Origin of the sequence: Onishia niordana (genome assembly GCF_004798965.1) — a bacterium.
In the GTDB taxonomy this organism is placed as follows: Bacteria; Pseudomonadota; Gammaproteobacteria; order Pseudomonadales; family Halomonadaceae; genus Onishia; species Onishia niordana.
In genome coordinates this window covers 402595-578661 of the sequence record NZ_SDSD01000002.1, presented here as the reverse complement: position 1 = coordinate 578661, position 176067 = coordinate 402595, and the positions used below count along the sequence as shown (strand labels likewise).

The 176067-nt window shown below is 62.6% G+C and carries 157 protein-coding genes, 3 tRNA genes and 1 pseudogene (1 of these 161 only partly in view); 102 read left to right on the top strand and 59 right to left on the bottom strand.

Going from position 1 to position 176067, the window contains the following annotated elements:
• Window positions 1–286 precede the first annotated feature (286 nt).
• Window positions 287–1342 (bottom strand): histidinol-phosphate transaminase, encoded by a 1056-nt coding sequence (gene hisC, locus ETC27_RS06645; RefSeq protein WP_136254193.1) that lies wholly within the window; start codon window positions 1340–1342, stop codon window positions 287–289.
• 110 nt (window positions 1343–1452) lie between these two features.
• On the opposite strand from hisC, the gene ETC27_RS06640 reads away from it, so the two are divergent.
• On the top strand, window positions 1453–2355 hold the full coding sequence (locus ETC27_RS06640) for an AEC family transporter (protein WP_136254192.1): 903 nt from the start codon (window positions 1453–1455) through the stop codon (window positions 2353–2355).
• Between the two features lie 6 nt (window positions 2356–2361).
• Here the strand turns inward: ETC27_RS06640 and ETC27_RS06635 are convergent, their stop codons facing one another.
• The gene (locus ETC27_RS06635) at window positions 2362–2868 is read right to left on the bottom strand and encodes a MarR family winged helix-turn-helix transcriptional regulator (RefSeq protein WP_136254191.1); all 507 of its coding nucleotides are present in this window, start codon (window positions 2866–2868) and stop codon (window positions 2362–2364) included.
• 311 nt (window positions 2869–3179) lie between these two features.
• Here ETC27_RS06635 and hmgA point away from each other — a divergent pair, with 311 nt between their 5' ends.
• From hmgA to mnmH, 8 genes are all read left to right on the top strand, one after another.
• Window positions 3180–4493 carry a homogentisate 1,2-dioxygenase gene (hmgA, locus tag ETC27_RS06630; protein WP_136254190.1) on the top strand — a complete coding sequence of 438 codons (1314 nt, stop codon included), beginning with the start codon at window positions 3180–3182 and terminating at the stop codon, window positions 4491–4493.
• Window positions 4494–4566: 73 nt separating this feature from the next.
• The gene (locus ETC27_RS06625; RefSeq protein ID WP_136254189.1) at window positions 4567–5586 is read left to right on the top strand and encodes a fumarylacetoacetate hydrolase family protein; all 1020 of its coding nucleotides are present in this window, start codon (window positions 4567–4569) and stop codon (window positions 5584–5586) included.
• A gap of 9 nt (window positions 5587–5595) precedes the next feature.
• Window positions 5596–6237: a maleylacetoacetate isomerase gene (gene maiA / locus ETC27_RS06620; protein WP_136254188.1), complete on the top strand. Its 642-nt coding sequence runs from the start codon at window positions 5596–5598 to the stop codon at window positions 6235–6237.
• A complete protein-coding gene (locus tag ETC27_RS17255) occupies window positions 6227–6382 on the top strand; it encodes a hypothetical protein (protein WP_168709030.1) in 156 nt (51 codons plus the stop codon). The genes maiA and ETC27_RS17255 overlap by 11 nt, the downstream gene beginning before the upstream one ends.
• 99 nt (window positions 6383–6481) lie before the next feature.
• Window positions 6482–6940, top strand: coding sequence for a copper resistance protein NlpE N-terminal domain-containing protein (locus tag ETC27_RS06615; RefSeq protein ID WP_136254187.1), 459 nt, complete (start codon window positions 6482–6484; stop codon window positions 6938–6940).
• A 159-nt stretch (window positions 6941–7099) separates the two neighbouring features.
• Complete coding sequence (gene radA / locus ETC27_RS06610; protein ID WP_136254186.1) at window positions 7100–8476, top strand: DNA repair protein RadA; 1377 nt, start codon at window positions 7100–7102, stop codon at window positions 8474–8476.
• A 43-nt stretch (window positions 8477–8519) separates the two neighbouring features.
• Window positions 8520–9557 carry a selenide, water dikinase SelD gene (selD, locus tag ETC27_RS06605; RefSeq protein WP_136254185.1) on the top strand — a complete coding sequence of 346 codons (1038 nt, stop codon included), beginning with the start codon at window positions 8520–8522 and terminating at the stop codon, window positions 9555–9557.
• Window positions 9554–10654 carry a tRNA 2-selenouridine(34) synthase MnmH gene (gene mnmH / locus ETC27_RS06600; protein ID WP_136254184.1) on the top strand — a complete coding sequence of 367 codons (1101 nt, stop codon included), beginning with the start codon at window positions 9554–9556 and terminating at the stop codon, window positions 10652–10654. The genes selD and mnmH overlap by 4 nt, the downstream gene beginning before the upstream one ends.
• Here mnmH and ETC27_RS06595 read toward each other — a convergent pair.
• The gene (locus ETC27_RS06595) at window positions 10634–11341 is read right to left on the bottom strand and encodes a type 1 glutamine amidotransferase (RefSeq protein WP_136254183.1); all 708 of its coding nucleotides are present in this window, start codon (window positions 11339–11341) and stop codon (window positions 10634–10636) included. The two genes, mnmH and ETC27_RS06595, sit on opposite strands and share 21 nt — an antisense overlap.
• Before the next feature lie 174 nt (window positions 11342–11515).
• Between ETC27_RS06595 and ETC27_RS06590 the strand changes: the two genes are divergently transcribed.
• Together ETC27_RS06590 and ETC27_RS06585 are read left to right on the top strand one after the other, a co-directional pair.
• The gene (locus ETC27_RS06590) at window positions 11516–11812 is read left to right on the top strand and encodes an MGMT family protein (RefSeq protein ID WP_136254182.1); all 297 of its coding nucleotides are present in this window, start codon (window positions 11516–11518) and stop codon (window positions 11810–11812) included.
• 108 nt (window positions 11813–11920) lie between these two features.
• Window positions 11921–12514 carry a YjaG family protein gene (locus tag ETC27_RS06585; protein ID WP_136254181.1) on the top strand — a complete coding sequence of 198 codons (594 nt, stop codon included), beginning with the start codon at window positions 11921–11923 and terminating at the stop codon, window positions 12512–12514.
• Window positions 12515–12607: 93 nt separating this feature from the next.
• Here ETC27_RS06585 and ETC27_RS06580 read toward each other — a convergent pair whose 3' ends face one another.
• From ETC27_RS06580 to hisB, 5 genes are all read right to left on the bottom strand, one after another.
• Window positions 12608–13129 carry a hypothetical protein gene (locus ETC27_RS06580; RefSeq protein ID WP_136254180.1) on the bottom strand — a complete coding sequence of 174 codons (522 nt, stop codon included), beginning with the start codon at window positions 13127–13129 and terminating at the stop codon, window positions 12608–12610.
• Window positions 13126–13899, bottom strand: coding sequence for an imidazole glycerol phosphate synthase subunit HisF (hisF, locus tag ETC27_RS06575; protein WP_136254179.1), 774 nt, complete (start codon window positions 13897–13899; stop codon window positions 13126–13128). The genes ETC27_RS06580 and hisF overlap by 4 nt, the downstream gene beginning before the upstream one ends.
• A gap of 15 nt (window positions 13900–13914) precedes the next feature.
• A complete protein-coding gene (gene hisA, locus ETC27_RS06570; protein WP_136254178.1) occupies window positions 13915–14670 on the bottom strand; it encodes a 1-(5-phosphoribosyl)-5-[(5-phosphoribosylamino)methylideneamino]imidazole-4-carboxamide isomerase in 756 nt (251 codons plus the stop codon).
• Between the two features lie 116 nt (window positions 14671–14786).
• Window positions 14787–15428, bottom strand: a complete 642-nt coding sequence (gene hisH / locus ETC27_RS06565; protein WP_136254177.1) for an imidazole glycerol phosphate synthase subunit HisH — start codon at window positions 15426–15428, stop codon at window positions 14787–14789.
• 76 nt (window positions 15429–15504) lie between these two features.
• A complete protein-coding gene (hisB, locus tag ETC27_RS06560) occupies window positions 15505–16098 on the bottom strand; it encodes an imidazoleglycerol-phosphate dehydratase HisB (RefSeq protein WP_136254176.1) in 594 nt (197 codons plus the stop codon).
• Window positions 16099–16253: 155 nt separating this feature from the next.
• Between hisB and ETC27_RS06555 the strand changes: the two genes are divergently transcribed.
• The 7 genes from ETC27_RS06555 to ETC27_RS06525 all read left to right on the top strand — a co-directional run bounded on the left by ETC27_RS06555 (window position 16254) and on the right by ETC27_RS06525 (window position 21176).
• Entirely contained in the window at window positions 16254–16709 is a 456-nt protein-coding gene (locus ETC27_RS06555; RefSeq protein WP_136254175.1) for an acetyl-CoA sensor PanZ family protein, read from the top strand.
• Window positions 16706–19174: an AsmA family protein gene (locus ETC27_RS06550; RefSeq protein ID WP_136254174.1), complete on the top strand. Its 2469-nt coding sequence runs from the start codon at window positions 16706–16708 to the stop codon at window positions 19172–19174. The genes ETC27_RS06555 and ETC27_RS06550 overlap by 4 nt, the downstream gene beginning before the upstream one ends.
• Before the next feature lie 250 nt (window positions 19175–19424).
• On the top strand, window positions 19425–20519 hold the full coding sequence (gene mutY / locus ETC27_RS06545; protein WP_136254173.1) for an A/G-specific adenine glycosylase: 1095 nt from the start codon (window positions 19425–19427) through the stop codon (window positions 20517–20519).
• Between the two features lie 19 nt (window positions 20520–20538).
• A complete protein-coding gene (locus ETC27_RS06540) occupies window positions 20539–20811 on the top strand; it encodes an oxidative damage protection protein (RefSeq protein ID WP_136254172.1) in 273 nt (90 codons plus the stop codon).
• 81 nt (window positions 20812–20892) lie between these two features.
• Window positions 20893–20968, top strand: a tRNA-Phe gene (locus ETC27_RS06535).
• Window positions 20969–20973: 5 nt separating this feature from the next.
• A tRNA-Gln gene (locus ETC27_RS06530) sits at window positions 20974–21048 on the top strand.
• Window positions 21049–21100: 52 nt separating this feature from the next.
• Window positions 21101–21176: transfer RNA gene (locus ETC27_RS06525), tRNA-Thr, on the top strand.
• A gap of 230 nt (window positions 21177–21406) precedes the next feature.
• On the opposite strand, the gene ETC27_RS06520 is transcribed toward ETC27_RS06525, so the two are convergent.
• Window positions 21407–21865, bottom strand: a complete 459-nt coding sequence (locus tag ETC27_RS06520) for a hypothetical protein (RefSeq protein ID WP_136254171.1) — start codon at window positions 21863–21865, stop codon at window positions 21407–21409.
• 30 nt (window positions 21866–21895) lie between these two features.
• On the bottom strand, window positions 21896–22024 hold the full coding sequence (locus ETC27_RS17660; RefSeq protein WP_276605687.1) for a hypothetical protein: 129 nt from the start codon (window positions 22022–22024) through the stop codon (window positions 21896–21898).
• A 534-nt stretch (window positions 22025–22558) separates the two neighbouring features.
• On the opposite strand from ETC27_RS17660, the gene ETC27_RS06510 reads away from it, so the two are divergent.
• Window positions 22559–22960, top strand: coding sequence for a hypothetical protein (locus ETC27_RS06510; protein WP_136254170.1), 402 nt, complete (start codon window positions 22559–22561; stop codon window positions 22958–22960).
• A 126-nt stretch (window positions 22961–23086) separates the two neighbouring features.
• Here ETC27_RS06510 and ETC27_RS06505 read toward each other — a convergent pair whose 3' ends face one another.
• Together ETC27_RS06505 and ETC27_RS06500 are read right to left on the bottom strand one after the other, a co-directional pair.
• On the bottom strand, window positions 23087–23416 hold the full coding sequence (locus ETC27_RS06505; protein ID WP_136254169.1) for a GrlR family regulatory protein: 330 nt from the start codon (window positions 23414–23416) through the stop codon (window positions 23087–23089).
• A 298-nt stretch (window positions 23417–23714) separates the two neighbouring features.
• Complete coding sequence (locus ETC27_RS06500; RefSeq protein WP_240724827.1) at window positions 23715–23921, bottom strand: helix-turn-helix domain-containing protein; 207 nt, start codon at window positions 23919–23921, stop codon at window positions 23715–23717.
• Window positions 23922–24385: 464 nt separating this feature from the next.
• On the opposite strand from ETC27_RS06500, the gene ETC27_RS06495 reads away from it, so the two are divergent.
• Complete coding sequence (locus tag ETC27_RS06495; protein WP_136254168.1) at window positions 24386–25264, top strand: hypothetical protein; 879 nt, start codon at window positions 24386–24388, stop codon at window positions 25262–25264.
• A 251-nt stretch (window positions 25265–25515) separates the two neighbouring features.
• Here ETC27_RS06495 and ETC27_RS17250 read toward each other — a convergent pair whose 3' ends face one another.
• The gene (locus tag ETC27_RS17250; RefSeq protein WP_168709029.1) at window positions 25516–25653 is read right to left on the bottom strand and encodes a hypothetical protein; all 138 of its coding nucleotides are present in this window, start codon (window positions 25651–25653) and stop codon (window positions 25516–25518) included.
• Window positions 25654–26513: 860 nt separating this feature from the next.
• Here ETC27_RS17250 and ETC27_RS06490 point away from each other — a divergent pair.
• Window positions 26514–27179: a fumarylacetoacetate hydrolase family protein gene (locus ETC27_RS06490; protein WP_136254167.1), complete on the top strand. Its 666-nt coding sequence runs from the start codon at window positions 26514–26516 to the stop codon at window positions 27177–27179.
• A 129-nt stretch (window positions 27180–27308) separates the two neighbouring features.
• On the opposite strand, the gene speA is transcribed toward ETC27_RS06490, so the two are convergent.
• From speA to ETC27_RS06475, 3 genes are all read right to left on the bottom strand, one after another.
• Window positions 27309–29210, bottom strand: a complete 1902-nt coding sequence (gene speA, locus ETC27_RS06485) for a biosynthetic arginine decarboxylase (RefSeq protein ID WP_136254166.1) — start codon at window positions 29208–29210, stop codon at window positions 27309–27311.
• 191 nt (window positions 29211–29401) lie between these two features.
• Complete coding sequence (locus tag ETC27_RS06480) at window positions 29402–30349, bottom strand: homoserine kinase (protein WP_136254165.1); 948 nt, start codon at window positions 30347–30349, stop codon at window positions 29402–29404.
• Between the two features lie 109 nt (window positions 30350–30458).
• Window positions 30459–30767: a DUF2782 domain-containing protein gene (locus tag ETC27_RS06475; protein ID WP_136254164.1), complete on the bottom strand. Its 309-nt coding sequence runs from the start codon at window positions 30765–30767 to the stop codon at window positions 30459–30461.
• A 144-nt stretch (window positions 30768–30911) separates the two neighbouring features.
• Between ETC27_RS06475 and polA the strand changes: the two genes are divergently transcribed.
• Window positions 30912–33743, top strand: coding sequence for a DNA polymerase I (gene polA, locus ETC27_RS06470; protein WP_136254163.1), 2832 nt, complete (start codon window positions 30912–30914; stop codon window positions 33741–33743).
• Window positions 33744–33829: 86 nt separating this feature from the next.
• On the opposite strand, the gene ETC27_RS06465 is transcribed toward polA, so the two are convergent.
• Both ETC27_RS06465 and ETC27_RS06460 read right to left on the bottom strand, forming a co-directional pair.
• Window positions 33830–34123, bottom strand: coding sequence for a YkgJ family cysteine cluster protein (locus tag ETC27_RS06465; RefSeq protein WP_136254162.1), 294 nt, complete (start codon window positions 34121–34123; stop codon window positions 33830–33832).
• 227 nt (window positions 34124–34350) lie between these two features.
• Window positions 34351–34752 carry a VOC family protein gene (locus ETC27_RS06460; RefSeq protein WP_240724826.1) on the bottom strand — a complete coding sequence of 134 codons (402 nt, stop codon included), beginning with the start codon at window positions 34750–34752 and terminating at the stop codon, window positions 34351–34353.
• 345 nt (window positions 34753–35097) lie between these two features.
• On the opposite strand from ETC27_RS06460, the gene ETC27_RS06455 reads away from it, so the two are divergent.
• Complete coding sequence (locus ETC27_RS06455) at window positions 35098–35802, top strand: haloacid dehalogenase type II (RefSeq protein WP_205742697.1); 705 nt, start codon at window positions 35098–35100, stop codon at window positions 35800–35802.
• Window positions 35803–36565: 763 nt separating this feature from the next.
• Here the strand turns inward: ETC27_RS06455 and ETC27_RS06450 are convergent.
• Window positions 36566–37594, bottom strand: coding sequence for a Fe(3+) ABC transporter substrate-binding protein (locus ETC27_RS06450; protein ID WP_136254160.1), 1029 nt, complete (start codon window positions 37592–37594; stop codon window positions 36566–36568).
• 274 nt (window positions 37595–37868) lie between these two features.
• Between ETC27_RS06450 and ETC27_RS06445 the strand changes: the two genes are divergently transcribed.
• A complete protein-coding gene (locus ETC27_RS06445; protein ID WP_136254159.1) occupies window positions 37869–38996 on the top strand; it encodes an ABC transporter ATP-binding protein in 1128 nt (375 codons plus the stop codon).
• Here the strand turns inward: ETC27_RS06445 and ETC27_RS06440 are convergent.
• Both ETC27_RS06440 and dauA read right to left on the bottom strand, forming a co-directional pair.
• Window positions 38949–40607, bottom strand: a complete 1659-nt coding sequence (locus tag ETC27_RS06440; RefSeq protein ID WP_439331794.1) for an ABC transporter permease — start codon at window positions 40605–40607, stop codon at window positions 38949–38951. The two genes, ETC27_RS06445 and ETC27_RS06440, sit on opposite strands and share 48 nt — an antisense overlap.
• A gap of 233 nt (window positions 40608–40840) precedes the next feature.
• Window positions 40841–42589, bottom strand: coding sequence for a C4-dicarboxylic acid transporter DauA (gene dauA / locus ETC27_RS06435; protein WP_136254157.1), 1749 nt, complete (start codon window positions 42587–42589; stop codon window positions 40841–40843).
• Window positions 42590–43451: 862 nt separating this feature from the next.
• Between dauA and ETC27_RS06430 the strand changes: the two genes are divergently transcribed.
• From ETC27_RS06430 to ETC27_RS06415, 4 genes are all read left to right on the top strand, one after another.
• Window positions 43452–44528 carry a TRAP transporter substrate-binding protein gene (locus ETC27_RS06430; RefSeq protein ID WP_136254156.1) on the top strand — a complete coding sequence of 359 codons (1077 nt, stop codon included), beginning with the start codon at window positions 43452–43454 and terminating at the stop codon, window positions 44526–44528.
• 120 nt (window positions 44529–44648) lie between these two features.
• Window positions 44649–45278: a TRAP transporter small permease subunit gene (locus ETC27_RS06425; RefSeq protein ID WP_136254155.1), complete on the top strand. Its 630-nt coding sequence runs from the start codon at window positions 44649–44651 to the stop codon at window positions 45276–45278.
• Window positions 45278–46642, top strand: coding sequence for a TRAP transporter large permease (locus ETC27_RS06420; protein WP_136254154.1), 1365 nt, complete (start codon window positions 45278–45280; stop codon window positions 46640–46642). Before ETC27_RS06425 ends, ETC27_RS06420 begins: the two co-directional genes overlap by 1 nt.
• A 131-nt stretch (window positions 46643–46773) precedes the next feature.
• Entirely contained in the window at window positions 46774–49140 is a 2367-nt protein-coding gene (locus ETC27_RS06415) for a tRNA(Met) cytidine acetyltransferase TmcA (protein WP_240724825.1), read from the top strand.
• Between the two features lie 200 nt (window positions 49141–49340).
• Here the strand turns inward: ETC27_RS06415 and ETC27_RS06410 are convergent, their stop codons facing one another.
• Window positions 49341–49814 carry a Dps family protein gene (locus ETC27_RS06410; RefSeq protein ID WP_136254153.1) on the bottom strand — a complete coding sequence of 158 codons (474 nt, stop codon included), beginning with the start codon at window positions 49812–49814 and terminating at the stop codon, window positions 49341–49343.
• Between the two features lie 143 nt (window positions 49815–49957).
• Window positions 49958–51127, bottom strand: coding sequence for a glycerate kinase (locus ETC27_RS06405; RefSeq protein ID WP_136254152.1), 1170 nt, complete (start codon window positions 51125–51127; stop codon window positions 49958–49960).
• Window positions 51128–51370: 243 nt separating this feature from the next.
• Here ETC27_RS06405 and ETC27_RS06400 point away from each other — a divergent pair, with 243 nt between their 5' ends.
• The 4 genes from ETC27_RS06400 (at window position 51371) to ETC27_RS06385 (ending at window position 54200) form a co-directional block, all read left to right on the top strand.
• Complete coding sequence (locus tag ETC27_RS06400) at window positions 51371–51940, top strand: hypothetical protein (protein ID WP_136254151.1); 570 nt, start codon at window positions 51371–51373, stop codon at window positions 51938–51940.
• 128 nt (window positions 51941–52068) lie between these two features.
• Window positions 52069–52344, top strand: coding sequence for a hypothetical protein (locus tag ETC27_RS06395; RefSeq protein ID WP_136254150.1), 276 nt, complete (start codon window positions 52069–52071; stop codon window positions 52342–52344).
• 192 nt (window positions 52345–52536) lie between these two features.
• Window positions 52537–53202 (top strand): DUF1007 family protein, encoded by a 666-nt coding sequence (locus ETC27_RS06390; RefSeq protein ID WP_240724824.1) that lies wholly within the window; start codon window positions 52537–52539, stop codon window positions 53200–53202.
• Complete coding sequence (locus ETC27_RS06385) at window positions 53190–54200, top strand: nickel/cobalt transporter (protein WP_240724823.1); 1011 nt, start codon at window positions 53190–53192, stop codon at window positions 54198–54200. Before ETC27_RS06390 ends, ETC27_RS06385 begins: the two co-directional genes overlap by 13 nt.
• Window positions 54201–54231: 31 nt before the next feature.
• Here the strand turns inward: ETC27_RS06385 and ETC27_RS06380 are convergent, their stop codons facing one another.
• On the bottom strand, window positions 54232–54654 hold the full coding sequence (locus tag ETC27_RS06380; protein ID WP_136254149.1) for an HIT domain-containing protein: 423 nt from the start codon (window positions 54652–54654) through the stop codon (window positions 54232–54234).
• 39 nt (window positions 54655–54693) lie between these two features.
• Complete coding sequence (locus ETC27_RS06375; protein ID WP_136254148.1) at window positions 54694–55494, bottom strand: helix-turn-helix transcriptional regulator; 801 nt, start codon at window positions 55492–55494, stop codon at window positions 54694–54696.
• 120 nt (window positions 55495–55614) lie between these two features.
• On the opposite strand from ETC27_RS06375, the gene lhpI reads away from it, so the two are divergent.
• From lhpI to ETC27_RS06345, 6 genes are all read left to right on the top strand, one after another.
• Entirely contained in the window at window positions 55615–56577 is a 963-nt protein-coding gene (gene lhpI, locus ETC27_RS06370; RefSeq protein ID WP_136254147.1) for a bifunctional Delta(1)-pyrroline-2-carboxylate/Delta(1)-piperideine-2-carboxylate reductase, read from the top strand.
• An 88-nt stretch (window positions 56578–56665) separates the two neighbouring features.
• Entirely contained in the window at window positions 56666–58129 is a 1464-nt protein-coding gene (gene nhaC / locus ETC27_RS06365) for a Na+/H+ antiporter NhaC (RefSeq protein ID WP_240724822.1), read from the top strand.
• Entirely contained in the window at window positions 58126–59415 is a 1290-nt protein-coding gene (locus ETC27_RS06360; RefSeq protein ID WP_136254146.1) for an FAD-dependent oxidoreductase, read from the top strand. The genes nhaC and ETC27_RS06360 overlap by 4 nt, the downstream gene beginning before the upstream one ends.
• A gap of 179 nt (window positions 59416–59594) precedes the next feature.
• A complete protein-coding gene (gene putA / locus ETC27_RS06355; protein ID WP_136254145.1) occupies window positions 59595–63260 on the top strand; it encodes a bifunctional proline dehydrogenase/L-glutamate gamma-semialdehyde dehydrogenase PutA in 3666 nt (1221 codons plus the stop codon).
• A gap of 299 nt (window positions 63261–63559) precedes the next feature.
• Window positions 63560–64318 (top strand): sulfite exporter TauE/SafE family protein, encoded by a 759-nt coding sequence (locus ETC27_RS06350; RefSeq protein WP_136254144.1) that lies wholly within the window; start codon window positions 63560–63562, stop codon window positions 64316–64318.
• Between the two features lie 88 nt (window positions 64319–64406).
• A complete protein-coding gene (locus tag ETC27_RS06345) occupies window positions 64407–64541 on the top strand; it encodes an entericidin A/B family lipoprotein (RefSeq protein WP_136254143.1) in 135 nt (44 codons plus the stop codon).
• Between the two features lie 119 nt (window positions 64542–64660).
• Here the strand turns inward: ETC27_RS06345 and ETC27_RS06340 are convergent, their stop codons facing one another.
• The 6 genes from ETC27_RS06340 to ETC27_RS06315 form a co-directional block, all read right to left on the bottom strand.
• Window positions 64661–65164 carry an acyl-CoA thioesterase gene (locus tag ETC27_RS06340; RefSeq protein WP_240724832.1) on the bottom strand — a complete coding sequence of 168 codons (504 nt, stop codon included), beginning with the start codon at window positions 65162–65164 and terminating at the stop codon, window positions 64661–64663.
• A gap of 203 nt (window positions 65165–65367) precedes the next feature.
• The gene (locus tag ETC27_RS06335; protein ID WP_136254142.1) at window positions 65368–66678 is read right to left on the bottom strand and encodes a short-chain fatty acid transporter; all 1311 of its coding nucleotides are present in this window, start codon (window positions 66676–66678) and stop codon (window positions 65368–65370) included.
• 72 nt (window positions 66679–66750) lie between these two features.
• On the bottom strand, window positions 66751–68085 hold the full coding sequence (locus tag ETC27_RS06330; protein WP_136254141.1) for an MATE family efflux transporter: 1335 nt from the start codon (window positions 68083–68085) through the stop codon (window positions 66751–66753).
• A gap of 222 nt (window positions 68086–68307) precedes the next feature.
• Window positions 68308–68556, bottom strand: coding sequence for a YfhL family 4Fe-4S dicluster ferredoxin (locus tag ETC27_RS06325; protein ID WP_136254140.1), 249 nt, complete (start codon window positions 68554–68556; stop codon window positions 68308–68310).
• A 66-nt stretch (window positions 68557–68622) separates the two neighbouring features.
• Window positions 68623–69102, bottom strand: coding sequence for a pantetheine-phosphate adenylyltransferase (coaD, locus tag ETC27_RS06320; protein ID WP_136254139.1), 480 nt, complete (start codon window positions 69100–69102; stop codon window positions 68623–68625).
• Window positions 69103–69109: 7 nt separating this feature from the next.
• A complete protein-coding gene (locus ETC27_RS06315) occupies window positions 69110–71011 on the bottom strand; it encodes a beta-ketoacyl synthase (protein WP_136254227.1) in 1902 nt (633 codons plus the stop codon).
• A 242-nt stretch (window positions 71012–71253) separates the two neighbouring features.
• Here ETC27_RS06315 and trmB point away from each other — a divergent pair, with 242 nt between their 5' ends.
• On the top strand, window positions 71254–71940 hold the full coding sequence (gene trmB, locus ETC27_RS06310; protein WP_136254138.1) for a tRNA (guanine(46)-N(7))-methyltransferase TrmB: 687 nt from the start codon (window positions 71254–71256) through the stop codon (window positions 71938–71940).
• Between the two features lie 13 nt (window positions 71941–71953).
• Here the strand turns inward: trmB and ETC27_RS06305 are convergent, their stop codons facing one another.
• A complete protein-coding gene (locus tag ETC27_RS06305; RefSeq protein WP_136254137.1) occupies window positions 71954–72847 on the bottom strand; it encodes a LysR family transcriptional regulator in 894 nt (297 codons plus the stop codon).
• 147 nt (window positions 72848–72994) lie between these two features.
• On the opposite strand from ETC27_RS06305, the gene ETC27_RS06300 reads away from it, so the two are divergent.
• From ETC27_RS06300 to aroQ, 6 genes are all read left to right on the top strand, one after another.
• Window positions 72995–73444, top strand: a complete 450-nt coding sequence (locus tag ETC27_RS06300) for a PACE efflux transporter (protein ID WP_306462160.1) — start codon at window positions 72995–72997, stop codon at window positions 73442–73444.
• On the top strand, window positions 73441–73770 hold the full coding sequence (locus ETC27_RS06295) for a DMT family transporter (RefSeq protein ID WP_136254135.1): 330 nt from the start codon (window positions 73441–73443) through the stop codon (window positions 73768–73770). Before ETC27_RS06300 ends, ETC27_RS06295 begins: the two co-directional genes overlap by 4 nt.
• A gap of 118 nt (window positions 73771–73888) precedes the next feature.
• On the top strand, window positions 73889–75337 hold the full coding sequence (gene dacB, locus ETC27_RS06290) for a D-alanyl-D-alanine carboxypeptidase/D-alanyl-D-alanine endopeptidase (RefSeq protein ID WP_136254134.1): 1449 nt from the start codon (window positions 73889–73891) through the stop codon (window positions 75335–75337).
• A 156-nt stretch (window positions 75338–75493) separates the two neighbouring features.
• The gene (locus ETC27_RS06285; RefSeq protein WP_136254133.1) at window positions 75494–75865 is read left to right on the top strand and encodes a diacylglycerol kinase; all 372 of its coding nucleotides are present in this window, start codon (window positions 75494–75496) and stop codon (window positions 75863–75865) included.
• A 105-nt stretch (window positions 75866–75970) separates the two neighbouring features.
• Window positions 75971–78979 (top strand): bifunctional [glutamate--ammonia ligase]-adenylyl-L-tyrosine phosphorylase/[glutamate--ammonia-ligase] adenylyltransferase, encoded by a 3009-nt coding sequence (glnE, locus tag ETC27_RS06280; protein ID WP_136254132.1) that lies wholly within the window; start codon window positions 75971–75973, stop codon window positions 78977–78979.
• A complete protein-coding gene (gene aroQ / locus ETC27_RS06275) occupies window positions 78976–79416 on the top strand; it encodes a type II 3-dehydroquinate dehydratase (protein ID WP_136254131.1) in 441 nt (146 codons plus the stop codon). The genes glnE and aroQ overlap by 4 nt, the downstream gene beginning before the upstream one ends.
• Window positions 79417–79434: 18 nt before the next feature.
• Here aroQ and ETC27_RS06270 read toward each other — a convergent pair whose 3' ends face one another.
• Window positions 79435–80214 carry an IclR family transcriptional regulator domain-containing protein gene (locus ETC27_RS06270; protein ID WP_136254130.1) on the bottom strand — a complete coding sequence of 260 codons (780 nt, stop codon included), beginning with the start codon at window positions 80212–80214 and terminating at the stop codon, window positions 79435–79437.
• A gap of 343 nt (window positions 80215–80557) precedes the next feature.
• On the opposite strand from ETC27_RS06270, the gene ETC27_RS06265 reads away from it, so the two are divergent.
• The 5 genes from ETC27_RS06265 (at window position 80558) to ETC27_RS06245 (ending at window position 85384) form a co-directional block, all read left to right on the top strand.
• On the top strand, window positions 80558–81376 hold the full coding sequence (locus ETC27_RS06265) for a CoA transferase subunit A (RefSeq protein ID WP_136254129.1): 819 nt from the start codon (window positions 80558–80560) through the stop codon (window positions 81374–81376).
• Window positions 81376–82164 (top strand): CoA-transferase subunit beta, encoded by a 789-nt coding sequence (locus tag ETC27_RS06260; protein WP_136254128.1) that lies wholly within the window; start codon window positions 81376–81378, stop codon window positions 82162–82164. The genes ETC27_RS06265 and ETC27_RS06260 overlap by 1 nt, the downstream gene beginning before the upstream one ends.
• Window positions 82165–82347: 183 nt before the next feature.
• A complete protein-coding gene (gene pcaF, locus ETC27_RS06255) occupies window positions 82348–83550 on the top strand; it encodes a 3-oxoadipyl-CoA thiolase (protein WP_136254127.1) in 1203 nt (400 codons plus the stop codon).
• A 63-nt stretch (window positions 83551–83613) separates the two neighbouring features.
• Window positions 83614–84444: a 3-oxoadipate:acetyl-CoA acetyltransferase gene (locus ETC27_RS06250; RefSeq protein ID WP_136254126.1), complete on the top strand. Its 831-nt coding sequence runs from the start codon at window positions 83614–83616 to the stop codon at window positions 84442–84444.
• Window positions 84445–84562: 118 nt separating this feature from the next.
• Window positions 84563–85384 carry an alpha/beta fold hydrolase gene (locus ETC27_RS06245; protein ID WP_136254125.1) on the top strand — a complete coding sequence of 274 codons (822 nt, stop codon included), beginning with the start codon at window positions 84563–84565 and terminating at the stop codon, window positions 85382–85384.
• Window positions 85385–85534: 150 nt separating this feature from the next.
• On the opposite strand, the gene ETC27_RS06240 is transcribed toward ETC27_RS06245, so the two are convergent.
• Window positions 85535–86437 carry a LysR family transcriptional regulator gene (locus ETC27_RS06240; RefSeq protein ID WP_136254124.1) on the bottom strand — a complete coding sequence of 301 codons (903 nt, stop codon included), beginning with the start codon at window positions 86435–86437 and terminating at the stop codon, window positions 85535–85537.
• Window positions 86438–86539: 102 nt separating this feature from the next.
• Here ETC27_RS06240 and ETC27_RS06235 point away from each other — a divergent pair, with 102 nt between their 5' ends.
• The 10 genes from ETC27_RS06235 (at window position 86540) to ETC27_RS06195 (ending at window position 97178) form a co-directional block, all read left to right on the top strand.
• On the top strand, window positions 86540–87658 hold the full coding sequence (locus tag ETC27_RS06235; RefSeq protein ID WP_136254123.1) for a muconate cycloisomerase family protein: 1119 nt from the start codon (window positions 86540–86542) through the stop codon (window positions 87656–87658).
• A 38-nt stretch (window positions 87659–87696) separates the two neighbouring features.
• The gene (gene catC / locus ETC27_RS06230; RefSeq protein ID WP_136254122.1) at window positions 87697–87987 is read left to right on the top strand and encodes a muconolactone Delta-isomerase; all 291 of its coding nucleotides are present in this window, start codon (window positions 87697–87699) and stop codon (window positions 87985–87987) included.
• A gap of 53 nt (window positions 87988–88040) precedes the next feature.
• Window positions 88041–89015, top strand: a complete 975-nt coding sequence (gene catA, locus ETC27_RS06225; RefSeq protein WP_136254121.1) for a catechol 1,2-dioxygenase — start codon at window positions 88041–88043, stop codon at window positions 89013–89015.
• 71 nt (window positions 89016–89086) lie between these two features.
• Entirely contained in the window at window positions 89087–90454 is a 1368-nt protein-coding gene (locus ETC27_RS06220) for a Rieske 2Fe-2S domain-containing protein (RefSeq protein ID WP_136254120.1), read from the top strand.
• 26 nt (window positions 90455–90480) lie between these two features.
• Entirely contained in the window at window positions 90481–90972 is a 492-nt protein-coding gene (gene benB, locus ETC27_RS06215; protein ID WP_136254119.1) for a benzoate 1,2-dioxygenase small subunit, read from the top strand.
• Window positions 90973–91005: 33 nt separating this feature from the next.
• Window positions 91006–92034, top strand: coding sequence for a benzoate 1,2-dioxygenase electron transfer component BenC (gene benC, locus ETC27_RS17405; RefSeq protein WP_205742696.1), 1029 nt, complete (start codon window positions 91006–91008; stop codon window positions 92032–92034).
• On the top strand, window positions 92031–92831 hold the full coding sequence (gene benD, locus ETC27_RS17400) for a benzoate diol dehydrogenase BenD (RefSeq protein WP_205742695.1): 801 nt from the start codon (window positions 92031–92033) through the stop codon (window positions 92829–92831). Before benC ends, benD begins: the two co-directional genes overlap by 4 nt.
• Window positions 92832–92891: 60 nt before the next feature.
• The gene (locus tag ETC27_RS06205; RefSeq protein ID WP_136254118.1) at window positions 92892–94130 is read left to right on the top strand and encodes a benzoate/H(+) symporter BenE family transporter; all 1239 of its coding nucleotides are present in this window, start codon (window positions 92892–92894) and stop codon (window positions 94128–94130) included.
• Between the two features lie 146 nt (window positions 94131–94276).
• Window positions 94277–95476, top strand: a complete 1200-nt coding sequence (locus tag ETC27_RS06200) for a benzoate/H(+) symporter BenE family transporter (RefSeq protein WP_136254117.1) — start codon at window positions 94277–94279, stop codon at window positions 95474–95476.
• A gap of 598 nt (window positions 95477–96074) precedes the next feature.
• Window positions 96075–97178 carry an ion channel gene (locus tag ETC27_RS06195; protein ID WP_136254116.1) on the top strand — a complete coding sequence of 368 codons (1104 nt, stop codon included), beginning with the start codon at window positions 96075–96077 and terminating at the stop codon, window positions 97176–97178.
• 36 nt (window positions 97179–97214) lie between these two features.
• Here ETC27_RS06195 and ETC27_RS06190 read toward each other — a convergent pair whose 3' ends face one another.
• Complete coding sequence (locus ETC27_RS06190) at window positions 97215–97580, bottom strand: Trep_Strep domain-containing protein (protein WP_136254115.1); 366 nt, start codon at window positions 97578–97580, stop codon at window positions 97215–97217.
• A gap of 242 nt (window positions 97581–97822) precedes the next feature.
• On the opposite strand from ETC27_RS06190, the gene ETC27_RS06185 reads away from it, so the two are divergent.
• From ETC27_RS06185 to tal, 11 genes are all read left to right on the top strand, one after another.
• The gene (locus ETC27_RS06185; protein ID WP_136254114.1) at window positions 97823–98776 is read left to right on the top strand and encodes a sugar-binding transcriptional regulator; all 954 of its coding nucleotides are present in this window, start codon (window positions 97823–97825) and stop codon (window positions 98774–98776) included.
• Between the two features lie 355 nt (window positions 98777–99131).
• Window positions 99132–100442 (top strand): ABC transporter substrate-binding protein, encoded by a 1311-nt coding sequence (locus ETC27_RS06180; protein ID WP_136254113.1) that lies wholly within the window; start codon window positions 99132–99134, stop codon window positions 100440–100442.
• 63 nt (window positions 100443–100505) lie between these two features.
• Window positions 100506–101396, top strand: coding sequence for a carbohydrate ABC transporter permease (locus tag ETC27_RS06175; RefSeq protein ID WP_136254112.1), 891 nt, complete (start codon window positions 100506–100508; stop codon window positions 101394–101396).
• A 16-nt stretch (window positions 101397–101412) separates the two neighbouring features.
• Window positions 101413–102297 (top strand): carbohydrate ABC transporter permease, encoded by an 885-nt coding sequence (locus ETC27_RS06170; protein ID WP_136254111.1) that lies wholly within the window; start codon window positions 101413–101415, stop codon window positions 102295–102297.
• Between the two features lie 12 nt (window positions 102298–102309).
• Window positions 102310–103455: an ABC transporter ATP-binding protein gene (locus tag ETC27_RS06165; protein WP_136254110.1), complete on the top strand. Its 1146-nt coding sequence runs from the start codon at window positions 102310–102312 to the stop codon at window positions 103453–103455.
• A gap of 10 nt (window positions 103456–103465) precedes the next feature.
• Window positions 103466–104161 (top strand): HAD family hydrolase, encoded by a 696-nt coding sequence (locus tag ETC27_RS06160; protein ID WP_136254109.1) that lies wholly within the window; start codon window positions 103466–103468, stop codon window positions 104159–104161.
• A gap of 38 nt (window positions 104162–104199) precedes the next feature.
• Window positions 104200–104991, top strand: coding sequence for an L-iditol 2-dehydrogenase (locus ETC27_RS06155; RefSeq protein ID WP_136254108.1), 792 nt, complete (start codon window positions 104200–104202; stop codon window positions 104989–104991).
• Window positions 104992–105146: 155 nt separating this feature from the next.
• The gene (locus tag ETC27_RS06150) at window positions 105147–105779 is read left to right on the top strand and encodes a nucleoside/nucleotide kinase family protein (protein WP_136254107.1); all 633 of its coding nucleotides are present in this window, start codon (window positions 105147–105149) and stop codon (window positions 105777–105779) included.
• Between the two features lie 112 nt (window positions 105780–105891).
• Window positions 105892–107367 carry a mannitol dehydrogenase family protein gene (locus ETC27_RS06145; RefSeq protein ID WP_136254106.1) on the top strand — a complete coding sequence of 492 codons (1476 nt, stop codon included), beginning with the start codon at window positions 105892–105894 and terminating at the stop codon, window positions 107365–107367.
• A gap of 24 nt (window positions 107368–107391) precedes the next feature.
• On the top strand, window positions 107392–108879 hold the full coding sequence (gene xylB, locus ETC27_RS06140; RefSeq protein WP_136254105.1) for a xylulokinase: 1488 nt from the start codon (window positions 107392–107394) through the stop codon (window positions 108877–108879).
• A 33-nt stretch (window positions 108880–108912) separates the two neighbouring features.
• Window positions 108913–109872: a transaldolase gene (gene tal / locus ETC27_RS06135; RefSeq protein ID WP_136254104.1), complete on the top strand. Its 960-nt coding sequence runs from the start codon at window positions 108913–108915 to the stop codon at window positions 109870–109872.
• A 13-nt stretch (window positions 109873–109885) separates the two neighbouring features.
• Here the strand turns inward: tal and ETC27_RS06130 are convergent, their stop codons facing one another.
• The 4 genes from ETC27_RS06130 to ETC27_RS06115 all read right to left on the bottom strand — a co-directional run bounded on the left by ETC27_RS06130 (window position 109886) and on the right by ETC27_RS06115 (window position 112727).
• Window positions 109886–110194 carry an AzlD family protein gene (locus ETC27_RS06130; RefSeq protein ID WP_136254103.1) on the bottom strand — a complete coding sequence of 103 codons (309 nt, stop codon included), beginning with the start codon at window positions 110192–110194 and terminating at the stop codon, window positions 109886–109888.
• Window positions 110191–110919 (bottom strand): AzlC family ABC transporter permease, encoded by a 729-nt coding sequence (locus tag ETC27_RS06125; protein WP_136254102.1) that lies wholly within the window; start codon window positions 110917–110919, stop codon window positions 110191–110193. Before ETC27_RS06125 ends, ETC27_RS06130 begins: the two co-directional genes overlap by 4 nt.
• A 113-nt stretch (window positions 110920–111032) precedes the next feature.
• On the bottom strand, window positions 111033–112043 hold the full coding sequence (locus ETC27_RS06120; RefSeq protein WP_136254101.1) for an LLM class flavin-dependent oxidoreductase: 1011 nt from the start codon (window positions 112041–112043) through the stop codon (window positions 111033–111035).
• A 96-nt stretch (window positions 112044–112139) separates the two neighbouring features.
• The gene (locus ETC27_RS06115; RefSeq protein WP_136254100.1) at window positions 112140–112727 is read right to left on the bottom strand and encodes a YqaA family protein; all 588 of its coding nucleotides are present in this window, start codon (window positions 112725–112727) and stop codon (window positions 112140–112142) included.
• Between the two features lie 96 nt (window positions 112728–112823).
• On the opposite strand from ETC27_RS06115, the gene ETC27_RS06110 reads away from it, so the two are divergent.
• The 11 genes from ETC27_RS06110 (at window position 112824) to ETC27_RS06055 (ending at window position 130103) form a co-directional block, all read left to right on the top strand.
• Window positions 112824–113027 (top strand): hypothetical protein, encoded by a 204-nt coding sequence (locus ETC27_RS06110; RefSeq protein WP_136254099.1) that lies wholly within the window; start codon window positions 112824–112826, stop codon window positions 113025–113027.
• Window positions 113028–113497: 470 nt separating this feature from the next.
• The gene (locus tag ETC27_RS06100) at window positions 113498–114934 is read left to right on the top strand and encodes an aminotransferase-like domain-containing protein (RefSeq protein ID WP_136254097.1); all 1437 of its coding nucleotides are present in this window, start codon (window positions 113498–113500) and stop codon (window positions 114932–114934) included.
• A gap of 155 nt (window positions 114935–115089) precedes the next feature.
• Complete coding sequence (locus ETC27_RS06095; RefSeq protein WP_136254096.1) at window positions 115090–116061, top strand: aldo/keto reductase; 972 nt, start codon at window positions 115090–115092, stop codon at window positions 116059–116061.
• A gap of 119 nt (window positions 116062–116180) precedes the next feature.
• On the top strand, window positions 116181–117113 hold the full coding sequence (locus ETC27_RS06090) for a cobyrinic acid a,c-diamide synthase (protein ID WP_136254095.1): 933 nt from the start codon (window positions 116181–116183) through the stop codon (window positions 117111–117113).
• A gap of 226 nt (window positions 117114–117339) precedes the next feature.
• Window positions 117340–118743, top strand: coding sequence for a toxic anion resistance protein (locus tag ETC27_RS06085; protein WP_136254094.1), 1404 nt, complete (start codon window positions 117340–117342; stop codon window positions 118741–118743).
• A gap of 268 nt (window positions 118744–119011) precedes the next feature.
• Window positions 119012–120316 carry an ATP-grasp domain-containing protein gene (locus ETC27_RS06080; RefSeq protein WP_136254093.1) on the top strand — a complete coding sequence of 435 codons (1305 nt, stop codon included), beginning with the start codon at window positions 119012–119014 and terminating at the stop codon, window positions 120314–120316.
• A gap of 124 nt (window positions 120317–120440) precedes the next feature.
• A complete protein-coding gene (locus ETC27_RS06075; RefSeq protein WP_136254092.1) occupies window positions 120441–122531 on the top strand; it encodes a CocE/NonD family hydrolase in 2091 nt (696 codons plus the stop codon).
• Between the two features lie 400 nt (window positions 122532–122931).
• Window positions 122932–124569 carry a sensor domain-containing diguanylate cyclase gene (locus ETC27_RS06070; RefSeq protein ID WP_168709028.1) on the top strand — a complete coding sequence of 546 codons (1638 nt, stop codon included), beginning with the start codon at window positions 122932–122934 and terminating at the stop codon, window positions 124567–124569.
• Window positions 124566–125951, top strand: a complete 1386-nt coding sequence (locus tag ETC27_RS06065; protein WP_240724820.1) for an MFS transporter — start codon at window positions 124566–124568, stop codon at window positions 125949–125951. The genes ETC27_RS06070 and ETC27_RS06065 overlap by 4 nt, the downstream gene beginning before the upstream one ends.
• A 61-nt stretch (window positions 125952–126012) precedes the next feature.
• Window positions 126013–127758, top strand: coding sequence for a VRR-NUC domain-containing protein (locus ETC27_RS06060; RefSeq protein ID WP_136254090.1), 1746 nt, complete (start codon window positions 126013–126015; stop codon window positions 127756–127758).
• Window positions 127755–130103 carry an ATP-dependent DNA helicase gene (locus tag ETC27_RS06055; protein WP_136254089.1) on the top strand — a complete coding sequence of 783 codons (2349 nt, stop codon included), beginning with the start codon at window positions 127755–127757 and terminating at the stop codon, window positions 130101–130103. The genes ETC27_RS06060 and ETC27_RS06055 overlap by 4 nt, the downstream gene beginning before the upstream one ends.
• Window positions 130104–130105: 2 nt before the next feature.
• On the opposite strand, the gene ETC27_RS06050 is transcribed toward ETC27_RS06055, so the two are convergent.
• Complete coding sequence (locus ETC27_RS06050) at window positions 130106–131041, bottom strand: DUF808 domain-containing protein (RefSeq protein WP_136254088.1); 936 nt, start codon at window positions 131039–131041, stop codon at window positions 130106–130108.
• Between the two features lie 4 nt (window positions 131042–131045).
• On the bottom strand, window positions 131046–132866 hold the full coding sequence (locus ETC27_RS06045; RefSeq protein ID WP_136254087.1) for a monovalent cation:proton antiporter-2 (CPA2) family protein: 1821 nt from the start codon (window positions 132864–132866) through the stop codon (window positions 131046–131048).
• 200 nt (window positions 132867–133066) lie between these two features.
• On the opposite strand from ETC27_RS06045, the gene ETC27_RS06040 reads away from it, so the two are divergent.
• Window positions 133067–133738 carry a cupin domain-containing protein gene (locus ETC27_RS06040; protein ID WP_136254086.1) on the top strand — a complete coding sequence of 224 codons (672 nt, stop codon included), beginning with the start codon at window positions 133067–133069 and terminating at the stop codon, window positions 133736–133738.
• 57 nt (window positions 133739–133795) lie between these two features.
• Here ETC27_RS06040 and ETC27_RS06035 read toward each other — a convergent pair whose 3' ends face one another.
• Window positions 133796–134569: a glutaredoxin gene (locus ETC27_RS06035; protein ID WP_205742694.1), complete on the bottom strand. Its 774-nt coding sequence runs from the start codon at window positions 134567–134569 to the stop codon at window positions 133796–133798.
• A 344-nt stretch (window positions 134570–134913) separates the two neighbouring features.
• Here ETC27_RS06035 and ETC27_RS06030 point away from each other — a divergent pair, with 344 nt between their 5' ends.
• Complete coding sequence (locus ETC27_RS06030) at window positions 134914–137628, top strand: putative bifunctional diguanylate cyclase/phosphodiesterase (RefSeq protein ID WP_168709027.1); 2715 nt, start codon at window positions 134914–134916, stop codon at window positions 137626–137628.
• 110 nt (window positions 137629–137738) lie between these two features.
• Here the strand turns inward: ETC27_RS06030 and ETC27_RS06025 are convergent, their stop codons facing one another.
• Both ETC27_RS06025 and ETC27_RS06020 read right to left on the bottom strand, forming a co-directional pair.
• Window positions 137739–138995 carry a ribonucleotide-diphosphate reductase subunit beta gene (locus tag ETC27_RS06025; protein WP_136254084.1) on the bottom strand — a complete coding sequence of 419 codons (1257 nt, stop codon included), beginning with the start codon at window positions 138993–138995 and terminating at the stop codon, window positions 137739–137741.
• Window positions 138996–139089: 94 nt separating this feature from the next.
• Complete coding sequence (locus ETC27_RS06020; protein WP_136254083.1) at window positions 139090–141996, bottom strand: ribonucleoside-diphosphate reductase subunit alpha; 2907 nt, start codon at window positions 141994–141996, stop codon at window positions 139090–139092.
• A 436-nt stretch (window positions 141997–142432) separates the two neighbouring features.
• Here ETC27_RS06020 and ETC27_RS06015 point away from each other — a divergent pair, with 436 nt between their 5' ends.
• Window positions 142433–143134 (top strand): winged helix-turn-helix domain-containing protein, encoded by a 702-nt coding sequence (locus ETC27_RS06015; RefSeq protein WP_136254082.1) that lies wholly within the window; start codon window positions 142433–142435, stop codon window positions 143132–143134.
• The gene (locus ETC27_RS06010; protein WP_136254081.1) at window positions 143134–144774 is read left to right on the top strand and encodes an ATP-binding protein; all 1641 of its coding nucleotides are present in this window, start codon (window positions 143134–143136) and stop codon (window positions 144772–144774) included. The genes ETC27_RS06015 and ETC27_RS06010 overlap by 1 nt, the downstream gene beginning before the upstream one ends.
• Here the strand turns inward: ETC27_RS06010 and ETC27_RS06005 are convergent.
• Complete coding sequence (locus ETC27_RS06005; RefSeq protein WP_136254080.1) at window positions 144761–145675, bottom strand: LysR family transcriptional regulator; 915 nt, start codon at window positions 145673–145675, stop codon at window positions 144761–144763. The genes ETC27_RS06010 and ETC27_RS06005 overlap by 14 nt on opposite strands.
• Before the next feature lie 134 nt (window positions 145676–145809).
• On the opposite strand from ETC27_RS06005, the pseudogene ETC27_RS06000 reads away from it, so the two are divergent.
• The 3 genes and pseudogenes from ETC27_RS06000 to ETC27_RS05990 all read left to right on the top strand — a co-directional run.
• A pseudogene (locus ETC27_RS06000) lies at window positions 145810–145917 on the top strand (hypothetical protein); the annotation flags it as partial.
• 181 nt (window positions 145918–146098) lie between these two features.
• Window positions 146099–146938 (top strand): MliC family protein, encoded by an 840-nt coding sequence (locus ETC27_RS05995; protein ID WP_240724819.1) that lies wholly within the window; start codon window positions 146099–146101, stop codon window positions 146936–146938.
• Window positions 146939–147074: 136 nt separating this feature from the next.
• Entirely contained in the window at window positions 147075–147692 is a 618-nt protein-coding gene (locus ETC27_RS05990) for an FMN-dependent NADH-azoreductase (RefSeq protein ID WP_136254079.1), read from the top strand.
• Window positions 147693–147885: 193 nt separating this feature from the next.
• On the opposite strand, the gene ETC27_RS05985 is transcribed toward ETC27_RS05990, so the two are convergent.
• Window positions 147886–148956, bottom strand: a complete 1071-nt coding sequence (locus ETC27_RS05985) for a metal-dependent hydrolase (RefSeq protein WP_136254078.1) — start codon at window positions 148954–148956, stop codon at window positions 147886–147888.
• A 104-nt stretch (window positions 148957–149060) separates the two neighbouring features.
• On the bottom strand, window positions 149061–149594 hold the full coding sequence (locus ETC27_RS05980; RefSeq protein WP_136254077.1) for a DNA-3-methyladenine glycosylase I: 534 nt from the start codon (window positions 149592–149594) through the stop codon (window positions 149061–149063).
• Between the two features lie 266 nt (window positions 149595–149860).
• On the opposite strand from ETC27_RS05980, the gene gloA reads away from it, so the two are divergent.
• Window positions 149861–150301 (top strand): lactoylglutathione lyase, encoded by a 441-nt coding sequence (gene gloA / locus ETC27_RS05975; protein WP_136254076.1) that lies wholly within the window; start codon window positions 149861–149863, stop codon window positions 150299–150301.
• A gap of 106 nt (window positions 150302–150407) precedes the next feature.
• Here gloA and ETC27_RS05970 read toward each other — a convergent pair whose 3' ends face one another.
• Window positions 150408–150812, bottom strand: coding sequence for a DoxX family protein (locus ETC27_RS05970; protein ID WP_136254075.1), 405 nt, complete (start codon window positions 150810–150812; stop codon window positions 150408–150410).
• A gap of 173 nt (window positions 150813–150985) precedes the next feature.
• Here ETC27_RS05970 and ETC27_RS05965 point away from each other — a divergent pair, with 173 nt between their 5' ends.
• Window positions 150986–151438, top strand: coding sequence for an META domain-containing protein (locus ETC27_RS05965; protein WP_136254074.1), 453 nt, complete (start codon window positions 150986–150988; stop codon window positions 151436–151438).
• 230 nt (window positions 151439–151668) lie between these two features.
• Here ETC27_RS05965 and ETC27_RS05960 read toward each other — a convergent pair whose 3' ends face one another.
• The 4 genes from ETC27_RS05960 to ETC27_RS05945 form a co-directional block, all read right to left on the bottom strand.
• Window positions 151669–154530: a valine--tRNA ligase gene (locus tag ETC27_RS05960; protein ID WP_136254073.1), complete on the bottom strand. Its 2862-nt coding sequence runs from the start codon at window positions 154528–154530 to the stop codon at window positions 151669–151671.
• Window positions 154531–154733: 203 nt separating this feature from the next.
• Window positions 154734–155186: a DNA polymerase III subunit chi gene (locus ETC27_RS05955; protein WP_136254072.1), complete on the bottom strand. Its 453-nt coding sequence runs from the start codon at window positions 155184–155186 to the stop codon at window positions 154734–154736.
• 358 nt (window positions 155187–155544) lie between these two features.
• Window positions 155545–156645, bottom strand: coding sequence for a branched-chain amino acid aminotransferase (locus ETC27_RS05950; protein WP_136254071.1), 1101 nt, complete (start codon window positions 156643–156645; stop codon window positions 155545–155547).
• Window positions 156646–156801: 156 nt separating this feature from the next.
• Complete coding sequence (locus ETC27_RS05945; RefSeq protein WP_136254070.1) at window positions 156802–158325, bottom strand: leucyl aminopeptidase; 1524 nt, start codon at window positions 158323–158325, stop codon at window positions 156802–156804.
• A gap of 210 nt (window positions 158326–158535) precedes the next feature.
• Between ETC27_RS05945 and lptF the strand changes: the two genes are divergently transcribed.
• The 5 genes from lptF to bfr all read left to right on the top strand — a co-directional run bounded on the left by lptF (window position 158536) and on the right by bfr (window position 162380).
• A complete protein-coding gene (gene lptF, locus ETC27_RS05940; protein ID WP_136254069.1) occupies window positions 158536–159615 on the top strand; it encodes an LPS export ABC transporter permease LptF in 1080 nt (359 codons plus the stop codon).
• On the top strand, window positions 159615–160679 hold the full coding sequence (gene lptG, locus ETC27_RS05935) for an LPS export ABC transporter permease LptG (RefSeq protein ID WP_136254068.1): 1065 nt from the start codon (window positions 159615–159617) through the stop codon (window positions 160677–160679). Before lptF ends, lptG begins: the two co-directional genes overlap by 1 nt.
• A 104-nt stretch (window positions 160680–160783) precedes the next feature.
• Entirely contained in the window at window positions 160784–161236 is a 453-nt protein-coding gene (locus tag ETC27_RS05930) for an RDD family protein (RefSeq protein ID WP_136254067.1), read from the top strand.
• 216 nt (window positions 161237–161452) lie between these two features.
• Window positions 161453–161653: a (2Fe-2S)-binding protein gene (locus tag ETC27_RS05925; protein WP_136254066.1), complete on the top strand. Its 201-nt coding sequence runs from the start codon at window positions 161453–161455 to the stop codon at window positions 161651–161653.
• 250 nt (window positions 161654–161903) lie between these two features.
• Entirely contained in the window at window positions 161904–162380 is a 477-nt protein-coding gene (bfr, locus tag ETC27_RS05920; RefSeq protein ID WP_136254065.1) for a bacterioferritin, read from the top strand.
• A gap of 155 nt (window positions 162381–162535) precedes the next feature.
• On the opposite strand, the gene ETC27_RS05915 is transcribed toward bfr, so the two are convergent.
• Genes ETC27_RS05915 through ETC27_RS05905 form a run of 3 tightly spaced genes read right to left on the bottom strand, consistent with a single transcriptional unit; the run spans window position 162536 to window position 164416 of the window.
• Entirely contained in the window at window positions 162536–162772 is a 237-nt protein-coding gene (locus ETC27_RS05915) for a DUF1653 domain-containing protein (protein ID WP_136254064.1), read from the bottom strand.
• Window positions 162759–163628, bottom strand: coding sequence for a tRNA cyclic N6-threonylcarbamoyladenosine(37) synthase TcdA (gene tcdA, locus ETC27_RS05910; protein WP_136254063.1), 870 nt, complete (start codon window positions 163626–163628; stop codon window positions 162759–162761). The genes ETC27_RS05915 and tcdA overlap by 14 nt, the downstream gene beginning before the upstream one ends.
• On the bottom strand, window positions 163625–164416 hold the full coding sequence (locus tag ETC27_RS05905; RefSeq protein WP_136254062.1) for a pseudouridine synthase: 792 nt from the start codon (window positions 164414–164416) through the stop codon (window positions 163625–163627). Before ETC27_RS05905 ends, tcdA begins: the two co-directional genes overlap by 4 nt.
• Window positions 164417–165289: 873 nt before the next feature.
• On the opposite strand from ETC27_RS05905, the gene ETC27_RS05900 reads away from it, so the two are divergent.
• The 6 genes from ETC27_RS05900 (at window position 165290) to ETC27_RS05875 (ending at window position 171047) form a co-directional block, all read left to right on the top strand.
• Entirely contained in the window at window positions 165290–166093 is an 804-nt protein-coding gene (locus ETC27_RS05900; RefSeq protein WP_168709026.1) for a class I SAM-dependent methyltransferase, read from the top strand.
• Between the two features lie 106 nt (window positions 166094–166199).
• Window positions 166200–166430: a DUF6434 domain-containing protein gene (locus ETC27_RS17755; protein WP_369333498.1), complete on the top strand. Its 231-nt coding sequence runs from the start codon at window positions 166200–166202 to the stop codon at window positions 166428–166430.
• A 561-nt stretch (window positions 166431–166991) separates the two neighbouring features.
• Entirely contained in the window at window positions 166992–167729 is a 738-nt protein-coding gene (locus ETC27_RS05890) for an SIR2 family NAD-dependent protein deacylase (protein ID WP_136254060.1), read from the top strand.
• Window positions 167730–167927: 198 nt separating this feature from the next.
• Entirely contained in the window at window positions 167928–168911 is a 984-nt protein-coding gene (locus ETC27_RS05885) for an MBL fold metallo-hydrolase (RefSeq protein ID WP_136254059.1), read from the top strand.
• Window positions 168912–169191: 280 nt separating this feature from the next.
• Window positions 169192–170136 (top strand): bile acid:sodium symporter family protein, encoded by a 945-nt coding sequence (locus ETC27_RS05880; protein ID WP_136254058.1) that lies wholly within the window; start codon window positions 169192–169194, stop codon window positions 170134–170136.
• Window positions 170137–170231: 95 nt separating this feature from the next.
• A complete protein-coding gene (locus tag ETC27_RS05875; protein ID WP_136254057.1) occupies window positions 170232–171047 on the top strand; it encodes a tRNA-uridine aminocarboxypropyltransferase in 816 nt (271 codons plus the stop codon).
• Window positions 171048–171050: 3 nt separating this feature from the next.
• Here ETC27_RS05875 and ETC27_RS05870 read toward each other — a convergent pair whose 3' ends face one another.
• The 4 genes from ETC27_RS05870 to trkA all read right to left on the bottom strand — a co-directional run.
• Entirely contained in the window at window positions 171051–172217 is a 1167-nt protein-coding gene (locus ETC27_RS05870) for a GGDEF domain-containing protein (RefSeq protein ID WP_136254056.1), read from the bottom strand.
• A 424-nt stretch (window positions 172218–172641) separates the two neighbouring features.
• On the bottom strand, window positions 172642–173871 hold the full coding sequence (locus ETC27_RS05865; RefSeq protein WP_136254055.1) for a TraB/GumN family protein: 1230 nt from the start codon (window positions 173869–173871) through the stop codon (window positions 172642–172644).
• A gap of 139 nt (window positions 173872–174010) precedes the next feature.
• Window positions 174011–175459 (bottom strand): TrkH family potassium uptake protein, encoded by a 1449-nt coding sequence (locus ETC27_RS05860; protein ID WP_136254054.1) that lies wholly within the window; start codon window positions 175457–175459, stop codon window positions 174011–174013.
• 61 nt (window positions 175460–175520) lie between these two features.
• Window positions 175521–176067: the 3' end of a Trk system potassium transporter TrkA gene (gene trkA / locus ETC27_RS05855; RefSeq protein ID WP_136254053.1), read on the bottom strand. Its footprint extends 827 nt past the window's final position; 547 of the gene's 1374 nt are visible here — the last part of the coding sequence; the start codon falls outside the window, past its right edge — the gene reads right to left on this strand; its stop codon occupies window positions 175521–175523.

Sequence of the window (176067 nt, the reverse complement as noted above, 5' to 3'; positions counted from 1 at the left end):
TGAAACCGCTTAGCGCCGATGGTAGTGTGGAGTCTCTCCATGCGAGAGTAGGTCATCGTCAGGCACTTACACTGAAAGAACCCCGGCCCTCACAGGCCGGGGTTTTTTTATGCCGGTACAAAATGATCGGCCATCGAGCCCGCTAAATGTAGCTTATGCTCAAAAAAATCGCCCCGGTTGCTTGGTTGCAACCGGGGCGATGTCGTTCAGGGCTGCTGGCGGCCATTGAACTCAACCAGTGATGTTCTGGATGGAATGTTTCGGCTTGAAGGCCGAAGGGGCGCCTTTAACGAACCAAGGCTTCCATGGCCTCGATCAGGCTATCCATTTCATCATCGGTGCCGATGGAGATGCGCATGAAGTCGCGCAGGGCCTCGGTGTTGAAATGGCGAACCAGGATGCTGCGTTCGCGCAGACCCACGAATAGCTGGGCGGCGTCATGGCCGGGGTGGTGCACCAGGAGGAAATTGGCCTGAGAGGGCAGGACCTCGAAGCCGAGCTCCGTGAGGCGATGACGCGTCCGCTCGCGGGTGGTGATCACCTGCTCGCGGCAAGCTTCGAAGTAGGCCTTGTCTTCCAGGGCCGCGATGCCGACAGCACTGGCGAGGCTGTCGACCGGATACGAGTTGAAGGAGTTCTTGATCCGTTCCAGGCCCTCGATCAGTTCTCGTGAGCCGATGGCATAGCCCAGGCGGAGCCCTGCCAGGCTTCTCGACTTGGAGAAGGTACCGGTCACCAACAAGTTGGGGTAGTCCTTGATCAGCGGCACGGCGCTCTCACCGCCAAAGTCCACGTAGGCCTCGTCGATGAGTACCACGCACTCTGTGACGCGCTTAAGCAGGTTGGCGATGGCATCGCGATTATGGCCATGGCCGGTCGGGGCGTTGGGGTTGGCGAAGATAATGCCGCCGCTGCGCGCCTCAAAGACCTCGAGCGGCACCTGCCACTCATCACCCAAGGCCACGGTGCGATAGTTGACGCCATATAGCCGGCAATACACCGGATAGAAGCTGTAACTGATAGCCGGCATCGACAATGGCTGCGGCTGGCGGAAGAAAGCCTGGAAGGCCAGAGCGAGCACCTCGTCGGAGCCATTGCCGACGAAGACCTGTTCGACCTCGACGCCATGCTCCTGAGCCAGTGCCTCACGCAGGGCACGCGAATCCGGATCCGGATACAAACGCAGATGGTCGATGGAGAACTCGCGTAGCACGTCCTCGACGCCGGGCGCCGGCGGATAGGGGTTCTCGTTGGTGTTTAGCTTGACCAGGCGCTCGCGCGGCTGCTCACCCGGGGTATAGGGCGTCAGCTCACTGACGCCTGGGCTCCAGTACTTGCTCATGGGCACTCGCAGTTAAAGGGGAGATGGGACTTTGGTCATGGTGACGTGCCTTACGGCCCTTCGCAAGCGGTTGGCATGCTAGTGTTGCAGGGCTAATTCAGGAGCTTACGATGATTGCGCAGATTCTTGCCACGTTACTGCCGGTATTTCTGATTGCCGGCTGCGGTACTCTCTACGGACGCTATCGCAGCCCGGACATCCGCGGCCTCAATACCCTCAATATGGAGCTGTTCGTGCCCATGTTGGTGTTCGCCGTGCTAGCCGACCAGCAGGCGCCACTGCAGGACTATGCGGCGCTCGCCCTGTCTGCCGCATTGGTCGTGCTCGGTTCTGGCCTGGTGCTTTGGCCATTGGCACGTTGGCTCAGGCTCGACCTGAAGACCTTCCTGCCACCGATGATGTTCAACAATTCGGGCAACATGGGCATTCCGCTGATCGTGCTGGCCTTCGGCGAGGAGGCGTTGCCCGCCGCCGTGGTGCTGTTCATCGTCGAGATGTTGCTGCATTTCTCAGTAGGGCTCTACATGCTGAGCCCACACACACCGCTTTGGCGGCTGCTGCGCATGCCCATCGTGCTGGCGAGTATCGCCGGTCTTGCCTTCAATCTCGGCGGTGTGCCGTTGCCGGGGTGGTTGCTCGAGGCCCTCGACATGCTCGGCGGGGTCTGCATTCCATTGATGCTGTTCGCCCTTGGCGTGCGCATGCTCGATATCGATTTCAGTGACTGGAAAACCGGGGTGCTGGGTGCCGTGCTCTGCCCGCTCAGCGGCCTGGTGTTGGCGGCGCCGATGATCCTGTGGCTAGAGCTTTCTGGCCTGCAGGCAGCGAGCTTATGGGTATTCGCCGCGCTTCCCCCGGCGGTGCTCAACTATCTGGTGGCCGAGCAGTATCGCCAGGAGCCCCATAAGGTGGCCTCCCTGGTTTTGATCGGCAACCTGGGCAGCCTGATCGTGATGCCGATCGTGCTCGGGCTGGTGTTCAGCTATCAGCTCGCCCCGGTCGGCACCGGCTAGGTCGGTTCAGCCTTCCAGGCGGGCGAGCTGCCGTTCAAGCTTGCCCATAGTGTTCAGCAGATCGCGATACTCTCCTGAGGAAAGCGTCGTCACCAGTTCTGCCTCCCAGGCATGCGCCTGGGGGATCAGCTCCCCAAGCATTTCTTCCCCCTCCCGAGTCAGGTGCAGATAGTGCACCCGTTGGTCCTGCGATGATTGGGTACGGCGGATCAGCGTTCTGCCTTCCAGTGACTGAATGGCCCTCGACACCTTGGCCTTGTCCATGCGGGTGTGCTCACCGATCTGCTTGGCAGTGAGTTCCTCCCGATGGCTGAGCCAGGCCAGCACTCGCCACTCGGCGATGGTGATGCCAAAGCGCTCGCCATAGATCCTCGACAGTGCCTGACTGATCCGGTCCGCAAGGCTATTCAGCCGATAGGGCAGGAACTGTCCGAGATCGAGTTCGTGGCTTTCATCTCGGTGGTCAGGAGCCTGGAGCGAAGCGTCAGGGTCAGATGGCGAGTGAGAGGGCATGGTCTGTCTCCTGTCGAGCGGTAGCGAGTGTGGCCGGCGGCGATAGAGTGAAAGACAACGACACCTCACCGTCTTTTTATGGCCCTTGGGCAGTCATTATGCGTCATGCGAGTGCCTGCGAGAAAAGAATCAGATGAGATGATCTCTTAATGGCTTCTACATAGAGAAATTTCCTTATCTTGCGACGTTGGTAGCGGTTGAGCGGTGATCTCAGTTGTGCTTTCATTTGTCTATATAGTTTCAAGTGAAACTAGTTGCCGAGGATACTGGCTATCTGGCAACGATCCCGAGATCAACACGAGGCCAGGAGCATGCCCGCGTCATCGAATGAGCTTTCCTATCAGAGCGGTTTTCGAAATCACTTCGCAACCGAAGCACTACCTGGGGCGCTACCAGAGGCACAGAACTCTCCTCAGCGCTGCCCCTATGGCCTGTACGCCGAGCAGCTGACCGGCTCGGCCTTCACCTCGCCGCGCCCGCAGAACCTGCGAAGCTGGCTTTACCGCATCCGCCCTTCGGTGTCGCAGGGTGCCTATCGTCGTTTGCCGGAAGGACGCGTCGCCACTGCGCCGCTGGCCGGTCGCGCCGACCCCAACCAGATGCGCTGGGACCCGCTGCCACTACCCGAGTCATCCACCGATTTCGTCTCAGGCCTCGAGACGCTCGCCGCCAATGGCGATGCCGCCACCCAGGCGGGCTGTGGCGTGCATCTCTATGCCTGCAACCGGGACATGGTCGAGCGCTTCTTCTATAACGCCGATGGCGAACTCCTCATCGTGCCCCAGCTGGGCGCCCTGGTGTTGCGCACCGAGTTTGGCGTACTCGACGTGGGGCCCGGCGAAATAGCGGTCATTCCACGTGGCATCAAGTTCCAGGTGCGTCTTGGTAAAGCTGCCACCACCGCTCGGGGCTATGTCTGCGAGAATTATGGAAGCCCCCTGGAGCTACCTGGCCTCGGGCCCATCGGCGCCAATGGCTTGGCCAACCCGCGGGATTTCCTGACCCCGGTGGCAGCTTACGAGGATATCAGCGGCGATTTCGAGCTGGTGGCCAAGTTCGGCGGTGGCTTATGGAGCGCTGCACTGGATCATTCGCCGCTGGATGTAGTGGCCTGGCATGGCAACTACGCGCCTTATAAATATGATCTGGCACGCTTTAATACCGTCAACACGGTGAGCTTCGATCACCCGGACCCCTCGATCTTCACCGTGCTGACCTCGGTCTCGGATACGCCCGGGATGGCCAATCTCGACTTCGTTATCTTCCCGCCGCGGTGGATGGTCGCCGAGGACACTTTCCGCCCGCCGTACTTCCATCGCAATCTGATGAGCGAGTTCATGGGGCTGATCGAAGGCGTTTACGACGCCAAGGCGGAGGGCTTCGCCCCCGGCGGTGCCAGCCTGCACAACTGCATGTCGCCCCATGGCCCGGACGCCGCGACCTTCGAAGCCGCAAGCACGGCCGAGCTTTCCCCGCAGTACCAGGGCGAGACCCTGGCCTTCATGTTCGAGAGCCGCTATGTCTTCCAGCCGACCGAGACGGCACTGGCCGCCGACTTCCGCCAGCGGGATTACGTCGATGTATGGAAAGACCTCGTCTCTCACTTTGATCCGACGGCGCCGTGAGTCGCCGTAGCTAACGCTTGCGACGATATGCGTCCCTTACCCATTCGCCACACTGATTGTCAGGACATTGCTTATGAAACTTGCCACTCTCAACACAGGCCGCGACGGTGAACTGATCGTGGTTTCCCGCGACCTTTCCCGCGCCGTGCGTGTCACCGATATCGCCGCCACCCTTCAGCAGGCTATCGAAGCCTGGGACTCTCTCGCCCCGCGGCTCGAGGCGCGCTATACCGCCCTCAACGACGGCAGTGCCGAGGATGCCTTCGCGCTGGACATGGCTAAACTGCATTCGCCGTTGCCGCGCACCTACCACTGGGCCGATGGCTCCGCGTATCTCAATCACGTGCAGCTGGTGCGTCGTGCCCGCGGCGCCGAAATGCCTGAAACCTTCTGGACAGACCCGCTGATGTATCAGGGCGGGGGCGACCACTTCCTGGCGCCGACCGCAGACATCGAGGCGGTCAGTGAAGAACATGGCATCGATTTCGAGGGCGAGATCGCGGTGATCACTGACGATGTGCCCATGGCGGTCAGCCCGCAGGCGGCCGCTGGCCACATCAAGCTGATCATGCTGGTCAATGACGTCAGCCTGCGCGGCCTGATTCCCGGTGAGCTTGCCAAGGGCTTCGGTTTCTTCCAGGCCAAGCCGGCGTCGAGCTTCTCGCCGATTGCCGTGACTCCCGATGAGCTGGATGACGCCTGGCAGGGCGGGCGCGTGCACCTGCCACTGAGCGTGCATCTCAACGATGAGGCGTTCGGGGTGCCCGAAGCCGGGCCGGACATGATCTTCGGCTTCCCCGAGCTCATCGCCCATGCGGCCCGTACCCGGCATCTTGGCGCCGGTGCCGTGATTGGTTCCGGCACCGTTTCCAACCCGGATGCCGATGGCGGCCCTGGCAAGCCGATGCGTGACGGCGGCGTGGGCTACAGCTGCCTGGCCGAGGTGCGAATGGTCGAGAAGATCCTGCACGACGAGGTGCGCACGCCCTTCATGCGCTTCGGTGACCGGGTGCGCATCGAGATGTTCAACCGTGATGGCCAGAGCATTTTCGGTGCGATTGACCAGCAGGTCGTCGAGTATCAGCCGAAGTGAGGGGGCGTCATGACGCTATACGGTTACTATCGCTCGTCGGCGAGTTATCGGGTGCGTATCGCCCTTAACCTGAAAGGGCTCGATGTCGATCAGGTGGCGGTCAATCTGGCCGCCGGTGCGCAGCACGAGGAGGAGTTTCAGGCTCTCAATGCGCAAAGAATGGTGCCGGTACTCGAAACTGACGATGGCCTGCGCCTGACGCAATCGCTTGCGATCTGCGAGTATCTGGATGAGTGCTACCCCTCGACGCCGGCCCTGCTGCCGGCTGATGCCGCCGGCCGCGCCCGGGTGCGCGGGCTCGCCAACCTGGTGGCAAGCGAAATCCATCCGCTCAACAACCTTCGAGTGCTCAAGTACCTGGTCGGCGAGCTCGAATTGGATGAGCGAGACAAGCTTGACTGGTACCGGCACTGGGTCGCGGAGGGCTTCGCGGCGTTTGAGGCCCTGCTTGAAAGCAAGCAGACCGGGAAGTGCTGCCATGGCGACACGCCTACGCTTGCCGATATCTGCCTGGTACCGCAGGTCTACAACGCCAAGCGCTTTGACTGCGATCTCACCGCTTACCCTCGCCTTAGCGCCATCGCCGAGCATTGCCTTACGCTTCCTGCCTTCGAACAGGCTAGTCCGTCTCGCCAGCCCGATGCCTGCTGAACTGAAGCACCCCGCTCAGCGTGGTGAGCATCGCGGTTTGACGGTGGGTGATGAGACGCGTGAGAAGCAGGATGAGCGTCAGGGACGGTGGGAAGTCGACGAGAAAAACGCGGGGATAACCGATGGACAGTTGAATCCGGCGTGACGCTCGATGCTTGCGTGACTGTCCGTCGGCGCTACTTGACGTTATGCTGTGGGACAACCGCCGCCGCCGCGGCGTGTGTCTCACAGCTAGGAGAAATACATGCAGATTAGGACGCTGCTGGCCGGGACCTTCATGCTTGCCTCCTTGGCAGGCTGTGCCACCGGTCAGATGGATCAGACTGGCGGTGAAATCGTCGATGACACGGCCCTCTATGAGGGTACCCTGCCTTGCCGTAACTGCGCCGGCATCGATATTGATGTCGAGCTCGATGGCACTGAAAGTGGTGCTGCCGCTGAACGTACGTTTAGCCTGAACGCCAGCTATCGCGAGCATCCGCAGAATCCGCCGGACGAGACGTATAGCGGCCAGTGGAGCGTGCTCAACGGTACGCCGGTCGACCCCGAGGCTACCGTCTATGAACTGACGCCTCAGGGCGAGGGGCAGATCTACTACTTCCTCAAGCTTGATGCGGACACCTTGGAGTTGATCGACCCTCAGCGTCGGCGTTTCCAGAACCGCGACATGCTGCAACTGCAGCGCCAAGATGCCAGCCAGTAAGTTCGGCTGTGTGATTGGTAGGTGAAGAGGCGGCCCGCGGGCCGCCTCTTTGCGTCTAACCCTCTTTGTGTCCGGCGTCTCTTGTGCTTGCCCTCGGCGCATGCGTCGCATCGACGGATCCGGCTGGTAGAATAGGTCTTTTAACCGGTGGAGCCTGGCATGGCCAAAGCGAAGAGTGCTTTCGTCTGCACAGAATGTGGTGCGGAATACCGCAAGTGGCAGGGCCAGTGCACCAGCTGTCGTGAGTGGAATACCTTGAGCGAGGTGCAGTTGGCACCGTCCCGCCCCGGTGCGTCGGCTAGCGCCAGTCATGGTCGCAGCGGCTACGCTGGCGGCATTTCCCGGGACGTCACCGATCTGGCATCGGTGGATCTGAGCGAAGTGCCGCGGCTGTCGTCGACCTTTGGCGAGTTCGACCGGGTGTTGGGTGGCGGCCTGGTGCCAGGCTCAGCGGTGTTGCTGGGTGGCCACCCCGGTGCCGGCAAGTCGACCCTGTTATTGCAGACTGCCTGCAAGTTGGCACAAGAGCGCGCTTCGTTATACGTCACCGGCGAGGAGTCGCTGTCTCAGGTGGCGATGCGCGCTAACCGTCTGCAGTTACCGACGCAGGGCCTCAAGATGCTTGCCGAGACCAGCGTCGAGACGATCCTTGGCGTCGCCGAGCGCGAGCGTCCTGAAGTGCTGATCATTGACTCCATCCAGACCATGCATCTGGAGGATATCGCCTCGGCACCCGGCGGTGTGGCTCAGGTGCGCGAGTCCGCGGCGGCGCTGACCCGCTTCGCCAAGCAGTCCAACACGGTGTTGCTGCTGGTGGGTCACGTCACCAAGGATGGCAGCCTGGCCGGTCCCAAGGTGCTTGAGCACATGATCGATGCCTCGCTGCTGCTCGAGGGCGATACCGATTCGCGCTTTCGCACCCTGCGCGGCCAGAAGAATCGCTTTGGTGCGGTCAACGAGCTCGGCGTCTTTGCGATGCTCGAGCACGGCCTGAAGGAGGTGAAGAACCCCAGCGCCATCTTCCTCTCGCGAAGCGAAGAACAGGCCTCGGGCAGCCTGGTGATGGTGATCTGGGAGGGCACGCGGCCAATCCTGGTAGAGGTCCAGGCGCTGCTCGACGACTCGCCACTGGGTAATCCACGGCGCATCGCTGTGGGCCTCGATGGCAATCGGTTGTCGATGCTGTTGGCGGTGCTGCACAAGCACGGCGGGCTCTTCACCGGCGACCAGGATGTCTTTCTCAACGTGGTCGGCGGGGTCAAGGTGCTGGAAACCAGCGCCGACCTGGCGGTGCTGCTGGCGGTGGTCTCGAGCCTGCAGAATCGTCCGCTTCCCCGGGAGCTTGTAGTATTCGGCGAGGTTGGGCTTTCCGGCGAAATCCGTCCGGTGCCAAGTGGCCAGGAACGTATCGTCGAGGCCGCCAAGCACGGCTTCACCCGCGCCATCGTGCCGCGCGGCAATGCTCCCAAGACCTCGCCGGCCGGCATGGAAGTGGTCGCCGTCGACAAGCTGGCCGACGCGCTTGAGGCGCTTTGATGACCGGCAAGCCAACAATAACGACTTCAACAAGGAGATCGTGATGAGCGCGATTCGTCTGACCCAATACAGCCATGGTGCTGGCTGCGGCTGCAAGATAGCGCCCGATGTGCTTGATGGTATTCTCGCCAAGGCAGGACCTGGCATCAGCCATTCGCAGCTGATCGTGGGTAACCAGGGGCGTGAGGATGCTGCCGTCTATGATCTGGGTGATGGGCGCGGCATGATCGCTACCACCGATTTCTTCACGCCGATTGTCGATGACCCCTTCGATTTTGGCCGGATTGCCGCCACCAATGCCATCAGCGACGTCTATGCGATGGGCGGCAATCCGGTGATGGCGCTCGGCATCCTCGCTTGGCCGCTTGATAAGCTTGGCGCCCATATCGCCGGTGATGTGGTAGCCGGTGCTCAGGCGGTGTGTCGTGAGCACGGCATGGCGCTTGCCGGTGGGCACTCGATCGATTCCTCGGAGCCGATCTTCGGTCTGGCCGTCAATGGCCTGGTCGATCTCGAGCATCTGACCCTCAACAAGGGGGCCGAGGTGGGCGACCTGCTCTATCTGACCAAGCCGCTTGGTGTGGGGCTTCTGACGACTGCCGAGAAGCAGGGGTTAGTCAAGCCGGGGCACCAGGGGCTCGCGAGGGAGACCATGCTTGCTTCCAACCGGGCCGGTGCCGATTTCGCCAAGATCAAGGGCGTGCATGCCATGACCGACGTCACCGGCTTTGGGCTTGCCGGCCATCTGATGGAGATCTGCGAGGCCAGTGGCGTGGCCGCGCGTCTCGACTACAAGCGGTTGCCGCGCCTTGCCGAGGCTGAGCACTATCGGCGTATGGGCGCTGTGCCCGGTGGCACCCGGCGTAACCGCGAGGCACTGGGCGAGCGGCTGCCGGTCATGGACGAGGCACACTGGCAGTGGCTCTGTGATCCTCAGACATCAGGCGGCTTGCTGCTCTCGGTGCACCCCGCCTGGGCCGATGATGTCGAGCGTGTCGGCCGAGCCCATGGTCTGAGCCTGTCTCCCTTTGGCGAAGTCGTTGCCACGAGCGGCTCCTCTCGCCTTGAGGTCAGGGGATGAGTTTGCCCCTGGTCGATCCAAGCCTTGATCTGTTGCGTAACCGCCGTCGCCTGATCGACGTGCGAGCGCCGGTGGAGTTCGCCCAGGGCAGCCTGCCCGGAGCGGTTAATCTGCCGCTGATGGATAACGAGGAGCGCCACCGGGTCGGTATCGCCTATGCGGATCAGGGGCAAGAAGCCGCTATTGCGCTAGGCAAGCAGCTAGTTGACGGGAGCATCAAGCGTGCCCGTATGATCGCCTGGCAGCAGGAAATTGCAGCCCATCCTGATGCGCTTATCTACTGTTTTCGCGGTGGGCTGCGCTCCGAGACCTCTCAGCAGTGGCTATGGGATGCCGGCATCGAACGCCCAAGGATTCGTGGGGGCTGGAAGGCCATGCGCAAGCTGATCTGCGATCATGTCGATGCGGCTAGCGAACGCCCGATGCTGGTGATCAGTGGCTTGACCGGCTCGGCCAAGACGCCGCTGATCAATGGCCTCGAACAGGGGCTCGACCTGGAAGGCTGTGCTCGGCACAAGGGCTCGGCCTTTGGTCGTCATCCGCTGCCCGCCCCCTGTCAGATCGACTTCGAGCATGCCATGGGCATGGGCCTTTTGAATCAGCGACGGCCGCAGGGCCCGACGGTGGTCGAAGACGAGTCGCGTCACATCGGCGCGGCCAACGTGCCGTTGATCTTCTGGCGTGGCATGGAAAAGGCGCCGCGGGTTCGCGTCGAAATGCCGCTGGACTGGCGGCTGGCGCAGATCCGCAAGGACTACATCGACGATCTATGGACGCTGTATCAGCGCCAGTATGGCGATTGGTTAGGCTGGGCGCTGATGCGCAAACAGCTTTCCACGGCGCTTGGCCGGTTGCGCAAGCGCCTGGGCGTTGCGCGGCTGCAGCGTCTGCAACGCCTGCAGACGCTGGCATTTCGCGAGCATGAGCGTGGCAACCGTCATGCACATGAGGCCTGGCTGGGACCGCTGCTCACTGAATACTATGACCCGCTGTATCGTTACCAGCTTGAGAAGTACCCACAGACCTTTTTGCATGTGGGTGACTGGGATAGCTGCCTTGAGTTCGCCAGGGACTGGTCAGCGCGCCACGCTGCGTAACCATTGCACCATCAATCGGTCGAGCAGCGCCGCCTGACGATCCACGCGTCGCGTGTCTTCACGTATCGTCTCGGCTGCCTGCACGTAGGGGCCCCTGAGGGGGCTGGCACCTGCATGGGTCTGAGCGTCGAGATGTTCGAAGAGGGCCGTGATGCTGGCGTCGGTGGTCTCCAGATGGCACTGCAGGGCCACGACGCGTCCACGGTCCCAGGCAAAGCCCTGCAGCGGGCTCGCCTCGCTGCTGCCAAGCGGCAGGGCATCGTCGGGCAAGCCGAAGATATCCCGGTGCCAACTGAAGGCCTCGAAGGTCTCGGGCAGGTCAAAAGGACTCTCCGGGGCAAGCTCGATGCGCTGCCAGCCAAGCGCGGGATAGGTGCCGCGGGAGACGATGGCGCCCAGGCCCTCGGCGATCAGGCGAGCTCCCAGGCCGACGCCGAGCACTGGTTTGCCGCTCTTCAACGCCCGGGTCAGCAATTTCTTCTCGCGAGAAAGCCAGGGGTAAGTCGCGGTATCATCCACGGCTAGGTCGCCATCGAGCAGTATCAGGGCATCGCAATCCTCGAGGCGTGGCGGTGCCTCATCGGCATAGAGATGGCAGGTGTTGTGGCTGTGGCCCATGCTGTCCAGCCAATCGGCGAAGCGGGCTGGACCAAGCCCGGCGGCATGCTGAATAAAGTAGGTATGCATGCCGCCATGATGACCGGGTGAGGGTCAGGGCGTCCAGCGCCTGGCATGTCGGCGCTGCATGGCACGCTTAGCTCGTAACGACCAGTTCGACACGGTCGGTCCGACACGGTCGGTTCGATACAAGCTCTGCGGCATTGTTATCAGACGCAGGCATCATGATCAGAGGAGGGCGCCATGGCGAGCAGCGCCGTGCTGGAACAGATCTACACCATCGTTGCCCAGATTCCTGAGGGGCGCGTCACCACCTACGGCAGCGTGGCCAAGATGACCGAGGGCGCCACCGCGCGCATGGTCGGCGGCGCCATGCGCCATCTGCCCGAGGGCCATGGCCTGCCCTGGCATCGTGTGATCAATGCCACCCGGCGCGTCACCGACCATGGGGGCGCCGTGCGGCAGCGCGAAAAGCTGCGCGCTGAAGGGGTGGTGTTTGATGCGCGGGGCAAGGTGCCTGTCGAGCTGCTCTGGCCCTGAAGCAAGCCTTGGGTGGTCTTGCCGATATACGTTCAGTCCTCCCTACGTACTTGCATACTTACTTTCATTCTTGCGTGTTTTCTTTTCTACCTGACTTGGGGAGACTCCATGACTCAGCTCGCCGGTGGCTTCAATGACCGCCTGAAGAATCTCGACGCTCGTCGTCGCCTGGCCTTCATGGCCGCCCTCGGCGAGCGGCTGATGCCCAACTACGCCCTCTATGCAGATCATGCCGAGGTCGGCGACCCGGCGGCGCTGCGCGGCATTCTGGCGCTGGTCTGGGAGCATCTGACGGTAAAGAGCGCCAAGATCGACTTCGATCGCCAGGCCGAGAAGCTCGCCGAACTCGAGCCGCCGACCGATGACGATAGCTTCGGCGCGCGGCGTGCTCTGGAGGCGGTGATGGCGGTCTCGGCGATGCTCGATACCCTGCGTGGCGAAGCGCCCGAGGCGGTGCTGGAAGTCAGCCGTGCCTCGCTCAGCGGTGTGCGTGCCTTCATTGAAGTCAGCGAAGGCGAAGAGGACGCCACGCGGCTGGCCGCACTCATCCGCGAACATGAGCTGATGGCAGATGAACGCGACTTTCAGGATGCGGTGCTGGAAACGGTCGAAGAGGAGGAGCTTGATCGCGATGCCCTCAGGAAGCTCAAGGTCCTGGGGCGCAACGAAGGGGTCAGCAACCTGGGGTTGACCCTGGACTAGGCGGTGCCCGAAAACGCTCAGTACTCACTACTGATAAGAAGACGGTGCGGGTAGCTTTGGCATCGCGAATCATCAGGAACTGCAACGCTGTGGCTAAAAGCGTAGCCCGCCATTGACCATCGCCCCGGCGGTGCCGAACATCACTATGTCGGCTTCGAAGCGGCGCCAGCGCGCGCCGATGGTCGGCAGAATCGCCGGGGCAATGCCCAGACTGTTGTAGGCGATCTTGTCTTGCTTGTCGCCGTCATAGCCGCGTATGCCACCGGCGGTGAGCTTGGCGCGCACCTCCATACCCTCATTGGGCTGCCAGAGAGGAAACTCGCGCCCCGCATAGAAGTACCAGGTCGGCTGGTCGAAGGAGTTCTTCAGCCAGGCCGTGCCGGCGAACCAGCGCTCGGGGTTGTGCAGCTCAATCCCGATCAGGTTCTGCTGGTCGTTGTACTCCTCGTCATCCTCGTTGGTCTTGTAATGCGTGGTCACAAGGCTTGACTGCACCAGGCCGTGATCGTACTCGAAGAAGCCGTTGGCTTGGGCCCAGGAAGGGGCGAGCAGGCTCGCCAGTAGCAGTGCTGGCAGCAAGCGATGTGTCGGTACGAGATGACCGGTGCGGGTCACAGCCTCATCTCGATGCCCTGGTCCGCCATGTAGCGCTTGGCATCGGGAATGCTGTATTCACCGAAGTGGAAGATGCTGGCGGCGAGCACCGCATCGGCACGGCCCTTGGTCACGCCTTCGACCAGGTGATCGAGGGTGCCGACGCCGCCCGACGCGATCACCGGCACGCACACCGCGTCTGAAATGGCGCGGGTCAGCTCGTTGTCGAAGCCGATCTTGGTGCCGTCACGGTCCATGCTGGTCAGCAGCAGCTCGCCGGCGCCCAGTTCCACCATCTTCTTGGCCCATTCCACCGCATCCAGGCCGGTCGGCTTGCGCCCGCCGTGGGTGAAAATCTCCCAGCGTGGCGTCTCGCCTTCGGTCGATACTTGCTTGGCGTCGATGGCCACCACGATGCACTGGCTGCCGAAGCGCTGTGTGGCTTCAAACACGAACTCCGGGTTATGCACGGCGGCGGTATTGATGGAAACCTTGTCGGCCCCCGCGTTGAGCATGGTGCGGATATCCTCGCAGCTACGGATGCCGCCGCCGACGGTCAGCGGAATGAACACTTCACCGGCAATGCGCTCGACCATATCAACGGTGGTGCCGCGGTCTTCGTGGCTCGCGGTGATATCGAGGAAGGTGATCTCGTCGGCGCCTTGCTGGTTATAGCGCTTGGCGATCTCGACCGGGTCGCCGGCATCGCGGATGCCGACAAAGTTGACACCCTTGACCACGCGACCGGCGTCGACGTCGAGACAGGGAATGATGCGTTTGGCGAGTCCCATGAGTCAGATCCCTGCTTATTGAGGAGTGTCGGCAGCGCCGGAGAGTTCGTCGCAGAGGCGCTGGGCCTCGGCGAGATCCAGGCTGCCCTCATAGATGGCGCGACCGGTGATGGCGCCGAGAATGCCATCGCCTGAGACCTTGGCCAGCGCGCGCAGGTCCTCGAGATCAGTGACGCCACCCGACGCGATGACCGGCAGGCCGCCGTGGCGGGCAAGTTCGGCGGTGGCTTCGACGTTGACGCCCTGCATCATGCCGTCGCGGGCGATGTCGGTGTAGACGATCGAGGATACACCATCATCGGCGAAGCGCTTGGCCAGATCGGTAGCCTTGATCGTAGAGACTTCGGCCCAGCCGTCAGTCGCCACGTAGCCGTCGCGAGCATCCAGGCCGACGATCACGCTTCCCGGGAAGGCGCGGCACATTTCGGTGACGAAGTCCGGCTCCTTGACCGCCTTGGTGCCGATGATTACGTGTGATACCCCGGCGTTCAGGTAGTGCTCGATGGTGGCCGCGCTGCGGATGCCGCCACCGATCTGGATCGGCAGGTTCGGGTAGGCGCGGGCGATAGCCGTGACGGCCTCGCCGTTGACCGGCTCGCCTTCGAAGGCGCCGTTGAGATCGACCAGGTGCAGGCGTCGGGCGCCGGCCTCGACCCAGCGGGCCGCCATGGCCACCGGATCATCGCCGTAGGTGGTGGAGTCATCCATCCGGCCCTGTTTCAAGCGAACGCACTTGCCGTCCTTGAGATCGATGGCGGGAATTACCAGCATGTCGTGTCCTCGTGGGCGCCTTGTAGGGCGCATGATTCTTGTCGGTGCGAATCGGAGCGGGCGGCGCCCGCTCCGATATGGCGTCATGGGGCGCTATCGATCAAAGCAGGCCTTGCTCAGGGCGCCCACTGCACGAAGTTTTCGAGCAGGCGCAGGCCTGCCGCCGAGCTCTTCTCCGGGTGGAACTGCGTCGCGAAGACCGGCCCGCGACCCACGGCGACATGGGCCGTGATGCCGCCGTACTCGGTGGTGCCGAAGACATCGGTGTCTTCGGCAGCATCAACGTAGTAGCTGTGGACGAAATAGAAGCGCTCGCCGTCTTCGATGCCGTTCCACAGCGGGTGATCATGGTGCTGGGTCAGGCGATTCCAGCCCATGTGCGGCACCTTGAGGCGCTCGCCATTGGCATCGCACATGTCGGTAGGGAAGCGCCGCACGCTGCCCGGCAGGAATCCCAGGCAGGCCACGCCGTCATTTTCCTCACTCTCGTCGAGCAGCATCTGCTGGCCGACGCAGATCCCCAGCAGCGGTTTGTCGCCGCTGGTCAGCAGTTCCTGAACCAGGCCCTTGACCTCGCTACGCTCAAGCTCGCCCATACAGTCGCGGATCGCGCCCTGACCGGGCAGCACCAGCCGGGTAGCGCCACGAATACGGCGGGCATCACGGGTCACCACGATGTTCTCGTGGGTGACGTGCTCGAGCGCCTTGGCGACGCTGTGCAAATTGCCCATTCCATAATCGATGACGGCAATGGTCATGCTGCGCTCCTTGTCAGTGAGTGGCCGAGTGAATGGCCTGAGAGGCGAAGGGGAATCATCATGCCATCATGACAGCTTATAGGCTGCCTTTGGTGGATGGCATCTGACCCGCCATGCGCGGATCTTCGGCGGTGGCCATGCGCAGGGCGCGGCCGAAGGCCTTGAAGATCGTCTCGGCCTGGTGGTGAGCGTTGAAGCCTTTCAGGTTATCGATGTGCAGCGTGACCTGGGCATGATTGACGAAGCCCTGGAAGAACTCCCAGAACAGCTGGGTATCCAGTTGGCCTAGACTTCCACGCGTAAATTCGACGTTCATGAATAGCCCCGGGCGTCCGGAGAAGTCCACGACCACGCGGGAAAGCGCTTCGTCCAGCGGTACATAGGCATGGCCATAGCGATAGATGCCACGCTTGTCGCCGATGGCCTGAGCAAAGGCCTGGCCCAATGTGATGCCCAGGTCCTCGACGGTATGGTGCGCATCGATGTGCAGGTCACCTACTGCCTTGATGTCCAGGTCGATCAGGCCATGGCGGGCCACTTGGTCGAGCATGTGGTCGAGAAAGTGCACGCCTGTCTCGCAATTAAGCTCACCCTTGCCATCGAGATTCACGCTGACCGTGATCTGCGTTTCCTTGGTGTCTCTGGAAACCGTGGCGGTACGCTGGGTCATGGTGGCGTTACTCCTGCGCTGGGCGCATTGCGATGAAACGTCGTCGCGCGACTGCGGGCGACGGTGGTCGAGCCCGCCATTATAGTGAATCGCGGCCCCCATCCGCTACAATGCGGGTATTGTCAGGTTGTCCCGATAACCAAGGAGAAACGTCGATGCCGGTTACCCTGCACAAGGTTGGCAAGGCCGAATGGGAACGGGACACGCAGCTTGCCCTGGATCTCTCCCGCATTTACGCCGATGTTCCGGCGGAACGACTGCCGCTCCCGGCGGATGACTATATTCGCGATCAGCTCGAACGACAGGGCATATTCTGCTGTGCCCGCTTCAATGATCGCCTGCTGGGTGCCGTGGCCATGAACGTCGTCGATGAGGCCTGGTGGCTATCGAACATGTGCGTTCGCCAGACCACTCGGCGCCGCGGGGTGGCGTCCCGACTGGTAACGTTGATCTGCCAGGAAGCCTATCGAGATGACTACCTGCTGCGCGTTGCGGCCTCCACGTTGCTTCTTGGCGACGAGTTGCTGCTCAAGAGGATGGGCTTCAAGCTGGTTGCTGATGGAGAACACTACGAATTGGATCCCAAGGCGTCACTAGGAGGTAAAGGATGAGAGCACTGTTACGAACACTGCTAGCAGTGGTAGGGATACTTGGCTTGGTAGTGGTGGGTGCAGTGGTCTACATCACGACCTTCTTCGACCCTGAAGATTTGAAGCCACACCTAGTAGAGGTAGTGCGTGATCAGAGTGGCCTCGAGCTTACGCTGGATGGACCGCTGGCCTGGTCCTTCTACCCCCGACTGGGGCTAAGCGTTGCGGATGCACAGGCGCGCCTGCCTGATCAGCCCGAGAATGAGCAGGCCTTCTTGGCCTTTGATCAGGCCGAGGTCAGCCTGGCCTTCTCGACGCTGCTCTCCGGTCAGGTGGCCATCGATGGCCTGAGTCTTGACGGCATGCGCCTGAATCTGAAGCGAGACGCTGAGGGGCGCGGCAACTGGCAGACACTGCTCGATCGGTTCGAGCGTCAGCAAGAGCTGGCCGCCATCGAGGCCGAAGAAAAATCAGCTGCGGCCGAGACAGAGGCAAGCGACGAGACCACGGGCGATGCTGCCAACCCTGCCTCTAGTGAGAGCGGCAGTGAATCATCCTCCTCGCAACTGCCAGGTGATCTGGGCGGCGAGAACGGCGTGGCCGTCGCACTCGATATCGCCCGTGTCGACATTACCGATGGCAGCATTCGTTATTCTGACCGCCAAAGCGGTCAGGCCTGGCACCTTGATTCGCTCAATGTCAGTGGGAGTAACGTCAATCCTGCCAAGCCTTTCCCGCTCAATGCTGACTTCGCCCTGTCCTCGTTCCTGATTCCCGAGGGGCAGTCGCGTGAAGCCGACGCTCAGTGGGTCAGCCAGATGACACTCGACAGCCAAGTAGAGCTCGGTCTCGACGATGGCCGCTACGTGCTGAGTGATCTCAAGCTTGATACCACCACTCAGCTGGCCGGCGCCGACGGCAAGCAACAGAAGGCCAACCTGCGCTTCCCGAGCCTTGAGGCCAACATGGAAGCCAGCCGTTATGTGCTCGAGGGTGGCAAGCTGGAGGCCAGCCTGTCCCACCCATCGCTTGGCGAGAAGTCACTGCCGCTGACGCTTAGCTTCGCCGCCGATGCCGATCTCGAGGCGCAGACCCTGCGAATCAGCGAATGGCAACTCAGCGGAGAAGACAGCCTGACGCTTGGGGGCAACCTACACGTCGAACAGCTGCTTGGGGCGCCGCAGTACCGTGGTCAGTTGGCGCTTGAGCCGCTGTCGCTGCGTACATGGCTCGAGCGCTTGGGCAGCCTGCCCGAGACTGCCGATGACGCCGCACTCGACAACCTGGCGCTGTCGAGCCCAGTGGAAGGCAGCCTCGAGCGGATCAGCCTGCCAAGCCTGAACCTGACACTGGATGACACCACCCTGAGTGGTTCGCTCTCCGCCGGCCTCGATGGCCGCTCACTGGCACTCGACCTGCAGGGCGACGTGCTGAACCTCGATCGCTACCTGCCACCGGTCGAAGAGGGCAACGACAAGGCACAGGCAAGCGCCGAGGGAGAAGACGCGGTTGGTGCGGCGAGTCAGGCGGGTGCCGCGGCGGTCAGCGAAGCCGGCGGCGAACTGGTGCCGGCGGCAACCCTCAAGTCCCTGAACCTCGACGCGGACATCGCCCTCGAGCGGCTCACCGTCAAGAACATGGATCTTGAGCAGGTCGTACTCAAGGCGCGTGGCAGCAAGGGGCAGCTGCGTCTGGAGCAGTTCGATGCGCGCTTCTTCGACGGCACGCTTGCCGCGAGCGCCGGGCTCGACCTGCGCGAAACGCCGCTGCGCTGGCGTTTTACTCCGACGGTCAAGGACGTTTCCGCCGAGCCCTTCCTCGCCGCACTTACCGGGGAAGCGTCTCCGCTGCGCGGGAAACTCAACCTCAACGGCGAGCTGACGACCCGTGGCAATAGCGCCGCCGAACTGCCGGCGCAGCTCAACGGGCAGCTGAGTACCCGCATCGATGAGGGTGCGGTGCTGGATGTCAATGTCTCGGAAGAGTTGTGCACCGCCGTGGCACTGCTCGAGGGCAAGCAGACCAGCCGCGATTGGCGTCCCGACACACGCTTCGACAGCGCTAATGCCACCCTCGATATCCGTAATGGCGAAGTGCGCAACGATGATCTGGATATCAGCATTCCCGGCATCCAGGTGACCGGCGAAGGCAAGGTGGGACTGGTCGATAAGCGCTTTGACTATCGCGCTGCCGCCCGCTTCGTGGATACCGCCGACGCCGCTTGCGAGGTCAATCCGCGCTTGACCAAGGTGCCGCTACCGGTGCGCTGCGAAGGCAGCCTGGCAGGGGCGCCTGCCGACTGGTGCCGCTTCGATCGCGGCGCCTTCCGCGACGCAGTAACCAACCTCGCTCGCCAGGAGATCGAGGAAAAGGCCAGCGAAGAGGTTCAGGAGCGTCTCGACGAGGCGCTGGAAGGGGTCGATGAACGCATCGGCGAAGGTGCCTCCGGGGAACTTCGTAACGCCCTCAAGGGTCTATTCAACTAGTCGTGAGCCTCAGTGAGCTCGGTGAGTAAGCCGAGGTCCATGATCAGTCGTTTCATGCAAGCCTTTATTGCGCCGACCTTACCGTCGGCGCTTTTTTTTGCCCCCTGTTTGGGTCATCCGGGCAGTTTTTTTGTGCCTGGCCCCGGCCACTCGCTACCATGTCGCTCCTGCCGGCTTCGTCCATTACCGTTCACGTCTTAACATGCGTGCCAACTAGCCACCTCGTCTACTCCTGCAAGCAGTGCCGACCATGACCGATACCCCCGAGGCCATAGAGCCGATCGACCTCTCACCCGACGAGTTTCAGCGCCGCCTGATGGCCTGGTTCGATGAGTATGGCCGCAAGACGCTGCCCTGGCAGCACAACACCACGCCCTATCGGGTCTGGGTCTCCGAAATCATGCTGCAGCAGACGCAGGTGGCCACGGTGATTCCCTACTACGAGCGCTTCATGGAGCGCTTTCCCGATGTGAACGCCCTGGCCAGTGCCTCTCAGGACGAGGTATTGCATCTGTGGACCGGGCTTGGCTACTACGCCCGAGGCCGCAATCTGCACAAGGCCGCCCAGGTGGTCGTGGACGCGCATGGCGGCGAGTTTCCTGTGCATAGCGTCGAGGCCATGGCTGCGCTGCCCGGTATAGGCCGCTCCACCGCTGGCGCCATCATCAGCATCAGCACCGGCGAGCGTGCGGTGATTCTCGATGGCAACGTCAAGCGCGTGCTGACACGGCTGCACGCCGTTGAGGGCTGGCCAGGGCGTCCCAGGGTCGAGCGCCCGTTGTGGGCGCTCGCCGAGCGCTACACGCCCCATGAGCGCCTTCCTGACCACACACAGGCAATGATGGACTTGGGCGCCACCCTATGCCGGCGCGGGAGCCCCAGCTGCCTGCTGTGCCCCTTTGAGGACGTCTGTCTGGCCCATGCCCGTAATCAGGAGAAACGCTTCCCCGAATCCAAGCCCAAGAAGGCACTGCCCGAGCGCTCGACCATCATGTTGCTGCTGCACGACGAAACCGGTCGCGTGTTGCTTCAACAGCGTCCTGCAGTGGGCCTGTGGGGCGGTCTGTGGTGTTTTCCCCAGTTCGATGATACCGAGGCCCTCGCAGCCTGGCTGGACGCTCATGCGCCGGATGCCGAGCTCGCGACGGCCTGGGACGCCTTTAACCACACCTTCAGCCACTTTCGCCTGTCCATTACCCCGCAGCCTGCCCGTAGTCGACAGGCTGCCGTGACCGAAGGCGGGGGCCTCTGGTATAACCCCAGCGAGCCCGCCAGTATTGGCCTGGCCGCGCCGGTCAAGGCGCTGCTTGAGTCGCTGGCTCGACTCGCCACCTCATCCACATAGCAAGACCCGGAGTGATCCCATGAGCCAGACCGTATTCTGCCGCAAGTATCAGCAGGAGCTCGAAGCCCTGCCGTTTCCTCCGCTACCCGGCCAGAAGGGTCAGGAGATCCAGGCCAACGTGTCCAAGCAGGCCTGGGAAGAGTGGCAGGCGCTGCAGACTCGCCTGATCAACGAGAAGCACCTGAGCATGCTTGATCCCAAGACCCGCGAGTACCTGATGGAGCAGATGGAGCGTTTCCTGGACAACCGCGATACCGATCAGGCCGAAGGCTACGTGCCTCCCAGCCAGTGAATTTTGGGTATTCCATCTCTTTGAAAGAAAAAGGGTTGACGGGCGGAAAGCTTTCTAGTTAAATACGTCCTCGTTGGCACGGGCCAGATAGCTCAGTCGGTAGAGCAGGGGATTGAAAATCCCCGTGTCGGGGGTTCGATTCCCTCTCTGGCCACCATCTGCTGGGGTATCGCCAAGTGGTAAGGCACCGCTTTTTGGTAGCGGCATTCGCAGGTTCGAGTCCTGCTACCCCAGCCATTGCCAACCCAGATTCAGTAGCATCATCTGGCACTTGTGGCGAGTTGCACCTGCCGGCATAGCTCAGTTGGTAGAGCAACTGACTTGTAATCAGTAGGTCCCGGGTTCGACTCCTGGTGCCGGCACCATAAAAGTTGTAGCAAGCTCAAGATGTTAGATATGAAGAGGTCGCCCATCGAGGCGGCTTTTTTGTGTGCGTGCAATCACACTTTCCTCCATAAGCACCCACTATCCACATCTGGCGAGTCTTTCTCCCTGTGTGTAACCGCGCGCCAGCTTTGGCACTTGGTTGCGGGAAAGTTGGCACAAGGTGCTGCAACGGCACAGCACCCTATTTCGCGCGATACTTGGCACCCAGCTACATAACTATCGGTCCAGTACGCCTTCTGGGCGGTGGCTGCTTCTTCTTGCCAGCCAGATATTTGCATGACGAGCAGCGATACCAATACTCGGCCTCTGTCATGACTGCCAGCCGCTCGTCCTCTTTGCAGACAGGACAGATCGCATGTTTGGGAGTGCCGTCTACAGCAAACTCCTCCTTCAGAACCAGTACGTAATCCCCCGTAGATGTCTGCTGAAGCTGGTACTTATCAAACCTAGCGGCCTTCTCAAGCTGATCTTTCAACTGCCTATTTTCGTCAATCAGCTCCTGATGCTGCTGCTGCATCTCGAACAGGCTGAACTGCGCCGAGGTAAGCTGTTCCATGATCTCGGCAATGGCCGAGTTTAGTTTGGCCTGATCGTTGACGTCCTTAGCAGAACGCGCAATTTCATATGCGGCCTTGAGGCCAGTGCCTAGTGATGCGAAGTCGACCATAAAGTGTCCTTGGTAGTTGCGATGGCGCTATTAGAATAACCCCGCCGGCTCAGCTTCGACGTCCCAGCTGAAGATCAGCACCTCGATGGCCTCCGCGCCCTTGCTGCCGCCGACGGTGTGGCGGATGTCGAGGTGATCGTTCAGCGTAGCGCGCCGCATAAATTGCGACGCTGAGCCACTAGGTATGAGATAGACGGATTCAAGCGCCACTAGGCCATAGCGTCAACACCTGGCAAAAGGCTTCGAGTAGGCGAGCGGCAAGCTCCAGCAGAGTAATCACTAGGTCGACTCGGTTCATGGCGGCACTCCTGAGTTGGCGAGATCGGTATCGCGTCCATGGTGTCGTCACGACATGGGCGGGGCCACTAGGTAGCGTTGTGGAAGTGCTATGCCACAACTGAAGACGGCCGGGTTAACCGGCCGTTAAACAGTGTTTGCTGGGTCTAGCGCTGGGCACCTGTTGCGCCACGCCGCCAACCAGTTAAAGCCTCTTGCGGTTTGCTCCAGCCAACTAGGTGTAGTCGGCACCGTCAGGGGGGCTAGGCCCCCGAGGTAGCCAATGTAGTCCTCGATATCGGCTGTGTGACGGTCAGGGTTGACCGGCTATCTGGCGGGGGGCAGATTCAGACATGGTGGCGGCAAAGGGCTTCAACGTATCTTGCCGCCTACAAGTCCCGATTCAGGAAGCGATCAATGGGTGCCGACAAGGATTCGAAAAAAGGCCACATGTACCAAGCGCAGCGTTGGGTGCGTATGTTCTACCTCTTCATCATTCCAGCTGTCGCGATCCCAGCCCTAATGTGGGTACTGCCCTGGAGACCTGATGGGGAAACCTGGCTGAGCTGGTTTCAACGTAGCGGTGCCATCATGATTGTCTTGGCACTCGCGGCAGAGTTTCCAGTCCTAAACCTCTTTCAAGTACTCAATCCCTCAGGCTACGTCAGTCTCGATTTTACGCCTGTGGAGGAAAGGTACTGCCGCTATCCCCGCCGGATGTCGATAGCCGTGTTTGCGGTTGGCTCCCTCGGCACCCTCATTTCCGCCTATGGAGATCTGCTGTTCGAGCTCGGCCTCTATTGGATCTGGATCAGATAGCGCTCAGCCGCGCTGCTGCGCTTGCTCCTGCTGCCATGCTTTCCTCCTGAATGCTCTGAGGGGCTGGACATCCTAACGAAAACAGCCGGTGTTAACCGGCCGTCATGGGATTTCTACGGGGTAGCGCTATACCAGTGGCTTCAGGTAGTGGCCGCTGATGTCGATCTTCTGGGCGGTGCTGCCCTTGACGTTACCGGTGAGCTCGAAGCTCCGATCGCTGACGGGGCCGCTGACCTCGAGCTCGAAGCTTTCGGCAGGGCCGAAAATGGACTCGGTCTTCGGGTTATACCTTGCGACGGTCAGCGTGCTCTTAACTCCTTGCCCAGTCTCAGTAAGCTGCCCCTGGTAGGAATACCCGGCATCCCCACCATTAACCGAGCCCTTGATCACTGAGACCACGCCCGTTCCTTCGTTACCTGCCGTCCTGAAGTGCACGGCGTATAGTCCATCGATCATCTACCCATCTCCATTTGAGGATTTCGGCTACCATCCCTATCACGAGACCGGGGTGCTCCTACACCCCGGGCGGTCGCTCCTCTTCTTCCTGCCTTACGCCTCCGCTGGCTTGTTGCCGGCGAGATGCAGGCTGCGATCTGGGTGATGACGCTATCCCACTGTTCTGCGGCCAGGAGGTAGACGAAGGCGGAGCCGGACACCCATTCACCGCCCTGTTGGATGCTGAGCGGCGTCATGGTGGACCCCCATCTTCATCTGCGTGCGAGTGCGTGGGGGAGCGTGAGGAGATAGTAGGTGCTCATGCCCAGTCCTCCGAAATGAGGCACTCAGCGGTGAGCAGGGCCACGTTAACGAGGCGACGACGACCTATCTTGGCGATGGGGAGGTTGCCTTGCTGAAGCTGCCGACGAATGGTGTCGGGGCTAAGGCCGGTCAACTCGGCGAACCGCTCGATGGTCATGACTGGCACGGTGGCCGGGACCTGGGGCGTGTTGCTCGTTTCCATGTCGTACCTGCTCGCTGTGGCTAGTTGTGTTATTTTTCGGGTTAATAAATAAATGTGAGCCTGTGTACCCGTGCACAAGGCTACCCTTGGGCGAGTACATGCAAAGCGATTTGGCAAAAAGAATTCGCCTAATCCGGGAAGTAGAAACATCTGGAAGGGCGGAGTTCTCGCAACTCATTGGAATTTCAAAGAAAACCATCGAGGGGCTAGAGCAATCAGGAAGGACGCCGAAAGGAGAAGTCCTAGAGGCCGTATGCATGCAGTGGCCGAAATACTCGTTGTGGTTGATGACTGGTCAAGTCAATGAGGGATCCGGACAGGTCAGCCCAGAGATAGAGAAGGCGCGTAAAGCGTTTAAGCCAACGGGAACGGCTACCGACTAGCCAAAAGGGTTGTGGATAGGTGGGGTTAAGGTGGGATGGGCAATATATAAGTTTATTATGTGTTTATAATTGGGGGCAGGGATGACAAATAAGGAAAGTAAAGGGAAAGAAGGTGGTGTATTAAAAAATGCATTTGTGGTTACTCCAATCGGGCCACATGGATCACAAATAAGAAGAGCAACTGATGGATTGATTTCTTCCGTTGTAAAGCCTGTGCTTGAAGAGTATGGGTATAAGTGTGTTGCTTCTCACCAAGAATCTGAGCAAGGATCAATATCACAAAGAGTTATTGAACACTTGATAGATGATGATTTGGTTATTGTTAATCTAACTGGTCTTAATTCGAATGTTATGTACGAATTGGGCATTCGGCATTCGACAGGTAAGCCTGTAATACTGATCTGTGAGAATGGTACGGACCTTCCATTTGATATGTACGATCAGAGGACAATTTTTTATTCTGATGATATGCAAGGCGGACTTGACTTAAGCCAAAAGCTTAAAGGGCTTTTGGAAAGCAAGGATGGTATTGAGTCAAATGCCTATAATCCTGTTATATCTAAGGCAAAAGAGAATATTATTGAAAGCGCGTTGAAAGATATAGATCTTTCTGGTCTTGATGGTGCTTCTCTAGTTGCAGATGTATACGAATCGATGAAAGAGGTGTCATCAGGTTTGAGATCTCTCGGAGCAAGAGTTAATGATATAGAAAGAGGTTATGGAAAAAGTGGGCATGGATTTGGTAGTCATATGGTAATGACTAAGAAGGGTAAAGGTGGGGATCTGTTGTTAACGACCACAGATTTAAGTGAAGCGCTTGTTTTAGAGCAGGAGCTAGTGAGTAAAGGAATTAGTACTGATTTGATTGAAAAGAATGGGGGTATTGATATTAGTGTTGCGCCATGGGATGTGGATAAAGCTATGAGTGTGGTTAAGAAGTATACGGAGAATCATGGATAGCAACTTCGATGGTGATTGCTTTTGGCGGCCTGGTTCTGCCGCCTTTCTTTAGTTGTGCGTTATGACTTTTTCATCGCAAATAGTAGCTTGATAAATATCTTTAGGCACGAACCTGGGTTCGGACCAAGACCAATATTCACACCTCTTACCATCAGAGCGTGTATATTTTCTTTCATGGTCAGGCTCACCTAGCATCATATAGAGCTGCCCTTTGGTCATACCTTCTACGATCTCTCCTCTAATACCCGCTTTCACGCGAGCATTCCTAGCTTCAAGCTCAGATCGATATGAGCTAGTGCTTGATGGCTGGCGAGGCTGGCTGGAGTGTTGTCGGCGAGGCTGGCGAGCAGGAGCAGGAGCAGGAGCAGGAGCAGGATCGGCTTGGGCATGGGCCTGAGCTTCTAAAGAGGTTAGTGTGTCGCGAGTAATGAAGACTTCCCCATCAGTGCATGGGGTATCCTGGTAGGCTGTTGAGCCATCCACCTCGCACTTGTAGACCTGGGCGTGAGAGGAAAGGGGCAGGAGTGCCATAGCTAGTAGCAGGGTACGTTTGATCATCCGTGATCATCCAGACTGTATAGAGACGTAAGCTAATGTAGTACAGATGATTTTTGGCGCTGGGCCTCTGACTACATTTTGTCTACGGCTCTATGCCTGAGTGGCCTTTTGTGAGCAGGTGGAGTGCTGTAATCGCTTGATTTTACTGCCAGTGAGCCAGTGCGATGCGCACCGGGCAGAACTTGTAATCAGTAGGTCCCGGGTTCGACTCCTGGTGCCGGCACCATTAAAGTTGCAGCAAGCTCAAGATGTTAGATATGAAGAGGTCGCCCATCGAGGCGGCTTTTTTGTGTGCGTGCAATCACACTTTCCTCCATAAGCACCCACTATCCACATCTGGCGAGTCCTTCTCCCTGTGGATATCGTTTCCTCTGTATTGCCCCTATTCGGCCTCAGGAACGGCCTGACGGCTGAAAACGTTGTTGCCCTGCCTTGCGTCGTGGCTGGCCTCAAAAACGCATGCAGCCGTTCTTTCAATCAGCGCCGCTATAAGCCTTGCGTATCGCCCCGCGAGGCTTGAGCGTTGAGCGTCAGCTCTTGAGCATTGGGCGTATCTCATGGCTCTATTGTGCATAGTTCTTTGCTGGGGCGTACCAAAGAAGAGGGTGTGCAGTAAACTGACATCAGGCCCTTCTCCGTGAGATGCGCGCCCCAAGCACTGCTCACTGTCATCGTTAAGGAGAACCGCACCATGCATTTTGTGCCTCGTTTCACCGACGGTCAGGATTTTCCCTATGCACTCGGAAAGATCGTGTGCGTGGGTCGCAACTACGCCGAGCATGCCAAGGAGATGGACAGCCCGGTACCCAGTTCGCCGCTATTTTTCATCAAGCCCGCTACGGCAGCGGTGCCGCTGAAGAATCCGATTGCGGTCGAGCCCTCGCGCGGCGAGGTCCACTTCGAGACCGAGCTTGCATTGCTGATCAGCCAGACACTGACCGATGCAAGCCCGGAAGAAGCCGAGCAGGCCGTTGCCGGCATAGGGCTGGCGCTGGACTTGACGCTGCGCAAGGTGCAGGCCGAACTCAAGGACAAGGGCCATCCCTGGGAAGTCGCCAAGGCCTTCGATGGCGCCTGCCCACTGTCGCAGTTTCTGCGCCTGAGCGGCCCGCTGGACTGGTCGAACCTGACCTTCTCGCTGGATATCGACGAGGAGCGCCGACAGACTGGCCACGCCAAGGATATGTTGTTCCCGGTTCCCCAACTGCTGGCCGAGATGAGCCGACACTTCACGCTATCGCCTGGCGATGTGGTCCTCACCGGCACGCCTGCCGGGGTAGGAGAACTGCCACGAGATGCCAGCCTGCATTTCGAGCTCAACGACTGGCTCGAGCTCGATACCCATGTCGCGCCCTGAGTCCGTGGCACTGATCCTGGGTTGAAGGCGACCCTCTTCAGAATACGACACCGCCCCGCCAGGTAGCTGGCGGGGCGGTGTGGTTTGTAGCGCTGTGTGTCGGTGTGACCCCAAAGTGCGCCGACGTGATCACCCCAGGTAGGTATAGCTCTCGAGCCCTGCGTGCAGGTCATCGAGGAAGGCTCTGCGCTGAGATTCCGGCAGGCCACTGGCCTCGAGCTGGCGGCTCAGCTTGCGGCGCAGCACTTGGGCATCGAAGTTGACGTAGCCAAGCACCTTGGCCACGTCATCACCCAGGATCGGCTCGGAGAGTATCCAGTTGCCGTTTTCGTCCAATGCCGCGTCCACTGAGTCGGTATCGCCGAACAGGTTGTGCAGGTCGCCGAGGATCTCCTGATAGGCGCCGACCAGGAAGAAGCCCAGGAGCTTTTCTTCGTCGTGCTCCCAGTCGGGTAGTGGCAGGGTGGCCTCGACGCCCTGACCGTCGACGTAGCTGTCGATGCGCCCGTCGCTGTCGCAGGTGATGTCCTGCACCACGGCGCGGCGGGTCGGCTGCCGGTCGAGCCCAGAAAGCGGCAGGACCGGGAAAATCTGCTGAATGCCCCACACATCGGGCACCGACTGGAACAAGGAGAAGTTGACGAACAACTTGTCGGCGAGCTTCTCGGCCAGCTCATCGAGGATCTCCCGGTGGGCGCGGTTGCGGGCATCGAGCTGGCCGCGCAGCCGGCCACAGGCGGCGAAGTAGACCGCTTCGCCCTCGGCGCGCGCGGAGATGTCGGCAAGGCCGAGTACGAAGCGGTCCTGCAGCTCGGCCATCGCCTGGGCCAGGTCATGGTAGGCCTCGACCAGTCCGCGGGGCTCCTGGCTCGCTGATAGCTGGTCATGCACTCGCCATAGTTCTTTGACTTCGCCGTCCTGCGAGGCGCGGGCTGCCGGCGGCGCTTCACCGATGCGCTCTTCGCCGATCACGTTGGTGATCAGTATCGCGTGATGGGCGGTCAGGGCGCGGCCGGACTCGGAGATCAGGTGCGGGTGGGGCAGGTCCTCGGCGTCGCAGGCCTGGCGAAAGGCGGCCACCACGTTGCCGGCGTATTCGCGCATCGAGTAGTTGATCGAGCACTCGCTTCTGGAGCGAGTGCCTTCGTAGTCGATGCCGAGACCGCCGCCGACATCGACAGTATCGACCGGCGCGCCGAGCTCGCGCAGGCTCTGGTAGAAGCGGGCGCATTCGCGTAGGCCGCGCTGGATGTCGCGGATGTTGGCGATCTGCGAGCCTAGGTGGAAGTGCACCAGTTGCAGGCTTTCCAGGAAGTCGGCCTCGCGCAGCCGCTCGACCACGCCGAGGATCTGGCTGGCGGTGAGACCGAACTTGGATTTCTCGCCGCCGGTGTTCTGCCACTTGCCCTTGCCCACCGAGGCGAGGCGGGCGCGCAGGCCGATGCGCGGCGTCACCTCGAGTCGCCTGGCCTCCTCGAGGATCATCTCCAATTCGGAGAACTTCTCGACCACCAGATAGACCTTGTGGCCGAGCTTTTCGCCCATCAGCGCCAGGCGCACGTACTCGCGATCCTTGTAGCCGTTGCAGACGATCAGTGAGGGGCCGTCGCCGGAAAGGGCCAGCACCGCCAGCAGTTCCGGCTTGCTGCCGGCCTCAAGCCCGACCCGGCCACGACCGCGCTCCTGGGTGGCGAGGATCTCCTCGACCACGCGGCGCTGCTGGTTGACCTTGATCGGGTAGACCGCGGTGTAGCCGCCGCTGAAATCCTCATCCTGCATCACGTGATCGAAGGCTGCGCACAGCTGCTCGACCCGGTCATGGAGAATGTCGGTGAAGCGCACCAGCACCGGCAGGCGTAGGCCCGCCTTGCGCAGTTCGTCGGTCAGGCCGTCCAGCGGCAGGCTGGGGCCATCCACTTCGCTGCCCAGCGGGCGCACCAGGGCGTGGCCCTGATCATCGACGTCGAAGTAGCCGCTGCCCCACTGATCAATGTTGTAGGTGCGGCGTGCCTTGGCGGCGGGTGAGGTCATGTCGCTCTCCTGAGCTGGCCTGAGCCGGCGCGATGACGGAAACGGAGCCGCATTATGCCGCGGGGCAGCGCGACTGTCAGTGGCCTGCGGTATCTGTGAGCAACGGGCCGGCAGGAGGTAAGCCCTCATAATAACGCCCGCCGAGGTGGCGGGCGCATGGGCCAAACGCTGATTATGCCCTCGTGGAGCGATCAGGCCGGCAGTGGCAGGGCACCTTCGAGGCGCTGGCCGAGGATGGTGCGGAAGCGTTCCGGATCGTGGGGCGTCAGATCATGAGCCGGTGGGTCCACGTAGACTACCAGCAGCCGCGAGAGCCAGTAGCGCAGCGCGGTCATGCGCAGCATCACCGGCCAGGCGTCGCGCTCGTTGCTGGTCAGCGCGCGGCGAGCCTGATAGGCCGACAGGATGGCGTCATGGCGTTCCTTGTTCAGGCGGCCATCATCCTCGGAGGCCCAGTCGTTGATGACGATCGCTAGATCGAAGAGCAGGTCGCCGGTGCAGCCGTTGTAGAAGTCGATGATGCCACCCAGCCGCTCGCCGTCGAACAGGGTGTTGTCGCGGAACAGATCACCGTGGATGGCCCCCTGGGGCAGGTCGGGCGCAGCGCCGAAGAAGGCCTGATAGGCGTCGATCTCGTCGCTCATCAGTGCCTGGTCCTCGGGGGAAATATAGGCCAGCACCCGGTGATGCATGGGCGCAAGCCAGTGCAGGTCGCGGGGATTGGGCCGATGGCCCTCGAAGTGGCGCGACACGGCATGCATGCGGCCCAGTGTATCGCCGAGAGCGCGGCACTGCTCGATGCTGGGGTCGCTGGGGTGTTTGCCGGGCAGGCGCGGGAACAGCAGCGCGGGCTTGTCGACCAGGCTCTGCAGGGCGATACCATCGCGGTCGTGCAATGGGCCCGGTACGGGCAGCCGGTGTTCATCCAGGTAATCGAGCAGGTCGACGAAGAACGGCAGTTCATCGTGCTCGCCCTGCTCGAATAGCGTCAACACCAGCTCGCGGGAGTCGGTGGACACAAAATAGGTGGTGTTCTCTGTACCGCTGGCCACGCCTTTCAGTCCCGTCAGGGAGCCTGCTTCGAAGCGTGTCAGGAAGTCCGCGACCTGCGCGTCGTCAAGCGGGGTGAATACGGCCATGTCTCTCTCGCCCGGAATGCCAAGCTGCACATTGTACCGGCTTGCCGGCACGATGCACGGCCGATGTCATCACGCCTTAAGCTGTGTCATGTTCTTTGCACGGCAAGGGTTACCATTCGACCAGCACCCAGCTGGGAATCGCGATCTCATCACCTGACTGGCGGGCGAAGTTGCCATCACCATCTTCATCGACCAGGTAGTAGGACGGCCCCGCATCGGGATTGATCTTGATGGCATAGAGCTGGCCGTTGACGCGATACTCCTCGATGGTGCGTTCTTCCTGCTGACGGATGGTGACATCGGGCTCGACATCGGTGGATTGTGCCCAGGAAGGGGCGACGGCGATCAGGCAAAGGCTCACGATGACGAAAAGGCCAAGGCCTGTCTTGAACGAAAGGCGACGCGGAATGGCGAACATGGCGGGCTCCTGAAAATCAGCAACATAGTGTTCATGCTTGATGTGGCCAGTGTAGGTCAGCTCGCCCGTGCCAAGCGAGCCTGACGTGATGCGGGTAGCTGCGTATCATGGGGGACAGTGATCTTGCTCAAGGAATCGGTTTTTATGGCCACCCCGCCTATCGTCCTCGTCGACGGCTCCTCGTACCTGTACCGCGCCTTTCATGCCCTACCGCCGCTGACCACGTCCAAGGGCCAGCCGACCGGGGCCGTGAAGGGTGTACTGAACATGCTCAAGAGCCTGATCAAGCAATACCCGGACAGCCCGATGGCAGTGGTATTCGATGCCAAGGGCAAGACCTTTCGCGACGAGATGTTCGAGCAGTACAAGGCGCAGCGGCCGCCGATGCCGGATGATCTGCGCAGTCAGGTACAGCCGCTGCACGACTGCGTGAAGGCGCTTGGCCTGCCGCTGTTGTGCATCGAGGGCGTCGAAGCCGATGACGTGATCGGCACCCTGGCGCGCCATGCCACCGAGGCCGGACGCGATGCGGTGATCTCGACCGGCGACAAGGACATGGCTCAGCTGGTGAATAACCACATCACCCTGGTCAACACCATGAAGGGCGAGACCCTCGACGTGGACGGGGTCAACGAGAAGTTCGGCCTGCCGCCTGAGCTGATCATCGACTTCCTGGCGCTGATGGGCGACAAGGTCGATAACATTCCCGGCGTGGCGGGCGTTGGCGAGAAGACCGCGCTGGGCCTCTTGCAGGGCATGCAGGGCGGACTCGACACCATCTACGGCGATCTGGATCGCATCAAGACGCTGAGCTTTCGCGGCGCCAAGACGCTACACAAGAAACTCGAGGCGCACCGCGACGAGGCCTTCCTCTCCTACAGGCTCGCCACCATCAAGACCGACTGCGAGCTGCCGGCGGGGCTCGATGATCTCGATATCGCCCACCCGGACCGCGAGGCGCTGGCCGAGTTGTATCGGGAGCTGGAGTTCAAAGCCTGGCTCTCCGACCTGCTCGAGGGCAAGGACGAGGCCGTCGACGGCAAGCCGGCAAGCGATGGCGGGTCGGCTGCGTCAGGGAAAACTGGCGCCAATCAGGCAGCAGGCCAAGAGCAAGCCGATGCCGGCGCCGATTCTTCTTCGGACTCTCCCTCGGACACCCCCTCAATCGAGCGCGTTGACCAGGTGATTCTCGAACAGGCCGATTTCGATGCCTGGCTCGAGCGTCTTCAAGCGTGTGAAGCCTTCTGCTTCGATCTCGAGACGACGAGTCTCAACTACATGGAGGCCGAGATCGTCGGCATAGGGCTGGCGCTCGCGCCCGGCGAGGCCGCCTATATTCCGCTGGCCCACGACTATCTCGATGCCCCCGCCCAGCTCGATCGCCGGGCGGTACTCGAGGCGCTGACGCCGCTTCTTGAGGATGCCGGCAAGTCAAAGATCGGCCAGAACCTCAAGTACGACATCTCGGTGCTGGCGAGCTACGACATCCGGGTCGTCGGGCCGCTGCACGACACCATGCTCGAGTCCTACGTGCTCAACTCCACCGCTACCCGTCATGACATGGACTCACTGGCGCTCAAGTACCTGGGCGAGAAGACGGTGGGCTTCGAGGAGATCGCCGGCAAGGGTGCCAAGCAGCTGACCTTCAACCAGATCGCCCTCGAGCAGGCCGCACCCTACGCCTGCGAGGACGTCGACATTACGCTGCGCCTGCACCAGGAGCTGCGCCCGCGTCTCGAACAGGAGGGCCGTGTCAGCGCGGTGCTGGATGCCCTCGAGCGGCCGCTGATTCCGGTGCTGTCGCATATCGAGCGTACCGGCGTGGCGCTGGATGCCGAGCGCCTGCACGCCCAGAGCCAGGAGCTTGCGACGCGTATCCGCGAGCTCGAGGCCCGCGCCCACGAGCTTGCCGGCCGCGAGTTCAACCTGGGCTCGCCCAAGCAGCTCGCCGAGATCCTCTTCGAGGAGCAGAAGCTGCCGGTCAAGAAGAAGACGCCTAAAGGTGCGCCTTCCACCGCCGAGGCTGTGCTTGAGGAGCTGGCGCTGGACTTCCCGCTGCCCAAGGTGATCATCGAGCATCGCGGGCTCTCCAAGCTCAAGTCGACCTACACCGACAAGCTGCCGCTGCTGGTCAATAAGGCCACCGGCCGGGTGCACACCAGCTATCACCAGGCGGTGACCGCCACCGGGCGGCTGTCGTCTTCTGATCCCAATCTGCAGAATATCCCGATTCGCACCGAGGAAGGCCGCAAGATTCGTCAAGCCTTCATCGCACGCCCCGGTTACAAGATCGTCGCCGCCGACTATTCGCAGATCGAGCTGCGCATCATGGCGCATCTCTCCGAGGACGCCGGCCTGCTCGAGGCCTTCGCAGAGAACCGCGATATCCATGCCGCCACCGCCGCCGAGGTGTTCGGTGTCGAGCTCGATAAGGTCTCAAGCGAGCAGCGCCGCAGCGCCAAGGCCATCAACTTCGGGTTGATCTATGGCATGAGCGCCTGGGGCCTCGGCAAGCAGCTCAACATCGAGCGCAATCAGGCCCAGACTTATATCGATCGCTACTTCGACCGCTACCCCGGAGTGGCCCGCTATATGGAGGGCATTCGCGCCCAGGCCGCCGAAGACGGCTTCGTCGAGACCGTTGCCGGCCGCCGGCTCTATCTGCCCGAGATCAAGGCTCAGAACCAGGGTCGCCGCCAGGCTGCCGAACGCACCGCCATCAATGCCCCCATGCAGGGCACCGCCGCCGATATCATCAAGCGTGCCATGATCGACGTGCATCATTGGCTGATGGAAGGCGAGATGGATGCCTGGATGGTCATGCAGGTGCACGATGAGCTGGTCTTCGAGGTCAAGGACGAGCAGGTCGACGACTTCATCGACGCCGTGAAGGCCCGCATGCGTGACGCCGCCGACCTGAAGGTGCCACTGATCGTCGAAGCCGAAAGCGGCATCAACTGGGACGAAGCGCACTAAGGCAGGGGGCAGGGCGTGGCCCGAGACCGATCGGGCCCATGCCCGCTGAGGCTAAGCTCGCCGGAAAGTGAGCGCCAAGCACGCGGCTACATGCTGGCGGCGCGTTCGGCGAGGCATTCATCCGAGGCCACTTCGAATTCCCGGCAAATCAGCGGCCGGTTTTCATAGATCGAGCACATCAAGGTGTCGCGATCGAGTGCTGAGCACCAGCCATCGTCCAGGCGGCGCATGGTCTCTGCGCCCCACTCGTCTACCTCGATGTGGCGTTCCGGCACCCCGGTGTCGGTCAAGATGACCACCTCCAGGCGACAGCAGCAGGCCTGACAGTTCGAGCAGGCGACCTCGGATACCGGCAGGTTCTTGGCTTCGATGGGCGTCATGGAAATCCGTGGTTAGAGGGATATGCCAGCATCATACGCCAGCATTGGAGTGTTTTCGCGGCGTGCTCATAGTCTGGACCTGAAGCATAGCCGTTTGGTGCCTACTGGCTGGGTAGTGGCTTTGGGCCAAGAGCAGGTGTTGATACTTTCCTGATATAGGGTGCCCGCCATAAACGGTCGAGTGCACCGAGGCCCGGCGACCGTATGGGACATAAGTAATGATTGGGTTATGGATTGGGCTCAGACCAGACAGCAAACTCATTTCCATTGGGATCAGTGAAGTGAAATCTTCGGCCGCCGGGGAAATCGAAAATATCCTGAACCACCCTGCCGCCTGACGATATGACGTTATTGACCGTTGTCTCAAGCCCTGAGCTATAAAGAACGACCAGTACGCTACCGCTCTCGGTTGAGGCTATTTTATCGGACTTGTAAAAGCCGCCATCTAATCCGGCATTCTCAATAGCCACATAATCGGGACCATAATCGACGAATGACCATCCAAAAGCCGAAGCAAAGAATGCCTTCGTCGTCTCAATATCCCTGGACGGAATTTCGACATAGTTGATCTTCCCCGTTTCCTTCATGACGTTCTCCTGCACGGATAACAAGTATGAGGTGGTGCGCATGTTTTACCCTTTGAACGAGGATGCGCGACCAATATTCTTGTTTCGTGCCCTATATGGCACCAATAAACGCCTGTTGCCTTTGCCGGGATGTTCGCTTTGGGTCGATAGTCGTCCTTTTTCATGCACTTGATGGCTAATGTTTCATGAAAAGATAGCGAATGACTCGAAACGAGAGAATAAGGCTTTCCCTTTTTTACATTATTTTCCCAACCTGCCGATAGAGAGGTTGAGGCCACAGTACGCGAAGCGTCGATGAGGATATCTGACTGGACGGCTAGGCCGCAGCGAAGGATAACAGGAGCGAGCAGTCGTTAAGACGCCACCGGGATCACGGCAGGGGGAATGATGGCGGCAGGGCAGAGTATCGAAGTACTGGCTTTCGATGTGTTCGGCACCGTAGTCGATTGGCATGGCTCAATAGCGCGTGAGGTCGATGCGCTAGAGCTGGGAGTCGACGGTGGCGAGTTCGCGCTGGCCTGGCGGGCGGGCTATCAGCCGGCGATGCAGCGTGTGAAGTCCGGTGAGCAGGTCTGGACGCGGCTCGATGAGCTGCACCGCGGCATTCTCGATGAGGTGCTGGCGCGTTTCGCTATTACCTCGCTCTCGGAAGCCGACAAGCAACACCTCAACCGGGTGTGGCACCGGCTCGATCCCTGGCCGGATGCGGTGGAAGGGCTCACGCGCCTCAAGCGGCATTACACGCTGTGTACGCTCTCCAACGGTAACCTGGGCCTGCTTGCCAACATGGCCAAGCGTGCGGGGCTTCCCTGGGACTGCATCCTCTCGGCGGAGGTGTTTCGCCAGTACAAGCCGCACCCGGATACCTACTTAGGTGTCGCTGATGTATTCGACGTAGCACCTGCGTCGGTAATGATGGTGGCAGCTCACCAGAGCGATCTCGACCGTGCACGAAGCCTCGGGCTTGCAACCGCCTACATCGAGCGTCCCGCTGAGTTTGGCGCCACCCATCACAAGGACGTGTCGGGCTCGCCTGCCAATGACTGGCACGTGTCGACACTGCGCGAGCTTGCCGACCAACTTGGCTGCTGAGCCTGCGGGCGTGTTCTGCGATTCGTTGGCAGGCCCTTAGGGTAGTGAAGCGTGCACAAAATTGTCGTGGGATATCTAACACCGCGAATGGAGATGTTGTAATATCGGTTTTTTGTATCGAACTGTTAGTTTTATTGACTGAGTGTTCAAGTAACGGGCGTCAGGTATTTGCTATACAGAAGACTGGCAACCTTGGTGTGATCCGGGGCCTGCTGGCCGTTCATGTCTGCTGCGATTTACCGGATATGTCACCAGAGGCATGTGGGATATGAAAAAAGACGAGGAGCAGGCGAGTTATGTGTTGCTGGGGGCTGGGCCCCACGGGGGCTATATCATCTTGTGCTCTTGCGGTGCGGTAGAGGTCACGCGGCAGCCCAATGAATGGCGACGTTTCAGACCCTGCTATCCAAAGCGTCGCTGTCACTGCAACGAATGTGGCTCGACATTCCGCATGGAGATTCACGAAGCCGACTTTTACGGAATTGACCGCAAGGCGTTGTTGGACGCCATGGCCGATCCTGGTGACAATAATTCCAGCCTATCTTGATAGCGAAGTGAAATGGCTCCTCGCCAATGCCAGTGTGTGTCGCCTTAAGTGAGTGAAAGCAGTGAGTGATAGCGACGAGGCCCGTGACACCCGATCAGATACGAGAAGGCCCGCGGCGATGCCGCGGGCCTTTTTGCATTAATGACATTCCACGTTCGGCGGTCTGGCAATGTGATGGTGTATCACCGGTAAGACGTCAGGCTTGCCTGTCCAGTCTTAACGCCAGCCGACGCGGTCGAAGATACGCACTGCCTGGGGGTTGTTCTCGCCGAGCCGACTGACGTTCAGGTCATCACGCTTGAAGTCACCCCAAGATGCCAATACCTCGTCGATCTCGACGCCATCGACCACCGGGAACTCGTGGTTGCCCTTGGCGAACTGCTCCTGAGCTTGATCGGAGGCCAGGAATTCCAGGAAGCGCTGAGCGTTTTCCGGGTGCGGGGCGCCCTTGATCATGCCGGCGCCACCGACGTTTACGTGGGCACCGCGGTCTTCCTGATTGGGGAACAGGATATTGATCGACTCGGCGGCCTCGCGGTCAGCCTCGTTATCGGACTTGAGCAGGCGCACATAGTAGTAGTGATTGGCGACCGCCACGTCGCACTCGCCGCTGGCCACGCCGAGCAGCTGATCGGTGTCGCCGCCTTCGGGGTCGCGTGCCATGTTGTTGACCACGCCCTGGGCCCATTCTTCAGCGCCTTCCTCGCCGTGGTGGGCGATCATCGAGGCCAGCAATGACTGGTTGTAGATATTGTTCGAGGAACGGATACATACCCGACCTTCGAGGTTCGGGTCGGCGAGGTCCTCATAGCTGGCGATGTCGCTCGCGTCGATGGCTTCCGGGTTGTAGAAGATGGCCCGTACGCGCTGGCTGAAGCCGAACCACTCGCCCTCAGGATGCTGCATGGAGGCTGGCAAACGTTCGTCGAGCACCTCGGAATCGACCGGGGCGAAGATGCCTTCTTCCTCGGCGCGCCACAGGCGTCCGGCGTCCACGGTCATCATGATGTCGGCGGGGCCGGCTTCGCCTTCCAGCAGGATGCGCTGGATCAGCTGGTCGGAGTTGCCCTCGAGCACGTTGACGTCGATGCCGGTCTTCTCGGTGAAGGCATCATAAAGCGCCTGGTCCGAGTCATAGTGACGTGCCGAATAGACGTTCACGGAATCGGCCATGGCCTGACTGGCAACAGCAGAGCCTGCCACCAGGGCGGCAAGGGGAATAACGTGACGGCGCTGCAAGGGCATAGGACACCTCATGGAGATAGAACCTGAATTGGAATGATAATGCGTTGCATTAATCTGGTTGCATTGAAGCGCTTCCTGCGTGCAGCGTCAACTGTGATGGCGAGTATCTTGTGGATACGGGGCGGAGAAAGCGTGATAGCACTGATCCATGTCATGCGGGTGTGGCGTGCGAAAGGGGGGATAAAACGAGTAGACTGGCATGCACTTAGGACGCATTCCCGCTTTCACGCTGTGGCGCCTGCCGCAGACGGACGAAATGAGACGACGAGCTTCCATGAACGCCCAAGCGATCCCGACCGACCCCGACCGCCAAGTTTCCCGCGAGGCACCTGTCCTCGCCATGCACCACATCCGCCATACTTATGGCCATCATCAGGCGGTGGAGGATGTCAGCCTTTACGTTGAGCAGGGCGAGGTCGTCTGTTTGTTGGGGCCATCGGGCTGCGGCAAGACCACGCTGCTGCGCATTGTCGCCGGCCTCGAGGCCGTGCAGGAAGGGGGGGTCGATCTGGGAGGCCGCCCCATCGGCCGCCCCGGTAAACCCCATGTGCCGCCCGAGAAACGTAATGTGGGGCTGGCCTTTCAGGATTCAGCCCTCTTCCCGCACCTCTCCGTGCTCGACAACGTCGCCTTCGGCCTGGAGTCGCTGCCCGGCAAGCAGCGCCGTGCGCGTGCCATGGAGCTACTAGAGCAGCTGGGCATGCAGGCCTATGCCAAGAGCTATCCGCATACGCTGTCCGGTGGTCAGCAGCAGCGCGTGGCACTGGCCCGTGCGCTGGCGCCGGCGCCGTCACTGATGCTACTCGACGAGCCCTTCTCGAGCCTGGATGCACGCCTGCGTGATCGCATTCGCGACGATACGCTGCACGTGTTGAAGCGCGTCGGGGCGGGGGCCCTGTTGGTCACTCACGACCCGGAAGAGGCGATGTTCATGGCCGATCGCATCGCGCTGATGCGTGATGGCCAGATCGTGCAGATGGGCACGCCACTGGAGCTCTACTGTGCGCCGCGCGACCCCTTCGTGGTGACCTTCTTCGGGGAGGTCAACGAGATGGCCGGTGAGGTGCAAGGCGGGCAGGTGAAGACCCCGGTGGGTAATGTGCCGGTCAGCGAGATAGCGGATGGCAGCTCGGTGCGGGTGTTGATTCGCCCCGAGGCCCTCAAGGTAGTGACCCTCGATGAGCCGCTTGCGGATCATCACAGCCATGTGGTGATGGCCAAATTGCTGGGCCGATCAAGCCTCGTGCATATCTGCGCCCATGACGCGGATGGCTGGGAATCCCATCTCCACGCCCGGGTGCCGGGCGTATTCCTGCCGGAAGAAGGTCAACCAGTGCTTATCCAGCTGGATCCGTCACAGGTCTTTGTCTTTGCCACTGATGGCGCCACTGCCGGGGCGTGAGCCCCGGATCGCCAGGCTTAACAGAATCACCGGGATGATCCCCACGGCCACGATGGTCAGCGACGCGGTGGAGGCCTCGGCGAGACGCTCGTCCGCGGCCAGGTTGTGGGCCCGCACCGCCAGGGTGTCGAAGTTGAAGGGCCGCAGGATGATGGTCGCCGGCAGCTCCTTCATCACGTCCACGAACACCAGGATCGCGGCGGCCAGGAGGCTGCCGCGGATGATCGGGGTGTGGACCTTGCGCAGCGTGCCGCCAGCGGTCTGGCCCAGGGTGCGGGCCGCGGCGTCCATGCTCGGCGTTACCTTGCCAAGGCTCGCTTCGATGGCGTTGAAGGAGACCGCCAGAAAGCGCACCACATAGGCATAGATCAGGATGAAGGCGGTGCCACTGAACAGGAGACCGACCATCATGTTGAATTGTGCATCCATGAAGCCGTTGATGCGCTGATCCAGCCAAGAGAAGGGGATCAGGATGCCGACCGCCACCACCGAGCCGGGTACCGCATAGCCGATGGCGCCGATGCGGGTGGCCAGTCGTGTAACCGGGCGCGGATTCAGGCGCGCCCCATAGCTGAGCACCAGCGCCAGACCCACTGCTACCAGGGCCGCGATGGTCGCCAGTACCAGGCTATTGCCGGCGAACTCCAGGAACTGGGCACCAAACAGATCATCGCCGCCCCGCACCGAGAGATAGCCCAGCAGGCCACTGGGAATCAGGAACCCCACCATGATCGGCGCCAGGCAGGCCACACAGGCCGCCACACCCCGCCAGCCGCGAAGATGAAACTCGGGGAGCTGCTGATAGCGCCCGGAGGTATGAAAGTAGCGCCGCTTGCCCCGCGACCAGCGCTCGAGCAGCACGAAGATGATCACGAAGGCGAGCAGGCAGGCCGCTAACTGAGCAGCGGCGACCTGCTCGCCCATGCCGAACCAGGTGCGGTAAATCCCGGTGGTGAAGGTGTCGACGCCGAAGTACTGCACCGCGCCGAATTCATTGAGGGTCTCCATCAGCGCAAGTGATACGCCGCCGACGATCGCCGGCCTGGCTAGCGGAATCGCCACGCTGGTGAATAGCCGCCAGGGGCCGCGTCCCAGGGTGCGGCCCACGTCCAGCACGCACACCGACTGCTCGAGGAAGGCCGCCCGGGTCAGCATGTAGACGTAGGGATAGAGCACCAGGGTAATCAGCGTCGCGGCGCCGCCCAATGAGCGGATATCGGGGAAGAAGTAGTCGCCGCGACCCCAGTCGAAGACCTCGCGCAGCCAGGTCTGTACCGGCCCTGCATATTGCAGGAAGTCGGTGTAGGCATAGGCGATCACATAGGTCGGCACCGCCAGCGGCAGCAGCAGCGCCCACTCGAACAGGCGTCGTCCGGGAAAGCGGCACATCACCACTAGCCAGGCCGTGCCGGTGCCGATCACGAAGGTGCCAAGGCCTACCGTCACCACCAGGAAGAGGGTGTTGCTGAGATAGCGCCCCAGCACCGTGCTTGCCAGGTGCTGCCAGATGCCATCGGTGGGCACCAGAATATGCGCCAGCACCACAATCACCGGCAGGGCCACGATCAGGGCGATGCCGATGGTCAGTACGCTCCATGTACTTAAGTGCAGCGATAGGCGACGAAAAAGACTGGCCGGTCGGAAGCTGGCGGGACTGGTCAAGCAAAGACTCCTTGCGTCAATAGGGCCTGCGGTGAAAGGTCCAGGTCCTGCGGCATGAGGGCCAGAAAATGGATCAATGCGACAAAGTGACAGGTGAGAATGGTAACCGACGGGGATGTTACCAGTTGGTGTTATTCCCTGCAGCCTGCCGCGAACGCATTGCCACGCCCGGCAGGCTGCAATCAGGCCTGTTCGGTGCGGCCTTTCTCTAGCCAGCGCAGGGCCACGGTTCTGGCGCGGGTCAGACTCGCGCAGTGCGTCAGCTCGCCGGCGGTGGTGCGAATGCCGACCCGGCGCAGCTTGACGATCTGACGGGGCGACAGGCCGATCAGAATCAGGGCGACGTTCTGGCGGCGCATCTCCTCGACCATGCGGCGTAAAGCGACGAGCGCCGTGCCGTCGATGCTCGGTACGCCGTGCATGTCCACCATCACGATGCGTATGTCAGGGTCGACCATTTGCAGCGACGACAGGGCCTTGTCGGCGACGCCGAAAAACATCGGGCCGTTGATGTCGTAGAGCGCGACTTGAGGCGGCAAGTCCTGCACCTCCGGCTGGCGATCGAGTGGGCGGGCAGTGGTCTGGGTCACCTGCGTCATGCGGCGAATGAACAGGGCGGCGGCCAGACCCATGCCCACCGATACCGCCAGCACCATGTCGAACAGCACCGTCAGCGCGAAGCAGATCTCAAGGATCGCCACATCGCCCCCGGGAGACGAGCGCAGGGTGTGCACGAACATCCGCGCTTCGCTCATGTTCCAGGCGATGATGAACAGCAGCGCGGCCAGCGAGGTCATGGGCACCAGCCCCAGCAGCCCGGCAAGCGCAATCACCGCCAGCAGGACCACCAGCGCATGCACCACGGCGGCGATTGGCGAGCGTGCGCCGCTGCGAATATTGGTCGCGGTGCGTGCCAGGGCGCCGGTGGCGGTGATGCCGCCGAAGAAGGGCACGGCGATGTTGCCAAGCCCAAGGCCAATCAGTTCGGCATTGGGATCATGCCGGGTGCGGGTCATGCCGTCGGCAACCACCGCACATAAAAGTGACTCGATGGCGGCCAGCATGGCGATGGCGAAGGCCGGACCGAGCAGCGAGCGGATAAGCTCGAAGTTCACCGCCAGTGGTTCGCCGTCGGCGTTGGGCATATGCCACGGCAGGGCGAAGCTCGGGGCGATAGGCGGGATGCCAACGCCGCTCTCGCCCTCGACGCTCCACTCAAAGCGCGAGGCGATGGTGGCGATGTCGCCACCCAACCAGTGATTGGCAACGTAGGCAGCCAGTGCCCCGACGACCAGCCCCGCCAGCGGCGCGGGCACCGGCGTGCGCAGCCGTGGCCACAGCAGCATCACCGCCAGGGTGATGACGCCGATGGCAAGCTCGGCCAAGCGAGTCTCAGGCAAGGCGGCCAGGATATTCGCCAGGCTGTCAGTGAAGTGCTCGCCCCTGGCCACCTCGAGGCCGAGGAAGTCCGGCACCTGCAGGGTAGCGATGACGACCGCGATGCCGGCGGTAAAGCCAAGCACCACCGGGTAAGGCACGAACTGAATCAGTGCGCCCAGGCGGGCGAGCCCTAGGCCGACCAGGATCATTCCCGCCATCAGCGTGGCGATCAACAGCCCCCCAAGCCCATAGTGCTGAACGATAGGCAGCAGGATCACCACGAAGGCGGCGGTGGGGCCAGACACGCTGAATCGCGAGCCGCCGGTGAGGGAGATCACGATGCCGGCGACGATGGCGGTATAGAGCCCGTGCTGAGGCGCCACTCCGGTAGCGATGGCCAGGGCCATTGATAGCGGTACCGCTACGATACCGATGGTCAGCCCGGCCAGAATGTCATGGCGTAGGTCCCCAAGCCCATAGCCTGCTTGCCAGGCCGCGAGCATACCGGTGCCGCAGCGAGGGCGTTTCGCAGAGGGAGGAGGCAGTGCCATGAGAAGTCCTTAAAGCAGAAGGGGGAGAGTCATCGAGCATGTGATGTAGAAAACCGCCCGGGCTAATTGGCATCCAGGCATTTGCGCTGTTTGGGGGCGGCGCGAGAGAGGATAGCCCTTCATAGCATCGCGGAAATGATGGGCGAGACAAAAGCGTTCTTTTGCCGCACCGCCTGATGCAGGGAGTCGTTGAATGTAGTCAGGCCTTAATATCTGTCTCTGTCCCGCTCTGCCTGGGTCTTGAGTATGTGAAGAAGGTGGCAATGGGGTCCGTTGGTCTAAGTGGCACCCTCGGCATATCAGGGCGGTATTGGTCTGTCCAATTTTAGGCACTGTAATCTGACCGGCCATGCCCGAATCGTCTCTAAGGGTCATGATTGCCCGAAAATTGCCGCCTCACACCTGTTCTCGTTGATCCATTCGTCGCACTCTAACCGTTTTTGATAAGTAATGAGTTTTTACTAAAAGTGTATTTTTCTCGCACTTTTTCTGTTTATTGCGGCTGAAATGATGTTTTTTACAGCGATTTGTGGATATTTCGCGGGAATGATGCATTTCTTTTTTTTGGTAATACCAATTTTCCAATATTGAGTTGGTTATGGGGTCGCTATAGCCTTCCGGTCTGGGTATCGCGTCGAGCGTTGACGCTTACGTTAGATCCACTCGCGCAGCCCATGCCATAACTATTCTTGAGTTGTCGCGTCGCCAGGTCATCGGCCCAGGCTGTGTGTCGCTTGTCTGTAACGACACGCGACATGATCAGACCCCCGGCTGGGCTACTGGATGACGTTTGCTGCGTCTTGCCCAGTGCCAGACGTTTACAGATGAACAATCACAACAACTGCAGACGGAGAATTCACTCATGAAAATCGTCAAGACCCTGGTCGGCGCTGCCGGCGCCCTAGCCCTGTGTACGGGTACCGCGGCTGCCGAGGACCTGCGCTGGAAGATGCCTACCGCCTTTGCCACCAACCTTCCGGCGCTGGGCTCACCGGCGGCCTGGGTCGCCGAGAACCTGACCACCGCCTCCGATGGCTCGCTGCAGGTGCGGGTCTACGAGCCGGGCAAGCTGGTGCCGGCCTTCGATATCCTGCAATCGGTCTCCGACGGCAAGGTGCCGGTCGGCTACACCTGGATCGGCTATGACCAGGGCAAGGTGCCGGCGGTGCCGTTGTTCGCCGCCGTGCCCTTCGGGCTGAAGCCCTGGGCCTTCACCGCTTGGTATTACTACGGTGGCGGCCACGAGATGCTGCAGGAGGTCTACGACAACAAGGGCTTCGACGTGCATGCCCAGCTGTGCGGCATCACCGGGCCAGAAACCGCAGGCTGGTACGCCAACGAGATCACCAGCCTTGAAGACTACCAGGGCATGAAGATCCGCTTCGCCGGCCTCGGCGGCAAGGTACTTGAGCAGCTGGGCGCCTCGGTGACCATGATGCCGGGCGGTGAGCTGTTTCAGGCGCTGGAGAAGGGCACCATCGACGCCACCGAATTCGCGATGCCGGCCATCGACCAGATCCTTGGCTTCGATCAAGTGGTGAAGTACAACCTCTTTCCGGGCTGGCACCAGCAGTTTACGGCCCAGTATATGCTGATCAACGACGAAGAGTGGGAACGCACCACCGACGCTCAGAAGGCGCTGGTCGAGGCGTCCTGCACCGCGGCCGTGACCCGTGGCCTCGCCGAAGGCGAGTACAAGAACGGTGCCGTGCTGGCCGGTTTCCAGGAAGATGGCGTCCAGGCCAAGCAGATTCCGGACGAGATCCTCGCCGAGCTGAAGGCGGTGACCGACGATGTGCTGGCCGAGGAAGCGGCCAACGATGCTGACTTCAAGCGCGTCTACGAGAGCCAGCAGGCCTTCCAGAAGGATTACACCGTCTGGGATAGCCGTGCCTATCTGCCGGCCGACATGAGCGAACTCGAGTCCGGCGACGAGTGATCTCGCTGTGCCGGGCCGTTGGCGCGGCCACCATCAAAGCGGGCGGCCTTTAGGTCGCCCGTATGGGACATAGCAGCGAGGCCCGTTCATACGGGCCTCGCTTGGTAAGGGGGCAAGTCCATGACGTCGCCTGATCGAAAACCGTCGGCGCCACAGCAGGTGCTTGCGGCGGAAGCAGAAAAGATTCTTCATCACCATACCGAGTTGCCCCAGACTCGCCTCAGTCGAGGGCTCGATGCCCTGCTGGTCGCGATCGGCAAGGTCGCTTCCTGGGCCTGGCTGGCCGTGGTGGCCGTCATCATCTGGTCGGTGGTGGGTCGCTATGCCTTCGGCCAGGGATCGGTCACCCTGGAGGAATGGCAATGGCATATTGCCGGGGCCGCCTGGCTGCTGGGGCTTGGCTACACCCTGACCACCGATGACCACGTGCGAGTCGATGTCATTCACGAGCGGCTGAGCCTCAAGGCCCAGGGCTGCATCGAGCTGGCCGGCATTCTGCTGCTGTTGCTACCGTTTCTCGCCATCTCGCTCTACGAGATGGTGCCCTATGCGATGAGCTCCTTCAGCCAGGGCGAGACCAGTCAGGCGCCGGCCGGCCTGTCCCATCGCTGGGTGCTGAAGGCCGTCGTGGCGTTGTCCTTCGCGCTGCTGATTGTTGCCGCGCTTTCAAGGCTTACCCGGGTAACCGCCTTGCTGTTCGGCTTCCCCAGGCCGCTTGCCGATGATTCCACTAAAGAGGGCGCATCCTGATGTCTCTAGAAGCGATGTTCGTCATCGGCATGTTCGTCACCTTCGGCATGTTGCTGATGACCGGTTTTCCCGTTGCCTGGGTACTGGGCGGCACCGCCGTGATCTGGACCCTGGTCGGGGTAGTGGCGGTCGAGAACTTCGGCGCCAACCTGTGGTTCGACTATTCCTCATCGATGGGCCTGATGCCCGAACGGGTCTGGGGGCTCGTGGAAAGCGAAACCCTGGTCGCGCTGCCCATGTTCATCTTCATGGGCATCATGCTCGATCAGTCCGGCATTGCCGAGAAGCTGATGAACAACATGGTCAAGCTGTTCGGCGCCGTGCGCGGCGGCTATGCGGTGACCGTGATCGTGATCGGCGTGCTGCTGGCCGCTACCACCGGCATTATCGGCGCCTCGGTGGTGCTGTTGGGCATGTTGTCGCTGCCGGTGATGATGGAGAACAAGTACGACAAGGGCTTCGCCGTCGGCACTGCTTGCGCCACTGGCACCCTGGGCATCCTAATTCCGCCCTCTATCATGCTGGTGCTGATGGCCGACCGCCTGGCGGTGCCGGAGGCCTCGGTGGGCGATCTGTTCATGGGCGCCTTCTTCCCGGGCCTGATGCTCGGTGCCATGTACGTCGCCTACGCTATTCTGCGCCCGATGTTTCAGCCGCATATCGCCCCGGCGCCGGAGAATCTGCCGAAGATCGGCCCCAGCGTGATCTGGGACGTGATCAAGGCGGTGATTCCCACCGCCGCGCTGATCCTCGGCGTGCTTGGCACCATCTTCGCCGGCATCGCCACCCCGACCGAGGCCTCGGGGGTGGGCGCGCTGGGAGCCACGGTACTGGCGCTGCTGTCCGGTCGCCTGACCCTGCCGGTGATGAGCAAGTCGCTCTACCAGACCACTCGTACCTCGGCTTTCATCTTCGCCATCTTCCTGGGTGCTACCGCCTTCTCGGTGGTGCTGCGCGGGCTGGGCGGCGATGAGGTGATCGAGAATGCCCTACTGGGGCTGCCGCTGGAGCCCTATGCCATCGTGCTGGTGATTCTGTTTGCGGTCTTCCTGCTGGGCTTCTTCCTCGACTGGGTGGAGATCACCCTGATCATCCTGCCGCTGGTGGCGCCGGTGGTACAGTCGTTGGGCTTCGACCTGGTGTGGTTCACCATCCTCTTCGCGATGTGTCTGCAGACCTCTTTCCTGACCCCGCCAGTAGGCTTTGCGCTCTTCTACATCAAGGGTGTGGCGCCGCCGGAGATCAAGGTCACTGACATTTATCGCGGTGTGGCGCCCTTCATCCTGATTCAGCTGGTGGCTCTGATCTTGGTGTTCCTGCTGCCGGCGATTGCTACCTGGCTGCCGAGCGTGGCCTACGGCTAGGCAGAGAGGGCAATAGAGCAGAGCAATGGCAATTCCCGACTAGCATGCAAAGGCCCCCGGTAACGGAGGCCTTTGGTTTTGAGCAGTGCCAGGGCTGGCCCAATGTCCCTGCATGTCGCATGCTGTGCGCCATGAGCATCCCGCCTACTACTCCTGATGTGTTGCCGCCCGATACGGTGCCTGCCCTCGATACGTCCGAGCATGAGGCGCTGATGACCCTGCTTGGCCACCTCACGGCCCGGCGCCACCGCGGCCTTTTGTGGATCACCGCTCCGGTGGAGAGCGCCATCGCCCGGGCAGTCTCGCTATGGCAGGCCACCGACTGGACAGACCCGCTCTGGCTGGGGACACCCCAGCCGGACCTCGAGGCGGCAGGCATCGTGGCGCTTCCCGCCGCCAAAGCGCGCACCCGTCTGGGGGGCGAGCATGGCCTTGTGGTGATCGATGCGGTCTCTGCAGCGGCGGGTTTCGACCCCGAGGCCTTTGGCGCTGTCTCAGGCACGCTGCGTGCCGGTGGCCTGCTGGTGCTGCTTACGCCGCCGGATTGGGGCGCCCGGCCGGATGGCGACTATGCCCGGCTTGCCGAGCATCCCTACAGCGCCGATGAGCTGGAGTCGCGCTATCTGGATCGCCTCGCAAGGCTGCTTTCGGCCTCGCCGCAGGTCGCGACCTGGACCACCGATGAAGGCCTGAGTCTGCCTAACGGGATGGATGGCAATACGACTATCCCGACCAAGGCGCCCTGCGAGTCGCCGCCAGAGGATACTGACTGTGCGACCGTCGATCAGGCCCGGGTGGTCGCGCGCCTTTGTCGGCTGAAGCGACGGCGCCCGCTGGTGCTGACTGCCGACCGTGGCCGCGGCAAGAGCGCGGCCCTAGGTATCGCCTGCGCCCGGCTAATGGCAAAAGGCGAAACGGATATTCTGGTCACTGCGCCACGCCCGGCGGCGGTGGAGGCGCTCTTCGAGCGCTTGGCGATGCTCTGCCCCGAGGGCGGGCGACAAGGTAATACCTTTGTGCTCGAGACAATCCGCGAGCCGGTGGCGGGAGCCCCAGGCGACGGCTCGGCTCGCGTACGTTTTATCGCCCCGGATGCCCTGGTGGAGTCAGCCCTTGCCGGCGAGCAGGGTGGGGCCGGCGCGCTGTTGCTGGTCGATGAAGCGGCGGCGATTCCTGCGCCCTTGCTCTCGCGGTTGCTCAGTGCCTTCCCGCGGATCGCCTTCGCCACCACCGTTCACGGCTATGAAGGCTCGGGGCGAGGCTTCGCGCTGCGCTTTCGCGAACACCTCGAGCGTCAGACCCCGGGCTGGCAGGGCCTGCACCTGGCCACGCCGATCCGCTGGGCCGTGGATGATCCACTGGAACGGCTCACTGACACGTTGCTAATGCTCGATGCCGAGCCTTGCGAGGCCCGGCAACACAGCGAACCCGGTGACACACAGCTAAGCGCCAAGCCCCATGAGGCGAGGGGCAAAAGCGAGCCCGATATTGTCGAGTGTTCCCGGGATGACTTGGCCGCTGACGAGCCACGCCTGCGGACATTGTTTGGCCTGCTGGTGCAGGCGCATTACCGCACTCAGCCAAGCGATCTGCGCCGGCTGCTCGATGGTCCCGGCGGCCGGGTGGTATGCCTTTATGATCAGGGGCTCCGGGCCGTAGCACTGACCGTTGATGAAGGCGGCTTCGAACCTGGCTTGGCCGAGCAGGTGGCTCGCGGTGAGCGGCGCCCCCGTGGCCACTTGCTGGCACAATCGCTTGCGGCTCACGCCGGCAGCCGCAGGTCGCTGGAATCACGGATTCGGCGCGTGATGCGCATTGCCGTTGATCCAGGCTGTCGACGCCTCGGCCATGGCCGAGCGTTACTCTCTGCCGAGTTGGAGCGCGCGCGCGAGGCGGGCATCGATCTGCTCGGTGCGAGTTTTGGCGCCGAGGCCGGGCTGATGGCGTTCTGGCAGCGAAGCGGCTTTCGCGTCGTACGCCTGGGCCTGACGCGGGAGGCGGCCAGCGGCGAACATGCGCTGATGGTGGCCTGTGCCACCAGCCCCCGCGGCGAGGCGCTGTTAAGCGAGCTTGCCGATGGCTTCCAGGCCTTGTTGCCAAGCCTGTTGGCGTTTGAGCTCAAGGAATTCGACCCTTCCCTGGCGGCACGGCTGCTGGCGGAAGGCGAAATGCCTGAGCTTACTGCCATCATGCAGCGCGATATCGCCGACGTGGCGTTAGGTCACCGGGCGCCCGCATTGGCGCGGCCAGCGCTTAAGGCCCTGGTGCGCCGGGGGCTCGTGCTGCGCCACAAGGCAAGCGTGGTGATGAGCCAGTCGGTGGCAGGGCAAGAGGGTGAGCCAGGCCTTGATGACGATGCCTGGCTGCTGGTCGCGGTGCTCTTTCAGGGCCGGGCCGATGCCTGGCTGGCCAGGCGCCTCGGTCTGCCCGGACGACGCCAGGTCGAGGCGCGCCTGCGCACGACGCTTGATCGCTGGCGCAGGCTTTTTGCGCCGTAGGAATGCAAAAGTGACGCTTATCTACCCCGCTCCCAGGGACAGTTCTGCGTGCGGCTGCCGGCCCTCCCGGACGAATACCATAAAAAAGCGCCGCCCGGGGGCGGCGCTTTTCTGTCGATTGATACCGACCACCTAAATGATGTCCACCATTTAGGTGATCCCCACCTCTGAGGCTGTATAAGCCGAGCTCTGGGGCTTGATCAACCGAGGTAGGCGTTCAGCATCCAGACGGTTTTTTCCTGCTCGCGGATGTAGTCACCCACTTGAGCCGCGGTACCTTCATCATCGGCATCTGAGGCGATCGATAGAATCTCGCGCTGCAGGCCGATCAGCGACTGATAGCCCTGCAGGATGCCGCGAACGCAGGACTGGCCGTCGTGCACGTCCTTGTCCTCGGCGATATCCGACATCTTCACGTAGTCGCTGTAGGCATGCACCGGGGTGTGGCCCAGGGTGAGAATACGCTCGGCGACTTCATCGACCTTGAGCAGCAGATCCGTGTAGTACTCCTCGAACTTGGTGTGCAGCTCGAAGAACTGGTTGCCCTTCACGTTCCAGTGATAGCCACGCACGTTCATGTAGAAGATCTGGTAGTTGGCCAGCAGGGCGTTGAGGCGGTCGGCTAGCTGGCTGGCACTGCTCTCGTGCAATCCAATAACGTTGGTATCAGGCATCTAGATACCTCCTTGATCTCAAATGAGTTTGTTCGTACTTACTGTAAGGTGTGGCGACGCTGGTCGATAACGAAGTTTCGCCATCATCATCATAGTGCTGCCCTATGACATGCCGTCGACGTCGATCCTTTTCAAGGTTTGGCTCATGTGCAGTCACGACCGCCACTGTCTGAAAGCGCGTGTGCGCTGGCTGTCAGCAGGCGAACCAGGCTGCCGGCGCGATCGGCTAACAACGCCGAGGTGCGAGTGAGGGCTTCATCGAGGGTGATCGGGCCATCGGCCAGGGCAAAGGCGGCACTGATCCCTTCGTCATGAGCGGCCTGCCAGCCGTCGCCCAGCCGTCCGACCAGGGCCACCACGGGGACGCCCTTGGCGCGGGCGGCGCGGGCGATGCCTACTGGGGTCTTGCCGGCGAGACTCTGGCCGTCGAGCTGGCCCTCGCCGGTGATCACCAGATCGGCATTCTCGAGCAGGGCATCGAAGCCCACCTGCTCCATCACCAGCGTGATGCCGGGTCTGAGTTGTGCACCGAGGAAGGCGCGGGCCGCGAACCCCATGCCGCCGGCTGCGCCTGCCCCAGGCAGTTCTCGGTGATCGTCGCCGAGCTTGAGAGCGGCGAGGTCGGCGAAGTGGCTAATCGCCTGGTCCAGCGTGAGGACATCGCTGTCGCTGGCGCCCTTCTGGGGGCCGAACACGGCGCTGGCGCCATGGGGGCCAAGTAAGGGGTTGTCGACGTCGACGGCGGTCTCGACGGCAAGCCCGCTCAGGCGAGGGTCCAGGCCAGTGAGGTCGAGAGTCGCCAGGTTGGCGAGTGCCGCTCCCCCAGGCGGCAGGGGGAGGTCCTGGGCATCGAGCAGACGCGCGCCGAGGGCCACCAGCATGCCGGCACCGGCATCGTTGGTGGAGCTGCCGCCGAGGGTCAGCAGCAGTCGCTCGGCACCGGCATCGAGGGCGGCAAGGATCAGTTCGCCGACGCCGAAAGTCGTGCTGTGAAGGGCACTGCGCTCGTGGCGCTCAAGGTGCTGGAGACCACTGGCTTCCGCCAGTTCGATAAAAGCGGTTCGGGTGTCGGCCTGATAGCCCCAGGATGCCTCCCGTGGCCGTCCCAGGGCATCCTGCACGCGGGCCTGGTGGCGCTTGGCGCCTGTCGCGGCCAGCAGGGCATCCAATGTACCTTCGCCGCCGTCGCCCATCGGGCAGCAGTGGGTCTCGGCAGTGGGCACGGCCTCAAGAATGCCTCGCGCCATGGCCTCCGCGGCGGCGCGGGCGGGCAGGGCATCCTTGTAGCTGTCGGGGGCGATCAGGATCTTCATAGAGGCTCTCGCAGTGGCGGAACGATATATTGATCATCCTCGACGCTTGCGCAAAAGACCACCCTGCTGGCGTTGAAGATAACGCTTGGTGCTTTCTTAAAGGTGCTTTCCCAACTGGCACGATGACGGCATACACTGTGTTGGTAGGGAGCACGATAGATATAAGCTTGGACTCAGAAAGACAACAAGGTGCGGCGTATGCAGCGACACCGGAAGTGGTTCAGAGGGGTAGGCGTGTTGGGGATGGCAGGAGGCTTGCTTCTTGCCGGCTGTGCGAGTGGGCCGGCGCACCTGCCACAGGCGCAGGATTCGCTCGCGTCAGCCTGCCAATGGGAAGCTGATGATGCGGGGTCATTGGGGTATCTGCGTCGGGTGATTGCGGTGCTCGAGGCGAATGACTTCGTGATCGTCGAGACAGAGGCTCAGCTCGGGCTTGTGACGGCGCAGCAAAGCCGACTATTGGCCGGCTATGGAGCCCCTTGGTATGAGCCTTGGCCATTCGGTTTGTCAGGTTTCTTCGGGCTGGGAAGAGGTCACCACAGCGCTGGCATGTCGGTTAATCTCAACCGTAGCTTCGGTGTCGACCCCACCCAGGTTGAGCGTGTTTCCGTGGTCGCCCGTGACACCCAGGTAAGAGCGACACGAGATATTCAGGTCGTCGAGGCAGATGGTCGCTTGCGCAGCAGTCGGGTGGCCACCAGTGATGAATTCTGTCGCGAGCTACGCGACGACATAAGCCGCCAGCCAGACCTTGAGACAGCGCTTGAATCGGGCATCGAGCCAGCCCTTCCGCAACAGGAGCCGACACCATGATGTTCTGGCAGTGGTTGGCGGGCAAAGGGGGGGGTGGGCGCACATGGCAAAAGCCACTTGTCCTCCTTGTGATAGCGGCACTCGCGGGTTGTGCAGGGGCGCCTGAAAAGCCGCAGCCTCGAGAGGTGATGGTGGCCGTCGAACCCCGGCAGGTGCTGTCTGAAGGACTTCAGGTGTTGCTCGACCGGGGCTTCGTGATTCGCCACGCCGACCTGGATCTCGGTCGACTGGATGCCGTACTTGCCACCTGGCCAGGCTATCGTCTGCGCCTATATGCCCTATCCGCGTCAGAGGGCAAAACCCGTCTCTCGCTCAGTGGCTACCGCGCTCGTCAGCCGCTGGCGGCCGAAAGCCTCGATACGCTGCTGGCCGAGTTGCAGGCGAGGCTATCGACAAATCAATGAACCCTGGCAGGTTGACGCCATCTCTTCCGGCTTCAGACTGGGCCGAAAGGCGTCGCTACCTGTGATGATGATTCTCTCGGTTGCTACGGCGGCAAGCCCTGACGCCTCCCCCAGGGCTTGCCGGGCAATTTGATGGTTGCCTGGTGCCGCTTGCTCCTTGATCCTTGCCTCTCCACGTTGCGGAGACCCCAAGTGAATAGAATATCCCTTCTCGGCCTTGTGCTGATGGTGTTGCTGCTCGGCTCGGCTGGCGTCGCGCATGCCCATCCTCATGGCTGGGTCGATCTTGGTATGACGGTGCAATTCGACGACCGAGGCCGCGTCACGGCGCTACAGCAGCGCTGGCGAATGGATCCCTTTTACAGCCTGGTCGTGATGGAAGAGTTGGCCGCCGAGGAAAGCGCCGACAGCATGGAGGAGCGCCTGGATCTTTTGGGCCTGGAAATCCGCGATAACCTCGCCACCCGTGAGTATTTCACCGAGATCGACCACGGCGGTCGCCCTGTTGCGGTGGGGGAAGTCGAGGACTACAGCATCAGGCGGCAGGGCGGCCGGCTGGTCTTCAGTTTCCTGCTGCCGTTGGAGAAACCGCTGGCGCTGGCTGATACGCCGTTGCGTTATCAGGTCTTCGACCCGAGTTACTATATCGAGGTGGTGCACGAAGCCGAGGACGAGACGCCGCGGGCCGATGCCCTGACATTGCGCGGCGCGGGCGAGGCGTGTCATGCGCAGATCATCGCGGCCGATCCGGACCCGGCCAAGGTGGCGAGGGCCGCCCAGCTGGATGTCGACGAGAGCGCGGAGCCGGGCCTGGGGCGCTTCTTCGCCGAAACCGGGGAGGTGGTATGCGAGGCTTGATCATGCGCGCCCCGACGCGGTCGGCCCTTATGGGGATCAGCGTGGTGCTGATGTGTTTTGTCGTCCTGGGCGTCTGGGTGGGACAGGGCGGCGTGCAGGCGCTATCGCTCGACATCGTCAGCTGGCAGCGGGACCTGCATCGCCAGCTGACACTTGCCATTACCGCGCTTTCCGGGTCGCCATCGCCGGCTACCTGGGCGGGGTTGCTCGGTGTGAGCTTTGGCTACGGGGTCTTTCATGCGGCGGGGCCTGGCCATGGCAAGGCGGTGCTCAGCACCTACCTGGTGTCGCAGGGCGGGGCCTGGGGGCGGGCGCTTTCGCTTTCCGCGGCCGCCTCGTTACTTCAGGGCGTGGTCGCCATCCTGCTGGTCGCGGTGTTGGTGCACGGGCTTGGCTGGCTGACCCGCCAGGCAATGGGCTCGGTGGCCTGGGTGGAGCAGTTAAGCTTCCTGATGGTCACCGTTCTCGGGTTGTGGCTGTGCCTGAACGCGGTTCGGCGGCTGTGGCGCGCCAGAGCGGGCCATGAGTCGACTCACGCTTCGGCCGACCCACACGTTCATCATCACGATGGCTGCGGCTGCGGTCATGAGCATCACCTGTCCCCTGAGCGAGTGGGTGATTGGCGCACCGCGCTTGCCACAGTCGTGGCGATCGGCATTCGTCCCTGCAGTGGCGGGGTGCTGCTGTTGGGCGCGGCGTCTCTGCTCGGGCAGTTCTGGGTCGGTGTGGCGGCGGTCATGGTGATGGCCGCCGGCACGGCGCTCGCGGTGTCCGGCCTGGCGGTAGCCAGTGTGATGGCGCGTGGCTGGGCCGAGCGGCGCCTGTCCCGCCAATCGCAGCATAAGCTGAGTCCTCGCCTTGCCTGGGCGTCGCTTTTAGGCGGTCTGGTGATCAGTGCGCTTGGCGTGTCACTGATGATCACCGGCGGTACCGATCCCGATGGCGCACCGCTGCTCGACCGCCCCGCCCCTGAAGCGTCCTCGCCCTTTGGCGGATGACCCCGGCTCAGGGGATAACGCTTGAGGGAGCTCAGTTGAGGCCGCTTGTCTCGAGGCAGCGCGTCATACAATCCCGCATCGCCGTTTCCTGCGCGGTGTCATAGGCAACAGCGCGGCCTTGTCCCCACACCGGCCCCGGCCAGGCGTCATCGCCCTGATGACGCACGATCACGTGCAGATGCAGCTGAGGCACCATGTTGCCAAGCGTCGCGAGGTTGAGCTTGTCGCCTTGCTTGGCCGCCATCAGTGCCTGGCCCAATGCCGTGGCCTCTTTCCAGAGTTGCGCCTGATCATCCGCCGAGAGTTCATAGACCTCGCGGATGCCGGCTCGCCTGGGGATCAGTACCAGCCAGGAATAGCGGGCGTCGTTCATCAGTCGTACCTGGCACAAGGGCAGGTCGGTGACATGAAGGGTGTCGGCATCCAGGCGGGGGTGCAGGGAAAAGTCGCTCATGGCTTTCTCGTCGTCGAAGGGGGATAGGGCGATATCGTATCAGCTGGCATGGCCCTGGCGACGCACCTGGCTTGGCGACTGGCCAGTCGCCCGGCGGAAGGCGCGAGAGAAGCTCGAGGCCTCGGCGAACCCCAGATCGAGAGCGATCTCGCCCACGGGGCGTTGGCTATGACATAGCCAGTGGCTAGCCCAGCCCAGTCGCCGGTTCATCACGTACTGCTGCGGCGTGATGCCGAACTGGCGCTGACACAGCAGATGCAGCTGGCTCTGGCCGAGGTGCAAGGCCTCGGCCACCGCTTGGTTGTCGGGTGGCCAGGCCAAGCGCTCGTCGATGAAGGCGTTGAGGGCTTCGGCGCACAGACGCCCCTGACGAAGTGGCTGACTGTCGCCCTGAAGCAGTAGTTGACTGCATTGGCCCACGAAGAGCACGGCCAGTTGTTGGTTGATCAGGATGCGCTGCTCGGGGGTATGCGCAAGCCTCAGTTGGCCAGTGGCGAACTCCACCATGGGCAATAGAGTGGGGGGCAGGTTCAGCGTCCGGGGCTCGGCAAACAGCGATTCGCGAAGCTCCAGGGCACAGCTCTTCTCCAGCGAGTTTAGGCAGGGGTCATCGGTGTCGAGGTCGATGACCAGTACCTCGCTGTCCTCACCCCGGCCCAGGTAGAGATGGCGTTCATGGGTGGGGAGGATGGCCGCCTGGCCAAGCACCAGCCGCTCGCTTCCCCGGCTGAACTCATAGTCCATGGCGCCACGCCATCCAAGCATCAGCTGGGGATGGTCGTGACAGTGCTCGCCGGAGCTTTGGGCAACTCGATTGCAGCGGGCTTGGGTGTGTGACATGGCTTTTTCTCCGGGCCGCGGTGATTGCGGAGCCTGAAACAACGAGTGCGGAGACAGGGTCAAGCGCCGGCGGCGGACGCCCCATAGACTGAATTTGGGCACAGTTCAAATGAGGTTGACATGTATCTTGACGCCGAACAAGTCACTACCCGCCTGCCCTGGAGGGCACTGGTAGAGGCACTGGACGACATCTTTACTCGCACCGTGCATTCGCCGGTACGTCACCACCATCACCTGCAGGTGCCCGGCGACCCGGATGCGACCCTGCTGCTGATGCCGGCCTGGATCGAGGGGCAATACCTCGGGGTCAAGCAGGTCAATGTCTTTCCCGGCAACAGCGACCGCGGTATGCCCGGTCTCAGCGGCCATTACCTTCTGAGCTCTGCGCGCACCGGCCAGCATCTGGCGCAATTCGACGCCAATGAGTTGACTTCGCGTCGCACGGCGGCCGCCTCGGCGCTGGCCGCTCGCTATCTGGCTCGCGAGGACGCCAGCGAGCTGCTGATGGTCGGTGCCGGGCGCATGGCGCGCCGCTTGGTCCCGGCACATCAGTCTATGAGTCCCATCCAGCGGGTGCGTATCTGGGACATTCGCGAGGCCTCGGCCCAGGCCCTGGCGAAAGAGCTTCGCGACGAGGGGATCAATGCCGAGGCGGTGCCGGCGGATGGCCTGGCCGACGCTGCCGGGCGCGCCGACATCATCAGCTGCGCCACCCTGAGTCGCGAGCCCTTGATCAAGGGGGAGTGGCTGACGCCGGGTACCCACCTGGATCTAGTGGGCAGCTTCACGCCCTTTATGCGCGAGGCCGATGATGAGGTGATGCGACGCGGGTCGGTCTTCGTCGATACCCGCGAGGGCGCGATGAGCGAGACCGGAGACCTGATCGATCCGCTGAAGGCCGGCGTGATCGGCGAAGATGACATCCTCGCCGACTTCCCCGATATGTGCGGCAAACGCCATGCCGGCCGCTCTGATCTCCCCGATCCCGAGCAGGCCATCACCGTGTTCAAGTCCGTGGGGGCCTCGGTAGAGGACCTGGCGGCGGCCATCCTGGCCTATGAGCGCTGCAGCGAAACGCGCTGAGTAGACGGCGAGGCATCCCCTCGCCATCCCCGACTCCTATGACACAACGACAACAGGGTGGGCCTGAGCCTGCCCAGGAGTGCAATACATGAAGACGTATCAGGAACCGATCATTCCGATGCCAGGGCTACCCCTAGCCTTGATCCCCATTGTGTTGACCATCGCGCTGCTTGGCGTGCAGATCTTCTACTACGATGATTTTACCCCGCACATCCCTCTGGCCATTGGCTTCGGCATCACCGCGCTGGTCGGCTGGCTGCAGGGCTATCGCTGGAAGGATATCGAATCCGGCGCTTTCCAGGTCCTTCACGTGGCCATGCCCTCCATCGCCACCCTGATCATCGTCGGCATGCTGGTCGGCACCTGGATCGCCAGCGGCACGGTACCGATGCTGATCTACCTGGGGCTCGATATGATCGACCCGAGCTGGTTCCTGGCCGCGGCCATGCTGATGTGCTCGATGGTTTCGCTGTCCATCGGCTCTTCCTGGACCACCGTCGGTACCGTGGGCCTGGCGCTGATCGGCATCGGTGATGCCTTCGGCGTGCCCATCTACTGGACCGCCGGTGCCGTGGTCTCCGGTGCCTTCTTCGGCGACAAGATCTCGCCGCTGTCCGATACTACCAACCTCACGCCCGCGGTCACCGAGACCAACATCTTCGACCACATCCGTTACATGCTGCCCACCACCGTGCCAGCGATGCTGATCGCCCTGGCGATCTACCTGTTCGTCGGTGGTGCCGATGCCGGGGCTGACGCCTCTCTCGAACGTATCGTGCAGATCAAGCAGGGGCTCGCCGACAACTTCACGATGGGCGTGTGGCAACTGCTGCCGCTGGTAGTGGTCATCGGCCTGGCCTTCTTCAAGGTGGCGCCGATCCCCGCGCTTTTCACCGGGGTAATGCTCGGCGGTATCGTGGCCATCCTCGACCAGGGAGCGACCATCCACGGTGCGCTGACCTTCGCCCACAGCGGCTACGTTATCGACACCGGGACCGCGACTCTGGACAGCCTACTCAACCGTGGTGGCGTCACTTCGATGACCTGGGTGGTGACGCTGATGATGTTCGCCCTGGCCTTTGGTGGCGCCCTGGAGCGTACCCGCTGCCTCGAGGCGATCGTCACCGCCATCATGTCGAAGCTGAAGAGCTTTCGCGGCCTGCAGACCAGCGCCATCTTGACCTCCATCGCCACCAATGTGGTCTCAGGTGACGTCTACTTGTCGATCGCCCTGCCAGGACGCATGTATAAGCCGGCCTACGACAAGATGGGCTACTCGCGGCTCAACTTGGCTCGAGCCATCGAAGAAGGCGGCACGCTGGTTTCGCCGCTGGTGCCCTGGAATGCGGGGGGTGCCTTCGTGATGGGCGCGCTGGGTCTGACCGTGACCGCCGGTGATTTCACCCAGCTTCTTTATATTCCCCTCGCCTTTGCCTGCTGGTTGTCGCCCTTGATTGGCATCTTCTATGCTCAAATGGGCTGGTTCTCCCGTCGGGCTGAAGAGGAGGTTGAGGCTCCCTCATCCATACCGGTATCCGAGGGTAAGGAATGACACGAGCTTCACAGGCAAGCGAGCGCCGGGAAACGGCGCTCGTGGTAGGCGCCGGGGTGGTGGGCATGACCGTCGCCCTAGCCTTGCAGCGCAAGGGTTTTGCAGTGACGGTCGTTGATCGCCAGGCGCCTGGTGAGGGCGCTTCCTTCGGCAACGCGGGCTTCCTCGCTGTTGAACTGATCGATCCACTCGCCACGCCGGCGATGTTACGCAAGGTCCCGCGGCTGTTGCTCGATCCGCATGGCGCGGCGGCGTTGCCGCCGCGCTACCTGCCGCGGCTGCTGCCTTGGCTGATCCGCTTCGTGGCCGCCGCCAAGTCCGCCCGGGTCCGCCATGGGCGTGAGGCCCTGGCGGCGCTCAATGCCGAATCCCTTAAGGCCTGGCAGCGTTGTCTGGCCGATATCGGTGCCGACGATGAACTGCTGGCCTCCGGCTACCTGCTGGTCTGGGAGTCCCCAGAGGGAATGGCCCAGGCCCGGGCCCATGCCGAACACCTGCGGCACTGGGGCATTGAGGCGACGCTGCTCGATGCTGATGAGATCCGCGCGCGGGAGCCGGGACTCGGTGACACGATCTCGCACGGCTTGTGGTTTCCCAATGCGCACCAGATGCGAGATCCCTTCGTCCTGGTGCAACGCCTGGCCAAGGCCTTCGAGGCCCGGGGTGGGGGCATTCAGCTTGCTGAGGTCAATGCCCTCGAACCACGGGAGATGGGCCTGCAGCAGGTGCAGACCGAGCATGGTCCCCTGGAGGCGGATCACGTCGTGGTGGCGGCGGGCGCCTGGTCGCATAAGCTCCTCAAGGGGGTCGGCCTCGACGTGCCCCTGGAGACCGAGCGCGGTTATCACCTGACGTTGCCTCGGCGTCAGCTGGCGCTCAAGCAGCCGGTAGGATCGGCCGAGCGTCGCTTCGTGATGACGCCCATGCGTTGCGGCCTGAGAATTGTCGGCTTCACCGAGCTCGGTGGCCTGTCACTGGCGCCGATCAAGCGCCGCTATCGCTCGCTGCGCCGCCATGGAGCGGCCCTGCTGGCCGATGAATCGGGTCTGGATGCCAGCGCTGAAGAGTGGATGGGATTTCGTCCAACGCTTCCCGACTCCCTGCCAGTGATCGATTCTCACCCACGCGTTGCGTCGCTGCACTTTGCCTTTGGCCACCAGCACCTGGGGCTCACCCAGGCGGCGATTACCGCCGAGCTATTGGCGGCGAGGGTGGTCGGAGAAAAGCCCGCCATGGATATATCTGCCTATCGGGTGACCCGCTTCTCTCGATGTTGCGTGGATTAGGTTCATTGGCCTTTTGCCTGGATTAGGCCGTAACCTAGTCAATAGACATTGCCTCGCACAGGGGGAGATGATGTGTGCAACCCGATCGGGAGGCCTACGCTATTAAATGGCCTTTTGAAGAATGATAATAATTAACCTGGTGCATCTCTTTGCGCTGCGGTTGTTATGGGAGATCGATGATGAATGAAGTGACAACGCCCCAAGATGGAGCCGTGAGCGAGTTGCGCACACGTATCCGTACCCACTATGCGGCCGATGAGGCGGCGGTGCTGAAGGGGCTGGTCGAGCGAATCAAGCTGTCGGAAGCGGAGCGTCGCCAGGTTGCCGACGTCGGCGCCAACTACGTGGACCGGGTTCGTAAGGAAACATCTCCCTCGATGATGGAGTCGTTTCTCGCCGAATACGGGCTCTCGACCGAAGAGGGCGTGGGCTTGATGTGTCTGGCCGAGGCGCTGCTGCGCGTGCCCGACGCGGAAACCATCGACGATCTGATTTACGACAAGATCGAGCCGTCCGACTGGGGCGCTCACCTGGGCAAATCTTCTTCATCAATGGTCAACGCGTCTACCTGGGCGCTGATGCTGACCGGCAAGGTACTGGACAACGATCCCAAAGGCCCGGTACGGGCGCTGCGTAGCCTGGTGCGACGGATGGGCGAGCCGGTGGTGCGTACCGCCGTGGGTCAATCGATGAAGATCCTTGGCCGCCAGTTCGTGCTGGGCCAGACCATTGAGGAGGGCATGAAGAATGCCCGCGAGCTCGAGAAGCAAGGCTATACCTACTCCTACGATATGCTGGGTGAAGCGGCGCGCACCGACGAAGACGCGGTGCGCTATTACGATGCCTATGCCAATGCCATCGCGGCGATTGCCCAGCAGGCCAAGGGTGATGTGCGCGGTAGCCCCGGCATCTCGGTGAAGCTCTCGGCACTGCATCCGCGCTACGAATATACCCACCGTGAAACGGTGATGGCCGAGCTCGTGCCGCGTGCCAAGAAGCTGGTCAAGCAGGCGGCCAAAGCCAATATCGGTTTCAATATCGACGCCGAAGAGCAAGACCGGCTGGACCTGTCGCTCGACGTGATCGAGGAGCTGATGTCCGATCCCAGCCTCGATGGATGGGATGGCTTCGGGGTCGTGGTGCAGGCCTATGGGCGCCGTGCCGCGCCGGTGGTCGAGGCCCTCTATGAGATGGCGGAGCGCTACGATCGCAAGATCATGGTGCGCTTGGTCAAGGGCGCCTACTGGGATACCGAGATCAAGCTGGCTCAGGAACTGGGCGTCGATACCTTCCCGGTCTTCACCCGCAAGGTGAACACCGATGTCAGCTACATGGCCTGCGCGCAACTGTTGCTCGATCGTCGTGATCGTATCTATCCGCAGTTTGCCACGCACAACGCGCATACCTGTGCCGCCATCGTCGCCATGGCCGGTGATGACAAGGACTCCTACGAGTTCCAGCGTCTGCACGGCATGGGCGAGTCGCTGCACCATATCGTCAAGGAGTCTGAGGGCACACATTGCCGCATCTATGCCCCGGTGGGTGCGCACCGAGACCTGCTGGCCTATCTGGTCCGCCGTCTGCTGGAGAATGGGGCGAACTCCTCCTTCGTCAACCAAGTCGTGGATGAATCAATTCCCGCCAGCGAGGTATCGAGCGACCCCCTTGCCGAGATGGAGAGCCTGGGTGAGACCATCGCTAGTCCGTCGATTCGCCAGCCAGGTGAGCTCTTCTCGCCCGAGCGCAAGAACTCGCGTGGTTTCCGTATCAACGAACCGGCCTCCATTCTGTCCTTGGTGTCTGGCCGCAAGGCGTTCGCTGACGCGACCTGGACCGCCGCGCCGATGCTGGCTGGCAGCCCGGCGCCGAAGGGAGAAGCCCGCGATGCGGTGTCTCCTGCCGACCCCTCCCGCGTGGTTGGCAAGGTGCATGAAGCGACCGCTGATGAGGTGGCAACGGCACTTGATGCCGCCGAGGAAGGCTTCCGCGATTGGTCGGCCCGGCCGGCGGCTGAGCGCGCCCAGGTGCTGCGTCGCACGGCTGATCTCTACGAAGAAAATTTCGCCGAGCTGACCGTCATCACGACGCGTGAAGCAGGCAAGATGATCTTCGATGGTATCGCCGAGGTGCGCGAGGCGGTCGATTTCCTTCGCTACTACGCGAATGAATGCGAGCGGCTGGAGGTGGAAGAGCCAGGCAGCGCTCGCGGTCTCTTCGTCTGCATCAGCCCCTGGAACTTCCCGCTGGCCATCTTTACCGGCCAGATCGCGGCGGCACTGTCGGCAGGCAACGCGGTACTCGCCAAGCCCGCCGAGCAGACGCCTCTGATCGCTGCCCGTGCGGTCGAGCTGATGCGCGAGGCTGGCTTGCCGGAGGCCGCGTTGCAGCTGTTGCCGGGTGACGGCCCGACGGTCGGTGGGCCGCTGACCAGCGATTCGCGGCTCGCTGGCGTCTGTTTTACCGGTTCGACCGAGGTGGCCCAGATCATCCACAAGGCCTTGGTGCAGAACGCGGGACCGGATGCGGTGCTGATCGCGGAGACCGGTGGCCTGAATGCCATGATCGTGGATTCGACGGCCCTGACCGAACAGGCGGTGCGCGACATCCTGATTTCATCCTTCCAGTCGGCTGGCCAACGCTGCTCGGCGCTGCGCATGCTCTATGTGCAGGAAGAAGCGCGAGAGCGTTTGCTGACGATGCTGGATGGCGCCATGGATGCGCTGGTCGTCGGCGATCCGTGGAATATCGATACCGATGTGTCGCCGGTGATCGATGCTGATGCCAAGGCCGAGATCGGCGGTTATCTGGATGCCCAGGAAAAGGCCGGCAAGGTGCTGAAGAAGCTGCCTGTCCCCAGTGATGGCAGCTACGTCAGCCCGGCCGTGGTCGAAGTCGGCGGCATCGAGGATCTCGAGCGTGAGATCTTCGGTCCGATCCTGCATGTGGCCACCTTCAAGGCGCGGGATATCGATAAGGTGGTCGATTCGATCAACGATCGGGGATACGGGCTGACCTTCGGCCTGCATACCCGGATCGACGATCGCGTTCAGCAGATTGTCGAGCGCATCCATGTCGGCAACGTCTACGTCAACCGCAACCAGATCGGTGCCATCGTGGGTTCTCAGCCCTTCGGGGGCGAGGGCCTCTCGGGGACCGGTCCCAAGGCTGGCGGTCCGCAGTATGTCGCGCGCTTTAGGCGGACCGCTTCCGCGGAGAGCCACGACGCGCCTAAAGGCGAGGCTCTGTCACTTAAAAAACTGCAGTCGGCCATCGATGGCCTGGATGCGCGCAATTGGTCGATGCGAACCAACCGGGTCGAGGTCCTGCGTAAGGCGCTATCCGGCAAGAGCGGGGTGATTCGCAAGGCGCTTGCCGAGACGGCGGCGCTGGACATGACCCCGCAGACCCTTCCGGGGCCGACGGGCGAAAGCAACCGGCTGGCCATGTATCCCAAGGGCCCGGTGCTGTGCCTTGGACCGACCCTCGACATCGCTGTCGCTCAAGCCGTTCAGGCACTGGGTGTGGGCTGTCCTGCGGTGATTGTTGCGGCCGGTGCAGAACAGGCCATTCAACCGCTGAAAGCGGCTGGGGTGCCAGTGACGGCGCTGGAAGGCTGCATCGAGGCCAAGGCGCTCAGTGAGCTCAACGGCATTGCCGCCGTGGCCGCGACCGGTGCCAGCGAATGGACGCGCGAGCTGCGGCTTGCACTGGCTGAGCGTGATGGGGCCATCGTCTCGCTCGAAACCCAGACCATCTCGCCGGAACGTTACGTGGTGGAGCGTCATCTGTGCATCGACACCACGGCGGCAGGTGGGAATGCCAGCCTGCTGGCAACGGCCGAATAGCACCCTGGGCGGGGCGGCTCTCGGCAGTCGCCCTGATCCCTTTTCCTTTCGTTTTACCTTCTGAAACCTCCCGTCTAGCCAATGGCTCGCGGGAGGTTTCTTTTTGCTTATGCTTTGATGACTATGGCGGCGGTGAACAGGCGTCGGCCTGTTGTCTCAGCGCCGTGGTCGCTGCCTGGCGCGATACGCTCCTGTCGTATCCATGCCATTATCCGCCATCGGCTTTCTCATATGGGCTAACTGACTGGCCTGGTGGGCGATGCTTCTCATTATTTCTGGACGTCACAACGGAGCGTGACATGACGGTATACCCAAGCTTTCTCGACGCCTTGGCCTTGATAGCGTTTGGCGGTCTTGCGGGTTTTATCAATGTGCTCTCGGCGGGCGGGTCGATGCTGACGCTGCCGCTATTGATGTTTCTGGGGTTGCCGCCCCAGGCGGCCAACGCGACCAACCGCGTGTCGATTGTCTTCCAGAGCATCTCGGCGGTAGGCAATTTCAGGCGTGCCGGAGCGAGTCAGGTGGGGCTCAGCTTACGGCTGGCGGTCCCGGCGGTAGCGGGCTCAATGTTTGGCGTGTGGCTGGCGCTTCTGGTCAGCGATGCGCTCTTCGAGGCGGTACTGGTCACGGTGATGGCGGCCAGTGCCCTGATGATGCTGTTGCCTCAGCCGGCACTCGAGACCCGCTCTCTGACCCGCGAGCGCCTGACGCCTGTCGTCTATCTGGCGATGTTTGCAATCGGTGTATACGGCGGCTTTATCCAGGTCGGCGTGGGGGTGTTGTTCATTGTCGTCCTCTACCGGCTCTTGAAGATCGACCTGACTCAGGTCAACGTCTTCAAGGTCTTCATCATTCTGATCTACACCCTGCCGGCGCTGGCGATGTTCGTGTATCACGACCAGGTGCGCTGGAGCTATGGCTTGCTGCTTGCGGTGGGCAGCATGAGCGGTGCCTGGTTGGCGGTGAAAGTCAACATGGGGCCGCGTGGTGCGCTCTGGGTACGCTGGCTAACGCTTGTAATGATTGCGGCGATCATCGTGCGCCTGGTGATGAGCTAGCCTTGGCGTGGAGCGCCTGCTGAAAAGAGTGCTAATGTAGTAGCGAAAGCGTGCGAATTTAACGATGCCAACCGATGAGGACACCACCATGACACGATTGATTGCCCTGACACTGTTGACCCTCTTCACAGTGTCCCTGCTGGCCGGTTGTAACACCATGCGCGGTGCCGGTGAAGACATTCAACAGGGCGGCCAGGCGATCGAGGACGCGGCTGAAGGCTAGGGCGCATCGAACGCGGAAACAGCCACGACGGCTCGCTTAGCAAGGGCGTCATGGTTCGCGAAGACGAGCGGGGGCAGGCCATTGGCCTGCCCCCGTTGATTTGCGATCGACACAACACATCACCTGGATGACTGGCGAGAGGCTTCCAGGGCGGCCTTGCGCTCGGCGTGATGGCTTTCCTGCGTCTGGCGGGCTTCTTCCTCGGCCTGCTTACGCAGCTTCTTGCGCAGCGCGGCCTTCTCGAAGCGCAGTTGCTGAAGCGGCGTTTCCAGCGGCAGCGGTGGCACTTCGGCGGGCTGGCCGTCACCATCGACGGCGACCATGGTCAGGTAGCAGCTGTTGGTGTGGCGAATCAGACGCTCCTGAATCGATTCGGCCACCACCTTGATGCCAACTTCCATCGAGGAGCGGCCAACGTGGTTGACCGACGCCAGGAAGGTGACCAGTTCGCCGACGTGGATCGGCTGGGAAAATTTCACCTGATCGACCGACAGGGTCACCACATAGTGGCCGGAATAGCGGCTGGCACAGGCGTAGGCGACCTCGTCGAGCTTCTTGAGGATAGCGCCGCCATGCACCTTGCCGCTGAAGTTGGCCATATCGGGGGTCATCAGCACGGTCATCGAAAGCTCGTGCTGGCGGGGCAGGTCGTCTTGACTCACTGAGGGCTCCAGGGGATGGAAGGGCAGAATGATCGTTATTCGTGCCCTCATCATAGCGTGTTGCCCCTGGGCAGAGGTAGCTAGCGAGGTAGGTAACGAGGTAGTTAGCCCTCATGGGAGCTAGCCATGAGGGCGTAGGCGGTACCTATTGAACTGGTGTGTGCCTATAGATACGTCAGACCCAGCGCGATGATGGCACCGCTAATGAGCAACTGGACCAGGCAATAGCCCATGATGTCCTTGGCCTTGAGCCCCGCGATGGCCAGCACCGGTAGCGCCCAGAAGGGTTGCAGCAGGTTGGTCCAGGCATCGCCCCAGGCAACCGCCATGGCGATGCGCGGCACGTCGGCCCCCAGTGCCGCCGCTGCCGGCAGCATCACCGGTGCCTGAACCGCCCACTGACCGCCGCCGGAAGGCACAAAGAGGTTGACCACGCCGGCGCTGATGAATGACCAGAAGGGCAGTGTTTCGGCGCTGGCAAAAGAGACAAAGGCCTCCGACAGGCTCTGAGCCAGCCCCGATTGCACCATGATCGCCATGATGCCGGCATAGAAGGGGAACTGGATGACGATGCCGGCACCGCCCTTGATGGCCTCCTGCAGGCTGGCCAGAAGCCGCCGCGGCGTGCGGTGCAGCACAATGGCCAGGAACAGGAACAGGAAGTTGATGACGTTGAGGTTGAGGCCGCCATCTCGCAGCACGAAGTGATCGAGCAGGAACAGCAAGCCAGGAATGCCGACCAGCCAGGCCAGGGCGCGGCTGTTTTCCAGGTGCTCGGCCGGGCGAGTGATACGCACCCGGGGCTCCTGATCTTCTTCCAGCAGGGCGGGGTCGACATAGACGCTTTCGTCTTCGCTTGGCAGCATCAACCGGTTGACCAGCGGCACACTGACCAGCAGTACGGCGACGATCGTCATGTTGAACCAGGAGAAGATGGTCTCGGAAGTAGAAACCACGCCGATCTGCTCGACGGTGAAGTGGCCGTCCGTTGCGATGGTCAGTGGGATCGAACCGGCGAGCCCCGCATGCCAGATCAGAAAGCCCGAATAGGCACTGGCGACCAGCAGCCGGTAGTCGACGCGCACCTGGCGAGCCAGCTCCTTGGCGAAAAGCGCCCCTACCACCAGGCCAAAGCCCCAGTTGATCCAGCTGGCCACAAGCGAGACCACCGTCACCAGGACGATGGCGCCGCCGGCGTTCCTGGCCTTGCCAGCAAGCCCGGACAGGGCACGTTTGACCGGTGGCGTATTGGCGAGCATGAAGCCGGTGATCAGTACCAGCAGCATCTGCATCGAGAAGGTCAGCAGGTTCCAGAAGCCGTCGCCCCAGAAGCGCAGCACTTCAAGCGGCGTCTGACGCTCTACCGCGATGGCCGCCACGGCGGCAACCAGCGTCAGCAGCAGCACGAAGATATACGGATCCGGCAGGTAGCGTTCGACCAGCTTGACCGCTGGCCGCGAGATAAACTTGAGCATGAGCATGGTCTTCTTGTGAGTACGAAAAAGTAGGTAAGCCTCACCAAGGTATCGGATTAGACGATGATGTGGCTATCGACCATGGTCTCTCCCGCTGACCCAGACATGGCGCCGATAATGCAGGTAATAGGCGCCTAATGTTGCCGAGCGCACCAGCATGAAACTGCTGAAGGCGAACCATAGCCCGTGGTTGCCGAGCGGTTGGGTCAGCCACCACACCGGCAGGTAGACAGCGAGCCCGGCGAAGATGCTATTGCGCATCTCACGGGTGGCGGTGGCGCCAATGAAGACACCGTCTAACAGATAGCTCCAGACCGCGAGCAGTGGCATCAGCACCATCCAGGGCAAGTAGCTGGCGGCCGTCTGGCGTACCTCGGGCAGATCGGTGAGCAGGGCGATCAACGCCTCGCCACCCAGCGCGAAGGCCAGCATGGCGGCGGCGGCGATGGCCAGTGAAAAACGCCCGGCGCTGCGCACCGAGGCCGCAAACTCATCCCAGCGCGCCCGCCCCACCGCACGCCCGGTCAGCGCCTCGGCGGCATGAGCGAAGCCGTCCAGGCCGTAAGAGATCAGCATGATGAACTGCAAAAGCACCGCGTTGGCGGCCAGCACCGTATCGCCCTGGCTGGCGCCCTGGGCGGTGAAGAAGGCCATGGCGAACAGAAGCCCCAGGGTGCGCAGGAAGAGTTGAGCGTTGACCGCGAACAGCGCCTGATAGGCCTTGAGGGTGAATAGCCGCGCTCGGTCGAGGTAGCCGCCCAGGGTCACGAGTTGACGGCGCACCAGCCACAGACCCATGACAAGCGCCGTGTAGTCGGCGATCACCGTCGCCCAGGCCACGCCATCGCTGGTCATGCCAAGGCCCACCACGAACCACAGGTCCAGGACGATATTCACGCTGTTGGTCACTACCATCAGGATCAGGGTGACGCGCGAATTCTGCTGACCGAGGAACCAGCCGAGGATCGCATAATTGGCCAGTACCGCGGGAGCGGACAGAATGCGGATGCCGGCATACTCTCTGGCCAGCTCGGTGGCCTGTGCGCTGCCATCGAGCAGCCTGAGCCCCAGTTCGACCAGCGGCGTAGAGAGCAGGATCAGCCCCGCGCCGATCAGCCCCGCCATCACCAGTGACTGACCGAGCAGGGTACGGACATCGGTGTCGTTTTCGCGGCCGACCGCCTGGGAGGTCAGGCCGGTAGTGCCCATGCGCAGGAAGCCAAAGCCCCAGTAGAGAAAGCCAAAAAGCGTTGCCCCAAGCGTCACTGCCGCCAGGTAGCGGGAGTCCGGCAGGTGGCCGACGACCGCGGTATCAACGAGCCCCAGCAGTGGCACGGTGATGTTGGAGAGAATGATCGGCCAGGCCAGCGGCCAGATGCGCGGGGCTTTAGAGCGTGAAGGGGGCAAGCCATTTCCTCGATTGAATCCATGGGCCGGCAGGGTAGCGCACGCTTTCTGCTGATACAGCCCGTGGTGGTTTCGTGTTGTCTGGGGTGTTGCCCAAGCAAGTGCCGTTACGCGCTATGGACAGCCTAAGGTTGCTGTCAGTCTGGCGATTATCGATAGCCAGAGACGCAAACGCCCCGCAAGGCGGGGCGAGAGGCGATGTTGCGGGGCGCTCAGGGGAAATCAGGCGGCCGTGATGGCGTGATACTTGTCCATCAGTTGATCGCGGGTTTCCTCGCGCTCCGGGTCCAGCGGGATGCAGTCGACCGGACAGACCTGCTGACACTGGGGCTCATCGAAGTGGCCGACGCACTCGGTGCACAGGGCGGGGTCGATGACGTAGATTTCTTCCCCCGGCGAGATAGCGCCGTTGGGGCATTCGGGTTCGCAGACGTCGCAGTTGATGCACTCGTCGGTGATCATCAGGGACATAGGGTTACTCCAGGAAAGGGGCTGCTCGATCAGGAGCGCGGGCCGGCTAATATCCGAGTAAAATACTCAGACATTATAACGAGCATTCAAGGCGTCGACGACCCTTGGATGAACCAGCTTGGAGATATCTCCCCCGAGCTTGGCGACCTCGCGGACCATGGTCGAGGAAATATAGGAGTTCTCGAGCGCCGGGGTCAGGAAGACGCTCTCCACATCCGGCGACATGGCGCGGTTCATGTTGGCGAGTTGCAACTCGTACTCGAAGTCCGAGACGGCGCGCAGCCCGCGCAGGATGATGCGCGCCTTTCGATCGGCCAGGAATTCGGTCAAAAGCCCAGAGAAGCCCGTGACCTCGACATTGGGCAGCTTTGACACCACTTCCTGTGCCAGCGCCACCCGGGTATCCAGGTCCAGCGCTGGTTGCTTGCCCGGGCTTGCGGCGATGGCAATGATCACCTTGTCGAACATCCTGGCACCGCGCTCGATCAGGTCGAAGTGACCATTGGTGATGGGGTCAAAGGTACCGGGATAGACCACGATGTTCATAACGCGCCTACTTGTCGTCCGAATGGGCGTTGCCGTCGAGAGAACCGAAGGGATTGTCGACGGCCAGAGAGACCGGCTGAGCATAGCCGGGGATGCCGATGTGATCGGCTTCCACCGAGAGTTCGGGGCCTTCCAGCACGCCTTGCCCGAAGCGATAGAGTGCCTGGAATCTGCCCTGCTCAGCGTTTGCCTCGTAGCGCTGTGAGCTCTCGAGGATGGCGGTGCGGCGGTCTTTCCAGGCATCGACTGCGGCTTGGCCATGGCGCTGGACCAGCAGCCGCTCGGTGGCCTTTGGTGACAGCACCAGGCCTGTCGCGTTGTTGCCGCCGAAGCCCTTGGCATTGATGAAGGCGGCATCGGCGTCAAAGGCCTGCGGTTCGGCGAAGAACTTCAGACGCTCGGCGTGAACATCATCGGCCACGGCATCAAGTGTCGGAATGCCGGGTAGCCAGCCGTGGGCGAAACTGCCCAGGGCACTTGCCATCTGGTCACCGGCGGCGCTGCCCTGCGAGTGGCCAACGTAGGCCTTGACCGCGACCACCGGCCAGGAGGTGATGCCATTGGCTGAAGCCACCTGATCAAAGACATGCGACTCGGTAATGCGATTCTTCGGGGTGCTGGTGCCATGCGCATGCAGGAAGGTGCGGTTGCGCAGGGCATCTTCACCGAGGATATTTTTCGCCAGGCTGACGGCCTTGCCAAGGGTGATGTAGTTGCCGATGCCGGGTGCCGAAATCGAACGTTTCCAGCCATCGGCGTTGACGAAGACGCCCGGCACGCTGCCCAGCACCTGAGCGCCGGTTTCCATGGCCAGGCTGTCGTCCATCAGCAGCACGAACTGGCTGGCTTCCGCGATGGTAAAGCCGCAGTTGCGGGCGAAGGGCCGGCAGGCGCGCTGGTAGTCGGCATCGGTGAGCAGGGTCAGGGCATCCAGTGCCTTGAGGCTGTCATCGTCGGCAAGCGCGCCCATGGTGCGGAACCCCTCGATGACCTCGGGCGTGATCGGCGCATCGGAGGTACCGACCATGACGACCCGGCGGCGGCCGCTGGCGATTTCCTCGACACCTTGGCGCAGGTTATAGAGGAAGGTCGCGCAGGCGCCCTGAATGGCGCCGGTAGCGCCGACGCTGCCGAGCACATAGGCGTTGAGGAAGTCGGCCGGCATCTGGCCATAACCTAGCGGCATCTGCTTGGAGGTGGCGCGATTGCCCGAGACATAGCTCTTCAGCAGGCCACCCCAGCCGGCATCGTCTAGCTGGCCGATGGAATTGCCGGCATAGACGGCGATCGCATCCGGGTCGAGCCGGTCGCGCAGGGTTTCCCAGTCGAGGCCACTCTGACCAAGACAGTCCGAGGCACCGAAGATCGCCATCGACAGGCCGCGAGGATGGTGGACGCTGCGATAAAGGCTGTTCGGCTCGAACCCGCTGGGCAACTGGCCGGCGGCGCGCACCTGGGCGCTGCGGCGCTCGGGAAGCATGACGTCGAATGGGCCAGGCGGTACCGTCACTTCGACGTGGCGACGATCAATATCGCGCACCTGCCAGGTGTCGGGCAGTTGATCGGGCAGTTGACGTCGACGTATCTGGAAGGTGAGCGGCGCGTCGAGGGACAACTGGGCCTGGCGATTGGCCGGGATGCCATCGGCCCCGAAGTCCGGGTCTTCGATACGACGAATCAGGGTATGATCGAGGATCTGTTGCTGGTAGCGGGCGACAATCTCATCGGCCTGAAGCGGTTGGCCGCTGGCGTCTTTCCAGGCAGCAGTGCCGTCGGTATCTACCAGACGCATCATTGCTGCCAGACCGATCAGGGTGCTGGCCTGGGTGTCTGCGTCGAGGGCCGAGAGGACCGTGCGCCGAAACGCCTGATGGCCCGAGGTTCTGCCGGCAGCATTCACTCCCCCCATGCCGACGATCACCGGTAACTGTGACAAGCCGCTTACCTCATTGTGCTGGTGGCGCCTGGGCGCTGATGTTTCCTTCATTTAACGCTCATAATATCACCGCGGCTGCTACCCCGTCATGCGGGCCGTCGCCCTGCAGGTGCTGGTTTTCATCTTCTGGCAACGAACATGTGTTTGAATCTGCGCCCGGTCGGCCGGCCCTGATAGAATGGGCCTTCTTTTTCTATCCCGGCCGCCGGATGCCCATGCACGACAACTCCCGAGCTATCGTTACCAATCAGTCTGGACCTCATCAGGATCTCGCCCGTCGCGTCGCTCGCGCCCTAGAGCACCCCCTGAAGAAGCCGGTCGCCGACCACACCCGCCTTGCCTTTGCAGAGGCTGAGGCATGGCGGTCGGCGCGAGATCAACCGCTGATTCTTGATGCGGGCTGTGGCGTCGGACTCTCGACGCGTCATCTGGCCACTCAGTTCCCTGATCATGCCGTTATAGGCATCGACCGCAGCGCTGACCGCCTGTCTCGTGAGCATGGCGAACTGCCGGGTAATGCCCTGCTGGTGCGCGCCGATCTGGTGGACTTCTGGCGTCTGGCGTTGGCGGCGGGCTGGCAGCCGGCGCGTCATTACCTGCTTTATCCGAATCCTTACCCCAAGGCGTCTCTCCTCAAGATGCGCTGGCATGGCCATCCGGTGTTTCCGGCCATTCTGGCTCTCGGCGGGAGGCTCGAGCTGCGCTCCAACTGGCGCCTCTACGTCGAGGAGTTTGCGCTGGCCACCGAGCAGGCCATCGGTAAACCGTTGCAGGTCGAGGCCCATTGGCCGAATGACGACTTTTTGACGCCCTTCGAGCGCAAGTACCACGGCAGTGGTCAGTCGCTGTGGCGGTTGACGGTCGACTTGCCATCGGCGCCTGACCTGTTGCCCGTGCCCTGACGCCTCGGTGACCTCAGCGCTCTCCGCGGCCGTGGAAGCCCTTGCCAAGCGACCGGCGTAGCCAGTGGGCCACCGGGCCTTGAGCGCTATCGCGGCGGGCGATCATCTCGACCTCGATGCGCGGCGCTACGCCGAGGGCGTCACCGCTTAGTATGCTCAGGTGATCGCGAAAGGGCGGGTAGTTGGCGATATGCTGCGGCACCAGTGCCCAGCCCAGGCCTCGAGTGGCCAGTTCAGCCATCGAGTAGAAACTGTTCAGCCGCCAGAAGCGGGCACTGGTGACATCTCCCATTGCGCTGCCGGTGCGGGAGGCGATCACCAGCTGGCGATGGCTGGCCAGATCGGTAAGGTTCGCATCGGGCAGGCTGGCCAGTGGATGATCTCGAGAGACGACGACCAGCTGCTCCAGGTGGGCGATGCGCTGTCCTTCTAATAGCGGTCCGCGGGCCTGCTGGCTTAGCAGGATACCGATATCGGCGGTGCGATCCTCGACCCAGCCGGCAATGTCTCCCTGGGCACCATAGAGCAGTGTCAGCTGCAGCGCCGGGTAGCGATGCGCCAGGGCTTCCAGGGTGGCATCGACCGGCGGCATTTCCACTAGCGCCTCGTCGATGGCCATGACCAGTCGTGCTTCCTCGCCCTCGGCGATGGCCCGGGCACGGGCATCCAGCCGCTGGCATTGATGCAGCACCGCGCGCGCCTCGTGAAGCAGCGCGTCTCCGGCCGGCGTCAGCTGTGGCAGCCGGCCCTGGCGGTCGAAGAGCGTGCAGCCCAGATCGTCTTCCAGGTGACCGATGGCGGTGCTGATCGCTGATTGGGCACGCCCCAGCCGTCGCGCTGCGGCGGAAAACGAGCCCTGCTCGGCGGCGGCGATCAGGCATTCCAGCTGATCCAGGGTCCAGCGCATTGATGTCTCCTGTAAGGCTCGTCAAAGGCCGAGCGATTCTCTGACCTATCAGAATATCAGATGGAACCTAACTGGATGCTATCTCTCTAGCGGCTAGAATAGCCCTCACCATCAGGGCATTGGCCTGTTCGTGAACCGTTTCGCTGTATGGAAGGTGGAGGCTATGGAGAGGAAAACATGCGCTCGATAAAGGAACGGCTTATGCACAGCGCCCTTTTCGAGGCCGGCGGTCTGCTCATGGTCACGCCGCTTGCCAACATGCTCAGCGGCCATGGCATGGGCAAGTTGGGTGTCTTGGGCGGGGCTCTCGCCACTCTGGCCATGGGCTGGAACCTGGTCTGGAATCGGTTCTTCGATCATTGGGTGCCAAGCCGACGGCGCAGCTTTGTTCAGCGCCTCGCCCAGGCGCTGGGTTTCGAGACGGGGCTTGTCGTGCTGAGTCTGCCCTGGGTGGCCTGGTGGCTTGATATTGGCCTCCTTGAGGCCCTGTGGCTAGATATCGGCTTCGTCCTCTTCTTCCTGGTCTATGGCCTGATCTTCAATACATTATTTGACCGTGTGATGCGCCGTCGACTGGCGCAGGGAGATACCTCATGACCTACGTGTTCCTGGCGCTTGCGATCATCGCCGAAGTGGTAGCGACCAGCGCCCTCAAGGCATCCGATGAGTTTTCCCGGCTGTGGCCGAGCGTGCTGGTGGTGGTCTGTTACGGGCTCGCCTTCTACCTGCTGTCGCTTGCCTTGCGCACCCTGCCGGTGGGCATCGCCTATGCCTTCTGGGCCGGGCTTGGCATCGTGCTGGTGACCCTGATCGGTATCGTGGTCTATGGGGAGCGTCCGGATCTGCCGGCGATCCTCGGGCTTGGCATGATCGTTGGCGGCGTGGTGGTGATTCAGGTATTTTCCAGCGTGGCTTCTCATTGAGTTAAGCCTGATTCCTGACCGGGATGCGGTTGTTATAGACCGCGACCGGGCTGGTCGAGCCCCAACTCTGTCTCCTTGTGAGGCGTGTCGACGCCTCTTCTGCTATCGGACTTCTCCCATGTCTCGTCTGTTGCTGCGTGCGTTGCTGGCTGTGCTGTTGTGCTGTGTCTGGATATCGCCGATGGCATCGGCGGCGGGCTTCGAGCGTCTTTCTGCCCTTGAGGAGCAGGGCTTTCTGATCGGCGCCGAGGCGCGAATGCTGGACAGTGGCGAAGTGCTTGGCGAGATGGCTCCCGACCGCGAGCTGTCGCCGGCATCGGTCAGCAAGCTCTATATGGCCGCGGCGGCGCTCGACCGCTGGGGGCCACAGCATCGCTTTACCACCCGGCTGGTGACGCCGGGGCAGTTGACCGATGACGGCGTGGTAAGCGGTGATCTGATCTTTATGGGCGATGGTGATCCGGCGCTGGTGTCTGAGGATCTCTGGCGGTTGGTGCAGCAGCTTCGCCAACAAGGGGTGACCCGCATCGACGGAGAGCTCAAGATCAACCAGTGGCGCTATGGGCCTGTGCAGTGCATCACCACTGATCGCTGCGAGGCCCGCCGTCGCGGCACCAATGCCTATAGTGCCCTCCTGTCGGTGGCAGGCGTCGATTACGGTAGCTGGTGCCTGGCGGTGCGTCCCGGCCCTTCATTGGGCAAACCCGCGCGGGTGGCCAGCTGTTCGAGCGGCGTGCTGCTGACGCGCCTCGATAACCAGGTGCAGACGGCGCGTGCCGATGGCCGTACCCAACTGGATGCCGAGCGCTTCACCGACGGCCAGGGCGATCGCATGGTACTCGAGGGCACCATCGCCATGGGAGACGGGCCGCGCTATGTCTATCGCGCCAGCTCCGATCCTGCCGAGCAGACCGCCAGCACTCTGGCCTCGCTGCTTGAGCAGGCCGGCATCACCGTGACCGGTGGCGCTCGGGTGGTCCGCACGCAGCCCTCGCCTGCAAGCACCGAGCTGGCCGCGGTTCAGGGGAAGCCTCTGCAGGAGCTTCTCCAGCGGACTCTCAACTACTCCAACAATTTCATGGCCGATGTGCTGGCACTCGATCTAGTCGGCACGCCACGCGCGACCCTGCCCCAGGCCGGCGACGCACTGGAGGCCTTTGCCCGGACGATCCCCGGCCACGGCCCCCTGACGCTGGAAAGTGGTAGTGGCCTGACCACCGGCAATCGCACCACGGCGCGAGGCGTCACGGCACTGCTCGAGCACATGTACCAGCGCCCGGCGTTGTTCCCGAGTTTCATCGCCGGCCTGCAGTCGCCCGCCAACGGCGCCATGCGTTTCCTGCGACGCGGCAGTGACACCTTTCAGGAGCACGTGATGCTCAAGACCGGCACCCTCAATCAGCCCTTTTCGGTGCGGGCGACCGGCGGTTACTTCCGCACCCAGGGCGGGCGTTGGGGCGTGTTCTCGGTGATGGTCAATGGTACCGCCAGCACGCCTTATCTGGCCTGGCGCCAAGTGCTCGAACCGTTGGCCGATGACCTTGAGACGATGATTCTCAGCCACTGAGACATGGCGCGCCCTGTGTAGTGCCTCTTTGCACCCGTCACATCACCACCAGGTCACGACGAACGTTCATATGCGTCTGCTAGACTCGGCGATCCTTGGCTTGAATCCTTCAAGGACGACGGCCGTTTTTGACCAACGATCAGCAGGATAGATTCCATGAAGCCTGGGCATACCGGCTGGCGCCATCTGAACCACTCTGCTCGCTATTCCATCAAGGGGCTGCGCGCCGCCTTTCGTAACGAGACGGCCTTTCGCCAGGAACTGGGGCTGTGTCTGGTGCTGGTGCCACTGGCGCTGTGGCTGGGACAAACCCCCGTCGAATGGATCCTGCTGATCGGTAGCTGCTTGCTGGTGCTGATTGTTGAGCTTGTTAACTCCGCCATCGAAAGCGTGGTCGACCGCATTGGACCTGAGCGCCATGAGTTGTCTGGTCGAGCCAAGGACATCGGCTCGGCGGCGGTGATGATGGCGTTGATCATCGCGGGGCTGACCTGGGGACTACTGACCTGGCAGCGCTTCTTCGGCTAGCACCGGTAACGATCACGTAACGGCTTGCAGGACAAAGCAATGAACCTGCCGCAGACAGCGGGGGGGCGGCTTCGCTATGCTTGAGAAAATGATAAGGAGACGCTCATGGCGCTGCCCGACGGCTTCCTGCCGCTGATCGATATCCCTCACCGCTTGCACGCCGCGCTTGGCGAAACATCTCGACGCCTTAACGAAGCGCTGGAGCGCGCCGATACGCGCGCCCGCCACCAGGAGAGCGACCCACTCAGCGAGACATGGCTGGCCCTGAGTGAACCGCGCCGCGAGCAACTGGCCAAGGTGCTTTCCGTCTCCACTTTCGCGGCCGATACCCTGGTGCATTATCCCGATTGGCTGACAAGCCTGGATGCCAATGGAGAGCTGGATAACGCACCGTCGTCGAGGCTCCTCGCTCAATGGCTGGATGAGGCCCTTGGCGATGCCAATGACGAAGCCACCATGCAGTCGGCGATTCGTCGCTTTCGTCGCGAGCGCATGCTGGGCATCGTCTGGCGAGACCTGACCCGCCCCTCTGGCAGCGACATGTGGGACACCGCCGGCGCCGTTTCGCGCCTCGCCGAGGCCTGCCTGGAAGGAGCGCTTGGCTGGCTCGAGGCGCACCTCGAGGCTCGTTGGGGCCTGCCGGCACCGCGCGCCGATGGCAGCCCCCAACGCCTGGTCGTGCTGGGCATGGGTAAGCTCGGCGCCGGCGAGCTCAACCTGTCGTCAGATATCGACCTGATCTTCGCCTTCCCCGAGAAGGGCGTGACCCAGGGCGGCAAGCGTGAATTCGAGCACCAGGAATACTTTACCAAGCTTGGCCAGAAGCTGATCGCGGCGCTTGACGCGATGACCGCCGACGGCTTCGCGTTTCGCGTCGACATGCGCCTGCGTCCGCTGGGGGACGGCGGGCCGCTGGTCGGTAGCTTCGCCATGCTGGCAAGCTACTATCAGGATCAGGGGCGCGAGTGGGAACGCTACGCGATGCTCAAGGCACGGCCTGTTGCCGGCGATATCGACGCCGGCCGTGAGCTTTTGGCGAGTCTCAGTCCCTTCGTCTATCGCAAGTATCTCGACTTCGGCGCCATTGAATCGCTGCGCGAGATGAAGGCGATGATCAATCGCGAGGTCAAGCGACGGGGCATGGACGACAACATCAAACTCGGCCGGGGCGGCATCCGCGAGGTCGAGTTCGTGGTCCAGGCCTTCCAGCTGATTCGCGGGGGCCGTGACACCGAGCTGCAGGTGACTTCGCTCAAGACAGCGCTCGAGCGACTGCCGGCGCTAGGCCTGCTGCCTCAGGCGGTGGTCGACGAGCTGACCCCGGATTACGTCTTTCTGCGTGATCTGGAGCACGCCATCCAGGCGCTCGATGATCGTCAGACCCAGGCGCTGCCCCATGATGATGGCCAGCGTGAGCGGATCGCCCTGGCGCTCAACATGGAAGACTGGCCGGCGCTGATGGCCAGGCTTTCTGAGCTGCGCGCCCGGGTGCGTGGCCACTTCGATGCGGTGATCGCCGATCCCGAAGATGATGACGAGAGCGCTGAAGACGACAGCAGTAAGGCTTTCGCCGAGCTGCGCGCCCTATGGCGCGGCGAACTCTCCGAAGAGGAGGCGAAGTCGCTTTTAAAAACCGCCGGCTTCGAGGAGCCGGACCGCGGTTATAAGCGCATCGCTGCCCTGCGTCAGTCCCGGGCGGTGCAGGGCATGCAACGCATTGGCTTCGAGCGCCTCGATGCGCTGATGCCGTTGCTGATCGAAGCGGTGCTTGAAAGCCAGGCGCCGGATACCGTCCTCGAGCGGGTGTTGCCCTTGATCGAATCGGTACTCAGGCGCACCGCCTATCTGGCCTTGCTGCGTGAGAATCCCGATGCGCTCGGTCACCTGATGCGGCTGTGCGGGGCGAGCCCATGGATCGCCGAACAGATCGCCCGACACCCCATCCTGCTGGATGAGCTGCTGACACCCTCGACGCTTTACACCCCTGCCGACAAGTCACGCCTGGCCGACGAGCTGCGCCAGGCCCTGGGGCGAATTCCCGAAGACGACGAGGAGGCCCAGCTCGAGGCGCTGCGGGTGTTCAAGCATGCCCAGGTGCTGCACGTGGCGGCCTCCGACATCGTCGGTACCCGGGCGCTGATGAAGGTCAGCGATTATCTGACCTTCATCGCCGAAGTGGTGCTCGAGCAAGTGTTGTCGATGGCCTGGAAGCACCTGACCCGCAAGCATGGCTACCCCAAGCGCCGTGATGGCAGTCACGGGGAGACCGACTTCATCATCGTCGGCTATGGCAAGCTCGGCGGCATCGAGCTTGGCTACAGTTCTGACCTGGATCTGGTGTTTATCCATGATGCCGCCTCCCAGGGCAGCACCGACGGCGAGCGAGCGCTCGACAACCCGGTGTTCTTCACACGGCTCGGCCAGCGCATCATCCACCTGCTGACGGCAGTGACGCCCGCCGGCGCCCTTTATGAGATCGACATGCGTTTGCGCCCGTCGGGCAATGCCGGCCAGCTAGTGACCACGCTCGATGCCTTTGCTGACTATCAGCGCCGCGAAGCCTGGACCTGGGAGCACCAGGCGCTGGTGCGGGCCCGGGCCGTGGCTGGCGATGCCGAGCTGGTGCAGCGCTTCGATGAGGTGCGCCGCGACGTGCTCGGCCAGCCCCGCGACCTACCGGCATTGCGCGAAGAAGTGATCAAGATGCGCCACAAGATGCGCGCTCATCTGGGTAGCTCGGCGATGGCCAAACAGGCCGGTGCCTTCGATCTCAAGCAGGATGCCGGCGGCATGGTCGACATCGAGTTCCTCTGCCAGTACGCGGTGCTGGCCATGGGTCATGAGTGCACTGCGCTGCTGGTCTATAGCGACAACATGCGCATTCTCGAGACGCTTGAAGAGCACGAACTGCTGCCCGCCGAGGATGCCAGTGCGCTGCGCGAGGCCTATCTGGCCTACCGCCATGCCTTCCATCGGGCGGCACTCACCAAGCAGGCCGTCGACGCCGAGGTTGGCGATCAGCGCGCGCTGGTCAGCCGGCTCTGGCAGCGCCTGCTGGGAGAAGACTCGCCGTCCTCATCCCTTGATATATCGAATCAGGAGACGCCCAAGTGAGCCACGGTAAAGTACTCGTGCTGCATGGCCCTAACCTTAATCTGCTCGGCACCCGCCAGCCGGAGATCTACGGTCATGAGACGCTGGAGGACATCAACAACGGCCTCTATGAGCAGGCCGCGCTGAACGACTGGGAAATTGCCTGTCACCAGAGCAATCACGAGGGGGCGCTGATCGATGCCATCCAGGCCGCACGGCTCGATGGCACCACGGCGATCATCATTAACCCGGCGGCCTATACCCATACCTCGGTGGCGATTCTCGATGCACTCAATGCCTTCGAGGGCCGAGTGATCGAAGTGCATTTGTCGAATGTGCACAAGCGCGAGGCGTTTCGGCACCATTCCTATGTCTCGCTGCGTGCCGACGGGGTGATCGCCGGGCTCGGCAGCCAGGGCTATCGGGCGGCGCTCGCGGCGCTGATCCGGGGCGCCTGACGCAGGCGTCTCGCGGCCCTAGCCGACGTGAGTACGGATCAACCGCGCCTTCGCCTGAAGCAGCGGCAGGAAGGTATCGGTCAGGGTCTCGACCGGGATGCGGGCAGCGTTGGTGCTGATGTTGATGGCCCCCAGCAGCTTGCCGTGGGCATCGAAGGCGGGCACGGCGAGCGAGCGCAGGCCCGAGTCCAGTTCCTGGTCGGCGATGGCATAGCCCTGCCGGCGCACTGTCAGAATGGCTTCGCGCAGGGCGTCCCGGTCGGTGAGGGTCTTGTCGGTATAAGGCGTCAGCTCGACCCGGGCCAGGAAAGCCGCCAGCTCGTCGTCGGGCAGCTGAGCCAGGAGTACACGGCCCATGGAGGTATGGGCCGCGGGCAGGCGGGTCCCCACCGCCAGGCTGATCGCCATGAGCCGATGCTTGGCTGCCGAGCGTGCCACATAGGTGACCTCGTCGCCGTCGAGGACCGCCAGTGACGAGGATTCGCTGCTTTCGCGGGTGATGTCCTCGAGGATCTGCTGGATCACGCTCTGGTAGCCGTTGGCCGAGAGGAAGGCATAGCCGAGTTGCAGCACCCGGGGGGCCAGCTCGAAATGGCGTTGATCCTTGCGCACGTAACCGAGCGCGTGCAGCGTCAGCAGGAAGCGCCGTGCCCTAGCCCGATTCATGCCCGTGCGGGTCGCCACTTCGCTGAGCGTCATGCGCGGGTGCTCCGCGTCGAAGGCCAGTATCACCTCGAGCCCGGTCCCCAGCGCCGTGACGAAGTCACGGTCATCGGGGCTCAGTACCTCTTCCTGCATACGGTTTTCCCTTCTGCTTGATGATGCGCCCCGACCTCTGTCGCGGCTCGCGCCAATCTAGCACAACTGTTCGCCAGCCGAACACGCGGGCCGCCTGCCTCCGCCGGGCCTGTTTCGCCATTCCTCTTATACCTTAGTCGCACTCCGGTGGCGCCATGCCGACGCCCGACTGCCCCAGCGGGCCGCGCCGCTGGGGGCTTCGTCGACCTTTTCGGCAGGGAGATGGGGAAATGGAGATGATTTGACGGCGTATCGCGGTGAGGATATTTTGTTCGTATAGCAAAACATAGTTCGATATACGAACAAGGGCCACTGAGCCCGTCGCCAACAGAGGTGTCCCATCATGGCCGAGATCCTCAGCCTGCATGACGCGGTCGCACGCTACGTCGAAGACGGCGCCACCGTTGCCATGGAAGGCTTCACCCACCTGATTCCCTTCGCCGCCGGCCAGGAGATCATCCGCCAGGGCCGGCGGGAGCTGACCCTGATCCGCATGACGCCAGACCTGATCTACGACCAGCTGATCGGCGCCGGCTGTGCAAAGAAAGTGATCTTCTCCTGGGGCGGCAACCCCGGCGTGGGTTCGCTGCATCGCCTGCGCGATGCGGTGGAGAAGGGCTGGCCGCGCAAGATCGAGATCCTCGAGCATAGCCACGCCGCCATGGCGTGTGCCTTCGAGGCCGGGGCCGCCGGGCTGCCGCTGGCCGTGCTGCGCGGCTACGTCGGCAGCGAGCTGCCCAACGTCAATGATCAGATCAAGTTCATCGACTGCCCCTTCACCGGCGAGCGCCTGGCTGCGGTCCCGTCCGTGCGTCCCGATGTGTCGATCGTCCACGCCCAGAAGGCCGACCGCGCCGGCAACGTGCTGGTCGAGGGCATTGTCGGCGTTCAGAAGGAAGCGGTGCTGGCGGCCCGGCACAGCATCGTCACCGTCGAGGAGATCGTCGACGACCTCGACACCCATCCCAACGCCTGCGTGATCCCGGGCTGGGCCATCGATGCCATCGCCGTGGCCGAGAAGGGCGCGCTACCGTCCTATGCGCATGGGTACTACGCGCGCGACAACCGCTTCTACCGCGAATGGGACGCCATCGCCCGCGATCGCGATGCCTTCACCAAGTGGATCGACGAGAATGTCATGAATGTTGGGGGGAATGCCTGATGAGCCCTGAAGAAAAGACCCTGGACTACACCGCCGGCGAGATGATGACGGTGACCGCCGCGCGGGCGTTGGTAAACGGCATGACCTGCTTCGTCGGCATCGGTCTGCCCAGCGAGGCCGCCAACCTGGCGCGTCTCACCCACGCCCCGGACGTGGTGCTGATCTACGAGTCCGGCACCCTGCAGACCAAGCCCGACGTCCTGCCGTTGTCGATCGGTGACGGCGAGCTCTGCGAGTCGGCATTGACCACCGTCTCGGTGCCCGAGATGTTCCGCTATTGGCTGCAGGGCGGCAAGGTCGACGTGGGCTTCCTCGGTACCGCCCAGATTGATCGCTTCGCCAACCTCAACACCACCCTGATCGGCGACTACCAGGCGCCCAAGGTGCGCCTGCCGGGCGGCGGCGGTGCCCCGGAGATCGCCACCAATGCAGGCGAGGTCTTTATCACGCTCAAGCACTCGCCGCGGGCCTTCGTCCGGGACGTCGACTTCATCACCACCCTGGGCTTCGGCCGCGATGGCAAGGGCCGCGACGGCGTGCCCAGCATCGGCCAGGGGCCCACTCGCGTGATCTCCGATCTGTGCGTGATGAAGCCGGATTCCGCGACCAAGGAACTGACGGTGGTCTCGCTGCATCCGGGGGTGACGCGAGCGGACGTGGTCGAGGCCACTGGCTGGGCGATCCGCTTCGCCGATGAACTCGAAATCACCCCCGCGCCGCGCGGTGAGGAACTCGAGATCCTGCGCGGGCTCAAGGCCCGTACCGAACGGGCTCATGCCGGCCAGTAAGAGCTCATTGCCAGGCGTTCGCCTCGATGGGCGCCGGGGCAGGGCGTCGTGAGGGTCATTTGCCAAGGAAGGCAAATGTAGCTCCCAGGGAAGGGTTCATAGCGCCCTCACGCAGGCCTGCCTCGACGGCCCAGCTCCCGGCAACGCCAATGAAATGAGCGCTCAATCGATCAGGAGTCGAAGATGACCAATGTTTATCTCTGCCATCCGCGCCGCAGCGCCGTGGGCCGTTTCGGCGGCACCCTGGCCAGCCGGCGCCCGGATGATCTCGCCGCCGATATCTTCAAGGCGGTGCTGGCCGAGGCGCCAGGACTCGACCCGGCGGCCATCGACGATGTCTTCATGGGCTGCGCCAACCAGGCCGGCGAGGACAACCGCAGCGTGGCGCGCATGTCGGCGCTGCTCGCCGGCCTGCCGGTATCCATCCCCGGTACCACCCTCAACCGCCTGTGCGGCTCCGGCATGGACGCGGTGGGGACCGCCTTTCGCGCCGTCAAGGCCGGGGAAATGGACCTGGCCCTGGCCGGCGGCGTGGAGTCCATGTCTCGCGCGCCCTATGTGATGGGCAAGGCCGAGGGCGCCTTCGCCCGCGGCCAGCAGATCGAGGACACCACCATCGGCTGGCGCTTCATCAACCCGTTGATGAAGAAGGCCTATGGCGTCGACTCCATGCCCGAGACCGCCGAGAACCTGGCCGAGCAGTTCACCATCGCCCGCGCGGATCAGGACGGCTTCGCCCTGCGTTCCCAGCAGAAGGCCGCCGCCGCCCAGCAGTCGGGGCGGTTCGCCGAGGAAATCACCGCCATCGAGATCCCGCGGCGCAAGCAGGAACCGCTGGTCTTCGACCAGGACGAGCATCTGCGCGAGACCACCCTTGCGAAGCTGGCGAGCCTGCCCACCCCCTTCCGCGAGGGCGGCAGCGTCACCGCCGGCAACGCCTCGGGGGTCAACGACGGCGCCGCGGCAATGCTGGTGGCCAGCCAGGCGGCGGTGGACCGGCACGGTCTGACGCCGATGGCGAGGATCGTCGGCATGGCCACCGCCGGCGTCGAGCCGCGCATCATGGGCTATGGCCCAGTGCCGGCGGTCAACAAACTGCTCGCGCGCACCGGCGTCTCGCTCGACGAGATCGATGTCATCGAGCTCAACGAGGCCTTCGCCGCTCAGGCGATCGCCTGCCTGCGCGATCTGGGCATCCAAGACGATGACGCGCGGGTCAATCCCAACGGCGGCGCCATTGCGCTCGGCCATCCACTGGGCATGTCCGGTGCACGGCTGCTGCTGACCGCCGCCCATGAGCTCCAGAAGACCGGCAAGCGCTACGCCCTGTGCACTATGTGCGTGGGCGTCGGCCAGGGCATCGCCACGCTGATCGAGCGGGCGTAACCGCGCCCTTGAGACTCATCCATACCACCCCGAACGAGCCCTTTGGCGTCACGCGAGGTTCCCATGTCGAATCCTTGTATCATCTGCGTTGCCATCACCGGGAGTCTGCCGCGCAAGGACAACAACCCCGCCGTGCCGGTGACCGTCGACGAGCAGGTCGAGAGCACTCAGGCGGCCTTCGAGGCCGGGGCCAGCATCGTCCATTGCCACGTCCGCAATGACGACCAGACGCCGAGCTCGGACCCCGAGAAGTTCGCCCGGCTGATGGAAGGCCTCCGGAAGCACTGCCCGGGAATGATCACCCAGCTCTCCACCGGTGGGCGCTCGGGTGCGGACAAGGAGCGTGGCGCCATGCTGCCGCTCAAGCCCGATATGGCGAGCCTCGCGGTGGGCTCCAATAACTTCCCCACCCGGGTCTACGAGAACTCGCCGCCGCTGGTGGAATGGCTCGCCGACGAGATGCGGAAGTACGACATCAAGCCCGAGATAGAAGCCTTCGACCTGTCGCACATCCACCAGGCGGTGAGTCTCGCCAAGCAGGGCAGGATCAAGGCCCCGCTCTACGTCCAGTTCGTGATGGGGGTCAAGAACGCCATGCCGGTGGACAAGCCGACCTTTGACTTTTATGTCGAGACCCTCGAGCGCCTGGCACCGGGCTCTCAGTGGTGCGGGGCCGGCATCGGCGCCAACCAGCTGGTCCTCAACGAGTGGTCCATCGCCGCAGGCGGCCATACCCGCACGGGGCTCGAGGACAACGTTCGCTGGGACAAGGAAAGCCTCGCCCCCTCTAACGCCGCGCTGGTCGAGCGGGTGGCGAAGTTGTGCGAGCAATACGAGCGCCCGGTGGCCACCTGGCAGCAGGCGCGCCAGATCCTGGGGCTCGAGGCCGTCTGATGCCTCGCCCTAGTGCCCATGTTACCGGCCAGGGTGGGCCGTCGCGCCCCTCGCGCCGAGGGCATTTCCCGAGTGCGGCATTTTCTTTAGTTTTGACGTTAGGCTTCAGGAGACTTCCATGGCATTTCTGAATATCGATAGCCGCAGCGTGGCCTATCGCCTGCTTGGTGACGAGGCCAATCCGCTGCTGGTCCTGGCCCATCCACTGGGCATGACTCAAGCGGTATGGGACGACATCCTGGCGGCACTGCTGTCGCGCTACCGGGTCTTGACCTGGGACCTGCCCGGCCATGGCGCGAGCCAGGCCTTCGCCGACCAGGGGGCGGTGACCCCCGAGCAGCTCGCCGCCGAGGTGCTGGCCCTGGCCGACCATGCCGGCGCCCCACGCTTCCACTTCGTCGGCACCTCCATCGGCGGGGTGATCGGCCAGGCGCTGATCGAGCGGTATGCCGAGCGGCTGCTGTCGGCCACCCTGACCAACACCGGGGCGGTGATCGGCAATAGCGTGCTGTGGAATACTCGGGCGAGCCGGGTACGCGAGGAGGGGCTCGCCGCCATGTCCGGCGAGATCGTGCCGCGCTGGTTCGCCCAGGCGGCCTTCGAGGCGTCGCCGGCGCTGGAGAACGGCTGGCGCACCGCCATGGGCCGCGGCAACGACGAGGCCTATGCCCTGCTCTGCGAGATGCTGGGGCGCAGCGACTTCCGTGGCCGCCTGAAGGCCGCCGCCGGGATCAGGGTCAACCTGCTGGCCGGTAGCGAGGACCTGGCTACGCCGCCGGAGAGCCTCGCCACCCTGCGCGACGAGTGTGCGGGTGCAGAGCTGACGGTGTTCGACGCGGTCGGCCACGTGCCTTCGGTAGAGGCGCCGGAGCGCTTCGCCGCCTGGCTGATCGAGGCTCTGGCCGCCGGCGACGGGAGTGTGTCGCCGGCGCGCGCCTAGGGCGTCATCGGCGAGGGTAGGGCGCTCCCTCCCTTGCGTCGATGCCCATCCAGCAGCACCCCGCTTCACGCCGTGGCTCATCGAGCCGCGGCGTTTCTTCGTGCGCTCCTGTCGGGGTGCCTTTTATCGGTATGAGCTAATCAAAATACTCTAGGGGTATCGTCCGCTCAGGCGATTGTCCACCAGCTCCGCGAGGATCTCGTTGACCTGCGCCATGATCGCCGAGGGCGGCTCGCCGCGCCGTCGGCTGCATAAGATCGGCGAGGTGATGTGCGGCTCGGCCAGGCGCACATAGGCGATGTCGTCGCGCTGCAGGCGGCTGACTTGCTCCGGTACGAGGGTGAAGCCCATCTCCGAGGCAACCAGGCCCACCGCCGTCTGCAGTTCGTTGGCCTCCTGGATCACGCGCACCCTGAGGCCTCGGCGACGGAACAGGCCCAGCACCTGGTCGGCATAGCTGGGACGCGGCGTGGCCGGATAGACGATCAGCGGGTACTCGGCGAGCTGGGCCAGGGTGGGAGTGCTGTCGGCCAGGGGGTGGGAGCAGGGCAGGGCGGCCATGATCGGTTCCTCGAACAACACCTCCTGTTCAACCTCCGGGTCGTCGATGCGCAGCCGGCCGAAGCCGATGTCGATGCGCCCCGCCTTCAGTGCCTGGACCTGATGCACGGTGGTCAGCTCGGCCAGCACCAGCTCGATATCATCATTTTGTCTAAGCCGGCGGATCAGCGTCGGCAACTGCCCGTAGAACAGCGAGGCCACGAACCCGACCCCGAACACCTGGCGGTGGCTGCGCGCCATGCGCCGGGTGGCGGTCACCGTGGTGTCGACCTTCTCCAGAATCTGCAGGGTATGCTCATGAAAGAACTGCCCGGCCGCGGTAAGCGTCAGGCCGCGGGAATTCCGCTCGAACAGAGGCGCCCCTATTTCTTCCTCTAACTGCTTGATCTGTCTGGTAAGTGGCGGCTGTGCCATATGCAGTCGCGCGGCCGCACGAGTGAGGTTGAGCTCCTCTGCGACGACGCAGAAGTAGCGCAGGTGGCGCAGCTCCATGATACCTCCAGGGTATGGCTGAGAACTCAAAGCATATTGGTTGATGCGTGCGGGGGCAATCAGACTGCAAGCACTTCCTCAGTGCTTAGCCCAGGAGCCTGCATGTCCGCCGTAATCGAATCCATCAAGACGCTGCTGGTCGACTTGCCGACCATCCGTCCTCACAAGCTGTCCATGGCGACCATGGCCTGCCAGACGATGGTCATCGTGCGCATGCGTCACAGCGATGGCATCGAAGGGCTGGGCGAGGGCACCACCATCGGCGGCCTGAGCTACGGCCCAGAGAGCCCGGAAAGCATCAAGCGCAACATCGACGCTTACCTGGCACCGCTGCTGGTCGGCCAGTCCTCGAGCAACCTAAATACCCTGATGGCGCGGTTGAACCGCCACGTGCGTGGCAACCCCATCGCCAAGTCGGCACTGGAGACGGCGCTGCTGGACGCCCAGGGCAAGCGGCAGGGGCTGTCGGTGGCCGAGCTGCTGGGCGGCGCCCGTCAGACCCACCTGCCGGTACTGTGGACCCTGGCCTCCGGTGATACCCAAAAGGACATCGACGAGGCCTTCCAGCGCCTCGACGACGGCCGCCACCGCGACTTTAAGCTCAAGATTGGCGCCAATGTCCTGGAGCGGGACGTACGTCACGTGGCGGACATCAAGGCGGCGCTGGGCGATCGCGCTAGCGTACGCGTCGACGTCAACCAGGCCTGGGACGAGGCTACCGCGGTACGCGGCATCGCCGCCCTGCAGGAGGCCGGCATCGCGCTGATCGAGCAGCCCATCCCGGCCCGCGAGCAGACGGGGCTGGTCCGCTTGGCTGAGCGCTTCCGGGTACCGATGTTGGCCGACGAGGCAGTGGCTGACGCCCGCGATGGCCTGGACCTGATCGGCGGCGGCTTCAGCGGCGCCTTCGCCCTGAAGATCGCCAAGGCCGGTGGGCCGCGGCCGGCGCTGGCGCTGGCGCAGCTGGCCCAGACCGCCGGCATCGGCCTCTACGGCGGCACCATGCTCGAGGGCACCATCGGTACTGCCGCCGCCCTGCACGCCTGGGCGACCCTGCCCGAGATGGCCTGGGGCACCGAAATGTTCGGCCCACTGCTGCTCAAGGACGACATCGTCGTCGAGCGGCTGGACTATCACGACTTCGGTGTCGAGCTGCCGGCCGGCCCTGGCCTCGGGGTTAGCCTCGACGAGGACAAGCTCAAGCACTTTTCGCGTAAGTAAACCCGGGTACTGACACTGTTTCTGAGAAGGAGATGACCATGCTGTTCCAGGTAGAAATGACCGTGAAACTGCCGCCCGAGATGCCCGCCGAGCAGGCCACCAAGATCAAGGCGACCGAGAAGGCCTACTCCCAGGAGCTGCAGCGTGCCGGCAAGTGGCGCCACCTGTGGCGGGTGGCCGGCAGTTATTCCAACGTCAGCATCTTCGACGTCGAGGACAACGCCGAGCTGCAGGAGCTGGTGTCGAAACTGCCGCTGTTTCCCTACATGGAGATCGCCGTCAAGCCGCTCTGCCGCCACCCATCGTCGGTGCGTGACGACGATAGCTGATACGCCGTTCATCGATAGACGACGCGATATAACAACGACATGAGGACGCCAGCATGACCGTGAAGATTTTCGATACCCCCGAAGTTCAGGACTTTCTAGAGGCCGTCAGCGGCCTCGATCAGCAGGGCGGCAACGAGCGCGCCAAGCGCATCGTCCATCGCCTGGTCGCCGACCTGTTCAAGCTGATCGATGACTTCGACGTCACCGAGGAAGAGTACTGGTCGGCCGTCAACCTCCTCAACGCGCTGGGCAGCCAGACGCAGTTCGGCCTGTTATCGCCGGGCCTGGGCTTCGATCACTTCCTGGACATGCGCCAGGATGCCATCGACGCCGAGGCCAGGCGCTCCGGCGGCACCCCGCGCACCATCGAGGGCCCGCTCTACGTGGCCGGCGCCCCGGAAGCCGAGGGCTTCGCGCGCATGGACGATGGCCAGGACCAGAACGGCGAGGCGATGTGGCTGACCGGTCAGGTGCGTGATGTCGACGGCAATCCCGTCGCCGGCGCCAAGGTCGAGATCTGGCACGCCAACTCCAAGGGCGGCTACTCCTTCTTCGATAAGACCCAGTCCGAGTACAACCTGCGTCGCACCATCTACACCGACAGCGAGGGCCGCTACACCGCGCGCAGCATCATCCCGTCCGGCTACGGCGTACCGGAAGGTGCCCCCACCGACGTTGTGCTCAAGTCTCTGGGTCGCCATGGCGAGCGTCCGGCGCACATCCACTACTTCGTCTCCGCGCCGGGTCACCAACACCTGACCACCCAGATCAACCTGGCAGGCGACCCCTACACCTTTGATGACTTCGCCTTCGCCACCCGCGAGGAGCTCGTAGTGCCGGCCAACCGCATCGAGGCGGCGGACGAGATCGCCAAGCGCGAGATGGACGGCCCCTTCTGCGAGGTGGTGTTCGACGTCGCGCTGTCGACGACCGACGCCACCGAACTTCAGGTTCGCCACAAGCGTCCGCGGGCCAAGGAAGACGAGCAGGACCAGGCCAGCCAGCAGGCGGGTACCGCCAAGGTCTGAGCCCTGGCGAGCGCTGAGCGCCGACGAGTCCCTTCTTCCCTGACCCTTTACCATCCGTGAGGAGTCTGATCATGACCAGCAAGCTTGATTTTCTCGAACAACGCGTCCGCGGTGCCGTCGTCGACGACGCCGAGGCGGGTACCTACCGCGTGCATCGCAGCATCTTCACTGACCCCGAGTTCTTCGAGCTCGAGATGAAGCACGTCTTCGAGGGCAACTGGCTGTTCCTGGCCCACGAGAGCCAGATCGCCGAGCCCGGTGACTACATGACCGTCACTATGGGTCGCCAGCCGGTGGTCATCACCCGCGACAAGCAGGGCGAGCTGCATGCCTTGATCAACGCCTGCGCCCACCGCGGCGCCACCCTGTGCCGCAAGAAGCGTGGCAACAAAGGCACCTTCACCTGCCCGTTCCATGGCTGGACCTTCAAGAACGACGGCAAGCTCCTCAAGGCCAAGAACGAGAAGACCGGCGCCTACCCGGACGCCTTCAAGAGCGAGGGATCCCACGATCTCACGCGGGTGCCGGTGTTCGAGAACTACAAGGGCTTCCTGTTCGGCAGCTTGAGCACCGACGTGATGCCGCTCGAGGCGTACCTGGGCGAGACCACCAAGATCATCGACAACATCGTCGACCAGGCGCCGGAAGGCCTGGAGATCCTGCGTGGCACCTCGTCGTACACCTTCAACGGCAACTGGAAGCTTGGCGCAGAGAACGGCGCTGACGGCTACCACGTCAGCACCGTGCACTGGAACTACGCCTCGACCATGGACCGCCGAAACTACGACGCCGGCGGCACCAAGGCGGTGGACGCCGACGGCTGGTCCAAGAGCCAGGGCGGCTTCTACTCCTTTGATCACGGCCACATGATGCTGTGGACCCGGCTGCTCAACCCCGAGGTCCGTCCGGTCTATACCCGCAAGGACGAGATCGAGGCGCAGCTGGGCGAGGCTCGGGCCGATTCCATCGTCAACCAGACCCGCAACCTCTGCCTGTACCCCAACGTCTACCTGATGGACCAGTTCTCGACCCAGATCCGGGTGATCCGTCCGTTGGCCGTGGACAAGAGCGAGGTGACCATCTACTGCTTCGCGCCCAAGGGCGAGTCGGCCGAGAACCGTGCACTGCGCATTCGCCAGTACGAAGACTTCTTCAACGTCTCGGGCATGGGCACGCCGGACGATCTGGAAGAGTTCCGTGCCTGCCAGACCGGCTATGCCGGCGAGGACGCCGAGTGGAACGACCTCAGTCGTGGCGCCACGCAGTGGATCGAGGGTGCCGATGACAACGCTCGGGCGATCGACATGAAGCCGCTGCTGAGCGGGGCGTCGCCTGAAGACGAGGGGCTCTACGTGCTCCACCACCAGCACTGGGCAGAGGAGATGCTGCGCGCCATCGACAAGGAACGCAGCCGGTTCATTCCAACTGAGACCGCCTGAGCGTCCGAGAACAAGGGGAGCACACCATGAGCATGACTTTCGAACACATTCAGGCCTTCGTGCATCGCGAGGCGCGGCTGCTCGACGACCGCCAGTGGGACGAGTGGCTGACCTGCTATCGCCAGGACGCGGAGTTTTGGATGCCGGCTTGGGACGACGATGATCAGCTGACCGTGGACCCGCAGTCCGAGATCTCCCTGATCTACTATCCGAGCCGCGAGGGACTGGAGGACCGGGTCTACCGCATTAAGACCGAGCGCAGCGGCGCGACCAGCATTCCCGAGCCGCGCACCACCCACCAAATCACCAACCTTGAGGTGCTTTCGCAGGAGGGCGACACGGTGGAGCTGCGTTTCAACTGGCACACCCTGAGCCACCGCTACCAGCAGACCAACCAGTTCTTCGGCACTTCCTTCTACACCCTGGACGTGTCGGGCGAGGCGCCGCTGATCACTCGCAAGAAGGTGATCCTGAACAACGACTACATCCACCAGGTCATCGACGTCTATCACGTCTGATCGCGTCGTCTGGACCGGGTGAGGAGAACGACCATGAGTTATACCATCGCGCTCAACTTCGAAGACGGGGTGACCCGCTTCATCGGCTGCAAGGAAGGCGAGACCGTGCTCGATGCCGCCTACCGGCAGAAGGTCAACCTGCCCATGGACTGCTCCGACGGCGTCTGTGGCACCTGCAAGGGCCACTGCGAGCAGGGAACCTTCGATCTGGGCGATGAGTACCTGGACGAGGCGCTCTCCGACGAGGAGGCCGCCGAGGGCCAGGTGCTGACCTGCCAGATGGTGCCGTCTACCGACTGCGTCATCCAGGTGCCGGTGGCCTCGACCCTGTGCAAGACCGCGGTCGGCAGGCTCGAAGGCACCGTGGCCGAGGTCGAACAACTCTCCGAGGACAGCATCGAGTTGGCCATCGACCTGGACGAGGGGGCAGAGCTGGCCTTCCTGCCCGGCCAGTACATCCACATCGACGTGCCGGGCACCGAGGAGCACCGCTCCTACTCCTTCAGCTCCAAGCCGGGCGACACGCGTACCACCTTCCTGATCCGCAACGTGCCGAACGGGCTGATGAGCGGCTATCTCACCGAGCGCTGCACGCCGGGCGAGCGTCTCGCCCTGACCGGGCCGATGGGCAGCTTCTACCTGCGCGAGATCACGCGCCCGGTGCTGATGCTGGCTGGCGGCACCGGCCTGGCACCGTTTTTGTCCATGCTCGAGCAGCTGGTGGAGAAGAACTGCGATCAGCCGATCCATCTGATCTACGGCGTCAACAAGGACGACCACCTGGTCAAGACCGACGCCCTGGACGCGATCCAGGCGCGGCTGAAGGGCTTTACCTACGCCACCGTGGTGGTGGATGAGGGAAGCGAGCATCCGCGCAAGGGCTACGTCACCCATCACATGGAAGCCGAAGTGCTGCACGACGGCGACGTCGACGTCTACCTGTGCGGTCCGCCGCCGATGGTCGACGCCGTGCTCAAGCACTTCGATACGCAGGGTATCGCCCCGCAGAGCTTCCACTACGAGAAGTTCACCCCCAACCAGGCGCCCGGGGAGGCCGCATGAAGGCGACACGATTCGACGGGCTGCGCTTCCAGGGCCGGGTGATGGTGATCACCGGTGCCGCCCAGGGCATCGGCCGGCGCGTCGCCGAGCAGGCGGCCGCCGAGGGGGCCCGCCTGGCGCTGGTCGACCGCGCCGAGATCGTCCGCGACGTGGCGGCCGAGCTCTCGACCGAGGGCGTCGATGCCATCGCCCTGCTGGCCGACCTGGAGACCTTCGAGGGCGCCGAGCGTGCCTTGGCGGATGCCCGCGCGCACTTCGGCCGGGTCGATATCCTGATCAACAACGTGGGTGGGGCGATCAACTTCAAGCCGTTCACCGAGTTCAGCGCCGACGAGATCTCGGCCGAAATCACCCGCTCGCTGATGCCGACGCTGTGGTGCTGCCGGGCGGTGCTGCCGGCCATGGTCGAGCAGGGCAGCGGGGTGATCGTCAACGTCTCCTCGGCGGCCACCCGCGGCATCCACCGCATGCCGTATTCGGCGGCCAAGGGTGGGGTCAACGCCATGACCGCCTCGCTGGCCTTCGAGTATGCCGAGCACGGCATCCGCGTGGTGGCCACGGCCCCCGGTGGTACCGAGGCACCGCCGCGGCGTATCTCGCGGGGCACCCCGGAGCCGCGCAACGAGACGGAGCAGGCCTGGTTCCAGGCGCATATCGACCAGACCAGGCAGAGCTGCCTGTTCGGCCGCTACGGCACCCTGGATGAGATGGCCGCGCCGATCTTGTTCATGGCATCAAGCGAGGCCAGCTACATCACCGGCAGTGTGTTGCCGGTGGCCGGGGGAGATCTCGGCTAGCCGGCGTCGAACCGCTTCCGCCTGCCCCTCATGCCAACGACAATAATTCCAGGAGCACCCATGAAACATATCGAGACAGGGGTCGGCCTGATGTCCGCCCCCCGCGACTTCATCAGAGACCTCAACGCCGACAATTTCAGTGCCGGCCTCGTCGCCGGTATTTTCGGCCTCAGCGCCGGCATCATCCATATCAGCGCCGGCACCGCCGCCGGGCTGCCCAAGGACTTCACCCTGCTGTGGGTCATCAGCTACCTGATGATCAATGGCCTGTTTGGGCTGCTCATGCCGGCCTACTACCGGCTGCCCTTGCCGATGGCCAACTCCATCCCTGGCGCCTTGCTGTTCGCGGCCGTCATTCCCATCGTGGGCCTCAACGAGGCCCTGGGGGCGACGCTGATCGCCGGGGCCATCGCCTTGGTCGTCGGTCTCGCCGGGATGATGAGCCTCGTCATGAAGCTGATCCCGATGCCCATCGTCATGGGCATGGTCGCGGGCATCCTGCTCAAGTTCGGCACCAACATGGTGATGCCGCTGCAGAACGCCATGCTGCCGGCGGTGGTGATGATCCTGGCTTTCTTCATGGCGGCCCGCTTCCTGCGCCGCGTGCCGCCGCTGGTCGTCGCCCTGCTGGTCGGCGTTGCCTACATGGCCGCCTCCGGCGCCGACTTTTCGAGCGTGGAGTTCTCCTTCCGGCTTCCCGAGTTCATCGTGCCCACCTTCACCCTGGAGGCCTTCCTCGCCTATGGGTTGCCGCTGGCCTTGATCCTGGTGGGCATGGAGACGCCGGCCGGCGTGGGCCTGGTCAAGGGCATGGGCTACAAGGAGGCGCCGGCCAATGCCATCACCGCGGTGGGCGGCATCGGCACCATGATCTCGGCCTTCTTCAACCTGCACAGCACCTGCATCGCCGCGCCCATGACCGGCATCTGCTCCGGCCCCGAGGCCGGCAACCACGACAAGCGCTGGGTGGCGGCGGTCATCGTCGGCATCATCTTCATCGTGGCGGCGCCCTTCTATGGCTTCGTGTTCAGCCTGATCGAGGCTATGCCGAGCTATTTCATCGCCATCATCGCCGGCCTGGCGCTGCTGCGGGTGATCGGCTCGGCCATGCAGATCACCTTCTCCGGCAAGCATGAGGTGGGGGCGATGTTTTCCTTCCTGATCGCCGTTTCCGGCCTAGAGATCCTCGGGATCGGCTCCTCCTTCTGGGCGCTGGTGCTGGGGGCGGGACTGTCGATGCTTGTCGAGTTCAAGGACTTCGGCTTCAGCCGTCGGGTCGCGGACGAACCGACGGCGTGACGCCTCGGTGCGACCGGTCCTGCGAGGATCCGGTCGCCCTCGGCTGTTATCCTCTTTAGGCCCGCTCACTGCCTCGGCAGCGCGGGCATTTTCTTGCTCGGCGTTGCGCGACGGGCGCTGCGCTACCCGATTCAGGAGACTTCCGCATGCTCAAGGATTGGTCGATACCCGCCGTCACCGCCGGTTTCGTGGCGGTGCTGGTGTCCTACGCCGGGCCCCTGGCGATCTTCTTCCAGGCCGCCCAGAGCGCCGAGATCTCGCCGGCGATGATGACCTCCTGGGTCTGGGCGATCTCGTTGGGCGCTGCCGTCTCCGGCATCGGCCTCAGCCTGTGGCTGCGCGTGCCGGTGGTGACCGCCTGGTCGGCACCAGGAACGGCGCTGCTGGTGACGCTGTTTCCCGAGCTGTCGCTCAACGAGGCGGTGGGGGCCTATCTCACCGCGGCGGCGGTGATGCTGGTGATCGGCGTGAGCGGCTCCTTCGATCGCATCATCCAGCTGATTCCGCCCGGCATCGCCAGCGCCATGATGGCCGGCATCCTGTTCCAGTTTGGAGTCGGCGTCTTCGAGTCGCTGGCCACGGTGCCGGCGCTGATGATCGGCATGCTGCTGGCCTATCTGGTGTTCAAGCGCCTGACGCCGCGCTATTGCCTGGTGTGGCTGCTGATCGTCGGGGTCGGCCTGGCCGTGGTCCTGGAGGGCGCGAGCCTGGATGGCATCACTGTGCAGCTGGCTTCGCCGACCTTCATCGCCCCTGCGTGGACCTGGCAGGGCACGCTCGGCCTGGCGATCCCGTTGGTGCTGGTCAGCCTGACCGGGCAGTTCCTGCCGGGCATGGCGATCCTGCGTACCTCTGGCTACCAAACCCCGGCCCGGCCGATCGTCACCGTGGCCAGCCTGACGTCGCTCGCCACCGCCTGCTTCGGCGGCATCACCACGGTGATCGCGGCGATCACCGCGGCGATCTGCACCGGCGAGGAAGCGCACCCGGACCCCGACAAGCGCTACGTGGCCGGGATCGCTAACGGCCTCTTCTACCTGATCGGCGGCACCTTCGCCGGCACCATCGTGGCGCTGTTCACCTCGCTGCCCGGGGAGTTCGTGGCGGTGCTGGCCGGGCTGGCGCTGATCGGCGCCATCGCCAGCAACGTCAGCGCCTTCGCCGCGCGTAAGGAGCATCTCGAGGCCTCGGTGATCACCTTCCTGGCCACGGCTTCTGGCGTCAGCTTCCTGGGCCTCGGCTCGGCCTTCTGGGGCGTGGTGGTCGGCGCCATCGCCTACAACGTCCTGCATCGTCGCTTCGCCGGCCGCGAGGAAACGGAGCGGGCCTCGGACGGCACGCGCTGAACGGGGCGAGGTGTGACGAATCTCCAGAGGTCTTGGACTAAAGTCTATGATCCAGGTACCATGAGGCCATTCCAATACGCCATACAGGTTCTTTACCTCATGACTACTTCGACATCCGTAACTGATACTGCCTCGTCCTCACTGACCAAACGTATGGGTCGGTTGGCCTACCGTGTGCTCTCAAACATGACCGAGAGTTCCTATCAGGGCTTCATCGCTCGCGAAGGCTATCGTTACGCCACATCTGAGTGATCGGTGGCAGGGGCGCTCATCCGCCCCGGCACCACTCCTGCATTGCTTGCCGTGTGTCAGGTGACGGCATATTCCCCAAGTGTTCCAGCTCGTCTCAGCTCTACCCAGCCCTTCTCGAACGCTCCGCTTGTTTCCTTATAGCCTCACCGCGTTGCAGCCCGCCTAGTTTTGCTTACTGGATAGCGTTGGTCTTGCGCGCATTCGCATCACCAGGCCGCCTGTCGTAGCATGCGCTGTTATTAAAGACGGCATGGCTCAATATCGCCTCGCCCGATGGCGTGACGGCCAACCATCATGCATTGCCACGCTTAACGAAAGGGAGCTCTCGCCAGGCGAGGGGATCGCGATGCGACTGATTCAGATGCTGCGCCGGCGCTCGACCTGCCGACAGCTCACGCAGCAGCTCAACATCGATATGCGTGCCCGGCTGCAGCGTGCCTTCCTGTGGCTGCTGGTGCTCACCGGTTTGCACACCCTGTCGATGGTTGCCTTCGAGGCGCTGGGGTTTGGCGACGCACTGTGGCTGACACTGACCACCATGACCACGGTGGGCTACGGCGATGTGTCGGCGGTCACGCCGCTTGGGCGCGCCGCCACCGTGGTGCTTTTGTATGTCGCCGGCATCACCCTGCTCGCGCAGCTGGCAAGCGACTACATCGATTATCGCCTCAAGCGCAAAGAATCCATGATCAAGGGCCGCTGGAGGTGGCAGATGAATGACCATGTGCTGATCATCAACAGTCCCGCCAATAACCCAGCGGTCTATTTCGACCGGCTGGTGCATCAGCTGCGGGCCACGCATGAGCTTAACGATACCCCGGTGCAGATACTTACCGAGGCCTTCCCGGAGGGTCTGCCCGACAGCCTGCGCGAGCAGGGCGTGGTGCACCACCACGGCGAACCCTCCGACCCTCAGGCGCTGGCCGCCACGACCCCGGAAAATGCTCGAGCCATCATCGTGCTGGCAAGCGACGAGTACAGTCGGGTCTCCGACAGCATCACGCTCGACGTGCTGATTCAGTTGCGGGATCTGTGCGGCGAAGCATTGCCCTACACCGTCGCCGAGTGTGTGCACGAGGACAGTCGGCGTCGCCTGGCGCTGGCCGGGGCCAGCACGACGCTAAGGCCGATCCGCGCCTACCCGGAGATGCTGGTGCGCTCGCTGGTGGCACCAGGGGCCGAGAAGATTCTCGAGAATCTGTTCACCCACCATGATGACCACGCCATGCGCTACAAGTTGTCGCTCGAGGACGCCGTCTGGTCTGACGTGACCTGCCGCCTGATGGCCGCCGGCATGGGCACCCTGATGGCCTACGTGGGCGAGGACGGCGAAATCGTTTGTCATCCGGCGCACGATCACCGCTTCAATGCCACTGCGCTAATTCTGATGGTGCGGGAAGAGTTCGTGCCGAGTACGGCAGACATCAAGGCATGCCTGGGGAAAGGATAGCGGGCCACCGCTCTCGATGGCATCCGCCTGTCGGCGCTATTTCTTCTCCCGGTACTCGCCTTCCAGCACCTCGTGCTCTTCGAGGTGGCCGCTGGAGCGGGATTGGTGAGATTGGGTGTCATGCTGGTAATGGCTGCCGCCGATATCCTCGGCCTGCTGGGCGCGCATTTGCTCCATGCGTTTCTTCATCCGGTGGCGCAGGAAGGGCAGCATGGCCCAGCCGATCAGCAGGAAAAAGAGGCCAAGGATGGTGCCGACGATCATCAGCACGCCAAACATCAGCCAGGTCAGGACCAGCCGGGGTCCGCTCATGCCTTGGCGCGGCCGCGCCTGGCGAGCCCGCTCCTTCCATTGATGGGCCGCCTGCCAGGCGGCATTGCGTTGGCGATCTTGCTCGTTCATGAACTGCTCCCGAAGGGAGGTGGGTGGTGATTGCGGTGACGCTAATGACTTCGATGGTAAATCGCAGGTCTGGTTCCGTGATCTTGACGATCATGATGAGGTGCGAGGGTACAGACAAGCTTGGCACGCCGTGACACTGTCGTCACGCAGGCGAAAGTGCCGATCATGACGGGGCGTTGTGTATTGCCGACAGCCTTGCGATGATCCTTGGCAAAGATGACCAACGGGAATGATGCAACCACGTGGACAAGTTTGAGCAACGATTGGATCAGGCCGCACGCGCGGCTTGGCTTTCCTATGTAGGCGGTCGCACTCAGGATGAGATCGCCAGCCAGCTCGGTGTTTCGCGTCCCGGGGTGCAACGCCTGTTAGCGCTGGCGCGCCAGGAAGGGCTGGTCAAGGTGCGTATCGATCATCCCATTGCTACCTGCATGATGTTGTCCCAGCAGATTGGCGAGCGTTTCGGTCTGGACTTTTGCGACGTGGTGCCCGTCGATACCGGTACCGCCGACAGCAGCTACCAGTATCTGGCCGTGGCCGGTGCCGAGCGGCTGGAGCGCTATATCGAACGCAGCGCGCCGCTGACCCTTTCGCTGGGGTCGGGGCGGACGGTAAGAGCCATGGTCGAGGCCTTGAGCCGACTCGACCGCCCCCAGCATCGCTTCGTCTCGTTGGTCGGCAATGTCGCCCGTGATGGTTCCTCGAACCGCTATGACGGGATCATGGTGCTGGCCGACAAGACCGGCGGCGAGCGCTTTCTGCTCCCCGCGCCGGTGGTGGCCGGCTCGGTGGAAGAGAAAGAAGCCATGCTCGGTCAGCGCCTCTTTCATGCGGTGACCGATGTAGCCTTGAAAGCCGAAGCGGCCTTTATCGGGGTCGGGCGCATCGACCGCCAAGCGCCGCTGTTCCAGGATCACTTCATCAACGAAGGCGAGCTCGATGAACTGCTCGCCATGCAGGCGGTGGGGGAATTGCTCGGTTGGCCGATGACTCAGGACGGCGACGTCATCGACTGTTCGATTACCCGTCGCGTCACTAGCCTTCCGCTCGAGTTGCTGCGTGACCAACAGCTGGTCGCGCTTGCCGGTGGCCGTGAGAAGGCGCCGGCGATTCTCGCCGCGCTGCGCGGTGGTTGGCTGAAGGGCCTGGTCACCGATGAAACCGCGGCGCGCTTCATTCTCGACGCCGAAAGCTGATTCGAGCTCGGCTCTCATTTCCTTTCTTTTCCTGGCCCCTCGCGACGATACAGGCTGGCATGCCGCCGTACCCAGTGGTTCGGCCGAGCCGTGCCGTGAAGAGCCGAGCTGGCCAGGTTGACCGTCAGCATCACGGCTCGATCATCGATCCGATAAAGCCACGGCGCATCTTGCGCCGTGGCTTTTTGCCTTGCCTCGCTGCACCCCGCTGGCCCCGACAATCCCTTGCTTACTACCCCTAAAGTATAGGCCCCGCCGCTTTGCTTTTTTCAGGGTATTGTCCGATCATTTGATCGACAAGTGAGTGAATGATCAAAACACAACAACAGATAACTCCCTTACGAAGGAGCAAGCCATGAAGCTGTCACGTGTGCTTCCAATCGCCGGCCTGGCGGCCGTTGGTGCGACGGTTGCGAATGCAGAAACCATCACCGTGGCCACCGTCAACAACAATGACATGGTGGTCATGCAGAGTCTGACCGACGCCTTCGAGCAGTCTCATCCGGATATCAAGCTCGATTGGGTAGTGCTCGAAGAGAACGTGCTGCGCCAGCGCCTGACCACCGACATCGCTACCGGAGGTGGGCAGTTCGACGTGATGACCATCGGCACCTACGAGGTGCCGATCTGGGCCGAACGCAGCTGGCTGACCCCTCTCGATAATCTTCCCGAGGACTACCAGGTCGACGACCTGCTGAAGTCGGTCCGCGATGGCCTGAGCTATGACGACACGCTGCAGGCGCTGCCGTTCTATGCCGAAAGCTCGATGATGTACTACCGCAAGGATTTGTTCGACGAAGCCGGCATCACTATGCCCGACCAGCCGACCTGGGAAGAGGTGCGCGAGTGGGCCGGCAAGTTGCACGACGCCGATCAGGAGCAATATGGGATCTGCCTGCGTGGCAAGCCGGGCTGGGGCGAGAACATGGCGCTGGTTTCCACCATGGTCAACAGCTTTGGTGGCCGCTGGTTCGACATGGACTGGCAGCCGCAGATCGATTCGCCGGCCTGGCAGGAAGCGGTCAGTTTCTATGTCGACCTACTCGACAATTTCGGTCCGCCCGGAGCCAGCTCCAACGGCTTCAACGAGAACCTAGCGCTGTTCTCCCGTGGCAACTGCGCCATGTGGGTCGATGCCACCTCGGCGGCGGGCAAGCTCTTCGATGCCGACCAGTCCAGCGTCGCCGACAAGCTGGGCTTTGCCCCCGCGCCGGTTGCCAAGACCCCGAAGGGCTCTCACTGGCTGTGGTCCTGGGCCCTGGCGATTCCGGCCTCGTCTGATTCCAAGGATGCGGCGCGTCAGTTCATTACCTGGGCGACCTCCAAGGACTACATCTCACTGGTAGGCGAGCGTGAGGGTTGGACCAGCGTGCCCCCGGGCACCCGCACCTCCACCTACGAGAACCCCAACTACCAAGAGTCCGCGCCCTTCGCCGGTTTCGTGCTGGACGCCATCCAAGGCGCCGACCCCACCGATTCGACCCTGGAGCCGAGCCCCTACACCGGCGTGCAGTTCGTGGGTATTCCCGAGTTCCAATCGATCGGTACCCAGGTCGGGCAGATGGTAGCCGCCGCCCTGACCGGTGAGACCTCCGTCGAGCAGGCGCTGCAGTCCTCGCAGCGTGCCACCGAGCGCACCATGAAGCGTGCCGGCTACTTGGACTGATCCGTGTCCGCCGGCCGGGTGATCCCGGCCGGCTTCTTTCCTGCGACCTTCATGGTTACCGACATGAACAAGACCAGAACTTCCGGGCGCACCATCGGAGGGCTGCGTACCCTCTCGCTACAGGCGCCCGCCGTCTCCCTGCTGTTCCTGTGGATGATCGTGCCGCTGGCGATGACCGTCTGGTTTTCCCTGCAGCGCTATAACCTGCTGATGCCCGGCATGACCGGCTTCGCCGGTCTCGAGAATTACGAATACCTGTTCACCGACCCGGCCCTGTGGTCGGCCATGGGCACGACCCTGCTGATGGTCGGTTGGGTGCTGGTGATCACCGTGGTCGGCGGTACGCTGCTGGCCGTGCTGTTTCAGCAGGACTTCATGGGGCGAGGCATCGCCCGAGTGCTGGCGATTTCGCCTTTCTTCGTCATGCCCACCGTCAGCGCCCTGGTGTGGAAGAACATGATGATGCACCCGGCCAACGGGGTGCTTTCCTGGGTGGCAGAGTCCCTTGGCCTGCCGGCGGTGGATTGGTTCTCGTCGCTGCCGCTGACCTCGGTCATCATCATCGTGGCCTGGCAGTGGCTACCGTTTGCACTGCTGATACTGCTCACCGCCATGCAGTCGCTGGATGAGGATCAGGTCGAAGCCGCCCGCATGGATGGCGCCGGCCCGATTGCGATCTTCTTCTTCATCACCCTGCCACACCTCAAGCGGGCGATCAGCGTGGTGATCATGATCGAGATGATCTTCCTGCTGACCATCTTCGCGGAGATATTCGTTACCACGTCAGGCGGCCCGGGCCTTGCCACTACCAACCTAGCCTATCTGATCTATATCCGCGCCCTGCTCGATTTCGATGTCGGCATGGCCTCCGCCGGCGGGGTGGTCGCCATCATCCTTGCCAATATCGTTGCCATCTTCCTGGTCCGCATGGTGGCCAAGAACCTGGAAAGCTGACGTGGGAGCGCGACATATGACGACTGCAAAAAACCAAACCGTGGCCAGGGCTCCAGCCGCGCCGACGACGCGGTCACCGTTGACTAGTGCGCTGCTCAACCGCCGCCTATGGCTCGGCGTGCTGGGCTGGACCTTGGCCCTGGTGATCTTTTTCCCGATCTTCTGGATGATCGTGACCGGCTTCAAGACCGAGGCCGAAGCCATCGCCGACCCGAGCCTGATCTTCTCGCCGACGCTTGAGAACTACGCCGAGGTTCAGAGCCGCGCGGGCTATGCCAAGTTCGCCCTCAACAGTGTGGTGGTGGCCTTCGGCTCGACGCTGCTGGCGCTGCTGATCGCCATTCCGGCGGCCTATTCGATGGCTTTCCTGCCGACCAAACGCACCAAGGGCACCCTGTTGTGGATGCTGTCCACCAAGATGCTGCCGCCGGTTGGCGTGCTGGTGCCGATTTATCTGCTGTTCCGCGACACCGGGCTTTTGGATACCCGTACCGGCCTGGTGATCGTCTACACCCTGATGAACCTGCCGATCGTGGTCTGGATGCTTTACACCTTCTTCAAGGACATGCCCAAGGACATCCTCGAGGCGGGTCGCATGGACGGTGCCGGCACCCTTCAGGAGGTGATCTATCTGCTGTTGCCGCTGACCCTGCCGGGCATTGCCTCCACCGGCTTGCTGGCGGTGATCCTGAGTTGGAACGAGGCCTTCTGGAGTCTCAATCTCACCTCATCCCAGGCGGCACCGCTGACGGCCTACATCGCCTCCTTCTCCAGCCCCGAAGGCCTGTTCTGGGCCAAGCTTTCCGCCGCCTCGACGATGGCCATCGCGCCCATCCTCATCTTTGGTTGGTTGACCCAGAAACAGATGGTTCGCGGCCTGACCTTCGGCGCCGTCAAGTAAAGGAATCTCATCATGGCAACGCTAGAACTCAAACAGATCACCAAGAGCTTCGACGATACCCACGTCATCAAGGGGGTCGATCTCGAGGTCAACGACCGGGAATTCGTGGTCTTCGTCGGTCCTTCCGGCTGTGGCAAGTCGACCCTGATGCGCATGATCGCCGGGCTCGAGAGTGCCACCAGCGGTGACATCCTCATCGACGGGGCGCGCATGAACGAAGTGGGCCCGGCCGATCGCGGCCTGGCGATGGTCTTCCAGAGCTACGCGCTCTATCCGCATATGACCGTCGAAGACAACATGGGCTTCAGCATGCGCCTGGCCGGGGTCTCGAAGGATAAGCGCCGCGAGAAGGTGCTCGAAGCGGCCAAGATCCTGCAGCTCGAGCCGCTGCTGGACCGCAAGCCCAAGGCGCTGTCCGGTGGCCAGCGTCAGCGTGTGGCGATCGGCCGGGCCATCGTGCGCAACCCGAGCATCTTCCTGTTCGATGAGCCGCTTTCCAACCTGGATGCCGCCCTGCGCGTGCAGATGCGCATCGAGCTGGCGCGCCTCCACGAGGAGCTCGACGCCACCATGATCTACGTCACCCACGACCAGATCGAGGCCATGACCATGGCCGACAAGATCGTCGTATTGCAGAGCGGCGAGGTCGAGCAGGTCGGCTCGCCGATGGAGCTCTATCATCACCCCCGCAACCGCTTCGTGGCCGGCTTCATCGGCTCGCCGAAGATGAACTTTATCGATGTCGAGCTGGTGTCCAGCGACGCCGAAGGCGTCACCATCAAGCTGCCGGGGGGCGAGACCCGCCAGGTCCCGATCGATGGGGCGGCCCATGCCAGCGGGGGAGCCCTCGAGCTGGGCGTGCGCCCGGAACACCTCGTGCTCGACGAGCAGGGCCCGATGGAGGGGCGTATCCAGGTGCTCGAGCGTCTCGGCGGCCAGACCTCGCTGTATGTGCAGATGGGCGACAACCTGCTGACCATCATGGCCGACGGTGACGTGGCCTACCGGGTCAACGACAGCGTGCGTTTCGGCTTCTCGTCGGATCGTGCCCATCTGTTCGACGCCGATGGGCTGTCACTTGCCAAGTTGCATCGTCATCCCTTGGCCGGCCTGCGTCGCCAGGACAATCGCGCGCCTTCCGATACCGTCGATCAGTGAGGAGAAGGTCATGGACAGCCTGATCTTCGACTGTGACGGCGTGCTGGTGGACAGTGAGGCCATCGCCGAGGCCACCCTGATCGACCTGCTGGCGGCCTGGTTGCCGGACCTTGCCACCGAAGAGGAACTGACGGCGGCGCTGGGCATGACCACGGCCAATATCCTTGGCCATCTCGAGGCGCGCAGTGCCCATCGTCTGCCGGCCGATGCCACGGCACGGGTCGATGCCACCATCGAAGCGCGCCTGGCCGATGAACTCGATGCCATCGAGGGCGTCGCCGAGGCCATCAAGGCCGTTGAGTCGCTAGCGCTGCCACGGGCGGTCGTGTCCAACAGCCGTCGTCAGCGGGTACTGGCATCCCTTGCGACTACCGGGCTCGATGCCCTCTTGGTCGAGGTGCCGATCTTCACCGCCGACCAGGTGACGCAACCCAAGCCGGACCCGGCGCTCTATCGCCTGGCCGCCGCACAGCTGGGCTGTGAACCCGGCGATTGCCTGGTGGTGGAAGACAGCGTCGCCGGTGTAACAGCGGCCTATGGCGCCGGTATGACGGTGATTGGTTTCACCGGCGCCAGCCATGTGCCAGCGGGACAGGACGCGCGGCTGCGTGACGCCGGCGCCTGGCAAATCCTGCCGCATATGCGCGGTCTCGAGGCGCTGGTTCAGCAATGGCTCGACACTCGCCGGCGGGAAGCCGACGCCTAGGCCGTCATTCAACGCCATGCCGTTCACAGGAGGAATCAATGAAACTCAATGACAAGGTCGCGGTGGTAACCGGCGGCGCCCGGGGTATTGGCCTGGCCATCGTCGAGCGCTATCTGTCCGAGGGGGCCAAGGTGGTGGTGGCCGACATCGATCGCGATGCCGTCGACACGGCGGTGGCCCATTTGCAGCAGTCCAACGTTGAGACCGGCGACCGTGTGCTGGGGATTCGTCTGGACGTCTGTGACCCGGCGTCGGTCGCGGCGCTGATCGAGGAAACCCTGCGTCATCTCGGCGGTATCGACATCCTCGTCAACAACGCCGCGGTGTTCGATATGGGACCGGTGCTCGAGGTCACCGAAGCGAGCTATGACAAGCAGTTCAACGTCAACGTCAAGGGCACCTTCTTCACCCTTCAAGCCGTGGCGCGAGCCATGGTCGAGCAGGGGCGGGGCGGCAAAATCATCAACATGGCATCACAGGCCGGTCGCCGGGGCGAGCCGCTGGTCAGCATGTACTGCGCCAGCAAGGCGGCGGTGATCAGCCTGACCCAGTCCTGCGGTCTGGCGTTGATCGAGCACGGCATCAACGTCAACGGCATCGCGCCGGGCGTGGTCGATACGCCGATGTGGGAAGAAGTCGATGCGCTGTTCGCCCGTTACGAAGGCCGGCCCTTGGGCGAGAAGAAGCGCCTGGTCGGTGAGGCGGTGCCCTACGGGCGCATGGGTCGGCCAGAGGATCATGCCGGCGCTGCCGTCTTCCTGGCCAGTGACGACAGCAACTACGTAGTGGCACAGACCCTGAACGTCGATGGCGGCAACTGGATGAGCTGAAAAATGCCTGCGCGGGCGAATCGCTGCGTTGCGCGGTGCTGGCGCGCCAGCCCGGTCGGAGTCCCTCACATATACCCCATATGCTCAGGCTCCTGCGCACCGTGCGCCTAGCGCTTCATCCTGCTCGGCGATTTTTTGACCACGTGAGAATTACGATGAATCCGAATATTCATGACATGGCCGAACGGCTGCTCGAGGCCTCGATGCATCGCCAGCGGTTCATCGTGGCCCTCGCCGGTCCGCCTGCTGCCGGCAAGTCGTTTCTCTCGGAATGGCTGTGTCGCGAGATCAATCAGCGACAACCCGGCATCGCTGCCGTGGTGCCCATGGATGGCTACCACTTCGACAATGCGGTGCTCGAACCCGAAGGGCTGGTACCGGTGAAGGGCGCGCCGGAGACCTTTGATATCGACGGCCTCCAGCAGGACCTGATCCGCATTCGGCGTGCCGATCGCCGCGTGGCGGTGCCTGTCTTCGACAGGCCGCTGGATCTGGCTCGGGCGGGTGGGCGGATTATCACCCTCGACCATCGGCTGATTATCGTCGAGGGCAACTATCTGCTGCTCGACCAGGGAGACTGGCCGGCACTGTGGCCGTTATACGACCTGACGCTGTTTCTCGATGTGCCGGATGCAGTCCTCGAGGCCCGGCTGATCCAGCGCTGGCTAGGCATGGGGCAGGATCAGGCCGGCGCCCTCGAGCGCACCCGTGACAAGGACTTGCTCAACGCGCGGTTGATCAAAACCGCTTCGGTGCCCGCCGATGTCAACTGGGCCGCGACCGTCTGAGTTCCAGCGCCGCACGAATGACGTCTGGCCGAGGCTGCGCGCTGACCTCGGTACGGTTTTCTACTTTTTGCGTGATCTCTCGCCAGATCGACGCTTCGCCAGGAGCAGTGAAATGATCCATCTCGATAACGCCCACCTGGAGAGTCTTGGAGCCGATATCGCTACGCCGGACTACGACCGGAAGGCGGTCACCGAAGGCATCGTTCACATCGGGGTCGGGGGGTTTCACCGTGCCCATCAGGCCATGTACCTGGATGCGCTGATGAACCGCGGCGAGGCACTGGACTGGGGCATCGTCGGGGTCGGCGTGATGCCCGGCGATCGCCGCATGAAAGAGGCGCTGGCCGCTCAGGATCATCTCTACACCCTGGTGATGAAGCATCCCGATGGCCGCCGCGAGGCGCGGGTGATCGGCGCCATGCTCGACTACCTGTTCGCCCCGGAGGATCCGGAGGCGGTCGTCGAGCGGATGGCCAACCCGGCGATCCGCATCGTCTCGCTGACCGTCACCGAGGGCGGCTACAACTTCCACCCGGTCAGCGGCGAGTTCGATCTCGACAACCCTGACGTCCAGCATGACCTGGCCCCCGAGGCCGCCCCGAAGACCTCGTTTGGCCTCGTCATCGAGGCCCTGCGTCGCCGCCGCGAGCGGGGGATTACGCCTTTCACCGTGATGTCCTGCGACAACATCCAGGGCAACGGCGACGTCGCCCGCAAGATGTTCACGGCTTTCGCTCATGCGAGGGACGCCGAGCTGGGCGCCTGGGTCGAGGCCGAGGTGCCTTTTCCCAACTCGATGGTCGATCGCATCACACCGGTCACCACCCCCGAGGACATCGCCGAACTGGGCAGTCAGTTCGGCGTCGAGGATGCCTGGCCGGTGGTCTGCGAGCCCTTCACTCAGTGGGTGCTCGAGGATCGCTTCGTTGACGGGCGTCCCGCCTTCGAGCATGTCGGCGTGCAGGTGGTCGAGGACGTCGAACCCTATGAGTTGATGAAGCTGCGCCTGCTCAACGCCAGTCATCAGGCGCTGGCCTACTTCGGTTATCTGGCCGGCTACCGTTATGCCCACGAGGCCAGCGCCGACCCGCTATTCGAGACCTTCCTGCTCGATTACATGACTCAAGAGGCGACCCCGACCCTGGCGCCGCTGCCGGGCGTCGACCTGGACGACTATCGCCGCACCTTGATCGCCCGTTTCGCCAACCCCGAGGTCAAGGACACCCTGGCGAGGCTCTGCGCCGAGAGCTCGGATCGCATTCCCAAGTGGATGTTGCCGGTGGTCCGCGCCCAGCTCGAGATGGGGGGCGATATCCATCGTTGCGCCGCGGTGGTGGCAAGCTGGGCGCGCTATGCGGAGGGCGTCGACGAGCAGGGCGAGGCGATCACGGTGGTCGACCGCCTCAAGGACGAGCTGATGGCGATCGCGGCCCAAAACCGCGACCACTCCACTGTCTTTATCGAGAACCGCGAGCTGTTCGGTGACCTCGCCGAGAACGCGCGCTTCCGCGAGGCCTATCTCGCCGCGCTCGACAGCCTGCATCGTCTCGGTTCCCGAGCTACGCTGGAAGCGCTGATCAAGGACTGAACAGGGATTAACGAGGAGTTAGCCATGTATCTTGGCGTGGACTGCGGCACCCAGAGTACCAAGGTGGTGGTGGTCGATATCGACGCCGCCGCCATTCTCGGCGAGGCGAGCCGGTCGCATCGCCTGATCGAGGGGGCCAATGGCCGGCGCGAACAGCATCCCGGCGACTGGCTCGAGGCGTTTCGCGGCGCCTTTCATGACGCCGTGGCCAAGGCGAATATCGATCCTGGTGCGATTCGCGCCATCGGCGTCTCGGGGCAGCAGCACGGCCTGGTCGCGCTGGATCGCGACGGTGAGCCGGTCTATCCGGCCAAGCTGTGGTGCGACACCGAAACCGCCGATCACAATGCCGCACTGGTTGAGCGTCTGGGTGGTGAGGCCGGCTGTCTCGAGCGGTTAGGCCTGGTCCTGCAGACCGGTTATACCGCCTCGAAGCTCGCCTGGCTGCGCGACACCCATCCCGAGGCCTATCGGCGTATCGACAGCCTGCTGTTGCCTCACGACTATCTCAACTTCTGGTTGACCGGCGAGCGGGTCAGCGAGGCCGGTGATGCCTCCGGCACCGGCTATTTCGATACGCGGCGCCGCGAGTGGCGCCTCGATGTCTTCGCCGAGATCGCTCCCGAGCTCGATGCGCAGGCGGTGTTGCCAAGGCTGATCGACGCCCACCAGCCGGCGGGCGTCGTGCGCCCGGCGCTGGCGCGGGAGTTGGGGCTTGCCGATGGAGTGGTGGTCTCGAGCGGCGGTGGCGATAACATGCTCGGCGCCATCGGGACCGGCAACATCCGCCCGGGCGAAATCACCATGAGCCTTGGCACCTCCGGCACGATCTGTGCGCATGCCAGTCAGCCGGTTGAGGCCGAAAGCGATATGGTCGCCAACTTTTGTTCAAGCGACGGCGGCTGGCTGCCGCTGATCTGCACCATGAACGTCACCTCGGCGACCACCCGGGTCCGCGAGCTGTTTGGACTGGAACTCGACGATTTCGGTGAGCACATCGCCTCTGCCCCGATCGGCGCCGAGGGCGTACTGATGTTGCCGTTCTTCGATGGTGAGCGGGTGCCCGCGCTGCCGCACGCCTCAGCCAGCCTGCTAGGACTGACCGGCACCAACCTCAAGCGGGCCAACCTGTGTCGGGCGGTGATGGAGGGAGCAACCTTCGGGATGCGCTATGGCATGGAGCAGCTTGGCTCACTTGCCGCTGGTGCCCGGCAGATTCGCCTGATCGGTGGTGGGTCGAAGAGCCCGGTGTGGCGCCAGATGGTGGCCGATATCACCGGCATTCCGGTGATCAGCCTGCGGGTCACCGATGCTGCGGCGCTGGGGGCGGCGCTTCAGGCGGCCTGGTGTGAACGCCGGGGCGACATCTCGTTGGATGCGCTTTGCGAACGGCTGGTGGTGCTCGATGAGGCGACGCGCGCCGAGCCGGTGCCGGCACGCGTCACGGCCTATGAAGCTGTCTATGCCCGCTATCGTCAGGCCCTGGCCGAGCGGCACGCTATCCCGGCCTGATCCCTTGCTTGACCCTCTGACAAGGAGCACACCATGACAACGCGACTCGATGCCCTCAAACGTCTGTCTCTGGTAGTCGCCGATACGGGTGACCTTAATGCTATCCAGCGTTATCGACCCCAGGACGCCACTACCAACCCCTCGCTACTGCTCAAGGCCTTCGACCTCTCCGGCTATCAGGAACTGATTGACGAGGAGCTGGCCGCGGTCAGGGCCGCAGGCGGCGATCGTCAGGCCCAGGTCGAGCATGCGGTGGATCGTCTCGCCGTAGCCAAGGGCAGCGAGATCACCAAGTGGGTGCCCGGGCGCGTGTCCACCGAGGTGGCCGCCAGGTTGTCCTTCGACACCGAGGCTAGCATTCGCAAGGCCCATGAGCTGATCGCCCTCTATGAACGGCGCGGCGTGACCCAGGACCGGGTGCTGATCAAGCTGGCCTCGACATGGGAAGGAATTCGCGCGGCCGAAGTGCTCGAGAAAGAGGGCATCAACTGCAACCTGACCTTGCTGTTCAGCGACGCCCAGGCCCAGGCCTGCTTCGATGCCGGGGTCTTCCTCGTCTCGCCCTTTGTCGGCCGCGTCACCGACTGGTACAAGCAGGCGACCGGCCAGGACTATACCCCAGAGGAGGACCCCGGCGTGCGGTTCGTGCGCGGGGTCTGCGAGCGGGTTAGCCAGGGCGGCTACGGTACTGTGGTGATGGGAGCCAGTTTCCGCACCACCGGTCAGGTGCTGGCGTTGGCCGGCTGCCCGCGGCTGACCATCTCGCCGGCGCTGCTCGAGGAGCTGGCAGATGGTGAGGGCGAGGTGGAGCGCCGGGTGGTGATGGGGAGGGGCGAGGGTACGCCTTCGTTGCCCCTCAGCGAGGCCTCCTTCCGATGGGGCCACAATCAGGACGCCATGGCCAACGACAAGCTGGCCGAGGGCATTCGTCGCTTCGCCGAGGATCAGAAGTCGCTCGAGGGAATGATCGCCGAGCGGCTGGACGCCCGCTAGGTCGAGACCTTGACTACCACAGCCGCCACAGGGCGGCGGTGACGACGCCGGCGCCGATCGAGGGCAGCGGTTTGCGGGTCGCCAGCATCACGCCCAGGGTGGCGACCAGTGCCAGGCGCGCGGCGTCATCGCCCCTGACGGCCATGGGCGTGATCACCGCGACCAGCACCGAGCCGCTCATGGCGTTGATGAAACGCTCCATCCTCGGCCCGATGGGCACCCAGGACATCATCAGCACGCCGCCGGCGCGGGTCAGGTAGGTCACCAGGGCCATGATCACGATGGCGGCCAGGGCCCCGGCAGGGCTGACGGGTAGGGTCATGCCGAGACTCCTTTCCGGTGCGGCTTGCCGGGCACCAGCAGGCCGACAGCGCCGCCGGCCAAGGCGCCGACGATCACGTGGGTATTGGCGGGCAGCCAGGTGAGGGCGGCCAGGGTACTGAGGGCGGCCACGCTCCAGGGCAGCAGTACCCAGAGATCCCGCTTCCCGGTCATCAGCATGGCCATCAGGAAACAGCTCATGATCACGTCGAGCCCGAAGCGCTCGGGCTCGCTGATGCCGCTGCTGAACACCACCCCGAGCAGGGTGCCGATCAGCCAGGCCAGCCATAGCGCCAGGCCGGCGCCGACCAGCATGCCGACATTGTCGGTGTCGCCGCGCTGATAGTCGGTGGCGGCCATCGCCCAGTTGGAATCGCTGAGCAGGGTCAGGCTCAAGTAGCGCTGTCGCGGCGGCAGGTGGCGCAGCCAGGGATAGATGGCGGCGCCCATCACGAGATGACGGGCGTTGATGGCGAAGGTGGTAGCAATAAGCGCCACAAGCGGGATCTGCGGGCCCCACATCTCCAGCACCGCAAACTGGGCGGGCCCGGCAAATACCAGTCCGCTCATCATCACGGCCTCCAGGCCAGACAGCCCCCGATGCAGCGCCGCGACCCCGAACGCCAGCCCGAAGGCCATGGTGAACAGCGAGATCGGCGCCATGCGCTTGAGGCCGGTAAGGGTGCCGGCGCGATCGAGCCGGGCACTGGAGGGGGGAGAGGACATGGAGTTCCGTGGCGGTGGCAGAGGATGCCCATATCCTGCTGCCTTCGCCATCGAGGGGCAAGACAAGGGGCGAGGCGATGGCGCCTCAGACGCCCTTGTCGTTGCGGCCGGGATCAGCTGCGCCAGGCGTCGGCGACGATCTCGTAGCTTTGCAGCCGGTCTTGTTGCGCGAAGACATCGGTATGCAGCATCAGCTCATCGGCGCCGGTGTGCTCGAGTACGTTTTCTAGCCCTTGCCTGACCGTCTCGGGCCCGCCGATGACGGCCGCCCCCAGAAACTGCTCGACCTGTGCCCGCTCACGGGCGTTCCAGTCCAGCGCCTCGACCGGCGGCAGCGAGCGAGTCGGCCGACCGCGAATCAGGTTGAGAAACTTCTGCTGGGCGGTGGTCGCCAGGTACTGGGCGTGGAGATCACTCTCAGCGGCAATTACCGGCAGGCCGACCATCGCATAAGGAGCGTCCAGGACCGCCGAGGGCTGGAAGTTTTCGCGATAGACCCTGAGTGCTTCGAGCAGCTGGGCAGGTGCGAACTGGGCGGCGAAGGCGAAGGGCAGGCCGAGCCGGGCGGCCAGGCGGGCACTGTAGTCGCTTGAGCCAAGTAGCCAGGTGGGCACCTGGGTGCCCTGACCGGGTATCGCCTTGACCCGTTGACCGGGGCTTGCCTCATCGAGATAGCCGCGCAACTCATCAAGCCGTTCGGGAAAGTCGTTGATGCCGGCCTGGGGGTTGCGGCGCATGGCGGCCATGGTGGCGCCGTCAGAGCCCGGTGCACGGCCAAGGCCCAGATCGATGCGATTCGGGTAGAGGGTGGCCAGAGTGCCGAACTGCTCGGCGATGACCAGCGGCGGGTGATTGGGCAGCATGATGCCGCCGCTGCCGACGCGAATTGTCGAGGTCTGACCGGCGACATGGCCGATCAGCACCGAGGTGGCGGCGCTGGCGATGCCATCGATGTTGTGATGCTCGGCCAGCCAGTAGCGGCTGAATCCGAGACGCTCGGCCTGCTGGGCCAGGGCGACAGTTTCCTTGAAGGTATCGCTGGCGCTTCCACCCTGGCGAATCGGCGCCAGGTCGAGCACCGACAGGGCCGTGTTCGAGAGACGTGAGTGGGCGAGTCGTGACATGGGGCTCCCGGCTGGAATCCAAAGAAGGGAGGATTGTTAGCATCCTCATGATTGTGAGGTGAGGGCGTTGCCGGGTAATAACAAGGGGGCAGTACGCTAGCTGAAGAGCTCCCAGGCCAACCAAACGCTGGCCACGGCCGTCAGGCCGGCTCCCAACGGACGGGCATGGCGCTGCCACAGACGCAGCGTGGTATCGCCGGCAAGTGTCACCAGCAGCGCCAGACCAAAGTAGCGCAACCCGCGACCCAACAGGGCGGCCAGCATGAAGAGGGCGACCGGGTAGTCGCTGGCACCGGCCACCAGCATGGCGGTCTGGAAGGGAATCGGAATCACCCCAACGGCCAGAATGGCCTGGAAGCCGTTGTCCATGAAACGTGCCTGAAAGGCCTGGAAGGCCGCCTCGCCGCCAAAGGTGGGAATCAGGATATCGCCCCATTGGGCCATGGCCAGGCTGCCCAGTGAGTAGCCGATCAGGGCGGCGAATAGATTGCCGGCCAGCGCCACGCCAGCGAGACGCCAGCGGCGTTCAGGTTCGGCGAGCATCCAGGGAATCAGGATCAGTTCGATGGGAATCGGCACCAGCAGTGTTTCCAGCACGGATGCCAGGCCTAGCAGCCAGAGAGCGTGGTGCGAGGCGCTCAGGCGAGCAAGCCAGCGGCGGGCAGATGTCAGGGAACGCAGCATGGCATCTCATGGACTCGATATGGGGTGACCAGTATACCAGCGACAGCGCAGGGCCTATCATGAAAGAACGATATCGAGAGCCTCAGGGGTGCGTCGATGCCCACCCGAAAGCAGCGCCACCATACTCCTCTTCACGGTGCTACCCGCCGCGAGACGCCTCCCGTCTCGCGTCGCCATTGGCTATCGAGTCTCAATGGCTGGTTTACCGAGTCACGCCTCAATCGGCTGGTGGATATCAGTGTGCTGACTGCCCTGATCATGGCTGGCCTGGCATTGTTGAGCACCCTGACCTCCCCTTGAATGGATCTTTCTGTCAGCGGCCCCTGCCGCTACTGCTCCTGCCACCATTCTGCCACTCCGTCAGCCTACTTAATCTTGCCAAAAGCGCTTACGACCCTCCTGTTCGGCCTGACGGCGGGACTTGCCGATATCCATGAGCTGATGATCGTCTAGCGCGAGCAATTCACGCCGTGAAGCCTGGCGCTGACTTAAGTAGTGAAGCCGTTGGCGTATCCGTTCATACCGCGCGACGAGCCGAGTCAGCGATGATAGGGGTGGGAGTATCAAGAGCCTGGAGCGGTGGGTGAGTCGCATGGCAAACCTCCAACGTAGCCGTTTGATGGAACCACCATCAGCTTATGGCCGGTACGATTTGCCATACAGACATAGAATGTTTAAAAGAAAGCAATACAGATGGGTGCTCAAGCCCTCTGTATGGCCCCGGGGGGCGCTATCTGTATGGCTTTTTCAGTGATGTGGAGATAATTGTCATGACGCGCTATGCGCAACTGGCTGACGAACTGCATCGTCGCATCGACGGTGGTATCTACCGTGGAGGCGATCGCTTGCCGTCGATCCGAGCGCTGTGTCGCGAATTCGCGGTCAGCATCTCCACGGCGCAAACGGCCTATGCCCGGCTCGAGGATGCCGGACTCGTCGAGGCAAGGCCCAAGTCAGGGTTCTTCGTATGCTCCCAGCAAACGCCCGCTAGCCTGCCAGCGGTGACGCGTCCGGCCCAGCGGCCGCTGGATGTCTCACGCTGGGAGCAGGTCCTGGAGCTGGTCGAGCGCCACCCGCCTGAGGATGAAGTGCTGCTGTTGGGGCGCGGCATCCCCGATCTCGCCTGCAAGACCTTGAAGCCGCTGCATCGCTTGTTAGCCGAGCGCTATCGGCACGCCAATGGTCAGGACCTGAACTACGATGCCCTGGCCGGCAGCCTCGTCCTGCGCCAGCAGATCGTGCGGTTGATGGCGGGGGCGGGCAGCCTGCTGCATCCCGACGACGTGCTGATCACCACCGGCTGTCAGGAGGCGCTGTCGATCGCCATTCGCACCCTGACCGCGCCGGGAGACGTGGTGGCGGTGGACTCGCCGAGTTTCTACGGCACCATGCAGATCCTGCAGGCCAATGGCCTCAAGGCGCTGGAGATTCCCACCGACCCACGCACCGGCATCAGTCTCGAGGCCCTGGAACTGGCCCTGGAGCAGTGGCCGATCCGCGCCATCCAGATCACCCCGACCTGCAATAACCCGCTTGGCTATACCATGCCGGAGCCGCGCAAGCGCGCCCTGCTGGCGCTGGCGCAGCGCTTCGATGTGGCGATCATCGAGGACGATATCTACGGTGAACTGGCCTTCGAGATACCGCGCCCCCGCACCCTCAAGGCTTTCGACGATGACGGTAGGGTGTTGTTGTGCAGTGGCTTCTCGAAGACCCTGATGCCGGGGTTGCGGGTGGGCTGGATCGCCCCGGGACGCTACCGCGACCGCGTCCAGCATATGAAGTATGTCTCCACCGGCGCTTCCGCGACTCTGCCGCAACTTGCCCTTGCCGACTTCGTTGCCAGGGGCCACCACGAGCGGCACGTGCGTGCGGTGGTCGCGCAGTATCGTCGCCAGCGGGATCAGATGATCGATTGGGTGAGGCGTTACTTTCCAGCCGATACCGGGATCAGCTACCCCCAGGGAGGCTTCCTGCTGTGGCTGGAGCTGCCGGGGGGCATCGATTCGCTGCGCCTCAACGAGCGCCTCGCGCCGGCCAGGCTGCGGATCGCCCCCGGCGCGCTGTTCTCGGCTTCCGGCAAGTACCGCGAGTGCCTGCGCCTCAACTATGCCGGGCCCCTGACCCCGACCATCGAGGCTGCCCTGCGCCGCGTCGGCGATGAGGTGGCACGGTTAAAGGGCGAGGCGGACGCACAGGCCGGCTGAGTGAGAGGGCTGCTGACGGATGCCCGGCCTCTGCCTGTGTCGGCATGCCTGGTCCGGCGGACCAGGCCGTCAGGAGAAAACTCTTTCACTCGAGTCGATGTACCTTGCCGGTCGTGATATCGATAATGCAGGCTCTCTCCAATCACGAGGTGGTCATGTCACAACTTCCCCTGGATCGCTTTCTTCCCGGTGTCAGCGCACTAGCCTATGGCTGTATGGCGCTGGGCGGCGACTGGGATGCAAGCCCCGTCGAAGCCCGCCACGTCAAACAGGCGCATCGTGCAATAGATGCCGCGTTGGAAGCTGGCATTAACTTTTTTGATCATGCCGACATCTACGCCCTGGGCAAGGCCGAGAGCGCCTTCGGCCGGGCGCTCAAGGAGCGCCCCTCGCTGCGCGATGCGATTTTTCTGCAGAGCAAGTGCGGCATCCGCTTTGCGGAGGCCAAGGCCCCCAAGCGCTTCGACTTCTCCGCGGAGTGGGTGCGCGCCTCGGTGGAGGGCAGCCTCGGCCGCCTCGGGGTCGAGACGCTGGATGTGTTGCAGCTGCATCGTCCCGATCCGCTGATGGAGCCCGAGGAGATCGCCGAGGTGTTCACGGCCCTGAAAGCCGAGGGCAAGGTGCGCCATTTCGGGGTCTCGAACATGCAGCGCCACCAGCTCGAGTTTCTGCAGGCGTCGCTTGAGGCACCGCTGGTCGCCAACCAGCTCGAACTCGGCCTGCATCGGCTCGAGTTCCTGGAGGAAGGCGTGCTGGCTAACCAGCCCGAGGGCGCGGCCAGCAATTTCACCCCCGGCACCCTGGAATACTGTCGTCGCCAAGGCATGCAACTACAGGCCTGGGGTTGTCTGAGTCAGGGGCGTTTCACGGGGCGCTCGCTTGATGATCAGCCGGCGTCGGTGCGGGCCACTGCGGCGCTGGTGAGCGAGCTTGCTGAGCTCTACAGGGTCAGCCGTGAGGCCATCGTGCTAGCCTGGCTGCGTCGTCACCCGGCCAACATCCAGCCGGTGATTGGCAGCAGCGATCCCGCGCGTATCGCGGCCAGCGGCGAGGCAATGACAATCAGGCTGTCCAGGGAAGACTGGTATCGGCTCTACGTATCTGCTCGCGGTGGCGAGCTGCCCTGAGGCAATGGGGAGGGTGATTCGCGCCTGCCCAACGGGGCTTATGCTCGTTGGAACCTTCCTCTACACTCGTCTCTCATATACCCATATCGTTTTTTCTGTAACGCGGGGTCGTGTGGCCAATGCTGGGTTTCTTGCAGGGATTTTCCTATGGACTCTTTCTCACCAGCACAGTCTGGCTGGTGATGGGGGTGATCCGTCCCGCGCTTGGCGATCCTGTCATGCCGCCGCGACGCTGGGCGGTGGTGGTGCGCTACGCCTTCGTGACACCGAGCATTGCAGTACTGCTCTGGTTGACCTCGTTATGGGGCGGTTTCTCACCGAGCCTTGGTGGTTGGCTGGCGGGGCTCGTGGCCATTGCCGTCGAGGTGCCGCTAGAGCGGCGCTGGCGTGGCTGGTGGGCCCGTCGCCGCAAGAGTCTGGATACACTAAAGCGAAATGCCGAGACGGCCCGCCGCCAGGCAAGCGAGCGCCAGGAGGCCGGCGTTCAGACACTCGATCCCGAGCACCCGCCCGCCGATGCCGATGAGCTGGTGCTGTCACTGTGTCGGGCCAAGCAGGCGCTGCTCGAGGTCGATCGTCAAGATCATGCGCCCCAGGCCGATCGTCTATATAGCCGTTATTGCCACGTAATTGGCGTGCTGGGGAGTCGCTTTGAAGTGGGCGAGCTTGCCTACGAGCGTGCCCGTGGCCTGGTGACTCAGGTATGCCTGGGGGCCATCGATAATCTAACCGCGATGGCCCATCAGGCCAGCGGCATTTCAGGTGTCGATGCGGCCTATGTCAGACGTCGGCTGACGCGCGATGCCGATCAGTTGACTATCGAAGAGCGCATTGCCCTCAAGCGACGTTTGGCGTTGGTCGAGGACACCGAACACCAACTGCGTCAGCTGGCGGCACGCAATGAAGCAGCACTGACCGCGCTGGATGATGCGGCCGTGGCAGTGGCCCGTTTACGCACCGACAAGCCTCAGGCAAGCCTCGCTGCCGATCAGGCCTGTGCCGAACTCAAACGTTTCGTTGAGGGCGCTGAACGCTATGACCGCAACCATTGAGGCCAACAAGCTAATGCCTTGATACATGAATCCTTGTGCAAGAAGCTTGGTGAATCATACCGGATGCTTGGCATCCAAGGCCGATGACCATCGTTTGGCCAATGGTCACGATTTGCGCAGTGGGTCTCTGCCATGAACTGGGCTAGGCTTCGTCTGAGCAGTTGGTGAATGCTCAGGCGTTTCAGGTATGGCCCGGGGAAGGCACCACGACCCGAGGAGAATAACGATGAGCGATGAACACACGGGTGATTCCTCGCGTCTGTCCCTGCCGCCGGTCGAGGTGATCGAGGCAGAGCTTCGCCAACCCCGCACCGGCAAGCCCCAGGGTGAGGCGGATGCAGATACAGGGGCCGGCCGAGCGTCGAAACAAGCGCGTGGCGATGCTCGTGATAACGGACGTGGTGACGGACGTGATGAAGAGCGCGCAGACGAACGCGGCGGCGCGCTGAGTGACGACCCTGGCGCAGCCCCCGACGAAGATGCCGACCCGGAACTGGCTTCTCTAGCAGCGGATTTTGTGGAAGAAATTCTCGTCGACAAGGGCGCAGCGACCCGTCAGCGCCGGGCCGTTGACGAGATGGGCCTGTCACTGCAGCGTCAGGCAGCTCACTACAGCAGCATGCTCAATGCACCACTGCGTGAACTCGCGGAGAAAGGCGATGATGGCGGTCCGGTGGCTCGGGCACTGACCGACCTCAGGGATCGCATGGGGCGTCTCGATCCTAGCCATCATAAGCTGAGCCCCGGACGCTTCGATCGTCTGCTCGGGGCACTGCCTGGGGTAGGCAATCGCCTGCAGCGCTATTTTCAAAAGTTCGAGACCGCCCAGCAGGCCATCGATGCGATCATCGGCGATCTCGAGTCAGGGCGCGAACGTCTGCAGCGCGACAACCTGACCCTTGGCGATGATCAGGCCAGCCTGCGACAGATTCATCACCAGTTGGCACGTCAGGTGACGCTTGGGCGGCTGATTGATCAGCGGCTTCAGGATGCCCTGCCGGAGGCCAGCGATGATGATCAGCGACGCTTCATCGAGGAGGAACTGCTGTTTCCGCTGCGTCAGCGCATCCTCGATCTGCAGCAGCAGCTGGCGGTCAGCCAGCAAGGCGTGCTGGCGCTCGAGGTGATCATCCGCAACAACCGCGAGCTGATGCGCGGCGTCGATCGGGCGATCAATGTCACTGTCTCGGCGCTTAGCGTGGCGGCCACGGTGGCCTTGGCGCTCGCCAATCAGCGGCTGGTGCTGGATCGTATTGAATCACTCAATGCCACGACCTCCGAGACCATTGCCGGCACCGCGCGTGCGCTTCGCCAGCAGGGGGTCGATGTCCAGAAGCGGGCCGCCTCGGCCACCCTGGACATGAGTTCCCTGGAGCAGGCCTTTGGCGATGTGATGGCGGCACTCGATGATCTCTCTCGCTATCGCCATGAGGCGCTGCCCGAGCTTTCGGCACAGATCGAACGGCTGGATGGACTCGCTCGGGACGGAGAGGCCGCCATCGAGCGTCTGGAGCGCAGCGAGCCCGACCTGTTCGCCGACGTCGATTCAGACGGCACCAAGACAAATACCAAGACCAATGATGTGCCCCATGCGCGGGGATCTGCAGGAGACGATGAGCATCGCCGTTAGAGCTCAGGTCAGTGAGAGTGGGTGTTATGGCCATTGTCGAGAGCGGCGACTGGGCTCGCTGATGCTTTTTTGCATGACCGAGTAGGCATTAGTCCCTGGCGAAGGTAGAAAAGTAGCGGGAGACAAGCGGGGTGCCTGGAGGGAAAGCCGCTGTCTGTCGTCGGTTGAGCTATGCTGCTGAGTGACGGACAAATTGGGTCGTGGTCGGCGCCATCGCGGCGCGGAGCCCAGGTTGTCCTGGGCTTTTCGCCCAAGCGAGACGCACGTCATGCACACCTCCAAACAGATCTTCGTGGTGGGGCTCAACGATTTCAATCGCGCCAGGCTCGAGCAATTACCGGGCGCCGAGAACTGCGAGTTCCACGGCATCATCCCACCCGAGGCCCTCTACGACACCGAAGTCTTCGATATCGCCGATATGCTGGAACGGGCCAGCGCCGAACTCACGGCCTTCGACGGCCCCATCGACGCCATTATCGGCTACATGGATTTTCCCGTGTCGACGATGCTGCCGATCCTGTGTCGGCAATTTGGTACGCGCACCACCAGTCTCGAGAGCCTGCTCAAGTGCGAGCACAAGTTCTGGAGCCGATTGGTGCAGCGCCAGGTCATCCCCGATGCCATTCCCGCCTTCACGGCGATTGATCCCTTCGATGATCATGCGCTGGATGACATTCGCTCGGCGGGGCTCTATTTTCCCTTCTTCCTCAAGCCCATCAAGTCGTCAGGGTCTCGGCTGGGTTTTCGCATCGATAGCCCCGAGGACTTCACCCACGCCATCGTGAGGCTACGCGAAGATATCGGCCTGATCGCGACGCCTTTCAATACGGTGCTCGACCACGCCCTGCTGCCGCCGGAAATTGCCGCGGTGGAGGGGCACTTCTGCATGGCCGAGGAGATCATCGGCGGTTGGCAGTGCACGGTAGAAGGCTATGTCTTCGATGGTGAGGTGGAAAGCTACGGCATTGTCGATTCGCTGCGCTATCCCCAGGTACTGAGCTTCTTCCATTACCGCTACCCCTCGCAGTTGCCTGCGGCGGTTCAGGCGCAGATGAAGGACCTGACGGAGCGGGTAATGACGCATATCGGCTATGACAATGCCGCCTTCAATATCGAATATTTCTGGGATGAGGTGCAGAACCGCGTGTGGCTGTTGGAAATCAATACGCGCATTTCCCAGTCGCACTGCGATGTCTTCGAGAAGGTCGATGGCATCAGTAATCAGCAGGTGAGTCTCGATCTGGGACTGGGGAGGCGCCCGGCGATGCCATACCGCCAAGGCGAGTTCCCGGTCGCGGCCATGTTCTTCTATCGGGTGTTCTTCGTCGATGCCCGGGTGACCCAAGTGCCAAGCGATGAGGAGCTTGCCGTACTCAAGTCTGAATTCCCCGGGACCCTGATCGCCCTGCAGGTCGCGCCAGGCCAGACATTGTCGAGTCTGCCTGAGCAGGATACTTGCAGCTTTGCGCTGGCCTGTATCTGGATGGGGGCTCGGGACGCCGACGAGCTGCTGGCCAACTACGAGAGCCTGTCTTCACGCTTGAACTTTGTCTTTGAGGACATCGTCGGTTAAAGCGTCAAACCCAGTGGGTCTTCATCATCATACGCCTCTCGGTACGCTCATTGAGGGCGAATCCGCTTAAACATCGCGAATAACGTCGCGGCAAGATCACAGCGAAAGCAAAGGAGGGGCGTTCATGCGTATCGTGACCCAGTATTCGCGAGAGGTATTTGAAGAGGAAACCTGGATTCGTCTTGCCGATGGTACCTGCCTTGCCGCTCGCATCTGGCGGCCGGTTGATGCCGACAGTGATCCGGTCCCGGCGATATTCGAGTATCTGCCCTACCGCAAGCGCGACCTCACCGCGGAGCGCGATATACAGACGTACTACTACTGGGCGGGACATGGCTATGCGGGGGTCCGTGTCGATATCCGCGGTTCCGGCGAGTCGGATGGCGTACTGACCGATGAATACCTGCAGCAGGAACTGGACGATGGCCTCGAGATCCTCGCCTGGCTCGAGCGTCAGCCCTGGTGTACGGGCGATGTCGGCATGGTGGGCATCTCCTGGGGCGGCTTCAACGGCCTGCAGATTGCTGCCCTGCGCCCCCCTCAGCTCAAGGCAGTGATCACCTTGTGTTCCACCGATGATCGCTTTGCCGACGATGTTCACCACATGGGCGGCTGTCTGCTCGGCGACAATCTGTCCTGGGCCTCGACCATGTTCGACGGCAATACCTGCCCGCCGGACCCTGCTCTGGTCGGCGAACGCTGGCGTGAGATGTGGCATCAACGCCTCGACGGCAGTGGGTTGTGGCTCGCCACCTGGCTCGAGCATCAGCGCCGCGATGACTACTGGCGCCACGCCTCGGTATGCGAAGACTTCGCTGCCATCCAATGCCCGGTCTATGCCATCAGTGGCTGGGCCGACGGCTATTGCAATGCGGTCTTCCGACTGCTGGCCGGGCTCTCGGTGCCGCGCAAGGGGCTGGTCGGCCCCTGGGCCCATAAATACCCTCACCTGGGCGTACCCGGACCGGCCATCGGGTTTCTCCAAGATAGCCTGAGGTGGTGGGATAAATGGCTCAAGGATAAGGAAACCGGGATCATGGATGAGCCCATGCTACGGGTCTGGATGCAGGAATCCACGCCACCCTCGGCGCGTTACGAGCAGCGCCCCGGTCGTTGGATCGCCGAGCCGTGCTGGCCGTCGCCCAACATCGTCGAGAGCTCCTTCCGACTCACCGCCGGTCATGACTTGCTGCCCGAGCAGGAACTGCACGCCCAAGAACTTTACGCACAAGAACTGTCCTCGCAAGAACTGTCCTCGCAAGAACAACATAGCCCCGACGAGACACCGCTGACGATTCGTTCGCCGCTCTCGGTGGGGCTCTATGCCGGCAAGTGGTGCTCCTACAATGCGCCACCCGACCTGCCTCATGATCAGCGCGACGAGGACGGCGGGTCACTGATCTTTCAGACCTCGCGTCTCGAGAGCCCGCTTGAGATATGCGGTCAGCCAGTGGTCGAACTGGAGATCTCCGCCGACCAGCCGGTGGCGATGCTGGCGTTGCGATTGATCGACGTGGCCGCCGATGACAAGGCCACTCGCGTTTCCTACGGGCTGCTTAACCTCACCCATCGTGACAGCAACGAAAATCCCGAGCCACTGGAGCCCGGGCGCCGCTACCGGGTGCGGGTGATGCTCAAGCATATCGCCCAGCAGTTTCCGGTCGGCCATGCCATTCGTGTGTCGCTGTCGACCAGCTACTGGCCACTTGCCTGGCCGGCGCCCCAGCCGGCGCGGATAACCGTCTATCCCGCGACGAGTCGGCTGATCCTGCCCATGAGGGCCCCGCGTCCTGAAGAAGAGGCGGCGCTGCCCGCCTTCGCCGAGCCGGAAGCGGCACCCCCGATTGTCAAGACGCTGATCCAGCCGACTCAGGAGCACTGGCGGGTGATCCGTGATCTCGCCCATGACACCACGACGCTTGAAGTGATCAACGATGAAGGCACCTACCGCCTGGATGATATCGATATGGAGATCTCGGCAAGGGTCATCGAACGTTATCGTTACGCTTATGGAAGCTACGACAGCGTCAGTGGCTGGACCGAATGGGAGCGCAGCTTTCGCCGTGGAGACTGGCAGGTGAGCACCCTGACACGCACCCTGCTCACCAGTGACGCTGACAATTTCCGCCTGCGGGCGACACTGGATGCTTACGAGGGTGATACCCGGGTCTTCGCCAAGAGCTGGGATAAGACGATACCGCGAGATTTGGTCTAATGGTTGGTGGCTGTCTAGCGTGGAGGATGGGTGTGTCATGTCCTTAGCAGTGGCCTCAAGACATTGCTGGGAGTCGTACCAAACGAATAATGCTTACAAGGATGATTTGTGTCATCGACGTGCACTTTCGCGTGGCGGACCCTCCATGGTGGTGCCATATTGTATCTTTATGTAACGACTGCTGGTGCCAAGGTGTTTCGGCAGCGCTGGAACGCATTCTGGGAGCACGGGGCTGATAAGCCTTCTGCCACGGGCCCACGGGTTAGCACGCAAGAAAAAGCGGCAGCTCGCAGCACTAATGCTGATGCCATACCAGCTATGTCATAGCATTTCAGGCATACGATTCAGAGCGTAATACTAACGCTCAAGGATGAGACGAAATGTTCAAGGTAAGGTGGACATGAGCCAGATCGATTATGCCGCGCTGTTGGCCCAGTCGGATGACCTGATATGCGTGCTGTGTGTCGAGGGAAAAGTGCTCGAGGCTAACCCCGCCTTCACGGCGGCCCTCGACAGTAACGAAACTACCTTGGTGGGTGAGTCTTTTGTGGACCTGCTTCACCCGAATGATGCACCCCTTTGCCGCGAGGCGTTGGCAAGCCATGTGTCGGGTGAGTGGCCAGCGCGACTGCGTACCAGCCCTACCGCGCCACTTGCCTGGCGTTTAACCCCGGTCGTTGATGGTCGTCGCTTGTGTATCGCATCGCCTACGCTCGAACCACCACAGGCAAAGAGTTCCTTGCTCGCTCAGTTGGCACGTCATGTGCCCGGGGTCATTTTTCAGTACTGCATTCGTGCCGATGGCAGCTCGTATTTCCCCTACGTCAGCGAGCGTTTCGAGGAGTTCTTCGGCGTTTCTCCTGCCGTCGCCATGAATGATGCTTCGCCGGTCTTCGCCTGCGCCCATCCCGATGATCTGCCCTACATCATGGATAGCATCGGGCAGGCGACGAATAATCAGTATCCTTGGCACTGCCAGTATCGTTACTGCCGACCTGATGGTGAAATGCGCTGGCATGAAGGCAACGCGACGCCAACGCATCAGGCTGATGGCAGCATGCTGTGTCATGGCTACATCAGCGATATCACCGAACGCCATGAGCTCGAGCAGGCCCTGGAAGAAGAGCGCCTGCGGCTTGCCAATATTCTTGAAAGCACGCATGCCGGGGCCTGGGAGTGGAACATCCAGACAGGTGAGCTGATCATCAATGCGCGATGGGCAGAGATGATCGGCTACTCCCTCGCCGAGCTTGAGCCGATCAGTTTTACGACCTGGGAGCAGCTTGTTCATCCCGATGACATGGCAAGAGCCCTGGCGCGTTTGAACTCACACTTTCATCGCAAGGAGGAGTTTTACGAGTTCGAATTCCGCATGCGCCACCGGGATGGGCAATGGGTCTGGATACTGGCGCATGGCAAGGTATTCCGCTGGACCCAGGATGGTCGGCCACAGATGATGGCCGGTATTCACCAGGAAATTGGACATCGCAAGGATGCCGAGGCCGCTCTGCAGCGGTTGGCAACCACTGATTCTCTCACTGGCCTTTGGAACCGTCGCCATTTCCTGCAGCATCTCGAGCAAGCCTTCGAGCGCTATCAGCGCTATGGTCAGTCGGCGGCGGTGATCCTGGTCGACATCGATCATTTCAAGCGCGTCAATGACAGTCACGGTCATGCTGCCGGTGATCGCGTTATCCAATATACTTCCAATGTGCTGAGCGCCTGGTGCCGCAGTCTGGATATTCCTGCACGCATCGGCGGCGAAGAATTCGCCTTGTTGCTCACCGATACCGGCGAAGCGGGTGCCTATGCCCTGGCTGAGCGGATTCGATATGCTCTGGAGTTTCTTGAAGTGCCCTACGATGATATGTCGCTACGCATGACGGCCAGTTTCGGCATTGCCGCCATGGCGCCCGGCGACCAGAATTACGAGGATTGCATGCGGCGTGCCGACCGGGCGCTATATGCGGCCAAGCGTGGCGGTCGCAACCGGGTTGAGGTCGACAAGGAACGCTCGGCCGGCACGGAGGACGCATGACCCTTGCCGCGGCGGCCGTGGGCTCATTGCCTGCGACAACACGCGCCTCGCGCAAGGAAATCCTTGGCTGGGCGATGTTCGACTTTGCCAATCAGGCATACACGCTACTGATCATTACCGTGGTGTTCGGCGAGCTTTTCACCACGGTGATCGTTGGCGACCGCGGCGATGGTTACCGTTTCGCCAACCTCTTGTGGAGTGCCGCCCTGGCACTGAGCTATCTGATGGTGGTGGCCAGCGGGCCGATCTGCGGGGCGGCCATGGATTTCTCGGCGGCCAAGAAGCGCTTTTTGTTCATAAGTTACCTGGCCACGATAGCCTCCACGGCACTGCTCTACTTCGTGGCGCCGGGCTATATATGGCTCGGGGTCGTGCTGATCGTTATCTCCAACTACGCCTACTCGATGGGTGAGTCTTTTATTGCCGCCTTCCTGCCGGACCTCGGCCCGCCCGAGGCGCTGGGCAAGATTTCCGGCTTCGGCTGGGCATTAGGCTATGTGGGCGGTCTGTTCGCGGCGGGCTTCACGCTGATGGTGCTGGGCGAGGCCACCGCCGAAAACTTCGAGCGCATTCGCTGGGTCGGTCCCTTCGCCGCGGGCTTCTTCCTGATCACGGCCATCCCCACCTTTCTGTGGTTAAAGGAGCGCGGAACGCCCCAGCGGCTACCTCCGGGCCGTGGCTATACTGCCATCGCCTGGGCGAGGGTAGGCACCACCTTTCATGAGCTCAAGCGTTTTCGTGACCTAGGTATCTTTCTGATTTCGCTGGTGTTCTCGATGGCGGGCGTCTATATCATCATCGCCTTTGCCTTCATCTACGGCGCTCAGGTCATCGGCTGGGACACCACGACTCGCAACCTGATGTTCATCATCGTGCAGATCACCGCGGCGGCAGGGGCCCTTGGCTTCGGCGCCATTCAGGACCGGCTCGGTGCCAAGCCGACCTATTTGCTGACCCTTTGCCTCTGGGTACTGGCGATTCTCGCCATCTGGGCCACGCCGGAGCTGACCGCCTGGCTCAATGCCGGCTTGGGCCTTGCCATGGAACCCCAGCAGGTGTTTTTGGTGGTGGGCTGTCTGGCGGGGCTGAGCCTGGGCTCTAGTCAGTCGGCGAGCCGTGCCCTGGTGGGACTCTTTTCGCCGTCTCACAAGGCGGCGGAGTTCTTCGGCTTCTGGGGGCTGGCCAACAAGCTTGCCGGGGTGATCGGTATCATCGGCCTGGGACTCTTGCAGTCGGTGGTGGGTCTCAAGGCCTCGATTCTGCTCTGTGCCGTGCTGTTCGTGATCGCCATTCTGATCTGTCTGGCCGTCGATCAGCCTCGTGGGCGTCTCGCCGCCCAGCAATGGGAAGCCCGTGAACTCGAGGCGGCACGTTCATCCTAACGTCTCCTCCTGGGCATGTTGGCGCTGGTCTGCTTTGCCGGCTTCTTGCTAGCATGGATGGATGAACAGTGCCTCGCCGTTGGCGCCGGTCACCGCCTCCCTGGATGATCCGCGCTACTACCTGACCAATTTCCGCTTCGTGCTCGACTGGGTCGGTGCGCGCTATCCGGACCTGCTGACAGGCGAGGAGCACGCCACCCTTGCGTCTCTCGGGGAATTGCCTGATGCCTCGTTGGCGCTGCTCACGCGCATGGTGATGCGCAAGGGCCAGCGTTTTCGCCTTGCCAAGCTTCGCTATGCCGAGATTGGCGACCCCCGTCTGGCGTTGGCGCCGTTGGTCGCGGCGGGGCTCGTCGATGACGCCCCGCGACTGGGTCTCGGCGCGCTGTTTGGCCTTGCCACCCTCGCCGAGTTGCGCCAGTGGTTGGCGGACGACATCCGCGCCGCCGGTCTGCCGGCAGGCGCCAGCAAGACGCGGCTATTCGAGGCCCTGAGCCTGCGCCTGGTCGACGCCCATTCCTTTATTGGCTGGGGAGCGCCCGAGGGTGATGCCGTGGTGGAACTCACCTGCATGCCGTTCTGTGAGCGGCTGCGGCTGATGTTCTTTGGCAATCTGCGCCAGGATTTCTCGGAGTTCGTGCTTGCCGAGCTTGGCCATCAGCGTTTCGAGCGGGTCGCCTTCAGCGACGATTCCCGGGCCTTCCAGGCGCGCCACGAGGTCGATACCTACCTGGCCCTGGAAGGCCTGCGCGATCGACTCGACGCTGGTGAGGCGCCGGCTATGTTGTGGCCCCGCTTGCTCGAGAGCCTGCCTGACCGCTCCCCCAATGCCTGGCTTCAGGCGCGCCGCGGACGGCTGATCTTCCGACTTGCCCGCGAGGCCGAGCGCCAAGGGGATGTTGCGCTTGCCGCCGAGCTCTATCCCCATTCCAGCCACCCCGAGGCGCGGGTGAGGGCGCTGCGACTCGCCGAGCGTCGCGCGGAAAATGAGGCCGAGCTCAAAGCGACGCTCGACGCCGCCACTCAGGCCTTGGCGGCTCCTCGTGATGCCGCCGAGGCGCAGGCGATGGAGCGCCTCACGTCTCGGCTGGGTCGCCGCCTGGGCCAACCGGCGTCGACCGCACGAGCCCCCGCGCCCGAACGCTTCACCCTGACTCTGCCGGCCGCGCCCGGCCGGGTGGAGCTTGCCGTGCGCGACCACCTCGGCCATGAGGCGGCCCCGCTGCACTACGTGGAAAACACCCTGATCACCGGGCTCTTCGGCCTGCTGTGCTGGCCGGCGATCTTCGCCCCGCTGCCGGGCGCCTTCTTTCACCCTTTCCACAGTGGGCCGGCGGATCTCTACCGCGAGGACTTCGTCAGGCGTCGCCGGGCCCTTTTCGAGTCCTGCCTCGCCGAACTCGATGATGGCCGCTACCGGGATACCCTGCGTGTACGCCTTCAGGACAAGCAGGGCCTGGCCTCGCCCTTTGTGCACTGGGGCATTTTCGACGAGGTACTGCTTGAGCGGGCCCTTGCCTGTATCCCGGCAACGCATCTGCGCGCCTTCTTCGTGCGCCTGCTCGAGGACCCGCGCGCCAACCGCGCCGGGCTTCCCGATCTGATTCAGTTCTGGCCGGAGGCAGATGGCGGTGCCGGTTATCGACTGATCGAGGTCAAGGGGCCGGGCGACCGGCTGCAGGACAATCAGCGCCGCTGGCTCGCCTTCTTCGCCGAGCAGGGCATTCCCGCGGCGGTCTGCGAGGTACGCTGGCAAGACCATTGGGAAGAAGCCCCTGACGCCTGCCTCGGGGCATCGACACCATGAGTCTCAAGGTCGCGGTGCGGGCGCTTTGTGATTTCACCGCCCGGCGTGGCGATCTCGATCATCGCTTCACGCCGTCGCCCACCGCCAGCGAAGGCATCGCCGGCCATGCGCTGATCGCCGAGCGCCGCCGAGCCGCGGATGCGACCTTCGAGGCCGAGGTGGCCCTCGAGGGCCAGCATGTCGACGAGACGGGCCAGGCCCTCGTGGTCAGCGGGCGTGCCGACGGCGTCGATGCGACGCGAGGTTGTCTAGAGGAGGTCAAGACCCATCGCGGTGACCTTTCGCGCATGGCCGATAATCAGCGGGCCCTGCACTGGGCGCAACTCTACGTCTATGGCGCCCTGCTTTGCCGGGCCCGCGGCCTCGAGCGCCTGACCCTTGCGCTCGTGTATCTGGAGCTCGGCAGCGGCCGCGAGACCCGGCTCAGCGAGACCCGCACGGCGTCCGAGCTGGAGGCGGTGTTCCACGATCACTGCAGCCGCTACATGGCCTGGGCCAGACAGGAAAGCGTGCATCGCGCGTGCCGCGACGCGGCGCTTCGTAAGCTCTCCTTTCCCTTCGATGATTTTCGCACCGGGCAGCGGCCGCTGGCCGAAGCGGTCTACAAGGCGGCGAGCACCTCGCGAGCGCTGCTGCTCCAGGCGCCCACCGGCATTGGCAAAACGCTGGGTACGCTCTTTCCTATGCTCACCGCCATGCCTCGCCAGGGGCTGGATCGAGTGTTCTTTCTGACCATGAAGACCCCGGGACGGCAGCTGGCACTGGAGGCGTTGGCGCGACTGGACGCCTCTCTCGAGCCGCCGCAAGGCGTGCGGGTGCTGGAGCTGATCGCTCGTGAGAAAGCCTGTGAATATCCGGAGGCGGCCTGCCATGGCGATGCCTGTCCGCTCGCCAGGGGCTTCTACGATCGCCTGCCCGCGGCGCGTGAGGCCGCCGTCGAGAGAGGGCGGCTCGATCGGGCGACGCTTCGCGAGGTGGCGCTGGAGCATCAGGTTTGCCCCTATTACCTGGGGCAGGAGCTGGCCCGCTGGTGCGACGTGGTGGTTGGCGACGTGAATCACTATTTCGATGTTCACGCCTTGCTGTATGCGCTGACACAGGCCCATGAATGGCGGGTCGGGGTGCTGGTCGATGAGGCCCACAATCTGATCGATCGGGCACGGGGAATGTATAGCGCCGAACTCGATCAGCGCCGCCTTGCCGCGTTGCGCCGCCAGGCGCCGCCTGCCCTGGCTCGCCCCTTGGCGCGGCTCGGACGCCAGTGGGCAACCCTGGGCCGGGAGGACGACATAGAGGAAGGCCAGAGCGCGAGCAACGGGGCAAAGAGGAGAGAAGGCAGGCAGACGGGGAGCGGCATGGGCCGAGACCCCGACTATCGGGTGCTGTCCGCGCCGCCCACGGCGATGCTCAGGACGCTCGCCCAGACAGCGACGGCGATCACCGATTACCTGGCCGAGCACCCCGGCGAGGTCGACCCGGCCCTGCAGGAGTTTCTCTTCGAGGCGCTGGCCTTTACCCGGCTCGCCGAGGCCTTCGATGATCATTCGCTCTTTGAGCTGACTCGCAGCGGTCGCGGACGCGCTCGGCTGGCACTTCGCAACCTGATCCCGGCGTCCTTCCTGGCGCCTCGCTTTGCGGCGAGCCACAGCGCGGTGTTGTTCTCGGCGACCCTGTCGCCGGGGCGTTACTTTCGTGATCTGCTGGGCCTTCCTGACAATACCGCCAGCCTCGAAGTGGCTTCCCCCTTCGCCGGTGAGCAGCTCGAGGTGCGTATGCGTCGCGACATCTCGACTCGCTACGCCCATCGAGAGGCCTCCATCGAGCCGATCGTCGCGACCCTGGCCGAGCAGTTCAAGCGCGCGCCGGGCAACTACCTGGCCTTCTTCAGCAGCTTCGCCTATCTGGAATCAGTCGCCGCCCGCTTTGGCGATGCCCATGGCGAGATTCCCGTCTGGTGCCAGGCGCGGGGCATGGATGAGCCGGCCCGGGAGGCCTTCCTTGCGCGTTTCGTGCCGGGCGGTGAGGGCATCGGTTTCGCGGTCCTGGGCGGGGCCTTCGCCGAGGGCATCGACCTGCCCGGTGAACGACTGATTGGCGCCTTCATCGCCACCCTGGGTCTGCCGCCGGTGAGCCCTCGACAGGAAACCCTGCGTGAACGGCTCGAGGCGCGCTTTGGCCGTGGTTTCGACTATGCCTATCAGTACCCGGGCATTAACAAGGTGGTGCAGGCTGCCGGCCGGGTGATTCGCACCCCAGAGGATCACGGCGTGGTGGTGCTGATGGATGACCGCTTCGCCCGGCCCGAGGTCAGGGCGTTGCTGCCGGGCTGGTGGCACCTGCCTTGAGGTCAGTCCCCGCGCTTGCCGCGCAGGGCGGCTATCGCCTTGCCGGCCCCGACCAGCAGGGCGCCGGCGACCAGGCCGATGCCGGCATTGAGTGCGGTGGCGCTGAGAGGGCCCAGTACCACGCCGGCATTGGGCAGTTCGCTGGCATTCTCGGCTAGCGCCTCGACCCCGTGATGGAGCATCGGCAGGCCGTGAGCGAGGATGCCGCCACCGACCATGAACATGGCCGCGGTGCCGACGATCGACAGCGTCTTCATCAGCACCGGGGCGGCGGCGAGCAAGCCGCGTCCAGCGCCCTGGGCGAGGCGGCCGGCACGCTGGCTCAGGTAGAGGCCCAGGTCATCGATCTTGACGATACCGCCCACCAGGCCATAGACCACGAGGGTTATCGCCACGGCCATGCCGGAGACCACGATCACCTGCTGAACAAAGGGAGCGCCGGCTACGCTGCCAAGGGTGATGGCGATGATCTCCGCCGAGAGGATGAAGTCGGTACGTACGGCGCCCTTGATCTTCTTCTGTTCGAAGGCCACTACATCGGTCGCGGGATCGGCCAGCGCCTTGACGTGCTCGGCATGGGCCGCCGCGTCTTTCTGTTTGTCATGGCTCAGGACATGCAGCAGCTTCTCGGCGCCTTCGAAGCACAGGAAGGCGCCACCGAGCATCAGCAGCGGCGTCACCAGCCAGGGGACCACGGCGCTGATCAGAAGTGCCGCCGGCACCAGTATCAGCTTGTTGCGCAGCGAGCCCTTGGCCACTGCCCAGACCACCGGTAGCTCCCGGTCGGCCTTGACGCCGGTGACCTGCTGGGCGTTCAGCGCCAGGTCGTCACCGAGCACGCCGGCGGTCTTCTTGGCCGCCACCTTGGTCATCAACGAGACGTCGTCGAGCAAGGTGGCGATGTCATCGATCAGCGTCAGTAAGCTTGCACCTGCCATGGCGTCATCCTTGTGGTGGACGTGAGGGGGGCGTCAGCGAGGTGACAATCTCCTCGTCAGCCTCGTAGAGGGCTTCGAGCTCGCGCGCTGCCTCCTGTACGGTCTGGATCTGTTTCTTTTCATTGCCGAACACTTCGAGCTGGCGGCGCAGGGCCTGTTCGTCATGGGGGCGGAAGGTGTCGATGGTGTGCTGGGCCTGATCCCGGGTCACGCCCAAATCGATCAGTACCTCCCGGGTCAGCTCCAGGCTCGCTGGCAGCAGTTCGCGCACCAGGTGCTCGACGCCTGCGCGCATCAACAGGTGAGCATGGTAGCGATTGCGTGCCCGGGCATAGATATGCAGATGCGGGAACTGGCGCTGTACCTGGGCGACGATGCGCATCGAAGGCTCGGTGTCGCCCACGGCGATGACCATCACCCTTGCCTTGTCGGCGCCGGCGGCCTCGAGCAGGTCGATGCGCGAGGCATCGCCATAGTAGACCTTGTTGCCGTAGCGGCGCACGAACTCGACCTGGTCGGCGTTGATGTCGAGTACCGTATAAGGGATTTTCAGTCCCTGCAGGGCGCGGCCCATGATCTGTCCGAAGCGGCCGAAGCCGGCGATGATGATCTGGGGCGACTCGTCCACCGGCTCATCGAAGCTGGGCTTCTTGCGCTTGCCCTTGAACAGCGGGCGGATGCCGCGCACGTGGACGAGATAGAGCAGCGGCGTGGCCGCCATCGACAGCGACACCACCAGCACCAGCATGTTGACCAGCTCGCGTTCCAGCAACGCGGCACTGCCGGCCGCCGTGAGCAGCACAAAGCCGAACTCGCCACCCTGGGAGAGCAGCATGGCAAGGGTGGTGGCTTCCTTCCAGCTGGTGCCATAGAGCCTCGACGCCGCCAGCACGGAGAGCCCTTTGGCCAGCAGCAGAGCAGCGGTCAGGGCGAGAATGATCCACGGCATCTCGGCGAGCAGGCCGATCTGCGCGGTCATGCCCACCGCCATGAAGAATAGCCCCAGCAGCAGGCCGCGGAAGGGCTCGATATCGGCCTCGATGTTGTGGCGGTATTCGGAATCGGCCAGCAGCACCCCGGCGATGAAGGCGCCCAGCGCCATCGACAAGCCTGCAAGCGCCATCAAGAGCGCCGCGCCGATCACCACCAGCAGCACGGTGCCCGAGAAGACCTCGCGGCTCTCGGTGCCGGCGGCGAAGCGAAACAGCGGGCGCAGCAGCAGCCGGCCGCCGATGATCAGCACGGCGAAGGCGCCGATGGCGATGGCCATTTCGGTGAGCAGCGGTGTGATGCCCTCGGCCAGTAGCGAGCCGGCGCCGAGGATCGGGATCGCCGCCAGCACCGGGATCGCCGCCAGGTCCTGAAACAGCAGCAGCGAGAAGGCATTGCGGCCGTGGCGAGTCTGCAGCTCGTGCCGCTCACCGAGCAGCTGCAGCACCAGCGGGGTGGAGCAGAGCCCCAGGCTGAACCCGACGACGAGCGCCGCCACCGGGGGCAGCCCGAGCCCCCAGGCCGCCGCCGAGAGCGCAAGCGTCGTGACAGCGACCTGCAGCCCGCCGAAGCGAAAGATCGCCAGGTGCATCAGCTTGAGACGCGATGGCTTGAGCTCGAGCCCGATCACGAACAGCAGGAAGACGATGCCTACCTGGGAGAACTGCAGCACCGCATCGGCGTCCGGCACCAGGGCCAGCGCCGAGGGGCCTATCGCCATGCCGGCAGCCAGATAGCCGAGTACCTCACCAAGTCCCAGACGCTTGAACAGCGGCACGATGAGCACCGCAGCGGCAAGGAAGATCAGGACGTTGTAGAGCAGGTCGATGGCCAAGATGGGGTCCTTTGCTGGGTCGATTCGGCGAAATGATGTCCGGCGACTAGCTTAACGCAGCTGGGCATCAATATTTACTGCAAGAATCGGGCCCGATGGCGCAGCGGCGGATGCCGCCGGTTCAATCACGAGATGACGGGGGCGGTGAGCCGGGTGACAATCGGGTCTGATACCTATCCCTCAACCCCCAAGGTGCTGCGATGCGACTCAATGCCGATTTTTCTCGACGGGCGGTCGTCAGGCCCGATGATTACCACTGGGTCGAATCCCCGGTGTCAGGCGTGGAGCGGATGATGCTCGATCGTGTCGGCGATGAGGTGGCCCGAGCCACCTCACTGGTGCGCTATGCCCCCGACAGCACCTTTCCCGTGCACGAGCATGGTGGTGGCGAGGAAATTCTGGTGCTTTCAGGCGAGTTCGGCGATGAGCATGGTCGTTATCCCGCCGGCTACTATCTGCGCAACCCGATCGGCAGCCGCCATGCGCCGCGGGTTGGCGCCGAGGGAGCGACCATCTTGGTCAAGCTGCATCAGTTCGAACCGGATGACACCGCACAGATTGCCTTCGATACAAGGACGGCAAGCTGGCGGCCGGGGCAGGTCGAGGGGCTAGCGGTTATGCCGCTACACGATGCCGGCGGCGAGCATGTGGCGCTGGTGAAGTGGGCGCCGAATACGCTTTTCACCGCCCATACCCATTGGGGAGGCGAAGAGATCTTTGTGCTTGAAGGCACCTTTCATGATGAGCATGGCGCCTATCCGGCGGGGAGTTGGCTGCGTAGTCCTCATCTGAGTCGCCACGCCCCTTTCACGAAGGACGATGGGGCGCTGATCTACGTCAAGGTTGGGCATCTACCGATAGAGGAGGGCTGAAACGGGGCGAACCGGCGGATGACGCCCCCTTCATGGCCGTTAGAGGCTGGTACGTCATTAGAGGATCAGTAGCTTCAACGGCATCCAGATGCCCATGGCCAGCATGATCAGGTTTTCGGTCAATGAGACGAAGCCCAGCGGTACATTGCTGTTGCCTCCCACACAGGCACACTTCAGCTCGCGCTTGTCGATATACACGGCCTTGAACACCGAGATGGCGCCCACCGTGCCGATAAACAGCGCCAAGGGGGCGGCGAGCCAGATCAAGGCGCCTGCCAGCATCATGATACCGGCCAGGGTTTCGGCGAACGGGTAGAGGTAGCCATAGGGCACATGGCGCTGGGCGAGCAGGTCATAGTTCAGGAACATGGTGCTGAAGCTTTCGATGTCCTGCAGCTTCTGAAGCCCCAGCAGGGTCATGGCGGTGGCAATCGCATACTCCAGCATGCGCACTGACATGAGGGTGTCGCCCGCCGTCCAGCTGACTGCCAGCCCGATCAGCAGTGACGTCGCGAAGATGGCGATGACCGGCTGATAGGTGGTGTCCTTCTCGCCGGGCACACTCAAGCCCAGATACTCGCGAACCTCCTCATAGCCACCCACGCGCTCTTCACCGATATAGACCTGCGGGGTGGTGTCGACACCGGCTTCCTGCTTGAAATCCTCGATGGCCTCGCGCGATGTAAGCGTGTGATCGTCGACCCGGTAGCCCTTGCGCTTGAGAAGGTCGACGGTCTTCAGACCGAACGGACAGAGGTGCTTGTCCGTTTTCATGCGGTACACGCGTGCCGTCTCGTGTTGTGAAGGCGAGGTGGAAGGGCTGGTACTCATAGGCAGCAATCTCCTCGTAGTCGCTAGAGGGGCTGAATTCGGTTGTCTTCAGCCTGATGCCTTCAGCCTAGAACCTTTGTGCCACCCAAGGGTCAAGCAACCCTTCCTCGTTATCCAGTGCACATGGCACGGGGTCTTCGCTGTTACCGCGTTGCCATCTCCTTGTACCGAGTGGCGGCCTGCGGGACGTCGCGCTCTTATTTTTTCTCTCATGCCGTTACATGATGGTGATAATGCTCTACTTTGTATTCGTCTAGTACTATTTGCTGTCGCAATTTGTAACATTCCTGCTTCAAGAAAACCTCGACCCTAACGTGTGCCGTATGGCCATCAGGGAGATTCAAATGGATTTGAATAATCGAGCCTTGTTGCGTCAGGCTGGCCTGTTGGTACTGCTCACCACTGGCCTGATGCTTGCTCTCGTCGGTTTGCTGGATGCCATTCTGCCGTATGCGACCCTGCCTGCCCGATGGCAGACGTCGGCTGTTGGCAGTGTGTTTCTGTTGCTGTTCACCCTGGGACTGGGCGGTCTGCTTCGTAACCTCGATATATGGCGAGAGAGGCTGTGTGTGCCTCTGGTTCGCCTTGCCGGCGTGGCGGTCCTGCTGTTGGGGGGGCTTATGCTGGTGCCCTTGCCTGGTGGCATGGGGTCTGCGTCGCTTTCCACCGGTCTAGGTGCAGGCCTGCTCGGCTTAGCACTACTGCTGGGGTTTTTGGCGCCGAATTCCCCTCTGCCACTGCTCAATCGTGCGATCCTGTTCGTCAGTGCGGGCGGCATCGGCTTCAGCATCCTGCTTTGGTGGCTGACTCGCTGGTCGCTTCACCTCACGCGCGGCGATGCCGTGATCGAATTTGCGGCCTTTGAGGGCCTGGTCGAGTTCTTGCCGCTCGGTATCGGCCTGCTGGGGTTCGGCCTCACTTATCTGATTATCGTCAGTCTGTCACTGATAAAGAGCCATGCCATCCAGACGCGGACGCTCGATATCAGCGAGCAGCGCTTTCGCTCGCTGTTTACGCAGAACCCCGACGCGGTGGTGGCACTCGACCTCGACGGCACCCACCGCAGCATCAATCCCGTCACTGCGGCGACCATGGGCGTCGAGGCCACGGCGCTCGAGGGGCGCCAGCTGCAGGAGGTACTGCAGTCCGAGTGGGTGAATGAGAAGGATGCGCGCTTGGTGGAGCGCGCCTTTTACGAGGTGCAGTCCGGTCGTGCCCAGCACTATGAGCTTGATTTCTGCCCCCCAGCGCAGCCCGTAAAGCGCCTGGACGTGCGGCTGCTGCCGATCCTCGTCGAGGACGAGGTGGTCGGTGTCTATGCCCTCATCAAAGATATCACCCAACGCCAGTGTGACCTGGAGCGGTTGTATTTGCTCGAGCGCAGCCTCGAGGCCAGCAGTAATGGCGTGATCATCTTCGCTACCAGTGAGGACGCTCCCGCTATCGTCTATGTCAACCCGGCCTTCACCGACATCACCGGCTATTCATCCGAGGAGGTCCTGGGCTTGAGCGCCACCCTGCTGGAGGGCGCCGAGACCGATCCACGACAGGCGGCCCAGATCCAGGCCGCCCTGGACAAGGCCGAGGGCCTGGCGATCACCGTTCGCTACCATCGGCGCGACGGTCGCGCGTTCTGGAACCAGCTGACCATCTCGCCGGTCCACGATGTTAAGGGCCGAACGACGCACTCCATCGGCATCATGAACGACATCACCGAGCTCAAGGATCAGGAGGCAAGGCTTGCCTACCATGCCACCCACGATGCGTTGACCGGACTCGCCAATCGGGCGTTGCTCAATGACCGGTTGCAGCAGGGCCGGGCGTTGGCATGTCGTCATCAATATACACTCGCGGCGCTGTTCATTGACCTCGATGAATTCAAGCCCATCAACGATACCCTGGGCCACGAGGTCGGTGATCAGCTCCTGATCAGCGTGACGCGCTGTCTGAGCCAGGGCCTGCGGCCCAGCGATACGCTCGCGCGGCTGGGGGGCGACGAGTTCGTGCTGCTGCTGCCGGATCTGCACGAGGCCGACGAGGCGTGTCGAGTGGCCGATCGATTGTTGCGGCAGCTCGAGGCGCCGCACCAGGTGCTTGGCCACGAGCTGTATCTCTCGGCGAGCATCGGCATCGCCGTCTGCGACGATGTCTGTCAGGTGCAGGCCGGTGAGGGGACGGCCGGAGAGCTCATCCAGCAGGCCGACATGGCGATGTACGAGGCCAAGCAGCGAGGCCGCAACACCTATCATTTCTTCAGCGCCGATCTCAACAGTCGCCTCTCCCGGCGTGTCGTGCTGCGCAATGAGCTTCAGGAGGCCATCACCCAGGCTCAGTTGACCCTGCACTATCAGCCACTACTGGATGCCTCGGGAAAGATCCATGGGCTCGAGGCGCTGCTGCGCTGGCAGCATCCCGTCAAGGGCATCATATCTCCCGGGGACTTCATTTCCCTGGCCGAGGAGACCGGCCAGATCATCTCGATCAGCCAGTGGGTGATGGAGCAGGTTTGTCGCGATGCCCTGGCGCTCAAGGCGCAAGGCCTGCTGGCTGGGCGGGTGGCCGTCAACCTGTCGACGCTGGATTTTCATCGCGCCGATTTCCTGTCGGGCCTGAAAAAGACCCTGGAGACGAGCGGACTCGCTGCCAAGTCTCTGGAGCTGGAGCTCACCGAGAGCATCCTGATGTGCGACACGGAGGGCGCCATCGCGTTGATGCATGACCTGCACGAACTGGGCGTGAGTACCGTGATTGATGACTTTGGGACCGGCTTTTCGAGCCTGAGCTACCTGCGCTATTTGCCGATGGACAAGATCAAGATCGATCGCAGTTTCATCTGCGACGTGACGGAGAATGCTAAGGACGCGGCGGTCTGCCAGAGTGTGATCACCTTGGCCAAGCAACTGGACCTCCAGGTGGTCGCAGAAGGGGTGGAGACTACGGCCCAGTATGACTACCTAACTCAACATGGCTGCGAACTCTTCCAGGGCTACCTGCTGGCGAGACCCATGCCGCTTGGGCGGCTGATTCCTTGGCTGAGCGAGCGCCGAGTGCCGGAGTGAGCGACTGCGCCATCCAGAGGCTGCAGGCGAGCGCCTGAGGCATAGGCAAAAAAACACCCGCCGAGGCGGGTGTTTCGTGAAGCGGACGTGACGCCATACGTGTGGCGAGCTTAGTCCCAGCTCAGCGCGCCGCCGACCTGATACTCGGTCACGCGGGTCTCGAAGAAGTTCTTCTCCTTGCGCAGGTCGATGATTTCGCTCATCCACGGGAAGGGGTTCTTGGCACCCGGGAACTGCTCCTTCAAGCCGATCTGTGCCAGGCGACGGTTGCAGATGAAATGGAGGTACTCCTCCATGATCGCCGCGTTCATGCCCAGTACGCCGCGGGGCATGGTGTCACGCGCGTAGGCGATCTCGAGCTCGGTGCCCTCGAGGATCATCTGGGTGACCTCGTCCTGGAATTCCGGCGTCCACAGGTTCGGGTTCTCGATCTTGATCTGGTTGATCATGTCGACGCCGAAGTTCAGGTGCATGGACTCGTCGCGCAGGATGTACTGGAACTGCTCGGCGACGCCGGTCATCTTGTTGCGACGGCCCATGGACAGGATCTGGCTGAAGCCACAGTAGAAGAAGATGCCTTCGGTGACGCAGTAGAAGGCGATCAGGTTGCGCAGCAGTTCCTGGTCGGTCTCCGGGGTGCCGGTGTTGAAGTCCGGGCGCGACAGCGACTGGGTATGCTTGAGGCTCCAGGCGGACTTGGCGGCGACGGAGGGCACCTCGCGGTACATGTTGAAGACTTCGCCTTCATCCATGCCCAGTGACTCCACGCAGTACTGATAGGCGTGGGTGTGGATCGCTTCCTCGAAGGCCTGACGCAGCAGGTACTGGCGGCATTCAGGGTTGGTGATCAAGCGATAGACCGCCAGCACCAGGTTATTGGCGACCAGCGAGTCGGCGGTGGAGAAGTAACCCAGGCTGCGCTCGACGATGCGACGCTCGTCGGCGGTGAGGCCGTCCGAGCTCTTCCACAGCGCGATGTCGGCGTTCATGTTCACTTCCTGGGGCATCCAGTGGTTGGCGCTGCCATCCAGGTACTTCTGCCAGGCCCACTCGTACTTGAAGGGCACCAGCTGGTTGAGGTCGGCGCGAGCGTTGATCATGCGCTTCTGGTCGACCTCGATGCGCTTGGCGCCCATCTCGAGTTCCTCGAGGCCGGCGGCCACGTCGAGCTCCTCGAGAGACTGCTTGGCGCGCGCCTGACGGTCCTGCTCGGCGACATTGTAATCGCCGGTGCTTTCCGCAACGGCTTCATCCGAGGCGGGCGCTTCAGGGGCCGGTTTCTCGGCAGCGGCTGGAGCGGCTTTGTCCTTGGCCGGCTGGTCGGCGACAGCGGTATCGTCTTCGTGAAATTCGTCCCAGTTCAGCATCTCGTCTTCCTTTATGTGTCGTGGGGCCGGAAGGCGGCTATGCAGGCCTTCCGGTCTTGAATGTTAATGACCCTCGGCGTCGCGGGGCGCGCCGTTACTGGCAGGCCTCGCAGCCCAGTTCATCGATCTCGCCGGCGGTCGGGGCACGCGAACCACTGCCGCTCTTGCCGCTCAGAAAGTCGTCGATGCCGCGCGCTTCCGGTTGAGCGGACGGCGCCGGTGCCGCCTCGGGCTGTGGCGACGGCTCGCTGCCGTTACCGACGGCGTTGAGGTTGCCGCGATCGACGGTGGACTTCTCGACCGAGGTTGCACCCAGCGCACGCAGGTAGTAGGTGGTCTTGAGACCGCGGAACCAGGCCATGCGATAGGTCACGTCGAGCTTCTTGCCGGACACGCCCTGGATGTAGAGGTTCAGCGACTGCGCCTGATCGATCCATTTCTGGCGACGCGAAGCGGCTTCCACCAGCCACTTGGGCTCGACCTCGAAGGCGGTGGCGTAGCGGGCCTTGAGATCGGCCGGCACACGGTCGATCGGCTGTACGCTGCCATCGTAGTACTTAAGGTCGTTGATCATCACCTCGTCCCACAGGTCGCGTTCCTTGAGGTCGTTGACCATGTAGGAGTTGACCACCGTGAACTCGCCGGACAGGTTCGATTTCACGAACAGGTTCTGATACGTCGGCTCAATCGACTGCGACACGCCACAGATGTTGGAGATGGTCGCGGTCGGGGCGATAGCCATGACGTTGGAGTTGCGCATGCCCTGTTCGGAAAGTTTCTGGCGGATGCGATCCCAGTCCTGGGTCGTGGAGGTATCGACCTCAATGTACTTCTCGCCGCGCTCCTGCTTGAGCTTCTCGATGGAATCGATCGGCAGTACGCCCTGGCTCCACAGCGAGCCTTCATAGCTCTGGTACTGGCCACGCTCGGCGGCGAGGTCAGAAGAGGCCTCGATGGCGTGATAACTGACCAGCTCCATGGAGTGGTCGGCGAACTCGACGGCGTCCTGAGACGCGTAGGCAATGCCATGGGCGTACAGGGCATCCTGGAAGCCCATGATGCCAAGGCCTACCGGACGGTGCTTGAAGTTCGAGTTCTTGGCCTGCGGCACCGCGTAGTAGTTGATGTCGATGACGTTATCGAGCATCCGCACGGCGGTGCGCACGGTCTTCTTCAGCTTCTCGTTGTCGAGCTCGCCGTCGGTCATGTGCTGCGCGAGGTTGACCGAGCCCAGGTTGCACACCGCGATCTCGTCGACGCTGGTGTTCAGGGTGATCTCGGTGCACAGGTTGGAGCTATGCACGACGCCGGCATGCTGCTGCGGGCTTCTCAGGTTGCAGGGATCCTTGAAGGTGATCCACGGATGGCCTGTTTCGAACAGCATCGACAGCATCTTGCGCCACAGGTCCTTGGCCTTGACCCGCTTGAAGAGCTTGAGCTGACCGTTGCGGGTCATCTCTTCGTATTCCTGGTAGCGCTTCTCGAAGGCCGCGCCGAACAGGTCGTGCAGGTCCGGGCAGGTGGCCGGCGAGAACAGCGTCCATTCCTGATCGTCGAAGACGCGCTTCATGAACAGGTCCGGCACCCAGTTGGCGGTGTTCATGTCGTGGGTGCGGCGACGATCATCACCGGTGTTCTTGCGCAGCTCGAGGAATTCCTCGACGTCCAGGTGCCAGGACTCGAGGTAGGCACAGACCGCGCCCTTGCGCTTGCCACCCTGATTGACGGCAACGGCGGTGTCGTTGACGACCTTGAGAAAGGGCACGACGCCCTGGGATTTGCCGTTGGTGCCCTTGATGTAGGAACCCAGGGCGCGAACCGGCGTCCAATCGTTGCCGAGGCCGCCGGCCCACTTGGAAAGCATGGCGTTATCACGGATCGCGCCGTAGATGCCGTCCAGGTTGTCGGGCACGGTGGTCAGGTAGCAGCTGGAAAGCTGACTGCGCTGAGTGCCAGAGTTGAACAGGGTCGGCGTGGAGGCCATGTAGTCGAAGCTTGAGAGCAGCTCGTAGAACTCGATGGCCCGCGCTTCGCGGTCGTCTTCGTTGAGCGCAAGGCCCATGGCGACGCGCATGAACATCACCTGGGGCAGCTCGTAACGTACCTCGTCACGGTGGATGAAGTAGCGGTCGTAGAGGGTCTGCAGGCCCAGGTAGGTGAAGGCGTTGTCGCGGGTATGGTCGAGTGCCGCACCGAGGCGCTCCAGGTCGAAATCGGCCAGCGCTTCGTCGAGCTGCTCAAATTCGATGCCGCGGGCGATATAGGCCTTGAAGGCCGGCGCATAGAGCTCGGCCATGTCGCCATAGGTGGCTTCCTCGGCCACACCCAGGAAGGACAGGGCTTCGCGGCGGATGCTGTCCTGCAGTAGGCGAGCGGTGACGTAGGTGTAGCTTGGGTCCTTCTCGACCAGCGTGCGGGCGGTCATGGTCAACGCTTGGGAGACGCCGTCGCTGCTCACGCCGTCATAGAGGTTGCGCACCGAATCATCGACGATCTTCTGCGGCTCGGTATTAGGTAGATCCGAGCAGGCTTCATAGACCAGGGTTTCGATGCGGCCGAGGTCCAGCGGACGTATACTGCCATCAGGCAGGGTCACGTTGAGGCTCGGATGGGGTTTCTCTATATCGCCGCCGGCAGCGGCACGGGCCCGAGCATGCTCTTCGCGGTACAGGACATAGGCGCGGGCGACCTTCTGCTCACCGGCGCGCATCAGCGCCAGTTCGACCTGGTCCTGGATGTCTTCGATGTGCAGGGTGCCGCCGTCGGGCATGCGACGCAGGAAGGCATCGCAGATGGCGTCTGAGGCCTGGGTCACGAAATCGCGGATGCGTGAAGAGGCCTCGGCATTATCGCCTTCCACAGCGATAAACGCCTTGGACATGGCGACAGCGATCTTGCTGGCATCGAAGGGGGCGACATCGCCGTTGCGCTTGATCACCCGCAGTTGCTGAGGGGCGGTCACGTTGACGGACGAGTTGCCGGGGGAGAGCGTAGTATCCATGGCGCCGTGTCTTCCTAGCGGTAATTGATGGATGAGAGGAGCCCAAGAGGTTGAACAAGGTGGCCTGAACAACGCTCAACACTGGGCAAAACCGGGGGCCACACTGGTTGGACAGCGTAGTTTGACAGTAGTGCTCTGAATTGCTAGGTGCACACCATCTTGTGTTGTTTCCAATATGCAGCACAAGATAGTGTGCTCGAGAGCTTTCATCAAGTGGATAACCTGTGGGTATCTTGTGCCTGAATTGGGAGAGAAAATGTGCTGCGTTGAAGTCCGCATCCCAGAGCGGTTGCCGGCATTAACATCAGATATCACTCATTATCCAATCAGCCCCATCGACAGCCAAAAATGGCAGTGGCTGGGGTATCATGGACTTGATATACATTATCGAATGACAATAGCCGTCACCGGACGTCAATGAGGAGCGAGCGAGAGCGTGCTAAGCAATGACCACGATCATGTCCTGATCATCGAGGACGACGAGCGGCTCGCGGAGCTCACGCGAGACTATCTTGAGGCCAACGGCTTCACCGTGACGGTGGAAGCCGATGGGGCTAAGGGGGTCGACAAGATCGTCGAGTTACAGCCAGATCTGGTGATACTCGATCTGATGCTGCCCGGTGAGGACGGTCTGTCGATATGTCGACGTGCTCGGCCGGACTATGACGGTCCGATCCTGATGCTGACGGCCCGTACCGATGACATGGATCAGGTGCTGGGGCTCGAGATGGGCGCCGATGACTACGTGCCCAAGCCCGTACAGCCGCGGGTGCTGCTGGCCCGCATGCGGGCATTGATGCGCCGCACCGATGTCAGTGTGCCAACCGGCGAAGGGCGTCTGACCTTCAATAACCTGGAGATCGATAGCGCCACTCGCGAGGCCTGGCTCGATGGCGAACGCATTGATCTAACCAGTGCCGAGTTTGATCTGTTGTGGCTGCTGGCGAGCAATGCTGGGCGCGTGCTGACGCGGGAGGAGATCTTCTCCCAGTTGCGTGGCATCAAGTACGACGGCCAGGATCGCTCCATCGATGTGCGCGTATCGCGTATTCGGCCCAAGGTCGGTGACGACCCCAATCAGCCGCACCGTATCAAGACGGTTCGCAGCAAGGGTTACCTGTTCGTCAAGGATAGCTGATGGTGCTCTCCCGCCTGTTGCCGAGGCCGCTGGCCGACAGTGCCTTCCTGAGGGTCTACGTATGGCTGGCGCTGGCACTGGTACTGACTTTTGCGCTGGCCCTGTCGACTTTCGCCCTGGTCGACAAGGTTCGCCACGATCATTACAGCGAGCAGCTGGCGAAGGCGCCGATGACGCTGCTCTCGCTTCAGCTGGCGGCCTTGCCGCTGTCGCAGCGCGATGCCTGGCTGGCCCGCAAGAGCGAGCAGCTGTCGATGACGCTCAGTCTTCACGATCGCCGCAACTACCCACTCAATTTCTTTCAGCGCACCAGCCTCGAGAGCGGTCGCACGCTGGTCGAGGAACTCAATGGCCAGGGCTGGCAGTTGTATCGTCAGCTGCCGGGCGAGCCCTGGATGCTACGCGCCGAACTCGGGAGCCTTTCCGAGCAGCAGCTGATGGGGCTTGCACGCCAGCTCGGGGAGTGGCTCTCCGAGGTCGAAGGCGAGGCCCGGCATGAGCGCCTGGAACGTCTCAAAAGCCCTGTGATCCAGGCGCAACTCTCCGATACGCCCCCCGACGATCTCCCGCCTGCCCAGATTTCTCGCCTGCGTGATACCGAGGTCGTCATTCGTCTGCTGCCCCAGCGCTGGGCAATGACACTCTATCTGCGCCTGCCTAACGCTGATGGGAGTATCCAGTGGGTCGAGTTGGGACCGTTGGCCGCGTTCGAACCGATGTCGATGTCGCTATCCCTGTCGTTGCTGGTCGCCATGCTCGGCGTGCTGGCGGGCATCATTTACCTGATCGTGAGAGGCGTGGAGTCACGTATGGCACGCCTCGAGCAGGCCGCTACGCGCATCGCCTGTGGCCACCTGAACACGCGGGTCAAGGTCGAAAGCGGGGATTTCCTAGGGCGGGTCGGCATGGCCTTCAACGGCATGGCGTCCCAGGTGCAGTCACTGCTACGCGCTCAGCAGGAAATGATTCGTGCGGTGTCGCATGAGTTGCGTACACCGGTAGCGCGCATTCGCTTTGCCGTGCAGATGGTCGAGGACATGACCGACAGTGCGCCGGTACGTCGTCAGCTCTCCGGTATCGACGGTGACATCGAGGAGCTCGACGGTCTGATCGACGAGATTCTGACCTACGCCAAGCTGGGCAATGATCACGCGCAAGGCGTTCTGCAGGAGGCCGAACTGGTCGATTGTCGAGATCTTGCCGATAACGTGGTCGAGGCCCTCGCACCGCTGCATGCCAAACTGGTGCTGCGCGTGATGCCGGGGCCGCCGGTCGAGGTCGTGGCCGACCCTCGCTATTTACAGCGGGCACTGCAGAACCTGGTCGCCAATGCCTGCCGGCACGCCAATGGTGAGGTCCGGGTGAGTCTTGGCGACGACGGTCAGGTGGCCCGACTGGATATCGAGGATGACGGTCCTGGTGTGCCGGTCGGCGAGCGAGAAGAAATCTTCAAACCCTTCGCGCGGCTCGACGACAGCCGCACCCGGCGCTCCGGCGGCTATGGCCTGGGCTTGTCGATTGTCCACAAGGTCATGCTCTGGCACGGCGGTAGCGTGATGGTCGACGATAGCCCTCGTCTCGGCGGCGCACGCTTTAGTCTGCTGCTGCCGCTCAAACAGGCCGGCGTCACGCCGGCTTGATGCCCTCAAGCACCGCGAACGAGGTCTCGCGCGCGGTGCGCAGAAAATCTTCCATCCAGGGTGCATCGCGGCTGTCCTCTCGGATCGCCGCGAACAGCGTGCTCCACATGCCCTGCTCGCCAAGCGCCACGCCGCGCACATAGTCGCGTTCCAGATATTCCGTCAGCGCCCAGCTCGGTAGCGCACACACGCCGCGTCCGCTGGCTACGAGTTGCATCATCATGATGGTCAGCTCGGCGGTGCGTACTTCGCGCGGCCGCAGGCCGGCGGGGTCGAGGAACTGGGTAAAGACATCCAGGCGTGTGTGTTCCACCGGGTAGGTGATCAGGGTCTCGTCGACGAGTTCATCCGGTTTGATCCAGGCCCTGCCGGCCAGGCGATGTTGCTTGGCCACCGCCAGTAGCCCCTCATAACGAAACAGCGGCTCATAGTGCACGCCGGGTAATGGCTGAGGGTCCGCGGTGATGACCAGATCGAGCTGCTCCCGGGCCAATGCCGGCAGCGGATCGAAGTTGTGGCCACTGGGGATATCGACTTCGACCTCGGGCCAGTGATCGCGAAAATAGTCGATGGTCGGCATCAGCCACTGGAAGCAGCTATGACACTCGATGGCCATGTGCAGTCGGCCACGCTCATCGCCGGCGAGTCGCGCCAGGTCCCGCTCGGCCATGCGTACCTCGGGCAGGATCTGCTCGGCCAGCGCCAGTAGTCGCTGGCCAGCGCGGGTGAACTCCACGGGGCGGGTCTTGCGCAGGAACAGCGAGTTTCCCAGGCGTTCCTCGAGATCCTTTAACTGATGGGATAGCGCGGACTGGGTCAGGTGAACGCGCTCGGCGGCTTCTACCAGCGAGCCGGCATCACGCAGGGCTATCAGGGTACGAAGGTGGCGGAGTTCCAGCATGATGTGTGAGCACTTTTCATGTTGTAGATTAGATAATTTAGTTTGATTCACTCGCGGTGACCAGTGAGACTGCCTTCATCGCTTATGGCAAATTCATTGCTAAGTGTATCTCTTAATTACGTACAGGAATAACCATGACGCTGGCTCACATTCTCGGCTACCCGCGGATCGGCGCCGACCGCGAACTGAAAAAAGCCACCGAAGCCTATTGGAATAACGCTATCGACCAGGCGGCACTCGAGGCCGTGCTGCCCGTCTACGCCCAGGTGCTGTTGTGCCATCGCCATGGCTGAACAATGAGCACCGAGCGTTAAAAGTACACCATCGCCCTGCAGAGGGCGGCGCCAAGGGGGCCAGCCCCTGTTATGCTTGGACCGATCAGGCATTATTCGATCAGGACTTTTCAACCGACAAGGAGGTTGTATGCCCTTGCTGTCTCGCTCTGCATCTTTTGGCGCCGCCGTATCTGCTTTCACTACACATGTCACCCCACGCATGGTCTCTCGCTCTCTGCCGGCGATAGCGCTTGGCCTGAGCGCGCTGCTTGCCGGCTGTGCCGGCACCGCTCAGCTTGACCAGACAGCGCCCACCGTCAGCGATGTCAGTACGCCCCCGGACACGGAAAAGGGCGATGCGACCAAGGCAAGCGATGCGACCAAGGCGCCTCTGATGCCATCGGCCTTCTTCGCGGGCGATGCCGAGCGCTTCGAGGCCTGGCGCTGCCTGCCTGCCCAGGACCTGGTCACGGCCTTTCCGCAGGGCGAGTTACGGCTGTGGTCGGCCTATGATGCCTATCGCCTGACGCCAGCGGTGGTGGCCTCCGGCAGTCGCTATGTGAAGGGAGACCTGAGCTTCTGGGAGAAGGGGGAAACGGCCATGGTGGAAAGTGATCGCGGCCGCCTCGAGTGTGAACGCGACCAGACGCGTGCGGCATTGACCCGCGCTCAACGTCCCGGCGTGATGTTCCATGGTCGTGGCAATGAGCCGGGCTGGACGGTGCGGCTGGCCCACGATGTACCGCGCCTGGCGCTGCTGCTCGACTACGGCGAGCGTGAGATCGAGGCGCCTTATCGTGTCACCTCGCTGGATAACGAGCGCGGGCGCGTGACGCTTGCCAGCGGTCGCGCCGATACGCCCTTCAAGTTGGAGCTCGAAGCGCGGGCCTGCTTCGACAGCATGAGTGGCAAGCCTTTTCCGGTGCGAGTGACGCTCGAGGTTGATGGAGAGACCTATCGTGGCTGTGGGCAGGGCATTGCTCCCTGAAGCGACGCGCTCCCTGAGTGGGTGAGGTTTCGTTCTATTTTATCGCATGGAAGGCGCGTATTTTTGCGCTTTTCATGTGATGGCGCGCATCTAAAATGGGCTTCATCGAATAACCCCTTATTTAAAGGAGACGCCCATGACTGCCTCATCCATCAAGGTACTTGTCCTCAACTCTTCCATCCTCGGCGATAGCAGCCAGTCTCGTGCGCTGGCCGGCCATGTCATGCAGGGCCTAGCGGGTCGAGAAGATGTTGAGGTGACTGAACGCGATCTGGTGGCTAGCGAACTGCCGCACCTGGATATCGATGAGCTATCAAGCTGGGGTATCAACAGCGCCGAGCGCAGTGCCAAGCAGGCCGAACTGGCCAAGCGCTCCGATGAGCTGATTGAAGAGCTCTTGGCGCATGATGTGCTGGTACTGGCGGTTCCGCTCTACAATCTGGGCATTCCCTCTCAGCTCAAGGCCTGGTTCGACCGCATCCTGCGTTCCGGCCAGACCTTCCGCTACACCGAAAACGGCCCGCAGGGGCTGGTCGAAGGCAAGCGTGCCCTGGTGATGACCACTCGTGGCGGCCAGTACGTGGGCACCGAGATGGATTCCCAGACGCCGCACCTCAAGTCGATGCTTGGCCTGATGGGCATTAACGACGTGGAGATGATCTTCGCTGAAGGTCTGGCCATGGGTGAAAAGCATGCCGCTGACACCATGAAGGAAGCTCACCAGGCTATCGACAGCTACCTCGAGCGTTTCTAAGGTTTTGCTGACACTTCGTCAGAACGCACCCGTTGAATCTGTCTGCAACGCTTGAATAGCTCGGCCCCGGCTATTGTCGGGGCCGAGTTTTTTTCATGCGTTATGTGACGTGATGTTTTATATCTCGGCGTGACTAGCGCGCGGTTCCCGTCTCGTCACGGGGTGGATGATGAGGACGCGCGCTAAGACGGCATCAACAGCTGAGGGTCTCGATGGCCAGCGACTTGGCCACATAGTCGCCGAGGCAAAGCGGCGCCTGATTCAGGGCCCTGAGGGCCAACTGGTCGAGTGCCTGTCGTGTATCGCGAGACGCCGCGTCGAGTTGCCGGCTTGCTACCGGCTGCCAGTCGTTTCCTTCGCGCTTGGCAAGCGTGAAGGTAAAGGGATGAAAGCCGGGAAATCCAAGGCGCAGGTCGGTCGCGATCAGTGTGGTATCACCGCTCAGTTCCTGGTGGTCATAACGAAGGAAGGGCCCAGCGAACCAGCTCAGCCTCGCCCCGTCGACGGTTGCCAGGGCCGCCTCTTCGAGCTCTGCCCCGCGCCGGAAGGTCTCGAGTCGGGGTGGGGAATCGTCAAGAAGGCTGACCAGCGTCTCGTGATAGACCTCGCCATCGATGACAGTGGCTCGCCACAGCAGGGTATTGAAGGGCGTGGGCTGAACCAGTCGCGGGGCGTCCTCAAGGCCACGTTCGGCAAGTACCGGGGCCAGCCGGTCATCGATGATCGATTTGGCGACCAGGCCGAAGGCCAGGTAGGCGCAGGACAGGGCCAGTCCTATTCTGCTTGGCGTCAACACCCGGCCGCCGACCAGGCTCACCAGCGCTGCTACCAGCAGCGGCAGGGTGTAGAGCGGGTCAATGATGAAGATCGAGGCCCAACTGACCGGCGGCGTGGTTAGTGGCCACCAGAGCTGGGTGCCATAGGTGGTGAACGCGTCCAGCAGGGGGTGCGTCAGCAGGCAGAAGGTGAAAAAGAGCCACCAGTGGCCGAGTGTGATCGGGGTAACACCCCCGGCACGCCAGCGCGTAAGCCTTGCGGTAAGCACTGAGAGTAGCCCGGCAAGGCCTGCGAGCACGAACAGTGAATGGCTGAAGCCGCGATGGTAGGTGTAGTCGGCCACGGCATCGCCGAAGTCGATCATCACATCGAGGTCGGGCAAGGTGCCGAGCAGGGCACCGCCGATGACCGCCTTGCGGCCGAGTTGTCGCCCGAGCACGGTTCCGCCGATCGCGCCGCCGAGCAGCACCTGGGTGATGGAGTCCATTTATGACACCTCGTTAAGCGCTCGCGGCGAGCGGTTGAGCAAACCACGTGTCTGTGGATAAGCTGTGTACAGACTGTTGATATAAGGCGCGGTGAAAAAGGCGCTCAGCGCGCCCAGGGCGGGGCAGCCGCCAGCACCCGTGCCTGCACCGGGCAGTCGTCGCGATGAGCGCCGGGCAGGTAGCCGGTACTCATCAGAAACTCGTTGACGATCTCGGGGCCGGTGAAGCGGAAGGTACGCTTGAAGAGTTTCAGCCAGTCACCGTGAGGGCGAGGGTGATGGGCCTCAAGCCAGGCACGAAAGCTGCCGTATTCCTGCTGAAGTTGCTGGACTACCTGAGCATTGTGGATCGCCGCGTCGACCTTCAGGCGGTTGCGAATGATGCTGGCATCGCTGAGTAGCCGTGCCCTGTCATGCTCATCGAAGGCCGCGACCCGGTCGATATCGAAGCCTCTGAAGGCCTCGAAAAAGGCCTCGCGCTTCTTGAGCACGGTCAGCCATGACAACCCCGCCTGATTGATTTCAAGCACCAGTCGCTCGAACAGGGTCGCATCATCCTCGACCGGAAAGCCGTAATCGTGGTCGTGGTAAGGCCCATGGAACGGATGCCCGGGCGCCAGGTCGCAGTAATCAGCCAAGAGGGCTCCTGTGGTCTTTAAGCACTGAGTCGTTCAACTCAGGTCGTTCAACTCAGGTTGTTCGGCTCAGCGTCGTGCAGTTCATGGTCGTTAAGCGAATGCCGTTTAGCGCGCGGCTGTCCCGGCATCTTGCCGTTTGCCCTCATCGGTTCAGGATAAAGGAAAGGCCTGAGTGTTAGGGTACAGGCCTTACATGATACGCGTTTCGTCGATCCTTTTGATCGCCGTTCATTGTCTTGTGCATTTCGTTACCAGGAGAGAGTTCGATGCAATACCTTCACACCATGGTTCGGATCAGTGACCTTGATGCCTCGCTGCATTTCTACTGCGATCTGCTGGGGCTTACCGAGATCAGCCGCAAGGACAGTGAGAAGGGGCGTTTCACGCTGGTCTTTCTCGCCGCACCCGGCGATGAGACGCGGGCTCGCGAGGATCGCGCGCCGATGATCGAGTTGACCCATAACTGGGACCCTGAGGAGTACAGCGGTGGGCGCAACTTCGGTCATTTGGCCTACCGCGTCGATGATATCTATGCCCTCTGTGAGCATTTACAAGCCAATGGGGTGACCATCAACCGGCCGCCCCGCGATGGCCACATGGCCTTCGTGAAGAGCCCTGACGGCATCTCCATCGAGCTCCTGCAGGCCGGCGATGCGCTGCCGGCCAAAGAGCCGTGGGCATCGATGGAAAACACCGGCAGCTGGTAAGAAACGCCGGTAGCTGGTAAGACAACGGGCGGGCATGGCCTGTCCCGCTCGGGGCTGGGCGATGGGCATAAATGGGAACCAGTCCCTGTGAATGGGGCCGGACGAATCAGTCCGGACGCATCGCCAGGCGACCACTGCCGAGGAAGATCAGCGCCAGGCTGCCGGCAAGAAACAGTCCCTGTAACTCCAGTGCCCAGCCACCGCTGTCGCCCAGCATGAACAGCTCGCCGGTGTGCACCAAGATGAAGGCCACCAGCATGTTGCCGGCCATCAAGAGGCCGGCCAGCCGGGTCTGCCAGCCGACAATGGCCATCACCGGTGCGACGATCTCGCCGATCAGCACGCCATAGGCCAGAAACCGCGGTAACCCGTAGCCATCGAGCAGGCCGCTGATCCAGCTCATGGTCTCCGGGTGGGTTAGCTTGGCGAAGCCGTGCAGCAGCATCAGGCCGCCAACGGCGATACGCAGGATCAGTTTGCCGACGGCGTCGTTGTGGAGGGCGTTAAGCATGGAGTCTCTCCTTGTCTGTCGTTCATCCCTTGAGTGTTCGAATCGTGCTTTTCGATTTGTTCGCACGGCATCTTGCGAGGCAGCTATGGCCAGTATACAAGAGTCCCTGTGAAGGGACCGCGACGGTTTTCCAACCAAATGAATGAGCAAGTGACGGACCAGAAGGAGCCAATATGCGCAAGGGATGGTTGATAGGCGCCGTACTAACGGGCCTGCTGGCGGGTTGCAGTAGCGCTCCCACGCCGGACTACGATCAGGATAGTGCGGCAGCCACAGAAGCGTCGCCGGTGGTGGGGCCGCGCTGGAACCTGCTGCTGCTGGGCACAAACGAGCGCTGGGATCACGCGGATACGCCCTATTTCGAGGCCGTGCGCCAGGGCGGCGAACTGCGCCTGGTAGGGAGCAACGGCTGTAACCGCATCACCGGTGAGTTGCAGCTTGAGAGCGGCAATCGCTTCATCGTCGAGAACCTCGCCTCGACGCGCATGGCGTGTCCCAATGGCGCCGATGCACAGCGGGTCGACGCTATGCTTAGCGGCGCCTATCGCTACCTGATCGATCATGACCGGCTGGTGCTTTTTGGGCGCGACAGCCGAGTGCTGGGTGGCTTCAGGCGCGCCAATTGATAGCGTCAGTCTGACAAAAGACCGCGCCATACGGTCCCCCGTCAGGGGGTCGGATACGACAACGCCGCCCCACGGGGCGGCGTTGTCGTTGAGGCGGGCGTCATCGGAAGGCCTGAGTCCCCGCCGGGGCCGTTACATCCGCCACGGCCCCGGGGCTTTTCAGACGACGCCGGGGTCGGTACCTCAGCCATGGGACCGGGTGCTTTTCGGCCGGCACCGGGGCCGGTCGATTAAAGCGCGGCGATCTTGTCACGCTGCTCGGCGAGCAGGGCGCGGGCCGCCTTGAAGTCGGCAAGCTTGTCGCGCTCCTTCTGCACCACGGCCTCGGGGGCCTTGGCGGTAAAGCTCTCGTTGGAAAGCTTCTTCTCGGTGCCGGTGATCAGCTTGTCCTGCTTCTCGATCTCCTTGGCCAGGCGCTCAAGCTCCACGTCCTTGTCGATCAGGTCGGCCATCGGCACCAGCACTTCCATCTCGCCGACCAGTTGGGTGGCACACAGCGGCGCGTCGGCCGGGTCGTCGAGCCAGCTGACGCTCTCGAGCTTGGCGAGCTTTGACAGGAACCGCCGGTTGGCCTCCAGGCGCTCACGGTCACCGGCATTGCCCTTGGTCAGCAGCACATCGAGGGTCTTGCCGGGTGGGATGTTCATCTCGGCGCGGACGTTGCGCACGGCGATGATCACGCCTTTCAGCCACTCGATGTCGCGAGTCGCCTGCTCGTCGATCTTGCCGTCCTCGGCCACGGGCCAGGGTTGGGTCATGATCGAGGGCGAGGCCGCGGTGTCGATGCCGGCAAGCGGTGCCACTCTTTGCCAGATCTCCTCGGAGATGAACGGCATCATCGGGTGCGCCAGGCGCAGAATGGCTTCCAGCACGCGCACCAGGGTTCGGCGGGTGCCACGCTTGGCGGCATCACTGGCGGCTTCGTCCCACAGTACCGGCTTGGAAAGCTCCAGGTACCAGTCGCAGTACTCGTTCCAGACGAAATCGTAGAGCGCCTGGGAGGCGTGGTCGAAGCGGAACTCATCCAGCGCCTTGGTGACCTGGGCCTCGGTCTGCTGCAGGTGCGAGATGATGAAGCGATCAGCAAGCGACAGCTCGATCTCTGCCTGAGCCTGTCCGTCAAGAGGGAGCCCCGTGTCCTGGTCCTCGGCGTTCATCAGCACGTAGCGTGAGGCGTTCCACAACTTGTTGCAGAAGTTGCGGTAGCCATCCAGACGGCCCATGTCGAACTTGATGTCGCGTCCGGTGGTGGCCTGGGACAGGAAGGTGAAGCGCAGCGCATCGGTGCCGTGAGGCTCGATGCCCTCACTGAATTCGGCGCGGGTCGCCTTGGCGATCGCCTTGGCCTTCTGCGGCTGCATCATGTTGCCGGTGCGCTTCTCGACCAGCTCATCGAGGCTGATGCCATCGATCAGGTCGATGGGGTCCAGCACGTTGCCCTTGGACTTGGACATCTTCTGGCCCTGGGCGTCGCGCACCAGGCCGTGGACGTAGACCTTCTTGAAGGGCACCTCGTCGGTGAACTTGAGCGTCATCATGATCATCCGGGCGACCCAGAAGAAGATGATGTCGAAGCCGGTGACCAGCACGCTAGACGGGTGGAAGGTGGCAAGTTCCGGGGTCTGTTCGGGCCAGCCCAGGGTGCCGAAGGTCCACAGCCCGGAGCTGAACCAGGTGTCCAGCACGTCCTCGTCCTGGGTAAGCGCCACATCGGCATTGAGCCCGTGCTTGTCGCGCACCTCGGCCTCGGTGCGGCCGACGTAGACCTTGCCCTCGGCGTCGTACCAGGCCGGGATGCGGTGGCCCCACCACAGCTGGCGGGAGATGCACCAGTCCTGCAGGTCACGCATCCAGGCGAAGTACATGTTCTCGTAGTTCTTGGGCACGAACTCGATGTCGCCGTTCTCGACTGCGGCGATGGCTGGCTTGGCTAGCTCCTCGACGGCCACGAACCACTGATCGGTCAGCAGTGGTTCGATGACGTCGCCCGAGCGGTCACCGTAGGGCAGGGTGTTGGTGACGGCCTCGACCTTGTCCAGCAGGCCCGCGGCCTCCATGTCGGCGACCAGCGCCTCGCGGGCGGCAAAGCGATCGAGCCCGGCATAGGCGGCCGGCAGGCGGGCGTCCTCGTCCGGCTGCGGACGGCCCTGCAGGTCGAAGATCTCGGCCTGTTCACGGATCTTGGCGTCCTGGGTCATCACGTTGATCAGCAGATGGCCCTGGCGCTTGCCGACTTCATAGTCGTTGAAGTCATGCGCCGGGGTGATCTTCACGCAGCCCGAGCCCTTGTCCATGTCGGCGTGTTCGTCGGCAACGATAGGGATGCGCCGGCCCACCAGCGGCAGGTCGATGGCCTTGCCGATCAGCGAGGCGAAGCGCGGATCCTTGGGGTTGACCGCCACGCCGGTATCGCCGAGCAGGGTCTCGGGACGGGTGGTGGCGACGATCAGATGATCTTGGCCATCATCGGTGGTCACGCCATCGGCCAGCGGATAGCGGAAGTGCCAGAACTGGCCCTGCTGCTCGCGGTTCTCGACCTCGAGATCGGAGATCGCGGTGTGCAGGGTCGGGTCCCAGTTGACGAGGCGCTTGCCGCGATACACCAGGTCCTCTTCATAGAGGCGCACGAAGACTTCCTGTACCGCCTTGTAGAAACCGTCATCCATGGTGAAGCGCTCACGGCTCCAGTCGACACTGGCCCCCATGCGCCGCAGCTGGCGGGTGATGTGGCCGCCGGATTCCTGCTTCCACTCCCAGATCTTGTTGGTGAAATCTTCACGGCCCAGGTCGTGGCGGGTCTGGCCGGTCTCGGCGGCGAGCTTGCGCTCGACCAGCATCTGGGTGGCGATGCCGGCGTGGTCGGTGCCTACCTGCCACAGGGTGTTGTTGCCCTGCATGCGCCGCCAACGCGTCAGGGTGTCCATGATGGTGTCCTGGAAGGCATGGCCCATGTGCAGGCTGCCGGTCACGTTGGGCGGCGGAATCATGATCGAGAAGGGCTGACCCTCACCGGACGGCGCGAAGCGGTTGTCGGCTTCCCAGCGCTCATACCAGCGGGTTTCGATCTGTTCGGGTTGGTAGGTCTTGTCCATTGCAAACTCTGCCTGAAAGAAGTGCTGCCTGAAATGAGGCGCGACGCCTGACCGCGCTAGATCGAGATCGGCGAGGAAGACGCGAAAAATGGGGCCGATTATAGCCTGCCGGGGCGCTCGCGTCATGACCGCTGGGCGCACCACAGGCGGAAGAAGGGGCGAGCGAGGTGACGACGCCTGGGGTGTTTCAGTCCGGGGCTCGCTCAGCCCTGGGCGGGCAGGTGATGAGGCGTCACCGGATAGCCGCGCTGCTTGTAGACCCGCCAGCACTCGCGCTTGGCGGTCAGCACGTCCTGGTGCTGGTTGATGATCTCGGCGACCCGGGAGAAGCGCGAAAACCACTCGGGAATCTCCGGGTGCAGATTGAGCATCGCCATGTCGGGGTCCATCTCCCGGGCCGGGTCCGGCGGTCCCTGCCAGCCGATGGTCACCGGCACCGTGGCGGCCATCTCGCTGCCGACCAGCGCATGAGGCAGGTAGCTCTCGGGCTTGAAGGTCCACAGCCGCTCGTCGATGAGCTTGGCCATGGCCTCGTCCTCGGCGTGCAGGTGCAGCCGGAAGCCCTTGCGATGGATGGTCTCGGCGAGCCGACAGGCGAAGCCCAGCCGGGCATCGAGGGTGGTGTCGGGGAGAATGTAGAAATCGATCTGGGTCATGAGACTCCGTCTAAAACGGACTGCGCTTGGCCATACGGCGTTAAAAATCGGCTCGCACGCGAGCTCGGTCAAGATACTCATTTAACAACCAGTAAACTCCGTTCTTTCGCCGATTTTTGCCTTGTCTGGCCTTCGCTCGTCGGCGTTTTATCTCGGAGTCTTGGGAGGCAAAGGAGCAGCCTGGGCGGCGAGGCGGGCTCAGGGGAGGGCGATGTGAGGGTCTTTTGCCATGGATGGCAAAAGTAGCGCCCAGGGACGGGTTCACAGCGCCCTCACGGAGCTCTCACCGGAGCCCTGCCGCCGGACAGACCACCACCCCCAATCGACACCTGAGCCTCGGGAGGGTGGTGGCTGAGGCTCAAGCCAGGCGGGTCATCCAGCCGCGGGTATCCTCGCGACGACCGTACTGCAGGTCGAGCAGCTGGCTGCGCAGGCACTTGGCGATCGGGTTACCGGTGTCACCGGCCAGACGGATGGTGTCGTCCTCGGTCACCAGTTCACCCACCGGCGTGATCACCGCCGCCGTGCCGCAGGCGAAGACCTCGGTGATCTCGCCGGAGGCCGCGCCCTCACGCCACTCATCGATGCTGATGGCGCGCTCTTCCGGTGTCAGGCCCTCGTCGGCGGCCATCTCGAGGATGGAGTCGCGGGTCACGCCCTCGAGGATGGTGTCGGTGAGCTGCGGGGTGACGATGCGCCCGTCCTTATAGACGAAGAACAGGTTCATGCCGCCCAGTTCCTCGACCCACTTGTTCTCGACAGCGTCGAGGAAGGCGACCTGGCTGCAGTTCTGCGCCGCGGCCTCCTTCTGGGCGGCCAGCGAGGCGGCGTAGTTGCCGCCGCACTTGGCGAAGCCGGTGCCGCCGGGGGCGGCGCGCTTGTAGTGCGAGGACAGCCAGATAGACACCGGCGCCACGCCGCCCTTGAAGTAGGCCGCCGCCGGGGAGGCGATCACGTAGTAATCGACTTCCTTGGACGGGCGCACGCCGAGGAAGCTTTCGCTGGCGATCATGAAGGGGCGCAGGTAGAGACTCGATTCCTCGCCTTCATGAGCCGGTGTCGGCACCCAGTCGCTGTCCACTGACAACAGGGCCTTCAGCGAGCCGATGAAGGTCTCGTCGTCGAGCTCAGGCAGCGCCAGTCGCCGCGCACTGCGACGGAAGCGTTCGGCGTTCTTCTGTGGACGGAAGGTCCATACCGAGCCATCGGCATGGCGGTAGGCCTTGATGCCCTCGAAGATTTCCTGGGCGTAGTGCAGCACGGCGGCGGCCGGGTCGAGGGTCAGCGGGCCGTAGGGGCGTACTTCGTTGCCGTGCCAGCCGGCGTCTTCGGTCCAGCGCACGTGGGCCATGTGGTCGGAGAAATGCTGACCGAATCCGGGGCTCTCTAGAATGTCGTCGCGGATCTGCGAGGCCGTGGGATTAGCATTGGGCCGAACGTCGAAGCCTGAAGGGGTCACAGGAGGGTCTCCATAGCAGCAGTAGGCACGCGGGGCCTGATCGTGATCGAGAAACGGGGTTTCATGACATAACGTTTCATGACATAGCACAGCGGGCCGGGAAATCCCGGCCCGCAATGTCTAAACGCTAGCACGCCGCCAGGGCGATGCGAAGCCTCAGTCGTTGTTGGTGACGACCTCAGCCAGCTCGACTTCGCGATCGAGCAGATACTGGGTCAACAGACCGACCGGGCGGCCACTGGCCCCTTTGTTCTTGCCGGACTGCCAGGCGGTGCCGGCAATGTCCAGGTGTGCCCAGGGGAACTTGTCCGCGAAGCGTGACAGGAAACAGCCGGCAGTGATGGTGCCTGCCGGGCGACCGCCGATGTTGGCCAGGTCGGCGAAGTTGGAGTCGAGCTGCTCCTGATACTCGTCCCACAGCGGCAGGTGCCAGGCGCGGTCCCAGGAGGCTTGTCCGGCGTCCAGCACATCAAGCGCCAGGTCATCGTCGTTGGACAGTAGGCCGGTGGCATGGTGGCCAAGCCCGATGATGACGGCACCGGTCAGGGTGGCGATATCGATGACGCTTGCCGGCTCGAAACGCTCGGCATAGGTCAGGGCGTCGCACAGCACTAGGCGGCCCTCGGCGTCGGTGTTGAGCACCTCGACCGTCAGCCCCTTGAGCGTCTTGATGATGTCACCGGGCTTGGTGGCGCGGCCATCCGGCATGTTCTCGGCGGAGGCGACGATCGCCACCAGGTTGATCTTGGGCTTGATGGCAAGCGTCGACTTGATGGTACCGAACACGCTGGCGGCACCGCCCATGTCATACTTCATCTCGTCCATGCCCGCACCGGGCTTCAGCGAGATGCCGCCACTATCGAAGGTGATGCCCTTGCCGATCAGCACATGGGGCGCTTCGTCCGGGTCATCTGCACCCTGATACTTCATGACGATCAGGCGCGAGGGCTCTTCGCTACCGCGACCGACAGAGAGCAGCGAATGGGCGCCCAATGCCTCCAGGGCTTCCTCGTCGAGAATCTCGGTGGCAAGCGCGCCCTTGGACTCTGCCGCCAGCTTCTCGGCCTGGTCGGCCAGATAGCGCGGCGTGCAGATGTTGCCCGGCAGGTTGCCAAGGGTACGGGTGTAGTTCATGCCTTCGCCAACGGCGGCGCCGATACGCGCGCCTTCCTTGGCCTTGTCCGCGTCGCTGTTTTCGCTGAGCTGCAGCGTTACCTGCTCGATCCGCGGCGCCGGGGCGGGAGATGACTTGAACTCGGTGAAGCGATAGATGCTGCGGACGGCGGCTTCGCTGATCATGCGCGCCTTCCACTGGGTATCGCGGTCCGGAACCGGCACATCGGTCAGGGCGACGCTTGCCTCACTGATCGGCAGCTCGGCGAGGGCGGCAAAGGTGGCGTCCAGCGCCTTGCGGAAGCCGCTTTCATTGCACTTGTCACGCTCACCCATGCCGACCAGCAGCAGACGGTCGGCATTGAGGCCGGGTGCGAAGGGCACCATCTGCACGCGACCGAGATCGGCGCTGAAGTCGCCGCGCTCGATCAACTGGCCGATCAGGCGCTCGCTGGCATCGTTGAGCTTGGCGGCGGCCGAGAGCAGGTCGCCGTCCTTGAATACCGGAAGGGCAAAGCAGGCCGTTTCGGTCTTAGCCGGGTTGGCCGTCTGAACAGGGAATTCCATGGCGTCTCCACAAGACAAGCGAAGGGGGATTCTGGATAATGCCGGCACGGCCGGGTGTGCCGTGGGCGATACCCCAGTGTACGCAATGCAGTGGCGCATTGCATTGGGCGCAGCGCCTGCGGCACCCAGGCACGCCGCGCGGGAAGCCGGCGCCAGCACAGGCACGTGTCGCCAGTCGATGCGGCCTGCCGGAAGACACGGGAGACCGTCTTGATCATTTTTCGTTATCTGACCCGCGAGATCCTGCAGACCATGGCCGCCGTGGCCGGCGTGCTGCTGCTGGTGATCATGGGCAGTCGTTTCATCCGCTACTTTACCAACGCTGCCGACGGTGAGATCCCCGTCAGCATCCTCGGCACCCTGATGCTCTTTCATCTGCCGGGCTTCCTTGAGCTGATTCTGCCGCTGTCTTTCTTCCTCGGCATCCTGCTGGCCTACGGTCAGCTCTACCTGAACAGCGAGATCACCGTGCTGGTGGCCTGTGGCATGAGCCCCAACCGGTTGCTGAAGATCAGCCTGCTGCCGGCCGCGCTGGTCGCGGTGATGGTCGGCGTGTGCAGCCTGTGGCTGACGCCTGCCGGCGCCGATCACAACGAGACACTGATCGAGGAACAGAAGAGTCGGCTCGACTTCGGCGCCCTGGCACCGGGGCGTTTCCAGGATTTCGGCAATGGCCGTACCGCCTACACCGAGTCCTTCAACGACGATCAGACGCGGATGCAGGAGGTGTTCATCAGCGAGCGTCAGCGCCGCAGCGACGGCACGCCTGGCAATGTGGTGACGCGTGCAGCCGAGGGCTATCAGACCCGCGACGAGGAAACCGGCAGTCGCTTTTTGGTGTTAAGCGATGGCTTGCGCTATAGCGTCGACCCCGGGAATCCGGTCGCCGAGCGACTGGCCTTCGAGACCTATGCGGTGCGCCTCTCGACAGACAATACCTCGCGTGCCGCTGAAGACCCTGAACTCTCAAGCACGCGTGAGTTGCTGGCGAGCGGCACGCCACCGGCCATGGCGCAATTGCAGTGGCGAGTATCGATGCCACTGATGGTGCTGGTATTGACGCTGATCGCTCAGCCATTGTCGAAGGTCAATCCACGCCAGGGCCGCTTCGGTAAGCTCTTGCCGGCGATTTTTTTGCACATTGCTTATCTAAGCCTGTTGCTCACCGCCAAGGATGCCATCGCCCAGGGCAGCCTGCCGGTTAACGTCGGCATGTGGCCCATCCACCTGACGTTTCTGATTATTGGCTTGTGGTTGCTGCGTCGCTCGCGGCTGGCGGGGGTGAAATAATGGTGCTTGATCGTCTCGACCGCTATATCGCGCGCAATGTGCTGGCGGCCATCGTTGTGGTGCAGGTGGTGCTGCTGGGCCTCGACCTTGTCATCACCTACATCAATGATCTGGGCGATGTCGAAGGTAACTACGGCGCCTTCGACGTGCTGCTTTACCTGATCATGCGGTTGCCCTATCGCTTCTACCAGTATGCCCCGGTGGGGGTGCTGATCGGTTCTCTGATCGGGCTTGGCAGCATGGCGACAAGCAATGAGCTGACCGTGATGCGCGCGGCCGGCCGCTCACTGGTTCGCATCTTATGGGGTGTGATGAAGCCGGTGATCCTGATCGTGGCGATTCTTCTTTTGATTGCCGAGTTCGTGAGCCCGCGTACCGAGCAGTTTGCCAATGCCTGGCGCCTCGAGCAGATGCAGGGCGAGGGCGCCATTGTTACCGAACGCGGCGGTTGGCAGCGGGAGGGCGAAAGCGTTTATCGTTTCGGCGCCATCCGCGCCGATGACACGGTGCTCGACCTGACGCGCTACCGCTTCGATGATCGCGAGCTGGTGGTGGCGATGTATGCCTCCCAGGCGGTCTGGGAAGAGGATCATTGGGTACTCACGGACGTGGATCTCACCCGCTTCTTCGAGGATCGTACCGAGGTCGAGCATCATGATCGGCTGCAATGGCAGACTGACCTGACACCCGAGCAGCTCAATCGCCTGTTGCGCGACGTCGACAGCCAGGCGCCCAGCGAGCTCTGGGCTTACGCCAACTACCTCGAGAGTCAGGGGCAGCAAGCCACCCAGCCGCTTTTGTATTTCTGGCAGAAGCTGCTGTTGCCGCTGACGCTTGGCTCGCTGGTGCTGATTGCGGCGTCTTTCGTGTTCGGCCCCTTGCGCACGGTGGCCGCGGGTACGCGTGTCTTCTACGGGGTGATCACCGGTCTCTCCTTCAAGTACCTGCAGGACCTGCTGGCGCCGGCATCGACGGTGTTTGGATTCTCGCCGGTGTGGGCGGTGCTGGGGCCGACGCTGTTATGCACGGTACTGGGGCTCTATCTGTTGCGTCGCAGCGGCTAGCAGAGCGCGTGGCCGCCCTTCTAAGGCAGGTTCTTTTTTACATCACGGCCAGCTCTCCTCTGTTAGGCATGCTGAGGGGTTGTGAGGCGTGCTGAGGAGTGCTCATGCAGAAGCGTTTTTCCCACCTTGATCAGACCTGGCCGGCCGGCCTTGGCCGTCGCCTCGGCGCGATGATCTACGATGCCCTGATCCTGATGGCCATCTGGATGCTACTTGGCTTCCTGGCGGTGGCGATGAACGATGGCGAGGCCAATACCTCACCGTTTTTCCATAGCCTGCTGTTCGTCGTCACCTTCGCCTTCTTCGCCTTCTTCTGGATGCGTGGCGGCATGACGCTGGGAATGCAGGCCTGGCGGCTGCGCGTCGAGACGCCGGAGGGGCTATCCTTGACCCTGCCTCAGTGCCTGATGCGCTTCATCGCAGCGGGCATATCTTACGCGCTGCTGGGCCTCGGCTATTGGTGGATTCTAATCGACGGCGAACGTCGCGGCTGGTCGGACATCGCCTCGCGCTCTCGGGTGGTTGTCGTGCCCAAGGCGGAAAAGAACAAAGGGTAGCGGCAGGCCCATGCCCCGTCAGGGCGGTGCTCGTTGAGGCTCGTTAAGGTTCGGCGAGCAGCAGTGATAAATGGGCCGAGCAGCGAGGTAGCGAAGGGCCAAGACGAAAGGACTAACAAAAAGCGCATCGATCGTTACGATTGGCGACAGTATTTTGTTGCAATGCTCTATGCGAATCATTTACATTCATCTCAGTGACGATAGCGAGGTGATGTGATGTACGTATGTCTTTGCAAGGGCGTATCCGATCGGATGATTCGCAATGCCGTCAGTGACGGTGCCCGTAGCTGGCGCGAAGTCCGTGAGCACACCGAATGTGCAACTCAATGCGGCAAGTGTGCCTGCATGGCCAAGGCCATCACTCACGATGCTATCGCCGAAGAAATGCTCTCGGCAGACCTGGCCTACGCTGTCTGAGGACGATCTGGAGGTTGGAGAAACCTTTTGATCTTGCGCTCTTTTCTCACCTGGCTCACGCTCACTGCGAGGCGCAATCGCTCGCTCTCGCATGATCTTCTCAGTTGGCAGCCATTCCCCTTTAACATATTGTCCTGATTCGACTTTCTGCCTTTTCTGGGCGATACTCACAACTTTTTGGGGCAGCCTATACTGTCCCAGTGTTTGAGTGTTTGCCGCCACCGGCAAACCCGGCTTCGGGAGAGTTGTAATGAAAGGTGATGCCAAGGTCATTCAGTACCTTAATACTGTGCTCGGTAACGAGCTGGTAGCCATCAACCAGTACTACCTGCATGCCAAGATGTATCAGGACTGGGGCCTGGCGGTGCTGGGTAAGTGGGAGTACGAAGAATCCATCGAGGAGATGAAGCACGCCGATACCCTGATCGAGCGCATTCTCTTCCTTGAGGGGCTGCCCAACCTGCAGGATTACGGCAAGTTGATGATCGGTGAAAACACCCGCGAAATGCTCGAGTGCGATCTTAAACTCGAGCACAAGGCGCACACCGATCTCAAGGACGCCATCGCTCACTGCGAACAGGTTCGCGATTACACCAGCCGCGATCTGTTCCAGAAGATCCTCGACGACGAGGAAGAGCACATCGATCACCTCGAAACCGAGCTGAGCCTGATCGACGCGGTGGGCATCCAGAACTACCTGCAAAAGCAGATGCACAAGGCGGATTGATTCGCCCTCTGACGACGAAAGGCGCCCCGCGGGGCGCCTTTCGTGTTTTAGGGGAGAGCTTAGGGGGAACTTAGGGGATAGCCTCTGGGATAGTTTCGGGGATAGCTTCGGGGATAGGGTCGGCGAGAACCTCAGGAGCGAGGTTCAGCGCCGACTCAGTCGAACGCCTTCTCCAGGGCAAAGCGAGGCACCGGTTCACCCTGCACCTCGACGCTCTCGCAGAACATCGTAAGCGGCCTGACCCACAGGCCGTAGTCGCCGTAGAGCGCCCGGTAGACCACCAGCGTCTCCTCGGTCTCGCTGTGCTGGGCCACGCCCATCACCTCATAGCGGGCGCCCTTGTAGTGGACATAGATACCCGGCACCGGGCGCGGTGGTTCATGAGCGATCATCACGAGACTCCTCTGAGGACAGGGCGTTGGCCGTGTCATGGTGGCGGGCAGCGGCTTGGCGAGCGAGCCGCGCCATGACCCGGGCCGCGGCGGCAAAGCCAAAGGCGCCGGTAACGAAGGTGGCGGCGCCAAAGCCACTGGCGCAGTCCAGGCGGGTACTCTCGCCGTCACTCGGCTTGGTATGACAGACCTCACCGTCGGCGCCGGGATAAACCAGCTGCTCGTCGGAATACACGCACTCGACGCTGAAGCGGCGCTTGGGATTTCGCGAGAAGCCGTAATCGCGGCGCAGCCGGGCACGCACCTTGGCAAGCAAGGGGTCATGCTCGGTGCGGCTCAAATCGGCGATGCGGATGCGGGTCGGGTCCAGTTGGCCACCGGCAGCCCCGGTCACCGTCAGGCCAATCTTGCGCCGTTTGCACCAGGCGATCAGCGCCGCCTTGGCGATCACGCTATCGATGGCGTCGACCACATGATCGGCATCGGCGGGAATGCGCTCCGCCAGGTTGGTCGGGGTCACGAAGGCCGTGTCGGCGATGACGTCAGTTTCCGGCGAGATCGCCCGGCAGCGCTCGGCCAGCACCTCCACCTTGGGACGACCGATGGTGCCATCCAGCGCATGCAGCTGACGGTTGATGTTGGAGACGCAGACATCGTCGAGGTCGATCAGCGTCAGCTTGCCGATGCCGGACCGGGCCAGGGCCTCCACCGTCCAGCTACCCACACCGCCAACGCCGACCACCACCACATGGGCTTGACGAATGTGCGCGGCGGCGCGCTGGCCATAGAGGCGCCGGATGCCACCGAAGCGGAAGTCGTAGTCGCCATCCAGGGAAGTGGGGTCAGTGTCGGTCATGGTGTCGGTATCGCTGCGTGAGTCGTTGACGATGGGATATCGGCCTTTTCGAAGCGGTGGCCATGTTGCGGTAAATGGGCGCCCCAGCCGAAGCGCTCGAAGAGCTGCGTCATGTCGTCTTCAAGGCCAGCGCTCACGGTCAGGCGATCACCAGTCAGCGGATGCTCAAGGCTCATTTCCACCGCCGCCAACAATAGCCGGTGCGTGTCCAGGTTCTCGCTGAAGAAGCGGTTGTGGTTGCCCTTGCCGTGTCGCGCATCGCCGATGATCGGGTAACCGCGCCGCGACAGGTGGCGGCGGATCTGGTGGCGACGCCCGGTCAAGGGGCGCGCCTCCATCAGCGAATAGCGCGCGCTGGGGTAGCGGTCGACCCGTACCGGTAGCTCGACGCTATCCAGGCGCTGTACCTCGGTCGCTGCCTCCATTGCTGGCATCTCGGCCTTGGGCCGGCGGCCATCTTCCTCGCGCAGCGCATAGTCGAGGCACTCGGCTTCAGGGCCAAGGCCGCGCACCACCGCCAGATAACGCTTGCTGACCCGCTGCTCGGCGAAGGCCTCGCCGAGGGTGCGTGCGATCTCCGAAGACAACGCGAACACCAGCACCCCGGAGGTCGGCCGGTCCAGGCGGTGCACCGGGTAAACGTGGCGACCCAGCTGGTCGCGCAGCAGCTGCAACGCAAAGCGCGTCTCGCCGCGGGCGAGCGCCGTGCGATGCACCAAAAGCCCTGAGGGCTTGGCGATAACGACCAGGGCATCGTCCTGATACAGAATGGGAAGCGGTGCTGACATGGGGCGACTGCGGCTGAAAAAGGGCGCCTATTGTCGCCGCTTGTCGCGGGGATGTCATCCGCCGGGCGGGGGACTGCGTGGGTTGTCAGGCCAGGTGTTAGGCTGAACACCGGATAACCAAGCACAGCATAATGACACTGCCCATACGCAGGGAATCTCACGTGGCAACGACTTGCTCCGTGCATTGTAGCACCTTGCTCGACGACATTAGCCGTGCCGTGTGCAACTCGACCGGTGGTATGGCCGAAGGGAAATGGCGTTATGACAGTACCAGCGGTGAAATGGTGGGGGCGGCTGCTATCGACCCAAATGGCTATGCCGGCGAAGGCAGTATGTGCGGTTATTAGTGTTATATGCCAGCCTCAATCAAAAATCATATTAATATCAGATGGTTGAAATTGTGATATAAGAGTATTGAGTATGTACGCTCGTTCAAGTGGGAAAGCGTGTGTTCTGTTTTGATCATTTTCTTAGAATTCAAAATAAAAATAATGGCTTAATAAGCTCTTGCCTAAAATGTGTTTCTCAATAAGTGGTGGAGGCTTGAAAATGTTTATTTTTTTAGCGTTATCAATGGCTTGCCGAAATTACAGGAGGCGTTAGTCGTTGTTAAGTGAAAATATTTCGTTATGTAAAAATTTCTGTTTGGTTTTCAGGTTTATACTTCGGGTTGATAGTTAAGCTCTTTAAAGTCGGAGTGTTTGGGCGGCCTAGGGGTCCATAAAACCGCTAACCCTTGAAGAAAATCAGGTTGTTAGTAGGTGGCAGAAATAGATGGCGCCAGAAATCGGGATGTTATTAAAAAATAAGGACAAAAACGGCAGTGCGGAAGTGCGGGGACCCGAGCGTTGGACGGCAAGGAGGACACTTACAATGAGTGAACTAAATATTCAAGAGCTGGAGAAGGTCGCGGAAGCGTACGAGAATCTCCTTGCTCCAGCATTGTTTGCGCAGTGGCCGCACCGGTTAGCGGATGCAGCTGATGTAGACGACGGCCAAGATGTCTTGGATGTTGCATGTGGTACCGGAATATTGGCACGAACCCTTGCTGAACGGGTTGGCCCGGATGGGTCTGTGTCGGGGGTAGACCTCAATCCCGGGATGCTAGCCGTAGCACGGCGAATCTCTCCCGGAATTATCTGGAGTGAAGCGGACGTTGAAACCTTGCCCTATGAAGACGAGAGCTTTGATGCCGTGCTTTGTCAGTTTGGACTGATGCTCTTCCGTGCTCCCGAGGTTGTACTTCAGGAAATGAAGCGTGTCCTACGGTCGGGAGGTTGTTTGACGGTAGCGGTGTTTGGCTCTTTGGAAGACGTGCCCGCCTATGCTGCCATCGCTGATGTGTACGAGCGCCTGCTCGACAAGTCCGTGGGCGATGCACTTCGCATGCCCTTCTCGATGGGTGACACGGATAGGCTTGCGTCACTGTTCGACAGTGCGGGCATCAGTTCCACGAAGGTTTCGACACACAAGGGGCGAGCCCGCTTTTCAAGCGTTGAGAACATGATTTTGGCGGACGTTAAGGGATGGTTCCCGTTTGCCGGAATCGAGCTTGATCAAGACACCATCGAAGCTGTGATCAAAGAGGCGGAAATAGCGCTGAAGCCTTTTAGAAGCGCCAGCGGTGCCGTTGGGTTTCCGGTACAGGCGCACATCGTTACGGGCTCGAAATCATGAGGCTCTCAGACGTCTGCGACATTGAGCGCGTCACCATCCAACAAGGTCGTGCGGCCGATGCTCGTACCTCGCGAGGCTGATGGCTGACGTTATGAGGCAGCAATAGATGGAAAAACGCATGAATGGTTTTGACTGGCACAGTGATCAGATTACTGAAAACACGCCGGTGACTAGCTCGTACCGTAATACGCAAAACGTGCGTCGATTTTTACAACAGCATTGTGGGCCTGATTTCCGGTTTGATCGGGAATTCATGAATTGGATAAAAAATGGAGAGTCCAAAACAATGGGCGAGGTGGTAATGGAATGGAAGCGACGAAAGAAAAGGGTGTCGTAAAGTTTAGGCCAGTCATCAGTCATGCTACCCCTGCCTCATAACGAGGCATGCCTGTTCGTTCCGGCCCTGATGGGCCTCCGCCGGACGGCATTTTCTCCGCTTCGCCGCTCAAAGTCCGCCGCTGAATCTTGGCGTTATATTCGCACTGGCTGAATATCCGCTTTTGGCCGATAGCGATCTATCTCTCGGATGCCGATATCTGGTCGTACCCTTTTCTTCGCTTCATTCCCGTCGGCCTCAATCAGGTGTCGAATAAGCCGGGCATGTGCCTGAGGGTATCAGCATGCCCAATGGGTGCGGGCTCGCGGCCCATCTGGGTTATGACCGATGGTTCTCAGGATGTCGAGTAGCTCGCCGTGCCGTTCTGACTGTCCCACTCCGAGGGCTGAGTCGTTGGCAAAAATGGTGGCTATGCAGCTTGCCAAGCGGATTGTCACCGAGAGGTGCTTGCTGGCCGTGCTGGGGAGGGAGTGATAGCGTCGCCAAAGGCAAAAATATGCACAGCAGGTCGCTGGTTTCTCAGAAGAGAGGAGTTGGCGGCCAGGTGGCGAGAGGTGGTGAATGGAAGAACAACGTGCGCCCCACCTGGTGGTGCTGACGGGTGCGGGTATCAGTGCGGAGAGCGGCATCCGTACCTTCCGGGCAAGCGATGGTCTCTGGGAGGAGCATTCCATCGAGGCGGTGGCCACGCCTGAGGGTTTCGCCCGCGACCCCGAACGGGTGCTGCGCTTCTACGACGAGCGCCGTGAGCAGGTGCGCCGCGCCGAGCCCAACGCCGCGCATCGGGCGCTGGCCGAGCTGGAGCAGGCGGGCATCCGGGTCAGCATCGTCACCCAGAACATCGATAATCTACACGAGCGGGCCGGCTCGCGGGGTGTGCTGCACCTGCATGGCGAGATCCTGATGGCGCGCTCCTCGGTGGATGAGCGGCTGCGCTATCCGCTGCGCAGTGGCGGCATTCGCTTGGGTGAGGTCTGCGACAAGGGCAGCCAGCTACGCCCGGACGTGGTCTGGTTCGGCGAGTCGGTGCCGCGCTATGGTGATGCCTGCGATATCGTCGCCGAGGCGGACATGTTGCTGGTGGTGGGCACCTCGCTTGCGGTGATGCCGGCGGCGCTGCTGCTCGAACAGGCACCTCTGGAGGCGCAGGCGGTATTGGTCGACCCCGAGGCTAACGACCTGGCGCCACCCGGTGTCGGGCGCATGGCCTTGTCGGCGGGGCAGGGCGTGCCGCGTCTGGTTAAGTATTGGCGAGCCACCGGCAAGCTCGAACTGCCCAATGACCTGCGATCACTCTGATCGCGTCATGGCGGTGTATTGGCTGCGCGCATATCCGGCAGGCTCAAGGGTGTCCTCACTGTCTTGTTGAAGAACGGCTTCTCGCGGGCTCTTTAAGCATTAGCTTGTACAAAATTTATTTGTCCACTAGCTTTGTGTCCAAGTTACTCGTCAATGACCGACACACTGGAACGCCAATACGATCAACAGGAGATTGCCATGACCGCCTTGATGACGCGTGCGACCTGGCCGCTGGCCACCGCGACCGTGCTGGGCCTTGCTATCAGTGCCTCGGCGGCTGCCGCCACCGAGCCGGCTGAGGGGCCCAATCCCGGCTATTACCGCATGATGCTCGGTGACTTCGAAGTCACGGCGCTGTCTGATGGCACCGTCAAGTTGCCCATGCATGAACTGCTGCACATGCCGGCCGATGAGGCCAAGGCGCTCTTCGAGGACGCTTACCTGGATGTACCCGTCGAGACGTCGGTCAACGCCTTCCTGATCAATACCGGCGATCGGCTGGTGCTGGTCGACACCGGCGCGGGCACCCTCTTCGGGCCGACGCTTGGCAAGCTGGGTGCGAGCTTGGAGGCTGCCGGCTATCGGCCCGAGCAGGTCGACGATATCTACCTGACTCATCTGCACCCTGACCATGTGGGCGGGCTGATGAATGGCGAGTCGCGGATGTTCCCCAACGCCACCCTGCACGCCGATCAGGACGACATCGACTATTGGCTGGATGCTGACCAGCTCGAGGCCGCACCGGAAGGCCAGAAGGGCTTCTTCCAGGGCGCGATGGCCTCCATGAACCCCTATATCGAGGCCGATGCCTTCGAAGTCTTCGATAGTGACAGCGAACTCTCGCCGGGCATCCATGCCGAGCAAACCCACGGCCACACGCCGGGGCACAGCATCTATCGTGTAGAGAGCGACGGCGAGACTCTGGTGCTATGGGGCGACATCATGCATGCCGCTGCGGTGCAGTTCCCTCATCCCGATGTCACCATCGATTTCGATAGCGCCCCGGACGAGGCCCGTGAGCAGCGCAAGGCGCTGTTCGCCTCCATCGCCGAGGAGGGCGACTGGGTCGCGGGGGCGCACCTGTCCTTCCCCGGTATCGGTCATCTGCGTGCCGAAGGTGATGGCTATGAGTGGTTGCCGGTGAATTACAGCCACGACCCACAAGCGGCGTCTGAGGAGTAACAACCGCGCATAGGCCATCTGGCAGAATAAGCAGGTTGAAGGCGGCCGGATAACCCGTCGTCGCCCCCTCTGCGTGCGACATCCCTGGCCGTTCTGTTCGGCCCATGACGAAGGCGCGCCCCGACTACCGGGGCGCGCCTTCATTCGTTAGGGCGCATACGGCATGATAGGCGGCCCGCCCCGACATGAAACACGTTGGGCGGACAACAGAGCCGTCTCAACGGCCCAGGGTCAGGCAGCGGCCTGGCCATCTTCCAAGACACAACGCCAAGGATACCTCATGCACGTCTTCGAACGCCTCAATCGCCTCTTTCCCGTCTGGGCGATTCTCTTCGCACTCTGCGCCGCCTGGCAGCCGAGCTGGTTCACCGGACTCTCAGGCCAGATCAAGCCGCTGCTGGCACTGATCATGTTTGCCATGGGCCTGACCCTGTCGCGCCAGGACTTTCTCGGCGTGGTACGCGCCCCCAAGCCGGTGGCCGTGGGCATCGTGCTGCAATTCACGCTGATGCCGCTGGCAGCACTCCTTGTCTCAAAGCTGCTGGGACTCGATCCGGCCTTGACCGTTGGCATGGTGCTGGTCGGTGCCACCGCCGGCGGTACGGCCTCTAATGTCATGGCCTGGCTGGCCGGTGGCCATGTGGCGCTGTCGGTGTCGATGACCCTTGCTTCCACGCTGGTGTCGGTGGCCGCCACGCCGCTGCTGACCTGGTTGCTGGTCGGCGAGAGCATCGCCGTGCCGGTGGCCGGCATGTTCATGAGCATCGCGCAGCTGGTTATCGCACCGATCGCGCTGGGCGTGGTGGTGCACCACCTGCTGGGTCAGCGAGTGCGTCGCGTCGAGCCGATGCTGGCGACGCTTGCCATGGCGGCCATCGTATTGATCATCGCCATCGTGGTGGGGCTCAACGCCGACCGCCTGCTGACACTTGGGCCGTTGGTGGCGCTGGCGGTGGTGCTGCACAACGGCATTGGCCTCGCTGGCGGCTACGGGCTCGCGCGGGTGATGGGCTTCGGGGAGCGCACCGCGCGTACCGTGGCCATCGAGGTGGGAATGCAGAACTCCGGCCTCGCCGTGGCGCTGGCCAGCCAGTTCTTCTCTGCCAGTGCCGCACTGCCGGGCGCGCTGTTCTCGGTGTGGCACAACGTGTCCGGTTCGCTGCTGGCGGGCTACTGGAAGCGTCGCCCCGTCGAGCAAGAAGCGCCAGCGAGTGCGCTTAGCTGAAGGATAGGGCGTCTTCCCGCGGACGCGGGTCGGGCTCTGGCCGTGCATGCTAGAATGCGCGGCCTACAAAGCGACGATCCCGAGTCCGATTATTCATGAATGACACCACCGAGCCGGCGGGCGATTCTGCCGGCTCCTCCACCAGCCCCTCCACCAGCGGTTGTGACGCGTCCGAGGCGTCTCACGAGCCTTCTGCTGATGCGTCTCGCCCGCCGAGCAAGCCATTCAAGGCCCGGGGCAGCACCATCACGCGCTGTGAAACCTGTCGGTTGCCGGTACTTAACTGCCTGTGTCCCTATCGGGTCGAGGTCGAGAGCCTGGCGCGTTGCTGGTTGATCACTCACCCGCTCGAGCACTTCAAGCCGACCAACACCGGCCGGCTGATCGCCGACGTGCTACCGAGCACCGAGGTCTTCACCTGGTATCGCACCGAACCGGACGAGCGGCTGCTCGAGCTGCTGGCCGACGAGCGCTTCGCGCCCTTCGTGATATTTCCCGATGACCAGCCAGACTACGCTGATCGTGTGGTCGGCATTGAAGCGGTGCATGATGCCAAGGACCCCGCGACGGGGACGGGGGCCAGGATGCCGGTGTTCATCATCCTCGATGGCACCTGGCGCCAGGCACGGCGGATTTTTCGTCGCAGCCAATACCTTGATCGCTTGCCGGTGCTGCCACTTTCCACCGAGCGCGAGACGCGCTACCGGCTGCGCAAGCCTGCCTCAAGCGCGCATCTCTGCACCGCCGAAGTGGCCGCGGAGTTACTGCGCCAGGCCGGTGATGCTGAGGCAGGAGACGTGCTCGATGATTACTTCGATGCGTTCAACGACAGCTACGACGCCAGCCGTCGACACAGCCGTCTGCAAGCGCCGACGCCGGCCATGGAGCGATTGCTGGCGCGGCGCGGCTAGCGTCTATCCCGGCTCGTCGATTTCCTGGAAACGGCCCTTGCCGTGATGCTTGGCCTGATACAAGGCCTGGTCTGCGCGCGAGAGCAGGCTCTCGAGCCGTGTCCGGTCGATGCCGCGCCAATCCTCGCAATGCACCACACCGACGCTGAGCCCCAACCCTGAATAGTGCTGGCTGATGTCGGCGATAGCATCGATCAGTCGCTGTGCGATACCGCGGCTCGACTCGGGATCGATGCCGGGCAGCAGGATCACGAATTCATCGCCGCCCCAGCGTGCCACGATGTCGTGATGACGCAGTGTCTCTTTCATCAGATCGGCAATCTGTCGAAGTAGCTCATCGCCCACCGCGTGGCCGTAGGTATCGTTGATGGCCTTGAAGCCATCAAGGTCCGAGTAGATCAGGCTTGCGGGGAATGGCCTGCGGCCACCGTCGCGTATCGTCAATACCTCCTGGAACCAGCCGCCTCGATTGAGTAATCCGGTCATGGGGTCCTGGTGTGCCAGCCGACGGTTGTGATATTCGCCGAGCAAGGCCTGCTTCGAGGTCTCATGAAGGGAGTGAACCATTTTGTGGATGGCAATCCAGAAGAACGGCCCCTGCACCACGAAAACCCAGAACCAGGGCTCCGGCTGGAAGGGAACCGCAAGTTTCAGTGGCATATCCAGCAGCAGGATCTGCAGCACGGCATAACGTGGGGTGCCATGACTGAAACTCGCTGAGGCCGTGGCCAATCCGACCATGGAAGGAATCGCCAATACCTGCAGGACCGTATCACCGCTGAGCAGACACAGGGCGGTGCCAAGACCGGTGGTGGTGCTCCATAACAGGTTGACCAGATATATCTGGTCGGTGGGCGTTTTATCTGTCTTTAGCCGCCATTGTTTATTGGCAGAATAGTGCAGGAGAACGCGAGACGTCGCGCATATCAACGTCGCTAAAAACCACAGCCAGAACAGCGGCTCTGGATGCCGGTAGAGGCCGATCAGGGTCATCGCCAGGGAGGAGATCATGCCCGACCACATAATCGATGATTGGATACTGGGGCCCGACTGCAAACGCCGCTGAATGCTTTCCGGCAGGTGGCTGTCGCAGAGCAGCCATTGCATGAAGCGCCAACGCGGCAGTGAGTAAAGATGCTGGGGCGTGTAAAGCTGATGTCGCGTCGGCATCGCGTCTGGCCTTTAGGCAGGGCGCAACGGTCCCGTTATCGGGGTGGCACCGCTGCCGCCCTGCGGAAAGCTGCTTTGATGGTTGTCATCACCTGACGTAGAGCCGGCAGTGTCCATGACAGTGTTTTTTTGTATATCGGCTGTTTGAGGCGTTTTCTTGAGCATTATCTTGACGATGAGTCGTAATGCTCTGGTCCATGACGAGGCGGATGCGAGACGCAAGCTTACGCCATGTAACAGTTTTCGAGGCATGCCAGTGCCTTACCTTCATCCGCTTATGAAGAGCCGGTGACCTGAAAAAGAAACCGTTTGTGACTGTGCCATGGGGCCTGGATAAAACGATAGCGGCCAGCTCAAGGCTGGCCGCTGTGGCAAGCAAGGAACGCGCTGCCATGGTGACGCAATAGATTGATTCAGAGGGTGATCAGCCGATCAGCTGGCCGGCGATGCGTAGCCCGGCGATCCAGGTGCCGGCGGCTGAGCCGAGTGTGGCCAGCAGGAACACCAGCAGGGTGCGAGAGACGCGATTCTTCCACCAGCCCTTGGCGTTGGCGACATCATGGCGCAGGGTCGAGAAATCGCGCACTTTGGGTTTGCGCATGGCAAGCTCGACCCCGGCAGCCACGAAGCCGGCGCCGATGGTGGGATTGAGCGAGGTCAGTGGTGCGGCGAAGAAGGTGGCGATCACCGTGACCGGATGGCCGAGCGCGATGGCGGCCCCCAGTCCTGAGAGAATGCCGTTGATCAAGAACCACTCGCCGACCAGCTGCCAGCCCAGCCCGGTATCCTTCGAGAAGCCCAGTGCGAAGCCGGCGAGTACCAGCACGGTGATCGCCCAGGGCAGTAGCTTCCAGGCTTTCGAACGTGCGGGGGTATGCTCCAGTGTCTCGCGCTCGGCCTGGGGGGCGGCGGGTAGATCGCCTTCCAGGTGTTCGGCCATGCCTCTGAGGTGCCCGGCGCCGATAATCACCAGCACGTTGCGGTAATGCGTGGGCGCCTGCTCTTCGAGGCTCAGCGCCATGTAGCGGTCGCGCTCGCGAATCAGGGGCGTGTAGAGACGCTCGGACTGCTCGGCGAACTCGTTGAACGTGGATTCCAGCACGTCGCCTTCCTTGAGACGCTCTATATCGGCGGAAGAGACCTCCTGGCGTGATACCACGCTGCCCAGCAGCCCGGAGAACAGCCCCAAACGCTGCCACCAGGGCACATTGGCGTAGATGCGCTTGAGCGTCACGCCGACTTCGCGGTCGATCAGCAGCAGCGGCAGCTTGGCCCCCTGGGTTTCCTCAACGGCCGCGCGCATCTCGGCGCCGGGCTCGATGCCTGACTGCTCGGCCACCCGTTGCTGAAAGGCGCCCAGTGCCAGGCTGGCGGCGACCATGCCGGCCTTGCCTTGGCGGAAAATCTGGAAGAGATCCTGATTGGCCAAGGCATCGGGTTCGACCAGGCTCTGGTGGCGCGAGGCGCAGAGTTCGATGGCCACGGCGTCGAACTCGCCGGAGCGGATAAGCTCGCGAACCTCGGAGGCGCTCTCGGCGGAGACGTGGGCGGTGCCGAGCAGGGTATAGCGGGTATCGCCGCGCACGATCACCCGGCGCGGCCCCTGGCCTGTTACCTGCGGTTCGGGAATGGTGATGTCCTGGGGTTCTGTCATGGACGCTCGCTAGACGGTTAAGAGAAAAAGATTATCCACGATGCCCGTGGCCAGGCCAAACCCGCTTGCCAGGAGGACGCTGCAAGCGGGGTTGGCGGGCTTCCTGGAAAGGCGATCTTTTCGAAGGATTCGCCAGGGCTTAGCGACGCCAGAAGGCCGGCGTGAACAGCACCAGTACGGTGAAGATTTCCAGGCGACCCAGCAGCATCGCCAACACCAGGATCCACTTGGCGGCATCCGGCATGTCGCCATAATGGCTTGCCACTTCACCAAGCCCCGGGCCCAGGTTGTTGATGGTGGCCGCCACTGCGGACCAGGCTGTGACCTGGTCGAGGCCGGCGGCCATCACGCCGATCAGCATCAAAAAGAACAGCAGGACATAGACCGAGAAGAAGCCCCACACCGCCTGGGCGATGCTGTCCGGGACGCTGACCTTGCCGATTTTTACCGCGAATACCGCATTGGGGTGGATAAGGCGCAACACCTCGCGCATGCCCTGCTTCAGGATCAAAATGATGCGGATGACCTTGATGCCGCCCCCGGTGGAGCCAGAGCAGCCGCCGACGAAGGCGGCGACGAACAGCAGAAAGGGCAGGGCGCCTGGCCAGAGAGAGAAGTCGGCAACGCCGAAGCCGGCCGTGGTGGCGATAGACACCACCTCGAAGATGCCATGACGTAGCCCAAGCAGGTCGGTGTAGGTGCCGGTCAGCCACAGCGATGCCACCGCGACCAGCGACAGCCCGGCCAGAAACATCAACAGGAACCGGGCTTCGGGATCTTCCAGATACTGGCTCAGGCGCTTCTCTCGCCAGGCGGCGAAGTGCAGGCTGTAACTCATCGCCGAGATGATCATGAACAGGATGCAGATGGTCTCGATCAGGGCGCTGTCGAAATGCCCGATGCTGGCGTCATAGGTCGAGAAACCCCCTATCGCCACCGTGGAGAAGCTGTGGCCCAGGGCATCGAACCAGTTCATGCCGGCAAGCCAATAGGCGGCAAAGCAGGTGATGGTCAGGGTGGCATAGATATACCACAGCGCCTTGGCGGTCTCGGTGATCCTCGGCGTCAGTTTGGAGTCTTTCAGCGGCCCCGGAATTTCGGTGCGGTACAGCTGCATGCCGCCGATGCCGAGCGTCGGCAGAATGGCAACGGCAAGCACCACGATCCCCATGCCGCCTAGCCACTGGAGCTGCTGACGATAATAGAGGATGCCTTCCGGGAGAAAATCGATCCCGGTGATCACGGTGGCGCCGGTCGTGGTCAGCCCCGAGAAGGATTCGAATACCGCATCGGTCAGTGAAAGCGACTGGGCGCCGTCGAGCATCAGCGGCAAAGCCCCGAATAGCCCCAGTACGGTCCAGAACAGCGCCGCGATCAGGAAACCGTCGCGGGTACGCAGCTCCTTGCGGGCATTGCGATTGGGCCAGTAGAGCAGCGCACCGGTGGACACGGTGATCGCCATGGCGATGACAAAGCTGCTCCACACGCCGTCGTCAAAGATCAGCGAGATCAGGACCGGGGGCAGCAGGGTCAGGCTGAACAGCATCAGCAGCAGACCCAGTATGCGCAGAATCATGCGCAGGCTCATGGCGTGACCGTCCTTGTCATCGAAAACGTAAGGGGGATGGCATGCATGCGGCCTTGGCCCATCAGAAGAAGGTCAGACCGACCTGGAACAAGCGCTCCACATCACGGATGCGGCGCTTGTCGATGACGAACAGGATGACATGATCGCCGGATTCCACCACCACGTCATCGTGGGCTATCAATACCTCCTTGCCGCGCACGATGGCGCCGATGGTCGTGCCGCTGGGCAGATCAATATGATCGATGGTTCTGCCCACCACCTTCGAGGAGTTCGCGTCGCCATGGGCGATCGCCTCGATGGCCTCGGCGGCACCGCGGCGCAGCGAGTGGACATTGACGATATCGCCACGCCGCACGTGGGTCAGCAGGCCACCGATGGTGGCCTGCTGGGGCGAGATGGCGATGTCGATCTCGCCGCCTTGTACCAGATCGACGTAGGCGGCGTTGTTGATCAGGGTCAGCACCTTCTTGGCGCCCAGCCGCTTGGCCAGCATCGACGACATGATGTTGACCTCGTCGTCGTTGGTCAGCGCGCAGAAGATATCGCAGTCCTCGATGTTCTCCTCGAGCAGCAGCCGCTTGCTGGTGGCACTCCCATGCAGTACCACG

Coding starts and splice junctions, on each gene's coding strand:
- hisC (WP_136254193.1), bottom strand. CDS start 1,342: ATGAGCAAGTACTGGAGCCCAGGCGTCAGTGAGCTGACGCCCTATACC.
- ETC27_RS06640 (WP_136254192.1), top strand. CDS start 1,453: ATGATTGCGCAGATTCTTGCCACGTTACTGCCGGTATTTCTGATTGCC.
- ETC27_RS06635 (WP_136254191.1), bottom strand. CDS start 2,868: ATGCCCTCTCACTCGCCATCTGACCCTGACGCTTCGCTCCAGGCTCCT.
- hmgA (WP_136254190.1), top strand. CDS start 3,180: ATGCCCGCGTCATCGAATGAGCTTTCCTATCAGAGCGGTTTTCGAAAT.
- ETC27_RS06625 (WP_136254189.1), top strand. CDS start 4,567: ATGAAACTTGCCACTCTCAACACAGGCCGCGACGGTGAACTGATCGTG.
- maiA (WP_136254188.1), top strand. CDS start 5,596: ATGACGCTATACGGTTACTATCGCTCGTCGGCGAGTTATCGGGTGCGT.
- ETC27_RS17255 (WP_168709030.1), top strand. CDS start 6,227: ATGCCTGCTGAACTGAAGCACCCCGCTCAGCGTGGTGAGCATCGCGGT.
- ETC27_RS06615 (WP_136254187.1), top strand. CDS start 6,482: ATGCAGATTAGGACGCTGCTGGCCGGGACCTTCATGCTTGCCTCCTTG.
- radA (WP_136254186.1), top strand. CDS start 7,100: ATGGCCAAAGCGAAGAGTGCTTTCGTCTGCACAGAATGTGGTGCGGAA.
- selD (WP_136254185.1), top strand. CDS start 8,520: ATGAGCGCGATTCGTCTGACCCAATACAGCCATGGTGCTGGCTGCGGC.
- mnmH (WP_136254184.1), top strand. CDS start 9,554: ATGAGTTTGCCCCTGGTCGATCCAAGCCTTGATCTGTTGCGTAACCGC.
- ETC27_RS06595 (WP_136254183.1), bottom strand. CDS start 11,341: ATGCATACCTACTTTATTCAGCATGCCGCCGGGCTTGGTCCAGCCCGC.
- ETC27_RS06590 (WP_136254182.1), top strand. CDS start 11,516: ATGGCGAGCAGCGCCGTGCTGGAACAGATCTACACCATCGTTGCCCAG.
- ETC27_RS06585 (WP_136254181.1), top strand. CDS start 11,921: ATGACTCAGCTCGCCGGTGGCTTCAATGACCGCCTGAAGAATCTCGAC.
- hisF (WP_136254179.1), bottom strand. CDS start 13,899: ATGGGACTCGCCAAACGCATCATTCCCTGTCTCGACGTCGACGCCGGT.
- hisA (WP_136254178.1), bottom strand. CDS start 14,670: ATGCTGGTAATTCCCGCCATCGATCTCAAGGACGGCAAGTGCGTTCGC.
- hisH (WP_136254177.1), bottom strand. CDS start 15,428: ATGACCATTGCCGTCATCGATTATGGAATGGGCAATTTGCACAGCGTC.
- hisB (WP_136254176.1), bottom strand. CDS start 16,098: ATGACCCAGCGTACCGCCACGGTTTCCAGAGACACCAAGGAAACGCAG.
- ETC27_RS06555 (WP_136254175.1), top strand. CDS start 16,254: ATGCCGGTTACCCTGCACAAGGTTGGCAAGGCCGAATGGGAACGGGAC.
- ETC27_RS06550 (WP_136254174.1), top strand. CDS start 16,706: ATGAGAGCACTGTTACGAACACTGCTAGCAGTGGTAGGGATACTTGGC.
- mutY (WP_136254173.1), top strand. CDS start 19,425: ATGACCGATACCCCCGAGGCCATAGAGCCGATCGACCTCTCACCCGAC.
- ETC27_RS06540 (WP_136254172.1), top strand. CDS start 20,539: ATGAGCCAGACCGTATTCTGCCGCAAGTATCAGCAGGAGCTCGAAGCC.
- ETC27_RS06520 (WP_136254171.1), bottom strand. CDS start 21,865: ATGGTCGACTTCGCATCACTAGGCACTGGCCTCAAGGCCGCATATGAA.
- ETC27_RS17660 (WP_276605687.1), bottom strand. CDS start 22,024: ATGCGGCGCGCTACGCTGAACGATCACCTCGACATCCGCCACACCGTC.
- ETC27_RS06510 (WP_136254170.1), top strand. CDS start 22,559: ATGGGTGCCGACAAGGATTCGAAAAAAGGCCACATGTACCAAGCGCAG.
- ETC27_RS06505 (WP_136254169.1), bottom strand. CDS start 23,416: ATGATCGATGGACTATACGCCGTGCACTTCAGGACGGCAGGTAACGAA.
- ETC27_RS06500 (WP_240724827.1), bottom strand. CDS start 23,921: ATGGAAACGAGCAACACGCCCCAGGTCCCGGCCACCGTGCCAGTCATG.
- ETC27_RS06495 (WP_136254168.1), top strand. CDS start 24,386: ATGACAAATAAGGAAAGTAAAGGGAAAGAAGGTGGTGTATTAAAAAAT.
- ETC27_RS17250 (WP_168709029.1), bottom strand. CDS start 25,653: ATGCCCAAGCCGATCCTGCTCCTGCTCCTGCTCCTGCTCCTGCTCGCC.
- ETC27_RS06490 (WP_136254167.1), top strand. CDS start 26,514: ATGCATTTTGTGCCTCGTTTCACCGACGGTCAGGATTTTCCCTATGCA.
- speA (WP_136254166.1), bottom strand. CDS start 29,210: ATGACCTCACCCGCCGCCAAGGCACGCCGCACCTACAACATTGATCAG.
- ETC27_RS06480 (WP_136254165.1), bottom strand. CDS start 30,349: ATGGCCGTATTCACCCCGCTTGACGACGCGCAGGTCGCGGACTTCCTG.
- ETC27_RS06475 (WP_136254164.1), bottom strand. CDS start 30,767: ATGTTCGCCATTCCGCGTCGCCTTTCGTTCAAGACAGGCCTTGGCCTT.
- polA (WP_136254163.1), top strand. CDS start 30,912: ATGGCCACCCCGCCTATCGTCCTCGTCGACGGCTCCTCGTACCTGTAC.
- ETC27_RS06465 (WP_136254162.1), bottom strand. CDS start 34,123: ATGACGCCCATCGAAGCCAAGAACCTGCCGGTATCCGAGGTCGCCTGC.
- ETC27_RS06460 (WP_240724826.1), bottom strand. CDS start 34,752: ATGCGCACCACCTCATACTTGTTATCCGTGCAGGAGAACGTCATGAAG.
- ETC27_RS06455 (WP_205742697.1), top strand. CDS start 35,098: ATGGCGGCAGGGCAGAGTATCGAAGTACTGGCTTTCGATGTGTTCGGC.
- ETC27_RS06450 (WP_136254160.1), bottom strand. CDS start 37,594: ATGCCCTTGCAGCGCCGTCACGTTATTCCCCTTGCCGCCCTGGTGGCA.
- ETC27_RS06445 (WP_136254159.1), top strand. CDS start 37,869: ATGAACGCCCAAGCGATCCCGACCGACCCCGACCGCCAAGTTTCCCGC.
- dauA (WP_136254157.1), bottom strand. CDS start 42,589: ATGGCACTGCCTCCTCCCTCTGCGAAACGCCCTCGCTGCGGCACCGGT.
- ETC27_RS06430 (WP_136254156.1), top strand. CDS start 43,452: ATGAAAATCGTCAAGACCCTGGTCGGCGCTGCCGGCGCCCTAGCCCTG.
- ETC27_RS06425 (WP_136254155.1), top strand. CDS start 44,649: ATGACGTCGCCTGATCGAAAACCGTCGGCGCCACAGCAGGTGCTTGCG.
- ETC27_RS06420 (WP_136254154.1), top strand. CDS start 45,278: ATGTCTCTAGAAGCGATGTTCGTCATCGGCATGTTCGTCACCTTCGGC.
- ETC27_RS06415 (WP_240724825.1), top strand. CDS start 46,774: ATGAGCATCCCGCCTACTACTCCTGATGTGTTGCCGCCCGATACGGTG.
- ETC27_RS06410 (WP_136254153.1), bottom strand. CDS start 49,814: ATGCCTGATACCAACGTTATTGGATTGCACGAGAGCAGTGCCAGCCAG.
- ETC27_RS06405 (WP_136254152.1), bottom strand. CDS start 51,127: ATGAAGATCCTGATCGCCCCCGACAGCTACAAGGATGCCCTGCCCGCC.
- ETC27_RS06400 (WP_136254151.1), top strand. CDS start 51,371: ATGGCAGGAGGCTTGCTTCTTGCCGGCTGTGCGAGTGGGCCGGCGCAC.
- ETC27_RS06395 (WP_136254150.1), top strand. CDS start 52,069: ATGGTGGCCGTCGAACCCCGGCAGGTGCTGTCTGAAGGACTTCAGGTG.
- ETC27_RS06385 (WP_240724823.1), top strand. CDS start 53,190: ATGCGAGGCTTGATCATGCGCGCCCCGACGCGGTCGGCCCTTATGGGG.
- ETC27_RS06380 (WP_136254149.1), bottom strand. CDS start 54,654: ATGAGCGACTTTTCCCTGCACCCCCGCCTGGATGCCGACACCCTTCAT.
- ETC27_RS06375 (WP_136254148.1), bottom strand. CDS start 55,494: ATGTCACACACCCAAGCCCGCTGCAATCGAGTTGCCCAAAGCTCCGGC.
- lhpI (WP_136254147.1), top strand. CDS start 55,615: ATGTATCTTGACGCCGAACAAGTCACTACCCGCCTGCCCTGGAGGGCA.
- nhaC (WP_240724822.1), top strand. CDS start 56,666: ATGAAGACGTATCAGGAACCGATCATTCCGATGCCAGGGCTACCCCTA.
- ETC27_RS06360 (WP_136254146.1), top strand. CDS start 58,126: ATGACACGAGCTTCACAGGCAAGCGAGCGCCGGGAAACGGCGCTCGTG.
- putA (WP_136254145.1), top strand. CDS start 59,595: ATGAATGAAGTGACAACGCCCCAAGATGGAGCCGTGAGCGAGTTGCGC.
- ETC27_RS06350 (WP_136254144.1), top strand. CDS start 63,560: ATGACGGTATACCCAAGCTTTCTCGACGCCTTGGCCTTGATAGCGTTT.
- ETC27_RS06345 (WP_136254143.1), top strand. CDS start 64,407: ATGACACGATTGATTGCCCTGACACTGTTGACCCTCTTCACAGTGTCC.
- ETC27_RS06340 (WP_240724832.1), bottom strand. CDS start 65,164: ATGACCGTGCTGATGACCCCCGATATGGCCAACTTCAGCGGCAAGGTG.
- ETC27_RS06335 (WP_136254142.1), bottom strand. CDS start 66,678: ATGCTCAAGTTTATCTCGCGGCCAGCGGTCAAGCTGGTCGAACGCTAC.
- ETC27_RS06325 (WP_136254140.1), bottom strand. CDS start 68,556: ATGTCCCTGATGATCACCGACGAGTGCATCAACTGCGACGTCTGCGAA.
- coaD (WP_136254139.1), bottom strand. CDS start 69,102: ATGAACATCGTGGTCTATCCCGGTACCTTTGACCCCATCACCAATGGT.
- ETC27_RS06315 (WP_136254227.1), bottom strand. CDS start 71,011: ATGGGGGGAGTGAATGCTGCCGGCAGAACCTCGGGCCATCAGGCGTTT.
- trmB (WP_136254138.1), top strand. CDS start 71,254: ATGCACGACAACTCCCGAGCTATCGTTACCAATCAGTCTGGACCTCAT.
- ETC27_RS06305 (WP_136254137.1), bottom strand. CDS start 72,847: ATGCGCTGGACCCTGGATCAGCTGGAATGCCTGATCGCCGCCGCCGAG.
- ETC27_RS06300 (WP_306462160.1), top strand. CDS start 72,995: ATGGAAGGTGGAGGCTATGGAGAGGAAAACATGCGCTCGATAAAGGAA.
- ETC27_RS06295 (WP_136254135.1), top strand. CDS start 73,441: ATGACCTACGTGTTCCTGGCGCTTGCGATCATCGCCGAAGTGGTAGCG.
- dacB (WP_136254134.1), top strand. CDS start 73,889: ATGTCTCGTCTGTTGCTGCGTGCGTTGCTGGCTGTGCTGTTGTGCTGT.
- ETC27_RS06285 (WP_136254133.1), top strand. CDS start 75,494: ATGAAGCCTGGGCATACCGGCTGGCGCCATCTGAACCACTCTGCTCGC.
- glnE (WP_136254132.1), top strand. CDS start 75,971: ATGGCGCTGCCCGACGGCTTCCTGCCGCTGATCGATATCCCTCACCGC.
- ETC27_RS06270 (WP_136254130.1), bottom strand. CDS start 80,214: ATGCAGGAAGAGGTACTGAGCCCCGATGACCGTGACTTCGTCACGGCG.
- ETC27_RS06265 (WP_136254129.1), top strand. CDS start 80,558: ATGGCCGAGATCCTCAGCCTGCATGACGCGGTCGCACGCTACGTCGAA.
- ETC27_RS06260 (WP_136254128.1), top strand. CDS start 81,376: ATGAGCCCTGAAGAAAAGACCCTGGACTACACCGCCGGCGAGATGATG.
- pcaF (WP_136254127.1), top strand. CDS start 82,348: ATGACCAATGTTTATCTCTGCCATCCGCGCCGCAGCGCCGTGGGCCGT.
- ETC27_RS06250 (WP_136254126.1), top strand. CDS start 83,614: ATGTCGAATCCTTGTATCATCTGCGTTGCCATCACCGGGAGTCTGCCG.
- ETC27_RS06245 (WP_136254125.1), top strand. CDS start 84,563: ATGGCATTTCTGAATATCGATAGCCGCAGCGTGGCCTATCGCCTGCTT.
- ETC27_RS06240 (WP_136254124.1), bottom strand. CDS start 86,437: ATGGAGCTGCGCCACCTGCGCTACTTCTGCGTCGTCGCAGAGGAGCTC.
- ETC27_RS06235 (WP_136254123.1), top strand. CDS start 86,540: ATGTCCGCCGTAATCGAATCCATCAAGACGCTGCTGGTCGACTTGCCG.
- catC (WP_136254122.1), top strand. CDS start 87,697: ATGCTGTTCCAGGTAGAAATGACCGTGAAACTGCCGCCCGAGATGCCC.
- catA (WP_136254121.1), top strand. CDS start 88,041: ATGACCGTGAAGATTTTCGATACCCCCGAAGTTCAGGACTTTCTAGAG.
- ETC27_RS06220 (WP_136254120.1), top strand. CDS start 89,087: ATGACCAGCAAGCTTGATTTTCTCGAACAACGCGTCCGCGGTGCCGTC.
- benB (WP_136254119.1), top strand. CDS start 90,481: ATGAGCATGACTTTCGAACACATTCAGGCCTTCGTGCATCGCGAGGCG.
- benC (WP_205742696.1), top strand. CDS start 91,006: ATGAGTTATACCATCGCGCTCAACTTCGAAGACGGGGTGACCCGCTTC.
- benD (WP_205742695.1), top strand. CDS start 92,031: ATGAAGGCGACACGATTCGACGGGCTGCGCTTCCAGGGCCGGGTGATG.
- ETC27_RS06205 (WP_136254118.1), top strand. CDS start 92,892: ATGAAACATATCGAGACAGGGGTCGGCCTGATGTCCGCCCCCCGCGAC.
- ETC27_RS06200 (WP_136254117.1), top strand. CDS start 94,277: ATGCTCAAGGATTGGTCGATACCCGCCGTCACCGCCGGTTTCGTGGCG.
- ETC27_RS06195 (WP_136254116.1), top strand. CDS start 96,075: ATGCGACTGATTCAGATGCTGCGCCGGCGCTCGACCTGCCGACAGCTC.
- ETC27_RS06190 (WP_136254115.1), bottom strand. CDS start 97,580: ATGAACGAGCAAGATCGCCAACGCAATGCCGCCTGGCAGGCGGCCCAT.
- ETC27_RS06180 (WP_136254113.1), top strand. CDS start 99,132: ATGAAGCTGTCACGTGTGCTTCCAATCGCCGGCCTGGCGGCCGTTGGT.
- ETC27_RS06175 (WP_136254112.1), top strand. CDS start 100,506: ATGAACAAGACCAGAACTTCCGGGCGCACCATCGGAGGGCTGCGTACC.
- ETC27_RS06170 (WP_136254111.1), top strand. CDS start 101,413: ATGACGACTGCAAAAAACCAAACCGTGGCCAGGGCTCCAGCCGCGCCG.
- ETC27_RS06165 (WP_136254110.1), top strand. CDS start 102,310: ATGGCAACGCTAGAACTCAAACAGATCACCAAGAGCTTCGACGATACC.
- ETC27_RS06160 (WP_136254109.1), top strand. CDS start 103,466: ATGGACAGCCTGATCTTCGACTGTGACGGCGTGCTGGTGGACAGTGAG.
- ETC27_RS06155 (WP_136254108.1), top strand. CDS start 104,200: ATGAAACTCAATGACAAGGTCGCGGTGGTAACCGGCGGCGCCCGGGGT.
- ETC27_RS06150 (WP_136254107.1), top strand. CDS start 105,147: ATGAATCCGAATATTCATGACATGGCCGAACGGCTGCTCGAGGCCTCG.
- ETC27_RS06145 (WP_136254106.1), top strand. CDS start 105,892: ATGATCCATCTCGATAACGCCCACCTGGAGAGTCTTGGAGCCGATATC.
- xylB (WP_136254105.1), top strand. CDS start 107,392: ATGTATCTTGGCGTGGACTGCGGCACCCAGAGTACCAAGGTGGTGGTG.
- tal (WP_136254104.1), top strand. CDS start 108,913: ATGACAACGCGACTCGATGCCCTCAAACGTCTGTCTCTGGTAGTCGCC.
- ETC27_RS06130 (WP_136254103.1), bottom strand. CDS start 110,194: ATGACCCTACCCGTCAGCCCTGCCGGGGCCCTGGCCGCCATCGTGATC.
- ETC27_RS06125 (WP_136254102.1), bottom strand. CDS start 110,919: ATGTCCTCTCCCCCCTCCAGTGCCCGGCTCGATCGCGCCGGCACCCTT.
- ETC27_RS06120 (WP_136254101.1), bottom strand. CDS start 112,043: ATGTCACGACTCGCCCACTCACGTCTCTCGAACACGGCCCTGTCGGTG.
- ETC27_RS06115 (WP_136254100.1), bottom strand. CDS start 112,727: ATGCTGCGTTCCCTGACATCTGCCCGCCGCTGGCTTGCTCGCCTGAGC.
- ETC27_RS06110 (WP_136254099.1), top strand. CDS start 112,824: ATGCCCACCCGAAAGCAGCGCCACCATACTCCTCTTCACGGTGCTACC.
- ETC27_RS06100 (WP_136254097.1), top strand. CDS start 113,498: ATGACGCGCTATGCGCAACTGGCTGACGAACTGCATCGTCGCATCGAC.
- ETC27_RS06095 (WP_136254096.1), top strand. CDS start 115,090: ATGTCACAACTTCCCCTGGATCGCTTTCTTCCCGGTGTCAGCGCACTA.
- ETC27_RS06090 (WP_136254095.1), top strand. CDS start 116,181: ATGCTGGGTTTCTTGCAGGGATTTTCCTATGGACTCTTTCTCACCAGC.
- ETC27_RS06085 (WP_136254094.1), top strand. CDS start 117,340: ATGAGCGATGAACACACGGGTGATTCCTCGCGTCTGTCCCTGCCGCCG.
- ETC27_RS06080 (WP_136254093.1), top strand. CDS start 119,012: ATGCACACCTCCAAACAGATCTTCGTGGTGGGGCTCAACGATTTCAAT.
- ETC27_RS06075 (WP_136254092.1), top strand. CDS start 120,441: ATGCGTATCGTGACCCAGTATTCGCGAGAGGTATTTGAAGAGGAAACC.
- ETC27_RS06070 (WP_168709028.1), top strand. CDS start 122,932: ATGAGCCAGATCGATTATGCCGCGCTGTTGGCCCAGTCGGATGACCTG.
- ETC27_RS06065 (WP_240724820.1), top strand. CDS start 124,566: ATGACCCTTGCCGCGGCGGCCGTGGGCTCATTGCCTGCGACAACACGC.
- ETC27_RS06060 (WP_136254090.1), top strand. CDS start 126,013: ATGAACAGTGCCTCGCCGTTGGCGCCGGTCACCGCCTCCCTGGATGAT.
- ETC27_RS06055 (WP_136254089.1), top strand. CDS start 127,755: ATGAGTCTCAAGGTCGCGGTGCGGGCGCTTTGTGATTTCACCGCCCGG.
- ETC27_RS06050 (WP_136254088.1), bottom strand. CDS start 131,041: ATGGCAGGTGCAAGCTTACTGACGCTGATCGATGACATCGCCACCTTG.
- ETC27_RS06040 (WP_136254086.1), top strand. CDS start 133,067: ATGCGACTCAATGCCGATTTTTCTCGACGGGCGGTCGTCAGGCCCGAT.
- ETC27_RS06035 (WP_205742694.1), bottom strand. CDS start 134,569: ATGAGTACCAGCCCTTCCACCTCGCCTTCACAACACGAGACGGCACGC.
- ETC27_RS06030 (WP_168709027.1), top strand. CDS start 134,914: ATGGATTTGAATAATCGAGCCTTGTTGCGTCAGGCTGGCCTGTTGGTA.
- ETC27_RS06025 (WP_136254084.1), bottom strand. CDS start 138,995: ATGCTGAACTGGGACGAATTTCACGAAGACGATACCGCTGTCGCCGAC.
- ETC27_RS06020 (WP_136254083.1), bottom strand. CDS start 141,996: ATGGATACTACGCTCTCCCCCGGCAACTCGTCCGTCAACGTGACCGCC.
- ETC27_RS06010 (WP_136254081.1), top strand. CDS start 143,134: ATGGTGCTCTCCCGCCTGTTGCCGAGGCCGCTGGCCGACAGTGCCTTC.
- ETC27_RS06005 (WP_136254080.1), bottom strand. CDS start 145,675: ATGCTGGAACTCCGCCACCTTCGTACCCTGATAGCCCTGCGTGATGCC.
- ETC27_RS05995 (WP_240724819.1), top strand. CDS start 146,099: ATGCCCTTGCTGTCTCGCTCTGCATCTTTTGGCGCCGCCGTATCTGCT.
- ETC27_RS05990 (WP_136254079.1), top strand. CDS start 147,075: ATGACTGCCTCATCCATCAAGGTACTTGTCCTCAACTCTTCCATCCTC.
- ETC27_RS05985 (WP_136254078.1), bottom strand. CDS start 148,956: ATGGACTCCATCACCCAGGTGCTGCTCGGCGGCGCGATCGGCGGAACC.
- gloA (WP_136254076.1), top strand. CDS start 149,861: ATGCAATACCTTCACACCATGGTTCGGATCAGTGACCTTGATGCCTCG.
- ETC27_RS05970 (WP_136254075.1), bottom strand. CDS start 150,812: ATGCTTAACGCCCTCCACAACGACGCCGTCGGCAAACTGATCCTGCGT.
- ETC27_RS05965 (WP_136254074.1), top strand. CDS start 150,986: ATGCGCAAGGGATGGTTGATAGGCGCCGTACTAACGGGCCTGCTGGCG.
- ETC27_RS05960 (WP_136254073.1), bottom strand. CDS start 154,530: ATGGACAAGACCTACCAACCCGAACAGATCGAAACCCGCTGGTATGAG.
- ETC27_RS05955 (WP_136254072.1), bottom strand. CDS start 155,186: ATGACCCAGATCGATTTCTACATTCTCCCCGACACCACCCTCGATGCC.
- ETC27_RS05945 (WP_136254070.1), bottom strand. CDS start 158,325: ATGGAATTCCCTGTTCAGACGGCCAACCCGGCTAAGACCGAAACGGCC.
- lptG (WP_136254068.1), top strand. CDS start 159,615: ATGGTGCTTGATCGTCTCGACCGCTATATCGCGCGCAATGTGCTGGCG.
- ETC27_RS05930 (WP_136254067.1), top strand. CDS start 160,784: ATGCAGAAGCGTTTTTCCCACCTTGATCAGACCTGGCCGGCCGGCCTT.
- ETC27_RS05925 (WP_136254066.1), top strand. CDS start 161,453: ATGTACGTATGTCTTTGCAAGGGCGTATCCGATCGGATGATTCGCAAT.
- bfr (WP_136254065.1), top strand. CDS start 161,904: ATGAAAGGTGATGCCAAGGTCATTCAGTACCTTAATACTGTGCTCGGT.
- ETC27_RS05915 (WP_136254064.1), bottom strand. CDS start 162,772: ATGATCGCTCATGAACCACCGCGCCCGGTGCCGGGTATCTATGTCCAC.
- tcdA (WP_136254063.1), bottom strand. CDS start 163,628: ATGACCGACACTGACCCCACTTCCCTGGATGGCGACTACGACTTCCGC.
- ETC27_RS05905 (WP_136254062.1), bottom strand. CDS start 164,416: ATGTCAGCACCGCTTCCCATTCTGTATCAGGACGATGCCCTGGTCGTT.
- ETC27_RS05900 (WP_168709026.1), top strand. CDS start 165,290: ATGAGTGAACTAAATATTCAAGAGCTGGAGAAGGTCGCGGAAGCGTAC.
- ETC27_RS17755 (WP_369333498.1), top strand. CDS start 166,200: ATGGAAAAACGCATGAATGGTTTTGACTGGCACAGTGATCAGATTACT.
- ETC27_RS05890 (WP_136254060.1), top strand. CDS start 166,992: ATGGAAGAACAACGTGCGCCCCACCTGGTGGTGCTGACGGGTGCGGGT.
- ETC27_RS05885 (WP_136254059.1), top strand. CDS start 167,928: ATGACCGCCTTGATGACGCGTGCGACCTGGCCGCTGGCCACCGCGACC.
- ETC27_RS05880 (WP_136254058.1), top strand. CDS start 169,192: ATGCACGTCTTCGAACGCCTCAATCGCCTCTTTCCCGTCTGGGCGATT.
- ETC27_RS05875 (WP_136254057.1), top strand. CDS start 170,232: ATGAATGACACCACCGAGCCGGCGGGCGATTCTGCCGGCTCCTCCACC.
- ETC27_RS05870 (WP_136254056.1), bottom strand. CDS start 172,217: ATGCCGACGCGACATCAGCTTTACACGCCCCAGCATCTTTACTCACTG.
- ETC27_RS05865 (WP_136254055.1), bottom strand. CDS start 173,871: ATGACAGAACCCCAGGACATCACCATTCCCGAACCGCAGGTAACAGGC.
- ETC27_RS05860 (WP_136254054.1), bottom strand. CDS start 175,459: ATGAGCCTGCGCATGATTCTGCGCATACTGGGTCTGCTGCTGATGCTG.